Annotated in this window: 239 protein-coding genes, 8 tRNA genes, 1 other RNA gene, 4 pseudogenes, 4 riboswitches and 2 other annotated features (2 of these 258 cut by a window edge); of the genes and pseudogenes, 48 read left to right on the forward strand and 204 right to left on the reverse strand. The window is 39.0% G+C overall.

Going from position 1 to position 230686, the window contains the following annotated elements; all coding sequences use genetic code 11:
* A protein-coding gene (locus tag AC0VYH_RS14205; protein ID WP_194222128.1) for a vitamin B12-dependent ribonucleotide reductase crosses the window boundary here: on the reverse strand, positions 1-1794 show its 5' portion. 771 nt of this gene lie to the left of the window's left edge; the window shows 1794 of its 2565 coding nt (coding positions 1-1794); its start codon is at positions 1792-1794; its stop codon lies off the left edge, out of view.
* Between the two features lie 404 nt (positions 1795-2198).
* Positions 2199-3029 carry a lipoate--protein ligase family protein gene (locus AC0VYH_RS14210; RefSeq protein WP_194222129.1) on the reverse strand — a complete coding sequence of 277 codons (831 nt, stop codon included), beginning with the start codon at positions 3027-3029 and terminating at the stop codon, positions 2199-2201.
* 299 nt (positions 3030-3328) lie between these two features.
* Between AC0VYH_RS14210 and AC0VYH_RS14215 the strand changes: the two genes are divergently transcribed.
* Positions 3329-3700 carry a rhodanese-like domain-containing protein gene (locus tag AC0VYH_RS14215; protein ID WP_194222130.1) on the forward strand — a complete coding sequence of 124 codons (372 nt, stop codon included), beginning with the start codon at positions 3329-3331 and terminating at the stop codon, positions 3698-3700.
* A gap of 164 nt (positions 3701-3864) precedes the next feature.
* Here AC0VYH_RS14215 and gcvPB read toward each other — a convergent pair whose 3' ends face one another.
* The 3 genes from gcvPB to gcvT are packed head-to-tail and all read right to left on the reverse strand — an operon-like array spanning position 3865 to position 7789.
* Positions 3865-5322, reverse strand: coding sequence for an aminomethyl-transferring glycine dehydrogenase subunit GcvPB (gene gcvPB / locus AC0VYH_RS14220; protein WP_475372661.1), 1458 nt, complete (start codon positions 5320-5322; stop codon positions 3865-3867).
* Positions 5319-6662 carry an aminomethyl-transferring glycine dehydrogenase subunit GcvPA gene (gene gcvPA, locus AC0VYH_RS14225; RefSeq protein ID WP_475372662.1) on the reverse strand — a complete coding sequence of 448 codons (1344 nt, stop codon included), beginning with the start codon at positions 6660-6662 and terminating at the stop codon, positions 5319-5321. Before gcvPA ends, gcvPB begins: the two co-directional genes overlap by 4 nt.
* A 26-nt stretch (positions 6663-6688) precedes the next feature.
* Positions 6689-7789 carry a glycine cleavage system aminomethyltransferase GcvT gene (gene gcvT, locus AC0VYH_RS14230; RefSeq protein WP_194222133.1) on the reverse strand — a complete coding sequence of 367 codons (1101 nt, stop codon included), beginning with the start codon at positions 7787-7789 and terminating at the stop codon, positions 6689-6691.
* Positions 7790-7962: 173 nt separating this feature from the next.
* A riboswitch (glycine riboswitch) is annotated at positions 7963-8051 on the reverse strand.
* Positions 8052-8260: 209 nt separating this feature from the next.
* Here gcvT and AC0VYH_RS14235 point away from each other — a divergent pair.
* Together AC0VYH_RS14235 and AC0VYH_RS14240 are read left to right on the forward strand one after the other, a co-directional pair.
* Positions 8261-9931 carry a DEAD/DEAH box helicase gene (locus tag AC0VYH_RS14235; RefSeq protein WP_194222134.1) on the forward strand — a complete coding sequence of 557 codons (1671 nt, stop codon included), beginning with the start codon at positions 8261-8263 and terminating at the stop codon, positions 9929-9931.
* Entirely contained in the window at positions 9909-10703 is a 795-nt protein-coding gene (locus tag AC0VYH_RS14240; RefSeq protein ID WP_194222135.1) for a YqhG family protein, read from the forward strand. Before AC0VYH_RS14235 ends, AC0VYH_RS14240 begins: the two co-directional genes overlap by 23 nt.
* A 48-nt stretch (positions 10704-10751) precedes the next feature.
* Here AC0VYH_RS14240 and AC0VYH_RS14245 read toward each other — a convergent pair whose 3' ends face one another.
* The 11 genes from AC0VYH_RS14245 to AC0VYH_RS14295 form a co-directional block, all read right to left on the reverse strand.
* Positions 10752-10946: a YqzE family protein gene (locus tag AC0VYH_RS14245; RefSeq protein WP_194222136.1), complete on the reverse strand. Its 195-nt coding sequence runs from the start codon at positions 10944-10946 to the stop codon at positions 10752-10754.
* 56 nt (positions 10947-11002) lie between these two features.
* Entirely contained in the window at positions 11003-11500 is a 498-nt protein-coding gene (locus tag AC0VYH_RS14250) for a shikimate kinase (protein ID WP_194222137.1), read from the reverse strand.
* Entirely contained in the window at positions 11497-11919 is a 423-nt protein-coding gene (comGG, locus tag AC0VYH_RS14255; RefSeq protein ID WP_283153997.1) for a competence type IV pilus minor pilin ComGG, read from the reverse strand. The genes AC0VYH_RS14250 and comGG overlap by 4 nt, the downstream gene beginning before the upstream one ends.
* Positions 11870-12289, reverse strand: a complete 420-nt coding sequence (locus tag AC0VYH_RS14260; RefSeq protein WP_475365472.1) for a competence type IV pilus minor pilin ComGF — start codon at positions 12287-12289, stop codon at positions 11870-11872. The genes comGG and AC0VYH_RS14260 overlap by 50 nt, the downstream gene beginning before the upstream one ends.
* Positions 12290-12591: 302 nt before the next feature.
* Positions 12592-13044: a competence type IV pilus minor pilin ComGD gene (comGD, locus tag AC0VYH_RS14265; protein WP_283153996.1), complete on the reverse strand. Its 453-nt coding sequence runs from the start codon at positions 13042-13044 to the stop codon at positions 12592-12594.
* A complete protein-coding gene (gene comGC / locus AC0VYH_RS14270) occupies positions 13044-13373 on the reverse strand; it encodes a competence type IV pilus major pilin ComGC (protein ID WP_475365473.1) in 330 nt (109 codons plus the stop codon). Before comGC ends, comGD begins: the two co-directional genes overlap by 1 nt.
* Positions 13374-13387: 14 nt before the next feature.
* Positions 13388-14416 carry a competence type IV pilus assembly protein ComGB gene (comGB, locus tag AC0VYH_RS14275; protein ID WP_475365474.1) on the reverse strand — a complete coding sequence of 343 codons (1029 nt, stop codon included), beginning with the start codon at positions 14414-14416 and terminating at the stop codon, positions 13388-13390.
* Positions 14391-15473 (reverse strand): competence type IV pilus ATPase ComGA, encoded by a 1083-nt coding sequence (gene comGA, locus AC0VYH_RS14280; protein ID WP_475365475.1) that lies wholly within the window; start codon positions 15471-15473, stop codon positions 14391-14393. Before comGA ends, comGB begins: the two co-directional genes overlap by 26 nt.
* A gap of 156 nt (positions 15474-15629) precedes the next feature.
* Positions 15630-16481, reverse strand: a complete 852-nt coding sequence (locus tag AC0VYH_RS14285) for an alpha/beta fold hydrolase (protein ID WP_430244322.1) — start codon at positions 16479-16481, stop codon at positions 15630-15632.
* 37 nt (positions 16482-16518) lie between these two features.
* Positions 16519-16833: a YbjQ family protein gene (locus tag AC0VYH_RS14290; protein ID WP_194222145.1), complete on the reverse strand. Its 315-nt coding sequence runs from the start codon at positions 16831-16833 to the stop codon at positions 16519-16521.
* Positions 16814-17008, reverse strand: a complete 195-nt coding sequence (locus AC0VYH_RS14295; protein ID WP_194222146.1) for a hypothetical protein — start codon at positions 17006-17008, stop codon at positions 16814-16816. The genes AC0VYH_RS14290 and AC0VYH_RS14295 overlap by 20 nt, the downstream gene beginning before the upstream one ends.
* 357 nt (positions 17009-17365) lie before the next feature.
* On the opposite strand from AC0VYH_RS14295, the gene AC0VYH_RS14300 reads away from it, so the two are divergent.
* Positions 17366-17440 (forward strand) — tRNA-Gln (locus tag AC0VYH_RS14300).
* A gap of 5 nt (positions 17441-17445) precedes the next feature.
* Here the strand turns inward: AC0VYH_RS14300 and AC0VYH_RS14305 are convergent.
* Positions 17446-17829: a Spx/MgsR family RNA polymerase-binding regulatory protein gene (locus AC0VYH_RS14305; RefSeq protein WP_475372663.1), complete on the reverse strand. Its 384-nt coding sequence runs from the start codon at positions 17827-17829 to the stop codon at positions 17446-17448.
* A 248-nt stretch (positions 17830-18077) separates the two neighbouring features.
* Here AC0VYH_RS14305 and AC0VYH_RS14310 point away from each other — a divergent pair, with 248 nt between their 5' ends.
* The gene (locus AC0VYH_RS14310; protein ID WP_098444207.1) at positions 18078-18323 is read left to right on the forward strand and encodes a DUF2626 domain-containing protein; all 246 of its coding nucleotides are present in this window, start codon (positions 18078-18080) and stop codon (positions 18321-18323) included.
* A 22-nt stretch (positions 18324-18345) separates the two neighbouring features.
* Here the strand turns inward: AC0VYH_RS14310 and AC0VYH_RS14315 are convergent, their stop codons facing one another.
* Both AC0VYH_RS14315 and AC0VYH_RS14320 read right to left on the reverse strand, forming a co-directional pair.
* Positions 18346-19419 carry an SAM-dependent methyltransferase gene (locus AC0VYH_RS14315; protein ID WP_283153993.1) on the reverse strand — a complete coding sequence of 358 codons (1074 nt, stop codon included), beginning with the start codon at positions 19417-19419 and terminating at the stop codon, positions 18346-18348.
* Positions 19420-19443: 24 nt separating this feature from the next.
* Positions 19444-20085 (reverse strand): MBL fold metallo-hydrolase, encoded by a 642-nt coding sequence (locus AC0VYH_RS14320; protein ID WP_371018260.1) that lies wholly within the window; start codon positions 20083-20085, stop codon positions 19444-19446.
* Between the two features lie 73 nt (positions 20086-20158).
* On the opposite strand from AC0VYH_RS14320, the gene AC0VYH_RS14325 reads away from it, so the two are divergent.
* Positions 20159-20638 carry a hypothetical protein gene (locus AC0VYH_RS14325; RefSeq protein WP_475365478.1) on the forward strand — a complete coding sequence of 160 codons (480 nt, stop codon included), beginning with the start codon at positions 20159-20161 and terminating at the stop codon, positions 20636-20638.
* A gap of 147 nt (positions 20639-20785) precedes the next feature.
* Positions 20786-20971 carry a DUF2759 domain-containing protein gene (locus tag AC0VYH_RS14330; protein WP_098444211.1) on the forward strand — a complete coding sequence of 62 codons (186 nt, stop codon included), beginning with the start codon at positions 20786-20788 and terminating at the stop codon, positions 20969-20971.
* A 114-nt stretch (positions 20972-21085) separates the two neighbouring features.
* Here AC0VYH_RS14330 and AC0VYH_RS14335 read toward each other — a convergent pair whose 3' ends face one another.
* The 15 genes from AC0VYH_RS14335 to AC0VYH_RS14405 form a co-directional block, all read right to left on the reverse strand.
* A complete protein-coding gene (locus AC0VYH_RS14335) occupies positions 21086-21391 on the reverse strand; it encodes an MTH1187 family thiamine-binding protein (RefSeq protein ID WP_194222151.1) in 306 nt (101 codons plus the stop codon).
* On the reverse strand, positions 21391-22164 hold the full coding sequence (locus AC0VYH_RS14340) for an ABC transporter permease (protein ID WP_283153991.1): 774 nt from the start codon (positions 22162-22164) through the stop codon (positions 21391-21393). The genes AC0VYH_RS14335 and AC0VYH_RS14340 overlap by 1 nt, the downstream gene beginning before the upstream one ends.
* Before the next feature lie 3 nt (positions 22165-22167).
* On the reverse strand, positions 22168-22863 hold the full coding sequence (locus AC0VYH_RS14345) for an ABC transporter ATP-binding protein (protein ID WP_194222153.1): 696 nt from the start codon (positions 22861-22863) through the stop codon (positions 22168-22170).
* A 153-nt stretch (positions 22864-23016) separates the two neighbouring features.
* Positions 23017-23829 (reverse strand): bifunctional hydroxymethylpyrimidine kinase/phosphomethylpyrimidine kinase, encoded by an 813-nt coding sequence (gene thiD, locus AC0VYH_RS14350; RefSeq protein ID WP_194222154.1) that lies wholly within the window; start codon positions 23827-23829, stop codon positions 23017-23019.
* A 16-nt stretch (positions 23830-23845) separates the two neighbouring features.
* Complete coding sequence (gene thiO / locus AC0VYH_RS14355) at positions 23846-24937, reverse strand: glycine oxidase ThiO (RefSeq protein WP_475365480.1); 1092 nt, start codon at positions 24935-24937, stop codon at positions 23846-23848.
* A 16-nt stretch (positions 24938-24953) separates the two neighbouring features.
* A complete protein-coding gene (locus AC0VYH_RS14360; RefSeq protein ID WP_475372664.1) occupies positions 24954-25718 on the reverse strand; it encodes a thiazole synthase in 765 nt (254 codons plus the stop codon).
* Positions 25719-25722: 4 nt separating this feature from the next.
* Entirely contained in the window at positions 25723-25920 is a 198-nt protein-coding gene (gene thiS / locus AC0VYH_RS14365) for a sulfur carrier protein ThiS (RefSeq protein WP_194222156.1), read from the reverse strand.
* Positions 25917-26552 (reverse strand): thiamine phosphate synthase, encoded by a 636-nt coding sequence (gene thiE, locus AC0VYH_RS14370; protein WP_475365481.1) that lies wholly within the window; start codon positions 26550-26552, stop codon positions 25917-25919. Before thiE ends, thiS begins: the two co-directional genes overlap by 4 nt.
* A 212-nt stretch (positions 26553-26764) precedes the next feature.
* Positions 26765-26881, reverse strand: a riboswitch (TPP riboswitch).
* Between the two features lie 55 nt (positions 26882-26936).
* Positions 26937-28124 carry a M14 family metallopeptidase gene (locus AC0VYH_RS14375; RefSeq protein WP_194222158.1) on the reverse strand — a complete coding sequence of 396 codons (1188 nt, stop codon included), beginning with the start codon at positions 28122-28124 and terminating at the stop codon, positions 26937-26939.
* A 166-nt stretch (positions 28125-28290) separates the two neighbouring features.
* Positions 28291-30165 carry an LTA synthase family protein gene (locus tag AC0VYH_RS14380; RefSeq protein WP_194222159.1) on the reverse strand — a complete coding sequence of 625 codons (1875 nt, stop codon included), beginning with the start codon at positions 30163-30165 and terminating at the stop codon, positions 28291-28293.
* A gap of 293 nt (positions 30166-30458) precedes the next feature.
* On the reverse strand, positions 30459-31430 hold the full coding sequence (locus AC0VYH_RS14385) for an ROK family glucokinase (protein ID WP_475365483.1): 972 nt from the start codon (positions 31428-31430) through the stop codon (positions 30459-30461).
* 27 nt (positions 31431-31457) lie between these two features.
* A complete protein-coding gene (gene nfsA / locus AC0VYH_RS14390) occupies positions 31458-32207 on the reverse strand; it encodes an oxygen-insensitive NADPH nitroreductase (protein WP_283153986.1) in 750 nt (249 codons plus the stop codon).
* On the reverse strand, positions 32204-32404 hold the full coding sequence (locus tag AC0VYH_RS14395) for a YqgQ family protein (RefSeq protein ID WP_303530630.1): 201 nt from the start codon (positions 32402-32404) through the stop codon (positions 32204-32206). The genes nfsA and AC0VYH_RS14395 overlap by 4 nt, the downstream gene beginning before the upstream one ends.
* A 124-nt stretch (positions 32405-32528) precedes the next feature.
* The gene (locus AC0VYH_RS14400) at positions 32529-33992 is read right to left on the reverse strand and encodes a spore germination protein (RefSeq protein WP_475367752.1); all 1464 of its coding nucleotides are present in this window, start codon (positions 33990-33992) and stop codon (positions 32529-32531) included.
* A 107-nt stretch (positions 33993-34099) separates the two neighbouring features.
* Positions 34100-35152, reverse strand: coding sequence for a M42 family metallopeptidase (locus AC0VYH_RS14405; protein ID WP_430244288.1), 1053 nt, complete (start codon positions 35150-35152; stop codon positions 34100-34102).
* Positions 35153-35265: 113 nt separating this feature from the next.
* Here AC0VYH_RS14405 and AC0VYH_RS14410 point away from each other — a divergent pair, with 113 nt between their 5' ends.
* A complete protein-coding gene (locus AC0VYH_RS14410) occupies positions 35266-36171 on the forward strand; it encodes a hypothetical protein (RefSeq protein WP_475367753.1) in 906 nt (301 codons plus the stop codon).
* A gap of 8 nt (positions 36172-36179) precedes the next feature.
* On the opposite strand, the gene AC0VYH_RS14415 is transcribed toward AC0VYH_RS14410, so the two are convergent.
* The 16 genes from AC0VYH_RS14415 to AC0VYH_RS14490 all read right to left on the reverse strand — a co-directional run bounded on the left by AC0VYH_RS14415 (position 36180) and on the right by AC0VYH_RS14490 (position 52534).
* Positions 36180-36887, reverse strand: coding sequence for an HAD family hydrolase (locus tag AC0VYH_RS14415; protein ID WP_475367754.1), 708 nt, complete (start codon positions 36885-36887; stop codon positions 36180-36182).
* Between the two features lie 220 nt (positions 36888-37107).
* A complete protein-coding gene (locus tag AC0VYH_RS14420; protein ID WP_475372665.1) occupies positions 37108-37281 on the reverse strand; it encodes a hypothetical protein in 174 nt (57 codons plus the stop codon).
* Positions 37282-37335: 54 nt separating this feature from the next.
* Positions 37336-38721: a Na+/H+ antiporter NhaC gene (nhaC, locus tag AC0VYH_RS14425; RefSeq protein ID WP_475372666.1), complete on the reverse strand. Its 1386-nt coding sequence runs from the start codon at positions 38719-38721 to the stop codon at positions 37336-37338.
* Positions 38722-38807: 86 nt separating this feature from the next.
* Positions 38808-39006: a binding site (T-box leader), on the reverse strand.
* 112 nt (positions 39007-39118) lie between these two features.
* A complete protein-coding gene (locus tag AC0VYH_RS14430) occupies positions 39119-40138 on the reverse strand; it encodes a ThiF family adenylyltransferase (protein ID WP_475372667.1) in 1020 nt (339 codons plus the stop codon).
* The gene (gene mobA / locus AC0VYH_RS14435; protein ID WP_242057443.1) at positions 40139-40735 is read right to left on the reverse strand and encodes a molybdenum cofactor guanylyltransferase; all 597 of its coding nucleotides are present in this window, start codon (positions 40733-40735) and stop codon (positions 40139-40141) included. It abuts the gene before it with no gap.
* Positions 40732-41502 (reverse strand): DUF92 domain-containing protein, encoded by a 771-nt coding sequence (locus AC0VYH_RS14440; protein ID WP_475365488.1) that lies wholly within the window; start codon positions 41500-41502, stop codon positions 40732-40734. Before AC0VYH_RS14440 ends, mobA begins: the two co-directional genes overlap by 4 nt.
* Positions 41499-42065, reverse strand: a complete 567-nt coding sequence (locus AC0VYH_RS14445; RefSeq protein WP_194222172.1) for a 5-formyltetrahydrofolate cyclo-ligase — start codon at positions 42063-42065, stop codon at positions 41499-41501. Before AC0VYH_RS14445 ends, AC0VYH_RS14440 begins: the two co-directional genes overlap by 4 nt.
* 78 nt (positions 42066-42143) lie before the next feature.
* Positions 42144-42293: a 50S ribosomal protein L33 gene (rpmG, locus tag AC0VYH_RS14450; protein WP_048308894.1), complete on the reverse strand. Its 150-nt coding sequence runs from the start codon at positions 42291-42293 to the stop codon at positions 42144-42146.
* A 76-nt stretch (positions 42294-42369) separates the two neighbouring features.
* On the reverse strand, positions 42370-44352 hold the full coding sequence (locus tag AC0VYH_RS14455; RefSeq protein ID WP_226614275.1) for a glycoside hydrolase family 15 protein: 1983 nt from the start codon (positions 44350-44352) through the stop codon (positions 42370-42372).
* A 116-nt stretch (positions 44353-44468) separates the two neighbouring features.
* The gene (gene phoU / locus AC0VYH_RS14460; RefSeq protein ID WP_194222174.1) at positions 44469-45128 is read right to left on the reverse strand and encodes a phosphate signaling complex protein PhoU; all 660 of its coding nucleotides are present in this window, start codon (positions 45126-45128) and stop codon (positions 44469-44471) included.
* A 21-nt stretch (positions 45129-45149) separates the two neighbouring features.
* Positions 45150-45959, reverse strand: a complete 810-nt coding sequence (gene pstB / locus AC0VYH_RS14465) for a phosphate ABC transporter ATP-binding protein PstB (protein ID WP_194222175.1) — start codon at positions 45957-45959, stop codon at positions 45150-45152.
* 54 nt (positions 45960-46013) lie between these two features.
* Positions 46014-46892: a phosphate ABC transporter permease PstA gene (gene pstA, locus AC0VYH_RS14470; protein WP_194222176.1), complete on the reverse strand. Its 879-nt coding sequence runs from the start codon at positions 46890-46892 to the stop codon at positions 46014-46016.
* The gene (pstC, locus tag AC0VYH_RS14475) at positions 46892-47824 is read right to left on the reverse strand and encodes a phosphate ABC transporter permease subunit PstC (RefSeq protein ID WP_194222177.1); all 933 of its coding nucleotides are present in this window, start codon (positions 47822-47824) and stop codon (positions 46892-46894) included. Before pstC ends, pstA begins: the two co-directional genes overlap by 1 nt.
* Positions 47825-47903: 79 nt before the next feature.
* On the reverse strand, positions 47904-48866 hold the full coding sequence (locus AC0VYH_RS14480) for a PstS family phosphate ABC transporter substrate-binding protein (protein ID WP_194222178.1): 963 nt from the start codon (positions 48864-48866) through the stop codon (positions 47904-47906).
* A 289-nt stretch (positions 48867-49155) separates the two neighbouring features.
* A complete protein-coding gene (locus AC0VYH_RS14485) occupies positions 49156-51177 on the reverse strand; it encodes a peptidoglycan D,D-transpeptidase FtsI family protein (protein ID WP_475367757.1) in 2022 nt (673 codons plus the stop codon).
* A gap of 112 nt (positions 51178-51289) precedes the next feature.
* Positions 51290-52534, reverse strand: coding sequence for an MFS transporter (locus AC0VYH_RS14490; protein ID WP_475372668.1), 1245 nt, complete (start codon positions 52532-52534; stop codon positions 51290-51292).
* A gap of 101 nt (positions 52535-52635) precedes the next feature.
* Here AC0VYH_RS14490 and AC0VYH_RS14495 point away from each other — a divergent pair, with 101 nt between their 5' ends.
* Complete coding sequence (locus tag AC0VYH_RS14495; RefSeq protein ID WP_283153980.1) at positions 52636-52926, forward strand: hypothetical protein; 291 nt, start codon at positions 52636-52638, stop codon at positions 52924-52926.
* Between the two features lie 48 nt (positions 52927-52974).
* Here AC0VYH_RS14495 and AC0VYH_RS14500 read toward each other — a convergent pair whose 3' ends face one another.
* The 10 genes from AC0VYH_RS14500 to AC0VYH_RS14545 all read right to left on the reverse strand — a co-directional run bounded on the left by AC0VYH_RS14500 (position 52975) and on the right by AC0VYH_RS14545 (position 57007).
* A complete protein-coding gene (locus tag AC0VYH_RS14500; RefSeq protein ID WP_194222182.1) occupies positions 52975-53586 on the reverse strand; it encodes a superoxide dismutase in 612 nt (203 codons plus the stop codon).
* A 270-nt stretch (positions 53587-53856) separates the two neighbouring features.
* Positions 53857-53932, reverse strand: a tRNA-Phe gene (locus tag AC0VYH_RS14505).
* Between the two features lie 150 nt (positions 53933-54082).
* A tRNA-Met gene (locus AC0VYH_RS14510) sits at positions 54083-54159 on the reverse strand.
* Between the two features lie 56 nt (positions 54160-54215).
* A tRNA-Ser gene (locus AC0VYH_RS14515) sits at positions 54216-54308 on the reverse strand.
* A 10-nt stretch (positions 54309-54318) separates the two neighbouring features.
* Positions 54319-54395, reverse strand: a tRNA-Ile gene (locus AC0VYH_RS14520).
* Positions 54396-54407: 12 nt separating this feature from the next.
* Positions 54408-54483: transfer RNA gene (locus AC0VYH_RS14525), tRNA-His, on the reverse strand.
* A 22-nt stretch (positions 54484-54505) separates the two neighbouring features.
* Positions 54506-54582: transfer RNA gene (locus AC0VYH_RS14530), tRNA-Met, on the reverse strand.
* Between the two features lie 3 nt (positions 54583-54585).
* Positions 54586-54660 (reverse strand) — tRNA-Asn (locus AC0VYH_RS14535).
* A gap of 134 nt (positions 54661-54794) precedes the next feature.
* Positions 54795-55277 (reverse strand): DUF456 domain-containing protein, encoded by a 483-nt coding sequence (locus AC0VYH_RS14540; protein WP_194222183.1) that lies wholly within the window; start codon positions 55275-55277, stop codon positions 54795-54797.
* Positions 55278-55378: 101 nt separating this feature from the next.
* The gene (locus AC0VYH_RS14545) at positions 55379-57007 is read right to left on the reverse strand and encodes a Na/Pi cotransporter family protein (RefSeq protein ID WP_283153978.1); all 1629 of its coding nucleotides are present in this window, start codon (positions 57005-57007) and stop codon (positions 55379-55381) included.
* Positions 57008-57244: 237 nt separating this feature from the next.
* On the opposite strand from AC0VYH_RS14545, the gene AC0VYH_RS14550 reads away from it, so the two are divergent.
* The 5 genes from AC0VYH_RS14550 to metH all read left to right on the forward strand — a co-directional run bounded on the left by AC0VYH_RS14550 (position 57245) and on the right by metH (position 65914).
* Positions 57245-58054 carry a DUF1189 domain-containing protein gene (locus tag AC0VYH_RS14550; RefSeq protein WP_283153977.1) on the forward strand — a complete coding sequence of 270 codons (810 nt, stop codon included), beginning with the start codon at positions 57245-57247 and terminating at the stop codon, positions 58052-58054.
* Between the two features lie 85 nt (positions 58055-58139).
* Positions 58140-58250: riboswitch (SAM riboswitch) on the forward strand.
* Between the two features lie 73 nt (positions 58251-58323).
* On the forward strand, positions 58324-59454 hold the full coding sequence (locus tag AC0VYH_RS14555; RefSeq protein ID WP_475372669.1) for a methionine biosynthesis PLP-dependent protein: 1131 nt from the start codon (positions 58324-58326) through the stop codon (positions 59452-59454).
* Positions 59441-60634 carry a cystathionine beta-lyase gene (metC, locus tag AC0VYH_RS14560; protein ID WP_475372670.1) on the forward strand — a complete coding sequence of 398 codons (1194 nt, stop codon included), beginning with the start codon at positions 59441-59443 and terminating at the stop codon, positions 60632-60634. Before AC0VYH_RS14555 ends, metC begins: the two co-directional genes overlap by 14 nt.
* Positions 60631-62487 carry a bifunctional homocysteine S-methyltransferase/methylenetetrahydrofolate reductase gene (locus AC0VYH_RS14565; RefSeq protein ID WP_475372671.1) on the forward strand — a complete coding sequence of 619 codons (1857 nt, stop codon included), beginning with the start codon at positions 60631-60633 and terminating at the stop codon, positions 62485-62487. Before metC ends, AC0VYH_RS14565 begins: the two co-directional genes overlap by 4 nt.
* A 40-nt stretch (positions 62488-62527) precedes the next feature.
* Positions 62528-65914 carry a methionine synthase gene (gene metH, locus AC0VYH_RS14570; RefSeq protein WP_475373794.1) on the forward strand — a complete coding sequence of 1129 codons (3387 nt, stop codon included), beginning with the start codon at positions 62528-62530 and terminating at the stop codon, positions 65912-65914.
* Between the two features lie 122 nt (positions 65915-66036).
* Here the strand turns inward: metH and AC0VYH_RS14575 are convergent, their stop codons facing one another.
* The 10 genes from AC0VYH_RS14575 to AC0VYH_RS14620 form a co-directional block, all read right to left on the reverse strand.
* On the reverse strand, positions 66037-66600 hold the full coding sequence (locus AC0VYH_RS14575; protein ID WP_430244251.1) for an NAD(P)-dependent oxidoreductase: 564 nt from the start codon (positions 66598-66600) through the stop codon (positions 66037-66039).
* A complete protein-coding gene (locus AC0VYH_RS14580; RefSeq protein ID WP_430244249.1) occupies positions 66597-67343 on the reverse strand; it encodes a sirohydrochlorin chelatase in 747 nt (248 codons plus the stop codon). The genes AC0VYH_RS14575 and AC0VYH_RS14580 overlap by 4 nt, the downstream gene beginning before the upstream one ends.
* Positions 67344-67356: 13 nt before the next feature.
* Complete coding sequence (cobA, locus tag AC0VYH_RS14585) at positions 67357-68142, reverse strand: uroporphyrinogen-III C-methyltransferase (RefSeq protein WP_283153972.1); 786 nt, start codon at positions 68140-68142, stop codon at positions 67357-67359.
* Positions 68143-68198: 56 nt separating this feature from the next.
* The gene (gene cysC, locus AC0VYH_RS14590; protein ID WP_430244247.1) at positions 68199-68807 is read right to left on the reverse strand and encodes an adenylyl-sulfate kinase; all 609 of its coding nucleotides are present in this window, start codon (positions 68805-68807) and stop codon (positions 68199-68201) included.
* 14 nt (positions 68808-68821) lie between these two features.
* Entirely contained in the window at positions 68822-69970 is a 1149-nt protein-coding gene (gene sat / locus AC0VYH_RS14595) for a sulfate adenylyltransferase (protein ID WP_430244245.1), read from the reverse strand.
* A gap of 24 nt (positions 69971-69994) precedes the next feature.
* Positions 69995-71059, reverse strand: coding sequence for an inorganic phosphate transporter (locus tag AC0VYH_RS14600; RefSeq protein ID WP_475365500.1), 1065 nt, complete (start codon positions 71057-71059; stop codon positions 69995-69997).
* Positions 71060-71064: 5 nt separating this feature from the next.
* Positions 71065-71787 (reverse strand): phosphoadenylyl-sulfate reductase, encoded by a 723-nt coding sequence (locus tag AC0VYH_RS14605; protein ID WP_475365501.1) that lies wholly within the window; start codon positions 71785-71787, stop codon positions 71065-71067.
* A gap of 111 nt (positions 71788-71898) precedes the next feature.
* The gene (locus AC0VYH_RS14610; protein WP_194222197.1) at positions 71899-72042 is read right to left on the reverse strand and encodes a YezD family protein; all 144 of its coding nucleotides are present in this window, start codon (positions 72040-72042) and stop codon (positions 71899-71901) included.
* A 96-nt stretch (positions 72043-72138) separates the two neighbouring features.
* A riboswitch (SAM riboswitch) is annotated at positions 72139-72244 on the reverse strand.
* Positions 72245-72360: 116 nt separating this feature from the next.
* Positions 72361-73017 (reverse strand): NfeD family protein, encoded by a 657-nt coding sequence (locus AC0VYH_RS14615; RefSeq protein ID WP_430244241.1) that lies wholly within the window; start codon positions 73015-73017, stop codon positions 72361-72363.
* Positions 73018-73086: 69 nt separating this feature from the next.
* The gene (locus tag AC0VYH_RS14620; RefSeq protein ID WP_475372672.1) at positions 73087-73962 is read right to left on the reverse strand and encodes a DUF1002 domain-containing protein; all 876 of its coding nucleotides are present in this window, start codon (positions 73960-73962) and stop codon (positions 73087-73089) included.
* A gap of 181 nt (positions 73963-74143) precedes the next feature.
* Here AC0VYH_RS14620 and AC0VYH_RS14625 point away from each other — a divergent pair, with 181 nt between their 5' ends.
* Positions 74144-74479 carry a hypothetical protein gene (locus tag AC0VYH_RS14625; RefSeq protein ID WP_404681555.1) on the forward strand — a complete coding sequence of 112 codons (336 nt, stop codon included), beginning with the start codon at positions 74144-74146 and terminating at the stop codon, positions 74477-74479.
* A 139-nt stretch (positions 74480-74618) separates the two neighbouring features.
* Positions 74619-75737: a flavodoxin-dependent (E)-4-hydroxy-3-methylbut-2-enyl-diphosphate synthase gene (ispG, locus tag AC0VYH_RS14630; RefSeq protein WP_194219537.1), complete on the forward strand. Its 1119-nt coding sequence runs from the start codon at positions 74619-74621 to the stop codon at positions 75735-75737.
* Between the two features lie 71 nt (positions 75738-75808).
* Here the strand turns inward: ispG and AC0VYH_RS14635 are convergent, their stop codons facing one another.
* The gene (locus AC0VYH_RS14635) at positions 75809-76216 is read right to left on the reverse strand and encodes a hypothetical protein (protein WP_226614328.1); all 408 of its coding nucleotides are present in this window, start codon (positions 76214-76216) and stop codon (positions 75809-75811) included.
* Between the two features lie 159 nt (positions 76217-76375).
* Here AC0VYH_RS14635 and AC0VYH_RS14640 point away from each other — a divergent pair, with 159 nt between their 5' ends.
* Positions 76376-76954 carry a hypothetical protein gene (locus AC0VYH_RS14640; RefSeq protein WP_475365502.1) on the forward strand — a complete coding sequence of 193 codons (579 nt, stop codon included), beginning with the start codon at positions 76376-76378 and terminating at the stop codon, positions 76952-76954.
* 16 nt (positions 76955-76970) lie between these two features.
* On the opposite strand, the gene AC0VYH_RS14645 is transcribed toward AC0VYH_RS14640, so the two are convergent.
* From AC0VYH_RS14645 to AC0VYH_RS14665, 5 genes are all read right to left on the reverse strand, one after another.
* Positions 76971-77390 carry a Fur family transcriptional regulator gene (locus AC0VYH_RS14645; RefSeq protein ID WP_430244234.1) on the reverse strand — a complete coding sequence of 140 codons (420 nt, stop codon included), beginning with the start codon at positions 77388-77390 and terminating at the stop codon, positions 76971-76973.
* A gap of 17 nt (positions 77391-77407) precedes the next feature.
* On the reverse strand, positions 77408-78247 hold the full coding sequence (locus tag AC0VYH_RS14650; protein ID WP_194219534.1) for a metal ABC transporter permease: 840 nt from the start codon (positions 78245-78247) through the stop codon (positions 77408-77410).
* Positions 78248-78250: 3 nt separating this feature from the next.
* Positions 78251-79027, reverse strand: coding sequence for a metal ABC transporter ATP-binding protein (locus AC0VYH_RS14655; RefSeq protein ID WP_430244231.1), 777 nt, complete (start codon positions 79025-79027; stop codon positions 78251-78253).
* Between the two features lie 258 nt (positions 79028-79285).
* Positions 79286-80086 carry a lytic transglycosylase domain-containing protein gene (locus AC0VYH_RS14660; RefSeq protein ID WP_475365503.1) on the reverse strand — a complete coding sequence of 267 codons (801 nt, stop codon included), beginning with the start codon at positions 80084-80086 and terminating at the stop codon, positions 79286-79288.
* A gap of 79 nt (positions 80087-80165) precedes the next feature.
* The gene (locus AC0VYH_RS14665; protein ID WP_475372673.1) at positions 80166-81032 is read right to left on the reverse strand and encodes a YitT family protein; all 867 of its coding nucleotides are present in this window, start codon (positions 81030-81032) and stop codon (positions 80166-80168) included.
* 205 nt (positions 81033-81237) lie between these two features.
* Here AC0VYH_RS14665 and AC0VYH_RS14670 point away from each other — a divergent pair, with 205 nt between their 5' ends.
* Positions 81238-81498, forward strand: coding sequence for a DUF2624 family protein (locus AC0VYH_RS14670; protein ID WP_194219531.1), 261 nt, complete (start codon positions 81238-81240; stop codon positions 81496-81498).
* Positions 81499-81524: 26 nt separating this feature from the next.
* On the opposite strand, the gene AC0VYH_RS14675 is transcribed toward AC0VYH_RS14670, so the two are convergent.
* The gene (locus AC0VYH_RS14675) at positions 81525-82418 is read right to left on the reverse strand and encodes a deoxyribonuclease IV (protein ID WP_475372674.1); all 894 of its coding nucleotides are present in this window, start codon (positions 82416-82418) and stop codon (positions 81525-81527) included.
* 152 nt (positions 82419-82570) lie between these two features.
* The gene (locus AC0VYH_RS14680; RefSeq protein WP_194219529.1) at positions 82571-83848 is read right to left on the reverse strand and encodes a DEAD/DEAH box helicase; all 1278 of its coding nucleotides are present in this window, start codon (positions 83846-83848) and stop codon (positions 82571-82573) included.
* Positions 83849-84215: 367 nt separating this feature from the next.
* Between AC0VYH_RS14680 and vrrA the strand changes: the two genes are divergently transcribed.
* Together vrrA and AC0VYH_RS14690 are read left to right on the forward strand one after the other, a co-directional pair.
* Positions 84216-84824, forward strand: a complete 609-nt coding sequence (gene vrrA, locus AC0VYH_RS14685) for a VrrA/YqfQ family protein (protein WP_475372675.1) — start codon at positions 84216-84218, stop codon at positions 84822-84824.
* Between the two features lie 93 nt (positions 84825-84917).
* Positions 84918-85862 (forward strand): 4-hydroxy-3-methylbut-2-enyl diphosphate reductase, encoded by a 945-nt coding sequence (locus AC0VYH_RS14690; RefSeq protein WP_430244221.1) that lies wholly within the window; start codon positions 84918-84920, stop codon positions 85860-85862.
* A 35-nt stretch (positions 85863-85897) separates the two neighbouring features.
* Here AC0VYH_RS14690 and AC0VYH_RS14695 read toward each other — a convergent pair whose 3' ends face one another.
* From AC0VYH_RS14695 to rpsU, 25 genes are all read right to left on the reverse strand, one after another.
* Positions 85898-87019: a Nif3-like dinuclear metal center hexameric protein gene (locus tag AC0VYH_RS14695; RefSeq protein WP_475372676.1), complete on the reverse strand. Its 1122-nt coding sequence runs from the start codon at positions 87017-87019 to the stop codon at positions 85898-85900.
* Positions 87016-87726 carry a tRNA (adenine(22)-N(1))-methyltransferase gene (locus AC0VYH_RS14700; protein WP_194219654.1) on the reverse strand — a complete coding sequence of 237 codons (711 nt, stop codon included), beginning with the start codon at positions 87724-87726 and terminating at the stop codon, positions 87016-87018. Before AC0VYH_RS14700 ends, AC0VYH_RS14695 begins: the two co-directional genes overlap by 4 nt.
* A gap of 141 nt (positions 87727-87867) precedes the next feature.
* Positions 87868-88230 (reverse strand): cytochrome c550, encoded by a 363-nt coding sequence (gene cccA / locus AC0VYH_RS14705; RefSeq protein WP_194219525.1) that lies wholly within the window; start codon positions 88228-88230, stop codon positions 87868-87870.
* Between the two features lie 215 nt (positions 88231-88445).
* Positions 88446-90101 (reverse strand): AMP-binding protein, encoded by a 1656-nt coding sequence (locus AC0VYH_RS14710; protein WP_475372677.1) that lies wholly within the window; start codon positions 90099-90101, stop codon positions 88446-88448.
* A 226-nt stretch (positions 90102-90327) separates the two neighbouring features.
* Positions 90328-91467, reverse strand: coding sequence for an acyl-CoA dehydrogenase family protein (locus AC0VYH_RS14715; RefSeq protein WP_194219523.1), 1140 nt, complete (start codon positions 91465-91467; stop codon positions 90328-90330).
* A gap of 367 nt (positions 91468-91834) precedes the next feature.
* Positions 91835-92950 carry an RNA polymerase sigma factor RpoD gene (rpoD, locus tag AC0VYH_RS14720; RefSeq protein WP_194219522.1) on the reverse strand — a complete coding sequence of 372 codons (1116 nt, stop codon included), beginning with the start codon at positions 92948-92950 and terminating at the stop codon, positions 91835-91837.
* Positions 92951-92997: 47 nt separating this feature from the next.
* A complete protein-coding gene (gene dnaG, locus AC0VYH_RS14725; protein WP_475372678.1) occupies positions 92998-94818 on the reverse strand; it encodes a DNA primase in 1821 nt (606 codons plus the stop codon).
* A 19-nt stretch (positions 94819-94837) separates the two neighbouring features.
* Entirely contained in the window at positions 94838-95329 is a 492-nt protein-coding gene (locus AC0VYH_RS14730) for a YaiI/YqxD family protein (protein ID WP_475372679.1), read from the reverse strand.
* Between the two features lie 378 nt (positions 95330-95707).
* Positions 95708-96532, reverse strand: a complete 825-nt coding sequence (locus AC0VYH_RS14735; RefSeq protein ID WP_194219519.1) for a pyruvate, water dikinase regulatory protein — start codon at positions 96530-96532, stop codon at positions 95708-95710.
* A gap of 14 nt (positions 96533-96546) precedes the next feature.
* The gene (gene ccpN / locus AC0VYH_RS14740; protein ID WP_276511807.1) at positions 96547-97188 is read right to left on the reverse strand and encodes a transcriptional regulator CcpN; all 642 of its coding nucleotides are present in this window, start codon (positions 97186-97188) and stop codon (positions 96547-96549) included.
* A 205-nt stretch (positions 97189-97393) separates the two neighbouring features.
* Positions 97394-98143: a DNA repair protein RecO gene (gene recO / locus AC0VYH_RS14745; protein WP_430244208.1), complete on the reverse strand. Its 750-nt coding sequence runs from the start codon at positions 98141-98143 to the stop codon at positions 97394-97396.
* 39 nt (positions 98144-98182) lie between these two features.
* Positions 98183-98320, reverse strand: coding sequence for a YqzL family protein (locus AC0VYH_RS14750; RefSeq protein WP_194219518.1), 138 nt, complete (start codon positions 98318-98320; stop codon positions 98183-98185).
* A gap of 101 nt (positions 98321-98421) precedes the next feature.
* Positions 98422-99330 carry a GTPase Era gene (gene era, locus AC0VYH_RS14755; RefSeq protein WP_430244206.1) on the reverse strand — a complete coding sequence of 303 codons (909 nt, stop codon included), beginning with the start codon at positions 99328-99330 and terminating at the stop codon, positions 98422-98424.
* On the reverse strand, positions 99323-99721 hold the full coding sequence (locus AC0VYH_RS14760) for a cytidine deaminase (protein WP_226614372.1): 399 nt from the start codon (positions 99719-99721) through the stop codon (positions 99323-99325). Before AC0VYH_RS14760 ends, era begins: the two co-directional genes overlap by 8 nt.
* A 12-nt stretch (positions 99722-99733) precedes the next feature.
* Complete coding sequence (locus tag AC0VYH_RS14765; RefSeq protein WP_194219515.1) at positions 99734-100123, reverse strand: diacylglycerol kinase family protein; 390 nt, start codon at positions 100121-100123, stop codon at positions 99734-99736.
* Entirely contained in the window at positions 100107-100580 is a 474-nt protein-coding gene (gene ybeY / locus AC0VYH_RS14770) for an rRNA maturation RNase YbeY (protein WP_194219514.1), read from the reverse strand. Before ybeY ends, AC0VYH_RS14765 begins: the two co-directional genes overlap by 17 nt.
* Entirely contained in the window at positions 100577-102706 is a 2130-nt protein-coding gene (locus AC0VYH_RS14775) for an HD family phosphohydrolase (RefSeq protein ID WP_475372680.1), read from the reverse strand. Before AC0VYH_RS14775 ends, ybeY begins: the two co-directional genes overlap by 4 nt.
* Before the next feature lie 201 nt (positions 102707-102907).
* Positions 102908-103870: a PhoH family protein gene (locus tag AC0VYH_RS14780; RefSeq protein WP_194219513.1), complete on the reverse strand. Its 963-nt coding sequence runs from the start codon at positions 103868-103870 to the stop codon at positions 102908-102910.
* Positions 103871-103876: 6 nt separating this feature from the next.
* Complete coding sequence (gene yqfD, locus AC0VYH_RS14785; RefSeq protein ID WP_475372681.1) at positions 103877-105064, reverse strand: sporulation protein YqfD; 1188 nt, start codon at positions 105062-105064, stop codon at positions 103877-103879.
* A 46-nt stretch (positions 105065-105110) separates the two neighbouring features.
* On the reverse strand, positions 105111-105401 hold the full coding sequence (yqfC, locus tag AC0VYH_RS14790) for a sporulation protein YqfC (RefSeq protein ID WP_194219511.1): 291 nt from the start codon (positions 105399-105401) through the stop codon (positions 105111-105113).
* 155 nt (positions 105402-105556) lie between these two features.
* Entirely contained in the window at positions 105557-106021 is a 465-nt protein-coding gene (locus AC0VYH_RS14795; RefSeq protein WP_475372682.1) for a hypothetical protein, read from the reverse strand.
* Positions 106022-106056: 35 nt separating this feature from the next.
* Positions 106057-107046 carry a flotillin-like protein FloA gene (floA, locus tag AC0VYH_RS14800; RefSeq protein ID WP_430244195.1) on the reverse strand — a complete coding sequence of 330 codons (990 nt, stop codon included), beginning with the start codon at positions 107044-107046 and terminating at the stop codon, positions 106057-106059.
* A gap of 21 nt (positions 107047-107067) precedes the next feature.
* Entirely contained in the window at positions 107068-108354 is a 1287-nt protein-coding gene (locus AC0VYH_RS14805) for an NfeD family protein (RefSeq protein ID WP_475372683.1), read from the reverse strand.
* A 427-nt stretch (positions 108355-108781) separates the two neighbouring features.
* On the reverse strand, positions 108782-109225 hold the full coding sequence (locus tag AC0VYH_RS14810) for a GatB/YqeY domain-containing protein (RefSeq protein WP_194219507.1): 444 nt from the start codon (positions 109223-109225) through the stop codon (positions 108782-108784).
* A 17-nt stretch (positions 109226-109242) separates the two neighbouring features.
* A complete protein-coding gene (gene rpsU / locus AC0VYH_RS14815) occupies positions 109243-109419 on the reverse strand; it encodes a 30S ribosomal protein S21 (protein WP_048312787.1) in 177 nt (58 codons plus the stop codon).
* Between the two features lie 307 nt (positions 109420-109726).
* On the opposite strand from rpsU, the gene AC0VYH_RS14820 reads away from it, so the two are divergent.
* Positions 109727-110662: a Na/Pi symporter gene (locus AC0VYH_RS14820; RefSeq protein ID WP_430244190.1), complete on the forward strand. Its 936-nt coding sequence runs from the start codon at positions 109727-109729 to the stop codon at positions 110660-110662.
* 144 nt (positions 110663-110806) lie between these two features.
* On the opposite strand, the gene deoC is transcribed toward AC0VYH_RS14820, so the two are convergent.
* The 12 genes from deoC to gpr all read right to left on the reverse strand — a co-directional run bounded on the left by deoC (position 110807) and on the right by gpr (position 124814).
* Positions 110807-111478, reverse strand: a complete 672-nt coding sequence (gene deoC, locus AC0VYH_RS14825; RefSeq protein WP_475372684.1) for a deoxyribose-phosphate aldolase — start codon at positions 111476-111478, stop codon at positions 110807-110809.
* 46 nt (positions 111479-111524) lie between these two features.
* Complete coding sequence (gene mtaB, locus AC0VYH_RS14830; protein ID WP_194219504.1) at positions 111525-112880, reverse strand: tRNA (N(6)-L-threonylcarbamoyladenosine(37)-C(2))-methylthiotransferase MtaB; 1356 nt, start codon at positions 112878-112880, stop codon at positions 111525-111527.
* 4 nt (positions 112881-112884) lie between these two features.
* Complete coding sequence (locus AC0VYH_RS14835) at positions 112885-113637, reverse strand: 16S rRNA (uracil(1498)-N(3))-methyltransferase (protein ID WP_430244184.1); 753 nt, start codon at positions 113635-113637, stop codon at positions 112885-112887.
* 12 nt (positions 113638-113649) lie between these two features.
* Positions 113650-114594: a 50S ribosomal protein L11 methyltransferase gene (gene prmA, locus AC0VYH_RS14840; RefSeq protein ID WP_194219502.1), complete on the reverse strand. Its 945-nt coding sequence runs from the start codon at positions 114592-114594 to the stop codon at positions 113650-113652.
* A gap of 98 nt (positions 114595-114692) precedes the next feature.
* A complete protein-coding gene (dnaJ, locus tag AC0VYH_RS14845) occupies positions 114693-115802 on the reverse strand; it encodes a molecular chaperone DnaJ (protein WP_194219501.1) in 1110 nt (369 codons plus the stop codon).
* 346 nt (positions 115803-116148) lie between these two features.
* On the reverse strand, positions 116149-117981 hold the full coding sequence (gene dnaK, locus AC0VYH_RS14850) for a molecular chaperone DnaK (RefSeq protein ID WP_194219500.1): 1833 nt from the start codon (positions 117979-117981) through the stop codon (positions 116149-116151).
* 31 nt (positions 117982-118012) lie between these two features.
* Positions 118013-118585, reverse strand: coding sequence for a nucleotide exchange factor GrpE (grpE, locus tag AC0VYH_RS14855; RefSeq protein WP_194219499.1), 573 nt, complete (start codon positions 118583-118585; stop codon positions 118013-118015).
* Between the two features lie 92 nt (positions 118586-118677).
* Entirely contained in the window at positions 118678-119718 is a 1041-nt protein-coding gene (gene hrcA / locus AC0VYH_RS14860) for a heat-inducible transcriptional repressor HrcA (RefSeq protein WP_226614406.1), read from the reverse strand.
* A 220-nt stretch (positions 119719-119938) separates the two neighbouring features.
* A complete protein-coding gene (hemW, locus tag AC0VYH_RS14865; protein ID WP_194219650.1) occupies positions 119939-121081 on the reverse strand; it encodes a radical SAM family heme chaperone HemW in 1143 nt (380 codons plus the stop codon).
* A gap of 103 nt (positions 121082-121184) precedes the next feature.
* On the reverse strand, positions 121185-123017 hold the full coding sequence (lepA, locus tag AC0VYH_RS14870) for a translation elongation factor 4 (RefSeq protein WP_194219497.1): 1833 nt from the start codon (positions 123015-123017) through the stop codon (positions 121185-121187).
* A 260-nt stretch (positions 123018-123277) separates the two neighbouring features.
* On the reverse strand, positions 123278-123628 hold the full coding sequence (locus tag AC0VYH_RS14875) for a DUF3679 domain-containing protein (protein ID WP_475372685.1): 351 nt from the start codon (positions 123626-123628) through the stop codon (positions 123278-123280).
* Positions 123629-123695: 67 nt separating this feature from the next.
* Positions 123696-124814: a GPR endopeptidase gene (gpr, locus tag AC0VYH_RS14880; RefSeq protein ID WP_430244173.1), complete on the reverse strand. Its 1119-nt coding sequence runs from the start codon at positions 124812-124814 to the stop codon at positions 123696-123698.
* Positions 124815-124970: 156 nt separating this feature from the next.
* Between gpr and rpsT the strand changes: the two genes are divergently transcribed.
* On the forward strand, positions 124971-125237 hold the full coding sequence (rpsT, locus tag AC0VYH_RS14885) for a 30S ribosomal protein S20 (RefSeq protein ID WP_194219495.1): 267 nt from the start codon (positions 124971-124973) through the stop codon (positions 125235-125237).
* A 44-nt stretch (positions 125238-125281) separates the two neighbouring features.
* Here the strand turns inward: rpsT and holA are convergent, their stop codons facing one another.
* Positions 125282-126304, reverse strand: a complete 1023-nt coding sequence (holA, locus tag AC0VYH_RS14890; RefSeq protein ID WP_430244171.1) for a DNA polymerase III subunit delta — start codon at positions 126302-126304, stop codon at positions 125282-125284.
* A gap of 403 nt (positions 126305-126707) precedes the next feature.
* Between holA and AC0VYH_RS14895 the strand changes: the two genes are divergently transcribed.
* Complete coding sequence (locus AC0VYH_RS14895) at positions 126708-126839, forward strand: YqzM family protein (RefSeq protein ID WP_194219493.1); 132 nt, start codon at positions 126708-126710, stop codon at positions 126837-126839.
* A 25-nt stretch (positions 126840-126864) separates the two neighbouring features.
* Here AC0VYH_RS14895 and AC0VYH_RS14900 read toward each other — a convergent pair whose 3' ends face one another.
* The 3 genes from AC0VYH_RS14900 to AC0VYH_RS14910 form a co-directional block, all read right to left on the reverse strand.
* The gene (locus tag AC0VYH_RS14900) at positions 126865-129147 is read right to left on the reverse strand and encodes a DNA internalization-related competence protein ComEC/Rec2 (RefSeq protein ID WP_475372686.1); all 2283 of its coding nucleotides are present in this window, start codon (positions 129145-129147) and stop codon (positions 126865-126867) included.
* A complete protein-coding gene (locus tag AC0VYH_RS14905) occupies positions 129147-129710 on the reverse strand; it encodes a ComE operon protein 2 (protein WP_194219491.1) in 564 nt (187 codons plus the stop codon). Before AC0VYH_RS14905 ends, AC0VYH_RS14900 begins: the two co-directional genes overlap by 1 nt.
* A gap of 67 nt (positions 129711-129777) precedes the next feature.
* A complete protein-coding gene (locus AC0VYH_RS14910; protein WP_430244165.1) occupies positions 129778-130419 on the reverse strand; it encodes a helix-hairpin-helix domain-containing protein in 642 nt (213 codons plus the stop codon).
* Positions 130420-130520: 101 nt separating this feature from the next.
* On the opposite strand from AC0VYH_RS14910, the gene comER reads away from it, so the two are divergent.
* Entirely contained in the window at positions 130521-131357 is an 837-nt protein-coding gene (gene comER / locus AC0VYH_RS14915) for a late competence protein ComER (RefSeq protein ID WP_430244163.1), read from the forward strand.
* A gap of 87 nt (positions 131358-131444) precedes the next feature.
* Here comER and AC0VYH_RS14920 read toward each other — a convergent pair whose 3' ends face one another.
* From AC0VYH_RS14920 to AC0VYH_RS14955, 8 genes are read right to left on the reverse strand one after another with little or no spacing between them, the layout of a single operon-like run.
* Complete coding sequence (locus AC0VYH_RS14920; RefSeq protein ID WP_430244358.1) at positions 131445-132173, reverse strand: class I SAM-dependent DNA methyltransferase; 729 nt, start codon at positions 132171-132173, stop codon at positions 131445-131447.
* Position 132174: 1 nt separating this feature from the next.
* Positions 132175-132528 carry a ribosome silencing factor gene (gene rsfS / locus AC0VYH_RS14925; protein WP_194219487.1) on the reverse strand — a complete coding sequence of 118 codons (354 nt, stop codon included), beginning with the start codon at positions 132526-132528 and terminating at the stop codon, positions 132175-132177.
* 20 nt (positions 132529-132548) lie between these two features.
* Complete coding sequence (gene yqeK, locus AC0VYH_RS14930; protein WP_194219486.1) at positions 132549-133115, reverse strand: bis(5'-nucleosyl)-tetraphosphatase (symmetrical) YqeK; 567 nt, start codon at positions 133113-133115, stop codon at positions 132549-132551.
* Positions 133102-133692: a nicotinate-nucleotide adenylyltransferase gene (locus tag AC0VYH_RS14935; protein WP_371018229.1), complete on the reverse strand. Its 591-nt coding sequence runs from the start codon at positions 133690-133692 to the stop codon at positions 133102-133104. Before AC0VYH_RS14935 ends, yqeK begins: the two co-directional genes overlap by 14 nt.
* The gene (gene yhbY, locus AC0VYH_RS14940) at positions 133692-133982 is read right to left on the reverse strand and encodes a ribosome assembly RNA-binding protein YhbY (protein ID WP_404681512.1); all 291 of its coding nucleotides are present in this window, start codon (positions 133980-133982) and stop codon (positions 133692-133694) included. Before yhbY ends, AC0VYH_RS14935 begins: the two co-directional genes overlap by 1 nt.
* Complete coding sequence (aroE, locus tag AC0VYH_RS14945) at positions 133982-134821, reverse strand: shikimate dehydrogenase (RefSeq protein WP_475372687.1); 840 nt, start codon at positions 134819-134821, stop codon at positions 133982-133984. The genes yhbY and aroE overlap by 1 nt, the downstream gene beginning before the upstream one ends.
* 10 nt (positions 134822-134831) lie before the next feature.
* The gene (yqeH, locus tag AC0VYH_RS14950; protein ID WP_475372688.1) at positions 134832-135941 is read right to left on the reverse strand and encodes a ribosome biogenesis GTPase YqeH; all 1110 of its coding nucleotides are present in this window, start codon (positions 135939-135941) and stop codon (positions 134832-134834) included.
* A 2-nt stretch (positions 135942-135943) separates the two neighbouring features.
* Positions 135944-136459, reverse strand: a complete 516-nt coding sequence (locus AC0VYH_RS14955) for a YqeG family HAD IIIA-type phosphatase (RefSeq protein WP_475372689.1) — start codon at positions 136457-136459, stop codon at positions 135944-135946.
* A gap of 354 nt (positions 136460-136813) precedes the next feature.
* On the opposite strand from AC0VYH_RS14955, the gene sda reads away from it, so the two are divergent.
* Positions 136814-136957 (forward strand): sporulation histidine kinase inhibitor Sda, encoded by a 144-nt coding sequence (sda, locus tag AC0VYH_RS14960; protein ID WP_226614430.1) that lies wholly within the window; start codon positions 136814-136816, stop codon positions 136955-136957.
* Positions 136958-136999: 42 nt separating this feature from the next.
* Here the strand turns inward: sda and AC0VYH_RS14965 are convergent, their stop codons facing one another.
* Positions 137000-137458: a hypothetical protein gene (locus AC0VYH_RS14965; protein ID WP_194219479.1), complete on the reverse strand. Its 459-nt coding sequence runs from the start codon at positions 137456-137458 to the stop codon at positions 137000-137002.
* A gap of 178 nt (positions 137459-137636) precedes the next feature.
* On the opposite strand from AC0VYH_RS14965, the gene AC0VYH_RS14970 reads away from it, so the two are divergent.
* From AC0VYH_RS14970 to mnhG, 6 genes are read left to right on the forward strand one after another with little or no spacing between them, the layout of a single operon-like run.
* Entirely contained in the window at positions 137637-139979 is a 2343-nt protein-coding gene (locus tag AC0VYH_RS14970; protein ID WP_475372690.1) for a Na+/H+ antiporter subunit A, read from the forward strand.
* Entirely contained in the window at positions 139979-140317 is a 339-nt protein-coding gene (locus AC0VYH_RS14975; RefSeq protein WP_194219477.1) for a Na(+)/H(+) antiporter subunit C, read from the forward strand. The genes AC0VYH_RS14970 and AC0VYH_RS14975 overlap by 1 nt, the downstream gene beginning before the upstream one ends.
* Positions 140310-141791, forward strand: coding sequence for a Na+/H+ antiporter subunit D (locus tag AC0VYH_RS14980; protein WP_475372691.1), 1482 nt, complete (start codon positions 140310-140312; stop codon positions 141789-141791). Before AC0VYH_RS14975 ends, AC0VYH_RS14980 begins: the two co-directional genes overlap by 8 nt.
* Positions 141792-141796: 5 nt before the next feature.
* Positions 141797-142273, forward strand: a complete 477-nt coding sequence (locus tag AC0VYH_RS14985) for a Na+/H+ antiporter subunit E (protein WP_194219475.1) — start codon at positions 141797-141799, stop codon at positions 142271-142273.
* Positions 142270-142560, forward strand: coding sequence for a Na(+)/H(+) antiporter subunit F1 (locus tag AC0VYH_RS14990; protein ID WP_194219474.1), 291 nt, complete (start codon positions 142270-142272; stop codon positions 142558-142560). The genes AC0VYH_RS14985 and AC0VYH_RS14990 overlap by 4 nt, the downstream gene beginning before the upstream one ends.
* Positions 142532-142897 (forward strand): monovalent cation/H(+) antiporter subunit G, encoded by a 366-nt coding sequence (mnhG, locus tag AC0VYH_RS14995; protein ID WP_194219473.1) that lies wholly within the window; start codon positions 142532-142534, stop codon positions 142895-142897. Before AC0VYH_RS14990 ends, mnhG begins: the two co-directional genes overlap by 29 nt.
* A gap of 67 nt (positions 142898-142964) precedes the next feature.
* On the opposite strand, the gene AC0VYH_RS15000 is transcribed toward mnhG, so the two are convergent.
* Positions 142965-143132 (reverse strand): hypothetical protein, encoded by a 168-nt coding sequence (locus AC0VYH_RS15000; protein WP_194219472.1) that lies wholly within the window; start codon positions 143130-143132, stop codon positions 142965-142967.
* A 187-nt stretch (positions 143133-143319) separates the two neighbouring features.
* Between AC0VYH_RS15000 and yfkAB the strand changes: the two genes are divergently transcribed.
* Positions 143320-144438: a radical SAM/CxCxxxxC motif protein YfkAB gene (yfkAB, locus tag AC0VYH_RS15005; protein ID WP_430244150.1), complete on the forward strand. Its 1119-nt coding sequence runs from the start codon at positions 143320-143322 to the stop codon at positions 144436-144438.
* 113 nt (positions 144439-144551) lie between these two features.
* Positions 144552-145295, forward strand: coding sequence for a GDSL-type esterase/lipase family protein (locus AC0VYH_RS15010; RefSeq protein ID WP_430244148.1), 744 nt, complete (start codon positions 144552-144554; stop codon positions 145293-145295).
* Between the two features lie 494 nt (positions 145296-145789).
* Here AC0VYH_RS15010 and AC0VYH_RS15015 read toward each other — a convergent pair.
* From AC0VYH_RS15015 to AC0VYH_RS15025, 3 genes and pseudogenes are all read right to left on the reverse strand, one after another.
* Positions 145790-146170, reverse strand: a pseudogene (locus tag AC0VYH_RS15015) (sigma-70 family RNA polymerase sigma factor); the annotation flags it as partial.
* Positions 146171-146505: 335 nt separating this feature from the next.
* A complete protein-coding gene (locus AC0VYH_RS15020) occupies positions 146506-147465 on the reverse strand; it encodes a Kiwa anti-phage protein KwaB-like domain-containing protein (RefSeq protein ID WP_475372692.1) in 960 nt (319 codons plus the stop codon).
* Between the two features lie 4 nt (positions 147466-147469).
* Entirely contained in the window at positions 147470-148069 is a 600-nt protein-coding gene (locus AC0VYH_RS15025; protein WP_475372693.1) for a hypothetical protein, read from the reverse strand.
* Positions 148070-148419: 350 nt separating this feature from the next.
* Between AC0VYH_RS15025 and AC0VYH_RS15030 the strand changes: the two genes are divergently transcribed.
* Complete coding sequence (locus tag AC0VYH_RS15030) at positions 148420-148845, forward strand: hypothetical protein (RefSeq protein ID WP_475372694.1); 426 nt, start codon at positions 148420-148422, stop codon at positions 148843-148845.
* Between the two features lie 272 nt (positions 148846-149117).
* Here the strand turns inward: AC0VYH_RS15030 and AC0VYH_RS15035 are convergent, their stop codons facing one another.
* The 7 genes from AC0VYH_RS15035 to AC0VYH_RS15065 form a co-directional block, all read right to left on the reverse strand.
* The gene (locus AC0VYH_RS15035) at positions 149118-149354 is read right to left on the reverse strand and encodes a hypothetical protein (RefSeq protein ID WP_475372695.1); all 237 of its coding nucleotides are present in this window, start codon (positions 149352-149354) and stop codon (positions 149118-149120) included.
* 82 nt (positions 149355-149436) lie between these two features.
* Positions 149437-149754, reverse strand: a complete 318-nt coding sequence (locus tag AC0VYH_RS15040; RefSeq protein WP_475373795.1) for a YhfM domain-containing protein — start codon at positions 149752-149754, stop codon at positions 149437-149439.
* Positions 149755-149822: 68 nt separating this feature from the next.
* Positions 149823-150116, reverse strand: a complete 294-nt coding sequence (locus AC0VYH_RS15045) for a hypothetical protein (protein WP_475372696.1) — start codon at positions 150114-150116, stop codon at positions 149823-149825.
* A gap of 287 nt (positions 150117-150403) precedes the next feature.
* Positions 150404-150892, reverse strand: a complete 489-nt coding sequence (locus AC0VYH_RS15050) for a hypothetical protein (protein WP_475372697.1) — start codon at positions 150890-150892, stop codon at positions 150404-150406.
* A gap of 484 nt (positions 150893-151376) precedes the next feature.
* A complete protein-coding gene (locus AC0VYH_RS15055; protein WP_475372698.1) occupies positions 151377-152903 on the reverse strand; it encodes a recombinase family protein in 1527 nt (508 codons plus the stop codon).
* Entirely contained in the window at positions 152890-154368 is a 1479-nt protein-coding gene (locus AC0VYH_RS15060) for a recombinase family protein (protein WP_475372699.1), read from the reverse strand. Before AC0VYH_RS15060 ends, AC0VYH_RS15055 begins: the two co-directional genes overlap by 14 nt.
* A gap of 35 nt (positions 154369-154403) precedes the next feature.
* Complete coding sequence (locus AC0VYH_RS15065) at positions 154404-154550, reverse strand: hypothetical protein (protein ID WP_475372700.1); 147 nt, start codon at positions 154548-154550, stop codon at positions 154404-154406.
* A gap of 304 nt (positions 154551-154854) precedes the next feature.
* Here AC0VYH_RS15065 and AC0VYH_RS15070 point away from each other — a divergent pair, with 304 nt between their 5' ends.
* On the forward strand, positions 154855-155211 hold the full coding sequence (locus AC0VYH_RS15070) for a helix-turn-helix domain-containing protein (RefSeq protein WP_475372701.1): 357 nt from the start codon (positions 154855-154857) through the stop codon (positions 155209-155211).
* Between the two features lie 73 nt (positions 155212-155284).
* Here AC0VYH_RS15070 and istB read toward each other — a convergent pair whose 3' ends face one another.
* Complete coding sequence (gene istB / locus AC0VYH_RS15075) at positions 155285-156028, reverse strand: IS21-like element helper ATPase IstB (protein ID WP_475372702.1); 744 nt, start codon at positions 156026-156028, stop codon at positions 155285-155287.
* Positions 156015-157580, reverse strand: a complete 1566-nt coding sequence (gene istA, locus AC0VYH_RS15080) for an IS21 family transposase (RefSeq protein WP_475372703.1) — start codon at positions 157578-157580, stop codon at positions 156015-156017. Before istA ends, istB begins: the two co-directional genes overlap by 14 nt.
* Before the next feature lie 71 nt (positions 157581-157651).
* On the opposite strand from istA, the gene AC0VYH_RS15085 reads away from it, so the two are divergent.
* The 3 genes and pseudogenes from AC0VYH_RS15085 (at position 157652) to AC0VYH_RS15095 (ending at position 159676) form a co-directional block, all read left to right on the forward strand.
* Entirely contained in the window at positions 157652-157786 is a 135-nt protein-coding gene (locus AC0VYH_RS15085; RefSeq protein ID WP_475372704.1) for a hypothetical protein, read from the forward strand.
* Between the two features lie 356 nt (positions 157787-158142).
* Positions 158143-159186: pseudogene (locus tag AC0VYH_RS15090) on the forward strand (IS256 family transposase); the annotation flags it as partial.
* Between the two features lie 115 nt (positions 159187-159301).
* Complete coding sequence (locus AC0VYH_RS15095) at positions 159302-159676, forward strand: BC1872 family protein (RefSeq protein ID WP_475372705.1); 375 nt, start codon at positions 159302-159304, stop codon at positions 159674-159676.
* 290 nt (positions 159677-159966) lie between these two features.
* On the opposite strand, the gene AC0VYH_RS15100 is transcribed toward AC0VYH_RS15095, so the two are convergent.
* Genes AC0VYH_RS15100 through AC0VYH_RS15110 form a run of 3 tightly spaced genes read right to left on the reverse strand, consistent with a single transcriptional unit; the run spans position 159967 to position 164699 of the window.
* Positions 159967-162564: an AAA family ATPase gene (locus AC0VYH_RS15100; RefSeq protein ID WP_475372706.1), complete on the reverse strand. Its 2598-nt coding sequence runs from the start codon at positions 162562-162564 to the stop codon at positions 159967-159969.
* Complete coding sequence (locus AC0VYH_RS15105; RefSeq protein WP_475372707.1) at positions 162557-163168, reverse strand: hypothetical protein; 612 nt, start codon at positions 163166-163168, stop codon at positions 162557-162559. The genes AC0VYH_RS15100 and AC0VYH_RS15105 overlap by 8 nt, the downstream gene beginning before the upstream one ends.
* Before the next feature lie 7 nt (positions 163169-163175).
* Positions 163176-164699, reverse strand: a complete 1524-nt coding sequence (locus tag AC0VYH_RS15110) for a hypothetical protein (protein ID WP_475372708.1) — start codon at positions 164697-164699, stop codon at positions 163176-163178.
* A 639-nt stretch (positions 164700-165338) separates the two neighbouring features.
* Between AC0VYH_RS15110 and AC0VYH_RS15115 the strand changes: the two genes are divergently transcribed.
* On the forward strand, positions 165339-166193 hold the full coding sequence (locus tag AC0VYH_RS15115) for a YopX family protein (protein ID WP_475372709.1): 855 nt from the start codon (positions 165339-165341) through the stop codon (positions 166191-166193).
* Between the two features lie 257 nt (positions 166194-166450).
* Here AC0VYH_RS15115 and AC0VYH_RS15120 read toward each other — a convergent pair whose 3' ends face one another.
* The 5 genes and pseudogenes from AC0VYH_RS15120 to AC0VYH_RS15140 all read right to left on the reverse strand — a co-directional run bounded on the left by AC0VYH_RS15120 (position 166451) and on the right by AC0VYH_RS15140 (position 170310).
* A complete protein-coding gene (locus AC0VYH_RS15120; protein ID WP_475372710.1) occupies positions 166451-167311 on the reverse strand; it encodes a hypothetical protein in 861 nt (286 codons plus the stop codon).
* 201 nt (positions 167312-167512) lie between these two features.
* Entirely contained in the window at positions 167513-169015 is a 1503-nt protein-coding gene (locus AC0VYH_RS15125) for a recombinase family protein (RefSeq protein ID WP_475373796.1), read from the reverse strand.
* Positions 169016-169189: 174 nt separating this feature from the next.
* Positions 169190-169534 (reverse strand): annotated as a pseudogene (locus tag AC0VYH_RS15130) (sigma-70 family RNA polymerase sigma factor); the annotation flags it as partial.
* Between the two features lie 123 nt (positions 169535-169657).
* Positions 169658-169816 carry a hypothetical protein gene (locus tag AC0VYH_RS15135; RefSeq protein ID WP_194219468.1) on the reverse strand — a complete coding sequence of 53 codons (159 nt, stop codon included), beginning with the start codon at positions 169814-169816 and terminating at the stop codon, positions 169658-169660.
* Between the two features lie 53 nt (positions 169817-169869).
* Positions 169870-170310: an Rrf2 family transcriptional regulator gene (locus AC0VYH_RS15140; RefSeq protein ID WP_194219467.1), complete on the reverse strand. Its 441-nt coding sequence runs from the start codon at positions 170308-170310 to the stop codon at positions 169870-169872.
* Positions 170311-170507: 197 nt separating this feature from the next.
* Here AC0VYH_RS15140 and hmpA point away from each other — a divergent pair, with 197 nt between their 5' ends.
* Entirely contained in the window at positions 170508-171722 is a 1215-nt protein-coding gene (hmpA, locus tag AC0VYH_RS15145) for an NO-inducible flavohemoprotein (RefSeq protein WP_194219466.1), read from the forward strand.
* Positions 171723-171764: 42 nt separating this feature from the next.
* Here the strand turns inward: hmpA and AC0VYH_RS15150 are convergent, their stop codons facing one another.
* From AC0VYH_RS15150 to AC0VYH_RS15175, 6 genes are all read right to left on the reverse strand, one after another.
* Positions 171765-172211 carry a hypothetical protein gene (locus tag AC0VYH_RS15150; protein WP_283153949.1) on the reverse strand — a complete coding sequence of 149 codons (447 nt, stop codon included), beginning with the start codon at positions 172209-172211 and terminating at the stop codon, positions 171765-171767.
* A gap of 107 nt (positions 172212-172318) precedes the next feature.
* A complete protein-coding gene (locus AC0VYH_RS15155) occupies positions 172319-172750 on the reverse strand; it encodes a hypothetical protein (RefSeq protein ID WP_194219464.1) in 432 nt (143 codons plus the stop codon).
* A 92-nt stretch (positions 172751-172842) separates the two neighbouring features.
* Complete coding sequence (gene nadE / locus AC0VYH_RS15160; protein WP_194219463.1) at positions 172843-173664, reverse strand: ammonia-dependent NAD(+) synthetase; 822 nt, start codon at positions 173662-173664, stop codon at positions 172843-172845.
* A 196-nt stretch (positions 173665-173860) separates the two neighbouring features.
* Positions 173861-174004: a YrzI family small protein gene (locus tag AC0VYH_RS15165; RefSeq protein WP_194219462.1), complete on the reverse strand. Its 144-nt coding sequence runs from the start codon at positions 174002-174004 to the stop codon at positions 173861-173863.
* Positions 174005-174125: 121 nt separating this feature from the next.
* On the reverse strand, positions 174126-174260 hold the full coding sequence (locus AC0VYH_RS15170; RefSeq protein WP_276511805.1) for a hypothetical protein: 135 nt from the start codon (positions 174258-174260) through the stop codon (positions 174126-174128).
* Positions 174261-174287: 27 nt separating this feature from the next.
* On the reverse strand, positions 174288-174434 hold the full coding sequence (locus AC0VYH_RS15175; protein ID WP_194219461.1) for a hypothetical protein: 147 nt from the start codon (positions 174432-174434) through the stop codon (positions 174288-174290).
* A 504-nt stretch (positions 174435-174938) separates the two neighbouring features.
* On the opposite strand from AC0VYH_RS15175, the gene AC0VYH_RS15180 reads away from it, so the two are divergent.
* Both AC0VYH_RS15180 and AC0VYH_RS15185 read left to right on the forward strand, forming a co-directional pair.
* Positions 174939-176480 carry a hypothetical protein gene (locus AC0VYH_RS15180; RefSeq protein WP_475372711.1) on the forward strand — a complete coding sequence of 514 codons (1542 nt, stop codon included), beginning with the start codon at positions 174939-174941 and terminating at the stop codon, positions 176478-176480.
* Positions 176477-177166 (forward strand): OmpA/MotB family protein, encoded by a 690-nt coding sequence (locus tag AC0VYH_RS15185; RefSeq protein WP_430244131.1) that lies wholly within the window; start codon positions 176477-176479, stop codon positions 177164-177166. The genes AC0VYH_RS15180 and AC0VYH_RS15185 overlap by 4 nt, the downstream gene beginning before the upstream one ends.
* A 71-nt stretch (positions 177167-177237) precedes the next feature.
* On the opposite strand, the gene AC0VYH_RS15190 is transcribed toward AC0VYH_RS15185, so the two are convergent.
* The 6 genes from AC0VYH_RS15190 to AC0VYH_RS15215 form a co-directional block, all read right to left on the reverse strand.
* Positions 177238-177468, reverse strand: coding sequence for a YrhC family protein (locus AC0VYH_RS15190; protein ID WP_303531811.1), 231 nt, complete (start codon positions 177466-177468; stop codon positions 177238-177240).
* 115 nt (positions 177469-177583) lie between these two features.
* Positions 177584-178717 carry a bifunctional cystathionine gamma-lyase/homocysteine desulfhydrase gene (locus AC0VYH_RS15195; protein WP_194219457.1) on the reverse strand — a complete coding sequence of 378 codons (1134 nt, stop codon included), beginning with the start codon at positions 178715-178717 and terminating at the stop codon, positions 177584-177586.
* A 3-nt stretch (positions 178718-178720) separates the two neighbouring features.
* Positions 178721-179644, reverse strand: coding sequence for a PLP-dependent cysteine synthase family protein (locus tag AC0VYH_RS15200; RefSeq protein WP_475372712.1), 924 nt, complete (start codon positions 179642-179644; stop codon positions 178721-178723).
* Positions 179645-179659: 15 nt separating this feature from the next.
* The gene (locus AC0VYH_RS15205; protein ID WP_475372713.1) at positions 179660-180127 is read right to left on the reverse strand and encodes an S-ribosylhomocysteine lyase; all 468 of its coding nucleotides are present in this window, start codon (positions 180125-180127) and stop codon (positions 179660-179662) included.
* Entirely contained in the window at positions 180120-180824 is a 705-nt protein-coding gene (mtnN, locus tag AC0VYH_RS15210) for a 5'-methylthioadenosine/S-adenosylhomocysteine nucleosidase (RefSeq protein WP_226656728.1), read from the reverse strand. The genes AC0VYH_RS15205 and mtnN overlap by 8 nt, the downstream gene beginning before the upstream one ends.
* A 19-nt stretch (positions 180825-180843) precedes the next feature.
* On the reverse strand, positions 180844-181482 hold the full coding sequence (locus AC0VYH_RS15215; RefSeq protein ID WP_475373797.1) for a class I SAM-dependent DNA methyltransferase: 639 nt from the start codon (positions 181480-181482) through the stop codon (positions 180844-180846).
* 160 nt (positions 181483-181642) lie between these two features.
* Here AC0VYH_RS15215 and AC0VYH_RS15220 point away from each other — a divergent pair, with 160 nt between their 5' ends.
* Positions 181643-181849: a YrzA family protein gene (locus AC0VYH_RS15220; protein WP_194219452.1), complete on the forward strand. Its 207-nt coding sequence runs from the start codon at positions 181643-181645 to the stop codon at positions 181847-181849.
* A 31-nt stretch (positions 181850-181880) separates the two neighbouring features.
* Here the strand turns inward: AC0VYH_RS15220 and AC0VYH_RS15225 are convergent, their stop codons facing one another.
* The 18 genes from AC0VYH_RS15225 to AC0VYH_RS15310 all read right to left on the reverse strand — a co-directional run bounded on the left by AC0VYH_RS15225 (position 181881) and on the right by AC0VYH_RS15310 (position 199945).
* Positions 181881-182561, reverse strand: coding sequence for a YrrS family protein (locus tag AC0VYH_RS15225; protein WP_475372714.1), 681 nt, complete (start codon positions 182559-182561; stop codon positions 181881-181883).
* 80 nt (positions 182562-182641) lie between these two features.
* Complete coding sequence (locus tag AC0VYH_RS15230) at positions 182642-184369, reverse strand: peptidoglycan D,D-transpeptidase FtsI family protein (protein WP_475372715.1); 1728 nt, start codon at positions 184367-184369, stop codon at positions 182642-182644.
* 148 nt (positions 184370-184517) lie between these two features.
* Positions 184518-184994 (reverse strand): transcription elongation factor GreA, encoded by a 477-nt coding sequence (greA, locus tag AC0VYH_RS15235; RefSeq protein WP_430244113.1) that lies wholly within the window; start codon positions 184992-184994, stop codon positions 184518-184520.
* A gap of 82 nt (positions 184995-185076) precedes the next feature.
* The gene (gene udk, locus AC0VYH_RS15240; RefSeq protein WP_430244112.1) at positions 185077-185712 is read right to left on the reverse strand and encodes a uridine kinase; all 636 of its coding nucleotides are present in this window, start codon (positions 185710-185712) and stop codon (positions 185077-185079) included.
* A 60-nt stretch (positions 185713-185772) separates the two neighbouring features.
* Positions 185773-186417, reverse strand: a complete 645-nt coding sequence (locus AC0VYH_RS15245; RefSeq protein WP_430244110.1) for an O-methyltransferase — start codon at positions 186415-186417, stop codon at positions 185773-185775.
* Positions 186418-186503: 86 nt separating this feature from the next.
* Entirely contained in the window at positions 186504-187664 is a 1161-nt protein-coding gene (gene mltG / locus AC0VYH_RS15250; protein ID WP_475372716.1) for an endolytic transglycosylase MltG, read from the reverse strand.
* 273 nt (positions 187665-187937) lie between these two features.
* Entirely contained in the window at positions 187938-188225 is a 288-nt protein-coding gene (locus AC0VYH_RS15255; RefSeq protein WP_194219446.1) for a DUF1292 domain-containing protein, read from the reverse strand.
* A gap of 12 nt (positions 188226-188237) precedes the next feature.
* Positions 188238-188657 (reverse strand): Holliday junction resolvase RuvX, encoded by a 420-nt coding sequence (gene ruvX / locus AC0VYH_RS15260; protein WP_226614489.1) that lies wholly within the window; start codon positions 188655-188657, stop codon positions 188238-188240.
* Positions 188658-188666: 9 nt separating this feature from the next.
* Complete coding sequence (locus AC0VYH_RS15265) at positions 188667-188930, reverse strand: IreB family regulatory phosphoprotein (protein ID WP_048312684.1); 264 nt, start codon at positions 188928-188930, stop codon at positions 188667-188669.
* A 79-nt stretch (positions 188931-189009) separates the two neighbouring features.
* Positions 189010-191643, reverse strand: coding sequence for an alanine--tRNA ligase (gene alaS / locus AC0VYH_RS15270; protein ID WP_475367769.1), 2634 nt, complete (start codon positions 191641-191643; stop codon positions 189010-189012).
* Positions 191644-192018: 375 nt separating this feature from the next.
* Positions 192019-193074, reverse strand: coding sequence for an AI-2E family transporter (locus AC0VYH_RS15275; RefSeq protein ID WP_242057263.1), 1056 nt, complete (start codon positions 193072-193074; stop codon positions 192019-192021).
* A 29-nt stretch (positions 193075-193103) separates the two neighbouring features.
* Positions 193104-193292, reverse strand: a complete 189-nt coding sequence (locus AC0VYH_RS15280) for a hypothetical protein (protein ID WP_194219443.1) — start codon at positions 193290-193292, stop codon at positions 193104-193106.
* A 177-nt stretch (positions 193293-193469) separates the two neighbouring features.
* The gene (gene recD2 / locus AC0VYH_RS15285; protein WP_194219442.1) at positions 193470-195740 is read right to left on the reverse strand and encodes an SF1B family DNA helicase RecD2; all 2271 of its coding nucleotides are present in this window, start codon (positions 195738-195740) and stop codon (positions 193470-193472) included.
* A gap of 27 nt (positions 195741-195767) precedes the next feature.
* On the reverse strand, positions 195768-196436 hold the full coding sequence (locus AC0VYH_RS15290) for a tetratricopeptide repeat protein (RefSeq protein ID WP_194219441.1): 669 nt from the start codon (positions 196434-196436) through the stop codon (positions 195768-195770).
* A 109-nt stretch (positions 196437-196545) separates the two neighbouring features.
* Complete coding sequence (gene mnmA, locus AC0VYH_RS15295; RefSeq protein WP_194219440.1) at positions 196546-197661, reverse strand: tRNA 2-thiouridine(34) synthase MnmA; 1116 nt, start codon at positions 197659-197661, stop codon at positions 196546-196548.
* Positions 197662-197705: 44 nt separating this feature from the next.
* The gene (locus AC0VYH_RS15300; RefSeq protein ID WP_475372717.1) at positions 197706-198848 is read right to left on the reverse strand and encodes a cysteine desulfurase family protein; all 1143 of its coding nucleotides are present in this window, start codon (positions 198846-198848) and stop codon (positions 197706-197708) included.
* A gap of 37 nt (positions 198849-198885) precedes the next feature.
* The gene (gene cymR, locus AC0VYH_RS15305) at positions 198886-199305 is read right to left on the reverse strand and encodes a cysteine metabolism transcriptional regulator CymR (RefSeq protein WP_160918687.1); all 420 of its coding nucleotides are present in this window, start codon (positions 199303-199305) and stop codon (positions 198886-198888) included.
* Positions 199238-199945 (reverse strand): YczE/YyaS/YitT family protein, encoded by a 708-nt coding sequence (locus AC0VYH_RS15310; RefSeq protein WP_194219438.1) that lies wholly within the window; start codon positions 199943-199945, stop codon positions 199238-199240. Before AC0VYH_RS15310 ends, cymR begins: the two co-directional genes overlap by 68 nt.
* Positions 199946-200092: 147 nt before the next feature.
* On the opposite strand from AC0VYH_RS15310, the gene AC0VYH_RS15315 reads away from it, so the two are divergent.
* Complete coding sequence (locus AC0VYH_RS15315; protein ID WP_194219437.1) at positions 200093-201436, forward strand: AAA family ATPase; 1344 nt, start codon at positions 200093-200095, stop codon at positions 201434-201436.
* 149 nt (positions 201437-201585) lie between these two features.
* A complete protein-coding gene (locus AC0VYH_RS15320) occupies positions 201586-202254 on the forward strand; it encodes an RsfA family transcriptional regulator (protein WP_283153942.1) in 669 nt (222 codons plus the stop codon).
* A 729-nt stretch (positions 202255-202983) separates the two neighbouring features.
* On the opposite strand, the gene ssrS is transcribed toward AC0VYH_RS15320, so the two are convergent.
* The 4 genes from ssrS to AC0VYH_RS15340 form a co-directional block, all read right to left on the reverse strand.
* A non-coding RNA gene (gene ssrS, locus AC0VYH_RS15325) (6S RNA) lies at positions 202984-203167 on the reverse strand.
* Positions 203168-203245: 78 nt separating this feature from the next.
* The gene (aspS, locus tag AC0VYH_RS15330; RefSeq protein WP_283153941.1) at positions 203246-205033 is read right to left on the reverse strand and encodes an aspartate--tRNA ligase; all 1788 of its coding nucleotides are present in this window, start codon (positions 205031-205033) and stop codon (positions 203246-203248) included.
* On the reverse strand, positions 205030-206316 hold the full coding sequence (gene hisS / locus AC0VYH_RS15335) for a histidine--tRNA ligase (protein WP_194219433.1): 1287 nt from the start codon (positions 206314-206316) through the stop codon (positions 205030-205032). Before hisS ends, aspS begins: the two co-directional genes overlap by 4 nt.
* Before the next feature lie 106 nt (positions 206317-206422).
* Positions 206423-206647: a binding site (T-box leader), on the reverse strand.
* An 81-nt stretch (positions 206648-206728) separates the two neighbouring features.
* Positions 206729-206902, reverse strand: coding sequence for an RNA polymerase subunit sigma-70 (locus AC0VYH_RS15340; RefSeq protein WP_194219659.1), 174 nt, complete (start codon positions 206900-206902; stop codon positions 206729-206731).
* A gap of 149 nt (positions 206903-207051) precedes the next feature.
* Between AC0VYH_RS15340 and AC0VYH_RS15345 the strand changes: the two genes are divergently transcribed.
* On the forward strand, positions 207052-208473 hold the full coding sequence (locus AC0VYH_RS15345) for an N-acetylmuramoyl-L-alanine amidase (protein WP_242057290.1): 1422 nt from the start codon (positions 207052-207054) through the stop codon (positions 208471-208473).
* Between the two features lie 93 nt (positions 208474-208566).
* Here the strand turns inward: AC0VYH_RS15345 and dtd are convergent, their stop codons facing one another.
* The 9 genes and pseudogenes from dtd to AC0VYH_RS15390 all read right to left on the reverse strand — a co-directional run bounded on the left by dtd (position 208567) and on the right by AC0VYH_RS15390 (position 218958).
* The gene (gene dtd, locus AC0VYH_RS15350) at positions 208567-209010 is read right to left on the reverse strand and encodes a D-aminoacyl-tRNA deacylase (protein ID WP_475372718.1); all 444 of its coding nucleotides are present in this window, start codon (positions 209008-209010) and stop codon (positions 208567-208569) included.
* Between the two features lie 19 nt (positions 209011-209029).
* Positions 209030-211192, reverse strand: coding sequence for a RelA/SpoT family protein (locus AC0VYH_RS15355; RefSeq protein ID WP_371018278.1), 2163 nt, complete (start codon positions 211190-211192; stop codon positions 209030-209032).
* Positions 211193-211379: 187 nt separating this feature from the next.
* Positions 211380-211892, reverse strand: a complete 513-nt coding sequence (locus tag AC0VYH_RS15360) for an adenine phosphoribosyltransferase (RefSeq protein WP_194219429.1) — start codon at positions 211890-211892, stop codon at positions 211380-211382.
* Positions 211893-214250, reverse strand: a complete 2358-nt coding sequence (gene recJ, locus AC0VYH_RS15365; protein WP_475372719.1) for a single-stranded-DNA-specific exonuclease RecJ — start codon at positions 214248-214250, stop codon at positions 211893-211895.
* A gap of 132 nt (positions 214251-214382) precedes the next feature.
* On the reverse strand, positions 214383-214718 hold the full coding sequence (locus AC0VYH_RS15370; RefSeq protein ID WP_475372720.1) for a LapA family protein: 336 nt from the start codon (positions 214716-214718) through the stop codon (positions 214383-214385).
* A gap of 38 nt (positions 214719-214756) precedes the next feature.
* Positions 214757-215665 carry a cation diffusion facilitator family transporter gene (locus AC0VYH_RS15375; protein ID WP_475372721.1) on the reverse strand — a complete coding sequence of 303 codons (909 nt, stop codon included), beginning with the start codon at positions 215663-215665 and terminating at the stop codon, positions 214757-214759.
* A gap of 134 nt (positions 215666-215799) precedes the next feature.
* A pseudogene (gene secDF / locus AC0VYH_RS15380) lies at positions 215800-218014 on the reverse strand (protein translocase subunit SecDF).
* A gap of 111 nt (positions 218015-218125) precedes the next feature.
* Positions 218126-218383 (reverse strand): post-transcriptional regulator, encoded by a 258-nt coding sequence (locus AC0VYH_RS15385; RefSeq protein WP_226614507.1) that lies wholly within the window; start codon positions 218381-218383, stop codon positions 218126-218128.
* An 89-nt stretch (positions 218384-218472) separates the two neighbouring features.
* On the reverse strand, positions 218473-218958 hold the full coding sequence (locus AC0VYH_RS15390; protein ID WP_194219422.1) for a COG2426 family protein: 486 nt from the start codon (positions 218956-218958) through the stop codon (positions 218473-218475).
* Between the two features lie 120 nt (positions 218959-219078).
* On the opposite strand from AC0VYH_RS15390, the gene spoVB reads away from it, so the two are divergent.
* On the forward strand, positions 219079-220632 hold the full coding sequence (spoVB, locus tag AC0VYH_RS15395) for a stage V sporulation protein B (protein WP_475372722.1): 1554 nt from the start codon (positions 219079-219081) through the stop codon (positions 220630-220632).
* Between the two features lie 33 nt (positions 220633-220665).
* Here the strand turns inward: spoVB and AC0VYH_RS15400 are convergent, their stop codons facing one another.
* A complete protein-coding gene (locus tag AC0VYH_RS15400) occupies positions 220666-221331 on the reverse strand; it encodes a YetF domain-containing protein (protein WP_194219420.1) in 666 nt (221 codons plus the stop codon).
* A gap of 156 nt (positions 221332-221487) precedes the next feature.
* On the reverse strand, positions 221488-222837 hold the full coding sequence (locus tag AC0VYH_RS15405; RefSeq protein ID WP_322098086.1) for an ArsB/NhaD family transporter: 1350 nt from the start codon (positions 222835-222837) through the stop codon (positions 221488-221490).
* A 67-nt stretch (positions 222838-222904) separates the two neighbouring features.
* On the opposite strand from AC0VYH_RS15405, the gene AC0VYH_RS15410 reads away from it, so the two are divergent.
* The gene (locus AC0VYH_RS15410; RefSeq protein ID WP_194219419.1) at positions 222905-223294 is read left to right on the forward strand and encodes a TIGR04086 family membrane protein; all 390 of its coding nucleotides are present in this window, start codon (positions 222905-222907) and stop codon (positions 223292-223294) included.
* 42 nt (positions 223295-223336) lie between these two features.
* Here the strand turns inward: AC0VYH_RS15410 and yajC are convergent, their stop codons facing one another.
* The 10 genes from yajC to AC0VYH_RS15460 form a co-directional block, all read right to left on the reverse strand.
* Positions 223337-223609: a preprotein translocase subunit YajC gene (gene yajC, locus AC0VYH_RS15415; RefSeq protein ID WP_194219645.1), complete on the reverse strand. Its 273-nt coding sequence runs from the start codon at positions 223607-223609 to the stop codon at positions 223337-223339.
* A gap of 40 nt (positions 223610-223649) precedes the next feature.
* Positions 223650-224792 (reverse strand): tRNA guanosine(34) transglycosylase Tgt, encoded by a 1143-nt coding sequence (gene tgt, locus AC0VYH_RS15420; protein ID WP_194219418.1) that lies wholly within the window; start codon positions 224790-224792, stop codon positions 223650-223652.
* A complete protein-coding gene (queA, locus tag AC0VYH_RS15425; RefSeq protein WP_194219417.1) occupies positions 224789-225835 on the reverse strand; it encodes a tRNA preQ1(34) S-adenosylmethionine ribosyltransferase-isomerase QueA in 1047 nt (348 codons plus the stop codon). The genes tgt and queA overlap by 4 nt, the downstream gene beginning before the upstream one ends.
* 127 nt (positions 225836-225962) lie before the next feature.
* Positions 225963-226160 carry a DUF2905 domain-containing protein gene (locus AC0VYH_RS15430; RefSeq protein WP_226614513.1) on the reverse strand — a complete coding sequence of 66 codons (198 nt, stop codon included), beginning with the start codon at positions 226158-226160 and terminating at the stop codon, positions 225963-225965.
* A 2-nt stretch (positions 226161-226162) separates the two neighbouring features.
* On the reverse strand, positions 226163-227161 hold the full coding sequence (gene ruvB / locus AC0VYH_RS15435; RefSeq protein ID WP_194219415.1) for a Holliday junction branch migration DNA helicase RuvB: 999 nt from the start codon (positions 227159-227161) through the stop codon (positions 226163-226165).
* A 12-nt stretch (positions 227162-227173) separates the two neighbouring features.
* Positions 227174-227776 (reverse strand): Holliday junction branch migration protein RuvA, encoded by a 603-nt coding sequence (gene ruvA / locus AC0VYH_RS15440; RefSeq protein ID WP_283153937.1) that lies wholly within the window; start codon positions 227774-227776, stop codon positions 227174-227176.
* A 127-nt stretch (positions 227777-227903) separates the two neighbouring features.
* A complete protein-coding gene (locus AC0VYH_RS15445; RefSeq protein ID WP_430244061.1) occupies positions 227904-228440 on the reverse strand; it encodes a BofC C-terminal domain-containing protein in 537 nt (178 codons plus the stop codon).
* A 102-nt stretch (positions 228441-228542) separates the two neighbouring features.
* Positions 228543-229292: a YebC/PmpR family DNA-binding transcriptional regulator gene (locus tag AC0VYH_RS15450; protein ID WP_430244059.1), complete on the reverse strand. Its 750-nt coding sequence runs from the start codon at positions 229290-229292 to the stop codon at positions 228543-228545.
* A 114-nt stretch (positions 229293-229406) separates the two neighbouring features.
* Complete coding sequence (locus AC0VYH_RS15455) at positions 229407-230033, reverse strand: YhcN/YlaJ family sporulation lipoprotein (RefSeq protein WP_404681463.1); 627 nt, start codon at positions 230031-230033, stop codon at positions 229407-229409.
* Positions 230034-230110: 77 nt separating this feature from the next.
* Positions 230111-230686, reverse strand: the 3' portion of a protein-coding gene (locus tag AC0VYH_RS15460; protein ID WP_475372723.1) for a phosphotransferase. The gene runs 336 nt beyond the window's last position; the window shows 576 of its 912 coding nt (coding positions 337-912); its start codon lies beyond the right edge, outside the window; the stop codon is at positions 230111-230113.

Raw genomic sequence — 230686 nt, forward strand, 5'->3', positions numbered from 1 at the left:
CTTTTCTTTAGCAAGGTCCACTGAAGCACGATAAGCTGTTGTAGCAATTGTTTCAAAGATCTGATCTGTTAAATTATTCCCTTCTTCTGATCCATATATTGTTTCACAGTATATAAGAAGGTCGTGTAGCCCCATTACTCCTAGACCTACTCGACGTTCGCCAAGAGCTTGCTTCTCATTCTCTTCTAAGAAGTAAGGTGTCGCATCAATAACGTTATCTTGCATGCGTACGCCAACCTCAACCGTTTCTCTCAGCTTATCGAAATCAACAGTCTTTGTCTCCTTATTAGCCATCTCAGCAAGGTTCACTGCTGCTAGGTTACATACAGAGTAAGGTGCTAACGGTTGCTCACCACATGGGTTAGTAGCGACAACTTTTTGACCGTAAGAAGTTGCGTTTGTTTTTTCATTTGCATTATCAATAAAGAAGATACCTGGCTCTGCAGAGTAAGTAGCACAAATATTAATTAAATCCCACAGCTCTTTTGCCTGAACCTTACGATAAGTTCTTACTGGAAAGCCTTGCTTCTCCCAGTCACGTACATCCCCTGATTCATGCCAGTTCTCATTATAAAGTGCCATTTGTTCTTTCGTATAGTTCTCTACATCCGGGAATCGAAGTTCATATTCAGAATCATTTTCAACCGCGTCCATAAAGTCTTTAGTTAAACAAATCGAGATGTTTGCACCAGTCAAGAAGTCAGGATTGTGGACAGAATACGTTCCACCCGTTGCAAGCTTATCCTGCGCATCCTGCATCACTTTTTCTTCAAAGCCACCTGTTCCGGGAATACTACGGTAGTTTAAGATACTTTGGTACATAGATCTTTCCGACTCTGAGAGCGGTGTGAATTTCAACTTATCTTCTGCAAGTTTCTTAATTTGTTCATCCTTTGTATTCTCCATAAGGAAACGAAGAATGCGTGGATTCTGCATTTTTGAAATGATAAATTCAATAATATCAGGATGCCAGTCAGCGAGCATAATCATTTGGGCCCCACGTCTTGAGCCACCTTGCTCCACTAGATGCGTCAGCTTTGCAATATCATCCAGCCATGAAACCGAACCTGATGATTTACCATTCACACCCCTAGCAAGCGTGTTTCTAGGACGAAGTGTAGATCCGTTAGTTCCTACTCCACCACCTCGACTCATAATCTCCATTACTTGTTTACGGTGTTCAGAAATACCTTCTCTTGAATCCTGTGGAAACGGCATAACGTAACAGTTAAAGTACGTCACTTCCGTATCAGCTCCAGCTCCGTAAAGCACACGTCCTGCAGGAACAAAGTTCATTGATGAAAGTTCTTTATAGAAACGATCTTCCCAATATGTCTTTTCCCCATCTGTTTTCTCTACATCAGCAAGACCACGTGCATTACGACGAGCAATTTGCTCATAATATACTTCCAAGGGCTTTTCTATGACATCCAACGAACGGACAATAATACCTGATTCTCTTTCTTCTTCTGTGTCTAAGACGCCAACGTAATCCTCATGAACAGCTACAGTTGCTTTCTTAGATTGAAGATCGAATTCTTCAATATACCCAAGACCTCTTGCTGGAAATTTTGGATCTTCTTTAATCGTTAAGACAACAAAATCACCTTTTTGTAATGTCTTTTTCTCTGTATCTTTAAATGCATAGCGGTCAAGCATCACAAGACGACTAACACCTTTGTGAGTTAGATGCATATCCTCTGTAATCGGATGAACCTGCGCAAACATTTCAATATCCTTATTCAACTGCTCAATGTTAATAGATCTTCTTTTTTCATTGGTTTGTATTGTCATATAAACCCCTCCGTTTCGACATTTATACACTTAAGAGCATCTCTAGATGTATGTAGCTATGATAAATCGTCTTGATTAATAGTAGCACATGTACACGAACCAGACAATCATTTTTAACCATATATAGTGTTCAGAATTCTTCAATCAATACTACATATAGTAAAAGAGCGAATACTTTAGCGATTTGTCAACTTTCAAATCCAGTGAAAATGAAAGGTTTTCCTCGATAAATAAAGATTAGATTAGAAGAATAGAGAAAAAAGAGGAATTTTGTCTATTGCACATTTTTCCACACTCTGCCTTTTTAACATAGGAGACAAAAGTTAATCAGTTAACAGACCATGATTAAGATTAGAACATTTGTTCTTGTTAAGTCAATAGGAAAAAGCACCCAACGAAGGTGCTTATTTGCTAAAGTTCCATTCCTTGCTAGCGTATTTCTCCTCTGCTAGTTGAACAACAAAGGACTCTTGTTCATCCGTTAGTTGATATGGAACCAATTCAATATCAAGTCCCTGTTGAAAACCATCATAAAAAGCTTTAACCGCTTCTGATATCGATACAGGAGTTTCACGGAGTGCATTAATAGCTACAGCCTTTTTTCTAAAACCTCGCTGCATCCGCTCACGTATCCGTTCATTTTTAAATTTGAAACAATCAAACAATTGGTCCTCATCAATGTCAAGAAGAATCGATCCATGCTGGAGAATGACACCTTTTTGACGAGTTTGAGCGCTCCCAGCGACTTTTCGCCCTTCTACAACAAGTTCATAATAGGATGGAGAGTCAAAACATACACCCGATCTTGGTGCACGTAGCTCTTCTTTCTCTGCATCCGTTTCAGGAACAGCGAAATAAGCATTCAATCCAAGTTTTCTGAAACCAATCAATAACCCTTCTGAAATAACCCGGTACGCTTCTGTTACGGTTGAGGGCATGTCTGGATAATCTTCAGAGACTATAACGCTATAAGTCACTTCCTGATCATGAAGGACAGCTCTTCCACCAGTAGGGCGTCTCACAAACCCTAGACCATTTTTTTCTACAGCATCCATATTAATATCACGTTCGATACGCTGGAAATAACCAATTGAAAGTGTTGGGGGATTCCACCCGTAAAATCGAATAACAGGGGGGATAGTCCCATCACTATGCCATTTCAATAATGCTTCATCAAGTGCCATGTTATAAGCTGGAGAACGTTCTCCCGAATCAATAAATGCCCATTGCTTCATTTTCGGAACTCCTTTATCACTGTCAGTTTTCTAACACCTTCCCTATTCTAGCAGAGGAGAAAATGGATGACCAATGAACACTCTCAATTATTTTAGCTATTTCTTGAACATTATTGGTTTTTCGATCTTTCGAGTATAGGCGAATCTCCTCTATCCCAACTAATTTAGAACAAATTTGATTTAATTACTGAATACTACCTATTCTTTTTATAGTTATTCCTTTTTTTCTTTTGCGGAAAGGTGAAAAGACGTGTAAACTTAAAGTTGTCGATTTTACTTGAAAGGGTGTAACAAAGTTTATGGAATGGATTATCGCAATACTCGTCGCGATCATTGTGTATGTTGTCATTACTCGATACATGCAAAAGAGGAATTTGAAAACGTTAACGGAGGAAGAATTCCGTGCCGGCTATCGTAAAGCCCAACTGATTGATGTTCGTGAACCAAACGAATTTGATAATGGCCATATTCTAGGGGCAAGAAACATCCCTGTTAGTCAGCTAAAAATGCGAATTAAAGAAATCCGCAAAGATCAGCCAGTTTATATGTACGACTACAACGGAATTATTGTAGCTCGTGCTGCAAGCATTCTTAGAAAACATGGGATTAAAGATCTTTACCAATTAAAAGGCGGCTTCAAAAAATGGGGCGGCAAAGTAAAGAAAAAATAAAAGCAGCTGCCTTTGCAGCTGCTTTTTTTGATTGCTATTCAGCAACTCAAAATGGCTTTGTTGATTTTGCATCATTGATTTATCCATGTTAAACGTATCTCTCATTTGAATGAGTCATAATCGAGTAGTGAACAATATAAGTTAACAGGGCCTATCAATAAGCATTAGGCTTTTTGATAACGTAAAACAGGCTTTCTGGCAGCCGTGGTTTCATCAAGGCGACCAATAACTGTTGTATGTGGGGCTTCCTGAACAATTTCCGGATTTTCCTCTGCTTCTTTTGCAATTTGAAGCAGTACATCACAGAACTCATCAAGTGTTTCTTTTGATTCTGTCTCCGTAGGTTCAATCATCATACATTCCTCAACGTTAATTGGGAAATAGATCGTTGGCGGGTGGTAACCAAAGTCTAGCAGTCGCTTTGCCATATCAAGCGTTCTGACACCAAGTTTCTTTTGTATTTTTCCTGAAATCACGAATTCATGCTTGCAGTGCTGTTCATAAGGTAACACAAAGGCATCTTGTAAGCGTCTCATCATATAGTTAGCATTTAATACCGCATTTTCCGATACTTGCTTTAAGCCTTCTGGCCCCATAGTACGAATATACGTATATGCTCGAACATTGATACCGAAGTTACCATAGTAAGGCTTTACACGACCAATGGACTGAGGACGGTCATACTCGAAACGATAGGCAGTATTCTCCTTCACGAGTACGGGCTTAGGAAGATAAGGAATTAAATCAGATTTAACACCAACCGGTCCAGATCCAGGTCCACCACCACCATGAGGTCCAGTGAAAGTTTTGTGTAGATTTAAGTGCACAACATCAAAACCCATATCTCCAGGACGAGCAGCCCCCATAATAGCATTCATATTTGCACCATCGTAATATAGCTTTCCACCTGCGTTATGAATAATTGACGCCATCTCTGTAATCTGTTCTTCAAATAGTCCAAGTGTATTTGGATTTGTCAGCATCAGCGCAGCCGTATCTTCATCTACTACACGTTTTAAATCTTCAAGATCAACTAGACCTTTTTCATTTGATTTCACTGTCACTGCCTCAAAACCAGCAACTGTTGCAGAAGCAGGGTTTGTACCGTGAGCTGAATCTGGAACAATGACCTTTGTGCGATTGAAATCACCGTTCGCTTCATGATAAGCACGGATCATCATTAATCCTGTCCATTCTCCGTGAGCACCTGCTGCAGGTTGAAGCGTTACTTCATCCATACCTGTTACAGCCACGAGGTTTTCCTGAAGATTGTACATCATTTCTAGCGCACCTTGAACGCCCTCCTCTTCTTGAAGCGGATGTATGAAGGCAAAGCCAGGATACCTTGCTACATCTTCGTTAATTTTTGGATTGTACTTCATCGTACAAGACCCAAGTGGATAGAATCCAGAATCCACTCCATGGTTACGCTTAGACAAGGCTGTATAATGACGCATCAATTGTAATTCTGACACTTCTGGTAACTCTGGTTCTGTTTTACGATTAAACTCTTCTGGCAACCACTGATCTAAATCCATATCAGGAACATCAAGTTCAGGTAGACTATAAGAAATACGCCCCGGTTCACTTAGTTCAAATATTAATGCCTGATCTTTACTCATTGTGCTCCCCCCACTTCTTTTACGAATGCATCAATTTCTTCTTTCGTCCGATTCTCTGTAACGGCTACAAGCATATGATCCTTCAATTCTGGATAATCTCTCCCAAGATCATATCCACCAATAATCCCTTTTTCTAATAACTTTCGATTAAGATCTTTAACCGAACCGTTTAATTTAATCACGAATTCATTGAAGTACACTCCATCAAAAACGGTTTCAGCTCCCGCCTGTTTCAGCTGACTTTTCGCATAATAAGCTTTCTTCATATTTTGCTCTGCCATATGTCGAACGCCTTCTTTACCAAGAGCACTCATAGCAACTGAAGAGGCAAGAGCATTCAACGCCTGATTGGAACAAATATTAGAAGTCGCTTTATCCCTTCGAATATGTTGCTCGCGTGCTTGTAAGGTTAGAACGAAACCGCGCTGTCCATTATCATCAGTTGTTTGCCCAATCAAACGACCTGGTACTTTTCGCATCAGTTTTTTTGTCACTGCGAAATAACCACAATGCGGTCCACCAAATTGTGCCGGAATTCCAAACGGTTGACAATCTCCAACAACGATATCTGCCCCCATCTCTCCTGGAGGAGTTAAACGACCAAGGGCAAGCGGGTTACTTGAAACAACAAACATCGCTTTTTGCTCATGGACAAGCTTTTCAATTTCGGGTAAGGGCTCTAACTGACCAAAAAAGTTCGGGTACTGAACCATAACACATGCAGTATCTTCGTCGATTTCATTTTTCAATTTATTAAGATCTGTACACCCATTCATCGTATCTACTTCAACCACTGAAAGACGCTGTCCACGCGCATATGTATCAATAACAGCACGGGCTTCAGGATGTACGCTCTTTGAAACAATGATCTTTTTCTTTTTAGTTTGTCCAGCACTGAGCAGACCAGCTTCGGCAAGAGCAGTTGGACCATCATACATCGAGGAATTCGCAACATCCATTCCAGTAAGTTCGCTTATCATTGTCTGAAATTCAAAAATGGCCTGCAATTCCCCTTGTGAAATTTCAGGTTGATATGGAGTATAAGCTGTATAAAACTCTGAGCGACGAATCACATGATCTACAACAGAAGGAATGGCGTGATCATAAACGCCAGCACCAAGAAAAGATACATTCTCCTGTGTATTCGCATTTTTAGAAGCCAGTTTTGACATATATCGAATCAGTTCAGGTTCAAATAACTGTTTCTCTACTTTAAGATCTCCCTTAAAACGAATAGCCTCCGGAATATCTTCAAAAAGAGCTTGGACAGAGTCCACTCCAATTGTTTCAAGCATTTCCTTTCGATCTTGATCAGTTGTCGGCAAGTAGCGATGTTTCATATGTTTTTCTCCTCCTCTATTTCCCTTTATTTCTGTCGTTTATAAAATGGTGATGGAACAACTTTAGCTCCCACACGTTTGTTACGAATTTCAACATCTAGCTCAGTACCCATTTCTGTAAACTCTTTCTTTATTAATACAAGACCAACATTTTTCTTCAAAGTTGGAGATTGTGTCCCAGTAGTAACTTCGCCAATCAATTGTTCCCCTTTGTAAACAGGATAGTGGGTCCGCGGAATCCCGCGCCCAGTCATTTCAATCCCAACTAACTTTCGCTCAAGACCATTTTCACGCTGACTTAGTAGAACAGATTTTCCGATGAAATCAGCTTCTTTACTAGTTTTAACAGCAAAACCTATTCCCGCTTCTAGCGGAGAAATATCTTTCGTTAACTCCTGCCCATAAAGAGCTAGCTTTGCCTCAAAGCGAAGCGTATCGCGAGCCCCAAGGCCACAAGGTAGAATATTTTCTGGCTCCCCCGCAGCAAGAATCGCCTTCCACAGTGAAGGGGCATCCTCCCAAGAAGTATACAGTTCAAAACCATCTTCACCCGTATAGCCGGTTCTAGACACTAACGTATTAATGCCCTCAATCACGACTTCATTCTGAAATTTAAAGAAACCGATAGTTGAAAGATTCACCTCCGTTAGACGTTGGAGAATCATCTCTGCTTGTGGACCCTGAATAGCAAGTTGGGCCATCTGACTTGATATGTTCTGAATAGAAACTCCTTCGATAAGGTGTTTTTCAAGCCAGTCAAAATCTTTCTCAGTGTTAGCGGCATTAACTACCAATAAATAATGGTGTTCTGAGTGCTTATACACAAGAAGGTCATCCACAGTTCCGCCATCTTCATAGCACATTGCTGTATATTGAGCACCGTTGACCTTTAGTTTGCTTATATCATTTGTCATCATCTTTTGAAGGTAATGAAGCGACTGTTCACCACTAACATCAATTTCTCCCATATGAGAAACATCGAATAAACCTGCTCTCGTTCTAACGGCCTCATGCTCTTCTTTAATACTTGAAAACTGAACCGGAAGAGCCCATCCTCCAAAATCAATTGTTTTAGCGCCCATAGCTTTATAGGTTTCAAATAATGGTGTTTTTAATAGTTCACTCATCTTATTCCCTCCTAAAATCATTCATCTTAAAAAGCGTTTTACCGAAGCATAAAAAAGGACAGAGAAAACCGCTTTAAGTAGCGCGGTTTCTCTGTCCCGTTGACCTGAAAGTTTCTCCTCACATTACGCGAGAATTACATCTTTGGCGGCTATAAAAGCTCTCTCCAGAGGTGCGTCTAGCAAGAGTCTTTTTGCCTGAGAGATTCACAAATTTGTTTGCTCCTTCGGCGCTGCATATAGCAGTCTCTCCTCTTGCTTTCATTCGCCTATTTTCAGTTTTAAGGTATTGGATTCTACTGATTGATTCATACTAATAGTGCTTTCGATTTCAATCCTACCACTACCATAGTGGCATTGGCAACAATCTTTTTAATAATGAAAGTATTTTAACTAATATATTAAACACGAACATTATTATACATTAATCACGTATCATTCGTAAATAATCTTTATCGAGAAAGGGTTTTCATTTTGAGAACAGAGTTGAAATTTGATCAAGAGTGGACAAACAACTTTCTGAAACAAATTGATGAAGACGGCCCCTGGGCTAACTGGGACCTTTTTAAACTGGCTATTGAGGCTGAGCATCATACAACCATCCCCACTTTCGCAGGCTTACAGGCGCCATCACATCTCCCTCATTTAACACCACATCCTTACCAGCTTGAAGCAGCTCGGCGAGTTGTAGAGGAAATGAACGGAAAAGCGATTCTAGCAGATGAAGTTGGACTTGGAAAAACCATTGAAGCTGGTTTGATTATTAAAGAATATATGATTCGGGGTCTTGTCAAAAAAGTCCTGATCCTTGTTCCGGCATCATTAGTATCACAATGGGCTATTGAATTAAATCAAAAATTCTACATTCCAGCTGTAGTCCAGAGGAAAAGCTATGTATGGGATCAATGTGACGTTGTGGTTTCATCGATAGATACAGCTAAACGAGAGCCTCATCGCTCAATAGTTTATGAGCAGAACTACGACATGGTTATTATCGATGAAGCACATCGTCTAAAGAATAGTCGTACAAAAAATTATGAATTTGTACAGCACTTACCTAAAAAGTTCTGTCTGCTATTAACGGCTACCCCTGTTCAAAATCGTCTTGATGAAGTCTTTAACCTTGTATCATTATTAAAACCAGGACATCTAGGAAGCTTGGAAAATTTCGAAAAAGACTACAATGGTAAAGAAAAAAAGCTCGAAGACGAAGAAAGGCTTCGCGCTCTCATTCAAAAAGTGATGGTCAGAAACCGGCGTGAAGATACCGGAATGGACTGGCCAGAACGTATTGTTCAAACAGTACCTATTACTTTCTCACCTGAAGAAGATGAGCTTTATCGTTCAGTCGAAGCGCTAAAGAAACAGCCAGTGGCTACGAGAAGTCAATTCTCGATCATCACTTTACTAAGAGAAATCTGTTCAAGCCGCGAAGCAGCATATATGACATTAAAAAAAATGCTTGATAAAGAACACCTTGACGACTCTTCTCAAACTCTCATTCAAATGTTAATTAAAAAAATTGAAGGAGTGCCAACAAATTCAAAAGCAGAAAAGGCCCTTGAATTGGTTCAATCAATCGAAGGTAAGGTCATTATTTTCACAGAATATCGAGCGACTCAATTATATTTACAGTGGTTTTTAAAAGAGCATGGAATTACGTCTGTCCCATTTAGGGGTGGATTTAAACGGGGAAAAAAAGACTGGATGAGAGAACTCTTCAAAAATCACGCAAAAGTCCTCATTGCAACAGAAGCAGGGGGAGAAGGAATCAATCTTCAATTCTGTCAGCACGTTATCAACTACGATCTACCTTGGAACCCAATGAGAATTGAGCAGCGCATCGGTAGAATACATCGGCTTGGGCAAGAAAGCGATGTGCACATTTATAATTTTGCTACGAAGCATACAGTTGAAGAGCATATCCTTACCCTCTTATATGAAAAAATTCAACTATTTGAAAGTGTTATTGGACAATTAGATGAGATTTTGACACGACTTGGTATGCGCGATATTGAAAAGCATATTTCTGATATACTTCTACACTCTGAAAGCGAAGGAGAAATCCGAATTAAGATGGAGAATATTAAAGAGCTTATCAATTATCAGAAGGAGGAGACAGATGCAACAAGAAAATATTCATAATTATCTGCGCTCGTATTTTCTTGCCAATGACTGCCAGATTCGAGAAGAAAAATCCGGCTATCTTGACGTCCAATTAACGATTGATCTTGATAAAGAACTAATGAACCGCCCTTTTTATTGGCACTATCTTGAGAAGACTGGTGGTACTCCTCGACCAATGACACTCACCCTAATTACAAACCAATCAAGCGATGAAAAAGGGGAGTTCGTTCACTTTGGTGCACCAAGACTACATCAAATTTTCTCATCTACTAAAAAGCTTGCGTCCTCTATCCGACTTTTTGAGGATGTGCAAACAAATTATCAACAACAATATTCTCTTCATCCATGGCTCTGCCTTAATATTAAAATATCTTATCAGTGTGATCGAAAGAAACACCGTCTCCTCTCCCTCGGTCTACACCTTGTAAGCGGAGCGGTTGTTGATGACTTTCACCAGTTATTACTAACAAAGAAACTCACTCCTAAAATTCCAGATTATGCTTTTACAATAACGCCAATTATTAAACCCTCAAGCGGCTTGAAGAGACTTGAAGATGTGGTAGAAATGCTTATTTCACAGGAGGATTTAGAATGGGCAGAAGAAGCAAAAATGAGATGGGCCACTGATTTAAACCTTCTTGATCAATTTTATAACGGAAAAACCAATGATCAGAGCTATCAAGTTGAAAGAGATGCTCTTCGAAAACAATATGAGCCAACAATTACGGCAGAAATAATTAACGGGGGCATCTTTCATTTAGCACCAGGTATTGAGTCACATCCTTCCTAAACGTAGAATGTTAAAATTAGCGAATCCATACAAAAAAGCTCAGACGAGTCAGTCCGAGCTTTCATGTTTCTTTTTTTTAACAAACATTGAAATCGACATAGGGATAATGCCAAACCATCGAAACAAAAATGGTTGCTTTTTGGCTTTTTTGACAGCACGCTGTTGCTGCCTTTCCTCTTTTGGTTGATCAATATAAGACACAACTTGCTGAGTCATATATTTCACAAGATCATTTGATGACATCCTGATCACCCTTTAATAGTTGTCTTCTATTTTAAGGATGCCCATTTATTCTTTGTTTAACCAAGCAGGTTACATATTTCCTTTACAATTCCCCCTACTGAACGTTTCGTTGTGTCAATTTCATATTCAGCTTCACGATAGAGTGATAATCGCTCTTTGAATATCGTATGAACCTTATGTTCTAGATCCGCTCCAGCAAGTAAAGGCCTTGATGTATCACCTTCAAGTCGCTTTATGATTTCTTCTGGTTCACAATGTAAGTAAATCACCGTTCCATTTTGCTTCATAAATGTTCGATTTTCTTCTTTTAAAACAATCCCACCGCCTGTACTAATGATCACGTTTTCAGTTGGTAGATCTTTTAGAGAGGCTGATTCATACGTTCTAAAAGCAAATTCTCCTTCCTCTTCAAAAATGGCAGGAATGGTCTTGCCTTGCATTTTCGTAAGATGCTCATCTGTATCAACCGATTTCAGCGATAACGCTTGAGATAATTCCTCACCTATAGTTGTTTTGCCAGAGCCCATAAATCCTGTTAAATAGACCGCTCTCATGTTGAACCTTCACTCCATTCTACGACTTGCTTCATCATTTGATTGTATTGAAAAGACGCAGCTACGCGTATTCCATTATCCGTCGTTCCACTCAACGTAATTTGCAATACATCAGAAGAAGAATTAATCACAGCGCGAACTGTACCTTCATTGTACGTAAACGTTCTCTCCGCACTAGATCCCCCTGTTTTCTGTATATATGAAATTGTATCTTTCATACTAAGGACTAGCAAGGTCTGCTTCTTAATTTCTTCCTCTTCACGATCAAGAAAAACTCGCTCATTTTGTGTCACATTCCATAAATGAAAAACAAACCCAAGAAGCAGCGTACTAATCATCATCATCATAGCCGTCATATAACCTTTTTCATTAAGGTTTATGAGACATTTGAAATATAGCGCGCTTTTCTTTCTGTCCATCAGCAAGTTCCACCTCAACAATCACTCTTCCATCAGTTACTTCAAGAAATAACTCCCGAATGTTCTGTAATACAATTTCATGCCCAGCATTGTTTACTCTACGCCGAATAGACGATCCGTAGCGTTCGTATCGTATAGTTGTTCCGTTCTTCGACAACACCTCAATTCCGCCATTATGGATCTGAATTCGAGAAGATTCACGAACTTCTTTAGAAAACAAATGAAAGAACAATTGTGCTTCCTCATGCTGAAAATCTGCATTCACTTCTTGTAAAGAAGCGTTCATTATCAAAGGAAGCACACATACAATCGCAATGAGAATGGTCACAGTTAACATCAATTCTAGTAATGTGATTCCTTTTTCATTCATTATCTTGCGGTAAGCTTTTACATATCATTGATTCAGTTTTTACTCCGCTATCAAAAGAAACACACACTTTATCAACTATTACTAAAAAGGAAAATTTGGAGCCTTCAACGGTTTCGCTTGCAGGTAGAATTCTCCCCTCCAAGACCATTCCCCTCCAGTATTGATCAAGCAATATCACTGCAGTTTTTCGCACATGTATCACCTCTCGCTCTTCATAAAGATGGGTATAAATCGGTAATACACTTGAAGATAAGATCGTTAAGATAGAGAGACCCGTTAATGCATCAAGCAAAGAATATCCTTTACAACTTCTTAATATAGAAACGACCAGCTCCCACCTGCACCACAAGTTTATACTCCTCCTTGCCATCCTTTATATAAAGTGTTCCTGCTTTTTGAACGTTTCCATTCCCCCCAAACACAATTTGATACCCCATTGTTCCTTCATCAATCGTAATATGTTCTGGAATTTCATTCGACTTCACTACCGTAGATGCGGTGCCCTGTATACTATACGACCCTTTACTAGGTGAAATGGAAAATCGATACGAGGATTTATTTACATATGCAAGCTCCTGGGTATACCTTAGATCTGATTGGATGTCGTCTAGAAAATGTCGTGTGGAAGAAGCATTTTGTGTAGGGGAAATGTGTAGAAAGATCAGACATAGAAGAATTGATAAAACGGAGAGAACAATCATCATTTCTAGCATGGTGTAGCCAAAAGAATTTCTGAATTGTACACGAAAAAACATTAGTTAGCTAGCTTTACCTTCCCATCGGCGACGGTTAACTCTTCACCTCCAGGACAAGTTACTTCATCCATGTCTAGGTATTCTTGTGAAACAAGATCATCGATTGAAGTTGGATAGGATCCAAAATTCGCTTTATACGCCGCTACCTGTGTTTGGGCAACTTTTATTGTGGCCTCGCAGCTTTTCGCCTCAACAACCTCATTGTTTTTAGTTAATCCTGGTACCGCAATTAAAAGCAATATTGAAATGATCATAATAACAATCATCATTTCAATTAGCGTAAACCCTTTCTCATCTTTAATAAAACCTAACCATTTCCTTATTTTCATTTACAATCTCCCCTTTAAATATTTTGCAAATAATAAAACATGGGTAAAAGAATAGACATAAACATCAACATAACGACAAGACCAACACCGACAAAACTAACTGGTTGCAAAATCATAAATCCTTTTTTTACCAACTCCTCAAACCGTTCACCGATCACCTCCCCATATAAGATTAGCTCTCTTCCTAAATTCCCACTTGCCTGGCCATGCATTAAAATTTCTTTAAATTCAGGAACATACAAACGTGGCTGATCAAATAAAACCTCTAATTTTTCACCACGCATTAATGATCGTGAAACACGTTCGGCTTCTTCTTGAAAAAACACAAAGTGAGATTGTTTAGTTAATAACGAGAAAGCTTCTGCAATTGAAAGACCGCTTTGAAGTAGGAGCCCCAGGTGAAGAGAGGTATGATGTGTCAGATAAAGAGGAATAAAAAAATGCACGAACGGAATTTTACTGTAGACAAGCATTTTGTGTACAGCTGAACTTTTCTTGTTTTTTATCAAAGTGGAAAGGTAAAGGACAATAGAAAGTAAAATTAAACCGACAAAAATAGCCGGAGTAAATCTAACGAGCGTCATAAAAAATCTTGAAATAAAAGGGAGTGGAACATCAAGGGAGTGGTAGAGCGTATTAAATTGAGGTAATAAATACTTTCCTACGACAAACAGCATGATCGCTGTCATCCAAAATAAAAAGATGGGGTAAGCAAGCGTACTTCTAAGTCGTTTTTGCCATTCACTTCGCGTTTTCATCAACTGACCGGATGCCGAAATACCGGTTGCAAAATCTCGCTGCTCAGACATATATAAATAGGATAAGATATCTGCTGGAAACTGAAAATCTGCTAAAACATCGTGAAAGGAATCACCACCCTTAAGTCTGATAATAATCATTTCAATATTTGATCGAATATGGTCGTTTTGATATAAGGCGTATACCTCCAAACATTTGGCAAGTGAGTATCCTTCCTCAAGCATCTTCCCTATACGACAAAGAAAATCTGCTTTACGGTCAAGCTTCCATTTGAATCGTTTCACGATTAAATAAACCCAACTCCTTCTCGACAGTCTCTTTTTGAATATAACCTAGGGCATAAGCTCGAAGAATGTAATCTTTAATGGTGGATTGACCAGGGATCGATAAAAGATCTGGATGATCGAGGGCTTTTTGAAGGTGAAGACCAGCGAGAATTTCAACGACAGCAAGTTTTCTTCGTGTTCTTCGCTTTAGACACTCCAGAGAGCATACTTGACAATAGGGACACTTTAGGGGAACAAGTCGTTGAGTGGCGACTCCTCTTAACGTTTGAGTAATATTATGAAGAGGAATACCAAACTCAAGTAATCTTGGAATGCACTCTAGCGTACTTCCGGTGTGTAGCGTTGAAACCACAAGATGCCCCGTCATGCTAGCTCGAATAGCGAGTTGGGCAGTTTGTTCATCTCTTATTTCCCCGACGACAAGAATATCTGGATCATGCCTGAGCCCAGCTTTGAACCCCTCATAATAAGATAGTCCAGCTTTCTCATTGACTTCCATTTGAATAAAATCAGGATTGCGCTTTTCGATGGGATCTTCAATTGTAAGAACTCGCCTATGCCGCTTAACGCTGAGAGTTTGAAGGAGGGAATACATCGTTGTAGTTTTTCCAGAACCTGTTGGTCCTGTAATCATAAATAAGCCACTGTTACAACTTACGATTTGGAGAAGTCGAGTTGCAGTTGAGGGGAAAAGAAAGAGTTCCTTAAAGGAGTGGGTTTCATCTTGCGGAAGGATACGAACGACAAGACTTTCGTGATAAGGGGTGGGAATCGTTGAGAGTCTTAAGTGGAGTTTTCTTGGATATAGAACCATATCCATGGCCCCATTTTGTGGGCGACGCTTCTCTCCAATATCCATACCACTGAGGAATTTAAAATGAGACAATAGCTTTTCTGCTACCAACATAGGAAGCCAAAGCGCATCATAAAGTCTATTATCAACACGAAATTGAATCAACGCTCCTTTTTCTTTCGGATGAAAGTGTACATCTGAGGCCCCTACTTCCACCGCCTGCTTAATAATATCCTTTCCTTTTTCTTCAATGTTCAGCAAAAACACACCTTCCTTTCATATAAATTGACAGCAAAACCAGTCACGATTTTTAAATCGTAAAGAGAAGGATTCGCCAGGTAAATGGCAATTCCTTCTTAATAAAGAAATTTCTTTTTGACTAGCCCTCAATAATGATTTGGGGTTTATACTCAATATTCAATATCTAAATGACGCATCATTGAGAAAATCATGAACCTTTGTTTCAAATAATGCTTTTTCTTCAAGAAAAGGATAATGATTGCTTTGATCAAAAATAGCCAGTTGGGCATTTGGAATTCCATCTGCTATTTCTTCCGAAAATAATAAAGGACACTGGACGTCATGCTTCCCACATGCTATTAAAGTTGGGGCAGATATTATATTAAGTTGTTTCGTTACATCAAATTGGATGATTTCGCGGGCAAAAAAGTTCATCCGATTTGTTGCCATCTTTTTATTTATTCGTTTTGAAAAATAGTCTTGATATTTTTCTGGCAAATAAAGAGACAGCTTGGTTCTGTCTCTGGTGATCCTTTCCCGCTCATCATCACCAAGTCTCGAGTCTTTTAGTTTTTCTATGTAATGCTGCATGATGTGATAATTCTCATGCGCAGAGTTATATATACACGCTGACGACGAAGAACCATATTCTCTAGCTGCAGCTCCTACTATTATTATGGCTGTAAGCGAACGGGAAGCATGAATTCCATATACACAACCAAGCATCCCTCCCGTAGAATGACCAGCGAATGTCCACTGTTTAACTCCAAGAGCTGATCTAACACTTTCAAGATCAAATACAGTCTCCAACATAAAATACTCATAAGGTGCGTTTACAGAATCTGAATGACCCGCATCCTTTAAATTAACTAAGTAGACTTTATGACTAGTCGTAAACGTATCTGCAAAATAGTCTCCGCTTTCATTAAATTGAGAGTACAAGTGCGTCACACATAATGGAGGACCGTTCCCTTTGATAAAAACTTCAAAAGTCCCTCGCTTTGTATTAATAAGCGTTTGTTTCCACATATAGACCACTCCCTTTACTTAGGTTGCGTGAATCCCGTCATCCTATAATAACCGCTGTTCCATAAGCTATAATTTCTGATGCGCTTGACATTACAGCTGAAGACTGAAGGCGAAAACCGACAATCGCATTTGCTCCCTTTCCCTCAGCATCTTTGACCATTCTTGCGATAGCTCTTTGCCGTGCTTCCGTCATCATTTCTGTATATTCTGTTATTTCTCCCCCTACTATTGTTCGAAGACTTGCTAGTATGTCTTTCCCTACGTGTTTGGATTGAACTGTGCTCCCACGAACATACCCAATTACTTCCTTGATCTCTTTCGTTGCTATCTCATCAGTAGTTACGATCATCATCACTTTTTTCTCCTCTCTCCATCGATCTTCGTTCTTTTATTAGTACAAGAATTAAAAATAAAAGTGAAAGAACATATGCCAACGCAACAATCGGCACCCAAACTTTCTGGATAAAGAACATTACTACAATAAGGAACTGAAATACAGAGGCGCTAATTATAAGGAAAATCTTCATTATGCTCTTCCCTTTCATTCTTCAATTACTACTTAAAGAATACCTTATTAGGATCTACTTTACTTCGTTTTCTCTGAAAATTTCGCCTTTATTAGTGAACATTTTTATTTTTCACTAATTAATTAAAAAATCTTTAACAAACTACAAAAAAGCGATACGCAGAAGTTTTCCGCATATCGCTGTGACATGGATTATGATGCTATCTTATTCAAATAAGCAGTAGGACATTCCTAAAACATACATTACTTATTATTATTTAAAGTGCTAACTCAGAAAAAAGATACCATTACAATTCGCACCTTCAATGTAAGTATAAGTTACTGATTCTCTGATCATACTATCAGAGAAATACATGATTGGGCTATAGCCAAGCGGTAAGGCAACGGATTTTGATTCCGTCATGCGCTGGTTCGAATCCAGCTAGCCCAGCCAATTTCTTATGAAACCACCGCGAGTTTTTTCTTTCGCTGTTTTAAGTTCTGAAGTCCTGATTTGTTATAGCCCACAATCAGTTTTTTTCCATTTGTTACGATAGGTCTTCTAAGAAGTTTTGGTTCGTTATGCATAAGCTCTAACATCTCTGTTATGGTTAAATCGTCAATTTCAACATTTAGCTTTTTAAAGGAGCTACTCCTTCTAGCTAGAATCTCTTCAATTCCGTCAGTAGAAAGAGTGATAATTTCTTTTAGCTCTTCAATGGAAGGTGTGTCTTTAAATAAGTGACGCTCCTCAAAATTAACGCCATTTTCTTTTAACCAGGTTTTCGTTTTTCTACATGAGGTACAACTTGGATAAGTGTAAAACAATAATTTATCTTCCAATTTAAATCCTCCCCGTTACGTTTTCCGTTAATAACTAACATTACCCACATTATACAACACTTAAACAAATATTGTACAAGAAAAAGATTTGTATTTTTGTGAACGATTTGGGATAATAAATTGGAACCCTTTTCAAGGTTAAATAAGGAAAGTCATTATTTTGCCATGAGACTAGCATTTACTTTTCTACAGAACCTCATATATAATACGATATGTATGAGGAATGAACGAGCAAGGGAGGAACTTTTATGCCTAGAATGTACCGAGTTTTAGCTTTCTGGACCGGCATTTTCTCACTAATGGGCTTTGTTGGTGAGATGCCAGTATTGGGATTGCTGTTCCTTGGCCAGGCCGGCATGTTTTTAGCGTTAAGTTATTTAAACTTAACAGAACGTACTTATCTGTATATTTTTGGTGTATACTTAACTTTATTTATGGTCGGTTTTTCATACTGGTCAGTGTTCATGATGACGCCTGGATCAGGCGGACATTAATTCGAACGAAAAAAGACGATGCTCATGCATCGTCTTTTTTTCTTTGGCGCTTTTCTTGAATCATGACAAGAAACTGATTTGATTCTGCTAACCATCTAATTGCTCGATTTTGTTTTTGTTCATTAGAAAACGGTTTATCTGGATTGACTTGCTTAATAAAGCTTAATAGATCATGCTTCAAAAGAAACTGTCCCTGCGGCAAGCACTCAAGCCATTCTAGTCCATTTTCTATTCCAATCTTTTCAATTGCATCAATAGAAACATGGGTGGTTAAATCCATTTCCCCTGGATACTGAAGAACGTCTTCCATTAATTGGTGTTTCCTGTACCCGCGCAGACTCCCCCTTTTCCTTGCAGGATGTTGCCATTCCTCGTTCGTGTAGCCGTAGTCAATTGTATAAACTTTCCCCTCGGAAATCCATTCACCAGTCTTATAAAGCCAATCGCTCATGATCAAGGGTACTTCAAAGCGTTGATCTTCCGCAAGAACAACGTCATGATGATTTAACCATTTGATTAGCTTTGCATCTGTACAAGGTTTGTAGATCTCCCTAAAAGAACCACGATGATCTATTCCCACACACACTTCGTACAATTGATTTTGAAATTTCTCTACAACCCGAACAGGAAAAGCATCTAACAGTTCATTGGATAAAAGAATACCGTTTAATATAGGTACGTCATTCTTTATTTCAGAAAGTGAAGAATACATTCTCACGTTAAGCCCGTGCACCTTTTCTTTAATTAGACGACGATGGTATTGACTTGCTTCTATCACACAATAAGTTAGTTGATGAAAAAGTGCCTGGTCTTTTTGTTTCACTTCATCAAGAAAGGAGGCAATGAAGTTCCCATCACCAGACCCTGCATCAACAATGAAAGGTTCAAGATTATGCTTGTGAATATCGGCAATCAGAACCCGAGCCATAACTCTAGGAAAAATATCATGAACACTTGTAGATGTATAGAAATCACCGTTTCGACCTGTTTTAGGTTGATTTACCTGGTAATAGCCATACCGCTCATGATAAAGAGACAGCGTCATAAATTTCTCGAACGATATAGCGCCTCCAGGACTACGCTCGATCTCCTTCATGATTTCATCCCTTAAAGACGTCATTTATAAAGAAAATCCATTTAGAAACGGATTCTCTACCATCTCCACTTCTATTGTCGTAGACGGTCCATGACCAGAGGCTACAATCGTTTCTTCTGGTAATACTAGAAGGCGGTTATGTATACTGTTCAGCAGCTGCTTTTGATTTCCACCAGGAAGATCAGTTCTTCCTACGCTACCTGCAAAAAGGGCATCACCTGAAAAGACTAGATTAACGTCTTTAAAATAAAATGAGACGCTACCAGGTGAATGTCCTGGCGTTTCAAATACCTCAAATTGAAACGGTCCAATTGTCATTTCCCCTTCACTTTCAATTAAATGATCAGCCGGCTTACCTTCAATATTATCAACTACCGGAAACAGCTTAGAGCCATTTAAAGAAGCATCTGAAAGCCATTTTTCCTCATAAATATGTAAGTAAACTGGGATTTGATACGTTTCTCTTATCAGATCCACCGCTCCAATATGATCGAAATGAGCATGAGTTAAAAGAATAGCGATTGGTTTTAGTTCTAGCTTTTCCACTTTCCTTTTGATTCGACCACCTTCAGCTCCCGGATCAATGATAAGAGCCTCATTTTGCTCATTCCATAAGAATCCTGCGTTTGCTTGCACCGGCCCAACAGCCATTTGTTTCCATTCCATTGTCATCGCCTCCATTGAAAGATTATGTTTCTTATTCTACACTATACAAAAGGTTGTACCAAAGGAGATGTTTATGTTGAAAAACATGTATGGCGTAGAAATGAATCCCCCAAATAATAAACTACCTGGCTTCATAGCCCAGATAGTGAAAAAGACAGCCGAACTTGCAAAAGTGTTTGATCGAGATAAACAGCTCGTTATTCTAAATGATCGTGAAGAAGCTGTTGCTCTTCAGGAATACTACATTTCAAAAAATATATTTCAAGAGTTCTACTCACTTCTATACCTTTCTCCAAACACAGAAATAACTCCCTCTTTTTCAGATTATGGCTTTGTTTCTCAAAACAATGAGTATTTTCTTTATAAAAAGATGATCTCCTGCTTCACTATAAGGAACGGAGAGCAGTCGCAAATCGAAATGGCGATTCTTCAAATGGAAGAGCATTTGATTTGCAAAGAGGGTGAACTCTTTTTTGTTGATCATATGTCCATTGAACTAATGGAGGGTATTGCTCGAGCTTATAACATTGAACTTACATTTTTGGTTGAATAACACCTCGACAAACGAAAAGAAAACGGTTAAAATAAGAAAGGACTTATCGTACATACCACGCAAGTTAGAAAAATTTATGATTTAACCATGCAACAGCTATTTTACGGGTATACTGATAAAGAGTGCATGGATAGGGAGGTATTCCAAATGGGGTTAGCAATTATTTTTGCAATCGTTACGTTATTTTGCGTATGGGGCGTATTCCGTTCTCTTCGTGAAAAGAACTTTATGGGCCTTGCCTTTGCAGGATTAACAGTGCTTGTATTCGGCGCCTTTACTGTTGCCACAATGATCGATATACTTTTCGGATCTGGGGGCGGCGGAGGCCACTAAAAAAACAGCCATTTAGGCTGTTTTTTTATTTTGAAGAAAAATGAAAAGAATAAGCTTATGAACCTGTCACAGCATAGCAAAACAACCAGTAATCAACTAAATGATGACAGGCACTTATTCTAAGTGCCTGTTTACCGAATCAAGTTTATCATCCATCTTAACCTTTTTATCACGACGATCATCTATACGAAGGTTAGTAGCGACACGCTCTATCCCCGCTTGAAAAGGTGCCTCATGTATGGCATGGACCACCTCGAGAAGATCTGCTATTTCCCCTTCAATAAGAGTGCTCATTGGTGTTAACCTATAAGTAACTCGATCTGAATAAGATTCAAGAATTTTCTGTACCTCAGCTACATATTTGCTGACACTAGGAGTTTCTGTACCAATCGGAATAACCGTAACGTCTACAATTGCCATTATTTATTTCCTCCTTTGACTTCTAATAACTGCATCTTTCGATTATAGAAAAAGCGATATGTAACTAACGATATAATCATCGCACATATGGAAACGGATGAGAAGATGCTTATCGATATTACAATTTGATATCGTATAGCTTCAATGGGCGAAGCGCCACCTAGAATAAGTCCTGTCATCATACCGGGCAATTGTACAAGACCAATCGTTTTTAATCCATCTACGTTAGGGATCATAGCCGCACGAATTGTTTTCCTTATGATCATTTGAGAAGCTTGTGACGAATTTGCCCCAAGTGACAACGCTGCAAGAATTTTCCCTTTGCTATCATGAAACTCATTTTTCATTCTCTCAAATGCTAGACCTGTTGCAACCATACTATTACCAATAATCATTCCACTCATTGGAATGACTTGTTCTGATTTAAATGGAATGATATCAAAAATAATCCATAGTGAGAGAACAAACACTTCAATCAATATGAGAGAACAAAGAGATAGCAGAAAGGCATAGGGTATACCCTTTCCTCTTTTGGCAGCTTGTAGAGAAGCAATGACCAGCATAACCGCTACCCAAAGTCCTATTCCCTGCCAATCAGGCATTGAAAACAAAAAAGTAAGAATGTATCCTATAAAAAATAATTGAACTACCCCACGTAAGGAGGACCAAATCGCGGATTTGCCAATTCCTAGTGAAAATAAATAAGAAAGAGACACGGGGATCATGACAAAGAGAATCATCGTTAATAAAGATAGATTTGATATTTCAGTCATTGGTTATCCTTCCAAAAAGTGCTTTAAAGCATCTGATTTAGGCGATTGAAACAATATTTTCGTTTCTCCTTGTTCTTCAATCTTTCCTTCATTCATAAAGAGAGTATATGAACCAAGCCTCTTCGCCTGTTTTAGATCATGTGTAATCATTAGAATCGTTTTCCCTTCTTCATTTACAAGTGTATGTAACAATTCTTCCATCCAATCAACTGTACGCATATCAAGCGCACTAGTCACCTCGTCTAATAACAACACCTCAGGATTATTAGCAAGCGTTCTCGCAAATGCCACTCTTTGCTCTTCACCACCAGATAAATTTTCCACATCTTTTGTTAAAAAATCGCGAGGTAATTGAACTTTCTCTAATAGTTGAATGCCCATTTTTTCATTCCATTTCTTTTCTAGAAGCGGTCCAAACTTTAAATTATCTTCAATTGTTCCATTAAATAGGTGAGCCTGTTGAAAGACCATCCCAATATTTCGACGTAGCTTATTGATTGGAAATTCATCTAGCTTCTTTCCTTTAAAGAGAATTTCACCTCTATCAGGATCCTCTAATCGGTTCAGCAACATCAATAAGCTACTTTTTCCAGCGCCTGAAGGGCCGATGATCGTTGTTAATGATCCTTCTAGCATATCAAAATGAATATCTGACACACGTTCATTATTCACATTTTTCACTTCAATTATTTTATTCATGAGACGACCTTTCCTTACTGTAAATTAACACCATTATTCTATCATGCATTGATGACCTATGATACGAAAGTGCCTTTCGTGTATAGCTTATGTATTTTCGACCTTCTCATCCTAAAAGACAACCCCAAATAAAAAACTCTGCGCAGTGCAGAGCTATTGTTTCATTCCACTTATTAGCTTTTGCCTATGCGCAGAGTGGTTCGTAGGTCCAATTCCATTACCTATAGAAAGAGAATTTGCAATGGCTGCTGTAATAAATTCTTTTGCAGTTGAGACCGCCTCTTGTATTGTTCGTCCTTTCGCAAGCTCTGCAGCGATGCAAGCAGAGAAGGTACATCCCGTTCCATGAGTATGTTTTGTATCAATTCGTTTAGACTCATAGTGATAAAAACGTTGGTTCGCATACAAAACATCTATAGAAGTTTCTCCATCCATATGTCCGCCTTTAACAAGGACAGCCTTTGCACCAAAGTCCTGTAGTGCCGCTGCAGCTTCTTCCATTTCTCGAACTGAAGTAATTGAGTCGCCACCTAATAACTCCGAAGCTTCAGGAATATTTGGTGTAATAATAGTACCAAGAGGAATGAGTTCTTCCTTCATGGCACGAATCGCCTCTTTTTGAAGGAGTGATGCTCCTCCCTTTGCAATCATAACAGGATCAATCACAAGGTTTGGCACCTGGTATTCTCTTATCTTCTTAGCAACGCCCAAAATAATATCACTAGAGAAAAGCATACCAGTTTTCACAGCATCTGTTCCAATATCCGATAGCACAGCATCTAACTGAGATTGAACCGCTTCTATAGATTGGGGATAAACATTGTGAACCCCTAGAGTATTTTGCGCTGTAAGTGCCGTTATGGCACTCATCCCAAACACCTCACGCTCTTGAAATGTTTTTAAATCGGCCTGAATACCAGCTCCTCCCCCACTATCAGATCCAGCTATCGTAAGTGCTTTACGCATAAAACTCACTCCTTCATTATATAACCTGGAAACGATCAGGTCGAAATTGACCGATCCCTATTTCACTAACACTTCCATCGATTTCATCAGCTACAATCTTTGCTGTAACAGGACTAAGTAAGATTCCGTTCCGATAATGACCAGTGGCTAAAATAACCTTAGGTTTATGATCTAGCTTTCCGATAATAGGAAAGCCATCTTGAGTAGCAGGTCTTAACCCCGCCCACTTATGAAATGGATTTTTCTGCTGTAAGGCAGGCATCACTTGCTTACTCCATTTCTCAAGTCTTCCTACACCATGTTCCGTAACAGCTGTATCAAAACCAGCGATGTCCTCCGAAGCACCAGCAACAACTGATCCATTTGCTTTCGCTACAAGATAGCCTTGACTTGTAAAAATAATGTGATTGAGAGATGGGGCTTCATATGCGCAAATTTGTCCTCGTATTGGATAAATTGGCAACGTCAAACCAAGTGCTTCCTCCCAGTACATAGACCATGCTCCTGCAGCAAGAACAACTCGATCGCTTTCGATCCGTTGACCTTTTACCACAACGTTATTCTCTTCAAACGTCGCCTCTCCCGCATTCTCTATCACCCGAACACCTAACTTGCGACAAGCATCTAAAAGTGCTGAGACGTAGCCAGGAGCATAAATATGTGACTCTTCTGGACACCATAATGCTGCAACAACATCTTGAGAAAGGCCTGGCTCTTTCTCTCTTACTTCGTCAGCATTTAATATTGTAGATTCGACGTTAAACTTACGTTGCCAGGCCTGCTTTGTCTCAAGAGACAGCCGATCAGCCTCATGATAGATACAATAAAGACTGCCGCTCTCGCTATATTCAAAATCAACATCTGAATTCTGTTTGATTTCTTCCTGCCATTTCGGGAAAAGCTTTAAACTATTTTGGCAAAGCCTGAAAAAATCATCTGGATCTTCTTCAATTTCCGAATAAGGCGCAAGCATGCCTGCAGCTGCACCTGAAGCTTGCCCCCCACACTTATGAGCTTCTACTACAGTCGTTTCATGTCCCCTCGTACGGCATTCATAGGCAATGGAGAGACCAATCACTCCGCCTCCTACAATCGTAATGTTAGCCATGATCGCCCTCCTTCTATTAATTTCGTACTGGACTACTTGCAGTGGCGTACTTCTTTTTAGGAATTCTTCCTGCAACGTAAGACAATCTTCCTGCTCTAATAGCCAACTTAACTGACTCAGCCATCATGACAGGGTTTCTCGCTTTCGCTATGGCTGTATTAAGGAGGACTCCATCTGCCCCAAGCTCCATCGCTTGTGTTACATCAGATGCATGTCCAAGACCCGCATCGACTATGACTGGTACCTTCAGTTGTTCTGTAATTAGTTCAATATTGTATGGATTTAAGATGCCGAGACCAGTTCCAATAGGAGATCCACCTGGCATGACAGCCGCTGCACCTGCTTCTTGTAGTCGATAGCAAAGTGCTGGATCATCAGAAGTATACGGTAAAACAACTAAACCTTCTTTAGCAAGAACCTCTGTAGCTTTCAAAGTTTCCACCGGATCAGGGATTAGCATTTTTTCATCACGACTAACTTCGATTTTTATCCAATCACTTAAGCCAGATGCTTTTGCTAAACGAGCGATGCGAATGGCTTCTTCAGCAGTCGTAGCTCCGGAAGTATTGGGCAAATAGTGAAATGATTGATTCTCGATGTGCTGTAAAATCGCATCTTCATTTGGTGCAGTAAGATTCACTCTTCGAATAGCAAATGTGAGAACTTCTGCTTCAGAAGCTTCAATTGCTTTATTTTGAACATATGGATTTGGATATCTTCCCGTGCCAAGAAACAATCGTGAAGAAAGTTCTTTACCGGCTATTGTTAATTTATCATTCATTCGGTCAACCCCCTCCTACAAAGTGGACAAGTTCGATTTTCATTCCTTCTTTTACTTCTGTATCGATCCATTCCGAGCGATCAATAATTGTTCCATTAACTTCAGTGACAACCAACCCTTCTTGCAAGCCAAAATGAGTAACAACTTCTTTCAATGTTGCCACTTCTAAATCATGCTGCTCTCCATTAACTAGTAATGTCACTTGGGAATCACCTCTTTTTGAATGGATTGAATAAATGCTTCGCACGTGCCTTTAATATCGGCACTACCAACTACTTCACTAATGACACATACTCTAGAAGCACCTGAATGGAGGACGTCCGAAACATTATGCAATTTGATGCCGCCGATGGCTACAAACGGAATAGATATTTCTGCTGCAACTTCTTTGAGATAGTCAGTTGTTACTGGATCAACAACATCGCTTTTGCTATTTGTAGGAAAGACTGGCCCAGCCCCAATGTAATCAGCACCACGCTGCTCTGCTTCACGCGCTTCTTCGATTCGATGTGTGGAGATACCTATGATCTTATTAGGTCCAACAATCTTCCTTGCTACCTCTAAAGGTAAATCATCCTGACCGAGATGAATGCCATCAGCATCAACGGCTAGCGCAATATCAATGTGATCATTCACAATAAAGGGAACTTCATATTTTTGTGTTAGCTCCTTTAATCTCAAAGCTTTTTCTAGTACAACCTTTTTAGAATTCGTCTTATCACGCAATTGAATAATATCAGCACCACCTTGTATCGCTTGCTCCATTACCTCAACTAGGTCTCGATCAGGGTGGAATTCTTCCCCTGTAATGACGTATAATTTAAAATCCTTCATTATTTACCTCCTCTAATACTTTTAACCTTAAGCCTATGTTAACGAGCTTTGTTGATTTTCGGCTCAATTACGCTCTGTGATAACCAATCGCTTCGAGCTAAAAATCGAGAATCAAGAGTATAAGCTACCACCGTAAACGCTTAAAAACGATTAACATAAAACACACTAAAAAACCCCATTCCGCGTAAGGAATGGGGGTAGTAATACGTAATCAATACTGCTACCGACTTCCCTACGCTGGTATCAACCAGATCAGGTTCAAGGGTAAAAGAAATGACGGTTTCTTTTTCTCAGCCTTCCCTTACATGAAGGCACCCCTAGTCTTTGGAATTATGAAATTAAGTTTATTATGACAAAGAAGTGATTAAAAAACAAGCCACTAACCTACATATACAGAGAAGAAAGGAAAATCCCTAATGTATCTTGGTAAATAGTGTTGAAATCAGAAGTAGGCAAAGGACTTTCCCCTTTTCCAATTTCTACGGTAAAACCCGGTCTTCTAAAGTCTTGAATAAACCAATCCTTGTATCCAGCGAAACTATCAACATAGCGAACTGCTCGATAACCGCTCAGTCGCGAAAATTCTCTCACCAAGATTTCTGACTCAGGAGGTTCAAGTCCTTCGAAACCCCAAAAGATCACTTCACCTTGAGAATGAAATGCTAGCGCACGATCAAATTTCTTTCTTCTCGTCAGGTCTGCGATCGCTATTGCTTCTGGCTCTGTAAGCGGTGCTTTTCCCGGGTAATTTCTTGGAGAAGGTTTTGTTGGTTTTCGTTCAGCTTCTATTTCCCATTTAGCAGGATACTGATTGTTTAAATCAACTCCCCTAATGTTCGCCTTCCATCTGTTAAATTGTTCACTTCCATTATTAATTTGATCCGCCAATGAGCGGTAAGGTTCTTCTTCAGGTAATCCATTAATGACAAGATCCACTCCATCTGGGTTTACCATGGGTACAAGAGAGAGAGAAGTCGTTTCATATAGAGATGGGAGGTAAACACCGCTCAATCTCTGACTATTCGTCAATTCACGAGAATAATCATCTACAAATTTCATAATGAGAGTTGAGGTTAACCATTCATTAGCATGAAATGCTCCATTCATATGAACTTTTTTCTTTCCTGTTCCCACTACTAGTTCTGGGATTGGCTTTTCCATGACAGATTCGCCAATGATGGATCGTTTAATAAATGGATAAACAGCAAGTATTTTTCGAATATCATTAACAAGGGTTTGATAATCGTAATTTTGATTTGGGTTAATGAGTGACCACGTTACACGAATCGGTATATTCACTTTTTCTCCTGGTTGTAACGAAAAAGGATTCGAATCGTTTAGCAAAAGAACACCATCTAGGGGTGTTCCGTACCATCCTGCTATTTTCCATAATGTATCTCCTGGCTTAATGGTATAACTTTTCGTGACAAACCCAGGGATCTGAATTTGTTCTCCGACTATAAGTTGATCAGGATTCTCAAGATTATTACTATCTAATATTAATCGAAGTGGAATTTGAAACACTCGGCTATATTTCCAAAGGCTATCCCCACTCTTCACCCTAATTTTCATGTCATACCCTCCCACATTTCATATCCTTCTTACAATGATATGAAATAATGAGTGATGCATATGCTACATAATTAGGAGATATTAGCCTTATTGCTCGCCTCAGAAAAAGTTCATTACAATACAAAAAACCCACCTAATATCCAAGGTGGGTTTTGCATCTTTCATGCTATTTTTCTATTTCTGTATTCTCTTGTTGCTCATCATGCTTGCCTAAGAAACGTAGAAGGTCTCCATAAACGATTTTATCTGAGTAGGCAAGATCAGTTTTTGCCTTCTCCATGTATGGTTCACAGGCCGATTTATCCGTTTCTTCTCCTGTTTCTTTGTCATAACAGACATTTTTAGTGTATAGATTATTTTCAGTAATGAAGCTTCCATCGCGAAGGATAGTGAAATTATCCTGTTCTTTTGCAAAAAGATCGTTACCAAATTTAATCATATCCTTCGTATCAATACCAAGCAGGTGCATAATTGTCGGCTTCAAATCAATTTGACCACCGACCTGTTCCATCACTTCCCCTTCTTGGCCAGGAATATGAACAACGAGCGGAACTTTTTGAAGCTCCGTGGATTCAAATGGTGTGATTTCTTTGCCTAAGAATTCTCCCATAGCTTTGTTATGGTTCTCAGAAATTCCATAGTGATCACCGTACATGACGAAGATCGAATCTTCATAAAGCCCTTCTTCTTTCATTCGCTCAAAGAACTTCTTTAGAGCTTCATCTTGATATCGAACCGTAGTGAAATATCTGTTAACAGTTCCATCATCTGAAGTCCACTCTGGAATATATTCATCCTCTGATTCAAGTGTAAAAGGAAAGTGGTTTGTTAATGTAATGTATTTAGCATAGTAAGGTTCCGGTAGCGTTTCTAAATATTTAATGGATTGATCAAAGAAATATTCATCTTTCAATCCCCATCCGATTGAATTATCAGGCGTTACTGTAAAATCATTAATGTCATAGAACTTATCGTATTTAAGGGAGTCATACATAACGTCACGGTTCCAGAAGCTTTTGTTATTCGCATGGAAGACAGCGTTATAGTATCCATTCTCACTTAATATTTCTGGAGATGCATTGTATTCGTTCCCTGAATGGGTAAAGAATACAGCTCCACTTGGAAGTCCATATAATGAATTCTCAAGAATAAATTCGGAGTCAGAAGTTTTACCCTGAGCTGTTTGATGATAGAAATTCGGGAAATAATAACTTTCATCTATAAGATCATTTAAGAAAGGCGTAATTTCTTCTCCATCCACTTCTTCATTCACTACAAAACTCTGTGTGGATTCTAACGATACAAGGATGATGTTTTTCCCTTCAGCTTCACCAAACATTTCAGGATCTGGCTCAACGTGGTTAGCTTTTACATAGTTTTCAATATCTACGATCTCACTGCCATCCGCAAATGCTCGCTGTGCTTTTGCTTTGGACTGAAGAACAGCGTCATAAACGTGGTAGTTATAAGTACCAATATATTTTATGAGCATTTCACGATCAAACGTACGAGTTAAAAGCTGCGGGCGTTCTGTTTCTGCAAGCCCAACATTAACAGCAAAAAGAGCTATAGCGCTAGCAAATACAATAGCAATTTCTTTCTTCTTAACCGTGTACGCCTTCGTTTTTCTTACGAAAAGGAAAACTGCCAGAATAATGATATCTACAAAGAGCAAGAAATCAAAACCGCTTACAAGTTCAGCAATACTATTACCGAGCTCTCCCATATTATTCGTTTGAAACAACAATGGTATTGTTATAAAATCAGTAAATTCACGGTAGTATACGACGTTTGCAAATAGAATAAATGAGCCAATAAAATTAATGACCAGTAGTACTCTGTTGCGATACTTTGGTGAGGCAAATAGGGCAAAACCGAGGAATAGCAATACAGAACTAAGTGGGTTTAGCAGTAATATAAACCCTTCCATTTTATTTTCAGGTTCAATGTTGAAAGCAAATTCGTACACCAAATACGTTTTTAACCACAGCATAAAGGCTACGATTAGGAAAAAAGAATACTTATTTTGTAGCTTTTTCATGTTTTCTTAGTACCTCCTTAGTTGAATATAAGGAAAAGCTACCATTACTTTCTACGACCATACATAATCGCTATGATAGTATGTTTTCGAAATTTAATCAACTAACTTTTGTCCTTATTTTAGTATTTCTTTCACAATTATTTTGATTCTGAGCTTCCTGTCTGTTAGTAATAACGAATGAAATGGACAAAAAGTTTCATTTGGGCAATTTTTTTACAAAAAAAAAGAAAAGATCGAACTTAACTGATCTTTTCTTCCCTTGTTATAGCAGGCTGAAACATGAAAAACCAGGACTATTTCATCAATTTCGTTTTTACGAGCCACGCTCCTCCTATTACGCCAGCATCATTGCCGAGTGTGGCAATTGCAAAATCCGTACCTTCTCTAACTCTTGGCAATGCATATTTTTCAAATTGTTTTTTTAAGGGGGTTAGAAGCGCTTCGCCTGCTTTTGATACGCCCCCACCTATTACAATTTTAGAAGGATTCAAAGAATTAGCCAGGTTCGCAATCGCAAGTCCTAGATGGAAAGATACATTATTCACTACTTCAACAGCATATGGATCCTCGGCTTCAGCGCCTTCAAAAATATCACGAGAAGTAATTTCATTCTTTTCTTGATAAATATGATATAGGACACTGTCCTGATGTGACATAAGTTTTTCCATCGCAATACGAACAACACCAGTCGCTGATGCTACTGTTTCAAGGCAGCCTGTTTTGCCACAATTGCATTGCGCTCCACCATCAGGGATGGATGTAATATGACCTATTTCCCCCGCCATGCCATTCGTTCCATGAATGATTGTTCCATTCGTAATAATGCCTCCGCCTACTCCAGTCCCAAGCGTGACGCATAGCAAATCACGTGCTCCATCACCTGCGCCACGCCACATTTCACCAAGAGCAGCAATGTTCGCATCGTTATCAATAATAACTGGTAACCCTGTTTCAACTTCAAGCTTGTCTTTTAAAGGAAAGTCTCGCCATCCAATGTTTACTGCGTGGTAAATAAATCCTGAATCCATTTCAATGAAACCTGGAGCTCCCATACCGATACCAGAAAACTTCTTTCTGCTAACGTTCATTTCTTCCATCTTATCATCAATAGCACGAGCTATATGAGTTGTGATATGACGACCAGCTTCCGATTTATCAGTAGGAATTTCCCATTTACTAATAATTTCACCATAAAAATCTAGGAATGAAAGCTTGATGGTTGTTCCACCTAAATCAACACCAATGAGCCATTTTTCTTCTTTCATCTTAATCCACCTTTCGCAAGTAACACTTTATTTCAGAGGAAAACCTTTCTTTTCAAGAAATTTCTTCATATACGTTCGAACAGGGGTCGCTAATTTATGTGCCATCATAGAAGTCCATCCTGCTGATCGTTGACCTCCCGTTCGATTCGTGTAATAACCTGAAATAACTTCATCATATTCGTTTAATCCTTTTTTAAATGCATTTGCATCCTGCTCATATTCATCAATATGATAGATGTTATTTAGAGGTAATCGTGGTTTTACATCTGGATCCTGATCGGGATATCCAACACAAAGACCAAATAAAGGAATAACAAATCGAGGAAGATTCAATACTTCACTCACTTTTTCAAGGTCGTTCCGAATGCCACCAATATAGCAAATACCTAGTCCCATTGACTCTGCTGCTATGCTGGCGTTTTGTGCAGCAAGCGCTGCATCTATTAATCCTACCATGAACTTTTCAGTTGTTTGCGTCGTTTCCGTTACATCTGTCCCATGCATTTCAGCTGTTGCGTGGTGACGATTGAAATCTGCACAAAAAACAAAGAAGTGACCATTCTTTTCAACATAACTTTGCCCACCAGCTAATTCAGCAAGCTGCTTTTTCTTTTCTTTGTCTTCCACACCAATGATCGAATATGCTTGTATGTAGCTTGAAGTTGAAGCGGATTGCGCTGCTTTTACTAACGTATGAATTTGCTCTTCTGTTAATGGCTTATCTTTAAATGCTCTAATTGAGCGGTGAGCAAGCATCGTTTCAATTGTCTGATTCATGTTTTGTCCCTCTCCTTGCTAATTTCATTTCTTATGATCATTCTGGCGACGAGGTAATCCTCATTCTCGAGAATTTTCATATCGTATAACTCTTGGATCTCGCCTTCCATTAGTTCAAGGTCTCCAAGTCGAGTTCCAGTATAAACAATCATGCCATATTGCTTTAAAAGCTGCTGTATATCATAAAATGTTTTCATTTTCTTCACCATTGTTCATTATAGCAATCCCTAGCGCCAAAAAAAATAATTACGCACAAAAAGACCACATTCCCGTTTAAGAAATGTAGTCTCTGCTTTACATCTTGTAAATAAGCCATTGATATTAACGATCCGGATCTTTAGGATGTAATACCGTAGGTCTACGATTTTTAAGTGGCATAGGTGATCTGAATATAACATCTCGAAATGCCCGATAAGAAAACGGGATAAACGGCCATAGATAAGGAATATGAAACGATTTTGTACGAATTAAAAGCATTATCCATAGTGTAAATCCTCCAACAAATCCAATTACGCCAAAAGCTGCGGTCAAAATGAGCAATAAGAGACGAAAAAGTCGATTAGCAAGACTTAATTCATAGGATGGTGTTGCGAATGTCCCCATTGCTGCAAGGGCCAAATATAAAATGACCTCATTAATAAACAGTCCTACCTCTACTGCTACTTGTCCAATCAAAATGGCCGATACAAGACCAAGCGCAGTCGCAAGGGAGGTTGGAGTATGAATGGTTGCCATCCTGAGTATATCAATCCCTATTTCTATAAGTAAAAATTGAACGAACAGAGGCAACGTTCCGTTTTGATCTACCCCAATAAACTGCATATTTGAACCGAGTAACCGTGGGTTTGTAGCAAATAAATACCATAGCGGCAAAATGAAAATTCCGATCCAAACGGCTATAAAACGAACAAGTCTCAAATATCCGCCAACAAGCGGCTTTTGTCTGTACTCTTCAGCATGTTGCAGATGATGCCAGAAAGTAGTAGGGGTAATAAGCACACTGGGCGATCCATCTACAAAGATCAATACGTGACCTTCATAAAGGTGAATAGCTGCTGTATCGGGACGCTCTGTGTACCTCACAAGAGGATAAGGATTTAAATGTCTTCCACAAATAAACTCTTCAATCGTCTTTTCGCCCATCGGTAAGCCATCTGTATCAATGTTACTAACAGAATCCTTAATTCTATTTACGATTTCAGGATCAGCAATATCTTCAATATAACTAACACAAATGTCTGTTTTGGACCTTCTACCTACTTGCATATATTCCATTCTTAACGTTTTATCTCTCACTCTTCTTCTCGTCAGTGATGTATTGAATACGATCGTTTCTACAAAGCCATCTCTCGCGCCCCTTGTTACACGCTCCAAATCTGGTTCCTGTGGTCCTCTGACCGGGTACGTTCTTGCATCGATCATAATAACTTCGCTCATACCTTCTACAATAAGGGCAGTTGGACCAGCAAGCACTAAATCCATTACAACATCCAGATCCTTTTGTCGATCAATTTCAACGTATGGGATATGTACTTTCATGAGCTTCTCAAGTGGATCAGGATCAAGTTGGGAAGGTTCAAGTCTTGATAGTAACTTCATAAGATAGTGAAGAATATCATCTTTGACAAAGCCATCGATTAAAAACATCGCCATTTTTCTACCTGCGTAATCAAGATCTAGTTGAATAACATCAAAACTTTTCCCAACACCTAATTCTTTATGAAGGAAATCGATATTTTCCTCAAATGAACGACTAACGGGATGAATGATCTTTTTTTGAGACATAGTTCCCCCTCCTCCCTTCCATCATTCACCATTCTTACATTATGCATACCTCATTGGAAAATTGGGCATAGAAAAACCAGCCTTTTAAGAAAGGCTGGTTATCTCATTCAATCGATCATTTCCGATAAGAGGTACTGATAAATTAAATGTGCTGTATGAAGCATTGAATCCTGATGTGTTCGCTCATATGCGTGGGAAGCATCAATACCAGGACCAATAAGCGCATGACGAACATCCACTCCTGCCCGAATGGCAGCTGATGCATCTGACCCATAATAAGGATAAATGTCGAGTTTATACTCAATCTTATTTTCCTCTGCAAGCTTCACAAGATGTTTACGTAAGCGATAATGATATGGACCGCTTGAATCTTTGGCACAGATCGAAACCGTATATTCATCAGAAGTTTGTCCATCTCCAAGTGCTCCCATATCCACAGCTATGTATTCGATGGTTTGATCAGGGATATTGGAATTACCACCATAACCAATTTCTTCATTATTCGAGATTAGAAAATGCGTCGTATGTGGAAGCCTGATGTTGTTTTCTTTTAGTTTCTTAATGTTTGCAAGAAGAAGAGCTACACTAGCTTTATCATCCAAATGGCGTGATTTAATAAATCCAGAATCGGTAATTTGGACACGAGGGTCAAAAGAAATAAAGTCACCAACACTCACTCCTAAATTCATGACATCTTCAGGATTAAAGACACGCTCATCAAGACGCACTTCCATGTTCTGTTCGTCTCGTTTGACCTCCCCATTGTTTTTATAAACATGAACAGAGGTTTGGTGTAAAAGAATCGTTCCAGTAAAACGCTTGCCATCTCCGGTGATAATCTCACAGTACTCACCTTCAATTGCATTAAATCGAAAACCACCAATTAAAGATAAGCGCAGGCGACCATCACTCTTAATTTCTTTCACCATCGCTCCCAATGTATCAACATGAGCTGTTAACATCCGTTGACGCGACGAATCTGCCCCTTCAATAGTAGCAATGAGTCCACCCTTATTATTTCGTTTTGTCTCTACTCCAAGCTCTTGCATTCTCCCCTCAACCCAACTAATGACTTCATCAGTGTAACCAGATGGGCTTGGAATACTAACTAATTCTTTCGTAGTTTGTAGAAGTTCTTCTGCATGAAATAAATCACTCATTGATTTCATCCTCTCAAATTGAATTAATTGGAAAAGCAAACGAATCCTTCTTCATATTTCAGTTAACTATCACATACATATGATGACAAGCTTACTCATTTGGAGGTATCGGGATGATCAAAAGAATTCACTACGTTATCATGCTAGGTATGATTGGTTTTTTTGCGCTCATCCTTGTTAACACTAGTAGTAATCCTGTTAGGGAATCATTTACGTATTTCCCACCTGATCCAGACGTCGCATTTGATTCAGCAAGCACATCTCTTTCTATTCTAACGCAGGACGATGAAGATGAATACACATTGGATTGGAAGACAGAATCAAGTCTTTCTGAAGTGGCTTACCTTCGTCAAGATTTATCATTTCTCTATGAAGAAGGTCGCCTGATTGATTCCATGTCAATTTGGAAAGAAAATACGGCTACACTTCGTCAAAAAAAAGAATCTACAAGTGAAGATAGCGGACATTATGAAGCGATTACCTACCATTATGGAGAAATCCATTACCCTAATGATGTAATTAAAAGTGCCCAGCAATTGAGTTATGACCAACTTTACGTCATTGACTCTCCGATGACACCACTTGAGTCTTTTAAAAAGGCTTCAAGTGAAGAGGAAAAAGAATGGCAATACATCCTCGATCATGCCATGGATCAACAAGCCCAGTTGGTTTTCAAAGCTATGGTAACAGAATATAATCTTCATCCTGAAGACTATTATATTTTCCCACTAACCTCGTTAGATCAATATCAACAGCGAACGCTCCCAGGACTATCTCAGAAACAGACCGCTGATACGATCGGAGGCATTTGGGAAGGTCTATACAAAAACTATTTCCTTGGCATAATTCCACCGAATGGCCCGACAGAATCACCTATTGGAAGTACAATTCCAATCATATTGCTTCATAAAGATTCACCATATTTACTCATCCTATTCCAAACGAAAAGTGGAAAGAACATTGAGCTTATTCAATACCTTAACGAGCCTATATTAGAGCCACAAGATACAGAAGAATAAAGAAAGGATTAATTGATTAATACTTTCTTCAGTTCTTCATAAGTCAATATTTCTGGAATATCTTTGCGAATTGCGTGGTCAACAGCTTCATTCCTGGAATTAAAATATATTGCATCAAAGCCTGCTTCTATAGCAGGCTTAATGTCATGATCCCACGTATCCCCTATGTAAAGATACTGCCCCGTACTTCCAAGAACATATTGAAATATGTCAACGTCTGGCTTTTCAATCCCTACAGTTTCTGAAATGTAAATATTCTCATGAGGGATCCATTGAAGCAGTTGAAGAGCTTTAATTTTTGCTAGCTGTGTTTCCTGCCCACCATTTGTAATAATGCCCAGCTCTATTCCACTATCCCTCAAATTAGATAGAATAGAGGAAACCCCGTCATATAATTCAGCGAAGGAGGCAACTTTAGATTGATATTCTCTTTGGAACTCTAACGCTTCCTCCTCAGAGCAAGTTAAGTTAAAATAGTCATTCGTTTTACAAAATCGCTTCACCTGGTACCGCTCTCTTGACCATCTACCTTCTTCATAGGCATTCCAATATTGATCGCAATTAGATTTGAATACATTAAACCACTGCTCAACTGAAACAGATTTACTTTTATTTAGCAACATTTTTTCTGCACAATGCAAAATGGTTTTTTTAAAGGCCTTTTCATGATCATAAAGAGTGTTATCTAAATCAAAGTAGATGTGTGTCCACTTCATCTAAAGCTCCCCCAGTCTCCGGTTAATCAAACTATTCCTTATTGTCTTCCCCCTATTCTAACCTTTTCAATTTTTAGAAGAAAGCTTTGTTAGCTTATATTGTTGATTCTCGACTTTTGCCTCATTCGAGTGGTCATCACAGAGCATAAATGAGCCAAAATCAACTGCGTGCATTAACATACCCTAGAACAAAGAAAAACCTCCACCGGTGAGGTAGAGGTTAAGATAGAAAAGAGCTAAAAAGTTTGTTACGTAAACCTGGAAATTTCAACGAATTTCCGACGACAAAGCGCCTTATCACCGCGACGCCTAGCAGCCCATTTAATAATCGGTATCGGTATTCATACAACACGATTACTAAAGATAATAGAACAAGAACCTTCGTTATTTTCATCATTCTCCTCCTGAAACTGTACTATATCTCTACTGTTTGCAGGTAATGACGTTTTTATCCATGATTCACAGAGGGGTCTTCACCTAATTTCTTATTATTCCAATAGCCCAAAATCACAGTAAATAATGGTGATAGCCATAGAAAGACTGCAAACGGAAGATAGCTTAACACCGATACCCCTAACGTTTCTGCAAAAAAGGCTCCCGATACTCCCCATGGAATTAACGGATTAATGAGCGTCCCAGCGTCTTCTAATGTACGGGAAAGATATTTCCGATCCACGCCTGCTTTATCATAAAACGGCTCAAACGTTTGACCAGGAAGAAGAATTGACAAATACTGCTCACCTGTTAACAAATTCACTCCAATTGCAGATGTGGCTGTGGCAGAAATTAAATGACCTCGCTTATTTAGAAGCTTTGTTAACCCGCTCATGAGGGATTGAATGATTCCCATCACTTGCAGAACGCCACCAAGTGCTAATGCTAAAATAATCAGTGAGACGCTCCACATCATTGATTGAAGGCCACCTCTATTTACGATTCCATTTACAAGATCACTTGATGTATCACTCGCAAAACCATTTTGCATCGTTCCAAGAATTGAACCAGCTGAATACACGCCTTGCGTTAACATTGATACGATAATTCCCGCAAGAAGCCCGGCAAACAAAGTGACTAGGACAGGCACTCTTCTTACAGCAAGAACGAGCACGATAACAGGAGGAATTAACGTCCAGAGTGATATATTAAACTCACTTTGCAAAACCGACATAGCTTTGTTCAAATCCTCCGGGTTAACGGAAGTAGATAAATTTTTACTCATCATAAAAAAGAAGATCACTGCTACGACAATGGCTGGAATCGTAGTCTGTGTCATATGTCGAATATGAGTGAACAGATCTACTTTTGCAACAGCAGGAGCAAAGTTGGTCGTATCAGAGAGGGGAGACATTTTGTCTCCGAAGCATGCACCTGAAATAACAGCTCCAGCCGCCAAAGCCGGGTTAACACCCATTGCTGCTCCTATTCCCATCATCGCTACGCCAATGGTACCGATTGTAGTAAATGAACTGCCTGTAAAGCTAGAAACGATAATGGTCACGATCAATGCACTGATGAGAAACCACTCAGGCTGGATGAACTGAAGCCCTCCATATAACAATGTTGGCACCGTACCACTCTGCATCCATACGGCGATCATCATTCCTACTACAAAAAGAATGAGAACTGGCTTTAAGCCCGTAGTTATACTCTGCAGTAAAGCCTTCTCTATTTCTTCCCACTTCATACCAAGAATTAATCCCAAAATCCCCATTCCTACTACGCCAGCAAGAAGAGGAATATGCGGTTCTACCTTTAAGCCAATAATACTAAACAACATCCAGCTCATTAATAGCGCAATCACAACAAGCGCTATTGGAAATGATATTTTTTTCATTTTCTTTCTCTCCCTTGATCTATGTTCTCTCACCGATTAGTTTTGCTCTATCTGTATTTTTCCATTAAAAAAAGCCCTTCAATAATTGAAGGGACGAAATTTTTTCGCGGTACCACCCTTATTGACAGTAATAACTGCCCACTTATATCCTCAATATCGGGAGGATCACCCGTACCTAGCTCCTCAAATGTAATTTCACTCCTAGACGCCCTAGTTTTCACCAACCACCAGGTCTCTTCGACTGCTTATCTAGAGAAGCTACTTTTTCTGAATCTTCGCTTTTGTACTTTTATGCTTTTGTGCGTTTAAGTAACATCGTTATTCTATAATTGAATATGAGCTATGTCAAGGATAAGAGTTAAGATGTCAAAAAGCACCAGCCTAAGGCTGATGCTTTTTACATGCCAATATATCTTGAATAGAGTGCTTTTGCTCTTCCACTATCTTCTGTTCCTTGAATAAGTACCCGTCCATCTGGAAATAACACTAGTCTTTCCCCTTCCTCAAGTTGCGCTTTAAGTAAGAAAGGAGTTTTCTTAACTGTTGTTGTTTTTTCTAGCTTTGATGCCCATTCTTTTAAATCAAAATGACTTTCAAGCTGTATCTGAATCGTTTCTCTTCCACATAGAGAGGTGATATCCTGCTTAGCTCCCGCTTTTAATGATGGATATTCGTTTGTTTGGCATGTTGGACAACCTTCTTTAGGCGAAGAAAATTTCATCGCATAACTATGATTATGCCAAATATCCATTGTCATTAGGCTGCGATGAAGCTTCTCATGGTCTCCCGCTATATATTTCATAATCTCCGTCACTTGATACGATGCGATAATATCAACGATAGGAGAAATAACCCCGATCGTGTCACACGTTTCACCAGTCGTTCCTTCGCCACCCTGAATAAAGCAACGAAGGCAAGGCGTTTCACCAGGAACAAATAGTGCTGTCATTCCCCTTGAACTTACCGCCCCACCATATACAAAAGGAATATTCCTTTTAAAACAAGCATCATTTAAAAGAAAACGTGTGGAAAAGTTATCGGTCCCGTCCATAACAAAGTCCACTTCTTCCATAAGGTCACTTACGTTACTTGCATTAACATCCGCTATGATCGCTTCGATTTCAACTGAGGAATTCATTTTTTCTAGTTTCTTTTTGGCTGCAATTGTTTTTGGTAACGCTGCCGAAACATCCTCTTCGTCAAATAGCATTTGTCTTTGAAGATTGCTCTTCTCAACATAATCACGATCGACAATTCTTACATGACCGAAGCCCGCTCGCACAAGATGATTGGCAATCGCTGTCCCTAGTGCACCCATTCCTACAACAAGAGCCCGTGATTGACTGAAATTCTTTTGGCCTTCTTCGCCTATAGGAGAAAACAGCATTTGTCTTGAATACCTTTTAAAGTCATCCATTTAATCTCTCTCCTTTTGAACAAATTTATATTCTTCTTTTGTATTTACATTTAAAAACTGCTTTTTCAGTTCTTCAACTTTTATATATTGGGCATTAATTAATTCAAAAAGATCATTCATTTTTCTTTTTCCTGATAAAAGAAGCTCTTCGATAATGGATTGACAGGAAGAATGATAGATAGCACAGAGTGGCTGGCTTCTTCCTGAGCTCACCGGTATGACGGCCATTGCTTCTGGATGTTTGATCATTTCTTCAATTAGTGTAGAAAATAGACCATCTGTTACGAACGGCATATCACAAGCGACCGTTAGATAAAGATCACCATTCGTTTGAGTCATCCCAGAATAAAGACCTGCTAGCGGTCCCATCCCTACAAATTTTTCCTCATCTCTTATCACTCTTATATCTTCTGATGTGCTCATGCTAAACTGCTCTAATAAATCTCTATTTGTTACGATAATGGATTCATTTACAACAGGGTGAAGTTGATTCAGTACCACTTCATAAAAAGGCTTGCCGTGATAAGTGGCAAATGCTTTTGGGGATCCAAACCTTCTGGACTCCCCTCCTGCTAGCAATGTACCTATTATTTTCATAACCACCATGCACCTCCCACAAGAGCGCCAATCATAGACGAGGCGAAATTGACCACGTCATTATTAAATCCTTTTATACCGCTGATTTTGACTGTCCTATTTCCACAATGCATATGGCGTTCGGTTTTTGAACCACATTTCTGACATTTTAATTCTTCTTGCAAGGTTGCTCCAATCAGCGTATCGCTTAAACAGCCGACAAATCCTGCGACCGTAACAATAACTAACCCTAGAAAAGATAAGTCAAAAACAAGTGAACCAACTCCTCCAATTAAACCAGCTCCGAGCAAAGACGCCAATATACCTGGCATACTAATAGCTCCAGAAGTGCCTGCCGGAACGAATTTCATCGTTATTATATGAAGGGGGCGTCGCTTTGAGAGAACGCCAAGTTCAGATGCCCAGGTATCAGAATTAGAAGTGGCAATCGCACTTAGAAAAATAAACAGCCATACATCCCCAGGGAATAAAAGCATCATTATTCCAGCGAAAGCAGCAACCCCACCATTTGCAAGAACTTGATACTGATCTCTCGAAGCGCCCTTTTCAACAATTTGTTCCACGCCATCTTTTAACTGCGCTTTATACTTACTCCATATAGTAGAAGTTAAAAAAAAGATACCAAGAAGCAAGAGCCCTTTCCAGCCAAAACCTAGTGCGATCGCGCACCCAACACCTGTGGCGGCTATTGCTCCATTTCTCGAAAGTGCATGAACTTTATATCCTAAAATACCTGTTATAGCACTTAAAAAAGCGTAAATGATCATTTTACGTTAACAAGCTGTTCATTAGTAATGATGGCTTCCACAGGTACGTCAAAAGATTCGGTTGGCACCTTTTCAACGACTTGAAATTGATAGGCAAGGGATACGGTTGAGTTTGAATAGTGTTGCAAATATCGATCATAGAAACCGCCACCAAATCCAATCCTAAAGCCATTAAGATCAAAAATGAGACCAGGAACAAGCAAAAGATTTATTTCTTCTGGGGGACACACTACTGTTTTATCGGGGCGAGGTTCTTCCAACCCAAAATAAACGCTTTCTAGCTGATCCCACTCTGTTAAGTAGCGAAAAGTCATCTGCTTCGTCTTCGGATTGCACTTCGGGACTGCTACTCTCTTTCCATCAGTCCAAGCTTTTTCTATAATTTTCTTCGTATTTATTTCACCTTTCATTGCCACGGTTAATCCGATCGTTTCAGCCTTTTTGAATGGTTCATATGTATAAAGACGTTCACGTATTTGTTCATCAAGCAATATTTTCTCATCAGCACTAATTTCTTTTAATTTCACTTTCATGTTTGTTCGCCATTCATGTTTTGATTGCATCATCATTCCTCCTACTTTTCTCTTCTATTAGTTTACGAGAAAATGTGCAAATAAAAAAGCAGTAGGATATCCTACTGCTTACTTTGTTTCGCGATGTAACGTCTGCTTTTTAAGTCTTGGGCTGTATTTTTTAAGTTCAAGACGATCAGGGTTAGTACGTTTGTTCTTCGTCGTGATGTAGTTACGATCGCCTGTTTCAGTGCAAGCCAATGTAATTTGTACGCGCATGAATATCCCTCCAAATCCTATCAAACTGTTCATTTAACAACATACTTCATTATGATAACAAACATATCTCATTCAATCAAGTTGTTTTTGTTGAAGAAAGTGACTCATATTTCTCAAGATAATCCTTCACCACATCTACGTACGTTGCATGCGACCAGGTTAAGGGTGCTACAGATAGTGGTTTACCCGTGTAAGGATGAACCTGTTCTGGTAGTATACCACTTGTGAGGGCCTGCTTAAATACCCAATCAATATGATTCTTCGCATCGCGAAGTTGTTCAATCGTTTGAGCACTAGAAATTTTCCATTTGGCGATCCATAGAGTACAAATAACCCACGGATTCCCTGGTACTTCTTCTACATTTTGTGATTGTTGAAAATAATAATCACTAACATAACGTGCTACACCGCCTATACTTGTTTTGACAGACAGGCGTTTTTCAATTTCTTCCATTGTACGAACGACCCTTGGATCATCTGCAGGGAATACTCCAAAAGCAAATAGACCAAACAAACTGCTTTCTATTGTATAATCCTTCGTTATCTCTCCAGTCTCACCATTGCGGTACAACCCCCGAATAAAGCAGGAACGGGTCTTATCATATAAATGTGTCTCAATTCCTTTTTTGATCCGCTGTGCCCCTTCAAAATAGCTATCAGCGCGGTCATCTTCACCAAATAGCCTTGCAAACGAATGAGCTGCCATCAAACCTCCATAGCAAGCTGAAGCTGTAAAGCTAAAAATTCCAAATCGCTCTTCCCAAAGATCGTAAGAAGGAAGTGGTAAATCTAGCGCTTCATCCATAAATTGCAACAAGAACTTAGCTCCTGGCCGTACTAAGAACTTATAGAGCGATTGAGCAAATTCAATATCTCCTGTCGATTGATAATGCTCCCAAAAAGCCCAGAGAACAAGAGCAGTTTCATCTTCTTGTATTGGAAGCTGAGATTGCTTTAAACGATCCACATAGGGATGCCAGCTCGATCCTACAGAGCCATCAGGATTGTATTTGTGATGTAAATACCCTTCTTTTGAAAGAAGCTCTGCACAGCAGCGATAGAAGTTCGCCACCATTCCATGGTAACCTGCTTTTGACATCGCTGAAGCAATGAGCGCGCCATCTCTTGGCCACATATAACTATAATGGTCTCGATTGTAATGCAAAATGTCTGAATCATTCGCCGCAATAATCGTTCCATTTTGGTTGGTTTGCGTTCGAACAATTAATAAGCTTCTTTTATAAAGTGAAAGAATGTCCGATCCTAAGTCTGTCTCAGGTAACACCGACTTATTCACCCAACGGTTCCAGTACATCCGAATTTTTTCAACAGTCAATTGTGTTCCAATCTCACTTACATACTCATGAATACTACTAACTTCTTCCTTCGTTCTTCCAACTGTCATCCAATAATAGGCTACTTTCTCACTGTTAGGTTCCAGCTTCGTTTCCAAAGAAAATGTGCTATCTACTGATCCCTGTGCGATGGGATTCACATGTAAGTGGCCGTCTTCAGCATCGCGCCACGTACCTTCAGCAGCCTGGAATCGTTTCACACCAGAAGTATACTGTTTAATCCCCGCCCCATCTATTTCACCATTAAAAAGAAAATATCGATATCGTTTGTAATGAATCATCGACTTAGTATCCGGACAATAATAAGCTGTATCGCCTACTTCAGTTTCATAAATATTCAGATCTTGATGAAAAAAAATCCTAACGTCACGTCTTTGACCTTCAAGGTTATGAATCGTAATCTTACGAATCATCAGCATCTCACGCTGATGGACCCCCTCTTCAAACACAAGCTTAAGTCCGAGATGAGGATGGACAGCCGTACTATATGTTACCAGCGTGTCTTGATCATAATTAGGCTGAATCTCCCATTCAGATGAATGTAACCATGAAAATTTCCCATCTACCCAAACCCCTATACGATTTGCATGACCTTGAACGTGATTTTGCTGCCCAACATACGGATAATAAATATCTCGTATTTGAAGAAACTGGTCCATATTTATAAGCAATTGTCCATTTCCTATTACTAAGTGTCTTGGCATTTTGCTACCTCCTATCCATCTCCTACACTAGTTTATTGCACGAGTGGACAGGTCATTACTTAAGCTTTCTAATTATATGAAAAAACCACACTCTAATTTAGAGTGTGGTTCGATCACTATGCATTAAGGTCGTATCGTTTCCCCTTCACAACATAAATCACGCTTTCGGAAATGTTCGTACAGTGATCACCAATACGTTCAACATAGCGGCATATAAATGAAAGCTGTTGAATTTGACTAACACTTTCAGGATGTTCGGTCATTAACTCAAGTAGCTCCTTCACAAGACGACCATACATGTTGTCAATTTCATCATCTGCATCAGCAACAGCCATAGCCTTATTCACATCTTCATCATAGAAAGACGCAAGAACTTCTCTCAACATGTTATTTGCTTTCTCAGCTAGCGCTGGGATTTCTTCGATTGGCTTTACGAATGGCTTGTCGCCAATACGGATAATCGACTTTGCAATGTTGACCGCAAGATCTCCAACACGCTCAACATCTGTTGTAATTTTAAGTGCTGAGATGAGTCTTCTCAAATCTGTTGCAAGCGGCTGCTCTTTGGCAATTAACCAGATCGCTCTTTCATTAATTTCTTCCTCAAGTCTGTTTATTTTATGGTCATTTTCAATGATCTCAAGAGCTTTGTTAACATCCTGAGCTTTTAATGCTGTAATCGCATCATCAACTGCTATTTGTGCTAGTGATCCGAGTTCAAGTAGTTGTGACTTTATCTCATCTAACTGTTCCTGGAAATTCTCTCTTACTACCATGGTTGCTCACCCCCGAATTTATTAACCGAAACGGCCTGTAATATAATCTTCTGTACGCTTGTCAGTTGGATTAGAAAACAGCTGATTCGTATCAGAAAACTCAACGACTTCACCGTTTAAGAAAAAGGCGGTTTTATCAGAGATACGAGCTGCTTGTTGCATGTTGTGAGTTACAATAATAATACTGAAATCCTTCTTCAATTCCTGAACAAGCTCTTCTACTTTAAGGGTAGAAATTGGGTCAAGAGCAGAAGTTGGTTCATCCATTAGAATCACGTCAGGCTCAATAGCAAGGCAACGCGCAATGCAAAGACGCTGCTGCTGCCCACCGGATAAACCGTAGGCATTCTCGTTAAGACGATCTTTTACTTCTTCCCAAAGCGCTGCGCCTTTTAAGCTTTTTTCTACGATTTCATCTAAAACCTTTTTATTTTTAATTCCATGAATTTTAGGGCCATAAACAACATTTTCATAGATTGACTTTGGAAATGGATTCGGTTTCTGGAAAACCATACCTACCTTTGTGCGCAAGTCTTCTACTTTATATTTGTTTTCAAAAATGTTTTTCCCTCGATAATTAATATCACCAGACATTTTTACAATCGGCACCATTTCTACCATTCTGTTAAGTGCTTTAATAAAGGTTGATTTCCCACACCCAGATGGCCCGATGATGGCTGTTACCTGATTTTCTGGAATTTCAAATTTGATATCTTTAAGTGCTTGATCTTTACCGTACCAAAGATTGAAATTTTGAATGCTATAAACTGATTTCTCCTCTTTATTCTGTTTTTCTGAACGAGGAGCTTTCACAACTTTTTTTTCATCCATGATTGTTTTCAATTTCAAAATCCCCTTTTCACATTGATGAGAGTTTTATTCAATCTACAGTCTCTTTGAGAATTTATTTCGTATTAATACAGCAATTGAATTCATAATGAGCAACATTGCGAGAAGTACAATAATACCAGCTGCTGCTACATCGTGGAATTCCGTTTGTGGACGACTTGTCCAGTTGAAAATTTGAATAGGCATTACTGTAAATCCGGACAGTAAATTCTCAGGTAAATAGGCTACAAACGTTAGTGCACCAATCATTAGAAGTGGAGCTGTTTCCCCAATTGCTCGAGAAAGGGCAAGAATTCCTCCTGTAAGTATTCCAGGAATAGCAGCAGGAAGTACTACTTTCTTGATGGTTTGCCATTTTGTAGCACCCATTGCATAAGAAGCTTCACGTAATTCTTTTGGAACAGAGCGAACGGCTTCTTGAGCTGCTACTACAATAATTGGTAGAATAAGTAAGCTCATCGTTAGTCCACCTGCAAGAACACTACGCCCCATTTCCAACATACGAACAAATACAGTTAGTCCGAGTAAACCAAAAACGATTGAAGGTACGCCAGCCAAATTGGATATATTGATTTGAATAAAAGTTGTAAACTTATTTTTCTTTGCGTATTCTTCGAGATATATCGCAGTTCCTACACCAAGAATGAGTGAAACTGGAGCAATCACAGCCATTAACCAAAGTGAACCAAAGAAGGCTGCTTTGATCCCAGCTTTCTCAGGGAAACGCGATGCGAAATTTTGAAAGAACTGAAGGTCGAGATAACCAATTCCTTGAGTGAATATCCGATATAACAAGATAACAAGTACAACAAGGGCAAACATCGTTGCACCAAAAAAGATTCCTTTAAGAATTTTATTTTGTGTTAATCTGGTTTGCATTCTACTTTTAACTTTTGCCTGATCTACTAATTGCATTAGTATTCCTCCCTGAATCTACGAGAAATATATTGCGCGATAAGGTTCATGATAAGCGTGAATAGGAAGAGCGTCATACCGACAGCATAAATGCTGTAATAAATTGTCGTTCCAAATCCGGCATCACCAAGACTTACCTGGACAATATAAGATGTCATCGTTTGGATCGATTCCGTAACATCTAATGTAAGCTTAGGTGTTGCACCACCCGCTACTGTTACAATCATCGTTTCACCAATTGCTCGAGAAATCGCAAGCACAAAGGATGCAATAATTCCTGATAAAGCTGCTGGCAACACAACTTTCACAGCTACTTCAAAACGAGTTGCCCCAACACCAAGCGCACCTTCTCTAATTGCATTCGGAACAGAACTCATCGCATCCTCAGAAAGCGATGCAATCATGGGGATAATCATGATTCCAATAACAATACCAGGACTTAACGCATTAAAGACCGGTAAGCTCGGAATAATGTTCTGTAGTACAGGTGTAACAAAGGTTAAAGCAAAGAAACCATACACAATTGTCGGAATACCTGCTAATACTTCTAGAATCGGTTTAATAAATCTTCTTACACGATCACTTGCATATTCACTCAAATAAATGGCTGCTGCAAGACCAAACGGGATAGCAACCAGCATGGCAATTCCAGTAATCATAAGTGTTCCTGAAATAAGTGGCCAAATACCGTAATCAGGATCACTTTCAAAGAATGGATACCAATCTTTGTTTGTAAAAAACTCAACAATAGACACATGGTTAAAAAAGGTGATTGTTTCGACAATCAGTGTAAACACAATTCCGAGCGTTGTTAATACCGAAATAATTGCACATAAAAGCAATAAGCCCGGTACAAGTTTCTCCATAAACTTCGCTCGTGCTTGATTTTTCTCTTTTTTGTCTTTAATCATTTGACGAACTGAGCTTTGCATTTATTACTCCCCCTCACAAAGAGCAAAACAGGATTAAGTGAGGAGTATGAACTCCTCACCAATCTGCTTTAATTTATTCTTATTTACCAGCGATTTCGTTTAGCTTATCCATATCTTCTGTATACTTTTCTTCTGGAAGAGCTACGTAACCTACTGCTTCAGCCATATCTCCAGCGTTCTCAAGTGCGTATTTAGTGAAATCATAAACAGCTGGATTATCAGTTACTGCAGAATGTTTCACATAAGTGAATAGTGGACGGGAAAGTGGTTCATAAGATCCGTCTTGAATTGTCTCTGCATTCGGCTCTATTGCTTCGCCGTCACCGTTAACAATTGGAATAACATTTAAGCTATCTTTATTTTCAAGATAGTAAGCATATCCGAAGAATGCCATACCGTTTTTAGAACCAGTTACACCATTTACAAGTACATTGTCGTCTTCAGAAAGTGTTGCTTCTTTTACCATTTGCTCATCTTCTAGAACAACTTCATTAAAGTAATCATACGTACCAGAGTCCGTACCTGGGCTAAATAGTTCGATTTTTTCTTCAGGCCATTCAGAGTTAACGTCACTCCACATTGTTGCTTCGCCAGTCCAGATCATTTTAAGCTCGTCGATTGTAAGCTGATCTACCCAGTCATTTTCAGAGTTAACAACGATAGAAAGGCCGTCTTTTGCAATTTCAAATTCAGTGAATTCAATTCCAGCTTCTTCAAGCGCCGAAACTTCTTCTTCTTTAATCGGACGAGAAGCGTTACTCATGTCTGTTTCTCCAGCTGCGAACTTTTCGAATCCGCCACCAGATCCTGAAACACCAACACTTACTTTTACGTCAGGTTGTGCGGAAGCATATTCTTCAGCTACAGCTTCCATGATTGGAAATACTGTAGAAGATCCGTCCATTAGTACGTCTCCAGAAACTTCACCATCGCTGTTTGTGCTACCAGAGTTTTCTGTATTACCAGAGTTATTCCCGCAAGCTGCTGCGAAAACCATTACTAGCGACATAACTACCATGAGCATAATACCTTTGAACTTCATGTAATTTCCCCCTAAATGGATGTTTGTACTTGTGACCAACCAGGTTGTTTGTGTACTGGCCTCTCAATCACAATTCTTAGAATACAGGCTAGATATTAATGTCGTATAAACCGAATGTAAAGAGATTGTAAATGCGTGTCGGAAAACGTTTTAATTAGTCTTTTTTGGGGCATACCTTACTTTTGCAATGCATTCAGCCTATCACTTCACCTCAATCTGACAGATATTATTCATTAATTTGTCCTTAAACAATAAAAAAAACCGCTTTTCAGCGGTTTTTCATGAAATGCTATTCTGTTTCTTTTTTGTTAGCCTCAATAGGTTTCTTCGCTTCATCTTTTAAATCAAAATAAGCATCTAGAACGCGTCCACCTATTTTTTTATTAACATATCCTGAAGAAGAATCATTTACTTCTGGAACTACTACAGAAAAGGCTACTTCGGGATTATCATAAGGTGCATAGCCAACAAGGGTTAAATTATATCCATCTCCGATTTGCGCTGTTCCAGTCTTCCCAGCAGCTTGATAATCATCACTTTGGAAGTAAGGATAATGTGTACCTGCGGTTCCATTTGCCGTATTCATAACCATCCACATCCCCTTTTGGACATGTGTCACTTCTTCTTCACTCATTTTAATTTTGTTTAACACCTCTGGAGTGTTTTGGAAAAGAATAGTATTTGATAGACCATCTTTTTCAGAAGGTTCATGAACTTCTTTTAATATGTGTGGCTCAATACGATAGCCGCCATTTGCGATTGTAGAGGTATACTGAGCCATTTGCATTGGTGTATACGTATCATACTGTCCAATTGCAAAATCGAGAATTTTACCGAATTCATTCACACCTCCGTTTAATCCTGCACTTTCACCAGGGAGATCAACCCCGGTTTTAACGCCTAGACCAAACTGAGAGAATGACTCTTTTAGCTCATCGTAAGCTGAAGGGTCATAACTACTACTTTCGTACGGAGCATAGTCATAGTCAGCCATCTTCATCGCGATTTTCCACATATATACGTTTGAAGATCTTTGTAAAGCAACTAGGTCTGATATAGGCCCCATCGCATTAGCCGTATAAGAAGATTTTTTACCTTCGTCCTTAAAGTATAAAACTTCATCCACAAGCGTCGTATTCGGGTTAATAACACCATACTGATAACCTGTTAAAACAGTTGCTCCTTTAACAGTCGATCCCATTGCGTAGGAGTCACCGATCACTCCAAACGTTCGGTCTTTAAACTCTCCGTTGCTATATTCCTTACCAGCAAGAGAAAGAATTTCACCTGTTTTGGGATCCATCATGACTACATAGCCTCGTGTTGCCCCATATTGTCTTGCATCACGAAGCTCTTCATCGAGAATTTTCTCGACTTCCTTTTGAAGATCGATGTCTAATGAGAGGACCAAATCGTTTCCTCTTTGTCCTTCAATTACTTTCGGTTCACCAATTGGCTCTCCTGATTTGTCGGTCACGTAGGTTTGCTTTTCTTTTTGACCTTTTAAGTACTCTTCATATTCTTTCTCGAGATAGCTAATCCCCACTTTGTCATTTCTTTCGTAATCTCTCAAACCATAATAATCTAACTCATCTTTAGGGATTGGTCCGACCCTTCCGAAAATTGTTTGAAGAGTATTTCCATAAGGATATTCTCGAGTTGCGTCTGCTTGAATTTCTATTCCAGGTAGTGAACCAAGGTTTTCACTTACTTTAGCAATTTCATCTTCAGTTAAACCAATCTTAATTGTTTGAGATGATAAAGCGTACCCAGTATCCATCGCCCTTTTGATAGCAGCTACCTCAAGCTCTTGTGGATCGTTCTTAATCTCTTCTAAATCATCATCATTAATCCGTTCAATTTGGAGCTGATAAGCTTCACTCGACTCAAGTTCTTCCCACTCTTTTTCCGTTAGCTTTGCCTTCGCTTTTTCCGGATTCGTCACAATCCAATAATCTTTAAGATCTCGATCAATGACATCATCTGTATCTTTTTCAATATACCCAGCTAATTTCTGAGCTAATTCAAGCCTCTCAGCTTGCTTAGTATTCTGCGTTCGGATATATGTAAGCGCAAATTCAGGGTTATTATCAACCAGAACTCGCCCATAACGGTCATACATTTTCCCACGAGGCGCTGTTGATTCTGCTGTAACATTCTCAGTTTGCTCAGAAACACGCTCGTATTCTTCACCATTTACAATCTGTATAACGCCCAGTCGAAGAATTAATGTAGAAAACAAAAGGAATACAGATAAAAATAATATATTTAGCCTTAAAGGCACATGATTTTTCTTTTTCTTCGTGTTCACGATAGACTCCCTTCCCTTAAACAAATATAGACACCTGTTCCAGACAGGTGTCTCTGCTCTCTCTTCTACTTACTATACTTAGTGATATAAAAAAAGTAAAGGGTCTAATGAGCTATTGTACGGTGTCAGGAGAAGGGTTTGGGGGATGGGGAGCTTGAAGTTTTCTTACAAACAGGTAAATAAACGAATGGCCAGCACCAACAATTAATAATAAAATCGGAATGCTCGTTTCATCGTCGAATAACGCTACTGTTATTAAGAATAAAAGAACGGAAACAATTCGTCCTAAGTTTAAGTACACCTCTCGAACGACAATGTACTCAATCCGCATTTCAGCTGCATTCCAAGCCTTACCGATCACATCGTACGTAAGCGAAATGTAGGGAACAAGTAAAAGTGGATAAGCAAGAGAAATACAAACACCATACATTAACAACCGGGCAAACGTTAGGTCGGATACAAGCAAGAAAACCGAAGCGTAAAGAATAAGTCCGCCATATAAAATAGCCTTCTTACGATATCGCGGTTTAATCAATCTCGTCGCCAAATAATAGGCTAAAAACGATACTCCTGAATTAACAAGTCCAAATGTACCAATTGCAAGCTCACTTTCCGTCGTAATAAAAACCAGGACAACGATAATGAAAATAAAGGTACCTTCTCTTATACCTTGAAAAAAATGCGCGTGTAAAATGTTAAGCCAATCTGTATTCGCTTTTCTTTCTTGAAAAACACGTGTAAATGAAAAAGTCCCTTTGGCAGAACGACGTTCGAGAAAGAAACTTAAGATTACAGCTGCGAAAAACAAAGCAAGTGAGACGGCAAATATTACTTTGTATCCCGTGAATGCTTCTAGACTTGAAATAATAACACCAGCAAATATTGGCCCAATCATCCCAGCGAAAGATGTAAGTAAACCAAGGAATCCATTAAAGAAATCCCTTGTGTCCGGTTCTGTAATTTCGAATGTTAGCACATTAAATGCAAGCCAATAAAAGCCAAACCCTATTCCGAGTAAAGCGCCCAGTAAGATAAGCAAATGACTAGCGTTCTGACCAAGAAAAAGCACTGTTATATAGAAAAGAGCGAGAAAAATCACTCCAATCCGCAATACAATAACTCTATCCATTTTCTTAGCCCATCTACCTGCGAGAATAAAGGTAAGCGGCTGACTTATAACCGCAGCAAGGTTGTATATACCTATATCCGCAAACTCACCAGACTGCTTCCACAAGTAAACATTTACGAACGTATTTGAGAGCGCAATACTCAGCGCGTATAAACCACCGATTGTAAGTAATAACAACAAATCTTTTGTTACTTCTATCTCACCAATCATATGTTTTATAACTTTCATAACAAACTCCCCTTTTTTCATCCACCCTTATTTTGACTTAAATTCTGTTCGTTATGCGGATGAAACAAAAAGGATAAACTGTTTTTGAAAGGGGACTGGGTATGTATTACTTTCTATATCGGACAGACTACATTACTGAAGACAGTCAAATCCAACTACTTCAAAGCGTTCAACATCTTATAGGAGATGATGAACACTCGTTCTTTATTAATAGGATGAGGCACTATCTTCAAATCCAATATCGAAATGATCTCATCTCATTAACCATCACAGATCATCAAGTTCTGATTTGTACACCTCATGATTTTGAAACTGGCTGTGATTTTACAGATTTTATAATAAATTTCATGCTACACCATTTAGGAACAATTTATACCTTAATCGAACCATAATAGAAAAACCCCCAACATAAATGTCGGGGGTTTTGAAAGCTTGGTAAATTATTTAGCTGCTTCGTAACGCTTTGCAACTTCATCCCAGTTAACTACATTCCAGAATGCAGCGATGTAATCAGGACGTTTGTTTTGATACTTAAGATAATAAGCATGCTCCCAAACATCTAGCCCAAGAATTGGTGTAACACCTTCCATTACTGGAGTATCTTGGTTTGGAGTGCTTGTTACTTCAAGTTCTCCACCTTTTACTACTAGCCAAGCCCAGCCTGAGCCAAAACGACCAGCTGCAGCATTAGCAAATTCTTCTTTAAAGCTTTCAAAGCTACCAAATTTCTTTTTAAGTGCTTCGCTTAGATCACCTGATGGTTCGCCGCCACCGTTAGGGCTTAGCAATTGCCAGAAAAGTGAGTGGTTAGCGTGCCCGCCACCATTGTTTCGAACAGCAGTGCGAATGCCTTCAGGAAGTGCGTCAAGGTTGCCAAGAAGATCTTCAAGGCTCTTAGATGCATGCTCCTCATGACCTTCTAGTGCACCATTTAATTTTGTTACATATGCGTTATGGTGCTTGTCGTGGTGGATCTTCATTGTTTCTTCGTCGATGTGTGGTTCTAGTGCATTGTAGTCGTAAGGTAGTTCTGGTAGTTCAAATTTAGCCATTGTGAATCTCCTCCTTAAATATAGTATGTAACTTGCTGTTAGGGTAGCGTTAGCCACCACTTGAACATGATGTCGTCACAAGTTTACACTAGCAGAATTGTCATGCGTTTTCAAATAATAAACCTTTGAATTTCCGCAACACAGATAAAGTTTCCCCTCAGTATATGGAATTAAACATCTTAAAGAAAAAAATCGAGAATTAACAGCGTAATAACATACATAAAACATAAAAAAACTCGTCATTAATTGACGAGTGGGATCTTTATTGAGTGGTGGCTCCGGACGGAATCGAACCGCCGACACGAGGATTTTCAGTCCTCTGCTCTACCGACTGAGCTACAGAGCCAAATCATGTTATCAGTATTAATTTTAATTAGTATGTAGTTTGCATTTACATTAAAAGTAATTTGGCCTTGCTATGAGCTTAGGTTGCCCCTAGGGCAATCCGATCAAATTCTGACGAAGAAGTATGTTCGACGTAGTAAGAATTTCATTTTGGTTGCGGGGGCAGGATTTGAACCTGCGACCTTTGGGTTATGAGCCCAACGAGCTACCGAACTGCTCCACCCCGCGATGATGTAAAAGAACTTAATTTGCATCCATTTTTTAGAAAGCTAACTTTTAGAAAATGGAGGAGGAAGAGGGATTCGAACCCCCGCGGGCGACTAAGCCCCTGTCGGTTTTCAAGACCGATCCCTTCAGCCAGACTTGGGTATTCCTCCGATATGCATTTGGTGGACCCTGCAGGACTCGAACCTGCGACCGGACGGTTATGAGCCGTCAGCTCTAACCAGCTGAGCTAAGGGTCCTTATGTAATAAGTGGGGCGGCTGATGGGAATTGAACCCACGAATGCCGGAATCACAATCCGGTGCGTTAACCACTTCGCCACAACCGCCATGTTGTATCGTTGAAATATATGGTAGCGGCGGAGGGGATCGAACCCCCGACCTCACGGGTATGAACCGTACGCTCTAGCCAGCTGAGCTACACCGCCATATGGCTCCACAGGTAGGATTCGAACCTACGACCGATCGGTTAACAGCCGATAGCTCTACCACTGAGCTACTGTGGAATATTTCTTAACGACAAGAACTAATATATCATATGGATAAAGAAAGCGTCAATAAGTTTTTCGAATTTAATTGAATTAATCTTAATTCCAGTTATGAAAATACTATATCACGCTTTCATTTTGTCATCAAGAACTTATAGGACATACACTAGGAACACAACAACCATGATCGTTTGGAGTAATCCTTTCATAACAGCTCCACCAAGAAAACCAAGCAATGAACCTACACCTACTTGAACAGATTCTTTAAAAGCTTTTCGATGAATAACTAGTTCAGCTAAGATAGCCCCGATAAATGGTCCAAGGATGATCCCTGCAAACGGAATGACAAATGGGCCAACAAGTAAACCAATTGTACTCCCCCATATCGCCGCCTTTGACCCTCCATACTTCTTCACGCCAAATAAATTACTAGCATAGTCCGCAACAAATAATAACATCGTCAGCAGAACTTCAACAATCCAAAAGGAAATAGTCATTGAACCAAAATCAAAAAACACCCCATACAGGATAAACCCAACATAAATAAATAGTACGGCTGGAATAATCGGATAAATCAATCCCACAAATGCAATGATGAACGACGCAATAATCAGGCACCATATTAGAATATCCACGCTTTCAACCTCCCTTCAACTTGACTCTATTTTAGCGGAGATGTCACTTTTCTTCTATATAATGATAAAAAGAAGCAGAGGCATCCCTCTGCTTCCCGCATTTATTCTTCTCCAATGACGGCTTCTGCAATATTCACCGCATGGTCACCAATACGCTCAAGGTTACTGATGATATCAACAAAAACAATTCCAGCACTTCCAGTACATTCACCCTCATTTAGACGAAGGATATGCTGCTTACGAAGCGTTCTTTCCATTTTGTCGATCTTATCTTCTAGCTTAACAACTTCCTGCGCCTTAGCTACATCCCATTTATCAAGTGCATCAAAGGCTTCATTGAGTGCAGAAAGAGTCAGATTAAACATTTCATCAAGGTCTTTCATAGCAACGTCAGTCATCTTCACTTTATTGCTTATTTGATAATCAACCAACTCAACAATATTCTCCATATGATCGCCAATACGCTCGATATCACGAACTGAGTCCATTAGCATACCGTGTCGTGTCGACTCATCTCCAGACAGAGAAGTTGCTGATAATTGGATAAGGTAATCTGTAATTTTATTATCCAGGTTGTTAATAGCTTCTTCATACTGAGCGGTTTTTTCAGCGCTCTTCTGACTCTTAGATGTTAAATAATTTGATGCTTCTTTAACACCCTTATAAGCAAATCCGCTCATTCGAATCACTTCTTCTTTAGCTTGTCCTAATGCAACAGATGGAGAGCGTTCGATAAATACTGGATCAAGGTGTTTTGGCTTATATTCAATCGTTGCATCATCACCAGGAATAATTTTTGTAACGAGATAGGCAAGTCCGGCAATGAATGGGAATTGGATAACAGTATTTGTAATGTTAAAGATCCCGTGTCCGAATGCAATCGTCATTTCCGGTGTTAAGTTTAATGCATCTCTTAAGTATTCAATAAACGGCGTATAGGCGAATAAGAATATTAGGAAAAGCGCCGTTCCAATTAAATTGAAAATAACGTGAGTCAGTGCTGTACGTCTAGCGGCAACGGATGCACCGATAGAAGCAAGAACTGCGGTAATCGTTGTACCGATATTATCTCCAAACAGAACTGGTAATGCAGCTTGAATATCCATTGCGTTCTGTGAATAAAGACCTTGCAATACACCAATTGTCGCACTGGAACTTTGTACAATGACAGTAAATACTGTACCGATCACAACGCCTAACAGTGGGTTCGAGCTCATGCTTACTGTTAATTCTTGGAAAGCCTCAAGGCTACGAAGTGGTTTCATTCCCGTACTCATTAATTCAAGTCCAAAGAACAACGCACCAAATCCGAAGACGATTTGACCAGCGTAGTTAATTTTCTTGTTTTTAAAGAAGAAAATTAACAAAGAACCGATGGCTATAATTGGAAGTGCGTAATCTTTAATAGGAAAACCAATAATAAATGCTGTAACAGTTGTACCAATGTTCGCACCCATTACAACGCCAATTGCTTGCTTCAGAGTCATAAATCCTGCGTTAACAAGACCGACTGTTAAAACCGTTGTTCCTGAACTACTTTGTATGAGAATAGTTACAATGACCCCAGCGAGCACACCCATAAACGGGTTAGTCGTAAAACGATCGAGAATGTCTCTTAATCGATCACCTGCTGATCGTTGAAGGCCGTCTCCCATATACTTTAGTCCAAACAGGAAAATACCAAGACCTCCCACAAACTGAAAGATCATCTCCTGAACGTTGAGTTCCATCATTTCAACCCCTTGCACTTATGTTTTATTTTTTTCGACAATACTCAACAAAGTCCCTTGTCTATTATCTACATCGCTCCCCCCTTTGTAAAGAGTTAATATAGATTTGTAAAGATATTATGCTGAAAACAAATTTATTTCAATAAAGTTTCACCAAGAATACTGTTCCCTTCTCTCTATATAAGATAAACTGATTGGGTGGAGAAACGCTCCACATTTAGAAAGGAGATTATTAATTTGAACGTTTTTAAACAACTTTACTACAGCTTATTTTCCCCTAAGATGATGGCCAGATTCCGTTTTCAAAAGCTAGGCAAGCCAATATTGTACGTGTTTTTACTTATGTTCCTTTCTTCTGTGCCAGTAGGAATTATGACGGCTCTATCCTTTACAAACGCTTATGAGGATCTCAAAACACATATGTCAGATCTACCAGAATTCACTTTAGAGGACGGATCTTTAACAAGTGAACAGTCTGAACCGCTTATTCGACAAAATGATGAAAATACTTTTATTTTTGATGCGACAGACCAGACAAAGCCTGATGATGTTGATCAATATGATTCCGTTATCGCATTCCTAAAAGATCGTGTAATCGTTGTAGATAGCGGTGCTAGACAGGAGTTTAATTACAGTAACTTTAGTTCGATGACTTTCACGAAGCAAGATGTTAATGAGCTAAGTAATAATCTGGACAACCTGCTCCCTATCTTTATTCCGTTACTGATATTCGTTATCTATTTGTTTCAAACCGGCCTTAAGTTTATAGGAGTTACCGTACTAGCTACAATTGGACTACTATTGAGAAGTATTACCGGAAGAAAAGCTTCTTATAAACAACTTTGGGTCTTATCTGTTTATTCAGTAACAATTCCAACACTCTTCTTTGCGATTATGGCCCTCATTAAAACAGCAGTCCCTTTAGGATTCCTACTTTATTGGATTGTGGCCATCATGCTACTTTATCTTACGATTAAAGAAATCCCGTTACCAAAAAAACGTGTAACGAACGAGCGAGCAAATGATTCAACAGAAGAAAAATTTTGATAATTTACTCAAATCCCTTGCTTTTCACTTTAAAGTGATGTAGATTATGAAAAAAGCGACACAATAAAATTCCATATATTTTCAATTCTTATCAAGAGAAGCAGAGGGACTGGCCCTATGAAGCTTCAGCAACCACCAGATATTTTCTGGTAAGGTGCTAACTCCAGCAAGTTGATTTCAACTTGGAAGATAAGAAGAAGAGCAACCAAAGTCTTCTTCTTATAGAGGGCTTTTTTTATTGCCCTTATTCAATGAAAAGGAGATTGATTATGTCGAATAAACAGTTAGAAACACTACTTGTCCAATTAGGTAATCATTCAGATACTAAAACCGGTGCGGTAAATCCTCCAGTGTACTTCTCCACATCGTATAGCCATGAAGGCATCGGTCAATCCACCGGATTCGATTATTCAAGAACCAAAAACCCGACACGATCCATTTTAGAATCCGCTATATCAGAACTCGAACATGGTGATCAGGGATTTGCTTTTAGTTCCGGAATGGCTGCGATTCAAGCAATCCTTGCCATATTCAAAAGCGGCGACCATATTCTCGTCTCAGATGATTTGTATGGTGGGACTTATCGATTATTTGCCCATGCTGAAAAACATTATGGTATCTCCTTCACATATTTTGATACACAAAGAAATGAACAACTTTCATCACTCCTAACTCACCGTACAAAAGCCATTTTTGTTGAAAATCCATCTAATCCATTAATGAAATTAACAGATCTTGAAAAAATTGCACGGATAACAGAAAACAGGGACCTATTATTTATTGTAGACAATACTTTGTTCACCCCTCTTCTACAAAACCCACTACTGCTTGGGGCGGATATCGTCGTGCATAGTGCCACTAAGTATTTAGGCGGTCATAATGATATTCTCGCAGGGCTTGTGGTTGCAAAAGGTGAGAATATTTGCGCTGAAATCCAACAATACCAAAACGGTGCAGGCGCTGTGCTTTCTCCTTTTGATTCCTGGTTATTAATGAGAGGCATGAAAACCTTGCCACTCAGAATGAAGCAGCATGAAGAGAATGCCAGAAAGATAACTGAATTTTTAACAAATCATGAAGCAATAACAGACGTTTTTTATCCAGATAAAGGTGGGATGCTTTCTTTCAGATTGCGCTCCGAAGAATGGGTAGATCTCTTTCTTAGAAAATTAACACTTGTCACATTTGCTGAAAGTCTTGGAGGGGTAGAAAGCTTTATCACATATCCTTCAACGCAAACTCATGCTGAGATACCAGAAGACATCAGACTTGAAAAAGGGGTGTGCAATCGACTGCTACGTTTCTCTGTTGGGATTGAAAACATTGATGACTTAATACAGGACCTGAATCAAGCATTGTCCATTTTTAAAGAGGAGGTTGTTCAAATTGACAAATACTGATTATACATTTCAAACAAAACTTCTTCATAACGATCACAAATTTGATAAAGCTACGGGAGCTGTTAGCGTCCCTATCCAACAGGCTTCTACATTTCATCAGATGGATTTTGACCAACCTGGAAAATACGATTACAGTCGTTCAGGCAACCCCACTCGCGAAGCGCTTGAAGAAACAATTGCCAATCTTGAAGGTGGGGTTAAGGGATTTGCGTTTGCTTCTGGGATGGCCGCTATCGCCACCTCGTTTATGCTCCTTTCACAAAACGATCACGTTCTTATATCTGAAGACGTCTACGGTGGGACGTATCGCATGATTCACGACGTTCTCGGGAGATTTGGAATTAAACATACTTTTGTAGACATGACAGATTTAAATGAAGTGGCGAGAGGTATTCAATCCAATACTAAAGTAATCTATATCGAAACGCCTTCTAATCCTTTGCTGAAGGTAACTGACATTCAAGCCGTTGTTAAATTAGCTAAAGCGAATAATTGTTTAACATTTGTCGATAACACCTTTATGACACCTGCTCTACAACGTCCGTTAGACTTCGGAGCCGATATCGTATTGCATAGTGCTACGAAATTCATTTCAGGACATAGCGATGTCGTCGCTGGTCTTGCTGCCGTAAAAAGTGAGGAATTAGCGGAACAGCTTGCATTCCTGCAAAACTCGTTTGGATCGATTTTAAGCGCTCACGATTCCTGGTTAGTTCTCCGTGGCTTAAAAACATTGCATTGTCGGCTAGATCAATCGTCTAGATCTGCGTTTCGTCTTGCGCATGCTCTTACTAAAGAAAAGATGGTAGAAGAAGTCTTTTATCCAGGGCTTTCTTATCACCCTGGTCACTCCACTCATATTTATCAAGCCGCTGGTCCTGGTGCAGTTTTGTCCTTTCGGTTACCTGATGAAAATGCCGTGCGTCTATTCACAAAGCATGTTCAAATTCCTGTTTTCGCGGTAAGTCTTGGTGCCGTAGAATCAATTCTCTCCTATCCAGCTAGAATGTCACATGCTTCTATGCCTCCTATAGAACGAAGAAAACAAGGCATCACAGATGGATTATTGCGATTGTCTGTGGGACTTGAAAATCCTGATGATTTATTAAAAGATTTCAAAATTGGATTTGCAGCTATTAGAAAGCAATACTCCGCTTCCGAAGCGAGTGGTCAACTATGAGTTTCCTTAATAAATTAAAAAACAATATTCTAATCGGTGATGGCGCGATGGGAACACTTCTCTATTCATATGGGGTAGATCAATGTTTTGAAGAGTTAAACCTATCGCATCCAGAGCAAGTATTAAACATACACCGCGCATATGTAGAAGCAGGTTCAGACGTGATACAAACGAACACCTATGGAGCAAACTACAGTAAATTAGCGAGATATGGTCTTGAAGATCTTGTAAAAGAAATGAACACTGAAGCTGTTAAATTAGCTCGACAAGCAGCAAACAAAGCGACTTATGTATTTGGAACGATCGGTGGCATACGAGGAATCAATACTCAAAAGACTTCTCTTGATGAAATCAAACGTAGCTTTAGAGAACAGTTATACTGTCTTCTACTTGAGGGCGTTGACGGGATCTTACTCGAAACTTATTACGATCTTGAAGAAATTTCATCAGTCCTTGGGATTGCTCGAAAACAAACGAACCTCCCCATAATAGCTCAAGTTTCCATGCATGAACCCGGGGTTTTACAAAACGGGACCTCCCTTCCATCTGCTCTTAAACAATTAGAAAAGTCTGGAGCAGATGTGACAGGTGTTAATTGTAGACTAGGGCCATATCACATGATTCAAGCTTTTGAAGAGGTCCCCCTTTCAACTAGTTATCTCTCTGCTTATCCAAATGCAAGTTTACCTGACTATGAGGAGGGACGATTGGTTTACCCCACTGCCCCTGATTATTTTAAACAAAGTGCTGAATCTCTCCGCAAACAAGGTGTTCGATTAATTGGAGGATGTTGTGGTACAACACCAGAACATATTGCTGCTGTTTCAAAAGCTTTAAAGGGAACAAAACCTATTACTCATAAAAAAATAGAAGTAATAGCTAAAGAAGTCACACAAACCGAAAACAACATAGAACGTTTGCCCCACTTGCATGAAATTGCTCAAAAGCAACGTTCTGTTATCGTAGAGCTTGATCCGCCTAAGAAGCTAAATACAAAGAAGTATCTCCAAGGTACGAAGGCCCTACAAGAAGTCGGAGTAGATGCTATTACACTAGCTGATAATTCCCTTGCCTCACCTCGTATTTGCAATACAGCTATGGCATCAACTATTCAGTCACAATTTAATGTTCGCCCTCTCGTGCACATAGCTTGTAGAGACCGGAATATCATCGGATTACAATCGCATATAATGGGGCTTCATACACTGGGAATTAATCAGGTACTCGCTGTTACTGGAGATCCTACAAAAATAGGAGATTTTCCAGGTGCAACTTCTGTATATGACGTATCATCTTTCGACCTTATCCGGTTAATCAAACAATTCAACAACGGGTTATCTTATTCCGGTAAATCACTTGGGATGAAGACTTCCTTTTCGATCGCAGCAGCTTTTAACCCTAATGTTCGCCATCTTGATCGAGCTGTCGCAAGACTTGAGAAAAAACAGCAGTATGGGGCGGATTATTTTATTAGTCAGCCTATCTATAGCGAAGAACAATTAATCGAAGTACATGAAGCTACAAAACATTTAACGTGCCCTATTTACATCGGAATCATGCCGTTAACAAGCTACCGAAATGCCGAATTCCTGCATAATGAAGTACCAGGAATAAAATTATCTGATTCAATACGTAAGCGAATGTCCACAGCCACCGATGCCAGTGAGTCACAAAATGAAGGACTCGCCATCGCAAAGTCCTTAATTGATACAGCATTCGATTTATTCAATGGCATTTATTTAATAACACCGTTCTTGCGCTACGAATTAACAGTAGAATTAACTCGTTACATTAAAGAAAAAACTCGTATTGAAGAAGAAAGGAAGATTCATAGTGGTCTACCCCTCATTTGAAGATCTACTTAAGAAGAGAATTCTTGTTCTTGATGGAGCCATGGGAACAATGATTCAACAGGCTAATCTTAAGCCCGCTGATTTTGGTGGTGAAGATTTCGAAGGCTGCAACGAATACTTATCTTTAACAAGACCAGACCTTATCTCCTCAATACATGATGATTACTTAGCTTGTGGTGCTGATATTATTGAAACGAACACTTTCGGAGCGACCGATCTCGTACTCGACGAATATAATCTTGGCCATCTTGCTGAAGAGCTTAACTACACATCTGCCATTCTAGCAAAAGAAGCAGTTTCCAAAGTGACGACATTTGATAAGCCCCGTTTTGTAGCTGGTTCAATGGGGCCAACAACAAAAACATTATCTGTTACAGGTGGCACTACATTTGAAGCTCTATGCCGATCCTATCAATTACAAGCAAAAGGATTACTAGAAGGTGGCGTAGATCTCCTCCTTGTTGAAACAAGTCAGGATATGCTAAATGTTAAAGCCGCTTTTATTGGGATTTCAAAATCTTTTAAAGAAAGCAATCGTTCTGTTCCCCTTATCATTTCTGGTACTATCGAACCGATGGGAACAACTCTCGCAGGTCAAAGCATTGAAGCTTTTTATTTATCACTTGAACACATGAACCCAGCTGTTGTTGGTCTAAACTGTGCAACAGGACCAGAATTTATGAGAGATCACCTCCGATCTCTATCAGATCTTGCCACAACTTCTGTGAGTTGCTATCCAAATGCGGGTCTTCCAGATGAAGAGGGGCATTATCATGAAACGCCAGAAAGTTTGGCATTAAAAATTAGAGGATTTGCGGAAAAAGGATGGCTAAATGTAGTTGGCGGTTGTTGTGGAACGACACCTGCTCATATCAGAGCGATATCAGATTCTGTGAAGAATGTTCAGCCTAGAAAAGCACCTCACTCCCACCCGCACGCAATTTCAGGGATTGAGCCATTTATCTATGATGAAAACACAAGACCTGTTCTTGTCGGAGAGCGGACAAATGTGATTGGTTCACGGAAATTCAAACGTCTTATAGCTGAGGAGAAATTTGAAGAGGCTTCTGAAATAGCTCGCTCACAAGTAAAAAAAGGAGCGCAGGTTATCGATATTTGCCTAGCAAATCCTGACAGTGACGAACTTGCAGATATTGAGAATTTCATGAAATATGTTGTAAATAAAGTAAAAACCCCTCTTATCATTGACTCAACAGATGACGCGGTGATTGAAAAAGCCCTTTCTTATTCACAAGGAAAAGCGATCATCAACTCAATTAACCTCGAGGATGGAGAAGAACGATTTGAAGCTGTCACTCCTCTTATTCATAAATATGGCGCCGCCGTTGTAGTTGGCACTATTGATGAGTCAGGGATGGCGATAACAGCTGAACGTAAGCTCGAAGTTGCCAAACGCTCACATGAGCTACTCGTTTCTAAATACGGTCTCAAATCTTCAGATATCATTTTTGATCCACTTGTTTTTCCAATCGGAACAGGCGATGAACAATACATCGGCTCAGCTTCTGAAACAATTGAAGGGATAAAGCTTATTAAAGAAGCGCTCCCGGACTGTCAGACTATACTCGGAATTAGCAATGTATCATTTGGGCTTCCTCCTGTAGGGAGAGAAGTATTAAACGCTGCCTATTTGTACCACTGTACAAAAGCAGGATTAGATTACGCAATTGTGAACACTGAGAAATTAGAACGATACGCTTCCATTTCTGATAAAGAAGTTCGGCTTGCAGATGAACTTCTTTTCGAAACAAACGACATGACTCTTGCTGATTTTACAGCTTATTATCGTGGTAAAAAGAAAGAAAGCAAAGTACAAACGTCGAACCTCACGCTTCAAGAACGACTTAGTTTATATGTAGTAGAAGGAACAAAAGAAGGTTTGCTGCAGGATTTAGAAAAAGCCCTTAATGAATACAGTTCTCCACTTCAAATTATCAATGGACCTCTAATGAATGGGATGGCAGAGGTGGGTAAATTATTTAATGATAACCAATTAATTGTTGCTGAGGTACTCCAAAGTGCAGAGGTGATGAAAGCTTCCGTCGCTTTCCTCGAACCTCACATGGAAAAAGAAGATGCCTCCCATACCAAAGGGAAAGTATTATTAGCAACCGTTAAAGGCGATGTTCATGATATTGGTAAGAACCTAGTTGAAATAATATTAAGTAATAATGGTTTCGAGGTGGTTGACCTTGGAATCAAGGTTACCCCTACCGATCTTATTCATCAGATTCACGAGCAACAGCCAGATTTTGTTGGACTTTCAGGACTATTAGTGAAATCTGCCCAACAAATGGTTCTGACCGCTCAAGATATGAAGCAAGCTAAAATATCTATACCAATTATGGTAGGCGGTGCGGCTCTATCACGTAAATTTACCGATAATAAAATTTCAGCTGAGTATGATGGACCTGTTTTTTATGCAAAGGACGCAATGGAAGGACTATCGCTTTCCAATCGGCTAAGTAATGAAGAAGAAAAAAGAACTCTTATGGAAGAGCAATTTAAAAAAAGAGCTACTCAACCTGTCATAGAAAGGAAAACTAGCTCTAATAACGGAACGGCCGTTGCTGTTAAACCTGTTTCTAATGTAACGACTGATGTGCAGGTTTATCAGCCATACGATCTCGAGCCGCATATTTTAAGAAATTACTCTGTTGCACATATTGAGCCATATATAAATATGCAGATGTTAATTGGACATCACCTGGGTCTTAAAGGGAAGGTATCAAGACTATTAAAGGAAAAAAACGAGAAGGCTGTTCATTTAAAAGAAGTGGTTGACCAGCTGTTAACTCGAGCGAAAAAAGAAAATTGGATACAGCCCTCAGCGAAGTATCAATTCTTCCCAGCACAGTCCAATGGGAATGAAGTGATCATTTACTCTCCACATGATCATCAAACAGTTATTGAACGGTTTTCGTTTCCTCGTCAGCAAAAAGAACCTTTCTTATGTCTTGCTGACTACCTTCGTTCGGTATCAAGTGGTGAAATGGATTATGTTGGATTCTTTGCTGTTACAGCGGGAAGAGGAATTCGAGAACGTTCTCTAGAGTTAAAAAATAAAGGTGATTATTTGGAAAGTCATGCACTACAAGCAATAGCTCTAGAGACTGCTGAAGGTCTTGCTGAACACATTCATCAGTTGATGAGAGATAAATGGGGATTCCCAGACCCCACAGATTTCACTATGCAGAATCGATTTTCAGCAAAATATCAGGGTCAACGCTTTTCCTTTGGATACCCTGCTTGCCCCGAACTCGAAGATCAAAACAAGTTATTTGCACTCATTCATCCCCGAGACATTGGGATTGAATTAACGGATGGATGTATGATGGAGCCCGAAGCCTCTGTCACTGCAATGGTTTTCGCTCACCCAGAAGGAAGATACTTTAACGTTTTATAAGAAACAAAAGGAGGAGCCAGGGCTCCTCCTTTCTTATCTTATGGTAATTTTAGGATCGTTTCAAACGTATCATTGATGATCTTGAAACAGAAAAATAGTCTAAGCGAATCAATAGCATGTGATTATAGAAATGTCTTATTCATAGCTTTTTCTAAAATGTCCTTCTTTTCACTTTCACACATGTTATTGCTCTTTATTTCCAGCCTTTTCTTATATAAACTCTCTACATACTGTCCATATGACTGGTCATATTGCAACGAAAGGTCATCTCGAATTTTCTTTGCGAGCAACGGACTTGCTCCACCTGTAACAACAGATATCACTAGTCTTCCTCGCCTCAACGTTGCAGGTAGAGACACGTTACCTCTGTCAGCCTGATGTGATGCATTAACTAGCTGATTATCTTCGGCATGTTTGACAACAAATTCATTCACTTCATACGAATTGGTCGCTACAATAATTAAAAACGCATTATGTATATCACACTCCCTAACTGCGCGTTCCACGAGGGTAATATTGTCAGAATCCACATATTTCTTAATATCACTGTGAATATCAGGACTTACTACTTTTAGATTCGCACCGCAACCAAGTAGACCTTTGAGCTTCCTAAGCGCGATACGACCCCCTCCAACAATGACAACTTTTTTTCCTACCAGGTTAAGGGTAACCGGATATTCCCTCATACCTTTACCTCCATCTCATATGCTTCTATTACTCTTTCTTTCAATACATCTTTCAAAAATTCATGGTAGCCGAGGTAATGACAAAGATAGAAATCTGGACCATCTCCATCTAACCTACTTATTTTATGTTCCATTTCTCTCATTAGAACACCTGTAAATAAAAGATAAGGAATGACAAAGACCTGACTATTAGTGCCGTTTTTAGCGTGTTTAATTCCTTCATCAAAGGTTGGAGTTGCAGCTGCAAGATAGCACACAGAGACCTTTTTAAATCTCATCTTTTCAAGGATTCGCCTTGCGATTCGATCTAAATCTCTTATTATATCAGGATCACTACTTCCTCTCCCTACAAGTAGAGCACTTGCATCTTGTTGAATGGAAACTCCTGTCTCCCTAACTCTTTCTTCTATAATAGAGATCAACTTATCGTGTACTCCTAAAGGACATCCCATGTGAACAGTTATCGATGGAAATTCTCCAGAGACGCGCTCTACTTCGTTCGGAATGTCCTTCTTTACATGAGTTGCTGCAAGTAATAAGACGGGTACTACCACAATTTCTTTCGCACCTTGTTGTACACATGTTGATATACCCTGATAAATATCTGGCTTCGAAAGCTCAAGAAAACACGTCTCTTGGATTGGATACTCAAGTTCTTTTTTACACTTCTCAACAAATTCTACCGCTTGATTTCTTCCTTCTTTTACGCGACTACCGTGACATATATATAGAACGGCTTTCACTATCCACCACCTCCTATAAGGCGCTAACGACCGACTTAGTGCTTTGTTCATCTCGTGACATTTTCTCAAACCAATTCAGTTTCGACCTTAGGTTTACCACTTCACCCACGATAATCATGCTTGGGTTTTGCACTCCTGCTTTCTTTACATCTTCTGTTATTGTCTCAAGGGTACCCGTTACGGTTTGTTGCGTTTGTGTTGTTCCCCAGTGAACAAGCGCAACAGGAGTTTCTTTATTTCTTCCATATTTTCGAAGCATCGAGCAAATATAAGGTAGATTTTTCACTCCCATATAAATGGCGAGTGTATCTATACCTTTTGCGAGACTCTCCCAGCGTAATTCTTCTTCTTCGCCTTCTTTACGATGACCAGTTACAAATGCAAATGTTGAACTTAGTTCACGATGTGTTACTGGAATGCCTGCATACATAGGGGCAGCAATACCAGAAGTAATTCCTGGAACGATTTCAAAGGGGATTCCATGGTTTGAAAGGACTTCGGCTTCTTCACCACCTCGACCATAAACAAAAGGGTCTCCTCCTTTTAACCTTGTGACCACTTTCCCTTTAAGTGCATGCTTTACGAGAAAACGATTTATGGTTTCCTGTTTTAGCGTGTGGTAATCAGGTAGCTTACCGCAGTATATTAACTCGACCCCTTCTTTTGCGTAATCGAGAAGGTCTTGATTGATTAAGCGATCATAGAGGATCACATCTGCCTGCTCAATACACTTTACGCCTTTCACTGTAATTAAGTCGATGTCTCCTGGTCCTGCGCCAACTAGATAAACTTTCCCCATCTGATTTCCTCCTCCACGAGATGATTTTATTCTTAAAAATCACTTAAGATCAAAAGTTATTGATTTATAATCAACCCTTGCTTTACTAAATAGGACATCACTTTATCAGCACATTCTTCTCTTGAGTCGTTATAGGTATCAATGGTGATTTCGGGATTGATCGGTTCTTCGTAAGGAGATGATACGCCTGTGAAGTGAGGAATCTCGCCACTACGAGCTTTTTTGTATAATCCTTTAGGATCTCGACTCTCACACTCATTTATTGGACATTTCACATATACCTCAATAAATTCACCTTGTTGCAGAAGTTCACGTACTACTTGTCTATCACTATTGAACGGGGAAATAAATGCAGTGATTGCGAATTGACCGCTATCAACTAGTAGTTTAGACACCTCCCCAATACGTCTAATATTTTCCTTGCGATCTTCTTCTCGAAAACCAAGATCCTTATTTAAACCCTGACGGATATTATCTCCGTCTAGTACATAACTTTGGACGTTTAATTCATGAAGCTTCCTTGAAACATCATTTGCCAGCGTTGATTTCCCGGAACCAGACAAACCTGTAAAGAAGAGTACTGCACTTTTATGCTGATTCCTCTGCTGCCTCATTTCTTTTGTTATCACTGTATCGTGCCAGGTTAAGTTATTGTTCACTGTCATCTCAAATCTCCCCCTTATGCGTTCACTGTCTTCTCACTCATCCCTTTAATTAATACCTCCACTACCTCAGGACGACTGAATGTTGCTGGAGGCTGCTCCCCATTTCGTAAAAGGGCACGTACTTTAGTACCTGATAAAATGACGTGATGTTCTTTTCCATGAGGGCACGTTTTGGCCGAAGCCATGCTATCGCACTTCTCGCAGTAGAAACTGTGTTCAAAAAAGAGTGGTGTAATTCCTAATTCCTCGCTTGTAAATTGACTAAAGATTCTCTGGGCATCATAAGTGCCATAGTAATCACCTACTCCGGCATGATCTCTCCCCACAATAAAATGTGTGCATCCAAAGTTTTTTCGAACAAGCGCATGAAAGATTGCCTCTCTTGGCCCTGCATAGCGCATAGCAGCAGGAAAGACACCAAGGTGCACACGATCTTCAGGGTAATAGTTCTTAAGTAGAACTTCATAACTTTCCATTCGAATTTCTGCTGGTATATCATCTGATTTGGTTTCACCTACAAGAGGATTCAAGAACAAGCCATCCACTGTTTCAAGTGCGGTCTTTTGAATATACTCGTGCGCTCGATGAACCGGATTTCTTGTTTGAAATCCTACAACTTTCTTCCAGCCCTGACGTTCAAAATACTCTCTTGTTTCAGATGGATCATAATGATAGCGGTCAAACTTGCCTTTTTCGGTTCTTTTAATAAGCGTAATTCGTCCACCAATGTAAACATCTGGTCTATCGTAAACTTTTTTCACTCCTGGATGTTCACTGTCCTCTGTTAAATACACGTGGCGCCCCTCCACTCCCTTATCAGGAGTATATTTGGATTCCACTTCTATTGTGCCGTACACAGTCCCATTATTAGTTAACTTCACTTTATCACCAATTGCGATCTCAGCAGCTCGTTCGTGCGTAACTGGCAACGTAATAGGAATGCTCCATGGCAACCCGCTTTCTAATTTGAGGTGATGAACGACTGACGTATACTCATTTTCATTAAGAAAACCAGTTAACGGACTATACGCTCCTGTTCCGATTAATTCCAGATCACTTAACGCAGTAGCGTCTAACTCAATTTCTTGAATAATCCCATCAATTTCAGTATTAGGTTTGTAACGGTTAATCAATGTTCCTCCATGCGCGTTAATTGTTGCCATCTTAATCCCTCCAAATTGAATTTATTATAAGCTTCCTTCGTCTTGTAATGTTCTCTTTTGAGAGCGAATCGATCGAATTAAACTTCCTGACCCAAGCGTCGCTAGAATAACGCTGCCAATTGCAATTAATGTATATAAATCACTTTCTAAAAAAAGTTTGATCATACTATAAGAAATAACTAAAGAAAAAACCGGTGAAACTGCCCAAACTTTAATCATTCGCGTAATGACATCTTTCTGCCAAAGCTGAAATCCATCTTTAGCAGTTCCGATACCAATGATCGATGAGGTGGTAATCTGGGTAAGCGGCACCGGAATCCCAAATAAGGAAGCTCCAATCACAAGTCCAGCGCTCGTACCTGATATAGCACAACCTTCACCAAGTGAAAATTTTGTGATGCGATAACCATTCGTTTCAATGACACGTTTACCAAAAACTAAAGCACCTAAAGCAACAAAAGCTCCCCCAAAAAATGCGCCGTGAGAAAGGGATAAAACTCCCGCTCCAACTAGCGGTCCAATCGCATTTGCGACGTTATTCATTCCCGCTGAAAAGGCTTCTAGAAAACCGGCTACAATTAAAAAAATGGTGAGTGGCTTTTGCCACTTTGAAGTAAGATTGATTCTTTGTTTTAAAAGACCAAAAATTTTCCCAACACTGAGAGCTGTCGCAAAAGCAATAACCGGTATAACGATCCACAACAACATAATGAACATCACATTCTGAAAGTACAAAGCACGGTAAGCAATACCAACTCCTACCACTGCGCCCACAGTAACTTCACTTGTTGATAATGGAATCCCCATCATATTTGCTAGAAAGAGCGCTGTTGTAGCTGAAATAAAAATAATCAAGATAACCTTTAGACTGAGTACGGAAGAAGGTATAATGCCACTCCCCATTGTTTTAATAACATTACCTCCACCTAATGTGGCACCACCAACAATCCCAATCGCACAAACACTCAGTGCTACGCTTCTTCTTTTAATCGCTCCAGCCCCGTAAGCCACTCCCATCGATGCCGCAGCTCCACTAGCCCCAATATTCATAGCAAAAAAGAGAGCCACTGTAATAACTAGGGTTGTCATGACCGTCACCGATTTGGTGCTGAATCAAAATGCAAGCCGCATTCCGTTTTTTCCTGATTTGCCCATCTCCCAGCTCTAGAATCACTACCTTCCAATACTCTTTCAGTGCATACCGCACATCCTATACTTGGGTACCCTTTATCATGAAGAGGATTGTATGGTAAATCCTTTTCGTACACGTACCTCCAAACATCTTTCCATGTCCAATGAATAAGTGGACAAACCTTAATCGACTGAAACTTATCATCTCTATTGAAATAATTTGTCTTTTGTCTGAGTGGCGACTGCTCTCTCCTTAAACCTGAGATCCATGCACTTACATGATCTAATTCTTCATGCAATGGTATGATTTTCCTCAAGTTGCAGCACTGTCCCGGGTCTCGCTCCCATAGAGCATCCCCTTTACTTAATGCCTGTTCTTCGACCGACTCCTTTGGTTGCTTTAACTTAATATTTAGAGATGGATATTTAGCTTTCACTTTATTAATTAGCTCATAAGTCTCATCAAAATGGAGACCTGTATCCAGAAAAACAATCTTCGCGTTCTGGTTTACCCGGGAAATCAAATCAATTAGAACGACACCCTCAACACCGAAACTACAAGCATATACAATATCATCTTGGTATATTTGATACGCCCACTCCAGAACTTCAAGAGCCCCTTTCGTTTCTGATTCAACGTCGAATTCAGGTTCCTTACCCGACCAATTATTATAGAACCAATTCATTTCTAACCCTCCCAATTCCGATCAAGGAAATATATTTAAAAGTTTAAAAAAAGAGGCGGTTCTAACCTTTAGGGTTAGAACCGCCTCTAGTTTCTCTAGTCAGCGCCAATATTAAAGTCGTTCTTTTTCTTTTCTTTCAAGTTGAACAACTTTCCCATCTTGAACAACAAGCGTAATTGACCCAAATTTTAACGAACTTAGCATTCGTTCTATACGTACAGCAACGTCTGAAAAATTCTGGTCTTTCGTTCCCATCATGCAACCTCCCTTAGTCATAATAATCATGAGGAGAAGCTTATAAATGAAAAAAGCCTTCCCAAATTGGAAAGACAGATCAGGTTACCTTAATTCACCTTATCTTCCAAAATGGACTCCATTTTGCTGGAAGTAGCACCTTGCCAATCAGGCAGGTTGCTGGACGTCAACGGGCCAGTCCCTCGGTCTCTCTTGATAAGTTATTTTCTAAATCTTAACTATTATCTAACAATATGTCAACCCTAGTTTAGAGATCGGGATAAAGGGATTAGAAAAGAATATGAAAAAAACCCCGAATCTATGACTCGGGGACCATTTTTAAATTGGATGACGTTTACTTTCTTCTTTTTTCTCTTCTATTAAGATACGCGTACCATCTACAGACGTAATAACTACTGCCGTATCCTTGTCGATCCAACTTCCAACAGAAATGGCGCTGTACTTTTTCTCATTGACTTGTATTGTTCCACTTGGTCGAAATGGAGTAATTGTCATAGCCGATTCTCCAACTAAATTCTTATACTCAGCGTTCATGGAATTATACCCCATTTCACTGCTTAACCGATCCTTTAACGTCATTTTCGTCCACATAGAACGTGCGGGGAAAACACGCAAAAACAGGAATGAAGCAGCCGTACCAATTAAAAAACCACTAGAAACGAGAAGGCCATAAAGGAAAGTCGGAGAAGGAATGGCTACGGCTGTAACCATCATAATTAATCCAATCAAACCAAATGTACCATCATTGAGTAATTTCCCATCAAGAATAACTAAGCCTAAACCAACAGCAAACACAAGTCCCATCCAGAGAATTGATGATAAAGAAGTAAGATGGAAACTAAAATAAAATGTGAGCAATAGTATTCCGATCAATCCAAAAATACCTTTTACACGGACAAGTAACTCAGCAAACAAGAATAGCACGCTAAGTAAAACGATAAGAAAGCCAACTGCTGGCAAAGATAGAATCTCCATCCTCGCTCCCTCCTTTTCCTTCTTCTCTTATACGTTCAAAAGGGAAGAAAGTTTCAGTCACTTGTCACCTTACGATTGAAATACCCCTTTTATTCCATCAATAATCGCAATAAAGAAATCAATGATTTTTTGAATAAATGACTGTGTCTCGTCTTTATTTAAAAACTCGTCCAGGTTTTCTCTCGCGTGCTGCAACTGACTCTTCATTTGATCCCAATCAATATCAAGATTTTTCATTCGATTAAACAGTGCAACAAGACCATCCAACTCATCTTGAGTCAATTCAATACCTGAATCGTTAGCAATTTGTTTAATAACTGTTCTTAAATCATCTTCCGTCTCAGGTGGGTTTGTAGCAATTTCATCCTTAATCTTAGTCATTAGCTCTGTTGCTTTATCTGCGCCAATACTATCGCTCAATTTTGCAGTAGTGACAAGCTCTTCATTTGCTACTTGTTTTTGCTCCTCAGGTATCACTTCATCTGTGCTTAACTCATAAGCTTTGATTAAACCAGTTAATGCAGCCGTACCTGAAACCTCCATTGGTGCTGTCACATAAACATCAGCATCTTTTACTCCAGCTGTTATTAAAGCATTTGCGTACATTTCATCTGTTACCCAATTAATATTTTTTGTGTCAACGCTTAAACCAGCATCTTTTTCACCAATGGTTATGGAAGAAGAAGATAAGGCGCGGGTACCGATTAGCGCTTTACTTATATAATTCCCAAGATATTTATGCTCTTCTTCATTTGATACCGTTACCGTCATTGCATTTTCCGGAGCTTCCATTTCATCAACTAGCTTCTGTTTTTGCTCTTCAGATAGATCTTCACCAAGTGTAACGATGACATCACCGACGCTCGCATCCGCTTGTGCCACCATAGGAATAATAGACATCATTAACACCATCGACAATAAAAACGGCAATCCTTTTTTAAGCATGTTTTGGTCTCCTTTTAACGTGGGGCTCTAATGAAGAGTAACTCAGTTAATCTCCCCATCTCTTAATATTCTACTCGACACTCGATCGAAAGAAAAGATAATTAACTAGGAAATCTGTCATATCATGGAAGGACAAGCATATCGTAGTACAAAGGAAATCATTCTGAAGGAGTTGCGAGAGATGCGAAAACTATTGTTAAGTTCCCTATTTCTGCTTGTCCTTCATACAACTTATTATGATTTAACAACAGGAACTCTTACAAATAACAGAGCTATTTCAGAAGTATCAGAAGCAGTCGAAGTGGGGTCACCTGAAAAAAACTCTCCCTATGTGGTTTATAAAATAAATGCTGGCGATACTGTTCTTTCTTTAGTAGAAAAAGCGAACGGCTCAATACCGGTTCCGATTGAAACGGTCGTTCACGATTTTGAAACATTAAATAAAATTCATCCAACTCTTATACAAATTGGGAAAGAATATAGGATACCAACTTATGACCAAACATCTGCTCAATGATTATTTCTTGTCAATAGCTCTCTAAAGTTGCTACAATGGGATAGTATTACAGATGAGTCTTATTCCCTACAAGGGAGTATATAAAAGCGATCTAAATCATGAGGTAAGCAATCCTACATGTAAAAGGAGCGATTTTCGCATGAATGAAATTACCCACCGTAGTCAAACTAGACCTGTTAAAGTAGGTCCTTTAACAATAGGCGGTAACGATGAAGTTATTATTCAAAGTATGACAACAACCAAAACTCACGATGTGGAAGCAACAGTTGCTGAAATCAATCGTCTTGAAGAAGCTGGTTGTCAGATTGTACGAGTAGCTTGTCCAGATGACAGGGCAGCAGATGCAATCCCTGAAATCAAAAAGAGGATTAATATCCCTCTTGTCGTTGATATTCACTTTAATTATAAGCTAGCACTAAAAGCCATTGAAGGTGGAGCAGACAAGATACGTATTAACCCTGGTAATATTGGACGTCGCGAAAAAGTGGAAGCTGTCGTAAAAGCAGCCAAAGCAAAAGGCATTCCGATTCGCATTGGCGTTAATGCTGGTTCACTTGAGCGAAAAATCCTTGAAAAATACGGCTATCCTACAGCTGAGGGAATGCTAGAAAGTGCCCTCCACCATATCAAAATTCTTGAAGACCTTGATTTCTACGATATCATCGTCTCCATGAAAGCTTCCGATGTTAACCTTGCAACTGAAGCATATGAACTGGCAGCACGTTCTTTTAATTACCCACTGCATCTCGGAATTACAGAGTCAGGCACTCTATTTGCAGGTACAGTTAAAAGCGCAGCCGGTCTTGGTGTTATTCTTTCAAAAGGAATCGGAAATACGGCACGTATTTCTCTTAGTGCGGATCCGGTTGAAGAAGTAAAAGTAGCTAGAGAGCTTCTTAAATCATTTGGACTTGCAGCGAATGCAGCCACATTAATTTCTTGTCCAACTTGTGGTCGTATCGAAATTGACCTTATTTCAATCGCAAATGAAGTCGAAGAGTACATTTCAACGATCAAAGCACCTATTAAAGTAGCCGTGCTTGGATGCGCAGTGAACGGTCCAGGTGAAGCGCGTGAAGCTGATATCGGTATTGCAGGTGCACGTGGTGAAGGTCTCCTCTTCCGACATGGTGAAATTATCCGTAAAGTTCCTGAGGAAACCATGGTAGAAGAGTTGAAAAAAGAAGTCGACAAAATAGCAGAAGAACATTACAAGAAAATGGCAGAAGAAAAAGAGAAAGCTGAAGCTAACTCTTAATTCTTTTTCTTAATCAAAGAAGAAAAGCCAGGCACTTTTAAAGTGCCTGGCTTTTCTATTAAGGTTTTCAACTAAAAGAACGGTGCGAAGAATAAGCTGATGATCATTGAAGCGGCACCAACACCAATCGCCCATGATCCGAGCGTTGTTAGTCCCTTTCTCCTAGCAACAAATCCTACGACGATTCCCGCTGCTCCAAGAATGACGGGAAGTATGAACAAGGAAATAACCGATAAAGCAAGAGCAGCTACACCCACTCCCACTCCTGTTCGATCCTGTTCTTGTCTTTTAGCTTCAAAGTGTTCATGATGCTCCTCAGCAGTTGGACGTTCATTTTCAGGCGACTGTAAATAAGGACGGTCTAATACACCAGGGGCTACTTCAGCTGCAGCTTCCTCAAGATATTCCTCTTCCGATTCGCTGCGAACTTCGCGCTCCTCGATAAAGTCCAGATCGTCATCATGTCTGTCTTCTGTCATATACATCCCTCACTTTACCTTGTTGTGGAGCATGATTAGTATTTGTCAGTGAGTGTAAGAATATGTTCGTTCAATCAGTAAGATAATCCCAATTCCTTCTTATTGCCTTTCTTTTCTATGATATGATGAAAAGAGAGCAAATCAAAAAGGAGTTTTATTATGACGATCAAAAGACTAGGACTTGATATTGATGGAACTGTAACAAGTCCTAAAACCTTTCTTCCTTATTTAAATTCTTCATTTAATAAACAATTATCCTTACATGATATTACACAGTACAATCTTGCTAACCTTCTCGGCATTCCTCAAAAAGAGTTTTTTGAGTGGTTAAAAATAAATGAAGAGAAAATTTACGCAAATGCCCTTATCGCAGATCAAGCTCATCCTATCCTAGAAGAATGGAAAGTGGATTATGAACTTTTCTACATTAGTGCAAGAGGGGATCATTTACTCAACACAACAAAAGACTGGTTTACATCAAATGCCGTCCCTTATCATCACATCGAACTTATTGGAAAACATGATAAAATTGATTCCATTAAAGAACATAGCGTTGACGTTTTTTTTGAGGATAAATACGATAATGCATGTGCAATTGCAGAGGAATGTGAGATCCCAGTGATCCTTTTTGACACTCCATACAATCAGGGAACAGTGCCTTCTAATGTATCTCGATTGGAAACCTGGCCAGAAGCTCAACAGTGGCTTAAGCACCATAATAAAAGCGGAAGAGCATAACTATGCTCTTCCGCTTTTAGGCATATGCCTGACATGCACCACAACGACCGTACACTTCAAATTTATGTCCTGTTACTTCAAACTCAGAGTCCCCTACTGGGATGTTCTCCATTGGACATGATTCTATTTGGCGAGTTTTACCGCAATCCAGACAAATGAGATGATGATGATGCGTATTCGTTGAACAGCTAAGACGATAGCGCTTTTCACCGTTCCATTCTGTCTCCTCTAATATCGTTAAATCCGCAAACAGAGTTAAATTTCTGTAAATCGTATCAACACTCATCCCGGGATAGCTTTCTTGCATATGGTTCAGCACATCTCTTGCTGAAAGATACCTCTTTTCTTTGGCGAAAAGAGTGACGAGATCCTCCCGTTTTTCAGTGTATTTATAACCTTCATCCTTTAAAATACGCAATGCTGTAGAGACATTCATATATCCACCTCATTATGTTAAGATTTCCACTGTTTTAATCTTTTGAATAGAAGAACGAACAACAAGATCAACGCTGATAGAATAACAATTGTTCCACCAGGGGCAATATCTAGATAATACGCCAGAACCAGTCCACCAAGAACCGCAACTTCTCCCAAAATAATGGAGTATGCGATTGTTTGCTTAAATCCTCTAGCAATTCGAATACTTGCAGCAACAGGAAGCGTCATAAGCGCCGAAACGAGTAGTACACCTACAATCTGCATCGAAACGGCAATCACGAACGCGACAAGTAAAATAAAAATGAAATGAATCCACTTTCCTCTAACGCCTGATACGATTGCTTGCTCTTCATCGAATGAGAGAAAAAATAGTTCTTTGTATAATAAAATCACAACAAGTACGACAATAATCGTTATCACTGCCACAGCCATTAAGTCACTTCGACTAATGGCAATGACGCTTCCGAATAAATAATTAAATAGATCAGAATTGAATCCATCTGCTAATGATAAGAATACGACCCCAAGTCCAATCCCCCCAGATAAAGTAATGGGGATCGCTAGCTCTTCAAAATGCTTGTACACTTTTCGCAGTTGCTCAATAAATAACGAACCCGCTGCTGAAAATCCCATTCCCATATAAACAGGATTAACGCCCTGCCAGAATGTAAAATACTTACCTAGTAGTAAACTAGCAGCTATTCCTGCCAAAGTAATATGTGATAAAGCATCCGCTATTAACGCCTGTCTTCTAACAACAATAAACACTCCAAGTAGCGGCGCAATAATTCCAATTAATATGCCAGCCAAAAAAGCGTTTTGCAAAAACTCAAATTTCCATAAAGCTTCTATCATTTTCTAAATGCCTCCGTGATCATGGTCGTGACTTAGAACGTGAACATGATGGCCATAAAATCCAGATAGTTCACGATCATTAAACTGTTCAAATTCATTTGTTTCACCATGAAAGTGAAGGGTTTTATTCAAACATGCCACGTGCGTTACTTTATCCGTAATCGTACCGATATCATGTGTCACAAGAAGCAAGGTAATGCCATTCTCCTGATTAAGCTTACCAAGAAGTTCATAGAAATCACTCGTTGAATTAGCATCTACCCCCACCGTAGGTTCATCAAGAATAAGAATTTCTGGTTTACTGACAAGCGCTCTTGCAATAAACACTCTCTGCTGCTGTCCACCAGAAAGTTCTCCAATATTACTTGATGCATAATCACTCATTCCTACTTGTTTGAGGGCCTCCATAACTGCTTTTCGATGCGCTGCTTTCATAAATTTGAATAATCCAAGTTTACTCGCTAATCCCATCGAAACGACTTCAAATACAGAAGCAGGAAATCCTGAATTAAAACTATTTGCTTTCTGAGAGACATAACCGATTTTGCTCCACTCATGGAACTTATTCATCTTCTTGCCGAATATATTCACTTGTCCCTTTTGAGGCTTCAATAGTCCAAATATGATTTTAATTAAAGTTGATTTACCTGAACCATTCGGACCTACAAGTCCTACAAAGGCTCCACTAGGAATAGAAAAAGTAATGTCTTCAAGAACATATCCATCCCCATAATGAAAAGAGATATTCTGAAGATCAATGATATTTTGAGAAGTTGCCATAAATAAAACCTTCCATCTATAAGAATCATTACGATTTACATTATGTAGTATACCTTACATGATGAACATTTGTAAATTTCCTTGATGATATTCTATCTCAGATAACTTATTGTAGTCGCACCCCCCGTAATTTGATTGGTCATAAATCGTATAGGAAGTTCCTCAATAACATTAAATGGCCACAGCTTTCAGACTTGAAAGCTGTGGCCATCTTTACGCTTCTTCGGAGAAAGAAACGAAGGTGCTTTTAAGCTGTGTTTACATTTCATGAAGGCTAGCCATCTCCTGAATCTCTTCTGAATAGCTACTTTTCGGTGTTCCTTTTTCTGCTACATAAGCCTTCAATCCGCCGATGCCTCGGTTATAAGCTGTCAGAGCTTCATCCCAATTCTCATATTTTTCATAAAGATAATCAAGATAGGTGACGGAAAGTGTTATTGAAAAATAAGGGTCAAATAGCTTGTCCTCTGAATAATCAATCTCCGCCATATCAGCAATCCATGGAGCCGTATTGGTCATGAATTGAGCCATCCCATAAGCATGCCCATACTTTGTTTCTGGCCCAATGAGTTCAGGGTCAAACGTATTTCCTGTCTCAACTTTCAGAAGCTCATAAACGATTGTAGGATCAATATCTTCTTTCATAGCCTGATACGTTAAGAACAATCCCCACTTCTTACTAAACTTCCCCTCACTATCTTGATAGAACTGTTCGGAGTAAGCTTTCGCCTGCTTCCACTCTTCTACACTTACTGAGTTTGGGTCAAGTGAGTAACCCGTTTCTTTTTCTAATTTACTAATAGCTGTCTGTGTTTTCATCTGATCATTCTGGGATGATTTCTGATTCAATTCACCGACAGTTGTTTCAGCATCGGCCACCTGCTCATTAAATAGATGAGATTGTACAAGGACTAGTGCTAGAACAAGTGTTAGAACAATTACAGTGATCATAGACAGAGGTTTTTTGATATTGTTTTGAATAAAATTAATAGTGTTGCACTCCTTTTCAACTGGTATTAATAAAGCTGAAGAGCACCAGTTAAGGTAATACCCTATCATCTTTTTCTCAAACCTTTCTACTATTTTGCTCATAAATCATTACAATTTCATAAGAAAAAAGACCCCCGGTATAGGAAGTCTAATGAATTGGAGATTTGAACTTCGCCCCTCTTGTTTCTTGAGTATTCATAATTGTAATAAATGCATGAGGGTCAATGTCGTAGATCACACTTTTTAGTTTCGTCACCTCTAACCTTGTTATAACTACATATATAACTTCTTTCTCCTCGTCAGTATAACCACCTTTACCAACGAGTTTTGTCGTTCCTCTACCAAGTCGATCTAAAATAGCATTCGAAATTTCCTCGTATAAATCCGAGACAATCAATACAGCTTTCGTTTCATCAAGACCTTGAATCACCGTATCAATTGTCTTAAAAGCGATATAATACGCCATTACAGAATACATCGCATTCTCCCAACTGAAAACAAATCCAGCCCACGTAAAAATAAATATGTTTGTAAACATAACAAACTCGCCAATTGAAAAAGGAATTTTTTTCGTTAACAAAATCCCTAATATTTCAGTTCCATCCATTGAACCGCCATGTCTAATCACCAATCCAACGCCTAGTCCTAATGTCAATCCGCCAAAAACCGTACCAAGAATAGGTTCCGTTGTAAATGGATCTGTATGGTGAAGAAAGGTTTCGAATGTAGCAAGCCCGATAATCCCGAATAATGTTGAAAAGGCAAACGTCTTACCAATTTGCTTATAACCATAATACATAAATGGAAGATTTAACACGACAACCAGAATAGCAAAATTAAATGCTGTGAGGTGATCTAAAATAAGGGATATCCCTATAATTCCACCGTCAATCAACTGATTTGGAACTAAAAATAATTCAATGGCTGCGGCAGCGAGAAAAGCGCCAATCATAATCATAAAAAGTCTATAAGTTAAATGCGTTTTACTTTCTTTCCTATGCTGTTTTTTCTCCATGGGACCCTCCAAAGTATGTCTCTTATTTCTTTGAAGCCTATGTTAATGAGCATGATTGTCTATTGGCTCATTCACGACAAGTCATGAGTCAAAAGTCAAGAAAACGATAATAAAATAACCTGATCCTAAAAGTTTAGAATGTTCTTTTAGCGAACACCATCGTGAACTGTGTGCATAGTATGAGATAGGCAAAGGGGGCATCGTGATGAATCCAATACAGCTTCAACTTGTAAATTTCAAATTGAATCGTATTACAACAGAGGAATTGCTTCAACTATCTAACCAATATGGTATTACACTTTCAGCAACAGATGCAAAGAAAATTGTGCAAATTTTAAAACAAGAGAATATTGATATTGCGAACCAAACGCAACGAAAACGTATATTAATGAAAATAAGTCGTGAAGTTAGTCCTTCGGTTGCGTCACGCGTAAACAAGTTAATTCTCTCTTTTCTTACCCAATAACAAAAAACCGCTTAAGCGGTTTTTTGTTAGACAGACATTAGTTTACTTTTTAAATCTTCATCAAACTTTTGATTTCGAAGCATTTCAATCTCTAATTTATAAGGCGCCTTCTTATTTTTCTTGTCTTCTCCTACATAAGGCGTTTCTAAGATCTTCGGAACATCCTTCAATTGAGGATGATGAATCACTTTATTAAGTGCATCAAAGCCAATATAACCAAACCCAATATTTTCATGACGGTCTTTAGATGCACCACGCTCATTTTTACTATCATTCACGTGAAGCACCTTTAACCGATCCACTCCGATCATTCGGTCGAATTCATTTAGAACTCCGTCAAAGTCATGAACAATATCATAGCCTGCATCGTGCGTATGGCAAGTATCAAAACAAACGGATAACTTTTCATTATGTGTAACACCATCAATGATTTGAGCTAGTTCTTCGAAGCTCCTTCCGCACTCAGAACCCTTACCGGCCATTGTTTCAAGAGCGATTTGAACTTCTTGATCGGCTGTTAGCACCTCATTTAACCCTTCGATAATTTTCTGAATTCCTTTATCTGCCCCAGCACCTACATGAGCACCAGGGTGGAGCACGATTTGGCGAGCACCAAGAGCATGTGTACGCTCTATTTCAGATCTGAGAAAATCGACTCCGAGCTGAAAGGTTTCAGGTTTTGTAGTGTTTCCAATATTAATAATGTATGGCGCATGGACAACGATGTCACTGATACCATGCTCTTTCATATGGGCCGAACCTTTATCAATATTAAGCTTTTCAATCGCTTTACGCCTCGTATTCTGAGGTGCACCCGTGTAAATCATAAAAGTTGTAGCGCCATATGAAACAGCTTCTTCGCTTGCTCCGAGAAGCATTTTATCACCGCTCATTGAAACGTGTGAGCCTATTTTCAACATTATCTTCAATCCTTCCCTTTTCACTTCATCATTTTATTATATCTTTTTTGCTAATCTGCCATCTATTCATGTCGATTGAAAAAGTAAACTTAACACATGCCCTCTCATACGATTAAGCAGACAAAAACCCTCTGTCATAAGAGGGTTTTGAATTATTTCCGACCGCGCTTTTGCTGAATACGATCTCTTTCCTGCTGCATTTTCTTTTTATAGCCTGGCTTTACTTTCTTAGGCTTAGGCACAAAAACCTCAGGTTTTGATGAGGTAGGCTTTTTTCTTGGAGTTACGGGCTTCGCTTCTACCCACTCACCATTTTTAATTTCTTTGTATTCGATGCTAATGCCTTTTGAAGAAAGCTTTTGTATAGCTTGTTGATCAGATGGTTCTGCCAGTGTATAAGCTATTCCATCGTGACCCGCTCTTGCTGTACGTCCTACTCGGTGAATATAGAAATCAAGATCTTTTGGTAGTTCGAAGTTAATCACGTGTGAAACGCCCTTAATGTCGATCCCTCTTGAAGCAAGGTCAGTTGCGACTACATACTGACATTCAGCTTCCTGGATTTTCTTCATGATTTGTTTACGCTGACGTGCTTGAACACCACCATGAAGTCTTTCAACGTTATGGCCATTTTCAATAAGGAAGTCAGCCACTTCATCTGCCGTTTGTTTAGTGTTAGTAAAGACAAGAGCAAGATAAGGATTAATTGCCTTAGTCACATTCAAAAGTAGCTCTTTCTTCTCCTTATATCGCGCAGGAATAAAAATGTTCTCTACTTTATCAGCCGTCACCTGTTCTGCATTCACTTCTACAAATTTAGGATTGTCCATGTACTTTTTCAAAAATGGCTGCAAGCTCTTTGGAATAGTTGCAGAGAAAACAAGCATCTGTAATTGTTTTGCCATTCGAGATGCGATATAGTCTACATCTTCAATGAATCCCATGTCCAACATTTGGTCCGCTTCATCAACAACAAGCATCGTTGCAGGAAAAACGCTTAGCGCCTGCTCTTCGACAAGATCCTTAATACGCCCAGGAGTGCCGATGACAATATGGGGTGTATTTTTCATACGACTAATCATACGTTTACGATCAGTTCCACCTACAGCCTTTTTAATAGAAATTGCTTCTTCTTCAGGGAGGGTAGAGATCAATTTTAACGATTCGTTGTAAATTTGATCGGCCAATTCTCTGGTAGGCGCTGTAATAACAGCCTGACATTCATTTAATCCACTATCAATTCGATGAATAAGTGGGAGTAAGAAAGCAAGCGTTTTGCCTGATCCTGTTTGCGATTGTCCGATCGCACTGTCACCATTACGTATCGCTGGGACCAGTCTCTCCTGTATTTCGGTTGGTCTGTTGAATTTCTGAGCTTCTAGAGCATCAACTAAAAAAGGCTTAAGCCCTAATCTATCAAAGTGTTTCATTATTATTGTTCCTCCATCCATTAATCCAACTTGTATTATAGAACATTTTTGCTCAAAGCGCCATACGTTAAGGGAAGAGCGATCCTCTTATTTATTTTAGAAAGCCATAAATTCGATGAAAGTGATCGTTTTTCAATTTTGCTACACGTTTGCCATAGTCACCGAACAAGAACAACAGAAAACTATAAGATTGGATCGTCGAACACCATTTTATTAGTAAAGCGATGCCCTAACTAATTTCACTTCATACAACTTCTCATTACTTGTATTGCCCATTAATCTCTATTCTCACACCTTCTATTTTTGTGGCATACCATATTAATACCAAGAGCTTATTATGGTCAAGTTATCATAAGGAGGGTAAGACATGAATCAATTTCCTCCCTCCCCCCAAAGTGGTCCGGGTCCAGGTATGGGCTTTCCATTTTCCGGAGGAGGGTTTCAAAGTCCTGGGCCAGGATTTACACAGCCTCAGCAAACAGGAGGCGGCGGCGGTCTGCTATCCAGGTTTTTAGGAGGAGGCGCTCCTCAAGGAAGTCAGGGACTCCCGACTCCTCCAGGAGCATTTCCAGCCATGCAACGAGGTACCATCCCAGGTTTACCCCAACAAGCCGGCATGCTCTCTAGAATCCTTCCGGGTGCCGGACAGGGTGGCATGGATATGATGGGAATGATCCAAAATGTTCAAAAAGTGATGCAGGCTGCTGATACAATTAAACCAATGGTGCAACAATACGGTCCAATGGTTAAGCAGCTCCCAGAAATGATTGCTTTGTTTAAGGAATATCAGAAGTCTTCAGGGTCAAGTGAAGAGGATGAAACAGTGGATGAAGTTGAAGCAAAACCGAAAAAGCAGAAAAAAACTCCAAAGAAAAAAACAACTAAGAAGCCCACAGGGGTAAAAGCCAAGAAAAAAACAAAAACGACAAGCTCAAATGAAATCAGTATTAAGTCTAAGCCGAAACTCTATGTATGAACATCGTGATTCATTGAGTTATCTCGGAATCTCCTTTATAATTAAGTAAGATCAGTTATACAACAATCCGTATTTGGGTTGAGGAGGTACTCGATGAAAGTAACTAAAATTTCGCCAAGAGGTTATTGCTATGGTGTTGTCGATGCTATGGTAATTGCACGAAATGCTGCATTAGATAAAACATTACCGCGCCCGATCTTTATTCTCGGGATGATCGTTCATAATAAACACGTGACAGATGCATTTGAAGATGATGGTATCATTACACTTGATGGACCAAATCGGATGGAAATTCTCGAAAAAGTAGAATCAGGAACTGTCATTTTCACTGCGCATGGTGTTTCACCTCAGGTTCGAGAGCTAGCGGAGAAAAAGGGCCTAACTGTACTTGACGCTACCTGTCCAGATGTAACAGTGACACATGATTTAATTCGCGAAAAACAAAAAGAGGGCTATCACGTCATTTATATTGGCAAAAAAGGCCATCCTGAGCCTGAAGGTGCGATGGGGATTGCTCCTGACATTGTGCATCTTGTTGAAAAGCCTGAAGAAGTTGATGAACTTGAAATCGATTGTGATAACATCATTATTACAAATCAGACGACCATGAGTCAGTGGGATGTTCAAGAAATTATGGAAAAAGCAATGGAACGTTATCCACATGCGGTTATTCATAATGAAATTTGTAATGCCACTCAAGTTCGTCAGGAAGCCGTAGCCCAACAAGCAGGTGATACAGACTTAGTTCTTGTAGTTGGAGATCCTAAGAGTAACAACTCTAATAGACTTGCCCAAGTTTCCATTGAAGTTGCTGGCACACCAGCCTATCGGATTGCGGACATTTCTGAATTAAAGCTTGAATGGCTTGAAGGTGTTGAATCAGTTGGAGTAACTGCAGGTGCTTCTACACCAACTCCGATTACAAAAGAAGTGATACGTTTTCTTGATCAATATGATCCTGACAACGAAGAAACGTGGACTCGTGAGCTAAGCGTTCCTTCTTCTAAAATTCTCCCTAAAGTGAAAGTGAAAAAATAACAAAAATCCCGCCTACTTTTAGGCGGGATTTTTGTTTATCTAAACTGAAAGGGGTCCGTTATTTCTTGTGAAGACATAATAACCGTATCAAAATTTTTCTCTTCTACAAAAGCCTGCAATTTTTCCCGTACACCCTCAATCATAATCTTTTCAATATTATGGCCTGCATCAATAATTTGGAGCCCCTCCATCATAGCATCGTGAGCTACATGGTAATAAATATCACCTGATACAAATACATCTGCTCCACTAAATCGAGCTGCACTAATAAATTTATTACCGTCTCCACCTAACACAGCAACTTTTTTTATTTTAGAAGTAAGATTGCCTACAATTCTAACACCACTTGCGCCAAGCCTCTCTTTCACAAAACCAGCAAAATCTTCTAAGGTCATTTCTGCATCAAGATGACCTATTCTTCCCAGCCCAAGCTTTTCTGGTTCATTTTCTAAAGGATAAATATCGTAAGCTACTTCTTCATAAGGATGCGCCTTTTTAACAGCATTTAAAACCTTCGCTTGTTGATCTGCATGAAAAATGCTTTCAATTTTCACCTCTTGAACAGCTTCTAACTCTCCTGATTCACCAATAAATGGCTGCGCTTGAACTGTGGGCTTGAATCGGCCAGTTCCTTGAGAAGTAAATGTACAATCACTATATTCACTTATAAACCCTGCTCCTGATTTCGAAAGAGCTGTTCTAATTTGTTCCTGATGTGTAATTGGAACGAATATAGCTATTTTCTTTAGTTCTCGTTGAAATGTTTCAACAAGAACGCTCGTTTCTTGTAGTCCTAATGCATCCGCTAGCATATCATTCACGCCACCAGGTGCAACATCTAAATTTGTATGTGCCGCGTAAACAGTGATGTCATTTTTAATTAGCTTCTCAACCATTTTCCCCTGTTCTGTATCCAAATTGATTTTCTTAAGAGGACGGAAAAGAATGGGGTGATGGGCAATAATTAAATCTACCCCTTCTCGAACCGCTTCGTCTACCACGTTGGGAAGAACATCAAGCGCGGTCATTACCTTTTTAACCTTTTTGTTTAAGCTTCCGATTTGCAATCCAATAGGATCACCATTTTCGGCATACTTCTTTTTTGACCAGGCCTCAAATTCTTGAATAATCGCCTGAGCTGAAGCTATCTTGCTCATGAGAGTACCTCCTTAATGATGTCACGCTCATTCGTTACCTGCGCTTCTTTGTCAGAAACACCTTCTGTATTTGTAAGAGACTGTAAGATCCGTTCTCTTTTCTTTAATTCAATCTGCCATTTTTTCATAAACGCTTCATTTCTATCCTTTAGGAGAAAGGGGCCCGCAAGTAAATTCTTTTGAAGTTCTTTGCCATCCATTCCAGCGTAGGGTTGCTTTCCATTGCCAGCATCAAATACAAGGACTTCGTAAATTTTATCATCTTCCTCAAGAATCCGTTCGTCGACAAGTTCCCAGTTCAAATCCGCAAGTCGTTCACGTAAAAGATGTGCCGCAACATTAGGTTGTAAGATTAGCCGCTTTACATTTTCTAGCTTCTCTACTCCGCCTAGCAAGATATCCCGTATGAGTTGCCCTCCCATTCCTGCGATTGTAATCACATCCACTTCTCCAGGCGAGATGACTTCAAGGCCATTTCCCTTACGTACTGTTATTTCATTGGTGAATCCGCTTCGCTTAACTTGCTTGATTGCCGATTGGTATGGACCCTCGTTCACTTCTCCGGCAATCGCCATAGTAATACGTTGATGATTCATCAAATAACATGGCAAATAGGCATGATCAGATCCAATATCAGCCACACTACTTCCCTCTGGAACAAAATTCGCAACCATTTTCAAACGTTCAGATAATAATTTATCGTTCATTTTTTCACCACTACTTATCCAGTTTTCTTCTCTATAGTTTACCCTCTCTGCATGCAAGCTAACAAGAATTTGCATTCCGTAAAGGTTAATTGACATACAAATAGAAAAGCCTCCTGTTCTCACAGAAAGCTTTTTTCCTTCTTATTTTTTCTCAGATAACCACTGAGCTACTGCTTCAGCTTGTTCTCCCTGAATAACTCCAGCTGGCATTCCCGAACCTTTACCATTATTAATAATGTCGAGAATTTCATCTTTGGAGTACTTTCCGCCAACAGCATTTAGAGCTGGTCCAACCTGGCCGCCTAGATCACCGCCATGACAGGAAGCACAGTTCTGAGCGTAAATATCTTCTGGTGCTGCTGCTTCAGCTTGTTCTTGCTTCTCGCCTTCACCTTCAGCACTTTCTTCGCCGCCCTGTTGCAATGCCCAGAAAGAAACACCAATAATGAGAATTAATCCGATAACTGCCGTCCATGCAAATGGAATAAGCGGATTCTTTTTCATTTCTTTTCCTCCTTGTACCGATTCGCTGATATCGTTTTCCCCAATTATGTAAGAGTAAACAAATCATAACTTATTTTACTTGAAAACGCTATGAAAGAAAAGGGGAAGCGAGGCAAATCACATATTTGTCATTGATTTCACTCTATACTTATCATAGCAAATTTTTCTAATAAAACAAACGGCATCAGCACAATCACTGATGCCAACAATTATTTTTATTTGGATATTTCTGAATTAAGGTTTGCCCATTCAACTGCTGATTCACGTAACTTGTATTTTTGTATTTTCCCCGAAGCTGTCATTGGATACTCATCTACAAAGAAGACGTGTGCAGGTACTTTATATCTTGCAATTTTGCCTTTACAGTATAAAAGAATATCGGAAGCATTAACTGCTCCTTTTTCTTTTAATTGAATGCATGCTACTACCTTTTCACCGTATTTCTCATCTGGTACTCCAATAACCTGAACGTCCTGAACAGACGAATGGGTATACAGAAATTCTTCAATCTCCCTGGGGTAAACATTCTCTCCCCCGCGTATAATCATATCTTTCAAACGTCCTGTAATCTCTACATAGCCCTCTGAGTCCATTTTAGCGATATCTCCAGTATGAAGCCATCCTTCTTCATCAATCACTTGATTCGTAGCCTCAGGCATGTTGTAGTACCCTCTCATCACGTGATACCCTCTCGTGCATAGCTCACCAGCTTCGCCAGATGGAACCTCGAGGCCTGATACGGGATCAACTATCTTCACTTCGACACCTGGTAAGGCTCTTCCCACTGTATTAACTCTATACTCGAGCGGATCATTGGTTCTTGTTTGGGTAATTACTGGTGAAGCTTCAGTCTGTCCATAAGCTATTGTTATTTCTACCATATTCATTCTTTTCATGACGTTTTTCATCACTTCTATCGGACATGGGCTTCCAGCCATTATGCCAGTCCTTAACGAGCTTAGATTATAGGATTCAAATTCAGCAAGACTGAGTTCGGAAATGAACATCGTTGGTACACCATGAAGTGCTGTACATCTTTCTTTCTCCACAGTTCTTAGTACCAGTTCTGGTTCAAACTCAATGATCGGAAAGATCGTCGCTCCTGCAGAAAAAGCCGCTAAAGTTCCGAGCACACAACCAAAACAGTGGAAAAATGGAACAGGAATACAAAGTCGGTCATTATGAGTGAGCTCCATGCATTGGCCAATCTGGTAGCCATTATTGAGAATATTATTATGAGTGAGCATCACTCCTTTTGGAAAGCCGGTCGTTCCTGACGTATACTGCATATTAATGACATCGTCTGGATCAAGTTCTCCATTTCTCATTTCTAATGCTTTATCCGTCACCGATACGCTTCCCTTGAGAAACTCTCGCCACTTCATGAACGAAGAACGTTCTTCTGTACCAATATAAATAACATCTTTCAAATATGGAAGACCAACTATCGCACATTTCCCAACAGTCAGTTGATCATTGCTTTTTTGAAGTTGCAAGAAAACCTCAGGATAAGAAGTGCCTTTGAAGCCATCAATTAAAAAGAGACGAGTGGATTCTGACTGCTTTAGGACATATTCTAACTCTGATGATTGGTAATTCGTATTAATCGTGACAAGAACCGCCCCCACTTTTGCAGTGGCAAATTGCAAAAGTAACCATTCCGGTACATTCGTAGCCCAAACTGCTACGTTCTCTCCTTTAGTAACACCCAACCCTAGCAACGCTTTAGCAACTCTGTTCACTTCATTATTGAACTCTTCAAACGTGTATCGAACTTTTTCTTTTGAGTAGACGACAGCTTCTTTATTACCAAACTGATCCACTTGTCTTTCGAGCATCGATCCGATCGTCTCATGAAGCAATTCCGTCATAGTAACACTCCTATCATCATTAAGAATCCAGAAGAGATAAAGAGATCCTCTTCTTCTCTTCTGGACCATGGGTATTTGCTTAGCTAATAATCAGTGTTGGTTTTGGCTCCTTTACGACTTGAACCAAAAATAACTAGTTAATGGGGTTCACTAATAAATTCATGTTATGAAAAAGACAATAATAAAGAAACTTCAAGAGTAACAACTAATCGAGCGCTCGTTCAGTTTAACAACCAATTTCTCGAGCAATAACCATTCTTTGGATTTCTGAAGTACCTTCTCCAATTTCAAGTAGTTTTGCATCTCTAAAATAACGCTCAACGTGATAATCGCGCATATATCCATTTCCTCCATGAATCTGAACAGCTTGATCACAAACTTCCATACAAATTTCTGAAGCATAGAGCTTACAAATAGAAGCTTCTTTCGTGAATTTCTTCCCTTGATCTTTCAACCAGGCTGCTTTATATACCATCGTTCTCGCTAATTCAATTTTCATCGCCATATCCGCTAGCTTAAATTGAATCGCCTGGAAGCGTGAAATCGCACGACCAAACTGCTTACGCTCATTAGCATACTGTAACGCCTTCTCATAAGCTGCCTGAGCAATCCCTACTCCCATAGCACCTATTCCAATTCGACCACCATCAAGAGTAATGAGAAACTGTCTAAAGCCATCTCCGCGTTTCCCCAGCAGATTTTCTTCTGGAACTCTCACGTCTTCCATTACAAGTTCCGTTGTGTTTGAAGAATGAAGTCCAAGCTTCTCATAGTTATCAACTACTCTAAATCCTGGTGCAGAAGTAGGCGCAATGATTGCACTAATTTCTTTATTACCATCCTTACGATCAGTAATAGCGGTTAATGCAAGATGATCAGCATACGAAGCATTCGTTATATAACATTTGCTTCCATTAATTACCCATTCTCCATCTTTCAGTACGGCTTCAGTCTCGGTCCCACCTGCGTCAGAACCAGCATTAGGTTCTGTTAAACCAAAGGCTCCTAATGACTCACCGGAACAGATTGGCGCAAGATATTTCTGCTTTTGTTCTTCAGTACCAAATAAGTTCAGCGGTGCTCCTCCGAGTGATACGTGCGCCGAGTATGTAATTCCAGTTGAACCACACGCACGACTCAATTCCTCTACTACGATTGCAAAGCTGACGGTATCTGCACCGCCTCCTCCATATTCTTCTGGAAATGGAAGCCCCATAATCCCCAAGTCACCAAGCTGTTGAAATATCTCTTTTGGAAACCTTTTCTCTTTATCGCGTTGTTCGGCACCTGGCGCCACTTTTTCGTCAGCAAATTCTCGAATCATTTTCTGAATCATTTTTTGTTCTTTCGTTAAGTCAAAGTTCATGAACAAATAACCTCCTGTAAATAAAAATCCAATAATGTGAATGCGCTTACATTTCATTATCTCCTTTGATTGCTACTTTTTCAACATTTTAGAATATAAAAATAATTTTATATATTATTTTTTTGCCAAACTATTTTGAGAAGCCTACTACAACGGGCGTTAACGCTTTTTATACAAAAAGCGGCATTTGCAAAACGAAAGAAAAATCAGTAAAATAAATGACAGGAATTGTATTCTTTATTAATCCGTTCCACTAACGATAAAAAAGAGTTTTTAACTAAACCGTTTTCACATATTGTAAGAATGTGATTCATTAAGCCATAAAAAAAACTCTCTGACTGCATGAGCAGACAGAGAGTGATCCATTCTATTCAAGAAAATCTTTGAGTCGTTTGCTTCTACTTGGATGACGGAGCTTGCGAAGTGCTTTCGCTTCGATTTGGCGAATTCGCTCACGTGTAACTCCAAAGACGCGACCTACTTCTTCTAGGGTTCTTGTACGTCCATCATCAAGTCCGAAACGCAGTCTAAGAACATTTTCCTCTCGATCAGTCAGCGTATCTAGTACGTCTTCAAGCTGTTCCTTGAGTAGTTCATAAGCTGCAGCATCGGATGGTGCCAATGCATCTTGATCTTCAATAAAGTCTCCGAGGTGGGAATCGTCTTCTTCCCCAATAGGCGTTTCTAAAGATACTGGTTCTTGAGCTATCTTAAGAATTTCACGGACTTTTTCAGGAGAAAGGTCCATTTCCTTACCAATTTCTTCAGGAGCAGGTTCACGGCCAAGATCCTGAAGAAGCTGGCGCTGCACACGAATCAATTTATTGATTGTTTCAACCATATGAACTGGAATACGAATCGTTCTAGCCTGGTCTGCAATTGCGCGAGTGATAGCTTGACGGATCCACCACGTTGCATAAGTACTAAATTTGTAACCTTTACGGTAATCAAATTTCTCAACTGCTTTAATAAGGCCCATATTTCCTTCCTGGATTAAATCAAGGAAAAGCATCCCACGACCAACGTAACGCTTCGCAATACTAACAACAAGTCGAAGGTTTGCTTCAGCAAGACGACGTTTTGCTTCTTCGTCACCTTCTTCAATACGTTGTGCTAGACTAATCTCTTCCTTTGCAGAAAGAAGGTCTACTCGGCCAATCTCTTTAAGGTACATACGAACGGGATCATTTATTTTGACACCCGGAGGAACACTTAAGTCATTAAGATCAAATTCTTCTTCCTTATTCACTTCTTGAGGCGAAGGGTTTTCAGTACTATCTTCGATGACTTCTACACCTTGTTCCTCTAGATATTCAAAGAATTCATCCATTTGATCGGAATCCTGTTCAAACGGGGACAACCGTTCTACGATCGTAGAGTAAGTAATTAAGCTTGTTTTCTTTCCAAGCTCTACTAACTGCTCTTTCACTTGATCGATGGTTAATTCACCTTCCGCCGGCTGGCGAGTTGGTTTTTCAGCCATTCGATCCCCTCCTTCCATACATCTCAACAATAAAAATAGTTAATTTCTTAAAATGAATTTTTTAAGTTCTTCTTCATTTCAAGAATTTCCATAGCGATCTTAGCTGCCTGGACAAAGTCTTGCTTCATTTCCGCTTCTTTTTTCTCTTTTTCTCTCTCTTCTATCTTTATCCATTCTGGATAATTTAACACCTGCCGAATATAATCATGAAGTTCTTTATCCGACACGTCTTCATTTAAATCCATCATGGCCAGTTCAGAAGCAATTTTGACAAGGTTAGGATCAGTAAGCTGCTCCATGAATTGACTAATGTCCGCCTCATGGCCGTTAGCATAAAAGCTATACAAATATGCAGCGATCGCACTATGCTCGTCAATATTAAACGAACCGCCAACCTCTTCCTGTACTTTTTCTGCAACATCCAGATCTCGCATCATATATGCAAGTAAGATTCGCTCTGAATTCTGGAAAGCAGGCAGAAGCTTTTTCTTCACATAGAAATTTTTCCTAGCATTATTATCCCTTTTAGGAGGAGCATTATCCTTACTTTTCTTGCCCTCTTTATAAAATTGGGTAACTTGCTGCTTTAGCGCATCGAGTGAAAGCGAGAATTCTTCCGATAGCTGTCTAAGATAATGGTCTCTTTCGACAGGGTTTGAAAGGCCGCTAATTTCTTTAAGTACTTCTTCGATGTAGCGGATTCGTTCTCCTTCATCCGATAGATTTTTTCCTGATCGAAAAACTTCCATTTTAAAAGCCATTACTGTTGACGCTGCCCCTATTACATCCTTTTCAAACCGTTCTGCACCGTATGTTCGGATATAGTCATCGGGATCAAGTCCGTTTGGCATTTTTGCGATTCTAACATAGCAACCGGCTTGGACTAATTCATCCGCGGCTCTTGTAGCAGCATTAATCCCCGCCTTATCTGAGTCATAACAAATCACCACTGATTCTGTCTGTCTTCGTAGAAGTTTAGCCTGATCTTTGGTTAATGCTGTCCCAAGACTCGCTACAACGTTTTGTACCCCATTCCCGTACGCTGTAATCACATCCACGTAACCTTCTAAAAGGATAGCCTGGTCTTTTAAGCGGATAGAAGAACGGGTAAGATGAAAACCATACAAAAACTTCCCTTTCTGAAACAATTTTGTTTCAGGGCTATTCAAGTATTTCGGTTCACCTTCCCCTAATATCCTACCTCCAAATGCGACCGGTCTTCCTTTTGGATCCCATATTGGGAACATAATACGATTACGAAAACGATCAAAATATTTTCCATCAAATTCCCTTTTCGCAAGAAGTCCGGCATTTGCAATTTTTTCTATAGGATAGTTTCTTTTCTCCAAATATCCCGTTGCATAATCCCACGAATCAGGGGCAAAGCCAAGTTGGAACTTCTCAATCATTTCATTTGTAAAGCCTTGCTCACTCAGATAATCACGAGCTTTTTCGCCTTCTGGCGTCTTCACCATGCAATGATTATAAAGCTTAGCTAGAAAATCATGAGCCTTATAGATGACCTCATTCTCAGATGTTGTCTTTGGATTACTATTTTGATTGTCTTGAACTTCAGGTAGTTCTATCCCTGATTTCTGCCCAAGTGCTTCAACAGCTTCTATGAAGTTGTAACCTTCAATTTCCATTAAAAATGAAAATGCATTACCACCAGCGCCACAACCAAAACAATGATATATTTGCTTATCGGGAGCTACTGAAAATGAAGGAGTACTCTCCCCATGAAAAGGGCAAAGACCGAAGAAATTCCTTCCTTGTTTCTTCAGTTGGACATAATCACTAATCACATCAACGATATCGGTGGATTTGCGAATCGCTTCAATTTTCTCTTCCGGGATTCTGCCACTCATTAATTATCACCAACAGGTTCTATAATTTCGACAAATAGAAATAAACTCCTTCATAATTCGACAAAATTTTAATTAATTCTTTCCGAAACTCATCTCGATCTTCATTTGTAAACTTACGCGGACCTTTTGTATGCTTACCTGCTCTTCTACTTTTCGATGCTAAATAACGCGTATGTAGAAGAGTAGAAATGTTCTCTTCAGTGTATTTTTTTCCTCTTGGAGAAAGGACAAAAACACCCTTTGGAAGAAGTATACTTGCTAGTCCATAGTCTTGAGTTACAGCTAAATCACCTTTCTTAGCATGACGATGGATGTAGAGATCAGCTTCTTCCTTTTCAGAGTCTACCATAACCCACCTCGCTTCACGGAACGTCGTGCTCATATGAGCATACGATGCCACAAAAACGATTTCGGTTTCTGATAAAGCTTGTTGAAAAGACATCATTTCTTCTTTAATTAGAACAGGACATGCATCTGCATCGACAAAAAGCGTCAGTTTCTTTTTCGTCATAATTCTGTATTCTACATCTCCCTGAGTTATCCTTCTTTTGAAATTTATGTTTTAACTTTCAGAATTTTAGTTCAAGCCTCAATAGTTTAAGAATCTTATTAAAGCCTTCTTATATGATTATAGACAATTTTTATTGACAATATTTGATTATATACTAAAAATATTAAATTGAACAGGTAAAAACGATAAAAAAACGCCATCATCGTGACCAGATTCAATCCGATGATGGTGTGATTCATTGATTTTCAAGCTATCTTCATGTTTGTTCATCACTGGTTAAGTTTTCAGCATAGCTAAAAGGCGAGATATCAATAAAATTAGATCAAATAGCTTTTGGTGAAAATGTAGATGAAACCAATCATTCTATCCAAGCTATTTTTAAGAAGTATGCTTCCCTTTATGTAAGCTAAGAATTAAATTAGCTGTTTCTTCAACAGCACGATTAGAAACATCGATCACCTGACAATTCATCTTATTAATAATCGTATCAAAATATTCAAGCTCATCTTTTATTCTTGTCATATTTGCATAGCTCGCTTCGGCATTTAATCCAAGAGCAATTAGCCTTTCTTTGCGTATATTGTTTAATTTCTCGGGGCTTATTTTAAGGGCATAGCATTTACCTTCACCAACAGTAAATAGTTCTTCAGGTGGGTCCACCTCAGGAACAATCGGCACATTAGCCACCTTCAACCTTTTATGAGCTAAGTATTGAGATAGCGGTGTTTTCGATGTTCTTGAAACTCCCACAAGAACAATATCTGCTAGTGCAATTCCTCGTGGGTCTCTCCCATCATCATATTTAACAGCAAACTCAATTGCTTCTACTCGACGAAAATAATCTTCATCGAGTTTATGTACCAGTCCAGGCTCATTGCGCGGAGCTTTACCAATAACTTCTTGCATATGATCAATCATAGGACCAATAATATCAACAGCCTGAATATTTTCTTTTGAGGCGACATCAAGAAGAAATTTTCTTAATTCAGGCACCACTAGGGTAAACGCTACGATCGCTTTCGTTTCTTTTGCAAGTGTCATCACTTCATGTATTGTAGCCGTATCCTCTACATAAGGAACTCTTCTAACATCGAAATCGGTAGGGTCAAACTGACTTGCTGCCGCCTTTACGACAAGCTCCGCCGTTTCACCAACCGAGTCTGAAATAACATACACAATTGCACGATTTGTTGTATTTGTCATATAAACCTCCTAAGCTAAATAATTTCATCCTTAGCCAGATCTACAAGAGCTCTGGTAATATTTGTTTTCGTAATTCTTCCGATAACCTCTATGCCGTTCTCTACATCTTTTACAATCGGTAAGGCATCTATCTGCTTTTCGATTAGCTGATTTGCCACTTCAATTAAAAGATCTTCTCGTGAGCAAACAGTAATATTGGGCATTCTTGTCATAATAATTGTTACTGGAATACTACCAAGATCTTGCTTACCGAGCGCAGCTCTTAATAGGTCTTTTCTTGATAAAACACCGACTAAATGAGCCATTTCATTTACAACAAACAGCGTACCTACATCCTCAAGAAACATCGAGCAAATCGCATCATATACGCTTGCGTTCTCTTGGACAACTACTGGTATAGACTTATAATCGTCAACTTTAATTTTTCTTATTTTCTCAGTAAGAAGTTGTGAGCCTGTTTTCCCTGTATAAAAATACCCAACTCTTGGCCGTGCATCAAGATAACCTGCCATTGTAAGGATAGCAAGATCAGGTCTAAGCGTTGCGCGAGTCAAACTAAGCTTTTCAGCAATATGCTCGCCTGTAATAGGTCCTTCGTTTTTTACGATCTGAAGGATTGTTTCCTGTCGATTATTCAGTTGGATAAGAATCACCACCTCTACTAAAAATGTTATACTGTATTTTCATTATTATATACGATTATACCATTTGAACGAAAGCATCGAGCCTGTATTTGAAAAAATCAAGCCATAAAAACTTTTTAAGTGATATTGTGAAGTAAATAAAAGCTATATGATGGAACATCGTTGATTTAGCTCTATTGAAAATAAAAAGCCTCCGGGTTCTCTCTCCGCAGACTTTTTACTCCAGTTTGAATTTGTCTAACTGATCCAAAAATCGTTTTGACTTTAGGTAAAGGCCCGAATAAGCGTCAAAATACAAATTAAGAATGTGCCTAATCTCTTTTTTAGTTTCATCTTTAAGTGAAATATTTCCTAATCTTCCGAGATCAATGTGGGCAAACAGGTGAAGAAGCTCTGCCGTTCGTTTTGTCATTGGAAGATGATAAGGATCGACTGAAAGACAACGGTGACATAGCAACCCACCTTCATTAATTGAAAAGTGGAATTTCCCTTCAGGAAGGCCGCAGTTCGCACAACGATCCAGTTGAGGGGTTATTCCAGCAACACGTAGCATTTTTAATTCAAATATAAACACCACTACTTCAGGGTCTTTTTCTTCATCTAACGCGTGCAGCACCTGATAGAGCATCTCAAATAAATAGGGGTTAGGCTTTCGTTCCTCTGTTAATTTGTCAACAAGCTCTGCCGCATAAGCAGCATATGAGGTAAGAAAAAGATCATTGCGAATGGAACGAAATGAATCAATGATTTCTCCCTGATTCAGTCCCCCAAGACCGGATGTATGCTGGTAAAGATACTGACCATATACAAAAAGTTGAGAAACAGCAGAAAGACGGCTTTTAGGTTTTTTTGCGCCTCTTGCCATAACGCCAACCTTACCCGTCCCTCTTGTAAAAAGTGTTAGTATTTTATTTGTTTCACCATAGTCTACGGTTCGAATCACAATTCCTTCAACCTTTTTTAACAAGAACATTCACCAACCGTTTCCTGTTAACATTCCATAAGGTCAAGTGAGGCGAGTTACTTCTTCCAAATCGATAAGAGATTCTCCCTCTTCATCGCTCGGTGTTTCCATTTCCTTCAAAAGAAGATAAGTATCAATGTTTCCTGTTTCACAAAATATTTTCCAGGTAAACTCTAACACTTTAGATCCCACCTTTCATTTTGTAAAAAAGTTTTTCTCTTACCTCTAGCTTGACCTGACATATGTCGGTTTATGTGATGGAATATTTAACAAAATTTCACTTAATAGTCATCTTCCCGGTAACCATAATCACGTAATGATGATGGTTTGTTTCGCCAATCTTTTACTACCTTCACCCAGATCTCCATAAATACACGCGAACCAAGAAGGGCTTCAATATCTTGCCTTGCTCGCTTCCCTACTTCTTTTAGCATTTTCCCCTGTTTCCCGATGATAATGCCTTTTTGAGAAGAGCGTTCTACGACGACGGTAACATGAATATCAATGACATCAGAACCTTCACGTTTGATCATTTGTTCTGTGACAACTGTAACTGAGTGAGGGATTTCTTCTCTTGTCAAATGAAGAACCTTTTCCCTTACAAGCTCTGCCACAATAAATCGTTCAGGGTGATCGGTTACATGATCACTTGGGTAATATTGGGGTCCTTCTTCAAGGTAGCCAACTACTTGCTCCAAAAGTGTATTCACATTATTTCCTTGCAAAGCAGAAATCGGAACGATTTCGGCAAATGAATATTTATCTTTATAAAAATTAATCATGGGGAACAATTGATCAGGGTGGACTTGATCGATTTTATTTATGACTAGGAAGACTGGACTTTCTACATTCTGCAAGCGATCAATAATATACTGATCCCCAGCTCCGTAACCTTCTTCAGCATTAATAACGAACAATATTAAATCGACTTCATTTAATGAACTTTGAGCCATTTTAATCATAAAGTCGCCTAGTTTATGTTTTGGCTTATGAATCCCTGGCGTATCGATAAAGACAACTTGTGCATCATCTCTCGTATAAACGCCTTGAACTTTGTTGCGCGTTGTTTGAGCTTTGTCACTCATAATCGCAATTTTTTGGCCAATCACTTCGTTTAACAAAGTAGATTTCCCTACATTTGGTCTACCAACAATTGATACAAATCCTGACTTAAATACTTCTTTACTCATTCAAATCCTCCGGTGAAAATGCGCCAGGAAGCAATTCGCTGACGGTTAATTCATGTATTTTTCCATCTAAGTTTGTTAAGATAACTTGCATATCTGGAGAACAAAGTTCAGATATCACCTGTCTACACGCACCACATGGTGGGACTGGCCTTTTAGTATCTGCAACTACTGCAATCGCTTTATATGCTTTATGACCTTCTGAGTAAGCTTTAAAAAGGGCTGTACGCTCCGCACAATTACACATGCTGTATGCAGCGTTCTCAATGTTACATCCACCAAATACTGTGCCATCTTCAGAAAGAAGAGCCGCACCTACTTTAAATTTTGAATAGGGAACGTAAGCCATTTCTCTTGCCTTTTTAGCTTCATCAATCAACATTTGCTTATCCATTACTATTCCTCCTTATGACTGAAACAAGTGAACAATCGGTTCGAAAAAGAGAAGGATACCGATTATAACTGAAATGACCGCAAAAAGAAAGACTGCAGCGGCTGAAACATCTTTTGCCACTTTCGCTATAGGATGTTCTTTTTCGGTAATTAAGTCAATCGACCTCTCAATCCCTGTATTTAACGCTTCTAAGCTTAACATGATACCGATTACAGTTAATAAAATGCTCATCTTTATCACAGATAGCTCAAGAATTAGCCCCGCTATCAGAACGAAACTACCTGCAATAAGATGAAATAGAAAATTTTGTTCATTTTTCACTAAATAACGAAAGCCTTGTGAAGCATATAGAAAGCTACGTAAAAACCGTAACAACCTAGACCGATTATCTCGTGAGGCCATATTGTTCTAACAGCACTTTTTGTTTTCCGAACATTTCTTTCTCATCTTCCTCGGTCATATGATCATAACCAAGTAAATGAAGAAAACCATGAACACTTAAAAAGCCAAGCTCCCGCTCAAAACTATGTCCATATTCAGTAGCTTGATCCTCTATTTTTGGAACGGAAATAACAATTTCTCCGAGTAAATGCGGTAGTTCTTCACCAATAATAAGCGGTTCTTCTCCCTCTTCCTCATCATCAAGTGCGAAGGAAATGACATCTGTCGGTTGATCTTTCCCACGATATTCGCGATTGATCTCGGTAATACGTTCATTATCCACAAACATAACCGACACTTCACTTCCCGGTCTAACCTCTTCTTCCTTTGCAGCATGGTTTAATAAATTCTCGAGCATCTCAAGCTGCTCTTTTTTAATTGAGTTCGTCTCATCAACAAAGTCTATCGTTAAATTCATGAAGTCACCTTCTTTTTTAATTCTGTTGGATATTCAATTCGACTATGAAAAATACCATTTAATGTTTCTAATATTGTTTTTGCAACAATGTCGAGCTCTCTGAGAGATAAATCACATTCGTCAAACTGTCCATCTTCAAGTCTTTCAGTAATAATTTTTCTTACGAGCGATTCTATGGTATCAGGGTTTGGTTTGTTCATCGACCTCACTGCCGCTTCGATACAGTCTGCAATTCCAACAACAGCGGCTTCCTTCGTTTGAGCTCTTGGTCCAGGATAGCGGAATTCAGCTTCAGACACCTGCTGATCAGATTGTTCACTTGCTTTGTAATAAAAGAACTTCAGCAGTGTCGTTCCGTGATGTTGTTCAGCTATATCCACAATTTCTTTTGGCAATCGATGCTTCCTGAGCAACTCCGCCCCGTCAGTGGCATGAGAAACGATAATTGTTTTACTTAAATATGGAGAAATTTTATCATGCGGATTTTCCATATTCATTTGATTTTCAATGAAAAAGTGGGGGCGTTTTGTTTTACCAATGTCGTGGTAATAGGCTCCCACCCTTGCTAGTAAACCGTTGGCTCCAATCGATTCACATGCTGCCTCCGATAAGTTAGCAACCATTACACTATGGTGATATGTTCCCGGTGTTTCAACAAGAATTTTTCTCAGAAGTGGATGGTTTGGATTAGATAATTCGATTAATCTTGTAGTCGAGATGATCCTAAAACCTGCTTCAAAGAAAGGCATAAGTCCCAGTGTTAACATAGATGAAAGAAAACCTGATACAAATGCAAACAAGATATGGTAGCTTAATTCGATACCACTGTATTGTCCGTTCTTTAACATTAATAATATAGCCACTGAAACGATGTTTATTAAGGATACTAGTAATCCTGCTTTCAATATGTTGGATCGATGATTTCTTTTACCGAGGAAAAAGACTCCCGATAAAGAACTCATCAATACATAGAAAGCAAGTGACGCATTCATTGGTCCCGTTATTTCTCCGTTGAAAAACACGCCAGCACATACTCCAAAGAGGAAGCTTGATGCAATGGCTAATTGTTCATTAAAGAGCATTTTGATGAGCATAGAACCTACCGCTACAGGAACAATATAAGCAATACCCGGCAATTCAATTCCCTGCATCAAGCTTGATAGTTTCAGAACAAGCAGTGTGCTGAGATAAATGAGAACGAGAATCAATAAATTTGTATTGGCTGAGCGGACTCTTGAATTTACATCCTGAAAGAAGTAATACAAATAACCAGTAAGAAGGACAACTAGCAATGCAAGGCCGATATAAGGAACTGCATCAAACCCCTCATCAAGAAGACCAGCTAGTCTTAATTGCTCCATCACTTCTCTATTAATCATCGCTCCTTCTTCAACGATAATTTGGCCTTCACGAATCATAACCGGCTGAACTGCTTCTATTGCTTCTTGACGACTTTGTTCGGTTTGTTCTGGATCTAGAAAATAATTAGGCACAATACTCTGCTGTGCTACTGTTATCATTGCTTTTTTCTGCTCAGTAGGTAGAGAAGTAAGGGATAACCGATCTTCCACATCCGTTTTAGATTGCTCTAAATTATCAATAGACACTCTATCAGTCATGACTTCCATTACTTCAGATAGTGTCAGCTCTTTAATTAAGCTAATTTGAGACAATTCCGCTTCAAGAAGCGGCACGAGAGTTTCGTTTGAAAGTTCTGCTGACATCGACACAGATAGCAAAGATTCAAGTTCTGTTATTTTCTCTTCTGTCGTTTCAGCGTCATCACTATCATTTTTTTTAACCTTTTCAATACCTGAAAACAAATCATTTAATTGATCGACCTGTGACTGAGAAACTTCATCTCTGTAAACATATTTTGCGTCGATTTGAGCTGCTTTCGATCGTTCATCTTCTGTGGCTGTTTTATTTTCGATCGTAATAGGCGAAGCTATATCATGATCTGCTCTTGAATAAAGAGAAACGTCCAATGATTCAGGAATGACATTTGAAAGCATCGTTAAATACATGATGAGAGCAACTAGGCCATAAAGAGACCATTTCACCATTTTAATTCGTTCAATATTACGGAGATTATCCTGAAACAGACGTTTAATCTTCGCAACCATAGCTTCCTTCACCTCATAAGTTCTGGCCTCTACTACTCTTCTTCATATTTTATCAGAATTCCCTAATAAATGGAGCGGAATCTCACAATAAGTTAAACTGATTGCTAGCAGTTCAACTTGATGAAAACATAAAAGATAAAGGTATCTTGTTGAATTCTTAAAGGCTAAAAAAAGACCCGTTTTTCACGGGCCTTTGAAAGCTTATTTCGTTTCATGCTCGTATGCGTCAATAATTCGTTGAACTAATGGGTGCCGGACCACATCCGTTTGCTGTAAGTAAATAAATGAAACGTCTTTTACTCTCTTAAGGATTTTTTCGGCAGCAGCAAGGCCTGATTCTTTACCTTTCGGAAGGTCAATTTGCGTTATATCTCCAGTGATGACCATTTTAGAACCAAATCCTAATCGTGTTAAGAACATTTTCATTTGCTGAGAAGTTGTATTTTGTGCTTCATCTAAGATAACGTAGCTATCGTCAAGCGTCCGACCTCTCATATAGGCAAGTGGAGCAATTTCGATCGTGCCACGTTCAATTAAGCGCGTCGTTTGTTCAACACCAAGTACATCATGAAGCGCATCGTACAATGGACGTAAGTATGGGTCCACCTTTTCCTTCAAATCCCCTGGTAAAAACCCAAGACTCTCTCCAGCTTCAACTGCTGGACGAGTTAGCACAATTTTCTTCACCTGGTTGTACTTGAGAGCTGTTACCGCCATTACAACAGCAAGATACGTCTTGCCAGTTCCAGCTGGCCCAATCCCAAATACCAGATCGGTTTTCTTCATAGCCGAAACGTAATGACGCTGTCCCAGCGTCTTAACTTTAATCGGTTTCCCTTTAGCGTTCGTTGTGATTTCTTCTTGGTAAAGTTCAAGAAGCTGATCTAGCATTCCCTGTTGAACAAGTTGACAAGCATAAACGACATCTCTCCCTGAGATACTTGCTCCGCGTTTTATAAGGGTGTGAAGTGTGTGGACAACTTCCTTTACCATGGCGATGGTTTCTTCATTACCTTTTACGGATATGCCTTCTCCACGAGTAACAAGTGAAACTTCAAGTGATTCCTCAATTATCTTTAAATGCTCATCGCCAGGACCAAATAAGCTTTGAGCTTCATTAGAATTTTCTAACTGCAATGTAAGATCAACATAAGATTCTGCCAATAGCCATCAATCTCCTTGAATAATCGGTATGTCTTTCCCGATCTCTTCTATTACTTCATAGTGTATCTTTACGTTTACTTTACCATTCTCTACCTCATGGTGCAAAATCTTTTCCTCTTTAATTTCAGCTTCTTTGGAGGTTTTATTTAGGATGTCCTCCCGACTAACACTACGCGCCGCATTCAGTGCTTCTTTTTCTGTGTATTTTCTTGTCACTTCCTTTGTTGCCAGCACCTCTGTCGTTTGAAAAGCTATCGGGATTTCCCACTTCAAAAAATGAAAATCAGTCTCTCTTTTGAGCTCTTCGTAGTGTTCAAAATCTGGTTTAGAGAAGCCCCATATTGGGATGCGTAAGCCAAACAATCCAATCGCGTATTTCCTTTCTGATTCTCCTGTGTTTGTTTGAAAAGTAGATTCAAGTGGAATGGAAACATTAGTTACATACCACGTCTTTCCATAAACTTCGCCTCTTGCAGGAACAAGTTCACTCTTATCTTCTTTTCCAATAAAGCCTGAAATAAGCAATTGACCCGGTTTGACATATGTGTTTTCCTCTACCTGCGCCTGACCTTCCTCAACATACATTTTTGTAATGATCGCTTTCTTATTCGCAACGATATGCCTCGGACTTAGCGCAGGTTCTTTTTCAGGAAGCTGTTTTTGCACAACTTCGAAATGATAGGTAGTCCCGCTTTGCTTAACACCAACCCACGTAATTTCTTCTAAACTCTCTGTAATCTCGCGCTGAAGCTCTTGATTAGAAGGCAATTGAAAGATAAATTTACCCTTCTTTACTCCTAGCTCGACTGCTGCCTGCTTTAGTTTATGCTCCACTTCAGGTGTAGCACCATTTACTGTAATAGACCAAACCATGTTTGATAAAATGAATATCAATACTAAACATCCAATTACTCCACTGAGAAAGCCTCTAGAATATATGATCCTTTTAATTACAAATGGAAAACCTTTTCTTTCATGAATTCGAATTCTACACCTTGTCCTCTTTAAGTGCGGCCTAATTCTCTTTACATCAGAAGTATAGAGCGAAAGAATAATAGTATCTTTATCCAAACGAACAATATCCCAAATTGGTATGTTGTACTCAATACACCGATTAATAAAGAGTTCTGAATAAGAACCCACTACTTTAATTCGAACAAATCCTGAAAAAAGTTCTCGTAAGTATTCCTTCATAGCAGCCTCCTGTATAGTCAGCCCAAGGATATCATAAGGCTTCTCATCAGTTATTAGGTCGATCAAGGTAAGAAACATGTTCAATTTTACCCTCAAGAAGTATCTCTTCTGGAAGAATTGTCTTAAGCATAAAATCTTTTCCTTTAATCAACAATTGGCCATTCTTAAGAAGGAGGCGAACTTCTTCATTAGAGAATTTTAAAACACCTTGATGATTCTCTATGTAGATATGCAGCTGCCCTACCATGGTTATTCGTGGTAAATCCATGACTGCATCTGCAGGAAGCTCTAACCTTCGGGTTAACCAGCTTTTTAGACCATGCTTCCACTTTGCCATGGATGCTCCCCCCTCTCCCTTCATCTTTATGAAAAGAATCGCAAAACTATCCCACTTACATTTGATTAAAAATCCTGTTCTCATCTTATGCAAACTTAAAATGAATGATCGCGCTCCAACAAAAAAAAGACGCCAATCGGCGTCTTTTGAACATTTTATTTCTTCATCTGTTTCATGCTTATCATCGAGGGATGCGGTTTTCTTGAGCGCGGCGGCCCAAGGATTTCCGACCAGATTATACCATCCCTTACATTCTTCTTATTTATCGAAAGATTCTTATCATTCTTATAAGAAGTTTGCTTCACATTCTTTTGAACTTTAATATCGTTCTCTGAATATCGATTCTCCCGCTTCGCCATCCGTCCTAGAGCTTCTTGATAAGCACTGACAGTCTCAGATTGAGGAGTTCCCTCTTCCCCTATCCCATTATACTCTGAACGGCCTGAGGCGGTATTTCCCTGCTCTCTCCGTCTTTGTGATTGCTGGCGATTGTTAGCAGTGGGCTTCGATTTCTGTTTTTCTTCCTCACTGCCCATTCGCTTAAGGAAACTAATAATTCCCCCAATAGCGACCAACACAAAAACAAAATTATTTAGAAGCAGTTCAATCAGATTATCCAACAAGATCACCTCCACCACAGGACTTAGGAAACAGTTTAGCGATCATCCTCATCTTCTTCCTGATTCGGTTTCCCGATCATGTCACGCATATCTGTATCTGCTTCAATGTTCTTTAAATTCATATAGTCCATTACTCCAATATTACCAGCTCTTAGGGCTTCAGCCATTGCCATCGGTACCTCAGCCTCTGCTTCAACAACTTTAGCACGCATTTCCTCTACGCGAGCGCGCATTTCTTGCTCTTGGGCAACAGCCATCGCACGACGCTCTTCAGCTTTCGCTTGTGCAATATTTTTATCTGCTTCAGCTTGATCCGTTTGTAGAACCGCACCGATGTTTTTACCGATATCAATGTCAGCAATATCGATCGAGAGAATCTCAAATGCCGTACCTGCATCTAACCCTTTGGAAAGAACCGTATGAGAAATCATATCTGGGTTCTCAAGTACCTTCTTATGATTTTGAGAAGAACCAATTGTACTAACAATACCTTCGCCTACTCGAGCAATAACAGTATCTTCACCAGCTCCACCTACAAGGCGGTCAATGTTAGCACGCACTGTAATTCTTGCTTTTGCTTTTACTTCAATTCCGTCCATCGCAACACCTGCGATAAAAGGGGTTTCAATCACTTTCGGGTTAACACTCATTTGCACAGCTTCTAATACATCTCTACCCGCAAGATCAATCGCAGCTCCTCGTTCAAAGCTCAGTTCTATATTCGCGCGGTGCGCTGCAATTAACGCATTAACAACACGGTCAACGTTACCACCAGCAAGGTAGTGGCTTTCTAATTGATTTGTACTTAACTCAAGTCCCGCTTTTACAGCTTTAATTAACGGATTAATAACGCGTGATGGAATAACTCGACGTAATCTCATCCCCACAAGATTGAAAATACTAACTCGCACACCAGCTGCTAATGCTGAAATCCACAACATAACAGGTACAAACGTGAAAAGAATCGCTAAACCAATAATAACTAACCCTACTATAACTAATAAACCTAACGTTCCAGTATCCATAATTTTCCTCCCTGATTTAAACTATTTATTTTCTCTTACAATGACTCTAGATCCATTTGTTTTTACAACCTTTACTGCTGTCCCAGCTGTTAAGAAACTCCCCTCCGTTACAACGTCCAGACGTTCGTCTCCAAACTCCGCTATGCCCGATGGTCTAAGCGGAGTCACCGCTACACCTTCCATTCCAAGCAGTTCTTCCCGAGTAGCATTTGAGACATACCCAAATTCTGACTTCGTTGAATCAGAAAGAACAATTTTTTTGAAGAAGCCACGATAGCCGAACAGCCGAATGAACAGATAAGAACCACCAATTGTAACTGCAACGGCAATAAGGACCGCAATTAAAACGTATTGCATCGATTGTCCTGAAGCAAGAACAATACTTGCTACAACACCTACCGCCCCAAAAACGCCGAATATTCCAAAGCCAGGGATGAATATCTCGACGATGATCAGCACAACTCCGACAATCAATAGAAGAAGAGATTCCCATCCAGCAAAACCAGCAATCATATGACCAAAGAAGAACAGTAGAAGAGCACCCGCTCCCATAAATCCTGGTACTCCAAATCCAGGTGAATATAGTTCCAATACAAGTCCCAAACTCCCTATAGATAATAAGATGGGAATAATAATAGGATTTGTAACAAAGCGTGCAATTCTCTCTGCAATACTAACTTCGGCATCACTTACTTCGGCATCCTTAAGATTTAGAACGCTTAGTAGTTCTGTGCGATCTTCTGCAGTCCCTTCGGCATATCCAACTTTCACAGCTTCCTGATCGTTAAGCGTTAAAAGCTCACCTTTAGGTGCATTATAATCCGGAAGATCTACATCAGGATCAGCCATTGCTAGCGCATACTTTGGGTCTCGATCATTAAGTTCTGCGGCCGACTTCATAGCCGCATGCCAGAAAGACTCTGCTTTCTTTCCTGCCGTATTGCCAGATTGATCAATAATAGCAGCCGATCCCATAAGCGCTCCTGGTTCCATAATAATCTGATCCGCATTTAAAGCAATATAAGCGCCAGCTGAAAGTGCTCGATTCGTAACATATGCTGTAATCGGAACATCTGATGCTTTTATAATCTTGGCAATATTATCAGCCGCATTCACAGCCCCTCCAGGCGTGTTAATTTCTAACACAATGTGATCAGCTCCCTGGTCCTCCGCATCCTGGATCGACCGTTTTAGAAATGCTTCCAACCCCCGCTCCACTTCCTGCTCCACAGGTATAAATGTAACGAGATCTCCTTCGCCTTCACCCAAAACTAACTCCCCAAAGAACGGAAGAAAAACCATCATCATGAAGCAAATACACACTAAAAACCTGACTATGTTTTTTCCGATAGTAATCCCTCCCTCCAACTTCCTAAGTATACGAATGAGATCATCATGAAGTTTCAATTTTATGTAGAAGAATATCTTTAGTATGACAAAAGGATTTAGAAAATACTAGTTTGAAATGGCATATGGATCAAAATTCTTTGAAATATAACATAACTATTTTTCCTTTTTACTTGTATCGTATGTATGAGCGAGCGTTGATAAAAAAAACACGCCCTGTTCATACAGGGCGTGTTTGCGCTTGATCATATTTATCCAACACTTAATGCATAACTAAGTTCTTCTTCTCTTTAACAGGGAAGTGAACACCCAGTCACGCCTTAAGGTCTGATTGTTTCAACTAGTCATCTTTAGAAAACAGATAATCTTCTAAAGTGACAGCATCACTTTATGATAAGTTTTTTTGTACAAGACGATTAACAAGTCCGCCGTCCGCTTTGCCTTTTACTCGAGGCATTAGCGCACCCATTACCATACCCATATCTTTCTTTGAAGACGCGCCAGTTTCAGAAATAACTTTCTGAACAATCTGGTCAACTTCTTCTTCAGAGAGTTGTTTCGGCAGGTAGACAGATAAAATCGACAGCTCTTCATCGAGATTCTGCACAAGATCACTTCGGCCAGCTTTTTCAAATTCAAGGAGGGAGTCTTTACGTTGCTTGACTTCGCGAGTGAGAACGGTAAGTTCTTCCTCTTCAGTTAGATCATGACCCAATTTAATGGACTCATTCTGAATTGAAGATTTCACCATCCGAATAACAGATAGTTTGTTCTTCTCTTTGTTCTTCATCGCTACTTTCATATCTGCTGTTAAACGGTCATTTAGACTCACTGACCTAACACCCTCTCTTAGAACTTACGCTTTTTCCTTGCTGCCTCAGATTTCTTTTTACGCTTTACACTTGGCTTTTCATAGTGCTTGCGCTTCTTTACTTCAGCCATAGTGCCTTCTTTAGAAACCGTTCTCTTGAAGCGACGCAGAGCATCATCGATCGACTCGTTCTTACGCACGCGAGTTTCCGCCATCTCTATCCCTCCCTCCAAAACATAGACAATCATAACACATGACTTTCTAACAAAGACATGTCACCTGCAATTATAATACATCCCGTCCTGTTTATCAACATTTCTTTCGTATATTTTATTTCTTTTAGTCTTATTAAAGATTTTTTGTTTTTCACACATAATTGCTTTAAAACCGCAACTAAGTGTAAATTTAACTATTTGAATGAGCGATGGTTATAATGAAAACTTTTTCCATAGCAATGAGAAAAAACGAGCATGTAACACGGATCCTGTCCATAAACTTTCAATGGAAAGGGGAAGTGCTAAATTGAGTCAATATATTGCATCTTTCATCGTCTTCATTAGTATTTTTCTTTTTGGAATGGCTGTGCTCCGCGTTGGACTAAATACCATCTCCAGTTCCAGGCTACAAACATGGCTTTATCGGGCTGCTTCAACGCCTTTACGCGGACTTATTACCGGCGCTGTTATAACAGCCCTGTTACAAAGCAGCTCTGCTGTGATGGTCATTACAATAAGCTTAATTGCTGCTAAGCTGCTTACCTTTAGACAGTCAATTGGAATTATTCTTGGCACGAATATTGGGACTACCATTACAGCTGAATTAATGACTCTTAATCCTGATCAACTTGTCATACCGCTATTATTGAGCGGCTTTATCTTGCTTCAAGTTAGAAAACAGCTGCTTTTCAGCATTGGAACAGTTCTGTTCGGCTTAGGTTGCATTTTCGTTGCTATGCATGGGCTAGAAGCACTTGCTATACCTTTATCGACTTTATCATTTATTAAAGATGTTATCCATAATACGAATTCAAATCTTATGTATGGTATTGGAATTGGGACATTATTAACTGCAGTCATCCAATCAAGTACAGCAACAACGGGAATTACAATGAGCTTTATTAATCAGGACTTACTTACTCTTTCCTCAGCGATCGCCATCCTTTATGGAGCGAATGTCGGCACTTGTATCACAGCGGTCATAGCAAGTATTGGAAGCAGTGCAGAAGCTAAACTTGCTGCTTATGCTCACGTTTGGATAAACATTATAGGTGTAGTCATCTTCTATCCGTTAATAGGGATTTTTGGCACGATAGCTTCTACCCTCACTTCCTTTCCTGACGTTCAACTTGCTCACGTTTCTATCCTCTTTAACGTCTTGTCTTCATTACTCTTTTTACCTGTAACTGGTTTGTTAGCACTATCCATAGAAAGGGTACACTCAAAAAACAATCTAATATAAAGCTAGCGAATTCAGCATAAATTCTCAGGCTTAGTTCAATTGACTGTCACCTTATTATCTACTGAGCAAAACGATATTCCCTCTCCTTCATAATATCTAAAAAACCCCATCACTTCTGTTAATAGAAGTAATGGGGTCGTTATATTAATAATCCGTATCTGCTGTTTCACCTTGCACAATTTTGACTCCAGCACTAGCTCCAATACGTGTAGCTCCTGCATCAATCATTGCTTGAGAACCTTCTAGGTCGCGAACTCCTCCAGAAGCTTTCACACCAATGTTCGGCCCAACTGTATTTCTCATTAGTTTAATATCTTCAACTGTAGCTCCACCAGTTGAAAAACCAGTTGATGTCTTAACATAGTCAGCCCCAGCTTTTACCGAAAGCTCACACGCGCGTGTTTTTTCTTCATCAGTTAGAAGACAAGTCTCAATAATTACCTTAACAAGCGCCTTACCTTTTGCCGCTTCAACAACAGCTTTGATATCTTGCTCTACAAGGTCGTTATTTCCGTCTTTAAGTGCACCAATGTTAATAACCATATCTACTTCAGTAGTACCCTTTTGAATCGCATCATTTGTTTCGAAGGCTTTTGTTTCTGTTGTAACGGCTCCTAGAGGGAAACCAATTACTGTACAAACTTTAGCTTCAGCACCTTGCAACATTTCCGCTGCGAGGGAAACCCAAGTAGGATTAACGCAAACTGAAGCAAAATTAAATTCTCTTGCTTCTTCACAAAGCTTTTCGATCTGCGCTCTGCTAGTATCTGGTTTTAGTGCTGTGTGATCAATCATTTTTGCTAGTTCTTTATTCATGATAGTCATCCTTCCGATTCTGTTTTAGTTAGGTTAAGTTAATAGCTTAAAATGAAGCAACTGCAGCAGTTGGCTCGTCCTCGTTCATAACGCGAACAAATTGACCTTCATTATAAGGATATCCAGGTTTAGTAATTTTCACTTTAACAATTTTTCCAATCATTTCTTCAGATGCTTCAAAGATTACTTTCATATAATTCGCTGAATAACCAACGAATAAGTTTGATTCTGGGTCATCCTTGTACTTCTCTTCCGGAATTACCTCAAGCACTTCACCTTCATAATGGGATGCGTACTCTTTCGCAAGTTGATTTGAAAGCTCAATTAAATGATGAACACGCTTGTTCTTAACTTCATCATCCACCTGGTCTTCCATCCGAGCTGCAGGCGTACCTGTTCTCTTTGAAAATGGGAAAACGTGAAGTTCTGAGAATTTATGCTTTGCAATAAAGTCATATGTCTCTTTAAATTCCTCATCTGTTTCACCAGGAAAGCCGACAATAACGTCGGACGTAATTGCTAATCCTGGAAGTGCTTTTTTCAAACGCTCTAAGCGCTCACCAAACATTTCCATTGTATACTTTCTTCTCATTCGCTGTAGTACTGTATTGGATCCAGATTGAAGCGGTATATGAAGATGCGGAACAACTTTTTCAGATTGATTCAATACTTCTATCACTTCATCAGTTACCTGACTGGCTTCAATAGAAGAAATCCGAATTCGCTTAAGACCTTTTACTTTAGCATCAAGGTCACGAAGAAGCTGAGCAAAGTTGTAATCTTTCAAATCCTCTCCATAACCTGCTGTATGGATACCTGTTAGAACGATTTCTTTATAACCGGCATCAACAAGCTGTTGAGCTTGTGAAATGACCGCTTCCGGTTCACGAGATCTGAGAAGGCCTCTTGCCCAAGGAATTATACAGAAAGTACAGAAATTGTTACAACCTTCTTGAATTTTAAGAGAAGCTCGGGTGCGATCTGTAAAAGCCGGAACTTCAAGCTCCTCATATACACGCGCTTTCATAATATTGCCTACGCCATTTACAGGCTCTCGTTCGCGCTTATACTGTTCAATGTAATCAAGCATTTTAACGCGATCCTGAGTTCCTACAACAACATCCACTCCAGGAATAGCCATAATTTCTGCAGGTGAAGTTTGAGCATAACAACCTGTTACACAAATGACGGCATCAGGATTTTTACGAATCGCACGACGAATAACCTGTCTGCTTTTTTTATCCCCAGTATTCGTTACTGTGCACGTATTAATAACATAAACATCCGATGCATGATCGAACTCAACGCGTTCATAATCATGATCTTTAAACAATTGCCAAATCGCTTCCGTTTCGTAATGGTTTACTTTACAGCCTAATGTATGGAAAGCAACTGAAGGCATATAATCACCTCATTAGTTCAAAATGATAAGAAACTGCTGCCAGCACGTACATAGCAGCCGTTTCTGTTCGCAAAATCCTTGGACCAAGTCCACATGAAGCAAAACCAGCTTGAATTAAACTGGCTACTTCATTATCTGAAAGTCCGCCCTCTGGTCCAAATACGACCATTATTCGGTCATTCACATTTGCCTCGTGAAGCGTTTGAACAAGCGCAGCAGTTTCTCCTGCTCTCGCTTCCTCTTCATAAGCAATTAATTTATAATCATAAGACTCACTTGCTTTAATAAGTGATGAAATGGAATGAGGCATTTCAATCAATGGAATGGTTGTTCGATGGGATTGTTCAGCCGCTTCTTTTGCAATTTTTTTTAGCCTTTGCAACTTTTTAGCGCTTTTTTGCTCATCCCATTTTACAATAGAACGCTCAGCTTTAAAAGGGATAAACTGATCTGCACCTAGTTCTGTGCCCTTTTGTATGACTGTTTCTAGTTTATCTCCTTTAGGCAGTCCTTGAACAATTGTAACATGAACAGGGAGTTTCTTTTGTTCTTCCAACCATTCTAATGGAACAGCTTTGATTAAGTCCGAATTAATTTCTTCTAATTCGCATAGGGCTGATTTACCGTCTTCAGTGCAACATATGATGTTGTCACCCACTGTCATTCTCATCACTTTCGAAATGTGCTTCACATCTTCCCCTTCAATAGTAACGTGATCGTCTTGAACTTGAGAGGCAGAAATGAAATATCGTTGCATCGTTCTACCTCCTTACTCGTGGGGTTTTCTGGCAATAAACGCAACCCAATCTTCCATTTGGAGCGTTTCTTCAATGATAAGACCCTGTTCAATGATCGACTGTTTTACTTCCTGCTTTTTCGCAGAGATAATACCCGAGGTGATAAATGCACCACCTGGTTTAAGGACGCGAGCCACATCGTCTGTAAAGCGAATAATAATTTCTGAAAGTAAATTAGCGACAATGACATCGTAAGTTTCATCAATACCCTCAAGAAGATTATTTTGACTGACATTAATTTTGTGATGAACTTTATTTAATTTAGTATTTAACGCAGCACTTTTAACAGCTATTTCATCAAGGTCAAGAGCATCAACTGATTCAGCACCAAGACTAGCAGCCGCGATACTTAAAACACCTGACCCCGTACCAACGTCAATCACACGCTGACCCGGCTCAATGATTTTTTCAAGCGCTTGAACACACAATACCGTTGTCGGATGTGTTCCTGTACCGAAAGCCATGCCAGGATCAAGCTCAATAATAATTTCATCTGTTGTGACAGGCTTGTAATCTTCCCATGTGGGTGTAATCGTAATTCGTTCAGATATTTTGACAGGTTTATAATATTTTTTCCACGCTGTAGCCCATTCTTCCTCATTCACTTCACTGATTTGAACAGTGTTATGCCCTAAATCAATATCATAGACAAGTAGTCCATTAATCGCTTCTTTAATTTGTTCAACCGTTTCACCAAGAAAACTATTGACAGGCAAGTAAGCTTTCAAGATAACGCCTTCTTCAGGATAATCATCTGGATTGAGCTGATAAACCTCTCCGAAAGTAGTATCCCATACTTTCACAAGATCCATTGGGTCTTCAATGACTACCCCACTGGCACCTGCTTCATGTAGAATGTTTGATACTGCTTCAATTGCTTCGTTTGTCGTATGAATGCTTATCTCAGACCATTTCATTCATTGCCCACTCCTCTTTTGGATCCTTTTTTTCGGAAAGGAAACAGGCAGGCCACTTGAAGTAGTAGCCTGCAATCTGTTACCAGCTTTCACCTTACTTATTCTCCTTTGAACGCCTTTTTCACTTTAGAGAAAAAATTCTCATGCTGTTCGTCAGGTACCTGTCCGGAAATTTCACTAAACTCTCGTAGAAGCTCTTTTTGTCGATCAGTTAAGTGCTTAGGAGTAATCACTTGAATTTTAACATGTTGATCTCCCTGGCCATAACCACGTACGTTCTGAATACCTTTCCCTTTTAGACGGAAATTAGTTCCACTTTGTGTACCAGCTGGCACTTTAAGCTTCACTTTACCATGAAGGGTCGGCACTTCAATTTCATCTCCAAGACCTGCTTGTGAGAAGGTGATCGGCATTTGACATAACACATCATCGCCACTACGTTCGTAAAAGTCATGTGATCTCACATAAACAACTACAAATAAGTCTCCTGGAGGTCCACCGTTAACGCCAGCTTCCCCTTTTCCAGTTATGCGGATTTGTTGACCTTCATCGATTCCTGCAGGGAGTTTAACGTGAATTTTCTTTTTAACTTCAACTTTCCCTTTACCGCGACACGTCTTACACTTATCTTTAATAAGTTTGCCTGTACCTTCACAATGATGACACACGCGACGATTAACTACTCGGCCAAACGGAGTATTTTGCTCCACATTCAATTGACCAGCTCCACCACAGTGTGAACAAGTTTCAGGTGAAGTTCCTGGTTTTGCGCCAGAACCATCACATGTTGAACATTCTTCTTCTTTTGGAATAAAGATATCCGTCTCTTTACCAAATGCTGCTTCTTCAAAAGTTAGTTCCATTGAATACTGAAGGTCAGCACCCTGTCTCGGAGCATTTGGATTACGGCGACCTCCGCCACCAAAGAACATATCAAAAATGTCGCCAAAGCCACCGAAGTCAGCTCCTCCGCCACCAAATCCTTGATTTGGATCTGCGTGCCCAAACTGATCGTACTGAGCTTTTTTCTGAGAGTCACTTAATACTTCATAAGCTTCCGTTACTTCTTTAAACTTCTCATCTGCACCCGGCTCCTGGTTGATGTCTGGGTGATATTGCTTAGCAAGCTTTCGATAAGCTTTTTTCAGCTCGGCATCAGAAGCATCCTTACTTACGCCCAGCACTTCATAATAATCTCGTTTACTCATCGTATCCACTCCCGATTCTCTTCACATAACGTTTATCATATCATTGAGTTTATACGCTCTGCAATACTCTATCGTAAGCACCAGTGAACGCTAATAGCAAATTGGGCAAAGTTGGATAATAACCCAAAAGTTAATTGGTGAATATTACCATGATACGTCGCTTCCACCCGATTTTTAGAATTTTTCAAGTATGGAGAAAACGTGACCTGTGATTAGTTATTGTTCAACTGCAAACAACATTCTTAGCATACGTATTATATGGAATTGAATGGTTTGCATTTCATTTTAAACGAAAAAAGTCAAAGTCAAGATACGCCTGACTTTGACTTTTTTTCGTATCATCTTCTTACTTTTTGTCGTCGTCTACCTCTTCATACTCAGCATCAACGACGTTATCATCTGCTTGTTCAGCTCCGCCTTCTTCGCCAGCTTGAGCCTGTTGAGCTTGTGCAGCCTGCTCATAGACTTTCATTGATAAGGCTTGAACGATTTCTTGAAGCTCATCTTTCGCAGTGCGAATTGCTTCAATGTCATCATTTTCAAGAGCTGCTTTCACTTTATCTTTTGCTTCATTAGCTTTTGTCACTTCTTCTTCCTCTACTTGACCTTCAAGGTCTTTTAGAGTTTTATCAGTAGTGAATACGAGCTGATCAGCTTCGTTACGTGTTTCAACTTCTTCACGACGCTGCTTATCTTCTTCAGCGTTAGCTTCAGCGTCTTTCACCATGTTTTCAATTTCGTCATCTGAAAGACCGCTTGAAGATTTGATTGTAATAGACTGTTCTTTATTCGTACCAAGATCCTTCGCGCGAACGTTCACGATACCGTTTTTGTCGATATCAAATGATACTTCGATTTGCGGAGTTCCTCGTGGTGCTGGAGGAATATCAGTCAGCTGGAAGCGACCAAGAGTCTTGTTATACTGAGCCATTTCGCGCTCACCTTGAAGAACATGAATGTCAACTGAAGGTTGGTTATCAGCTGCAGTTGAGAAAGTCTGTGACTTACTAGTTGGGATCGTTGTATTACGCTCGATAAGCTTCGTAAATACGCCACCCATTGTTTCAATACCAAGAGAAAGTGGAGTTACGTCAAGAAGAACAACGTCTTTCACATCTCCAGCAATAACACCAGCTTGAATTGCTGCACCAAGTGCAACGACTTCATCAGGGTTAACGCCTTTGTGTGGATCTTGTCCTGTTTCTTTCTTAATCGCATCTTGTACTGCAGGAATACGAGTAGATCCACCAACAAGAATTACTTTATCAAGTTCAGATGGAGACATTCCAGCATCTTTAAGAGCCTGACGAGTAGGTGCCATTGTACGCTCTACAAGATTTGCAGAAAGCTCTTCGAATTTAGCACGAGTTAGGTTAAGCTCAAGGTGTTTAGGACCTGAAGCATCCGCTGTGATAAATGGAAGAGAAATTTGAGTTTGTGCTACGCCTGAAAGATCTTTCTTCGCTTTTTCAGCAGCATCTTTCAAACGTTGAAGTGCCATCTTATCCTGACCTAGGTCAACACCAGTATCTTTCTTAAATTCAGCTACTAGATGATCGATAATAACTTGGTCAAAGTCGTCACCACCAAGACGGTTATCACCAGCAGTAGACTTAACTTCAAATACGCCTCCGCCAAGTTCAAGGATTGATACGTCAAAAGTACCGCCACCAAGGTCAAATACTAGGATTGTTTGATCTTCATCTTCTTTATCAAGACCGTAAGCAAGCGCTGCAGCAGTTGGTTCGTTTACAATACGCTCTACTTCAAGTCCAGCGATTTTACCAGCATCTTTTGTTGCTTGACGCTCAGCATCGTTAAAGTAAGCAGGCACTGTAATAACCGCTTTTTCAACGCCTTCACCAAGATAATCTTCAGCGTAAGATTTTAGCTTCTGAAGAATGATCGCAGAAATTTCTTGAGGAGAAAATGATTTACCCTCAACGTCTTCTTTATGATCAGTACCCATATGACGCTTAATGGATTGAATTGTGTTTGGGTTTGTGATTGCTTGACGCTTCGCAACTTCACCTACTAGACGTTCTTCATCTTTAAATGCAACGACAGATGGAGTTGTACGGCTACCTTCCGGGTTCGGGATAACAGTAGCTTCTCCGCCTTCCATTACTGCAATACAAGAGTTTGTTGTACCTAAGTCAATACCGATAATTTTACTCATTACATTCTACCTCCTATTTCTTAATATGTAGTTAAGAGCTTACCTTTACCATTGCTGGCCGAAGGACGCGATCGTTTAGTTGATAGCCTTTTTGTAAGACCTCTACAACCACATCTGAATCATGTTCATCTGATTCAACCTGCATGACAGCCTGATGGAGATGCGGGTTGAATGCTTCTCCTACAGAACCAATTTCTTCGACACCTTCATTAGCAAGTGCCTCTTTCAACTGACGATACACCATTTCCATTCCGGTAAGCAATGACGTTACTTGCTCACTATCGCTTTGAACAGCTAGTGCACGTTCGAAATTATCCATAGCTGGGAGTAACCCTTCAGCTAATTTTTGAGAACGGTATTTTGCATCTGCATTTCGTTCTTCACGCGTTCTGCGGCGGAAGTTATCGTATTCTGCCTGAGTGCGCATATATTTATTCTCAAGCTCTTCAACCTGCTGTTGCAAGTTCTCAAGCTCTTCATTTTCATTGGTTTCAGATACTTCAATCACTTCAGGTTCATCATTCTCTTCAGCATTTTGCTCAAGATTCTCTTCCTCTTCAGTTAGAAGTTCTTCTTCCTCTTGATGACTGTTTTGCTTTTCCACGAATTTCACCTCCCTAACGAAATATAACAAATCTTTCTCCCATAGAAAAGGATGGAAGAAATGTTTCTCCCACCTTCTTCACTATTACCAATTTACCAGTGTTTGAAACTTTGATATCGATCGGTCAAGGTTCGAGTAAGATCATTTGCTAGAAAACCAAGAATACTCATTGAACGATGATATTCCATTCTAGTCGGGCCAAGCAAAGCGATAGAGCCCATTCGCTTGCCTTCTATGAAATAGTCGGCGGTTACGATGCTACAATGCTGCATCGCCTCAAGATCATTTTCCTGACCAATTTTAACTTCAATTCCATTTTTCTCAGGTCGAAGTATGTTATACATAACGTCTTCTTGTTCAAATGTATTAAGTAACAACCTGACTTTATCAATATCTTTGAATTCAGGTTGGGTCAGAATATTAGTCTTGCCTCCGTAATACACTTTTTCAGCATTGGTATAGAGAAAAAGATTTTCAAGCATTGTATTAACCTGATTATAATTTTCAATATGTTTCTTTAAGACAGTTGCCATTTCTTTCATCATTGTCGACTTCAAGGAGATTAGTGGAACGTCCTTCAAGCGTTCATTCATGATGTTCACAACTTTTTCAATATCAGACATACTGACCGAAGGCGGGATTTGCATTGTTCGGTTCTCGACATGTCCACTGTCAGCTACCAAAATCACAACGGCCGTATCCTTTGACAAGGGAATGATCTGAATTTGTCGAAGTTTCGTTTCAAATACTTCAGGTCCAAGAATAATGGACGTATATTGAGTTAGCTCTGAAAGTATTCCAGCAGATTGTTGAATCACTTTCTCTACTTCCACCATTCTCTCTGCAAAAAGAGAATGAATGTTATTCACATCTTTTTTCGAAAGCACAGGTGGAGACAGAAGATGATCAACATAAAAACGATATCCCTTTTCAGAAGGTACTCTTCCAGAAGAACTATGTGTCTTCTCGATGTAGCCCATCTCTTCAAGGTCCGCAAGTTCATTACGAATGGTTGCAGAACTGAATGTCACATCTTCACGCTTGGAAATCGTGCGTGATCCAACAGGCTCAGCCGTTTGAATGTAGTCATTAATCAATAACTGCAAAATGAATAGTTGACGTTCTGTTAACATCTCCTCATCACCTCTGTTAGCACTCTAATGTGCCGAGTGCTAAATCTATTAATAAGGTAACAGAAACTTATTTTAGTTGTCAATCATTACGTTAATCATTATTGTGACTAAACATTTCCAACAATAGAAAGGCTCTTAATTATCGCTTTATCGGGGTACTCTGAAGACCACCATCACTATCTTAGTTAACAACCTAAGGGCCTAATTGACAACGATGTCACTAGATAGCAAGAAATTCTTGAAATACTTCATTGCCTAAAAAGAAGCCTTGCTCTGTCAATGCAATATGTGATCCAGTATCTTTCAAGAGGTCGCTTCGGACTAACTTTTCAATTTGTTCACTAAAAACTTCCTCAATCGACTGATTAAATTTATACTTAAACGTCTCTTTTGAAACGCCCTCTCTCATTCGAAGGCCCATAAACATTTCTTCTTCCATTCGTTCGTTTTTCGTTAGAACATTGTCATCCATATACGGAAACTTGTTCTCATCTATTTTAGTCATATATTGCTTAAGCGGACCAGCATTTGCTCGTCGTACCCCATCAATATAGCTGTGAGCACCCGCACCTATTCCATAGTACTCATTATTCTTCCAGTACGTTATGTTGTGTCGGCTCTCGTATCCAGGCTTTGCGAAGTTACTAATCTCATACTGCAAAAGACCAGCTTCCTCAAGGCGTTTCATTAGAAGCTCATACATATCAGCTTCAGCTTCTTCCGTTGGAAGAGGTAATTCTCCTTTACGCCATTTGTTATAAAACACTGTTTTCTTCTCTACCTGCAAGGAATAAGAAGAAATATGAGTAATCCCTAATTCAATTGCTTTTGTAATCGACTCTGAGAATTGTTCAATAGTTTGTTCTGGTAATCCAAACATCAGATCCAGTGAGAGGTTAACAAAGCCCTCACTCTGAGCCATCTGAACAATTTCTCCGATTTCTTCAACGGAATGACCTCTGCCAAGCTTGTTTAGAAGCGTATCTTGGAATGCCTGAGCTCCGATACTTAATCGATTCACACCGTACTTCTTCATAATTCGAAGCTTCTCAGGTGTGACACTCCCAGGATTTGCCTCCATTGAAAACTCGAGGTGCTCGGATACATACGGACCAAAGCGTTCTTGAACGTCTTTTAAAAAGCGCTCAAGCTGCGCTTCGTTTAATGCTGTAGGTGTTCCTCCACCTACAAATATTGTGTCTATTCGATTGGTCGGGAATCGCTCCAATGTATTTTTCATTTCAGTATCCATATGAGCTAAATAGTCATCCACAGGCTGACCTTGCATAAAAACTTTATTAAAATCACAATAGTGGCATATATAGTCACAGAACGGAATGTGTAAATAAACAGCGTTAACCATTTCAATCACTGCTTTCTGGCATAATGTAAAGACCGCAGAAACGCTCTGCGGTCTTCTAACCTACATAGTATAAAAATCAACTCAGCACTTCAACTAAAGCACCTTAATTATTCTTCGTGTTATCCTGACGGAGGACAGCCATAAATGCTTCTTGAGGCACTTCTACTTTACCTACCGTTTTCATTCGTTTCTTACCTTCTTTTTGTTTTTCAAGAAGCTTACGCTTACGAGAAATATCTCCACCGTAACATTTTGCTAGTACGTTTTTACGCATAGCTTTGATTGTAGAACGGGCAACAATTTTCTGTCCAATAGAAGCCTGAATCGGGACTTCAAATTGCTGTCTTGGGATAAGGTCTTTCAATGTCTCAGTAATGTCTTTACCACGGTCATAGGCAAAGTCTCTGTGAACGATAATGGATAGAGCATCAATTGTCTCACCATTAAGAAGAATGTCCATTTTAACAAGGTTTGAAGCTCTATACCCAATTAATTCGTAGTCGAAGGACGCATAGCCTTTCGTACTTGACTTCAATTGATCAAAGAAATCATAAACAATTTCGGAAAGAGGAATATGATAGACAATATTCACACGACTTTCATCCATATATTGCATATCGATAAAGTCACCGCGTTTACCCTGACATAATTCCATAATAGCACCGACATAATCATTAGGTGACATAATTGTCGCCTTTACATATGGTTCTTGCACTTCCGCAATAGATTGCGCATCAGGCATCATTGCAGGGTTATCGATAATCACTTCTTCTCCGTCTGTTAGTTTAACTTGATAAATAACACTCGGAGCCGTCGTAATCAAATCAATGTTAAATTCTCGTTCAATCCGCTCCTGCACGATTTCCATATGAAGAAGTCCAAGGAAACCACAGCGGAAACCAAAGCCGAGTGCCTGAGATGTTTCTGCTTCGTATTGAAGCGAAGAATCGTTTAACTCAAGACGTTCAAGAGCCTCGCGGAGATCATTGTATTGCGCTGAGTCTACTGGATAAAGACCACAGTATACCATTGGATTCATTCTCCGATAACCAGGCAGAGGAGTTGCAGCAGGATTTTTCACAGCTGTAATTGTATCCCCTACACGAGAATCTCCCACATTCTTAATCGCTGCAGTAAGGAAACCAACATCGCCGACAGAAAGTTCTTTCTTAGATACCGGCTTAGGATTAAACACGCCAAGCTCATTTACTTCAAATTCTTTACCTGTCGCCATCATACGGATCTTATCGCCGACCTTAACAGATCCCTCTGTTATTCGAATATAAGCAACTACTCCCCTATATGGATCATAAAGAGAATCAAAGATAAGCGCTTGAAGCGGCCCTTCAGGATCTCCTTGTGGCGCGGGTACTTTCTCCACAATTTGTTCTAGAATGTCTTCTATACCAATTCCAGACTTAGCTGAAGCAAGCACTGCGTCAGAAGCATCCAATCCAATTACATCTTCTACTTCTTGCCTCACTCGTTCAGGCTCAGCACTCGGTAAATCGATCTTATTAATAACTGGAAGGATTTCTAAATCATTATCAAGAGCAAGGTAAACGTTCGCTAGCGTTTGAGCTTCAATTCCCTGTGCTGCATCAACAATTAATAATGCTCCTTCACAAGCTGCCAGGCTCCTAGATACTTCATAAGAGAAGTCGACATGTCCTGGTGTATCGATTAAATGAAAAATGTACTCTTCTCCATCTTTCGCTGTATAAGTAAGCTGAACAGAATTCAGTTTAATCGTAATTCCTCTTTCACGTTCGAGATCCATCGCATCGAGCGTTTGAGCTTTCATTTCACGGTCAGTTAACGCACCTGTCCGTTCTAAAATGCGGTCTGCAAGAGTCGATTTTCCATGGTCGATATGAGCAATAATGGAAAAATTTCGAATCCTGGACTGTCTTTTCAATTTTTCTTCAAGGTTCATCTACAATCACTCCTAAGGCGAAACTACGCTAGTATAGATTATAGCAATACCGCTGTCCAGATTCAATCCGGAATCCACCCATTTACATAGACTATGAATTTCTCTTAGAAATTCCTCTCTTTTTTTACAAGAAAAAATAACACTCTGTGACCTTTCAAGACTCAAATAATATATAAAATAACTTAGCTTTGTTAACTTATACTTTCGATTCTCGATTTTTAACATAGCCAATAATTTAAAAAAGGCCGCAAATGCGACCTTTATGATTGAAAAAAGGAAAGAAATGTCGTAATTAATGTGAATACAAACGCTAAAAGGGTTTTGATTAATGCTGATAACCAGTTACTAAGCTTTGAACCGAGGTCTCCTAGCACATTAAATTCATTTGCACCTTCTAACGTTTCTTGTTTATTTTGGAGATCGCTTTGTGTAATGGATGTTCCTAAAATTTCAGCTTCAACACCATTGGATGCAGTCTTGATTTGAAAAGCTCCAGTACTCTCATGATCCTGCATATGATTCATATTTCTAGAAGCTTGTTCCATTCCAAGAAGCACACCAAACAAAAGCAATGAAACAAGAAGAAAACATTTAAGAAAAAAAGATACCATCACTTCGGCCCCTTCCTGAAATAGCTCGTCCTTCAGTAATACCTATGCAAAAAAAACCAAAATATACTCAATGGGTATACATTCCACTGTTTTGTTGGTTTACTTCACCATGAAGGCAGCTATTAAGCCCTCCAGATATGACATTCGCCATATCTTCTATAAAAACATCTACTTCTTTAGGTGTAACCATTAAGTTGTGTCCCATAGGAGCAAGAACCTCTCGGATTAAATTACGTTTTTCTTCATCTTCTAACGTACCAATCATACCAAGAAATGTTTGTCTTTTCTCTGCATCCGGGAGATCATCCTCGGTATATGTTTTTCTTTCTCCGAAAGTCATTCCCGCAGGAGCTAACGATTTCGATGGCTTTCCTTTTTCCTTCAACTCTCTTCCAAAATGTTTCAAAATAAAATCAATCGTATCACTCGTTATAGAGACAGCGTCAACAACTGTTGGTATGCCAATCGCTATTACTGGTATGCCGAGTGTATCAAAGCTTAGCTCCTTACGCTTATTTCCTACACCTGAACCTGGATGGATTCCTGTATCAGAAATTTGTATAGTTGTATTTACACGCTCGATTGATCTTGAAGCAAGCGCATCTATTGCAATCACGAAATCAGGCTTAGCTTTTTCAATAACCCCATGTATAATATCGCTCGTTTCAATCCCGGTTACCCCCATGACACCTGGAGTAATTGCGCTTACAGGGCGAAACCCTTCTGAAACAGTTTCTGGTTGAAGCTCAAATAAGTGGTTTGTAATGAGCAAATTTGAAACAACTAATGGCCCTAGTGAATCTGGGGTAACATTCCAATTGCCGAGCCCAACAATAAGACAACTCGCTTCTTTCGCAATATTCTGTTGTTTAAGGAAAGCCGCAAATTCATGAGCAAAGACATCCTGAACGGTTTGTTGAAGAGCAGAGTCTTTTCGACGAATTCCCTGTACCTCGAAGGTAAGATAATGACCAGCTTTTTTTCCTATCTCTTTCTCACCCTCTTCTGTCACTTCAACGGTTGTAATATTTACTCCCTTTTCATTTCTTTCTTTCACAATAACGCCTTTAAGCCCATCAGGCTTATCTTCTTTCATGCTTTTTGCTTTTTTCTCTTTCACCATTTCTTGCGCTTCAACCGCAAGATCTGTTCTCACCTGATATTTTTCTAGATCAACGAATCCCATCAGATCACCTCTCATTCTATCTGTTACATGTTAGCGTAACCCTGAAATAAGGTTTTCATTCTCTATTGCAATTCATTGTGCTATTTGATAGAATGTTTCTTGTTCTATGCACGGATATGACATGGAATTGTTAAGCCTTGCAAGGAGGTGAAAGGTATGCCAAATATTAAATCTGCGGTTAAACGCGTTAGAACTCAATCTGATCGTCGCGCTAATAACCTCGCTTTCAAATCTGAAATGCGTTCTGCAATCAAGACTTTTGAAGCGAAAGTTGAAGCAAAAGACGTTGAAGCTGCGAAAACAGCTCTTAACCAAGCTTCTAAGCGCATCGACAAAGCTGCTGATAAAGGAATCATTCATAGAAACACAGTAGCACGTAAAAAATCTCGTCTAACTAAAATGTACAACGAGATTTCAGCGTAATTCCTTAAAACGTTAAAAGCTGTTGGGGCAACCCAACAGCTTTTTTATGTGTTTTTAATTTTAGTAACTAACAATTCAAGAATAAGTTTTTTATCCATTCTACCTGTTTTCATTTCATAATCCGATTCTGCGATTTGGTCTAGAATAAAACGCAACTTTTCTTCATGAAAACTTCGACTTTGCTGCTGTGCAATTTTAACCGCGTAAGGATGCAATTTAAGTGTCGAAGCCATTTGCTTTTGACCATAACCTCGCTTAGAAAGTTCACTAACCTGGTATATAATTCGAAACTGCCTGCCGATTAAAGAAAGAATTTTGATTGGTTCTTCATTTATTTTTAATAAATCATATAAAATACGAAAGGCTTTATCTAGGTCTTTTCTAACAATCCGGTCTATTAGCGCAAAAATATCATTTTCTAATGTTCTTGCAACAAGGAGATCAACAACCTCCGCATTGACAACTCCACCCTCACCAACGTATAGAGCCATTTTATCAATTTCCTGCTGCAATAACATCAAATGACTACCTGTTAATTGAACAAGCCTCTCTTCACCTTCCTGGTCAAATGTAACACCATTCTCTTTTGCTCGTTGCTGAAGCCAGTCCCCAAGATGACTTTCTTGTAAAGCCTCAGCTTTCACAAAGGCTCCTGCTTTCTTAATTGATTTTACCAATTTTTTTCTCTCATCCAGCTTTTCATAAGGTGCTTCAATAATGAGTATCGTAAAAGGAGAAGGGTTTTCAGCATATCGTTGAAGGGAATCAAGATCATGCTCAACTTTGCTTTTGTCCCTAGCAGCTGTTAAAAACAAAGGATTCTTTACTATTATCACCCGTTTCTCCCCGAGAAACGGCAGCGTTTCAGCATCTTCTACGGCAGCTTGTACGGGGGTTTCGTTTAGATCATAATAAGCAAGTCCAAATTCTCTTTCCTCTTCAGGTAGTGCCTGTTCAATGATCATTTTTTGCAGCTCATCAATTAGGAAAGCTTCTGTTCCTGTTAAGAGATATAGTGGATCTAACTTGTTCTGTTTGATTTTCTTTTTTAAGTCTGAAATGGACATTTATGTACACCTCGATTTTATTCGTCCATTCCTATCCTAATAGCAGACAACAAAGTTGGCAAGTAGAAAAGGGAAGCCGGCTGCTACAACCAGCCTCCCATTTATAGTAAACGCTGCTCCGTAAGGCCTAGGACTCTTACCAAGCAACGATGTTCGGTGTGTAGTAGATAGGATATCCTATGCAAAGTTAAAGTATGGGTGACAACTCTTTACAGGAAAGGGAGTGATTTTTTCGCATAAATTACGTTCATTAAAAACGTAAACAGTTCATGGATAATAAAGACATGAGGAATAATACATGATACAATATTGTTTGAAATGTACATTTAAAGGAAAACCCCTACATAAAGACTACATAGGTAGTTAACAGTGAATACTATTGGGGAAGCAGGAGGGAAGGCAAATGAACGAGTTCGAAAAAGATGTTCAAGCTAAGGAGAACGACGCTGTCCAATCAGCTGTTGGCTTTGCAGTACCATTTTTATTCTTTTCCATCATTTTCTTCACGGCTGTAATTATTAAAGCGCTAGGCTAAATAGACTGCCCCAGGCAGTCTATTTTCAATTTAACATCACAGACCACCTTCCAATTTTGTTGTTTCTAAAGATGTATCTCACCGTACCATTCTCATCTGTTCTGAGGACTGGAATATGAAGTTCTTCATACCTTTTCAAAACCTCTTCGTTTGGATGACCATATCGATTATTTACACCTACTGAAATAATCGAAAGCTCAGGTGATAAATGCTCAATAAACTCTTTAGAGCTGGATGTAGGGCTTCCATGATGCCCTACTTTTAGTACATCGATTTCTTTGAGGTAACCACTTGAAAGCAATCGACGTTCTCCCTCTTCTTCCAGATCTCCTGTAAATAGCCAACTATATCCGCCTAATCGTGCATGAAGTATAATGCTACCGTCGTTCTCTTCTGCTTTCTCTAAAGCCTGAAAAATTGTAAATCGAGCGTCATTCAGAGACCAGGATTGCCCCGCCTCCGCTAAAGAAATAGTGGTCCCCCCTTCTTTCGCAATATGAATCAACTCTTTTTCTAATGCCGTTTGTTCTGTGCTGTGATCGAGTAATAACCTTCTTACAGAGATCCCTTCAAGCAACTCCTTGGCTCCCCCCGCATGATCATAATCCCCATGTGTCAAAATTAACAAATCAACGGCACGAATTCCTTTAGACTTGATATATGGAAGGACTACATCACCCCCTATATCAAATGATGAAGCTCTTTTTCGCCACTCTTCCTCATTGCCATACATCGGTCTTCCTCCTGTATCAATTAAGATGACTTGCCTTTGAAAAGGCAATGTAATTAATATACTATCTCCTTGACCCACGTCAATAAACGACACTTCTCCATATGGATTCAAATAAGGCATAACGTATAATACGATGCAAAATACACTCCACAAAGTTCCGCCTAAGAAAACATTTCCACGCTCCCACAAAAGCAAGATACCAATACTTACGCCTAATGAGACAATTAGCGTTATGGCTGATATTTTCCCGAATACAACAATCGTATCCTTACCTGCAATAAATACAAAGAAAGTATGAATATGATCTATAAAAAAAACGAGAATTTCAGAAATAAATTGAAAAAGAAAATGTAAGTGGAGGGTATGCAATAGAAAGGTAAGCATCAAACCTGGTAATACAATGACTGAAATAATTGGAACATATATGAGGTTTAATCCAAGACTTAGAATGGAAATTTGATGAAAGTGATAAATAACAACGGGGAATGAAATAATTTGAGGGAGAACAGAAAGAGAAAGAAGCTGAGCGAATGGATGAGTTGAACGATTAATGATCGATTTGGAAGAAACAATTAAAGCAAACGCAATGAGAAAAGAAAGCTGAAATCCAATATGGTAGGCGTAATATGGGTTTACAGATAAAATAACCACACAAGCGAATGAAACACCATCAAGCGGATTGACATTTAACTTTAGCCGCAAGCTGATGACAACTAGCATAGCCATTAATGAAGCTCTCATAACAGAAGGAGCACATCCTGTTAGAGTCATATAAATCGGATAAAATGCAATGAGTGAAGTATACGCTTTTTCTCTGGTTAGTCCTAAACGGATACATAACCAAAAGAACACCCCTCCCACAACGCCAACGTGTAACCCCGAAACAGCCAGAACATGACTTAATCCTAAAACTTGATAAGCTTCCTCAACATCATCTGGTAATAGGCTTCGTTCGCCTATTAACAAAGAAGCAGCCAATCCATGAAGGCGGGCTGGGTATTCTGAAACAATGGTCGATAAAACATTTTGACGAGATTGCTGAACTAAAGAAAAAAATGACTTTGATAATTTGTGACATTCAGGCTTTGATTTTAGTTCATAAATCCAATGAATGTTTTGGTAATAAAGATAACGCTCATAATCAAATAAAGAGGGAACTCTGAGAGGGGATGGAGGCTCTAGCGACCCAGAAAGGTAACATGTATAACCAACTTCTAATTGCTCTACTTCATTTTTTTCTTGTATAGAGGAGATATAATAATTGACCTTCAATTTCTCTTTTTCAGTCTTTAGTTCAAATGACATGAAATCGCCATCAATTTCTGGTATTGACGAAATGGTTCCTAGAATAATACTTGGCCCTTCCTTTAAGGATGTTACATTAAAAACATTCACAATAACTGTATAACTAAAGAAAAGAATGCAGGTTAGGCAAACTAACAGCATTAATAGCTTTCGCTTGCCCTTCCATAACCATAGTAATACTACAAATAATACAAAAAAGGCGCCTGAAAAATTGACACTCATTACGCCAATGAATGCAGCAGCTGCTATGACCCACAAATTCCCTTTCATTACATGCCGTATAGTTTTGAAGCTTTCTCATATAAAGGTTTTACTTCTGTTGGATCGAGTCCAGCATCAGATACTTTTCTTAACAAATCAGCCGTTAAATCAAGTTTCTCTTGACTATTTGTATCCAAAATCATTTCTTCCAGCTCAACTTGTCTAACACTTACTCCTGCATCCTCAAATAATTCAATCGCATAAGGATGATTTTTATAATTCTCAGCGTAGATGACCGTTTTAATTCCAGCCTGTATAATTGCTTTACAGCAGTTGAGACAGGGAAAATGAGTAACATAAATTTCAGCATCAGTTGTTTGCACACCAAATTTAGCACATTGTATAATTGCATTCATTTCAGCATGAATGGTACGAACACAATGATTATCAATGACGTAACATCCTTCATCAATACAATGCACTCCACCTGACACAGATCCATTATATCCGCCAGCAATCATACGCTTATCCCTCACAATTGTTGCCCCTACAGTTAAACGAGTGCATGTGCTCCTAAGTGCAAGTAAATGGCTTTGCGCCATAAAATATTGATCCCACGAAATGCGTTCCAAGGTTCTCCCCCCAATGTCTTTTATCTTCTATTAGTTTGATCTAAATAAACTGTCTCGTCAATCTATCTCATTGAACCGTAATCAAATCCTTTAATTTCTCAAACGTTTTCTCCCCGATCCCACTGATGTTCATCAATTCTTCTATTGCAGTAAAACTACCATTGTCTTCTCGAAATTGGACAATTGCTTCAGCCTTGGCAGGACCTATCCCCGGCAGTTTTTGAAGCTCATTTAAATCAGCTGAATTAATTGAAACGAGCTGTGATTCAACACTTGGCTTCTCACTAACTGAACTAACTGAACTAGATGTCACTTCCCCAACTATTGGTACATAAATGACCATTTCATCCACTACTTTGCTTGCTAAGTTCAGCTGAACCTGATCGGCATCTTCAAGAAATCCTCCAGCTTTTTTAATGACATCCTTTACGCGCCCATTGCTATTTATTTCATACACGCCTGGCGCTACTACAGCTCCTTTCACGTCTACCAGTACGACACTAACTACTTCATCCGGCTTCTCTACAACCGTTTCTTTTGTTTCTTGGAGTTCACCACCTTCACTTTCTAAAAGCGCATGATCAAATGAGAGATTGTCTTGATTTTCTGCAAATACATTAAAATAAAAGAGGAAACTAATACCAACCGAAACGGCCAGAATAGAAAGAATTACTTTTTCACGAACAGTTAAATTTCGAAAATACTTCATTCTTCTCTCATACCTTTCTAATGTTTCATGGTCTTAAACATATATTGAGACTTTCATACATATGTTGTAGGAGAAATGAGTATGGAAGGAGGGGGAGTAAATTGAAAATCGGTGTAATTGGTACCGGCAATATGGGGACAATTCTTATTTCTTCCTTTATTGATTCGTGCGCCGTAATACCTTCCCATCTCACAATAGTAAATCGATCAATCGAAAAAGCGGCAACATTAAAAAGGCAGTACCCTTCGTTAAACCTTGTGAGAAGCGCAGAAGAAGTAGTGAAAAAATCTGATATGATCTTTGTTTGTGTAAAGCCACATGAGTATTTCCCACTCTTAAAGAAAATTCGACCTGGACTTAAACCCCAGCATCTTGTTGTTTCCATCACAAGTCCAATAAAGGTGAGTGAACTCCAATCGTTTGTTCCATGTGATGTTGCAAGAGCCATCCCAAGCATTACAAACAGGGCCCTAAGCGGCGCTTCACTCGTAACATTCAGCAGTCAGTGTTCTGAAGCAAATAAAGTGAAATTGCTTTACCTCATGTCACAAATTTCAACGCCGATCGAAACAGAAGAAGAAATCACTAGAGTTTCATCTGATATTGTCAGTTGTGGTCCTGCTTTTCTAAGTTACTTGATCCAACAGTTCATCGAAGGAGCAGTAGCTGAAACAGACTTATCAAATGAACAGGCTTCCATTTTGGCTACTGAAATGCTGATCGGGATGGGGAAGCTTCTTGAAAAAGATTATTTTTCACTTGAAACATTGCAGAGAAAAGTAACTGTAAAAGGAGGCGTAACTGGAGAAGGGTTGAAAGTTCTCGAAGCGGAAACTGGAGAGATGTTTCGTCATTTAATACAGAGCACTCATAAAAAATTTGATGAAGATCGCGAAGGAATTAAAATTCAATTCAAGGAAGAATCGAGACAAAAATAATAACTACTTAAAGTTCATTCGTCAAAACTTAGCCGTTTCCTTTAACCAAATAAAAAAAGAGTGATTTCAATTGAAATCACTCTTTTTTTATTTCACAGCTCTAAAAAACAGGCGCTCAGATGTAGGAGTTGGAGCTAGCTCAGTAAAGTCAGCTGTTACTGAAATATTTGAAAAGCCTACCTCTGTTAACCAGGCTATATAATCATCCGTTTGGAACGTTCTTTGAAAATGAAGCTCATCAAATCGTTCATAGAGACCTTCTTCATTTTCTACAAAAAAGCTTAATTCATGCTCAACAGATCCCTCTTCTTCCCCGGCATAACTATTCCATATATAAGAAATGTCATCTTCACTACTCGCAAAAGTATGACCAATAAAATGGTTTTCCATTTTGTGAAGAGAGTGAACATCAAATAACAAAACCCCACCTGGTTTTAAATGCTTATAAATGCTTCGAAAAGAATCTTGAACACCATTTTCATCTGTGACATAGTTCAAAGAATCACAAAAAATCGTTACTATGTCGTACGTTTCACCAGTATCAAGTTCTCTCATATCTTGTTGGAGCAGGTTTAAAGGAAGATTGTATTTTAGTGCTTTATCTTGCGCCACGGAAAGCATATGTTCTGAAAGATCCACTGCAGTAACATCATATCCCGCTGACGCAAGTCTAATTGAACATTCTCCAGTACCAGATCCTAAATCCAAAATACGACCATGAGACAATTCCCCTTTAACAAGAGCAGACCATTTCTCATAAGGAGCTTCTTCCATCAAACGATCGTAAACATAAGAAAAGCGTTCATACGATTGCATATTATGCCAGAATTTCTTCAAGGCTTAAATGCGGTGCATCGCCCCATAATTTCTCAAGATTATAATAGTTGCGCTCATCTTTATGAAAAATATGGACAATGACGTTCCCTAAATCAACAAGAACCCATCTCGCTTGGTCATATCCCTCAAGCCTCTTCACATCCATACCTTGCTCTAATGCCTGGTCTTTAACCTCTTTTGCAATAGCTTGAACTTGCTTCTCTGAATTCCCGTGACAAATCAAGAAGTAATCTGCAATTAAAGAAACTCCATTCATATTAAGGGCTACAATATCTTCAGCTCTTTTATCATCGGCTGCTTTTGCAGCAAGGTTAATCATTTGGTTTTCATTCATATTGTTTCCTCCAATTCTTCTCAGGCGTTCAATGATTTTACAATGCTGTTATATGTTAAGAACGTCGCCGGATAAACGGGTTGATTCTTCTTCATTAGAAACTGCACAGTATTCCTGAGAGACAACGCAATAGCTTGATCGAGATCTTGTTGAACCATTTCTCTGACCTCATCTACACCAGGAAATGACCGTCCTGGTTCAATGTAATCAGCTATAAACACACATTTTTCCATTAATGTCATTTCAGGACGACCTGAAGTATGATATTTGATGGCATTTAGAATTTCTTCATCCTCAATCCCTATCTCACAACGTACTAAATAAGCTCCAACTGGAGCGTGCCAGAGTTCAGGCGAATACTCCAGCAAATCTTCAGGAAATCCTTGATCAATAATAACCTGGCGCATTTCATCCTTTGGACGAAACTTAGCATAATCATGAAAAATAGCCGCAATTTCTGTCTTTTGACGATCTGCGCCATATTTTTCTGCAAGCTCAATTGCAGTATCCGTTACTCCAACAGTATGAACGTAGCGATGCTCAGTTAAATGAGGCTCAACTAACTTTAACGCTTCAGTTCGATTCATATAATCCCTTCTCTTCAATAAAAGTTCGGACGGCTTCTGGAAGCAAGTACCGTCCACTCTTTCTATGGCGTAAATCGTCTCTTAATTCACTTGAAGAAACATCGATTTGAGGAACGTCTATAACAGAAACATTGTAACGTTCTTTATCTGGATCATACCCAGGTCGATTTACTCCTACAAATGAAATCATCGAAGACAACTCATCAATTCGATGCCAATTGGGGAGATCCTCAATCATATCTCCACCAATGATAAAATAAAAATCGATATTAGGATAATTTTCTTTCAATATTTCAATTGTATCAATTGTATAGGATCGATCATTACGTTCAAATTCGATTAAAGAAAGCTTAAAGTAAGGGTTCCCCTCTATTGCCAACTGTACCATCTTCACACGGTGATGATTATCAGTAATATGACTACCATTTTTATGTGGAGGTCGATGACTTGGCATAAACCAAATTTCATCCATTTGGCAAGTTTCGAGCACCCCTTGCGCAATGGTAAGATGACCGAGATGAGGGGGGTCAAATGTTCCACCGAGTAGGCCGACTCTTAATTTTTTCTCAACAGTCATTATGGAAGAATAATTTCTTTATTCTCTTCTGATTCTTTATACAAAACAACCATATTCCCAATAATTTGTACGAGCTCCGCCCCTGTTTCAGTTGATAGTTGTTCCCCAACTGTATTGCGATCTTCGTCACAATTTTGAAGAATGCTTACTTTAATAAGCTCTCTAACCTCTAATGCTTCTTCAATTTGTTTTGTCATATTCTCATTCACGCCACCTTTTCCTACTTGGAAAATAGGGTTTAGACGATTAGCTTTTGCGCGTAAGAAACGCTTTTGTTTTCCTGTTAACATTAATATCCTCCTAGCTCTTTTAAAACCGTATTTCGCATTCGTTTCCGATCAGGCGAGACTCCTGTCCACTTTTCAAATGCAAGCGCCCCCTGTTCAACGAACATCGAGATGCCATTATCAGTGACTGCGCCTTTTGATTTTGCAAGCTTCATCCATTTTGTTTCTAGTGGATTATAAATCAAATCACTAACAACCGTACCTGATCTTATATGTTCAAGTGATATTGGCATTCGATCAAGGTGAGGGCTCATACCAATAGACGTTGTATTAATAACGATATCGAACTGTCCCAATGAAGTCTCTGCTTCAGATAGCGTTATAGCATTTGCCACGCTGTAATGTTGACATAATTTTGATAGCTCTTCTGCTTTCTCAAGTGTTCGATTGGCAATCGTTAAAGATGCCACCTCGGATTGGGAAACAGAAACAGCAACTGCTCGAGCAGCGCCTCCAGCACCAATAACAAGGATTTTCTTTCCGCTCAAGTTTTTTTCTCCAATCAAAGTGAGCAACGAAAGTAAATAACCTGATCCATCAGTGTTCGTACCGATATATTTACCATCACGCTTATAAACCGTATTAACCGCACCAATATCAATAGCTTCTTGCTCCACCTCATCTAGTAATGGAATAATGGCGACTTTGTGTGGAATGGTCACATTGAAACCTTGAATATCAAGCATTTTCATTGCATCCACACCATCTTCCAGCTGTTCTGGCGATAGATCAAATGCATGGTAATGATGCGATAAACCAAGCTCTTTAAATTCACCGTTATGCATGATCGGTGACATCGAATGTCCTATAGGATGACCAATCAGTCCATATAACTTCCCCATTATCTGCCTCCTAGATGAGTGATTTTCTAATAGACACGCCTACTCCTTCAGGTGCATATGCTTTCACAGTTGTTCCTTTACCGGATACGGTTACCCATCCTAGACCTGAAAAAACGATATCCATCTTTTCCTCTTTGATCCGGAGTTCATGACCAACTAGAGCAGGCAGCTCTTTCTTTGACTGATTTCCTGGAGGATAAAGAAGTTCTCCTAGATGCTCATCATAAAGATCATCAGCCTTCTCAATTTTTGTACGATGGATATAGAGATCATTTGACACATGACAAATAAAAGACTGTCTTCCGCCCTCAACAAAATCAAGGCGTGCAAGTCCACCGAAAAACAGCGTTTGTCCTTCATTTAACTGAAATACTTTAGGCTTAATTTCTTTCTTTGGACTAATCACTTTTAATTCCTCAGCGTTGACAAAGTGTGCCATCTGATGATGATTAATAATACCTGGAGTGTCATATAATGTACTTCCATCATCAAGCGGAATATCAATCAAGTCAAGTGTTGTACCTGGAAACTGACTTGTTGTAATCATTTGCTCTTCATCTCCGCCAAACTCTTGTATAAGTTGATTTACAAAAGTTGATTTACCAACATTTGTACAGCCAATTATATAAACATCTTTTCCATCTCTCAAGCGATCAATTTCACCTGCTACATCCATAACGCTATCGCCTTTTTCTGCACTCATTAACATGACATCAGCAGGCTTTAGTCCATTCTCTTTGGCGCTTGTTTGCATCCACTTTACTAACTTTGATTTGTTTACTGACTTGGGCAACAAATCTACTTTGTTTCCAACTAATAAAACAGGATTTCCTCCTGCGAATCTCTGAATACCAGGAAGCCAACTTCCATTAAAATCGAAGATATCGACAATCTTGACGATAAGAGCATCCGTTTGGCTAATTTCATTTAGTATTTTTAAAAAGTCATCATCTGTTAAAGAAACGTCTTGAATTTCATTATAGTGCTTTAAACGAAAACAACGCTGACATATAATGACGTCTCGATTAAGTGCAGACGGTGGTGCATAGCCAAGTACGTTTTTGTCTTCTGTTTGAATGTGTACACCGCATCCGGCGCAAATAATTTGTTCGTTGTCCAAACTTATTCCTCCCAATTTATCTTCCCTTTTCGTTTCATCCAGGTAAGGAAAATGCTTTCTATTTTTCGATTGAATTTCGTAAAGAACCCATCTGTGCTTGCAACTGGCACGACAAGAATTGTATGAAGGCCCATGCGATTTCCTCCGACCACATCCGTGAAAATTTGATCTCCAATAACTACAGTATCATCTGCGCTAAGACTCATATCCTTCAACGCTTTCCGAAAAGCTTTAGTCATCGGTTTTCGAGCTTCATATATAAATGGCACCTCAACTGGTGAGGCAAACTTTTCTACTCTTGTCTTATTATTATTCGAAACAATGGTAACGAGAATGCCCTCATCACTCATTTGCTTAAACCATTTTAGCAACTTAGGTGTGGCGTCAGCTCTATTCCATTCCACAAGGGTGTTATCGAGATCAGTAATAATGCCCTTAATGCCTCGCTCTTTCAATAATTCTGGACTTATTTGAAAGATGTCTTGTACATGTTCATTTGGTAAAAACTTATTTAGCAAATTGCAACACTCCTACTATTAGTGACATCCCTATTGTATCAATATTTTCACCTCGTACAACTATTAACTTAGGAATGAACAAAATGAAAACAAAATAATAAAATCAAAATTTTTCGACACATTATGTCATTCACAAAATATGTGGATAACATTATTAACATAAACAAACCATAAAATCATTGTGAATGACTAAGATATAAACATGATACCCACAAATTATCCACTCTTCACTGTGGATAACGGAACGGTTGTTCTCCGTATGTTTACGTGGTAAGCTTACTGCAAATAAAAGATCCACATACACAATATGCGGACTAGACGGAGAATAGAACCTTATTCAGGAGGTGCTTAATCATGGAAAAGTTATCAGATGACTTATTGATTGAATCCTTTTATAAGGCAAAAGAATTAAAGCTAAGTAGCGACTTTATTGGTCTTATTCAACGTGAGATCGAAAGGCGCAGACTTGATAAGCAAGTTTCTCTTATCGGGATTTAAACATTGCCAACCTTGATCGTATCCAGGGTTGGCCTTTTTGTTTTATTCGATTTCAAAGTAGTTCCCCCATGAAGAAGTCCACTCTTCGCTTGTTACTTCATCAGTCGTCTTCATTTTCTTCGCTTTTCGAAAGTGATCAGGTTCTGATAAGAAGACAACCGCCAATCCTTCTGCTTGAAACCATTCCTTGTACTCTGTAAGCAATGGCTCTATATCTTGTCTTGTATATGCAAAAGGTTTCAACGCCACCACCGTTTGGTCATTACGGGATAAAATAATGACATCATTTATAGCAGACTCGTTTTTTATTTTTTTCCGAATAGCTTCTAATGAACTTAACGGTTTATGATCTTTCATTATTGCGGCTCCGATGGGAGCCATTTCTATTGAGCGAAAATATTCTCTTGGCCCAAATGGAGATTGATCCTCGCTTTTATATATCGTTTGACACGCCGTTAACAATATAAGGATAGGAATAAGAATAGAAATGGATTTTATCACGTGAATCCTCCTTTCGCAAATAGAATCGGCGATGTTTGGAAAACTTATACGGGAAAGTTGCTTTTTTAAACAGGAAAAGTTGATAAACGTGTCGGTTTTTGATTACAATTGAAGTATCGCAATATGAGTTCATTTGAACTTTTATCATATTGAGCATTAGTGGGGAGGTTTTTGTAGAATGCTTCATGCAGCTGTCTTGCTACCTTTTCTGGCAGCGTTTTTCATCCCGTTACTTTATCGGGGCGTCAAACAAGTCCATTTAGGATGGTTTGTTCTTTTAGTTCCGATAGTGTTGTTTGGGTATTTTCTTACGTTTATAAAAGAAGTTACGCAGGGTGTACATACACTTAAAACGTTTGAGTGGATTCCATCACTCGGAGTGAACGTTACATTCTATATTGATGGTCTTGGCCTGTTTTTCGCGCTTTTGATCACTGGAATTGGATCACTCGTTGTTCTCTATTCCATTTATTATTTAAGTAAAGCCGAAAAGCTTGGCCATTTTTATGTCTATCTCCTATTGTTTATGGGAGCCATGCTCGGGGTTGTGTTGTCGGATAATTTATTTGTTCTCTACACATTCTGGGAATTAACGAGCATTTCATCATTCCTGCTAATTGGATACTGGTACCAACGAGAGAAATCAACATCTGGTGCCCTTAAATCCATGATGATTACTGTTTTTGGCGGTCTAGCCATGCTCGGTGGTTTTTTACTCATGGCAGATATTACAGGAACGGCAAGTATTAGGGGGATTATTGAAAGCGGAGAGATGATTGTTACGTCTTCCCTTTTCCCATTCATCTTAGTACTCGTACTACTGGGAGCTTTTACGAAATCAGCTCAGTTTCCATTTCATACATGGTTACCTGACGCAATGGAAGCACCAACACCAGTCAGTGCCTTCCTACACTCAGCTACTATGGTTAAAGCTGGTATCTACCTTGTTGCGAGGTTAAGCCTCATCTTCGCAGGTACCGATCTCTTTTTCTTGATTGTTAGTGGATTTGGATTGCTCACGCTATGCTGGGGATCTTATATGGCGGTTAGACAAACAGATCTTAAAGCTATCCTCGCCTATTCGACGATTAGTCAACTCGGTATGATCATGGCTATGTTAGGTTTTGGTACTGAAGTGGCTATTCTTGCAGCGGTATTCCACATTTTGAACCACGCTACGTTCAAAGGGAGTCTCTTTATGGTCGCAGGTATTATTGATCACGAGACAGGCACTCGAGATATTAGAAGGCTCGGAGGCCTATTTACGTTCATGCCAATCACTGCAACCTTAGCATTCTTTGGCACATTCTCAATGGCAGGATTCCCGCTACCTTTTCTAAACGGTTTCCTGAGTAAAGAAATGTTCTTTGAATCGTCCCTGCATTTTGAAAATGCATCTACAATTGTTGAAGCTGTTTCACCTTATTTCCCTTATTTAGCAGTTGGCGGAAGTATCTTCACTTTTGTTTATTCCATTATGCTTTTCTTCCGAACATTTACCGGTAAACAAAGGGATAAATTACCTAAAGAACCACACGAAGCACCGATTGGTATGCTTATCTCGCCAATCATTCTTGTACTTCTTGTGATCGTCATTGCTTTTGTTCCCAACGTTTTTGGGCATTCTCTTCTTTCACCAATGGTGGATTCCATAGCCGGTTCAGCTGGTGAAACGCATATTAAATTCTGGCACGGATTAGGGCCTGCTCTTTACATGAGTTTAGCTGTACTTTTGCTAGGAACGGTTTTCTATCTGACCCGTAAAAAATGGGAACGTATATACACTATTTTACCTGGTAAACTTTCTGCAGCTAAAGCCTATGATGGTATTATAAACGGCATCATAAATGGATCTAAGAAATTAACGAATGGTTATATGACTGGATCTCTCAGGCATTACATGATATATATCCTAATCTTCTTCATAGCTCTTGTCTCCATCACCATAAGTGTTACTGGAGGCTTCGAAATGTCATTTGATGACCTGGCCCCGATTGCTATTCCTGAGTTACTTATAGCGATTGTGATGGCCGGCGCTGCTTTTGGAACGATTTTTATGAAGAATCGTATTGCCGCTATTCTAGTACTTGGAATCGTAGGGTATGGATTATCCCTATTATTCGTCTTCTTCCGAGCACCAGACTTAGCGCTCACTCAGCTTATTGTAGAAACCGTAACGGTTGCACTATTTCTTCTATGTTTTTATCACTTGCCTAATTTTGATAAACAGAAGGAATCCAAAAGAACAAACGCCGTTAACTGGGTCATCTCTATATCTGTAGGGGTTCTTGTAACTATGATAGGAATCGCTTCACACAGTACGAAATTGTTTGAACCAATTTCAGAGTACTTTCTTAAAAACTCCTATAAATTGGGCGGAGGAGACAACGTTGTTAACGTTATTCTTGTTGACTTCCGTGGACTTGATACGATGCTTGAAATCCTTGTACTTGGACTTGCTGCGCTCGGCATCTTCACAATGATTAAATTGCGTCCGAGTAAGAAGGAGGGAAATGATTAATGGAAATTATCATGTCTGTACTTGCAGGTCTGCTTTTTACAGCAGGTGTCTACATGATGCTGCAAAAACAAATTCTTAAAATCATTATCGGTACGGCACTGTTGTCTCATGGAGCACACCTCTTTATTATTACGATGGGAAAGTTAAATCGTGGAAAACCTCCTATCCTTGCAGAAGGCGTAACAAGTTATGTTGATCCGTTGCCACAGGCACTTATATTAACTTCCATCGTTATTAGTTTCGGTGTGACATCGTTTCTTCTTGTGCTAGCGTATCGGACATATCAAACGAACGGTACTGATAATATGGAGAAGTTAAGGGGTAACGAAAATGAGTAATCTAGCTATACTACCAATTTTATTACCGTTATTAACTGGAATCATTCTTGTATTCCTCAATAAACGGTTGCCACTTGTACGATTGATTACACGCATTATGGTGCTAGTCAATCTCGCAGTTGTATCTGTCATCGCATTTAATGTGATTCAAAACGGCACGATCGTATTAAAAGCCGGGGATTGGACAGTGCCTTATGGCATTGTTCTGGTCGCCGATCCGCTTGCTATGTTGTTAGTCGTCACTGCGAATATCATTGCGGTTGCATGTGCTTTTTATGCTTTTAATTCGCTTGATGAACAACGCGAACGGTTTTACTTTTATCCGCTTTTTCAACTTCTCATTGCGGGTGTTAGTGGTGCGTTTCTAACAGGAGACCTATTTAACTTATTCGTCTTCTTCGAAGTACTGCTTATTGCTTCATACGGATTAATCGTTCTTGGTGGGACCAAAGAACAATTCAGAGAGTCCTTTAAATACATCATTATCAATCTATTTTCATCTATGCTGTTTGTTACAACGATCGCCTTTCTATATGCAGTAGTTGGGACAGTCAATATGGCTCAGTTAGCTGAACGGATCGGTGAAGTTCAACAGGATGGTGTGTTAACGACCATTGGCATTTTGTTATTGATCGTTTTTGCAACGAAAGGTGCGCTTTTCCCATTATATTTCTGGCTCCCTAAGTCTTATACAGTTCCACCAACTGTTATTTCAGCATTATTTGGAGCGTTACTTACCAAAGTTGGGGTATATTCTATACTAAGAGTTTTCTCTCTGATCTTCGTCTATAACCTTACAGTTACGCATCAAATTTTGCTTGTACTGGCAGGATTCACGCTTGTTTTCGGTGTGATTGGGGCCCTTTCGACGAATAATGTGCAATTGATTATTGCCTATAATATCATTCCAGCAGTTGGTTATATGATTCTTGGTATTGGCACGTTCTCAGCAACTGCTCTTGCAGGCACAATTTATTATTTGCTTCATGATATGATTATTAAAGCAGCACTCTTCTTCCTTGTTGGTGCTATGGTGGCTTACGCCGGCACATCAGATTTAAGAAAGATGGGTGGCATTATTAAAAATCAACCAGTCCTTGGATGGCTCTTTTTCATTGCAGCATTAGCGCTTGCTGGATTACCGCCATTTAGTGGATTTATCGGTAAACTCCTTATTCTAAGAGGTGCTTTCGAGGAAGGACATTATGTACTAGCGATTATAGGATTAGTGACCAGTCTTTTAATTCTTCTTTCTGTTATCCGCATCTTTATTAATGGATTCTGGGGAGAGGCAAAGCAGGAATATGTTTCAACAGTTAACTCTACTAAAGGTAAAATAATGCCTGCTGCTTTCTTACTCATTTTCACGGTCTTTCTTGGATTAGGTGCAGAATTTATTTATCCTACGGTTCAAACAATTGCGGATCAAATGATTGATCCAGCAAATTATATTGATTCGGTTATGAAGGAGTAGATGGCATGCCAATACAAATTATCATAAACCTGATTATTGCCGTTCTCTGGATGTTTCTTTTTGAAAGTTACTCTTTTAGTACGTTCTTTGTAGGCTATTTATTTGGAATCGGATTACTTCTATTAATGGAGCGTTTCATTCCAGACCGCTTTTACTTTTATCGTCTTTGGGCGATTCTTAAGTTATTGTTTTTGTTTATTAAAGAGCTGATTATGGCTAACGTTCAGGTTGTTAAGCTCGTATATAGTCCCAAACTTAAAATGGAACCAGGCATTATCGCTGTACCCATTGATGTTCGAACAAACTGGGAAATTACGATGCTCGCAAATCTCATTACATTAACACCAGGGACACTAACGGTTTCAGTCGCTCCAGATAATATGCACATTTATATCCATGCTATGGACGCACCTGATGCAGATGAGGTTATTAAAGAAATTAAAGGCACATTTGAGAAAGCAATTATGGAGGTGACGAGATGACTTCTCTTTTATCTACTGTATCAACCATTTGTATCGTCATCATCGCAATCTCTACCCTATTTTTACTCTATCGAGCAATAAAAGGACCTTCAAATCCTGACCGTGCTGTTGCACTGGATACAATCGGCATTAATCTTATGGCAATAGCGGGTATTCTAGCAATCAAACTGGAAACAGCGTATTTCAATGATATTATTCTTCTTATTGGAATTCTCGCTTTTATAGGCACAGTAGCTATTGCTAAATTTCTGGAAAAGGGTGTTATCATTGAAAGAAGTCGTGATTAGCATTTTTATGATCATTGGCACGTTTTTCCTTTTTTCTGGAGCACTTGGAATTTTTCGACTTCCTGACGTTTATACTCGTCTACATGCTGCTTCAAAAAGCGCTACTCTAGGAGTAGCTGGAATCCTCATTGCCGCTTTCCTTTATTTTATCTTTGAAGAACAAATGGTAAGTGGAAAGCTCATTCTCGGTATTATTTTCATTTTGATGACAGCTCCAGTTTCTGGACATATGATTTCTAGAGCTGCTTATCAAAAAGGTGTTCCGCTCTGGGATAAAACTACGAGAGATGATCTTGATAAAGCACAAAACCAAAAAGCAAGTACGAAAAAGGGTTAAACCCTTTCGTACTTGCTTTTTTACATGTTGACCGTGTCCTTGAAATTATTGTTATAGATTTATCAAATTATTTATAGCTTCCATAATGATTAGCGTAGTAATAGTATCCTCCGCCAATAACAAGTAGTAATACTAGTAGAACAACGATTAAGGCAAAATATCCTCCGCCATAGCCTGGATATGGGTATGGGTAAGGCGGATAAGGATAACCACAACCGGGATAACCGTAACTCATGCTCCCCCTCCTTCTCTCCTTCAAACAATCTATTGGTAGATATTACAGTCTATGATAGGTTGATCAAAAATGTATGGACATTGGCGGAGTTTTCTAAATTCATTACTACATCTGTTCATCCTTCATTTTATGTTCTACAATTATAGAAGGGTGTAAGCCTTGAACTAACACTAAGGGGTCGATTTAAATGATAACACCAATGAAAACAATAACGCCTAGCTATGACCCATGGGAAGCTTATATGGATGTTGAAGAATATGGAAATATGATTCTTTCCAACATAGAACTAACAACGACTACTTTATGTAACATGAGATGTGAACATTGTGCAGTTGGTTATACATTGCAACCAAAGGATCCTGATCCACTTCCTCTAGACCTTATTACTCGTAGTCTTGATGAAGTAGAAAAACTTAGGGCGTTAAGTATTACGGGTGGTGAACCAATGCTTTCCATGAAATCGGTTAAGCAATATGTAGCTCCACTTCTTAAATACGCTCATGAACGCGGAGCGAGAACACAAATCAATTCAAATTTAACGCTTGATCGTAAGCGATATGATTTGATCATACCCTATCTTGATGTTTTACATATTTCACATAATTATGGAAGCATAGACGATTTCACTGACATTGGATTCGCTGTTATGGAAAGGAAGCCATCTCTCAAACAGCGGGAAGCTTATTTCCATCGTATGGTTGAGAATGCAAAAGATTTAACATCTAAAGGTGTCATCGTATCAGCGGAGACAATGATTAATCGTAGAACTCTTCCAAATATCGTGAGCATTCATCAACAAATAGCAGACATGGGGTGCCAGCGTCATGAAGTTCATCCGATGTATCCGTCAGACTTCGCTTCAGGTCTTGATATTGCCTCTTTGGATGAAATTCGAGAAGGAATTCACCGTTTATTAGATAATCGAGATCCAGATGTTTGGCTCTTATTCGGTACCCTTCCATTTTACCCATGCAGTTCCAATCAAGAAGACCTTAGACTTCTCGAAAGATTATATTCAGAACCTAATGTCACTGTTAGAAATGACCCAGATGGACGTTCTAGATTAAATATGAATATTTTCGATGGCGATATTATCGTAACTGATTTTGGAGATACGCCACCACTTGGAAATATTAAAGATACTAATCTGAATGATGCTTACGAAAAATGGCAAGAAAGTAAAATGGCTCAAAGCATAAGTTGTCATTGCCCTGCAGTAAAGTGTCTAGGACCCAACCTTCTTGTAAAGGATGCTTACTATCAGGATGTTGATTTCTTACAAAAAAAGACAAACATCTCGCTATAACCTCCAATTTTGGGGGTTTTTTTACTCATTTTTAAATTTAATACCATTTTCAGCTTTCGCATTAACTCAGATAGGGTATAATACCTATCGTAATCTATAGGAGTGTGATAGTTGTGAAGAAAAAGACATGGATTCTGATTCTAGTTGCGGGATCTCTTGTTATTTTGCTTGCATTGGCTGAGAACCAAACAGATTTTCTAAGAACCAATGCAAATGAAATGCCCGAAAATGATTCAGAATCAAAGAAGAAAAACATTACGTATTATACTAAATATTATCAGACTAAAAAGAGCATTTATGACTCTTATAAACATGAGGAAAGCGAAACCATTTTCCTCGGTGATAGTTTGACTGATTATTATGAGTGGGGGGAAGCTCTTAGTGACCATGAAGTATTAAATCGCGGTATTGCTGGGGATACGACTACAGGAGTTCTAAACAGGATTGAAGAAGTCGTAAAAGCAAAGCCAGATCGGATTTATTTGTTAATTGGTATTAATGATATGATTGCTGGGCAGTCAGTAAACAAAATTGAAACCAATTATAAGCAAATTCTAGATACGCTCAAAACGCAATCACCTAACACAAAAGTTTATGTGCAAAGTTTATTTCCGGTGAACACAGCATTAACTGGTCACCCACTAAATAATTCAATCATTAAGGATTTAAATAAACGCCTAGAAGATCTTTCGAATCTGTATGATTATCAATTTATTGATATTTATCCAGAGCTAGTAGAGTTTGGTCAGTTAAATAAAGATTTCACATTTGATGGGCTTCATCTTAATGGAGAAGGATATAAAATATGGACACGAAAAGTTCTCTCAACATATAACACTAACGCAGAGGAGAAATAATAAACTCTTCAATGCGTTATTGCTTTTTTGCTTTTGTGTGTTAAACTATAAGAGACCAACCTTAAAATGCTTCGGAGGAAAACCTCCGGAGTCCTTTTTTTTGCTCTTTTTAGCTTTTAATTCATTAATGAGTCCTTGCTCCTGGCAAATTGACATGGTTAGTCAACAAAGAGTTGTTCAGTTTTAAACATTCAAACTATCTTTCTTAAATGACAAAATCCAATTGTTTCTTCTACATTTACAACATAAAATGTTACAACTCATTCAGAAATCTGATTTTCTTTTGATAAATAGACTATTTCGACCGACTGATGATGAGTTAGATACCCTTTTTATTTTTGATACTTCATACACCCCCTCATTCAGATTGTTTGTTCCGATCGTATTACGAACAAACTGCCAATAATTCTCACGAGAAGAGAGAAGTTATTTTTCCTATTAGCGTTATGACCAATTGATGAAACAAACATAAAAAAACCTGCACTTTGGCAGGTTTAGGCTCCACTCTCTCTTTCTTTTCGATTACGATAGAATTCATGAAACAGTTTCATTAGTGCTCGCTTTTCAATTCTAGATACGTAACTTCGTGAGATCCCAAGCTGTCGGGCTATTTCTCGCTGTGTTAATTCCTTCTCAAGATTCAGACCAAATCGCCCAACAATAACTTCCTTTTCTCTGTCATCTAAAATATGAATGTACTCATATATCTTCTTTTTCTCCATGTTTAACTGAATTAATTCAACAATATCTTCCGTTTCTGCTTTTAAGACATCGATCAGAGAAATTTCGTTCCCTTCCTTATCCTGACCTATCGGGTCATGAAGAGATACGTCTTTTTTCGTTTTCTTCAAAGCGCGGAGATGCATCAGAATTTCTATTCTAAAGTCAGAAGGGGGCCAATTAAAAAAGCTTGTCTAAGGGTATTATAGTTCCTGAAAAGGCATAAGTAAAATTGTTATTATCTTAAGATATAAAACCGTTGTCTTTATCATCATACTTCACTTTGATATACATATCTTCAAAAAACATCAAGTCTACCTCTATCTATAACACAAAGTGTAAATTGTCTATTTGATTTAACCTTCCTTTATATAAATCTTGTTCATTTGACATTATAGAACTATTTCCAGTGGAACTAAGAACTCCATTTTTCGAAATCACGTACTCTAAACTGAACGCAAAGAAAATTGCCAGGTTAAAAACCTCGCAATTACATCCTCGATTTGTTTAGTGCCTTATAATTTTCATCTGTAATTAAAGAAGTAACATAATTATCAAGAATAATATCGATCACGACTTTTGCTTCTTCTTTTGTAGTACACTCAATTCTACCTTCCACATTAAGCGATAAAGGAATCATATCATCATTTATTAAAGCCTCAATTCGTTCTCTCCGAATATTATCAAATGAGTATTGTGCTGCGCGTGCTAGTTTTTTCTGCCAGGTGACTTGATATCCGATTAAGCTCTGCAAATCCGCGTCTTCTGACAATATATCAAGTCCATCAATCTGAGTTAGCACTTGTTCGGCGGCTTCTCTAAATTTCTCATAGTACTTAAAAAGAGATAGTATTTTACTTTCGTTATACATGATGACATTTGAATCAAATATAATCGCATCCCATCGATCATCCAAAAACAATTTTTGATTATGACCTTCATCCAACTCATAACATTCTCTACCAACATCAAACCCAAATATGGTTTGAGTTTTCAGCAATACTCGTTCTGAAATCGCCTTTAAAAAGTAAAGCGTTCGTCCATTATATTGGAAACTTGCGATTAATGCCTTAGGTTTAAAATGATCGTTGTTTATTTGCCTTCGAGCATTTGTTTCTGTTTCGTTGTTGGCAATTGTATCTTTCCATTGGTTTAATAAGCTCAATTCATGTAATTCAATGTATCGTCTAATGGATTCCCCTGATTCATCCACTTCTTGAATATTTACAACTTCATAATTTAACACTTCATTCATGACATCTTGCGTTCCGCTTAACACCCAATTCTGAATAGAGCGATCAATAATCATTTCTTCTGGTGGGCAATCCTCATATCTAGTTGCTGTACCCTCTCTAAGCTGCGAACCTACAATAAAGAGCCGAAAGCCATTTTCGGATGTGTCTTGCAAAGTTTGAAACTGTCTATTAAATTCTGTCAATTCTTCGAGCACTTGCTCATCCTCCCTCTCTCGTTCCATCAATCAGCACGCTCTTACCTTCCAAGCGATAACAAATAATTTCCTTGCCCTGATTTTTCTCGAATTGTTTACTTGTTGAGAACATAATTGAGTTTCCCATGGAAGTTTCTACCTCATAAATCCTTATTCCAAGCGCAGCAATTAATGGATTTATATAAAGTAAATCCGATCTCAACGATAACCACAGTATCAGTACGATAAGAAGAAGAAAAACAATTACATCCTGGATCGTCTTAGTGCCCAAGCTCACTAAAGGTAAAACATAGGCAGTTAAATAAACAAGGATGTCTTTATCTCTTGATTGGACGGTTTTAATAAGAAGATTGATTTGTCCAATACTCCTTTTTTTCGTTCTAAAAATTTCGAAGATAATATAGAAACAACAAATACATGAAAGGATGAAAATGAATGAGGTCGTTAGGTTAATAACTTCTGAAGCTTTCGTCCATTTGAAATCCCAGTTCTTAATAGAATTGTAAAACGACTGATGGTCAACAAATTTGATAACAAATATCAAAAACAATGGAAAATAGGCCGATAAAAGTAACGCCAGACGATACCACAACGGACTTTTCAATACTACCGCCTCCAATTTGGCAGATAAGATAATTTTAACATTTTTTCAAAATTGAAACACCCTTTTGGATAAATCTCTCTCTTTCATTATAACAGAACAAATGTTCTTGTAGGTTGTTTTCTTACTTCAACTAAATTTCTCAACGAATTCCCTTTAGAGTCCACTTATACAACTTAAAAAACTCAGAGATCACTATTTCTAAGTGCATGGTTGATATTTTAAGACAAACTCAAGAAAAGCCCCCTTTATAAAGAACTTGTAGTAAAACTGACTGTTTATTATTCTTGAATGATTTTTTTAATGGGCACCATACTAATCACGTGCAAAACAGTAAAGAAAGGGATGATTTTATGGGAAAGATGATTATCATTGCTGTACTATTGTTTTCTAATCTTTTTTTATCTCAAGAAGCGAAAGCGGAATTCGAAGTACCTACTGTAAAAGAAACCGATCACTGGAAAATAGAATTATTAGAACCAGAAAAAGATGATCTTCAAAGTGAACCAGGAAAATTCGAATTATACAGCCTCAAAGTCACAAATAAAGAAAACAAGGCTTACAATGTGAATTTGGATGTGTTTAGAAACGAGAAGGGCAGCAATAAAATGTATGGTTTAGCTCCACAAATGAAGTGTGATGAAGTTATCAAAAGTGGCACATTTAACTTTAGGAATTTCCCCGTTAAAGCAGACACAGAAAAACTAGAAATAGTAATCACCTGGGAAGATGAACCAGTTGGGCGCAGATATAAAGAAACGGTTTTGCTAAACCCGTGATTTGTTAACAAATTTTTCGGCGCTTTCTATCCACTAGAAGCGTCTTTTTTTCATAAATAAACTTAATCATTTAATGCCAATAAAACCATACTATTGATATAATCTGTTTCTTAGCGCAAAGCCTTAATTTTTATAAGGAATGCATTGGAAATGTTGAACAAATAGCACAGCGATTTAAAAAGGGCTCACCTTGATCCATGTAGGATTGAGGTGAGCCCTTTTTAAATCTTGGACTTATTCCATTAAAAAACCCGATAAATGAACAAAATTTTTTATAGTTCTTCTCTCTTCTTTTCAATTAATGTCCAAACCCCATAAATTATTATAGAAGTAGTCGTCACAATTAAAAAGGCATTAGTAATTAAATTAAAATCTAATTCGTCAATCGTTCTAGTGATTTCACCATTCTCTCCAGTTTGGTGAATGATCCAACCATTATAGTCTAGGAGAAAGTAAGAAAGAGTAATTCCAATTATCAATCCACCTAGTAAAGAAATACAAGTTTTCACAACGCTCCCCCCTGAGAGTTCAGTACATCTTCAAACACCCTATGTCGTACCTTAAATTGTACAGGAACAATTCGTTCCGCCTTTAACTCAATATGTGTGCAAGTTTCTCTCTTGTGGTTATACCGCTTATTTTAAAAGAATCATTTTTACCTTCTCTTATGATGTGAGTGTATTTACCAGATGACATCCAAACAAAAAACACATCTGTTGCATTTCTTTTGTAAGTGACAACAACTTTAAAGTCATTATGATACGCTATATCATAAATGGTCTTAGTCTCGTGATTAGCCTTATGAAGTATATTGGTGAATGCATCAAGAGAAGACTCATCCGTAATGGTTTTCTTTTCACCATATGCTTCACTCTTGTTGTTATACCTCTGAACTTCAATTCTCTCAATACTTGAGAGTTCATATTTGTATCATTCTTTTTTGCTCAATTGAACTTCAGGTTGATCTCCGTACGAATTTACTTTAAATGAAGGATTTTCGTTGCAAAATCATCCGCTTCCATAATTCCCGCTGCCAAATATACTCCAATATAAATATCGCGAAAGCTCATGACAATTGTCGATTGTTCATCAGTTAGGTCTTCTAAACAAGGAGCAAAATCAAGGTTCTCAAGAACCCAATTAGGTGTTACATTTTCCCTACTTGATAAATCCATTTTCATTAACTTTTGATGGACCTGATTATAAATTTTTTGAATGACCTCTTTTTCTCGTTGAATCTTTTCGATTTGTGGGGGATATTGGCTCGGCATTAACATTCACCCTTCCTTTGTTTGTCAAATCTACTGATACATACTTATTCCTTTTTAATAAGTTACACCTTACACTGCTACTGTTTTATGTATTATGACTCCTTTACTACCAAAAGTGAAGGTGGCCTTTAAAAAGTGGATTAAATTAATCACCAATCAAAAAAAAGAGCAAATTCCTTATTGGAAGATGCCTACGAAATAGGATAACTAAAAAAGTAGTTCAATCACGTATACAAAATGAACTTTGTACACCTAATCTGAACTACCTTTATTTTAAAATCACTTATTTAGCTTTCGCTTCTAGGGACAATCTCTCTAATTCCAGCAAATAAGAGCGCGAACAAGAATACGCCAACAAATGCAACAACAATATTCAGAAAAAGTATTTGAACAAACTTAATTAGGATAAAAATCGAAACAGCAATTAAGCATAAAGCTAAAATGATTTTTAGAATGAAATCAAATTTCGATTCTTGTTCCTGAAATGATTTGAAGATAAAGTCCTTCGTAATAAAACCCAATAGGATCAATGAAATGAGTAATAAGAAACATGGAACAGCTAAATTCCATAACATGTCGTATGACATTTTGGCTGGCTCATATGGTTCGCCAACTGCATTTTTAATTGCCCCGACAAAACCCGAAATCAGATTGTCTGCCGCTTCACTTGATAAAACGTCAATGTTTGTGTTCTTAATCGGTTCCGTAAGTATATCTGCCCAAATAGAAAGTGAAACGGCCGTTCCTACACCAAGTGTGTGAAAAACGGTTGTCATTGAAACATCTTTTATGTTAAACACCTCCTGTTGTGTCGTTTCCAAATTAATCTATGTACCAAGGGAGAAATTTAGGACAACTTTCAAGATATTGATTTGCGCTTACATAAAATATTAGTATCTCGATGACTTGAGCAAAATTAACTTAGTAGTATTACTTTTGTAAGGTTACATCTGTTGCCAGATAAATAACCGAGAAATACAACTTACAACCCCTCCAATTACCGAGGCGTGATTATGATTTTTCTCTTTGCTCATATTATTCACACGTCAAAAGTCATCCATCCGTTGGTACCAAGGCATTTCTTGTCCAACGCAGCCATATCAATTACGGCGGATAGGGGTAACCCCCGATCGCGTGTTACCTCTAATTACCGAGAGTTAGTAACTTGTCCTTCCTAATTACCGAGAATTAGCAAGGACATATTCTATTTCTTAATTATTTTCCAATTTAAAAATACTCTCCTTCAGTCAGGAGAGTATTTTATCTTTCCATTGATCCTAGATTGTATTTTAATTTAACTTCTAAATATCCTTTTTCATCAATTACAATTTCATCCACTAATGAAAGGAAGAGACGTCGAATATTCAACTGTTCTTGTTTAGAGACCTGTTTCAACGCTTCTAACCCATAACTTAATATCGTATCATCTAAAAATACTTCTTCTAGGGTAACAATGTTCCTTGTGACCTCATCATTCGATTCAGCTATTTGACGGATCTTTTCCTGAATGTGCTCTTTAATTAAAATCAATATTTTGATGAATTCCCTAAAAGACTCTTCCTCCTTAAAAAGATCATCTAACTGTTGATCACACTGATAAAGTTTTAGTTGCTCTTTTCTTAATGCTTGTTCTAGATCTTCCAACTTCTTTTTTTCATCTTCAATTTTATTCTTAATTATTATTTTAATGTTTCCAATGATCTTATCTTCTTCTAGTGTAAAGCTGGTTTTAAAAATTTCAATAATCTTTTCGTGTACATCGTCTGCCCGTAGTTTATAAGAGCATTGTTTACAATAATACACACGCTGACCATATACTTTACCCTGATTGCTAGTTGTTCTTTGATCCTTATTCTTCAAATTAAAATGACAAATATTACATTTTAATAGGCCATTTACTAAATATGATGTCTTATAATTTTTGGGGTTCCTCATTCCCCCTTTCTTATTTGAGTATAAATCCCAGCAATATTCCCACTCGTTTTTTTTAATCACTGGTGTTATGAAAGGACTTTCTTTCATTTTCCAATCCTTTTTTTCTCTAACGGCATTATGCCTACCTGGATCCTTTCTTCTAATCGCTATATATCCAGCATAGAAGGGGTTAGTGATAACGTTTTTCACTTTATCTTTTGTCCAATTAGAGCCGCGATGGCTTTTTAAAGGGAGTTGTTTTGCTATCGATGCAAAGCCATGATGTTCCATATAGAGTTTGAACACTTTTTTCACTAGGATAACTTCATGTTCAACTTGTTCAAAGTGTCCATGCCTCTTAGTTCCCTTTTGATGATAAATATATCCAATTGGAGCTGTACCTCCAGTCCAATATCCGTTAGCCACAAGGGTCTCCATGGATTCCTTTGTATTGATACTGATTTTATCTAATTCATATTTTGCTACCCCGTCCTTTACAGCTGCCAAGATTAAGTCGCCTGAATCATAAAGTGTTTCAGTACTGCTTTCAAAAATCGGAATTTTCAATATACTTAATGTTAAGCGTAACATATCGTGATCTTCAGGAATTCTCGCTAACCTTGAATGATCATAAATCACAATAAAATCAAATTTATTTTTGTTTGCATCAGACAAAAGGTTTTGAAGTTGCTGTCTATCCTTTTTTCTTGATGATATTGCACTATCAAGGTATTCTTTTTCGATGGTGCAGTCATACTTGCTCACGAATTCGAAGGCACTTCGCAATTGCGTTTCCATGTTTTGTTTTTCTGTTGAGTGTCTACCGTAAAACACTCCTACTCTACCAGGTTTTAATATATTAGCTAAATTCAATTTCACCACTTCCTAAAAAACTTTCTTTAAAAGGATGTTTAAATACAACATCTACTTTTTCTTGATAAAGCGTTATTTTGTAAACAATATCGTGCAAAAGTTCTATTTTCTTTTCATCCTCAAGGTCATGAGTAAGAATGACTGGTTCAATATCATTTTTCACTTTGTCCAAACCTCTGTATCGTTCATTAATATCAAAAATACGTGACTCCATTTCATGCTTTAGATATTGTTTTTCTTCATAATTTTTTAATTGATTGAAGATCTTTTCATCTAAACACTCTTTGATAAATGAACCCATCAAGCTTTGACCTTTTTGGATCAGATATGTTTTGGCTTGGTTCGCTTCCTTTTCAAATTGGTCGATGGCGGATTCATAAAATTGAACTTCATCTTGAATAAGTCGATCAACCACATTTCCCATATACGTGGTAATCATTTCGAGAAAAAAGTGATTTGCTTTATTCATGATTTCCATTTCCAAAAAATCCTTTTGAACTCGATGACGATGATGTCTATTACATTTATAGGAATGCCCATTATTATACTTTTTTCCCTTCACCTCTATTCCGCACTCCGCACAAAAAATCAGCCCATTCAGCAAATATTTTACATTTGTGTTTTTAATATCAGGAGCAGGAGTTTGACGGATTATTACTTTTAATTTCTGCTGGGTCTTTTCCCATACATCCAAATCCACAAGTTTAATACTTTCAACAACTCTTACAATTGGTATGCCTTTATCCTTGTATATCCGATCTCCTTTGTATATTGGTTTTTCTAAAAGAGATCTAATACTGCTGTAATTCCAATGGTCTCCGTTTTTATAAGTGATCCCCCTTTTTTTTATAAGTACTAAAAATTCACTAATCGACTTGAACTCCAATTCAACAAACAATCGAAATAGGCTTATTACTGTATGGGATTCCTCTTCATCAGGTTTCCAATCATCTCCGTCTCTTTCGCCTTTTCTATATCCATACGGTATTCGTCCAACAGCATGTTTTCCATCCTTTGCTTTGGTGACTTTTGCATCTTGTAACTTATAAACAAGTTTTTCTGCCTCCTGTTGATTAAACGCAGCTATAATCCTTTCAATTAATTCAGACTCTGCTGTATACAGCATAGGAAACTCGTATTCAGCTGCAAAAATGACATTCACTTTTTTTTCCTTAAACAAACTATATAGATTCATATAATCTTTTACGTTGCGCGCAAGGCGACAGCGACTATACACAAGTAAATTCTTTACTTGTCCCTTTTGGATTTTCCCCATCAACAGACCCATATTTTTTCTTAGATGAGTTTTGTTTTTTCTGGCAGATGTTGCTCTGTCCGTATACTCCTCATCAATTAGGAGTTTTAAAGACTGTGCTTTTTCTTTGACACTTCTCACCTGCATTTCAATGGACAACTTTTGTTTCTTTTCATCAATTGAATTGCGATAATAGGAAACAGTTGTCAAAAATGCCCCCCCCTTTCTTTAGTCAATAGTAAAATCTATGAGTCAACATTTGAGTTCATCTCTTTTTCTTTTCGTTTTGCATCTAGTAAGACATCAAGAAAAATATTACACCATTTCTGAGCTGCATGAGGATCATGTATATAACTAACTGACTTGACTTTAACATCTCGAATTTTCTGCATCGAACCAACTCCTTATTCGTCTATCCTTTGTTCTCAAACTAAAAAATGAAAGATTATTTATACTCAAGAATGAATTTCGACACTGTAAATCTTTTTCTTTTTTTTTGAAAAATAAAGATTATTACCCTACAAAGGATGTTTTCAATTACTTTGATCTGGGAATCGCAATAATGTTACATATATAAACTTTCTCCTTTTCTATTCAATCATTATTTTACTTAAGTAATGTTACTTCTTAATCTTTCTTTTTCGATGTTATAATTAAAAAAAGATGATTATAAAATATTTCTTTAGGGGAGTTTGTATGTTTAAAAACTTCGGTAACAAAATCAGAACGTTACGCAAACAAAAAAATCTCGGGATTGAAGAACTGGCTTCTAAGCTCGGGGTATCAAAGTCCTATGTTGCTAATTTAGAAACAAGCAAAACAGATACTATCCAAATTTCTGTATTAGAAAAACTCCAAGCTGAATTAACTCTTTTGCCCGAAGAGCTTGTAACCAATTTCAAACAAGAAACAGAGTTTGATTTACATTTAAAAAGGATTCAACACCTTCTAAAAGAATTACATCAACATGACCCAAAAGAAACGGAATTTTTACTTCATATTATCGAAAATGAAGAAGGACATGGGTTAGACCCACCTCTGCCATCTTTTTGATCCACTTAAGACAAGAAATTGATCCACTCGTGCCATAAGTGAGCCACTATCATAAATGATAGTGGCTATAATACTATTTTTGTAGACCGTAACGTTCTCTCATAGATTTTTCACCGTCAATGACAATACTATATGAATCGTGAACAATTCGATCTAGGATGGCATCAGCTAGTGTACTTTCACCTATCTTTTCATGCCAGCCTCGCGGATCAAATTGAGAACAGAAAATAGTAGACCCTTGTTGGTGACGTGCTTCCACAATTTCCAAAAGATCTCTCGCTTCTGTTTCGTTTAACGGAGTTAGAAGCCATTCGTCTAATATAAGTAGATTTACTTTTTTATATTTTGCCATGACCTTTCTATAAACTCCTTCGCCTCTGGCGATGGCTAATTCGTCTAGTAAGTCTGGCAGTCGAATGTATTTCACCTTATAAAACTGACGACATGCTGCGTTTCCAAATGCGCATCCTAAGTAAGTTTTTCCGTTCCCAGAAGCCCCCATTAATATGATATTATGATGTTCTTCAATATAGTTTCCGGTCGCCAAGCGCAAGATTTGTGCCTTATCTAACCTTCGGTCAGAAAAATACGTAATATCTTCAATACATGCTTGAGTATCCCGTAGTTCAGCTGCTTTTATCAAACGCTCGAGTTTACTATTTTGTCTGCGTGACCATTCAATATCTACTAATAAACCGAAGCGATCCTCGAATGATAACTCTTGGTATTCAGGGTTCCTTAATTGATCTCTAAAAGTATCTGCCATCGCAGACATTCGCATTTCATTCAACTTCGTTAAAGTATTATCGGTTGTCATAATCCTTGCCTCCATAATAGTTCGCACCACGTGTGAAACCGTAAGCGTTCTCATTTTCTTGTTTAATAGATTTCCTCAACGTTTTCTCGCTAGGTAATTTATCTTGTCCGGTTTTTAATATCGTCTGTATGCTCTTCAGTTTAGGTCGAGGTGTGTAAGAAAGGATTCTTTCACAAGCCAGTTCAACACGTTCAATTGAATATTTATCGGCCAACTTGATTAAACCGAAGGTTGCCTTTAAACCTTGCTTTTCGGAGGGATAAGATTCGAAAATTTTCTCAATCGTTAATGATGTGAAAGGTCCTACGGACTCGCCCCATTTACAGACATACTCTCTATCAAACTCTAAATATTGCTGATGCTTTCTAGGCATATGATCTGGTATCGTTTGATAGGCATCACCTTTACCAATCACTCTTTTGTGAGAAGCAATGCGGGCATTTTTATAGAACACTTCAATAATCGTTCTTGTTATACGAACGTCCACCGTACATTTGATATAATCATAAGGAACAGAATAAAACTTGGCATCAGCTTTTATGTGATAGTCGGGTTGGACAACCGTCTTTGCCCAGCTCGCCATCTCATACGGTGAAGTAGGCAGGGGCATGAGAGCGAACTTCTCTTCTTCTAAAAATGCTTGCTGCCTATTTCCACTTTTTTTCTGAAAAGGCTTCGTATTTATCTCTTCTAATTTACCTTTAATCGCCTTGTTTATTTCTGCGAGAGTAAAAAACTTCTCATGGCGGAGAGAAGCAATAATCCAGGTTGATATATGACCCACAATACCTTCTACACTAGGCTTGTCTTTCGGATGACGAACTCGAGCTGGGATAATGGTGGTCTGATAATGCTCGGCCATTTCTTGATAACTGGGATTAATGATGGGCTCAGTACGAGACGCTTTCACAATACCTGTTTTTAGATTATCTGGAACGACAATTCTTGTTACTCCTCCAAAGAATTGAAATGAATGAATATGGGCTGTAATCCAGCTTTCACTGTTCATGGATAAAAAAGCTTCGACATAAGCATATTGACTACACGGAAGTGCGGAAACAAAGAGATAGACAGGGATTTCTTCTCCTGTTAAATGATCTGTAAGACACATCGTTTGGCCAGCCCAGTCGACTTCCATCTGTTCTCCAGGTTTCCTTTTAATACGCATAGTGGCTTTCGTTTTCCTAGCGTAATCGTTGTAGAACCGGCAGAACTGGCGGTAACTGTATGGAATTTCGTTATTAGCCCTGCACGGGAGAGAGTATTCATCCCATAATAGTGATAGGGTAACACCTGATTTCGCTAGTTCCTTATGGATGTATTCTCCATCTGGCTTGCGGCGATGATCAGAAGGAAGTTGTTTTTCCGGAAAGAGAATGGATAGTAAATCTAAATCTGTCACATCCTTCTCCAGTGGCCACACCACACCTATTTCCTCAGCCTTTTTAATAACATCTCTCACTGTATTCCTTGAATGACCACAACTAGAAGCGATCCCCCTTTGTGTGACTCCCTGCGCATGAAGCCTTAGAATTTCTCGATATTTAACCATGAAAAACCTCCTACATAATAAAAATAGCACCGTTAAGGTGCTTCTTTATTATATAGGAGGCTGGATCAGCTTTGTCTCAAGTGGATCAATATGATGGCAGAGGTGGATCAAAAAGATGGCTGACCTGGTTCAATTCAATGGCTGTAATCAAAAAGAGATATGAACTTTCTCTTGATGAACCTGATTCATCCTCTAATAAAAATTAGTATTAACACACAAGAAAATATTTATTCCACTATAATGGAATAAATAAAAAATAATTCCATTATAGTGGAATTATTAACTAGGAAAGAATGAAGTCTGTCCACAGTAGGGACAGGCTTTTTCATGTCTGCAAATATTTTGTATAGGAATGATGTTTCATCATTAAATAAAATCTAATATCTACATCCACTCCATTTATGAGCAGCCTTGTGAAGAATACGATAGTTTGTCTACAACATTTGAGACATGAAAAAAGGTAGGGTATCCTCAAAGTCGACGACTAAATCAACTCGAGAGAAGATACCCTACCTATGTCTACTGGTATAGGACAACATTCACTAGAAAATCAATTAGTTTCCATGGTACTTATGCCCGTCAGCTCGATACAAAATACGTTCGTTTAGAAGACCTTCAGGTGCCACGTGACAGTTACAATGCCTTTCAAACAGAAGTATTTTCTCCTTACCAGCGTCGTGAACAATGGCTTGTCGAAATAATCATTACGATGTATCAGAAAGGCATTAGTCCACGAGAAAGCGGCCATTTTCTTGAGCGCATTTTGTGCCACTACTACTCGACGTCAAATATCAGTCATATCACAGATGTCGTGGATGAAGATATTGAAACGTGGTAGCGACGCCCTCTTCAAAAACAATACTCCGTCATATACCTGGAAGGCACTTATCTGAAGCTGCGTCGAAAAGATGTCGCGAATGAAGTCGTCTACCTTGTCGTTGGTGTGACCGAAAACGGTCACAGAGAAATTCTGGGCTTTTATGTTAACGGTCAAGAAAGCGCGTTGGGCTGGAAAGAAATTCTCTTAGAACTGTATGACCGAGGTGTGGAAGAAGTGATTTTTGGTGTTTTTGAAGGGCTTCCTGGTTTGGAAGAAGCCATGAAGTCTGTCTATCCAAAAGCCGAGGTGCAGCGCTGTGTCGTCCATAAAGTACGCAATGCTTTAAACTCTGTGCGAAAGAAAGATCAATCATCTTTCGCAGAGGATCTCAAACCCATTTATCAAGCGAATACCCATGAGGAAGGTAGAGGAAGGTTTGAAGAATTCAAAGAAAGCTGGCATAAGAAATACCTGAAGGTCGTGAAATCCTGGGAACAGGATCTAAGTGTTCTCTTAACGTTTCTAAACTATCCTTCTTCTATTCGACCGATGATTTACACAACGAATATCATCGAACGGACGATTAAATAGATCAAGAAGCGCACCAAAACGATGAATAGTTTGCCAGGAGAAAAGGCTGCCGAGAAAATCGTCTACCTCCAGTCAAGGGACTCCAATCAGCGCTTCAGACAGCGAAAGCTAAGAGGTTTTAGCAGCGCCTTCCTAACGTTACAAGGCATGTTTCTGGAACGTTATGGGGCCGAAGTAAATTTGATGGAATTCTGAATTATAACTCCTATTTATATATCACTTACATATAGTTGTATAAAACATTCTCATTCACATCTTCTTTTATTTCTTAATTTAAACATTTAATACTATACCAAAGGAGCGGATTTTTATGACGTATAGTTGGAGTCAAATGTCTAACGAGGAAAAAAATTTAGTAATAGCTCGGGATGTACTAAAGTTTAAATGCTTTGATACAAACGAAGGTGTGAATTGGTACCGTAAACATTATGATTTGGGCCTTTGGCGTTATTGTACAAGGTTATCAGATGCTATTGATTTATCTGAAAGAATGTTAAAAGGCGATAATATCGAATTTAAAGTCATATTGTCTAGAAATAAGTATGAATGTACCATCGTTACCGCAAATAAAGACAGTACTCCTCTATTTAAAACAGAAAGTTCTACCCTGCCAGAAGTTATTTGCTTAGCAGCACTATATTTAAGGGACATTGAAATTGAATATTACTCTTTGCCCATCCAGTAGACAATAATAAAAAAAGAATCAGAGATTTTACTTATCGTTGATTAAGCAGTGGCTGAAATTTTTAAATTCTAATTCCTCTTGAGTGTCACACTTTTTCCAAGACTTTATAAAAGGTGTGGACCACAAAATTCCATTTGTGTACAACAAGCTCTTTTATTAACTCGCTAGCATATCCCTTGTAACCTTTAGAAATAAGAAAACCCCCACTAATATAGACTTCAGAACATCGATTCAAATGCTCTCTATTTTACCGTCTACTTGATGGGGATCATAACAATAGTTTGATTATTTTAACCCTTCATTTCAAAATTACCATAACCCGTGAAATGAACATGAGAAAAATTCACACCAAAATTTTTCATTTTATGAGAGATAAGTCTTTCTAACTTTTCGTCACAAGTGGTGAAGAATAATTGGTCTACAAATTGGTTTTCCATTTGATTTTTAGGTGCTAACTCTGCACGTAGCAAATCAATAAAGGATAGGATATTAAGGTCATCCATCGTTTGAATAGGATCATCCATAAAGTAACATTTAAATGGACTCTCTTTTTGACCTAACGCAACAGAAATAAAAATAGCAATCGCAACAACCGATAATTGTCCTGCACTTAATATATTAGGCGCAAATATCTCTTCCTCTTCATCCGTTTTCGCCCATAGCCCAGCAATTGAGTTCGTTCTACCTTCAACTAATAAATCAATATCCTTAATGTTTGTGTGTCTATTAATTCTCCTGTAAATTTTTTGAAGAGGTTCCTTTATTTCCTCAACCCTGTCCTTATCCCACTGAACTCGTAAACCTTTTAAATCCCTTGATATTCTTTTGAATTCGTCTAATTCCTTTTTACGTCTCTCGCATAGTTTTTCGCTGTTGTTAAGTAATTCTTTTTGTTCATTCAATTCAATAGAAACACTTTGAATTTCATTATCACTCTCATAAGCCTTGATAAGTCTAACCAAGGTAGTAATTTTACCATCTAAGAACTCAAGATTCATGTCAGCTAAAACATAATCAGTTGTAGTATTCTCTAGTGCATCCTGATAATGATCTATAAATTGAGTAATACTGATAATTTTATTGTCCACATTAAATGCTATAAACTCTTGTATACTTAATTCCTGTCTCATATTATGATGATTCGTGATTCCTAAAAGGACACCCTTTTCAGTCACTAATTTCTCCAAAATGTTTGTTTCAAGCATTGTAAGAACTAAATTTTCTTTTAACTGATTCTTAAGATCTTCTTTCTTTTCTTCTAGAAAAGGTTTATCAAGACTATTAATATCAATTGAAAAAAAAGCACAGCTTGATATGAATGATTGCAGGCCAGAGAAATTATTGATCACTTTTATTAATTCAAGCAATTTCTCTTCAACCTTACCAAAAATGTAATCATAAAAAGTCTTATACATCTCTTCTAAATCTGCATTACAATCCTCAAATTTTTTCTGAAGGTCAGCTCTTCTTTTGTCAACTTCACCCAAAACGTCCCTTGCTACTTTTGTAAGTTCCAATTCTTTATTCGGGAAGTTTTCTTCACTACCACATAAAGGACATGCATTGAAATTTTTTTCTCGATGTTTTTCGAATCCTTCAGTATTATCAATTAATAATCGTAAAGCTTTTAGTGCCTTATCTGGAGTTTCGAATTCTTCTAATTGATTTTTTAAAGACTCTCGATACACAAACAGCGAATCGACCTTACTAAAGCGTAAGAAAAGTTTATGGTTAAGGTCAATCAATCCTTCACTAAGCTCAAGTAATTTTGAGGCCCCGCCTTTAGATGGTTCCCTCAGTTTCATTAATTTGGACTTGATTGAATTCAGGCGTTCTTTTTCAATTTTTATAGCTTCTAAATTCTTCCCCTGAACACTCTGTATATCTTCTTCTTTAAGAATATAGGGTTGATATACTTGCTCCATAAAGCGCTGGTATTTTATTTCCTTTTCCAAATCAGCTTTATAGGTTTTAGACTCGTCATAAGCTATACTATATTCTTTTAAGAATTTTAAGTTCTTTAGTACACTATTTTGTTCTTTTAGCTGATTTAATTCTTTTTCAAGACCACCACCAACTTCATCCTCTTGAATAGTTGGTATGATTTCATCTTCATAAGCCTTATATTTTGGATACTCGCGTATTAGATCAGCTATATCACCGTTTGTTCCTTTTTCGGTAAGCAAGGCAGTTAATTTGCTTTCCAGACTTTTATGATTATCATTTAATCTATTTTTATTCGGTATAAGGTCTGAATCAAGTTGATTTTCTAATTTTTTAATAATACCTCTATCACCATCTAACTTACCAATAGCAACTTGAATATCATTTGTGCCACCTAAAAAGGAAGAAAACATTGCATAGATATTTGTCCTGTTTTTTTCATAAATTGTTATATTTTTCTCATAAGAACAGGTAAAACGGTCGTAAAAATCAGTTGAAATAGCTTTACCTATTATGGAGTCGATTGTATTATTTTGTTCTAATAAATGATTATCAACTGTAAAAAAACTGTTTTGTGGCTCAAATGCTTTACTCTCATCTGAATTGTTAAATACCCGTTTTATTTCTAATTTTTCATTATTAAAAAATGCAGTTATTTTCACCCATACTTCTTCATCACTGGGATTATTCCTGATTAATGACTTTAACAATTTGTTGCTACGACGATCTTTTCTTGTATCAAAATCTTTTTTCAACCTATTAACGGACCCAGTAAAGCACCACTCAATTGCGTCTAATAAAGATGTTTTACCATAACCATTTGGACCACCCAACAATATCAAACCTTGGTAATCTTCCTTGTTCTTGAAAAATTCAAACTTTTTTCTTGAGTAACCTCTAAAGTTATTAATTTCTACATCTTTTATTAAAAAATTACTATTCAATATGATCATCATCCTCAATAACTAAATAGTTACGCAGTTCTTCTAAATCTATTTCTTCGTTTTCATTCACTAATTTTTGATAAATACGCTGGTCAACAACATCCTTTATCCTATTTTCGAGTTCCTCTACTTTTTCTTCAGAAGGATTGTGGTTTATATTTATCGGAAAAGAAGGGAGAATTCCAAGTTCATGTTCAAAATTTTCAAGAGCGGTATTTAGTATTATTTTTCTACACGTGTATTTACTTCTTTCAAAACTTAATAATTTATTTATTTCTTCCGTCTTATCTCTCGCATTAAGTGGGCAAAGAAGCAATAAGTTAATGTTATATTTTATCGAGTCCTTGTTTGATAAAAAATGAATAAAAGCAAGAATATCATTCTCCATTTTATTAACTTCATCTTCTGTAAAAGGGCTGGTCTTTTCTTCGATGATATAAATTTCCTTTTCATCACTGTCGATAAAAACCTTAGAAAAAGGGAGAATATTTCTACTCACTTCTTCTTTCTCTCCCTTGTGATTACTACTTGACAATGTTCTAATAAATTCTTTTTCAAAATAGTTATGGTCTATTAGAAATTTACTTACTCTTTCTATTTTCAAAATTTTCTCAACCCTCTCTACAACCCTGGATAAAAATTTCGTGGGTTTTAGAATAATTGGAATAGTGATGTAGCGATAAACATCTTAGGCACTGCATATGAAAATGATCTTCGGAAGAATCACAAAAATAACGAGGAAGTTCTTCCTCTCCTTCTAATGGAACATCAGAATAATCATGTTCATACTTCATACTTTGAGAAGCATTGAAAAAGTCATCATCATGTTTAACATACCAAACATCAGGTTTCAATTTTTCTTGCCTTAACCGCGGCAGTATATGACGCAATGAAGAGAACACGTCTGATGAAAAATCACCAGTTATAACTCCTACTCCCCTTTGCTCTCCTGGATATTGAAATAACCAACCTTGATCATTAATCTTAAACCATTCGTTTAAATCAAACGTCTCTCCAGAGGATTCCAAATAGAAAAAGATGATTTTAGCAAGCTTAGAAAAAAATTGGGAAATAGCAATATTCCCTTCAGTGAAAGCAATATACTCATCTATTGTATTTGCTTCAAATAATCTGATTTCTCTAGGATTAGTCGATAATAAAAATGATTTTCGGTACTCGTTGATTTTAAATTTTTCTTCAATAAAACGAACAATATCCTCATATATCATTTTATAAGACTCATGAACTCCTATACCCCTTGGACTCAGTTCGACATCAATAATATTTGAATCAATTATTCCCTTAATATAGTCAATTATTTTTAAAGTATAGAAGTTTTCTAATAGTTTTACTTCCCCTTTAAAATAAGCATCCAAATCTCTTAAGGAAATTTCATTTCCATTTCTCCCCTCGTTAATTAACTTACTCACTGATGCAGCATACAAGAATTCATCATTGTGAGGTGTTGAAAGGTCTTGATATCGTTCTTTTAATTTACTCTTTAGATGTTCAGTGACATCCTCATGCCTCTGCGTTTTAATGAATTTTGCAATTGTTGCGAAAGCTTCTCTATTCACTTCACTGTCCAACCCGAGATTAATGATTTTATCCAAAATGTCATCTTTACGGTGAATCTTTTTACCAGTCTTCCTTTCTTTTTCTTCGTCATCTTTTTTTTGTTTTTCTTTTTTTTCCTCATATTTATCGTATGCTGAATCTAATATAGGCTTAATATTTCCTTTATCCTGGGATTGATCATAATGAAAAATTCTTGCCACATATTCTGTTTCAGAGAGATTTCGATCTATGAAATTCAGATAATTCAAATAAAGAAAAAGAACAGCATCATAATATGTTGATGGACCTGCTTTGTTTGAATGATGCTTAATTTGAGCGACCCTAATAAAACTCTTTTCGTCTTTATCAAAGTATTTAACATAATCCTCGATTCGTTCAATCAAATAGCTAGATTGGCACTGAACATCTTTAAATGCATCATCCATAGACCCATCATCAAGAATATGCAGTAATGTTAACTCGAATTGATAAAAATATCCGTTAATCGAGGGAAATGCATCTCTGTTTTCATTTAGGGCATGAATATGTTCTACTGTTTCTTTTGCACAGGTGCTCATGATATTCACCCCCATAGTTTTATTTAACTTAATCTTACATTATTAAGGGTTAATGGTACAATTTTCTTTTTCAGTTTTAAGTATCTACTATGTTAAATAGCTCTATTGATATTTAAATATTTAAACAGAACCAACGATTGTTTCGTAATAGAAGTCAAGGGATAGAAGCAGTGGTACTGAATGACTTTGAAAGAGATAATCAAGGGGATTAGTAAGTTGAATGCCATAGACTAATATCTTCTCAATAAATTATTCACTGATTCTTTGACTTCCTACACACCAAGATAACCTATCAATTTCAAGGCAACGTAGACGGGAAGCATTCAAGAGTGCTCTCGGTCAGGGTCGTATTGTAAAAGTGCGTTAGATAAAGCCATTCTCAACGGGATCAAGTATGTATGTGCTTTATTTAAATGCTTTGTGAGAATATACTATGAAAAGGACAAAAAACTAGAAATTATCGATATTAGTTTCAAATACGACTAAAGGGTTGTATTGAACGTTTTGTTAGTAGACATGAATATGTCAATACGACTGCAACGCATTAGATTGTGTTAGTTTGAGAAGGAATATCAGTGTTTTTTCCAGAATTACATAAAGGTTGCTTAGATTAAATTATTTATGGAGGAGGAGAAAGAGATGGAAGAAACTAAATTTCGTGTGTGGAACAAAAATGAAGAGCTATTTCTGTATTTTAGATCACAAGAGATAAATAATCCTTCGTTGAAGAAGAAAGTAGAAGAAGTTGAAAAACAGCAGTTTACTGGATATAAAGATATTAGGGGTAATGAGATTTATGAAGGTGACTTTGTAAAAGAAATATTCGATAAAAAAGAACTTGATAAGATAGACCATGAAGTTGAGCCTTCGGGAGTCGTTAAATATATGGATGATGGATTGGTTGTAAGTGATGGCAGTGAAGAAGGTGGATTTTACCTTGAAGAGTACATAGATATTGTTGAAGTTGTCGGAAATGTATACGAAAATGAAGAATTGATAAAAATATTATTTTCACCCAAAGCGGATGTGAAACCTATTCAAATTAAATTTCGTGTATGGGATGGAAAGAATATTATTTATGTAACGAAAAGCAGCGGTTTCCGCCTGATTTTTGAAGGAATTGGTTGGGAACTAGAGTTCAAAGGTAAAACGTACTGTTCTTCTAATGATCCCAACTGTAAACTAATGCAATTTTCAGGGTCGACAGACTTTAATGGGAATGAGATATACGAGGATGATATTGTTAAAAATGCGTTAAATCAAGAAGAATATAAAAGAAAATACCCTAAAGATCATAATGAAGACGGGTTCATAGAATTTAAGGGAATCTGTAAATATGATGGTGATAGTGCTTATTGGGTTATTGACAACCCTAAATTTCCAAATTTCACAATGGTGCATAATTTATTTTGTGAAATAGAAATGAATTCGATTGAGATAATAGGAAATGCATATGAAAATGAAGAAATTTTTAATATAATGATTAATGATTAATGCTTAGTACTAAAAGATTTTATAGGAAATAATTCCATCAATTAAAGAGAGTTTTTTCTGAATAAATCCAGAATGAATAAAAGCCGCAACTTTATCCGTTAAGGATTAAGGTACGGCTTATTTTTAAAACAAATAACCCTACTATCTTTCGCAAATTGTGATTTACCGCAGATAATGGAACCCGTCTTTTGTTGCATAGTCTTAGCTCCATATTTAATAGCAGTACGATTCCATACAATACAAAAGTCCATAGCTAATTAGTTACATTCACTTATTGATTCATAAATCGATGTAGCAACATTCGTCAAGACCTTTCCTACATATTTATATCCCTTCATTTCAATTGGGCATTCGTATGTGCCATTTTCTAAATAAATACCTTCTTTCCATTCATGATTTTCGTCAAAAAGTTCTTTTAGTGTGCTGTTAATTAATTCCTCTTCCTTTTCTTGCTCAATTGACATTTTTTTAATTATATTTACAAGGCTTTTTCTCGTTTCTCCATATGATTTAGGTTGTTGTTTTGAATCATTGTCGCTTCTATAACTTTCCAAGTTAGGCCTGGTTTCCAATTTCCCTATTAATGATTGTGATTCCTTTTCGTACATTTCACACAAGTTATTCATTTCCATATATTCTTCTCTCCATTTAGATGCTTCTTTCAGTGCATTTAATAACTCTTCTTGCAAATGTTGAGTTTCTTTTTCTTTCTCTTCTACTTGATTTTTTAAATGGTAAACCATCTCTTCAAACCTTTTTTCATTTTTTCCATCAACACTAGATACAGAATCTTTATCTTCTTTTTGTTCAGTGTATCCTTGCTTCATGTCCTGTTTCTTTTTTACGATCAGATTAGAGTTTTTATTCACAACTTCCCAAGGAACCACTTTTTCTTGGTACTCTTCATACACATCCATAATGGCTCGAAATCCAGGACGTTCGTCTTCGATAAAATCAAACAAATCATCATGATCAATAAGGTATCCATCTCGTCTGTTTTCTGATCGATCCCCACGGATCTTACCCTGCCGTATCCAACGTGTGACCATTTGAATGCTATCCGTAATGTAATACTTTCTTAAAATGTTCAATGCTTGATGAACATTATACTCATTCATAAAGTCATCCCCTATAATCATTTTCTTAAGGTAACTTTATGATAATCATATTATGTCTATTACCTAAGCTAGAAAAAGACATCACGAGAGATCAAATATCACTTCATGCTTGTTTTAATCACACGCTTTAAATACTTCTTAAGATAAACTTTATAATCGGGAAAACACTGAAACGTTTTCCGATTATTGATACCATTAGAATTAAAATGTATATATGTCAACCTTCTTATCACTTGATACTCTGATTTCTTTCACAACACTTCTTATTAAATCTTTTTTTACCCCAAACTCTAATTCTTGATTTTCTAATGATAGGTAATGTGCTGATGCTTTTTGAATGAAAATTTCTTTTATTCCATTCCCTTCATAACCAGCTAACAGCTCCTCTAATTTAACTTTATTTTTGATCAATCCAAGTTCTTTTTCTTTTAGTTCTTTTAACTTTTCTCTAATATCTTGTTCGTCTATTGCTTCTTCCTCCATCAGAAAGTTAAGCAATCTTTGTCTTCCGTTTTTTATTCGATTTAGTTCGTAATTAATTCTTTCTAATTCTGCTTTTTCATAGGATAAGGAATCATCCTCACCTTCAGATATTTGAGCCATTTCCTCTGGCTTATTTAGCCATTCCTTAATGGTATTCCATACTACTTCATCAAGCTCTTCACATTTCATTCGAAAACCGCAACCTTTATGTTTTGCACCAGCAGTATTTTTAACATCGGAATATTCAAAAACATACGTCCCCCAATTCTTCTGTTTTCTTCCTGTCATGGTATTCCCACATGTTGAACACCTAACAAGACCACTTAACAGGTACTCATTTTTATTAATCCCACTCCACCTTCTTCGGGATTGTTTCAATAAAATTTGAGCATGTTCAAATTGTTCTTTATCGATAAATGCTGGGCAAGGAACTTGAATCCATTCTTGTTTCGGCCGCTGTTTCATTTTGACACGTTCATCTGCCTGTTTGTATTTGTTACCAAGCATGCCTTCTGTATTCCAGCGATTTTGATAAAACTCACCAATGTAAATACGGTTCATTAAAATTTGTCTTACGACCTGTCTATGCCATTGTTTTGCGTTTCTTTTCGTTGGAATTCCTTGATTGGTTAAGTATTTCGCAATTCCGTTAATCCCTTTAACTAAATCATTTGTATTGGTAAATAGTTCAAAGATGAGTTTGACCACTTTTGCTTCGTATTCATTGATCTTAAATTGTTCTTGTTCTTTATCGTAACTATACCCGTAAACTTGAAAATCCCTTAATACCTTACCTTGTCGTGCTTTTTCTCTTCGACCACGACTCATGCGTTCTGTAATTTTTGCTTTTTCAAATTCCGCGATTGCTCCACGCATTTGATAAAAAAGCATCCCTTCTGGTGTCCGTTTGTACTCACCATTCACAAATATGAGTTGTGCTTTCTTCTCAATTTCTTCAGAAAGAATAAGCTGATTCATCAGTTTACGAGAGAGTCTGTCAGGGTCTAAACAAATAACGACATCAATTACATCTTCGCGAACGTCTTTTCTGAGTTTTGTTAAGGCAGGACGATCCAGGAACTCACCAGACAAACCCTCATCGACATATTCAATGACATCATTCGTCCCCGCTTTCTCGCGACATGCACGTAGTTGCTCTTTTAGACTGTAACCGCTTCTTGCTTGTTCCTCTGTCGATACACGAGTGTAGATCCCAATCATTGCCATTCAGTTTCTCCTTCCGATAAAGTTCTTTCAAATAATGATAAGCACTTGAACGAGCTTTTTTCGAAAGTTCCCCTTCAATGATTCGAACATCCATAGACTCCTCCACCCCTTTGACTATCTCTATGAATTAGGGGTTTTGTCCTAGTCATTATGTATCTACACTTTTGACATTTGGATTTCGTTCTCAATGCATCTTGCAGCATAGGTTGCTAGCTTAGTACCCTTGTCAGTAGAGTAGCTTTCAATTGCTTTAATTAATCCGATTGTCCCTATCGAAATGAGATCTTCAGGGTCTTCACCTGTATTTTCAAACTTCTTCACAATATGAGCGACAAGACGGAGGTTATGCTCGATCAGACGATTTCGTGCATCTTCATCACCTTTTGCCATCAGTTCTAAATACTTTCTTTCGTCCTTTCTTGAGAGAGGCTGAGGAAAAGCATTGTTCTTCACAAACGAGACAAAGAAAAGAACTTCCTTACATACGTAAGCAAGTGCTGCCAGTAATGACACATACTCACCTCCCAAAGATGGGCTTTTACTATATCTTATGTTTATGTGAATGCCTACCCCTACGTGTCTGTCCTTATGGAATTCTAATTAAAAAAATAAGACGCCCCTGACTGGAACGTCTTATCAACCGTTATAATCTCTATTCTTTTCTCTTGCCCACTTCTCAGACATAACTTCTTCCCTTAAATACCGATGATGGGTGGAGTAACGTCCATACTTCAAACGTATAACTGTTAGGATAGCAACGATTCCGCCAAGACCTGTCAGCTCTAACCATTCCATACCTGCCACTCTCCTCTAATGACAGTATATTCATAAATAATTAGATTGCTACGCTATAGATTAGTGTTGAATAGTTTAACGAGCATCTCATCGTTTATAATTAAATCAGACAGCTGATAACCATCCAAAACTTCAAAATAAGCTGATAAGGCATCATGTAGGACATGTTTTAATCGACAAGCAGGACTAATCACACAACTATTATTTTCCTTATCAAAGCACTCCACTAAATTGAAGTCTTCTTCAGTGCTTCTTACAACTTTTCCTACATTAATATCTTCTGGGAGATGAGCGAGTCGCAATCCTCCATTTCGCCCTCTAATCGTTTCGATATATCCATTTTTCCCAAGCTCATGTGCTACTTTCATGAGATGATTTTTTGAAATTTGATAGGCATTAGCGATTTCTTGTATGCTAGCTAACTTATCCTCTTTCATACTACCAAGATAAATCAGCATTCTTAACGAGTAATCCGTGTAATTAGTTAAACGCATGTTCCTTCAACCTCTTTTCGCTCCATTGTTCATGGGTCTATTTTATCATACCTCCTAAAACATAGTGTTCTACAATGCTTTCTATAAGATGTGAACGTTTCTTTAAAGATGTATATTTTATATTGCTTTTCAAATAACAATTCGATACCATAAAGATGTATTAAAAATGCATCTTTAAAATATTGGAGGTTTTATCTATGTTATCACCTAAAACCATTACTACAATTAAATCAACAGTACCTGTCCTCGAAGTTCACGGTACTGAAATTACAAAGCGTTTTTATGAAATGCTATTTGAGAACCATCCTGAACTATTAAATATTTTTAACCACGCTAATCAAAAACAAGGAAGACAACAACAAGCTCTTGCAAATGCAGTTTATGCAGCTGCCAAACATATTGATCAATTAGAAACTATTCTTCCTGTTGTTAAACAAGTTGCTCATAAACACCGTAGCCTTGGTGTTAAACCAGAACATTACCCAATTGTAGGAGAATATTTGCTTAAGGCTATTAAAGAAGTTCTTAAAGAAGATGCAACAGAAGAAATTTTACTTGCATGGGAAGAGGCCTATGGCGTCATAGCTAGCGTTTTCATCGAGGTGGAAGAAGAGATGTATGAAGACGCAGCAAAACAACAGGGTGGTTGGGACCTTGAACGCACTTTTGTTGTCGACAGGAAACAGAAAGAAAGTGATGTAATTACCTCATTCTATTTAAAACCAGCTGACGGGGAGCCAATTGCTTCATTTAAACCTGGTCAATATATTAGTGTCAAAGTTCATATTCCAGGAGATCAATTCACTCATATTCGTCAATACAGTTTATCTGACGTTCCTGGTAAACCTTACTATCGTATATCTGTGAAAAAAGAAGAAAATCCTTCAAAACCTGACGGAATCGTTTCCAACTATTTACACGACAATGTTAAAGAAAATGATGAGTTAAGCTTAACCGCTCCTGCAGGCGACTTTTATTTGGAGGAAGATCAATCTCCAATCGTTCTCTTAAGTGGTGGGGTAGGTATAACACCTATGCTAAGTATGCTGAAGACCAGCGCAGATCAAAATAGAAAAACGACTTTTGTTCATGCAGCACTTAATGGAAATGTCCATGCTTTTGACGAGGAACTTAAGACTCTCAATCATCCATCTATGGACTATTTCGTATGTTACGAATCCCCTACGAAAGAGGATTCTATGAAAAACAGTTATCAAAAAGAAGGATTTGTAACGAGCGAATGGTTAAAAGAAATTCTTCCATTAGAACGCAATACGCATTATTATTTCTGTGGACCACTTCCATTTATGAAGGCTGTTAAAGAAGCATTAACAAAGCTCGGAGTCGATGAAGATAAAATGCATTTCGAGTTTTTCGGTCCAGCCGTCGCTCTAGAACCATCAATGCCATAACCGAACTTCTAAACGTTAAAGAAGCGCCAAATAGGCGCTTCTTTAAATTGTTATAATAACCGTGTGATTTCGTTCCTTTATGAAAGAACTAATTTCATCCCAGTCCTTTTCAAATGGAATATAAGGGACAAAGATAGGCTTTTGAGTATTTTCGTTAATAATAGCAATAACTGGGGAACCGTTTATTTTTCCAAACATAACTTCTTTAACGGACGAAAAAGCTACACTTCGACAGCTAAATCCTAGTAACTTGTGTTCGATCCTATATTCTGTTAGTTCGATTCGCTGTGTTCGAATGCAGAAACTAAGAAAGGTACAAAACAAGACATAAATGAGCCCAATTAGCATGAAACTTCGCCAGCGTTCAAATGTTAAATCTTCTTTTAACCACAACAATAGGGTGCCAAAGCAAACGACAATACTATACACAAGCATCATAAAAAATTCGATTGCTTTCACTTTCGGGTAATACGTTTTGATTACCTTCATAAACGTCACACCTTTACGTTAAATGGATGTGAAGCACGTTTTTCACTTATTTTAACAAGGTGTTTATCATCTGTATATGTTTTTAGAAAATTACATATTATAAAGTTTTACTTATAAAGCTTCATAGAGTGTTCTTTTAGAAGCGCTAGAATGTCCTTGAATTGTGGAACAAGATTGTAAGCATAGTTCCAGGCATTATTTTCAATTAGGATGGATACTTGCTTCTTCATTTCTAAACACTCAGTATGTGCCCTCTTACTAGCTAAAATAGGAAGGTTAGAGTCTGCGGCATGACCAAGTTCATGAGCCAAAATCACAGTGAAAAAATCAAGAAATTGTTCCTCTGATCCAATTAACTTAACACACTGCGTTCGTACCTCTTCTACATAAATTGTGACTTGATTCGTTTCTAATGAATATTTTCCTCCTATTAGTCTTCGCTCAGGAAAATAGTCTTTTAATTGAATTTGCACATCTAAACCTGAATCTCTGAGAAGCTTGTGACTAATGTCTTGAAGATAATTTATATTATCGCTCATGTCCCCAAACCCTTTCACCTTGATAGCGCCATCTCCTGTTTTATTTATTCATACGCAAAAAAAAGAGACCTTATTCAGGTCTCTTTCTCATCTTACTTCCACCAGCTATCGAATATTGTTGCGGCCATGTTTCGCTTATGCTTTGTTTTAATGAAATGATTCTCAATTGTCTTAGAAGCCTCTTCAGGAACTTCTTTTCCTTCAAGGTAATCATCGATATGCTTATAACTTACTCCTAGCGCTTCTTCATCAGGAAGTGCTGGGCGATCATCTTCTAAATCAGCTGTCGGCACTTTCTCCACAAGATGGTCTGGCATACCGATTTCTTCAAGAATCGCTCTACCTTGACGTTTATTCAAACCAAAAAGAGGCGTGATATCGCATGCCCCATCGCCATGCTTCGTATAGAAGCCCGTCACAGCTTCTGCTGCGTGATCTGTTCCAATAACAAGCTTCTTCTCATCGCCTGCAATGTTATACTGAGCAATCATTCGCTCTCTAGCTTTGTTATTGCCTTTTGTAAAATCAGTAAGGCTATTTCCTGTGGCTTCAAGATATGTTGAGACTGAAGCATCAACGGCAGGTTTAATATTAATCGTAACCGTTTGATCAGGCTTAATGAACTTGAGTGCAGCCTGAGCGTCATCTTCATCACTTTGCTCTCCGTATGGTAGTCGCACAGCAATAAAACTTGCATCAGTTCCTTCTTCACGAAGTTCCTCAACTGCAATTTGTGCAAGACGCCCTGCAAGTGAAGAATCCTGTCCACCTGATATTCCAAGAACAAATCCAGTTGTTCCACTTTTCTTGAGATAATCTTGTAAAAATCCAACGCGCTTTTTGACTTCTTCTTTTACATCAATTGAAGGTTGTACACCAAGCTCTTCAATAATTTCTTTTTGCATTTCTCTCATTATTGTCACTCCTTTTAAATACCACATCTCTTATTTTTATATAATTTTCTCTACTAATCAATACCCCTTTGCCTACTTTTAAAAACAGATTCAGCTATATGTACACTACTATTTTGACTCGCATCTTACCTTTTCATACAAAATAGCGATGCATTCAAGAAAATAGTCATAAGGCAGGGAGCGCCTGCCTTATGACTTATTGATGGATATAGAAACTTTGTTTGTATTGGTTTGAATCAATCAGTTCTTGCCTTCTCTTATGGTCTAATTCCTGATCAAGCGTATGCCGATTACGTTTGATCGAAAAAGTGATTGTAACAAACAATAAATGTAAAGTCATTCCACTTCACTCCTTTCCAGATAGATTACTTCAGGTTAACCCTTTCTCTACTGCGATCCATTTTTGAATGGCTAATTTCTTCTGATCGATAATCATCATTCTCTTCCTTTCCGTTTTGGTATTAATGCATCCAGATTGGTTTTTCACTTCTTACATTCATTTGTCTTTTCACTCGCAAATAATGTTGTTCCTCAGCTAAAGTTCGTTCATGAACGCGAAGACGAATTGTGACAAAAACTAAATGTATCGTTAACATGATCATTTCTCCTTACTGTCTTTTAAATTAGGATAACCACATCGAAGCTCGGTTTCGTTTCATTTCGGCTTCTGACATGCGTTGATGAATGGAGCGTTGATGTAGTTCCGTAGATAAACTACGATGAAAAGCACCCTTCACTTTTGTTATGATCATTAAATGGAATGGCAACATGTTAACGACCTCCTTTCTATTCAATTACTTCAGGGGACCCATTTTTTCCTTTTTAGTTGCTTTACGTTCAACACTTTTCCATTTACCATTTACATTCCTCCTCTCCATTTTTGGACACAAAAAGCCGCAGGATATTAGCCTGCGGCAAAAAAAGCATAGAAAAGCCACAGGCATCGACCTGCGGCTTTTCAATCCGATATTAAAAAGGATTCCTCTTATCGAGGCACTGGTCGAACAGATTGTGCATATTCAGTTACAGTCGTTGCATCTGCTTTCATCATTTTCATCATTCTGTTCGACCTCCTTTTTTCATATTTGTTTACAAAGGTAAGTATATCCAAATCCACCATTTAAGTAAACCTTTTTTACTAAATTTCCTAAATATTTTATTTATATGAATATTTTCGACAATCTTCAACATTGTCCTAAATCCCCTTATATTATAAGAAACCAAGAAAGTTCTGCTAAAGAGGACATACATATATACAAAGTGGAGGTGAACATATGCTGAACGTGACAACAATCGTCCTCTTTATCATTGGATTTCTTGCTGTGTTCGGGGTAACAGCTACGATTCAGATTAGTTTACAAATGAAAAAATGGCTCCGAGATATTGAGAATGCTGAGATACAAAATGATTCAACGACTCATACTGCACCATGGATTCAAAATGTTATGAAAGAATACAAGTCATACCATTTAGCAGGCGTATCTCAAGTCAATACACAAGCTCTTATTGAGAAACATTTCTATAAAGAATCCGTTCCTCTATTTGGCTTTGCTCGTGTTCCAGCAGGTGGAATGATGCGATTCATGCAGCAGCTACCCCCTACCTCCATTATCATAGGAATACTAGGAACTTTTATCGGACTTACACTCGCCATATCATCGATGCAAGAAACGCTCATGTTTCTTTCACAGAAACCAGAAGATGCAAACCTTAATCTTGCCTCCGTGATTGAAGCGATCTCAAGTCCTTTTCAAGGAATGAGCGTTGCATTCATCACAAGCATAGCCGGGATTGGTAATGCTCTATTTTTAACACTTATCCAAAATGGTGTATTAACAAATGGGCGAACAACTGCTTATTATTTGGAGAAAATTATTTCGGATTGTGAGTCCCTTCTTGATCATAATCTAAATGCAAGCTTAACTCAGGAAAAACCTCACGATGAAATGGAACGAATTTTAGATCGCCTTGCAGGTAGGATTCAAGATAGTTTTCATGAAACACTTGGAGATTTTTCGACCAATATGGTCCACTTTACAGCAGGTCTTGAACAGGCGATGAAAGACGTTCAAGCTACATTAACAGCTCAACGTGAATATACCGAACAATTCTCAAGTAGCACCGAGACGTTGGAATCATTCGGCATAAAACTTAAAGACTCATTTACCCAGCTTGACGGTGTTCAAGAAAAAGCAACGAACGGAATTATCGACCTTGGGAATCGATTAAAAACACTTGAGAGTCAACTTCAATCTTTATCTAAACACCATGAATCTGGTCAGCGTAAATTCGAGCAGCTTGTTCAACGATCGGATCAATTAATCAAGGAAACTCAAAAGAAAGCAGAAGAAACAGGGCAACATTACTTAAGAGGCTTAGATGAACAAATGCAGCGGTTCCAGGGCTCGCAGGAGGAGCTTGAGAGACGCGTCCACCAAATGCAGGATGAATGGTATTACCGCTATCAAGATAAGCAAAATCAATACGGAAGAGCTTCTCAAGAATTCGCTGAATCAGTTTTACAGCTTGAAAAAGCCTGGTATAGTTCTCTCGATAAAATTAAGCGTGAAGCACTGGAGCCAATTATTCATCGAATGGAACGAGACCAGCGTGATCAACCTCTTCAGCATGAAATGAGAGCTCTATCAAACAGTCTTGATTCTCTTTACCAAGGTCTAGCTCGAGAGCTAAAAGATATTCAACACCAGCTCTCAGAATCACATCAATTACAGCTACGCTTGTACGAGGAGCAAATGCGTCGTCAATCAATGGCACAGCAGCATGTCCAATCAAGGGTGATTGGTGACAATCGATGAAAAATCGAAAAAGGCGATTTCAAATACAGAGTGATGAAGAACATTATTGGCCTAGTTTTGCTGATATGATGGCGATGATCGTTCTTGTCATGCTCTTTATCGCGATCATCGCGTTCGTTCAAATGATCTATGATGCATATGACCAAACGGTTATGAAACAAGAGCTTGCCAAAGTAGCAGATGTCAAAAAGCATATTAGTGATTTAATTGAGGAACAGCTTGAAGAAAACGTTGGCAAAGATAAGATCGTTCGCGGACCAAATAATACGATTTCAGTCGAAGGAGATATTTTATTTGATACAGGAAGCGCCGAAATTAGCCCTCAGGGGAAAAAAGTTTTAAACGACCTGGCGGATGTTTTTGCTAATTTAATCGATGAAGAAGATATTAGTCAGTATCTCTATATCATCTTAATCGAAGGACATACTGATAAAGTTCCCTATGATAACTGGAAACTTTCAGCTGATCGCTCTGTCGCAGTTGTAAAGGAATTGATGAAAGCAAACCCTAAACTAGATACTCCAGAATATGCAAAATATTTAGCGGCAACAGGATATTCAGAATATAAACCAGTGGTTGAAGAAAATACAAGTGACGCGTATGAGAAAAACAGAAGAATCTCTTTTCAAATTATCCTTGATGACGAGAAATGGCAGGGACGCCTTAAAGAAATCATGACTTATTAGGAAATACAAAAGCCGCTCCCAAAAAGGAAGCGGCTTTCATTAAAACATATGGATCATTCATCATATATCGTTTAATAGTTTATATCTTGCTCGTTTATTTTTTTTTGAATAGCGATAGCGCGAGAATAGAAGAAAATCGCAATCCCAACGAGTACAAACCCACCACCCGTTAAAATAAGGGCTGCACCATCCGTCTTCCCTTCAACTGGAAGAAAAGAACCAATATATAAGAAAACACTAAGACTAAGCAATACAAACGCAAAACGTTTATAATCTGTCATTTTGTCTTGAAGTTGCTTCATAGCGCTCACCTCTCCCGTCTCTTATTCTACCATAAGAAACGGGTCTACTAGAGATGTAACTCTTTCCAATCATTAAAGAGCCCTTATCCAAATATATCAGATAAGGGTTCTACTATTATCCTAATGCGTTTGAAAGGTCTTCAATTAAATCATCTGCATCCTCAAGTCCAACAGAAATACGTACAAGACCCTCTGTGATGCCGAGCTCATCTCGTCGATCTTTCGGAATAGAAGCGTGAGTCATGCGAGCAGGAACTGAAATTAAACTTTCCACCGCTCCTAAACTTTCAGCAAGAGTAAAATATTTCACTTTGCTTAACAGCTCATCTGCTTTATCAGCACTTCCGATATCAAAAGAGATCATACCACCAAAGCCACGAGACTGATTAACAGCGATATCATTACCTGGATGTGTACTTAGCCCAGGATAATATATTTTCTCGACTGATGGGTGATTACTAAGGAATTGGACAATTTTCGCTGTGTTTTTCTCATGCTCTTCCATACGAACCCCAAGTGTTTTCAATCCTCTAATAAGCAGCCATGAATCCTGCGGTCCAAGAATGGCACCTGCCGAATTTTGAACAAAATGCACTTCTTCCGCCAGCTCTTTTGAATTAACAACAACAAGTCCAGCAACGACATCACTATGCCCGCCTAAATACTTTGTTGCTGAGTGAAGAACGATATCAGCACCATGGTCAATTGGATTTTGCCAATAAGGCGTATTAAACGTATTATCAACGATCGTTAGAAGATTGTGGTCTTTTGCCAATTTGGAGATGGCATTAATATCGGTCACCTTCAACAACGGATTCGTTGGTGTTTCAACGTAAATCGCTTTCGTATTATCCTGAATCGCAGCTTTAACAACAGCTAAATCAGTCGTATCGACAAAAGTTGATTCAATACCAAGACGGTTTAAAACCTTTGTCATTACACGGTAAGTTCCACCGTAAACGTCATCTGTCATAACAACATGATCTCCAGAATTAAACATCATCATAACAGAGGAAATGGCTGCCATTCCGGACCCAAATGCAAATCCTGCGACGCCATTTTCAAGGTCTTTAATCAGCTCTTCTAGTGCATGACGTGTTGGATTCCCTGTTCTGGAATATTCATAGCCGTTGAACTTTCCTACGGCTTCTTGTTTGTAAGTACTTACTTGATAGATCGGTACCGATACAGCTCCAGTTTGTGGATCACCGGTAATCCCACCATGAATAAGTTTTGTTTTTGGCTTCATTGGTTAAATGCCTCCTTGATAAATCTTCTTACTTAAGTATCGTTCACTACTATCTGGAAAAATCGTAGCGATATTTGTTCCGGGACGAGCGTGCTGTGCTTCGATAAGAGCCGCCTCGAGCGCTGCTCCAGAGGAACTTCCAACTAAAAGGCCCTCTTTTTCAGCGAGCTCTTTTACACGTTTGAAGGCTACTTCATCTGTTACGGTATGAATACTATCAAAGTAGGCTTCGTCCATATAATCAGGTAGAAACTCCATACCAATCCCCTCTGTTTTATGAGGACCAGATTCTCCACCATTTAAAATGGATCCCTCGGGTTCTACAATAACGGTTTTCACATTCGCCTTCTGCTCCTTCAAATAGCGAGCTGTACCCATAAATGTTCCACCAGTTCCAGCCCCAGCTACAAAAACATCAAGCTCACCGTCAAGCTGCTTCCACAACTCTGGACCAAGTGTTTTGTAGTAGGTTAGTGGGTTAACAGGATTACCAAACTGACGAGGCATGTATGAATTAGGGATTTCCTCAATTAGCTCTTCAGCTCGAGCTATTGCCCCTTTCATTCCAAGCTCAGTAGGGGTATTGACAATTTTCGCACCAAGCGCCCTCATTAAATCCTGTTTTTCCATACTGAATTTTTCTGGAACCACAAACATCACGGTGTACCCTCGATTAACCGCCGCAAGAGCAAGACCAATGCCTGTATTTCCAGCTGTAGGCTCAATAAATGTTCCGCCCGGGGCTATTCGATTATGATCAATCGCTTCCTGGAGTAGTTCCTGACCAAGACGATCTTTAATACTTCCCCCAGGATTATAAAACTCTAACTTTGCAAAAAGGCGAACGCCTACTGGTAGATCAAAATGATGGAGCTCGATGACCGGAGTTCGGCCTACGAGCTCATGAATATTATGAAAGATTTCCATAGCGTGAAATCCTTTCTATTGGGCGAAGATAATGTGCCACTCATCACGATGTGTCAGCATTTCGTCTGCGATTTCTTTTGCCCCTTCTAAACTATGGTTAGCAGCCCAGCCGCATTGTACTTCGTTGCACGCTGGTACTTCTTCTGCATTTAGAACATCCTGCAATGTTTTCTCGAGTACTTCTAGAATCTCGTCGTAGTTTGAATGATTTAGAACAGCAAGATAAAACCCAGTCTGGCATCCCATCGGACCAATATCAACGACGTTCTCCATATGGTTACGAATATTTTCTGCCATCAAGTGTTCGATCGAGTGTAGACCAGCCATTTCCATGTGCTCTTTGTTTGGTTGTTTGAAACGAATATCATACTTATAAATTTCATCACCATTTGGTCCTTTTGTTACGCCTACTAGACGAACATATGGTGCTGCTACCTTTGTATGATCAAGATTAAAACTTTCTACATTCATTTTTTTAGCCATTCTTACTCAACTCCTCCACTAGATTTAAAATTAAGTTTGCTGAATTAATTGAAGCTGTCTCAAGAAATTGATCGAAAGAAATATTTGATTCTTTCCCTGCAATATCAGAAAGTGAGCGGATAATCACAAAAGGTGTACCGAACTGATAACAAACTTGTGCAATCGCTCCTGCTTCCATTTCTGCAGCGTCTAGGTTCGCAAGTTTTGACCTAACATAGTCAACTCTCTCCGCATCATTCATAAAGGAATCGCCAGTCGCGATCATTCCTTTTACTACCTGATGTTCCGTTACTTTCTCAGCACTTCGCTCAGCAGCTTCAACAAGCATGCTGTTCGGTTCATAAAGAGCCGGCATTTGAGGAACCTGGCCGTATTCGTAACCAAAAATGGTTGCATCTACATCATGGTAACGAACTTCTGAAGAAATCACGATGTCGCCTACTTTTAATTCAGGATTAAATCCACCCGCAGAGCCTGTATTGAGAATGTAGTCTGGTTTAAATAGTTGATTCATTAATGTTGTTCCGATGGCCGCATTCACTTTACCAATGCCTGATTTTAAGAGAACTACCTCCTGGCCATCTATGCTTCCTGTAGTGAACTCAGATCCTGCAATCACCTGTTCTTCTCTGTGATCGAGACGGTCACGTAAAATTCTAACTTCTTCTTCCATTGCTCCAATAATACCGATCTTCATGACGAACTCCTTTACTTGTTCAATTTTTGACGGCTTCCATCAACCAAACAAAATCGTTTAGCTGAGTAAAAGTAACGTCGAATCCATGGTGTCGAAATAATGTCTCCAACACTGAAATCGTCGTATAATATTCCGACTGTAAATCTTGTAGCAAATTGTAATATCCCTTTGCTTTCACTTTCTCATGCATCTCTACTCTAGCTTTGTCATTCTTAAATGCTGTATCCGCAAATACAATTTTATCATTTTGAGCCAGTAGTTGGCTATATTTGTGAATGGCGATACTTTTTTCTTCGTCAGTGAGATGGTGAAATGCATAGGTACTCACGATTGTTTGTACAGGGTTAGTCGGAGTTGGAAAATCCATGAAATCACCATCATGAAGCGTGACATGAGGTAACCTTTCACTCGCCTTATCTCTCATCGCTTTTGATGGCTCTATACCTGTTACCAACAAGCCTTTCTTAAGTAGAATAGAAGTTAAGTTTCCTGTTCCAACGCCAAATTCTAACACGTGGCCTGAGGAAGCATGAGCAACTGCAGATAGAATGCCGTCGTATCCCTTAAAGACATCACGATACTCTTCATCTTGACCAGACACCGTCGTATCATACGAGTCAGCCCAGCGCTCAAATAAATCAATAAACTCTCTTCCCATTGCTGTCACATCGCTTTCCTGTTTTTAATTCATAGTATTAAGGTATGAATAATATGCATTATGGTTCTAACTTATCATATTCTTTTTTGAATATCAATTTGTATGATTTAACAAAAATGTGTACACTGTTATGTGAAAGTATTTTAAGGAGGAGCACTAAATGAGTTTTTCCCTTGAACGGATAGATGATAAAGTAGAATTTTTCGAAGGATTTTCGCTTGAAGAAATCGAGAATAAAATTCAGACTCAGATCGATAACAACCGTGCACTGCTGCTTCAAGTTCATTCTGTTCAGCATCACGCTCTTACACATGAAAAAACAGGCAGACCTTATTACTCTGCTGTTGTTCATTTTAAAGCAAAATAAAAAAAGCAGGAGCATTTGCTCCTGCTTTTTGTTATTCGGGCTTTACACTAACCGGCTTCCAACCTTCTCCATCAACCCACTCAAGTTCGATGTAATAGACTTGGTTTCCCGATCCTGCTTTACTTACACGTGCAAAGGATTTTTGAGGCCCACCATTACCACCTATTCTCCAGATAGTCATTTGATCTTCTGATAGACCCATAACAGATTCTGCTGCTTTTATTTTTTCATTCCAGTCATCACTACCTTTGGTATAACTGGATTTATGTGGACCTGATTGCACTGTACCCACAGGCTCCCACGGCCCTTCAAGATTTGGTTCACCTGGCTCTTGATCAGCTTCTTCTTTGTCCTGGTCTTCTTTATCTTCTTTCTCTTTATCGTTCTCTTCTTTTTCTTTCTCTTCGTCAGTACTTTCATCTTTTGAACTATCTTGATCAGCGTTACTGTCAGAATCTGAATCATTGGACTCTGAATCCTTCGAGTCGGCTTCATCAGAAGTAACGGAATCGTCACTGCTCTTATTCGATTTTTCATCTGAACTTGTTTGTGCTGTAGGTTGTTCTTCACTTGCTGTTTGTTGAGAGTCGTTACCTGTAAACACAATGTTGGCAACAAGTACAAGTATCACTGCGAGAACAATTCCAATTAAACTATTTAATACGATATTTTGTTTTCTCTTTGAATGTCGGTCCCCATATCGTGATCTCAAACCCATCCACTCCTCTATTTAGCTGTTGCTCTTATTTTATCATCTCTAAATGATTCGTAGAAGGCTTGACTTTTGTTACGTTATTGTCTCTCATATTGTTGCAACAGCTTAACGATTGAAGCAAAAGCTTCATAAGTTTTATATTCTTTCTCCTTTCGTTCGAAATCAACAACAACCAAAGCATACTTTGGAGAATCATAAGGAAAGTAACCAGCGAACCACTGATGATCAAATGACAAATCTTCACCAAGTTCAGCAGTACCTGACTTACCAGCTACTTTTACTGGTAAATCAGCTAAATATGTACGACCGGTTCCGCTTACGACTACTTCTCGAAGCGATTTTTGTAGTGACTTTACTACCTTATTCGAAAGTTTTCCGTTCAAGTTTCTTTCACTAAAACTAAGGAAAGTTGTGCCATTTTTATAAAGTATGTCACTAACGGCCCTCACCTGCTTTGCTTCTCCCTCTCTTCCAATTGTCGCCATCATATTGGCGATAGCCAGTGGACTTAACTTAACATTTAATTGCCCAATCGCTGTTTGGTCAATCGCCTTAATCACAACTTTATCTTTATCATCTTTAAAAAAGACCGGTTCCGACTCGTCGGGAAACTGTTTAAAATCTTCGTAATGATAGAGCATATCTTCCCAACCAACAGTTTTGCCAATCCCTAGTTTTGTTGCAGTATTTTCAATCACATCCGGATCAATTTTGATGAGCTCTTCAGCAAGTTCTGTGAAAGCGGCATTGCAGCTAGCTGCAAAGCTACTCTTTAGGTTCAAGATTCCTAGGTCCCGGTTCCCAGGTCCATCTCGATATAAATTCAGATCACAGTTGAATGTGCGGGTATCTTTTATCCCGTTCTCATAGGCAGCTGCTAGAATAATCGTTTTAAATACCGAACCTGGAAAATATCCTTTTACCATTTGATTGACTGCGCCTTTTCCAAGTGGATCATCCGATTCAAAGAGAGGACGACTCACCATTCCAATAAGATTGTTCGATTCGATATCAAGTAAAACTGCTCCACCATTTGTAATACCTGCTTCATCTACCGCTTCCTCAAGACTGTTCTGGATCTCCATATCCAACGTTGTCTTCACTTGAAGGGGGTAGAAAGAGTCTGTTGTTGAAAAAAGCTTCACATCAAGTCCGAGTAGAGGATTTCCCTGACGATCAGCATGATAAAGGAGTGTGGTATCTCCTTCAGATATTAAAAAGGGATCAAAAGCAGCCTGGAGTCCTGAAATACCTAATTTAGTGTGTTCATTAATTGTTCCTTCTGCCCATTTCTCAGGATATTTCGATTTGATTAGATCTGGATTTGGTCTTACACTTCCAATAACATGAGCAGCTAACGGATTTTCGTTCAATGGTTTATTTACAGCGTAAACTCCCGGAATACTTAATTCGTTTATTTGCCTCATCTGTTCAGATGTTAGTCTTTTTTCATAATTAAATGGTTGCTTTCGCTTATCAAAAGAGCGGTCGAGTTCATCAGGAGACGTCTTTATAATCTTTGCTACCTCTTCAATCGGCCAGTCCCGATCTTTCAAAAACGGAAATAGAACCAAAGCTGGAATGGTCTCACTCATCGGAATACCATTTCGATCTAGCATCGTTCCCCTTCCTTCATCTAGTACATAAGATTGGGTACGCTGATCGATGCTCGCTTCTATTAAATTCACTTCATGCTTTGAATAAGATTCCGTTTCAACTAATTGTAGCTGAATCAATCGGCCAACTAGCACGAACATCAAGCATATAAAGAGAAAACCAACTCCGGTCACCCTTCTCCTACTCATACCACTCACCTCTATATGAGTGTCGACCGATGTCCCCTATTTCAAACATAAGTAACCTAGGACTTGCTGTTGACTTATAACTTTAATTCAATTGATATTCCATAGAAAAAGACAGCCGGATTGGCTGTCTTTTTAAACAATGCATTTATTAGCTAACTTCTAGAATTTCAACGCGAATTTCTCCGCCTGGAGTTTGCACATTAACCTTTTCTCCAATTTGACGGCCGAGAAGACTTCTTGCCATAGGTGAGTCATTTGAAATTTTCCCTTCAAATGGATCAGCTTCAGCACTACCAACGATAATATATTCTTCTTCATCTCCATCTGGAATCTCAACGAATTTAACCCGCTTACCTATTGATACAACATTCGATGAGCTATTGTCTTCTTCAATAATTTCAGCATTACGAATCATATTTTCAACTGTTTGAATACGCGCCTCAACAAATGCCTGCTCATCTTTTGCAGCGTCATACTCAGAGTTCTCAGATAGATCTCCAAAACTACGAGCAATTTTAATTCGTTCTACTACTTCTTTTCTTTTCTCTGTTTTAAGGGAATCAAGTTCATTTTCAAGCTTTTCTTTACCTTCTTGTGTCATGTAATACTTTTTATCCTCTGCCATTTCTTTCACTCCTTCATCAATTAAGGGCATCAATCGTAATAAACTGTATGAAAAAAAGAGGTAAATATACCTCGTTTAATCGTTATAACATGGCTTTTTCTTCGAGTATCGTATGAATCTTCGTTACCATTAGGTCGATGGCTACTCTATTCTGCCCGCCTTCTGGAACAATAATATCTGCGTAACGCTTTGTAGGTTCTATAAACTGAAGGTGCATAGGGCGAACAACTGAAGTATATTGCTCTACAACAGAATCAAGCGTTCTCCCTCTGTCACGGATATCCCGAACCATTCTTCTTAAAATACGGAGATCAGCATCCGTGTCTACAAATAGCTTAATATCCATTAAATCACGGAGACGTTCATCTTCAAGAATTAGGATACCTTCCAAAATAATGACATCTTTTGGTTCGACAGGGATAATTTTATCAGATCTTGTGTGAACTGTATAGTCATAGACAGGTTTTTGAATAGGGTTATATAACATTAGTTCTTTCACATGGTCAATTAACAGGTCATTATCGAACGCTAGTGGATGGTCATAGTTTGTACCTAGTCTTTCAGGCATTGACTTTTCACTCTGATCTTTATAATAAGAATCCTGTTCAATGACTAACACTGATTGATCAGCAAACTGTTTAAATATCTCTCTTGTTACAGTGGTTTTACCTGAGCCTGAGCCTCCGGCAACACCAATTACTACGGGTCTATTAACCATAATTCTTCCCCTTCTATTATAGAAAAACCGCTCGTACATTCGTACGTCGGCTTTTCTTTATCATGAGTTTTTACGCTGACTAACAGCTAATCCATCTCCAATAGGATATATTGTAGTATCTAGTTCGGGATGGGATATTAAAAATTCATTATAAAGACGGAGCTTTTTTACCATTGATCTAAAGCGCTTCTCTTCGATCTCCTCTTCTGCTACCATACCTCTAAAGAGAATATTATCCGAAAACACTACTCCGCCCTTTTCTAATTCATCATAAAATTCATCAAAAAAACGCTGGTATTGACCTTTGGCCGCGTCAATGAAGAGCGCTTGATATGAACCATAGCTCTTAAGCTCATCAGCCAGCTCAAATGCATCCCCAAATAAAACGGTTATTCTATCTGAGTATCCTGCTTTTTCAATATTTGCGATCGCTTCATTATAACGAGTTTCATCTCGTTCAACAGTGAGTATAGCAGTATTTGGCAAACGCTCAGCCATACGGATTGCTGAGTAGCCAATAGCTGCACCAATTTCCAATATTCGGCCCGGTTTTAAAAAGGTCAGGAGTTGAAGCATCACATCAAGACTCGTTTGTTCCATAATTGGAACATGTTTTTCCCGTGCGTATTCTTCTATCTCTTTTATTAAGTCTTCTCTATTCGGGCGTAAAGATTCCAGATATTGTTCCACATGATCGGATATCATGATCGGTCCTCCTTCATGTAACCCGAATAATTTTATCATAATCGAAAGGGGAATGGTAGTCTTACTCGCCATTCCCCATAAATTTCTTATTCTTCTTTTTCTTTATCTTCTTTCTCTTTCTTCTTATAATACTGTGTCCACTCTTCCTTATACTTAGCTACTTTTTTATTGTGCTCTTCATTAGTTTCTGAGAACAGCGTTTCGCCACTCGGTCGAGCATAGAAATAAAGTGCTTCTGTATCGGCTGGTTCTATTGCCGCTATGATCGACGACTCACCAGGGTTGGCAATAGGGCCAACAGGCAGACCTTTTTGCTTATACGTATTATAAGGCGACTTTGCATCAAGATCATCCTGGGTGATTTCTCCTGATTGCTCTCCTCTTGCATATACAACGGTAGGATCAGTTTGTAAGATCATATTCTTATCGAGACGATTATAAAACACCTTCGAAATTTTTGCTCGATCAGCTTTTGCTGACGCTTCTTCTTCAATGATCGAAGCAAGTGTCATCATTTCATGGATGGAATAATCACGATCTTCTATTTCAGAGCGATATTTTTTTAAGACGCTATCAGTTTTGTCTAACATATCTTTCACAACGACTTCCACTGAAGGCTCTTTTTCAAAATCATAAGTAGCAGGGAAGAGATAACCTTCTAACGGATGACGAATGTCTTCGTTTAAAATATCATCTGTTAAAAACCAATATTCATTCACTAAAGCTTTCAAGTATTTCTCATCATCTAATTTCTTAACAACATCTTCTTTCTTTAACTCAAGTTCCTTCGCAATACGAGCAGCTATGTCTTCTAACCAAATTCCTTCTGGTACAGATATAGTGGCAACAGCTTCTTTCATTACTTTCCCACTCTTCATAATAGCAATAATTTCATCCATCGTCATAGAAGGAGAAAGTTCATAATCACCCGCTTGAAAGCCGCTTTCATTCTTATATTTCACGTAATAACGGAAAGCTGTGCCATCTTTAATGATGCCTTCTTCTTCTAGTTTAGCTCCAATTGAAGATGTTGAAGATCCAATTGGAATAGTCACAGCTGCTTTTTCTTTGCTATCAGAATCTACTGGTTCGAGTATGTTTTTTATGTAGAAGTAACCACCTGTTATAACGGCAGCCACCGTTATGGTTAAAAGCAGTAAAATGATAAACACTATTTTTCTTACCGTTTGATTCTCGGTCTGGCGCTTCATAAGCTTCTCTTTATACAAGTCCTTAAAATCAGACAACGCCGTGGCCCCCTTTCATTCTTCATCTATTATACTATATGTCGACATATTGTCGGCAAGGATGCCAACGTTCGCCAAAAATTATCCATTATGTATTATACAAGGTTATTTGAAAGGTTTGTAGTCATTTCCAAAAAACAGTAAGAAGATTCTTTGCCCTAAGGTATCCAAACACATAAGAAATCTTACTCAAACCGATCATGACACAGTAATTCTAAACGTATAATCAAGAAAAAAAGCTGCCGATTTTCACCGGCAGCTTTTGATTGAAATTTACTCGCTATCTTCTTCTTCTTCAGAGAAAGTGTTGAGCATTTCCTCGACCATTTCCCATTCCTTATCTGATTCAATAGGGAAAAGCTTATAGTCTCGCTCTTCATTGTCCTCTTCTTCATAGCGGAAAGCATAAACTTCCACTTCCTCTTCACTATCAGCTTGATCAGCAGGAACTACAGTCATATAAGATTGACCGTTCTCAGCTACATCAAATGTAAAGAGAACTTCAAATAGATGCTCGTCTCCATTTTCATCTGGAATGATAATACGTTCTTTTTCCTCCATGTTTTCACCTCATTAATTTTGCTTGCTGTCTAAGTATCCTTGCAGAATCATAACAGCAGCCATTTTGTCGATCACTTTCTTACGCTTCTTACGACTCACATCAGCACTAATCAGCATGCGTTCTGCAGCGACGGTTGTTAGTCTTTCATCCCACATGTCAACTGGAATATTAGTCGTTGTCTGAATAAGTTCTGCAAATGCCTGGCAGGCTTCGCCACTCGGACCAATTGAGCCATTCATGTTTTTAGGAAGTCCAACGACAATCTTGCTGACATCATTCCCATTAATGATTTCCATTAAACGATCAGGAATCACATCCTGCGCTTCTGGGTTACGTTTCACGGTTTCTAATCCCTGTGCCGTCCATCCCATCGCATCGCTTAGCGCTACGCCGATTGTTTTTGTACCGACATCCAATCCAAGTGTTTTCATGCTGTCTCCTTATCCCTGATGATGAGTAAGATACGATTTCACAAGCTCTTCAATTAATTCGTCTCTTTCAAGCTTACGAATTAAGCTTCTCGCATCATTGTGTCTCGGAATGTAAGCCGGATCCCCAGAAAGGAGGTAACCCACGATCTGGTTAATCGGATTATAGCCCTTTTCTTGAAGAGCACTATAGACGGTGAGTAACACTTCCTGGACATCATGATTATATGCGTCGTCTGGAAAATTAAATTTCATTGTTTTGTCCATCGAACTCATTCCTTACACCTCTTTCTCCGATCCCCATCTAGAATCGTAACTAGTCAACTAATTCTTATTGTACACTACTAAAACCAAATTAGGAAATGGATTTCACCCAATCTGTTGTGTAAGCAAGAGCATCATCCAGTTTCTCTGGATTTTTGCCACCTGCCTGCGCCATATCCGGTCGGCCACCGCCACCGCCACCACAGCGAGTAGCAAGCTCTTTAATCAATTTCCCTGCATGATACCCCTCTTTTACGAGGTCATCTGTAATTCCAGCAGCTAACTGAACCTTCCCGTCTGCACCGCTACCAAGTACAACAATGACACTGCCAATCTGTGCCTTCAGATCATCGACAATACTACGAAGGTTATTCATATCTGTATCGATGCGTTTAGCAACTACTTTCACACCGTCTACTTCTTGAACATCTCCTGCCATCTGTTTTGCCTCAACATTTGCAAGTTTTGACGTCAATGAGTCATTTTGGCGTTGTAATTCACGAATCTGACCAAGTAGTGCTTCTGTTCTTGATGGAACATCCTTCACATTTGATTTTAACAAGTCAGCCGTATTTTTCAAAATTGATACTTGTTGATTTAGAACCTGGTAAGCTCCTTCGCTTGTTACAGCTTCAATACGACGCGTTCCTGCACCAATGCCTGATTCAGAAAGAATTTTAAACAATCCAATTTCTGCTGTATTTTGAACGTGTGTACCTCCACATAGTTCAAGACTATAATCACCAACACGTACAACGCGAACAGAATCTCCATACTTTTCACCAAACAATGCCATAGCTCCCATTGCTTTAGCTTCGTCAATAGGCTTTACCATCGTATTCACTGGAATATTAGCCCAAATTTGATCATTCACTTGTTTTTCAATCTCTTCAAGCTCTTCAGATGTAATCTGTCCAAAGTGAGAGAAGTCAAAGCGAAGTCGCTCTGAACCAACGAGTGAACCAGCCTGGTTTACATGCTCACCAAGAACATCTTTTAAAGCCTGATGAAGCAAGTGAGTTGCCGTATGATTCTTTACAATTGCAGAACGGTTCGAACGATTGATTTCAGCTGTTATTTTTGCTCCAGTTTTTATCGTTCCAGATTCTACAACCGCCGTATGGACGTGTTGGCCATTTGGCGCTTTTTGTACATCCGTTACGCGAAGTTGAACATCTTCACCACGAATGATACCAGGATCTGCAACTTGCCCGCCGCTTTCAGCATAGAAAGGCGTGCTTTGGAGAATAACCTGGATTTCGTCGCCTTCTGACGCTACCTCAGTCAGCTCTTTATCTTTTATGATTGCGACTACTTCTGTATCAACAGACCGCTCTTCATAACCGACAAAATCGCTTTCGACTGAAATGTCGCCAAGCGCGCCACCTTGAACCTGCATGGAACCTACATCCTGACGAGCATCTCTAGCACGTTTACGCTGCATTCCCATTTCCTGTTCGAAACCTGTACGATCAATTTCCATGCCTTCTTCTTCAGCATATTCCTCCGTTAATTCCACAGGGAAACCGTACGTATCATAAAGTCGAAACACATCGCTACCAGAGATGACATGATTACCAGCTTCTTTTTCTTTCTTCATAATGTCTGAAAGAATTGAGAGTCCTTCATTTAATGTTTCATAGAAGCGGTCTTCTTCATTCTTAATTACTTTTTGGATGAATTCCTTCTTCGCATTAACTTCAGGATAGAATTCAACCATGATGTCCCCAACGACTGGTACAAGTTCATACATGAATGGACGGTTAATACCAATTTGCTTAGCGAACCGAACTGCTCTTCTAAGTAATCTTCTTAGTACATATCCGCGACCTTCGTTCGATGGAAGGGCACCGTCACCAATGGCAAATGTAACTGTTCGAATATGATCAGCGACTACCTTAAATGCTGTATCTCCCTCTCTGGAATCTCCATAGTTCACTTCTGCCATTCGCTCTGTTTCACGAATGGTTGGCATAAAGAGGTCTGTATCATAGTTTGTTTTTGCATCCTGAATAACCGATACCATTCGTTCAAGTCCCATGCCCGTATCAATATTCTTCTTAGGTAATGGTGTATAAGTACCATCAGGGTTATGATTAAATTGGGAGAAAACAAGGTTCCAGATTTCAAGATAACGCTCATTCTCTCCACCAGGATAAAGTTCTTCTTTAGGATCTTCGAAACCATACTCTTCTCCACGATCATAGAAAATTTCCGTATTAGGTCCACTTGGCCCTTCCCCGATATCCCAGAAGTTACCCTCTAGACGGATGATACGCTCTTCTGGAAGTCCAATTTTCTCTTTCCAAATGGTAAATGCTTCATCATCTTCCGGATGAATTGTGACAGATAATTTATCAGCATCAAAGCCAATCCAATTCTCGCTAGTTAGGAATTCCCATCCCCATTCAATCGCTTCTTCTTTAAAATAATCTCCGATAGAGAAGTTCCCAAGCATTTCAAAGAACGTATGATGGCGTGCTGTTTTGCCTACATTCTCAATATCGTTTGTACGAATTGATTTTTGAGCATTTACAATTCTTGGGTTGTCAGGTGTTACGCGACCGTCAAAATATTTTTTAAGCGTAGCTACACCACTATTGATCCACAGTAAAGTTGGATCCTCATGTGGAACAAGAGATGCACTTGGTTCCACCGAATGACTTTTTTCTTTAAAGAAATCGATAAACATTTGTCTTACATCTGCTGATGATAAGTTCTTCATACTAATTATCCTCCTTTAGTTACTCAGTAATGGATTTTGGTGGTGGTGTTTTTTGAACGCAAAAAAACTCTCACCCCTGAATAAATCAGGGACGAGAGTTTTGTTTAAATGCTCACGCGGTACCACCCTGGTTATAGACAAAACTGTCTATCACCTCAAGCGACCGTAACGAGGTCGAGACGGCGGGGATTAACCCGCACTCAGGATTAGCTTTCTGCTGATCTTGTTCTTAAAGCTCTTACAGCCAGGGAGCTTCTCTCTAACGAATACAGTTCGTATTCAAGAATAGGGGTCAACATACTCGTTCCGTCAATGTGTTTAATTCTTAATCTCTGGGATTATTATAGTCAGAGCAGCATTCGTTTGTCAATTGCTTCATTCATCTTCGTTTCGATAGAGAAAGAGTGCTTTCAGAACCGCAAGAGCAGGCACTGCAAGAATTAGTCCGATTACGCCAGCAATCTCTCCCCCTGCAAGAAGTCCAAAAATTATGATGACCGGGTGAATGTGCAGACTTTTCCCAACAATATAGGGCGATAGAATATTACTTTCAATAAACTGAAGAACCACAATAACGATAATCGTAATGATCGTCATTTTAACTGAAACGGTCGATGCAATTAATAGTGCTGGAGCCGCGCCAAGAAAAGGTCCAAAGTATGGGATAATATCCGTTATACCAACGATAATCCCCAGTAGAATTGCATATGGAAGCTTAATCAACCAGAACCCCAGTGCCGCAAGAACACCTAACACCGAAATGACAAAAAATTGACCTCGAATATAATTACCAAGCGATTCATCTATTCGGATGAGTAGGTTCTTTCCGGGTGCTCTCCACTTAGGTGGCGTTATTCTCCATGCTGTTTTTTTTAACGTCTCAAAATCCTTCAGTAAATAGAACACGATGAAAGGAATAATCATAATGACAAAAAAAGAACTAAGTAACTTCTTTGCTAATTCAACCGCCAATGTCAATGTATTGTTAACAGCATCTTCAACATCCTGAAAAGTTTGATCAACCTTTCCTTGTAAAGCAGGAGGTAAATTTGAAGTGAAGTCATATGTATGATGCACAGCATCCCGATACATATCAATGAACATTGGAACGTTCTCCATTAACTCCTGTGACTGTTTCACAATATGAGGAAGCCCCTTAAAAATCGCATAGCCAGTACCTCCAAAAAACAGAACATAGATTAAAAGTACAGCTATCCCTCTTGGCAAACCTTCTTTATGAATTTTCTCTACAATGGGATGAAGCAAATAAGTTATAAGAGAAGCAATTAAAAATGGAACAATTAAAACAGTTAACACATCGATGATCGGATCCCAAATTGGAGAAAGCTTCAGCAATAAATAAATGCATAAAAAAACTAGCAGAAGGGTCGTTAAATAAATGATCCAGTTCAGGTTCCATTCACGCTTCACTGTCAATCCCTCCTGCTAGCAAATACCATCTACAACTCAACTCGCATATCATAGTCTTCAAATAAATCATCCAGGGATGTCAGCGATCCGTCCTCTTCCACCTGGTGTAAGGAAAGAACTCCTTTAATAATCGACATTTCCACAAAACAGTTCCAACAATAGAATTGATTTGCCCCGATTTTCCCTATATTTTTACTTTTACAATTTGGACATTCCATCTCCATATGCCTCCTAATCCAGCTATTTAAGAAGATATACACCATCCTGTCCAGTTTGAAATCATTCTATACGGCATTTGTAAAGTAATCGCTTCTTTTCAACAGAGCCTCATGTTCATAAGGCGTGAATTACCTAGTAAAGCTAAATAGAAAAAAGCCAGAGATTTTCTCTGGCTTCTACATCGACTCTTCAATTGTCTTTTGTTCCCCAATCATTTCTTGCAATTTCTCCGTTAATTGCGTGTTTCGAACCTGATCATCTTCTGTTTGGATAGCTAGTTTAATGGCCTCTTCTTCTCCACATAAAATCAAATAATCCTTACTCCTTGTAACGGCTGTATAAAGAAGATTTTTTCGTAGCATCCGATAATACCCTCTTACAATAGGAAGAACAACAATCGGAAACTCACTACCCTGGGATTTATGAATGGAGCAGCAGTAGGCATGTGTTAATTGATTAAAGTCAGGCCTGTCATAAACTACTTCTTGTCCATCAAATGAAACAACAAGCTGATCCTGCTTTTCAATATTTTCTTTCGCAAAGAATACAGAAACAACTTCGCCCATATCACCATTGTAGACATTGTCTTCAGGATTGTTTACAAGTTGAAGAACTTTATCACCGACTCGATAAACGAGATCTCCATGCAAAAGCTCTCTTCGCTGCTCTGTTGCAGGATTAAACAGCTTTTGAAGCTCCTGATTTAGCCGATCCACTCCTGCCGATCCTCGATACATTGGAGCCAGAACTTGAATATCCCGAGGAGAGTATCCCTTCTTTAATGCATTGCCACACACTTGCGAGACAACCTCTATAATCTGTGCTTGGGAACAAGGAAAGAACCTCCGATCAGGCGTTGGTTTCCGAAACTCTTCTGGAAGCTCTCCTTCTTTAATAGAGTGCGCGAGATCAATAATCGAAGAGCCTTCAGCTTGTCGATAAATGTCCGTCAGTTTACTAACGGGAACTGCATGTGAATCGATCATATCCTTGAGCACCTGTCCTGGCCCTACCGAAGGAAGTTGGTCTTCATCACCAACAACAATCACTTGAATTTGAGATGGTAAGGATTTAAATAATTGATTGGCAAGCCACACGTCAACCATGGATACTTCGTCGACAATTAACAACCTGCCTTCAATCGGATTATTCTCATCATGCTCAAATCCCGCCTCACCTTTCCACCCAAGTAATCTATGTATCGTAAAAGCCGGTAGTCCTGTTGCTTCACTCATCCGTTTCGCTGCTCTTCCTGTTGGTGCTACAAGTAGCACTGGAAACGGCTTATCCTTTGAGTAATCTTTCGGTTCGAGTGAAAGTCCATTTAACTCAGCATAGAGCTCCACAATCCCTTTAATAACCGTGGTTTTCCCCGTACCTGGTCCGCCAGTTAAAATCATAAACGGAGAAGCGATTGCTTTTTGTACCGCTTCACGCTGTGAGGGAGCGTATTGAATACCAAGTCGTTCTTCAAGGTCTCCTAGAGCGCGATAGAATTCAGATTCCGGAAAAGAGTCAGCATACTCCGTTTGCGACATCACATTATTTAATCCAGTCACAAGACCTTTTTCAGCATAGTAAAGTGAATGTAAATAGATTCTCTCTCGATCAAGAATCAATTTATCACTCTCGTAAAGAGAGATCAGTTCCCTTGAAATATCTGCTTCATCAAGCTTATCACCTAGTAACTCATTCACAGATTGAATCAATGCATCGTACTCAAGATACACATGTCCCTCCTGTAACGTTTGTTCATTTAACGTATGAAGACATGCTGCCCGAATGCGATCAGGATGCTTTCCTTCAATACCAATCGATCTCCCTAAATCATCCGCACGTCGAAAACCAATACCTTCCACATCTTGAATAAGCTGATATGGATTTTTCTCAACAATCTCGAGCGTTTCTTGCTTATAGGCTTTAAAAATTTTCATCGATAGTCTCGGTCCAAATCCTAACTCAGTTAATCGAATCATAATTTGGTCAAGCCCCTGATGCTCCATTAGAGAATCATATAGTCCCTTTGCTTTTTCTTCAGATAGCTTTGGAACCTTACTTAATATTGATGGATCACGCATAATTTTAGCTATGGCGCGCTCACCTAACACATCAACAATCGATTCAGCTGTCTTTTCACCAATTCCATGGAATAAATCACTAGATAAATATTGGATAAGCCCTGGCTTTGATTCAGGCATCTGTCTCTCAAATGATTCAACAGCATACTGTTTCCCATAACGGGGATGATCCGTAAAGCGTCCGTAAAATACATACGTCTCATCTTCAAGAAGTCGAGGAATCATTCCATTCACGACGACTTCTTTCTCATCATAAGGTTCGTTCGTTTCAGAAATCCGAAGTCTTGCCACTCCATACAAACTATCTTCATTAAAAAAAATCATTTGAATGGGTCTTCCTTTGATATACCCTTTTTGTGGCTGATCCATAAGATCTTCTCTCCAATAACTTAAAATTTAATTGTTATTGTTCATCGCTTGTTCCATTTGTTTCTTCCCGTTTCCTGCTAAGAGATGATCTGGTTGGATAGCGAGTGCACGATCAAAACAGCTTATTGCTTTCGTCAAATTTTCTTGATAAGCATAGCTCACACCTAAATTAAACCACGCATCGGCATGATCCGGATCCTCTTCAACGACTCTCTCAAACTGAGGAAGCGCTACATCGATTGCCCCATCTTGCGCGAGACAAAGTGCATACTGAAAACGCGCTTCCGTATCTTCCTCATTGAGCTCAACAGCTCTCTGGAAGAAAGGTAATGCTAATCGAAGTGCATCCTGCATCATAAAGCACTGACCAATCATAAAGTGAACATCACTTTGGTCAAGCCCCTGCTGGATTGCTTTCTGGTACATGTCTGCAGCGTCTTTATACTGCTCTAGTTCAAAGAATGCGTTTCCTGCGCCATAATAAGCAGTCCCCTGCGTTTCATCCAAATCAATCGCTTTTTCAAAATATGCGACAGCCTGCTTAATTTCTCCTGCCTGTGCGAGGAGATTTCCAATATTCGTATAAGCAACTGGATCTTTAGGATTCTCTTCTATTGCTTCATAAAGTAGCGTTACAGCTTTTTCTAATTGTCCATTATTCATTGCTTCAATCGCTTGTTCATTTTTATTACTCATTTAAAAAAACTCCTTATTTCTTTAACTTAATCTCTAGTTTAGCATAAGTTAGCGGCGGTTTCTCCACCTCAAAAAACAGCCTCATTTCATTTCGAAATGAGGCTAATTGTTAAACGTATGTTAGTTCACTTGCATTCTTAAATACTTGATCAATCGTTGCTCCGCCGAGACACTCATCACCGTTATAGAAAACAACGGCTTGTCCAGGTGTAATAGCGCGTACTGGTTCATCAAATGTTACTTTCAAGCGATCGTCATCCAGCTTTTCCACCGTAACGCCTGAATCTTTTTGACGATAGCGGAATTTCGCTGTGCAAGAGATATGCTCTTCTATCGGAAGATTCGAAACCCAGCTTGAATTCACTGCAATAAGGGAATCAGAGTATAAGAGATCATTATGGAAACCCTGGTCAACATAAAGAACATTATCGTCAAGATTCTTACCTACCACGAACCATGGTTCACCGTCGCCACCAATTCCAAGGCCATGACGCTGACCAATTGTATAATACATCAATCCATCATGCTGTCCTTTTTCTTCTCCACCAAGCGTCATCATTTTGCCTGGTTGAGCAGGAAGATATTGTCCAAGAAATTCTTTGAAATTACGCTCGCCGATAAAGCAAATTCCTGTGCTATCCTTTTTCTTAGCTGTAGCAAGACCCGCTTCTTCCGCAATCTCTCGAACTTTTTTCTTCTCGATGCCTCCAAGTGGGAACATTACTTTAGAAAGTTGCTCTTGCGTGAGCTGATTCAAAAAGTAAGTTTGATCTTTATTGTCGTCTACACCACGAAGCATTTTGACTTCTCCGTCGCGTTCGACCACTTGCGCATAGTGCCCTGTCGCAAGGTAATCTGCTCCAAGCGTTAGTGCATGTTCAAGAAATGCTTTGAATTTAATTTCTTTGTTGCACATAACATCAGGATTTGGTGTACGTCCACCTTTATATTCATCTAGGAAATAAGTAAACACTTTATCCCAGTATTGCTTCTCGAAGTTGACTGCGTAGTACGGAATGCCGATCTGGTTGCATACACGAATAACATCATCGTAATCTTCTGTTGCTGTGCATACCCCGTTTTCGTCGGTGTCGTCCCAGTTTTTCATAAAAATGCCGATCACGTCATAGCCTTGTTCTTTCAACATTAATGCAGCTACTGATGAATCAACACCTCCGGACATTCCAACCACGACTCGTATATCTTCATTCTTACGTGCTGCCATGGTTGCACCTCCTCTTCTTTAACACAAATTGTGTCCTGACTATTTTATAACTTCTTCAAACGATTGACAATCTTAACGACTTCACTCGCAGCTTTTGTGGCATCTTCAATTGCATTTCCATATCCAAAGCTAAAACGAATGGCCGTTTGTGTTCTCTCATTATCACCAAACATCGCTGTCAACACATGTGAAGGTTCATGCGATCCAGCCGTACAGGCCGAACCACTCGATACTGCAATACCTGCAAGATCTAGATTCATTAACATCGGTTCCACTTTTGCATCTAAAAAACTAACATTGAATACATGTGGAAGAATATGATCCTGATCACCGTTGATACGATAAGGAATGGATGCTTCTTCAAAAATACCTAGCATCACTTGCTTCATATTCTGATAAAGCTCCACTTTCGCTTCTCGATCAATCCGCATTAATTCAGCTGCCTTCTCCATTCCTACAATGCCAGCAACGTTCTCCGTACCTGCTCGTCGTTTTCTCTCCTGTTCACCGCCAAATGAATGAGGCAACAGCTTTGTCCCATCCTTAACATAAAGAAAGCCAACGCCCTTTGGACCGTTGATTTTATGTGCTGAAACAGAAAGAAGATCTACGCCAAGTTGCTTTACATCAAGATCGATTAAGCCATACGCTTGGACGGCATCGGTATGAAACAGAATATCAGAATCGTTTGCCAACCTGGCGATCTCTGCAATTGGCTGTACTGTCCCAACTTCATTATTACCATACATAACTGTTATTAAGATTGTCTCTGGCCGAATCGCCTTTTCTAGATCATCTATAGAAATTCTACCATTCTCATCTACAGGTAAGTACGTTACGACAAATCCTTCTTTTTCAAGTACTTTACAAGCATTCAGTGCAGCATGATGCTCAATCTCTGTTGTGATAATATGGTTTCCTTTAGCAAGGTTTCCTTTAGCAGCTCCTACAATTGCTAGATTATCTGCTTCTGTACCCCCACTTGTGAAAATAATTTCATTAGCTCGAGCATGAATACTGCTCGCAAGATTATTTCTCGCTTCATCAAGTGCATGACGCGACTTACGGCCAAACTGATGAATACTTGAAGGATTACCAAAATCACTTTTTAGTGATGAAACCATCGCTTCAATAACATCGGGATGGACCGGAGAGGTCGCAGCATGATCCATATAAATTGCACTCATTATTAGTCACCTCTTACTACCAGCAGCGAGCCGGCTACTAAATATAAAACATATAACTATCTTGCTCTCCTTCACCTTCATAGGTGGCAAGATCTTCTAGCGTTGTAGAATCGAGAACATCTTTCACAGCGTCTCGTATTTTTAACCACAGATCTCGTTTAGCAGGTTCTTCATCGTCCATAACTTCAACAGGACTAATGGGCCCTTCTAGAACACGAATGATATCTCCCGCTGTAATTGAACTTGCTTCTTGCGCTAGAATATAACCACCATATGCCCCTCTAACACTCTTAACAAGACCAGCATTTCTTAATGGAGCGACTAGCTGTTCAAGGTAATGCTCTGATAAATCTTTGCTTCTAGCAATGGATTTTAAAGAAATCGGACCATCACCGTGCTTTTTTGCTAACTCCATCATAATTGTTAATCCGTATCTTCCTTTTGTTGATATCTTCAAATCTGCCACCTCTTTCTATCAATCGAGCCACAAGTTTTTTGCACTGTGGCAATGAATAACCCACAATTGGCCCTATCGTAATACAAAACAAAAGTGTTCCCACATGAATAGGACCATTCAAAAGCCATCCAAGAGAAAGGACAACTATTTCCATAGTAAGTCGGATATGTTGTACCTTCCATCCCGTTCGTTCTGTTAATACAAGCATCAAACTATCTCTTGGACCTGCTCCACGATCTGCTGCAATATAGAGACCGATGCCGTACCCCATGATCAGAATACCACTAACAAGCATAACCAATTTGCCTATCAAATGATCCGGAGTTTTTAAAAAAGGAACCCATAAATAAATATCGATAAACACACCTACGAGCAGCATGTTTAGAAAAGCACCTAATTTTGGCCAGGTTCGATCTAATAATGAAGTCGAGCCTATAATCAGAAAACCAATTAGAATTGACCATGTGCCAATTGTTAATCCAAACTGCTGATACAGTCCAATATGGAAGACATCCCATGGCGCGCTACCGAATTCAGCTTTAATCATCAGAGAAATGCCAAAAGCCATAACCAAAAGACCTAATACAAATATTCCCCAGCTCATCCAGAACCATGGTATGCCTTTGTTATCTGGTTTCATCTCATCCCTCTTAACTCAATCTTCTATCATCTATTTAGCCATTGATTCTGTTAGTAAACCTTCGCTATTATAGCACGAACCGGTTTTTCTTGCATTTCCAAAACCCGTATAGTATGTTTCAACTAACTATGAAAGGACGGGTGTTCTATGGATTTATTTGATTACCCAAAAGAAAACAACAATACTTCTTCTGGACCTCTCGCTAGCAGAATGCGACCTAGATCCATTGAAGAATTTATCGGCCAAGACCATATTATTGGTGATGGCAAATTATTGAGAAGAGCCATCCAAGCTGATCAACTTACTCCAATGATTTTTTTCGGTCCACCAGGAACCGGTAAAACAACACTTGCACGTATTATAGCCAACACTACATCTGCTCATTTCGAACAGTTAAATGCTGTTACTTCAGGAGTAGCTGACATTAGAAGACTCACGTCTGAAGCAAAAGATCGCTTAAAGCTTGATGATCAAAAAACGGTGCTCTTTATAGATGAAATCCATCGCTTTAATAAATCACAGCAGGATGCACTTCTTCCTTTTGTTGAAGATGGAACGATCGTGTTAATCGGAGCAACAACAGAAAGCCCAATGTTTGAAATTAATGCGGCTCTTCTTTCTCGTTCAAGATTATTTCGATTTGAACATCTTAATGAAACAACTATTAAAAACATTCTTTATCAGGCGATTAACGACAAGGATCGCGGCTTTGGAAGGTACGATGTTGAAATCGAGGATGAAGCCATTGAGCATCTCATAGACGTTTCTAATGGAGACGCTAGAACAGCTCTAAACGCGTTAGAACTCGCCATCCTTACAACGACTCCAAATAAAGATGGGAAGCTTGTAATTAGTCTTGCAATTGCAGAAGAATCCATCCAGCAACGCGTGCTTCAATATGACAAGGATAGCGATAATCACTACGATACCGTTTCGGCCTTTATTAAAAGTATACGAGGATCTGATCCAGACGCTACGCTTTACTGGTTAGCAAAAATGATCTATGCAGGTGAAGATCCTAGATTTATCGCGAGACGCCTTTATGTCCATGCTGCTGAGGATGTTGGATTAGCCGACCCAAACGCACTTCTGATTGCCCATGCGGCCAGCTATGCGGTCGAATTTATCGGTATGCCGGAAGCTAGAATTCCACTAGCCGAAGCAGCGTTATATCTTGCCACCGCTCCAAAAAGCAATGGGGTGATTTCAGGTATAGATGCTGCACTTGCAGCAGTAAAAAAAGAAAAAAACGGAACAGTTCCTATTCATTTACGTGACTCACACTACAAAGGAGCTTCAGAACTAGGGCATGGGATTGACTACAAATTCCCGCATGACTATCCAGGAGGATATGTCCCTCAACAGTACCTTCCTGATCACATGGTCAGAAAAACGTTCTATAAACCTACTGAGCGCGGGCACGAAAGAACGATCCAAAAGAGACTTGATTATTTCGCTGAACGCATCAAATCCGATAGCAAGAAATCTTAACAGCAGGGCTTATGCTCTGCTGTTTTTTCTATTCACTCTTGCAATCTACCTCAAATTTACAAGACTTCTGTATAAATTCTTCCATACTGGCAAAGCTATGATTACTTTCAAAACGCAAAATGTTAATCACATAAAGGAGCTGAATGAAAATGAAAGTAAGACAAGATGCCTGGTCTCATGAAGATGATTTAATGCTTGCCGAAACAGTGCTGCGGCATGTAAGAGAAGGCAGTACGCAATTAAAAGCCTTTGATGAAGTTGGTGATCGACTAAGTCGCACATCAGCCGCTGTCGGATTCCGCTGGAATGCCATTGTCCGCGAAAGATACGAGCAGGCCTTAAAGCTAGCGAAAAAGCAGCGAAAAGAAATGAAACGAGCCGAACGAAGGCAGCCTGAATACACAAATAAAGAAACACATACGACTGTTTCCACCCAAGAACAACCAATCTCACAACCATTAATTGAAACTTCAATACCATACACCGAACCGGTACAAATGAAAAAAGAAATGACTATGAGAGAAGTAATCTCATTCTTATCAAACTTAGAACAATCCGCTTCCTCAACAAACAGACTTAGAACAAATGTCGAGAAACTAGAATCAGAGAATCAACACCTAAAAGAAGAAAACACCCTTCTTCATCAAAAAATCAAAACACTCGAGAACGAACAACAAATCATGAAAGAAGATTACCAATCCCTCATCCAAATCATGGACCGAGCCAGAAGAATGGTCGTCCTAAACGACAACGAAGACCACAACGTCCCAACATTCAAAATGGATAAGAATGGGAACCTAGAAAAAGTCGCAAGGTGAAAACGAAAAGCGGAAGCGCCCGTTTAGCCTCGACAAGCGCTGGAACCCTCTAAAAAGAACACGCTCTTTGTGTTCATTTTAGAGGGTGAAGCGATCGAGAGGCTGGGCGCTGCAGCTAGACACCAAAAGCGGAAGTGGGGGTTTAGACACGACAGGCACTGGAGCCTTTTCATTTGAACACGGTCTTTGTGTTCGGATGAAAAGGTGAAGTGACCGAGGGTCTGCCCACTGCAGCTAGATCATGAAAAGCGGAAGCGTCCGTTTAGCCTCGACAAGCGCTGGAGCCCTCTAAAAAGAACACGCTCTTTGTGTTCATTTTAGAGGGTGAAGCGATCGAGAGGCTGGGCGCTGCAGCTAGACACGAAAAGCGGAGACGAGCGTTTAGAAACGGAGATATTGGAGCTCTTGAACTAGAACACGCCTTTTGTGTTCTAGTTCAAGAGCGAAATATCGCAGTTTCTGTGAGTCGCAGCTAGACACGAAAAGTGGAAGTGGGCGTTTAGACCCGGCAGGCACTGGAGCCCTCCAAATTGAACACGCCCTTTGTGTTCGAGTTGGAGGGTGAAGTGACCGAGAGTCTGCCCACTGCAGCTGGACAAAAAAAGTGGAGACGAGCGTTTAGAAACGGAGATATTGGAACTCTTGAACTAGAACACTTAATAAACCATTCAAACAGAAAAAGCATCCGTTCAAAATGAACGGATGCTTTATTAATTGTCATAAAAATAGAAGAGCCCCAACTGTGCCGTCCTTTCCATAATCGTTGAACCTGCATTGGCAGGTGGGTGCCTTATCCCATTCTCCGTAAGTCCTCAGCTACCGAGGCATGTACTTTGAATGGAAAGAGTCAGGCTCCCGTTGTAAAAGTGTTGGCTCAAATTATTATGGAAGTAAACGAACACTTCAGGACTCTTCGTTAACTTGTAATTGAATTATAGCAGACCTTCAAACCGATTTCAATCATCAGGTATTAGGTCCTTTTTATTATTTTTCACTCTTTCTCAGCACCCACTGGCTTCTTAGCTAGCTCAAGATTCAGCTCCTTTAGTTGATCCTCACTAACTGGAGAAGGAGCTTCTGTTAACAGGCAGCTTGCGCTAGCTGTTTTAGGGAAAGCAATTGTGTCGCGAAGGTTCGTTCTTCCTGCAAGCAACATCACGAGACGATCAAGACCAAATGCAATTCCACCATGTGGTGGGGTACCGTATTCGAACGCTTCAAGAAGGAAACCAAATTCTTCCTCTGCTTCTTCTTTTGTAAATCCTAACGCTTTAAACATTTTTTCCTGAATATCACGCTGGAAAATACGTTGGGAACCTCCACCTAACTCATAACCATTTAGGACAAGGTCATATGCATCTGCACGAACTTTTCCTGGCTCTTCTTCAAGAAGATGAAGGTCTTCTTTCAACGGCATTGTAAACGGATGATGTTCCGCAAAATAACGATCAGCTTCTTCATCGTAACTCATCAGTGGGAAGTCCATGATCCAAAGGAAATTAAACTTGGAATAGTCAATAAGGTCGAGGTCTTTTCCAAGCTTTGAACGAAGAGAACCGAGACTGTCTGATACAACAGATTTACTGTCAGCTACGAACAGAAGAAGGTCACCCGCTTCTGCATCGAATGCTTCTTTTAGTTGAGATGCAAGAGCCTCGTCAAAGAATTTAGAAATAGGGCCTTTCAAACCATCTTCCTCTACTTTTAACCATGCAAGTCCTTTTGCTTTGTACGTTTTCACATACTCTGTTAAAGCATCGATATCTTTACGTGAGTACTTACTTGCTGCACCTTTTGCATTAATACCTTTAACAGCTCCACCAGAAGAAACAGCACTAGAGAATACTTTAAAGTCAGAGTCTTTTACAAGATCAGATACATCCACAAATTCCATTTCAAAACGCGTATCAGGTTTGTCTGATCCGTAGCGATTCATCGCTTCAGCATGAGTCATGCGTTGGAATGGCTTTTCAATTTCTAATCCCTTCGTTTCCTTCAATACCGCACTCATCATTTCTTCCATCATCGCAATTAAATCTTCTTTTGGAAGGAAGGATGTTTCAATGTCGACTTGAGTAAATTCAGGTTGACGGTCCGCTCTAAGATCCTCATCTCGGAAGCAGCGAACGACCTGGTAATAGCGTTCAAATCCTGAAACCATTAACAGTTGTTTAAAGAGCTGCGGAGATTGCGGAAGAGCGTAGAACTCTCCTTCGTGCACCCGGCTTGGTACCAAGTAATCACGAGCGCCCTCAGGTGTACTTTTTGTTAACATTGGAGTTTCAATTTCAAGAAATTCATTATGATCCAGGAAATCACGAATGACTTTAGTTGTTCGATGACGGAGCTTGAATGTCTCTTGCATCACCGGACGTCTCAAGTCCAGGTAGCGATATTTCAAGCGAATATCTTCTCCAACTTCTACATCGTTCGCAATGCTAATGGGAGGATTCTTCGCAGCATTGAGGATTTCAAGTGATTCAGCATGTACCTCAATCGACCCTGTTGGAAGATTCGGATTAACCGTTCCCTCCGCACGAGATACTACTTTACCAGTAATGCCTAGTACGTATTCACTTCTAACTTTCTCAGCAAGTTCAAGCGCTTCTTTTGAAAGGTCTGGATTGAATACAACCTGTACAATACCTGAACGGTCTCTAAAATCAATGAAGATTAATCCACCAAGATCACGACGCTTTTGAACCCAACCTTTTAATTCTACTGTTTGCCCGATCTCGCTTTCACGAATTTTCCCGCATGAATGGCTTCTTCCGATCATTCTCCAACTTCCTCCTTTAATTTCCCTTTCAGATAAGAATCAACATGTGTTAAATCTATTGATTCTTGCTCACCTGAGTTCATATCTTTAATGTTAATTTCATTCTTTTCAATTTCTTCATCACCTAGAATAGCTACGTACTTTGATTTGAGTCGATTAGCCGCTTTAAACTGACCTTTCATCTTCTTATCAAGGTAGTCACGCTCTGTGGAAATCCCAGCATTTCTAAGCTTCTGAACAAGGCCATTAGAAACCTTTTGTGCTTCTTCCCCCATTGTGACAACATAACAATCAATTGTCTTTTCAATCGGGAGCTCAACACCTTCTGCTTCCAATGCCATTAATAGACGCTCAATGCTCATTGCAAAACCGATTCCAGGTGTTGATGGGCCACCCATCTCTTCAACAAGTCCATTATAGCGACCACCACCGCTCAACGTCGTAATAGCTCCAAAGCCGTCAGCGTCGCTCATGATTTCAAATGCTGTGTGATTATAATAATCTAGTCCGCGTACAAGGCGGTCATCAAGAACATAATCAATTCCCATTTGATCTAAGGCTTCTTTTACTTTTGTAAAGTAAACAGTCGATTCCTCATTTAAATAATCGATGATGGAAGGCGCAGTTCCCATTAATTCATGGTCACGATCCTTTTTACAATCAAGAATACGTAGAGGATTTTTCTCCAGGCGATTTTGACAATCGCTACAAAACTCTCCGATTCTTGGCTCAAAATGATTAATTAATGCCTGACGGTGTGCCTCACGACTTTCTTTATCACCGAGACTATTCAAATATAGTTTAAGCTTTTTAAGTCCCAATTCTTGATACAAACTCATCGCAAGCGCAATAACCTCGGCATCAATCGAAGGGTCATTACTTCCTAACGCTTCAATTCCGAACTGAACAAATTGTCTCATCCGCCCAGATTGAGGACGTTCATAGCGGAACATAGGGCCGATGTAATACAGTTTAACTGGCTGCTCGGGTAAACCGTACATCTTGTTATTCACATAAGCTCGAACCGCCGAAGCTGTTCCTTCAGGTCGGAGTGTTAAACTACGATTACCGCGGTCTTCAAATGTATACATTTCTTTTTGAACGATATCTGTTGTATCGCCTACTCCGCGTTGAAATAACTCGGTATGCTCAAATATTGGCGTTCGAAGTTCATGATAATTGTATCTGCGGCAAATATCTCTTGCCTTATCTTCAATGTATTGCCATAACTCCGACGTACCAGGAACAATATCCTGAGTACCTCTAGGAATTTGAAAACTCATGTTTATATCCTCCTTTAATCACTAGCAAGAAGCTCTTCTAACGGCTAATTCTAATGGGCTAAATCCTTTTTTTGGATACAAAAAAACTCCCATCCCTGAATCGAAATTCAGGGACGAGAGTTACCCGCGGTGCCACCCTAATGGAAAGATAAATCTTTCCTCTTAAAACAGTTAACGCCTGTCTACGTCGTCCCCTACTGAGTTATCTGTTCGGAGACGATCCTTGGAAGTGTCTTTCAAAAAAGCGGTATCGAGAAATGCTCTCAGCCTAGCGGCATTTCCTCTCTGATCAACCCGGTATTTTTTTACTTTTCTTCCTCATCGGAGCTTCGTATCGATTTACTGAATTGTTTTCTATCATACGAGTCAGTGATTTTTTTGTCAAGTATATTAGGATTGGTTTTACAAAACATTATCGCTTCATTTTTTGTTTCATGATTTTCACACTTTTTAATGACAGTCCAAATTCTTCCGCGAGTTCCATATTTGACAAACACTGTTCTTTTTGTAGAAAATCATGAAAGTCGATACCAAATTCCGGCTGTGACATATGATAGCTCATCATTTCTTTATTAGTTGATCTCACAAGACCCCACCCTTTTATTAGTTCAATTATTTCTTAGTTTCACCAAAAAGAATGCATTTTACTACTTAACGAAGGAATCTTTTTATCCGATAAAGAAATTATCTATGAAAGCAGCAGGCGTCATTGAAAGGAGTCATCACTTGAAAAAAATGATTTTTGCATTTTTATTTTTTGTCATACCCATTATTTTCTCTACTTCTGCTTCGGCTGAGAAAAATGCTTATTTTGAGGAAACTGTAAATGTTCGCGCCGAACCCTCTCTTACTTCATCTGTTATCACACAGGTTCATAAAGGGGATTCAGCCATCGTTCTCGAAAGTAAGACCGATTGGACAAACATTCAACTTCATACTGGGGAAGAAGGTTGGGTTTCAAGTAGACTAGTAAGCATTTCTTCTGATTCCAAAGAGAGGAAATCAATACAATCAACCGTGTCTGATCTTCAAGTCCGTGCTGGCCCTGGTAAAGAATACAAAGTTATTGGAAATATCACTCAAGATTCTGAGTGGAATGTGCTTGAGACTGCAGGCGATTGGACCTCCATTCAATTTAAAGGACAGACCGGATGGGTAGCGTCCTGGTTAGTAAGTTCTACAACAGCTAGCCCAGATCAAAAAACAAGCCAGGTAAAAGAAGTAAAGGCGCGTATCTTAAACGTTCGTGACTTCCCAGGAACAGAGAATCGGATCATATCTCAACTCCCTTCAGGAACAATTGTAGAAGAAGTTCGTCAAGAAAAAAACTGGAGCTTCATTCGCTATCAGAATGGACAGACTGGTTGGGTAGACAGTACCTATTTGCAAGAAACAGACAAACAAGAGGAGTCAGAATTTCTTACAATTCTATACCAGGCAACAAACTTAAGAAGTGGGCCGGGGTTGAATTATGAAGTTATTAAACAAGCGCCTGCAAAAGCGCGCTACAAAATAGCTGCAAAAGAAGGCAAATGGTTTCGTATCCTTCTTGACGATGGTCGTTCAGCATACGTTGCTGACTGGGTCGTCTCTACTGCATCTAAACTATCCACTTCGCCTGTCTTGAAATCTGGAAAAACAGTTGTTCTTGATGCTGGTCACGGTGGCTACGACAGTGGTGCCCTAGGCATTACGACACTTGAAAAAATCCTTACATTGAAGACGACAACAACTATCGCGGAAAAATTAAAGAATGCAGGGGTTCAAGTTATTTTAACGAGAGATGATGATACATTTGTCTCTCTTTCTGAACGAACTCTTTTATCAGATCGTTATAAAGCTGACGCATTTGTAAGTATTCATTTCGATAGCACAGTTGATCCAACTGCAAATGGAGCAACAACGTATTATTATGGTGAGAATGATATGTCCCTAGCTTCAGCGATACACGCCAAAATCGGAGATGATACAACTTTGAGAGATCGCGGTATTCGATATGGAAATTATTATGTTCTAAGGAACAATAAGCAGCCTTCTGTCCTTCTTGAGCTTGGCTTTCTCTCAAATCCATGGGAAGAGCAATTAGTGAATAGGTTGGATTACCAATCAAAAGTGACTACTGAAATTTCAAATGGCATCCTTACTTTTTTACAGTAGTAACGCTTAAGATGAAGAACAGTTTGACTTGCTTTTCTATCTATATGGATGAACCAAAAAACCGCAATTCCAATTAGGAATTGCGGTTTTTTGTCATTCTTTGCTCTCAATGATAAGAGTTACAGGTCCGTCATTCGTAAGCTGTACGTCCATCATCTCACCAAAAACACCTGTCTGCACCTCGAGACTCTCTTCTCTAAGTAAAGCGTTAAACTTATCATAAAGTGCGCTGGCTTCAGGAGGTTTTGCCGCCTTCATAAAGTTTGGACGTCGCCCTTTACGACAATCACCATATAACGTGAATTGTGATATAGATAGAATAGCTCCACCTTTGTCTTTCACTGACAGGTTCATTCGATCATTTTCGTCCTCAAATATACGAAGGTTTGCAATTTTAGTGGCAAGATAGCCTGCATCCTCTTCTGTATCCTCGTGCGTGACCCCTAGGAGCACCACAAGGCCATGTTCGATCTCACCTGTAGTTTCTCCATTCACGGTGACTGAGGCTTGCTTTGAACGTTGTATAACGGCTTTCATGGAGAACTTCCTTTCTTAACTACTGCATAATTCTACGAACAGCATAAATATCTGGAATTCGTTTAACGCGCTCGACTACTTTTTGAAGATGAGCTGTGTTCCGAATGGAGACAGTCATACTAATTGTTGCCATCTTGTTATTATCTGATCGACCAGAAACAGACGTCATGTCGGTTTTGGTTTCTGCTACAGCCTGAAGAACCTCATTCAGAAGACCTCTGCGATCAAATCCACTGATTTCGATATCAACATTATAATTTTTTGGAGAGTCACTTTCCCATTCAACCTCTAAGAGGCGTTCCTGACCATTCTCTTCATTCACATTAGGACAGTCTTTCCTGTGAATCGAGACACCTCTCCCTTTCGTGATATAGCCCACAATATCATCACCTGGAACAGGGTTACAGCATCGTGAAAGACGGATTAACAGGTTGTCTATCCCTTTCACTCGCACACCCGACTCCGCTCTCTTTGGCGGCCGAGAAGGTGAATGGGTCTTACCTTCAATAATTGATTTTGCTAGCTCTTCTTCCTGCTCTTTCGTCCGTTCTTTACGAGCCTTATCTGTCAGCCTTGTTGCGATTTGTGCAGCTGTAATTCCACCATATCCAACAGCTGCGTACATATCTTCTTCACTTGTAAAGTTAAATTTCTTAGATACATTTGCAATGTTATCTGAAGTCAAAACAGCCTTTAACTCAAAGCCATGGTTTTTAATTTCTTTCTCAACAAGCTCTCGACCTTTTTCAACGTTTTCTTCACGCTTTTCTTTCTTAAACCATTGCTTAATCTTATTCTTAGCGTGGGAGCTTTGACTGATTTTTAACCAGTCTTTACTTGGACCATAAGAGTGCTTAGAAGTTAGAACTTCAACGATATCCCCTGTTTTCAACCGATGATCTAGTGGTACCATTTTGCCGTTCACTTTTGCGCCAATGCAATGATTCCCAATTTCAGTATGAATGCGGTAGGCGAAATCAAGAGGTACCGAGCCAGTAGGCAATTCAAATACGTCTCCTTTAGGCGTGAAGACAAAAACCATATCACTGAATAGATCAATCTTAAGAGACTCCATAAATTCTTCAGCATTCGAAACATCATTTTGCCATTCAAGAATTTGCCTAAACCATGATAGCTTTTTCTCAAATGAGCTATTCACCTGATTCTCATCGCCTTCTTTGTAGGCCCAATGAGCGGCAATCCCGTATTCAGCAACTTTGTGCATATCAGACGTTCGAATTTGCACCTCGAGAGGGTCACCTTTTGGTCCAATGACTGTCGTATGAAGCGATTGGTACATATTCGCTTTTGGCATAGCAATATAATCTTTGAAACGACCAGGCATAGGCTTCCAGCATGTATGAATAATGCCAAGAACGGCGTAGCAATCCTTGATGCTATTCACAACGATACGTACCGCGAGCAAATCATAAATTTCGTTAAATTGCTTATGTTGCTTAGCCATTTTCCGATAGATACTATAGATATGTTTCGGACGACCTGAAATTTCAGCTTCAATGGAAACTTCTTTCACACGCTCTTGAATTTCGTCCACAACTTCATGGACAAATCCTTCACGTTCAGCCCGTTTCTTTTGCATTAAATTCACGATGCGATAATACTGCTGTGGATTTAAATAACGAAGCGCCGTATCCTCAAGCTCCCACTTAATAGTGGAAATACCTAGACGATGGGCTAGAGGCGCAAATATTTCTAGCGTCTCATTCGCTTTTTGCATTTGTTTTTCCTTTGGCATGTGCTTAAGCGTACGCATGTTATGAAGTCTATCAGCCAATTTAATCAGAATGCACCTAATATCTTGAGCCATAGCGATCATCATCTTCCGGTGATTCTCGGCTTGCTGCTCCCGCTTGGACTTATACTTGATTTTCTTCAGCTTCGTAACGCCATCAACGAGCATGGCAAGTTCCGGGCTGAATTCATCAGAAATTTGTTCAAGCGTCACGTCGGTGTCTTCAACGACATCATGAAGAAAGCCCCCAGCCACTGTCACAGGGTCTACTTCAAGGTTCACAAGAATGCCAGCAACCTCAATAGGATGAATAATATAGGGTTCACCCGATTTGCGGTACTGGCCTTCATGTGCGTTTCTCGCGTATTCAAATGCTCTATTAAGATAAGAGAGATCGTCCTCAGACAGATACTTCTCCGCTCTTTCCATCACTTCTTCTATCGTCATCAAATCACCTTGATTACTGTTGGTATATTGCTTCTATTATCGTTAAAAAAAGTCAGCATGTAAAGAGATTAAGAGAAAAATGTCGTTTTCCCTAATTAGTAAACGCTCTATCTTTGTGTCTAAGGTGCATAAAGAGAAAGAGCGTCCGGCTATTCGGACACTCCATTCTTTAGTATGTCATTAGAGTAAAGATATCATGGCGGTCAAGGTTTTTACGCCCTTCAAGATAGGAAAGCTCAATCATGAAAGCAAGTCCTACAACAACTCCACCAAGCATTTCAACTAGCTCGATCGTTGCATTGATCGTACCACCAGTCGCAAGCAAATCATCCGTAATCAATACTCGTTGACCTGGCTTAATAGCATCCTTATGAATCGTAAGGACGTCTTTACCATATTCAAGACCATAGTCTACTTTAGCTACTTCGCGTGGTAATTTACCTTCTTTTCGAACAGGTACAAAACCGATACCAAGAATATATGAAACCGGGCACCCTACGATAAATCCTCTTGCTTCAGGTCCTACAATAACATCAACATCTTTATCTTTCGCAAAATCCGCAATATCATTAACGACTCCTCGGTAAGCTTCGCCGTTTTGCATTAACGGAGTGATGTCTTTAAAACGAATACCCTCTTTCGGATAGTCTTCAACCACTGCGATATAATCTTTATAATTCATTTACTTAATGGCCTCCTCAGTGCTATTGAAACAATTAACTGATTGATCGAACCAACTTTTCAAAGCATGATAGGAGGAATAGCAAAAATCATTTTCGAGCTTTGCTTTTTCAAGCTTACTCCTATACGTTTTAGAAGAAGTTAATTCACTTTTTACAGATTGTGGATTTAGAGAAATCAGTCCATTATCCATTGTAACAAAATCTAGCTCAAAAAACACCTCTGACATAAACGGAACTGTTTCTTTTGACCAACCTTTATGCTTTGCGAGCTTTTCAGCATCGCGTAAGTTAAAGCTACCTCTCTTCATTAAGAAAGCATAGAACCATTTAAAATCCTCACGTGACGGAAGCGTTGAGAAAAAGTGATCCTCCTCATGCTCAAATACCGCATACGTTCGATCTGGTAATCCACCTTTTCGAAACAGATTGACAAGATCTTCCTCTAAATCCGGAAGATCTAGTAGCATAACATATTTATTCTCAATTGCTAGTTTCTCTTGTTCTGTTGGATCAACAATAATGTAATCTTTCCAATTCTCAAGTCCAAGCTTTGTCATGGTGTTTTTTTGGAAAGCTACCATAACAAGCTTATCGAGCGGCAGCATTTCAAGTCGTTTTTTCAAATCTCGAATGCCTCGATAATCAAAGAGCTGCCATTCATTCACAGCGATATCTTTCACAAATATTTGTGGCTTTCGAAGTCCATTCCACTCGTTGACGGAGAGTTGGCCAATTACGCTTACAGCAGCTCTTGATGCTATTTCTTCAAATGCATAACCGAAATGAAACCCTACGCCATCTAGCGTAGCGCCGTTTTCCTCAAGACCTACCTTGAGGTGATTGTCCTGACTCCCAATCCTTCTGATTTGAGAGAGATGAACGTCTTTTAGCATAACGACTGGTTTCGGATTACTTACTCCAAAAGGAGCCAAAAGATTCATTTCTTCAATTGTCTCAAGAGTAACATCCTCTACACGACAGTGAAGATCTACTTTTGTAAGTGGTGTCAAATCTTCTTCTGTTAACTTATCTAAAGCCAGTTCGTTTAATCTTGAACGCAAATCTTCTAGGTAGCTTAAATCAATGGTCATACCAGCGGCCATTGGATGACCACCGAAGTGAGGGAGAATGTCTCTGCACTCAGAAAGGTTTGCAAACATATCAAAGGCCTCAATACTTCGTGCAGATCCTTTTGCGACACCTTTCTCACGATCAATACTCATCACGATGGTTGGGCGATAATACTTTTCAACAAGTCGTGAAGCCACGATTCCAATGACCCCCGCATTCCATCCTTCCTTGGCAATGATGAGTACGCGATTGCTTTCATCAATCAAGTACTTTGACTCAACCTCTTCAATCGCTTCTTTCGTCATTGTATTAACTAGTTCCTGACGATTCTTATTAAGAGCATCAATATCAGATGCCAGCTGTTCAGCAAGAATCGGATCATCTGTTGTCAGCAGTTCAACTGCTGGGTCTGCACTATCAAGACGGCCCGCAGCATTTAGTCTCGGTCCTATCCCAAAACCAAGATGCTCTTCGTTAAGCTCCTGACCCTTTAAACCACATACATCTAGCAAAGCTTTTATTCCTGGCTTATTTGAATTTTGAAGGGCGCGAATACCTTCGCTTGCTAAAAGACGGTTCTCATCCTGAAGTGGCACAAGATCAGCGATGGTACCCATTGCGGCGATCTCTAATAAATCCCCTGGAATTCTTCCAAGCAAAGCCTGCGCAAGTTTAAATGCAACCCCTACTCCTGCTAAACCTTTGAATGGATAACCACACCCTGGCTTTTTAGGGTTTATTGTCGCGTAGGAATCGGGCAGAACCGGAGGAGGCTCATGATGATCAGTAATAATGAGATCAATACCGATTTCTTTAGCAACTTCCGCCTCATGTACACCGGATATCCCTGTATCTACAGTCACTATTAGTTGATACCCATCTTCTTTTGCCTGCCTAAAAGCAGCTTCGTTCGGACCGTATCCCTCTGTAAATCGATTAGGAATATAGTAATCAAATATAGCGCCAAGCTCGCGCAACGTATAGACAAGTACAGTCGTGCTGCTAACGCCATCGGCATCATAGTCACCAAAAATAAGGATTCGCTCACCAGAAGCAATCGCCTGTTGAATTCTTTCGACCGATTCTTTCATACCATCCATTAAATATGGGTCGTGATAAGTTAAATTCTCTTTATATAGAAATCTTTTCGCTTCTTCTTCTCCCTCAATACCTCGATTAACTAAAAGCGAAGCAGCAAGTCGAGAAATTCCAAGTTCACTCTGGAGCCGATCAATGTTTGTTTCATCTGTTTCAGCCAGTTTCCAGCGTGTTTTAGACCTTAACATCGAATCACCTCTTAACTTGTTCATTATATATAGTTTCAGGAGGTTTGACCATAGTTCAGGAAGAGGAATCTTTTACAATCCCTCTTCACTCCACTATAAAAAGCCTTGAACTTAATCAAGGCTTTCCCGTCATTATTCCCCTTCAGTACCGGTGGCCTCATCTGCTGCCTCACCATCAAGTGGAGTATGGACAGCTTTTGATTCATTTGATGCTGGTTCTGTTATTAACCTTTCATTTTCTTTTTGTAACTTTCTCAGCTCTCTTTTCAGTCTGTAATACTTAACCATTCCAAAACCAAGCACAAGAATCGCACCCATCAATACAGATCCCAATATGACAAGCACAAGCGGCCAATCCGAAGTTCCAAATACATAGTTAACCTGTACAGGATCTACATTCACGACTGAAAACACCGCTATAATTAAGGCGAAAATAAGTGCTACAACTAATCCCCATTGTCCCTTCATCCTTATCTACCTCCTCTTCTACTACAATACCTATTCCATTACTCACTCTTTTTTTCCTTCGGTTCATAAGGATTAATGTGGACTAACACATCATGCACGTCATCTTCCTCAAGAAGTCGCTTCTTCACGTCCTTACCGATGTCATGTCCTTCTTTAACAGAAATATCCGGGTCTACACCAAGCTTGATATCAATAATAACATAGTGTCCGTGCTCTCTAGCATAGAACTCATCAAGGTTCACAACCCCTGGCATCCCGGTAATCACTTTTTTATACTCTGTCGTATCCTCCTCATGCAGCACATGATCGAGTGTTGTGTGAATGGATTCGAAACCAAGCTTCACAGCCATTTTAGCAATCAGAACAGAAACGAAAATTCCTGCAATCGGATCGGCATAAATGAGCCATGGCAAGCTAAATTTGCTTCCTAAAATGGCACCTGTAATCCCTATTAAAACAGCAATGGAAGAATAGACATCTGAGCGATGTTCATACGCATTCACGATCAGTGCATCACTTTTTATCTTTTTACCCAACCGATACTTATATCGAAACATCGCTTCTTTGACCACAATCGAGATGAGAGCTGCATAGAGAGCAAGAGTACCGGGGGCCTCAATAGGTTCGAATATCGCCTTCCCTGAACTTATTCCAATTTCAACGCCAACTAATAACAACAACACAGCTACAATAATAGCTGCAATTGACTCTGCTTTTCCATGACCATAGGGATGATCTTTATCAGGTGGTAGCTTAGCGGCTCGCAAACCAACAAAAACGGCAAATGAGCCAGCTACATCTGATGCCGAGTGTGCGGCGTCGGCAATAAGAGCTCGACTATTGGAGATCGACCCAATAACGCCTTTAAGTACTGCTAGGATAATATTTCCTAGTATACCAATGATCGCTGCAATCTCAGCTTTTCGAAACCGCTCTTCTTTATTCATTTTTTCACCTCTTACGTAACAAGTCATTATAGCTTTTCCCTTATTTCGAAATCTCACACCGCTCCATTTGGACACGTAAAAGCCATGGCTAAGCCATGGCTTCACTTCATCCGTGCACCCTCAAAGGAATTCTCTTATGCTTCACCTTCAACAGGAGCGAACTTTTTCTTCTTCAATTGTTTCCCCTTCCATACTGCCCAAAGCTGCGAGGCAATGAAGAGAGATGAATACGTACCTGCAACTAGTCCAATCAATAAGGCAATCGCAAATGGTCTAATTGCTTCGCCGCCAAAGGCCGTAAGAGCAGCAGCAGCAAAGACAACCGTTAGCACTGTATTAATGGAACGAGCAAGCGTTTGAACAAGACTTTTATTCACAACACGTGCGACGTCCTCAAATGTTTTGACCTTTTTTTCAAACTTCATATTCTCACGTATGCGATCAAAGGTAACGATCGTATCATTTATGGAATAACCGACAATCGTTAGTACTGCTGCTATAAACGTAATGTTCACTTCAATCTGCAGGATACTGAATACCGCAATTATGAAGAACGCATCATGGAATAACGCAACGACAGCGGCAAGCCCTTGTAACCATTCAAACCTTAGTGCAACGTATACGATAATTCCTATCGAAGCAATAGCAACTGCGATAAACGCATTCTTAGCAAGATCAACTGCTACATCAGGTGAGACCGTACTAATACTTGGTTCAGCACCATAAAGCTCTGTGAAGTGATTTTTAATTTCAGCAACTTCATCTTTGTCAAGCTCATCCTTAAATGCAGCAACGGCAATATCACCACCACCAGCAAGAGTTACTGATTCGGGTTTATATCCAAGTCCATCGAATTCGTCGCTTACTTCTTCTGTTGTTAGTTTACTATCAGATTGGAGATCAACACGTGATCCACTAGAAAAATCAATTCCTAAATTTAGACCAAATATAGCTATCGCTAACCCACCAAGAACGATTAAAGCTAGTGAAATCGCAAAAAACTTATTTCGATGTTTGACAAAATCAAACTTAATGTCTCTTACTTTAGAGCTCATCGATTTCACTCTCCTTTACGCCAAAAAGTCCGGGCTTTTTATTCAGTGCCCTGCTCTTGACCCATAGGCCGAGAAGAATTCGCGAACCCCAAACGGCAGTCAAAAAGCTAACGACGATACTAGTAATTAACATCACTGCAAATCCTTTAACAGAGCTTGTTCCATATGCAAATAGAACTCCTGCTGCAATTAACGTCGTGATGTTTGCGTCAAAAATAGTTGTAAACGAACGTCTTCCCCCAGCCTTGAAGGCCGACATGACGGATTTACCTGAACGAAGCTCTTCCTTAATTCGTTCATACGTAATAATATTCGCATCAACCGCCATCCCTACGCCGAGGATGAGTGCAGCAATACCAGGGAGAGTTAATACTGCGTTCATCCAATTAAAGACAACAAGAATCAAATAGATGTACGTAGTTAACGTAATCACCGCAATTGCTCCCGGCAAACGGTAATAGAACAGCATGAATAAGAAAATCAAACCGACTCCAATAAATCCTGCTATAACCGTTTTATCAAGAGACTGTTCGCCGAACTGTGCACCAACTGAAGTTGAATAAATTTCATCTAGCTGAACCGGTAAAGAACCTGCGTTTAAAAGCTCTTTTAGATTTTCAGCTTCTTCAAGCTGAAATGGTGGTCCTGAAATAACTACAGTATTTTGAGAAAGCACTTGATTGACCGCTGGATCGGAAATAAATTTCTGTTCATCAGCTGGCTTTGTAACTTCTTCTTTATAAGAATCGCCTTCTTCATAATCAAGCCAGATCACTAGTCGATTATCCGGCTGAGGCAATTGACTGAGGTCTCGAGTTATATTTGCAAATTTTTCGGGATCCTTAAGCGTTACCTGAACAACGGGTTGGTTGTTATCAAATACAACCTTGGCGGCGCCTTCTTTAAGATCAGCTCCGCTCATTTTCTCTTCATCATCCGTGGTTCGGAAGGTGAGCTCAGCCTGAGTGGAAAGAAGTTCACGCGCCTGGTTTTGATCTTTCACTCCAGCGAGCTGAACGCGAATGCGATCTTCCCCTTCAATCGTAATACGAGGTTCTGAAACCCCTAATACGTTAATACGCTTGTACAAAGCGCTTACTGTGCTGTTTAACAGGTCCTGACTAAGTTCCTGGCCCTCTTGAGCCGGTTCTACTTCATATAGAACTTCAAATCCACCCTGCAGATCAAGGCCTAATTTAATATCTTTTGTTACACCCATGACGGTTGTTCCAATTAATCCGCCAAGTAAAAGGACGATCAAAAAGAACGCAACGATCCGGCCTTTTTTTACCATGGAATAAAACTCCTCTCTAAACCCCCAACATTAATGCTTATGTAAAACGGATAGTACACAATATTAGCTATTATATCGAAATATGAATTTTTCTGTCAATTTTAGTCTTTTCTAAGTCTGACTTTCAAACGTTTTCGTGCCTTTATATGCATGAATGGTTAACCAATTCATATATTCATTCACCGATAAACGCATAATTTCATTCACAAGTCTGTGCAACTTTACTTCTTCTAATTCATTGTTTCTTTCAAGGCGTGCAAGGAGACATTCCCAGATTTCGTCCATGGTCGCTCCACTATACCCTAACAGCAAAAACTCGTCTCTCTTGCTTTCAAGCGCTGGGGATATTTCCTTCTTCCACTCTTTCATCTCGCCGTCTCCTTTCTCAAATAAGCTAGCGTCCAACATAGCATTAAATCAAGAGGCGCTATAACCTTTCAAACATTTTACACTCTGGATTAAAAAATGGAATAAATCGCTGCGCCAACCCCAAGGCCTGCAATAATGACTCCTGTGAGGATGGAAAGAAAAGCATATTTAAAACGAATCGCAAATAAAGCAGCAGCGACACATGCGCTATATGCCCCAGTCGTCGGAAGCGGGACAGCGGTAAAAAGAATAAGCCCGATTGCACCGTACTTATCGACATTTTTACTTTTGCTTATCGTTCTATGATAAAGCCAGTCATAAAATCGTTTATACCAGCCAAATCTCATTAGCCAATTGCTTAACGGCTGAAAAAGAAGAAGCAATGGAATAATCGGTAACACATTTCCTAAAAGACTAAGTGAGAACGCCTTTAAAAATGAAAAATCAAAGGTATACGCGAGAGGTAATCCACCCCTCAGCTCTAATATTGGAAGCGCTGAAACAATAACTACAATCACTTCATGAGGTAGAAAACCAAGGTTCTCTACGACAAATTGTTTAATTTCTTCTTTCATTGAAACACTCCTATATGCCTGTCATGCTTTGTCCCCTAATAAGCATATACATAGTGATAAAAAATATCTAGACTTTTCTACAATTTCGCAGGTGCATTCTGGATAGAAAGTAGGGTGAATATGTCAAAGCAAACCTTTCTTAGAGGGACTCTTTTTCTCATTCTCGCCGGGTTAATTACAAAGGTACTAGGCTTTATTAACCGTATAGTGATGGTTCGTGTGATGGGCGAAGAAGGTGTCGGTCTTTATATGATGGCTGTTCCTACGCTAATTCTAACCATTACATTAACACGTATGGGACTCCCCGTTGCAATCTCAAAGATGGTCGCGGAAGCGGATGCCGAAGGAGATCGACAAAAGATTAAACGAATTTTAATTGTATCGCTCTCCATTACCACTGTCCTTAGTGTCATTTTTACGACAATTATGGTACTAGCTGCACCTTTCTTATCAAAAGAAGTTTTCACAGACGACCGTACCTTTTATCCTCTTATTGCTATCGCTCCAGTTGTATCGATTGTAGCTCTTTCCTCTGTGCTAAGAGGCTATTTTCAAGGATTACAAAATATGCGACCTTCTGCTTATTCCCAGGTAATCGAGCAAATTGTCCGCATTTGCCTTGTAGCGGTTCTAACAGGGGCTTTCCTTCCATACGGTGTGGAGTTTGCAGCTGCGGGCGCTATGATTTCCGTTGTTCTCGGAGAACTTGCTTCCTTACTATTTATGTTCTCGATGTTCAAAATGAAGAAGCGCATTAAAATTCGAAGCGGTTTTTTCAATTATTTAAAAGGCGGGAGGGAAACATTTAACAGCTTAATGAAAATTTCCCTTCCTACAACAGGAAGCCAGTTAATTGGTTCGTTATCTTATTTCTTTGAGCCAATCATGGTTGCCCGTAGTCTGGCGATGGCTGGTGTTGCGACAACGCTTGCCACCACACAATACGGGCATTTATCAGGCCTTGCCATCCCACTCCTTTTTCTGCCTACTTTTATTACGTATTCCTTACAAGTCTCACTCGTCCCCGCAATCAGTGAGGCTCACGCTCAGAAACAATACAAACAGATTCAGCATCGTCTCAGCCAGGCGATTCGACTATCCATGGTTGCAGGTGGCCTTTCAGTTGTTGTTACGTATATTTTTGCCGTTCCCTTAATGGATATCATGTATCAAGCACCTCATGTAGCTATCTATGTGCAAGTAATGGCTCCTTTCTTTTTCTTCTACTATTTTCAAGGACCACTTGCGGCCGCACTTCAAGCATTAGATTTAGCTAAAGCAGCGATGATCAATAGCTTCATCGGAGCAGGCGTAAAGCTCACCGCAATTTTCTTCCTAGCTTCAAGACCTGAACTCGGCATTATGGGGGCTGCTCTAGCGATTGTTATTGGGATATTACTTGTAACGCTTCTCCATTTTGCAACACTCGTAAAAGCGATTGGTTTCTCCATCATAGTGAGTGATTTATTGAAAGGGATTGCGTCCATTATTGGTGCCGGAGTTGCTGGTCACTTTCTGTATGAGAACCTCGCTTCTTCATCATCAGATATACTCGGTACGTTTGTTGCTATTTGTGTAACATCAATTATTTATTGCATCCTCCTTCTATTACTTGGGTTAATTAATCGAAATGATCTTAGAAGAATCCCTCTTATCGGAAAATATGTGCATTAAATGAGGAGGAAAAAAAGAAGGTAACCGCTCTGGTTACCTTTTTTCATTCTTTAAATCAATAAAAAAGCTGCCATTCTTATGAAGAGAACAAAATGAGATACGTTTAATATCCTTATGACCCACTTTTCTTAATTCCTGACGAAGCCATAAAGCTGTTTTTCCAATTCGTTCAAGATGTTCCTCCTGTACTTTCCCGTCGAGAATGAGAGGGAGTGGCATCAATGTCTCTGGGTGTTCCTTCTTATTATCTTCCTCTTTTCTAATGACAGATAGCTTTCCAGAAGGCTCAAGGATGGCGAATTCCACGTCCGAAACAGAAGCAACGTTATTTTCTCTCAGTTGAATAAGCAAATCATCAAAGTTATACCGTTGTTTTTTCATTTCGATCTCATCAATTCGACCACGATCAATTAAAACAGACGGCTTTCCATCTACAATTTCTCTAACCTTCTCACTTTTTAATGAAATATAAGCCATAATCATTTGAATAAGTACTAGAATGACCATTGGAACAATTGTATTTATCATTGGCGTTTGAGGGTCTTCAATTGACATAACGGCAAGCTCAGCAATCATAATGGAGACAACAAAATCAAGAATGCTTAACTGACCAATTTCTCGTTTTCCCATGACTCGAAAAACAAAAATGATGACAAAATATAAAACAAGTGTCCTCATTATGACTGTCATAAATTCCATCCCTGAATCCCTCCTTCCAGTCTTGTTTTGATTAGTGTAACCATGTTTCAGCTCAGCATGAGGGAATGTATTGGAAAAACGGATTTTTACATTTCATTAAAATAACGTGTGAACCAAAGATAGGATGATCTTAGCCCAAATAAAAAAAAGCTTCCCTCAATAGTAGGGAAGCAAGTAGCGGAAATAAATGTAGATTGTACTAATGGCAAGTGAAACACAAACAACAGGTATTCCGATTTTCAAAAATTCAATAAAGCGAACTTCTTGTTTATCTTTCAGCGCTAGACCTGCTACTACTACGTTTGCTGAAGCACCGATTAACGTTCCGTTCCCCCCAAGACATGAGCCTAAGGCAAGCGACCACCACAATGGATCAAGGTTTGTCATTCCATAACCCGAAAATTCCGTAATGACAGGAATCATCGCTGCTACAAATGGAATATTATCTAAAAAGGCTGAGAGAAAACCAGATCCCCATAAAATCACAAGCGATGTTTTAGGCAAATCGCCGTCCGTGTATAAGAGAATACTTCTCGCCACTTCATCAATAATCCCTACTTCCTCTAATCCACCGATTAAAATGAACAATCCAATAAAGAAGAACAGGGTCACCCATTCAATTGACTCGAAAACCTCTTCAATCTTGTGTTCATTTTGTGTGATGAGTAATAAGAGGACCGCTCCTGCCATCGCAATGTTAGTTAGCTCTGTATGTAAAATAGGATGTAGCAGAAAGCCTGAAATCGTCATTAGCAGAACGATCGACGATTTATAAAGAAGAGGTCCTCTCTTTAAATAATCATCTGCATTAATTCGAAGCAACGTCTGTCGATGGTCGTCGTCTACAGTCAATCCCTTTCGATATAAAAATAAAAGACCTGTCATGATCACGGCATAAATGACAACAACTACCGGTGCCAGATTATATAGAAAATCATTAAAGTCTAAATGATCAACAGCCTGCCCGATCATGATGTTCGGCGGATCACCAATCAATGTTGCTGTTCCACCTATATTAGAAGATAAAATAACAGTTACTAAAAAGGGCATGCTCGTAATTTTAAGTATCCTTGTCAAGGTAAGAGTAATTGGTACGAGAAGAAGAACAGTCGTCACATTATCTAACAAAGCTGATCCAATTGCAGTCAATGTCCCTATTACAGCAAGTAGCGGCAGCGGTTTTCCTTGTACCTGTTGCGCAAGTTTGATGGCAATATATTCAAACAATCCATTCTGACTTGTAATGGAGACAAGAATCATCATTGAAAACAATAATGCAATCGTATTCCAATCAACGTGGTTCATGAAAGCAGAATCGGTGGTTGTAATTCCTGAAAGTAGCATGAGAAGACCACCGCCACAGGCAACGATCGCACGATTAATTTTCTCAGTTAATATGCCGACGTAAGCAAGAACAAATATGATGAGCGCGATGATCATTTCCAATCCATGCTGCCCCTTCCCTGTCCCGTTTCTAACATCGTATGACGAGCTGTTCGATTTCATGAATAGACTTCTATTTCCTTCTCAAACGAATAGAATGTACAAACTATCTCGTTTAAGGAGGAAGACAATGAGATCGAAACATGCAGTCTCAAGTATGGGCTCAGGGCTATTAGCAATAATCGTGATTGTGCTTGCAACTAGCGTGCTTTTTTCTTTAATTCTTCGTTTCACATCTGTATCAGAAAACGGACTGAGCCCGTTCATTATTGTTGCTACCGTTATTGCATTTTTTATAGGTGGATTTATTTCAGGTGGGAAAGGAGGAGAACGCGGTTGGCTACTAGGAGGAGGAACAGCCATTATGTACGTCATTCTCCTCTTTCTCATTCAGTATCTGGGTTACAGAATAAACATGAATCTTGAACAATTGCTTTACCATGCTGGTTATGGTCTGATTTGCATTCTAGGAGGAATCATGGGGGTAAATGTTAGAGGCGGAAATCATCGAGAGGCTTAGACGAACAAAGAGCGCCCTCTGATGAGGACGCTCTTTATTATGTTACTTGCTGTTTTCAGTGATTGATTCGCGGATAGCCGCTCGGTCAAACACCATTTTTGTACCGTCTGTAGTACGGATTGTAATTGTACCTTCATCCATTGCATCAATGATGCCGTGCATACCACCGATCGTTACAACTTTATTTCCTTTTTCTAAGCTTGCTTGCATTTCTTTCGTTTTCTTTTGACGCTTCTGTTGCGGGCGAATCAAAAGGAAATAGAAAATCGCAAACATTAGTAGAAGCGGGACTATATTCATTAACGTAGAACCCATATTCATTTCACCCCTTTCCAGCAATCATACAATCTATGGATTAAAAGTTTTTCGCATTTGGTTTATTAAACCCATATTGTTCAAAAAACTCATCCTTAAAGTCCAGGAGACGATCATCCATAATCGCCTGCCTAACTTGCTTCATCAAGTTTAACAGAAAATAGAGATTATGGTAAGTCGTTAATCTAAAGCCAAATGTTTCATTGGATTTTACAAGATGACGAATATACGCCCTTGAATAATTGCGGCAGACATGACAATCACAATTCTCGTCAAGTGGACGGAAATCACGTGCATATTTTGCATTTCGAACGACTAGACGACCATTGCTAGTCATTAGTGTTCCATTTCGCGCGATACGAGTAGGAAGAACACAATCAAACATATCCACGCCTCGAATAGCTCCGTCAATAAGAGAATCTGGTGAACCAACCCCCATTAAATAACGAGGTTTCTGAGTTGGAAGGTGAGGCGTCGTAAACTCGAGCACGCGATTCATCACGTCTTTCGGTTCACCTACTGAAAGGCCTCCAATAGCATAGCCCGGGAAATCAAGTGAAACAAGATCCTCAGCACTTTGTTTTCTTAACTCTTCATACTCTCCACCTTGAACAATTCCAAACAACCCCTGGATGTCTTTTCGTTCATGAGCTGTCAGGCATCGTTCAGCCCAGCGACTCGTACGCTCAACAGAACTTTTCATGTAATCAAATTCTGCTGGGTATGGAGGACACTCATCGAATGCCATCATAATATCAGAACCGAGTGCATTTTGGATTTCCATTGCGCCTTCTGGAGATAAGAATAACTTCTCACCGCTCATGTGATTCCGAAAATGAACGCCTTTTTCCTCAATCTGTCTCAGGTCACTTAAGCTAAAGACCTGAAATCCTCCAGAATCCGTAAGAATCGGCTGATCCCAGTTCATAAATTTATGAAGGCCCCCAGCTTCTTTGACAATATCATGACCAGGACGAAGCCAAAGATGATACGTGTTACTAAGGATAACGCCAGCGCCCATTTCTTTTAGTTCTTCTGGACTCATCGTTTTCACTGTCGCAAGTGTTCCAACAGGCATAAACATCGGTGTATCAAACGTACCATGTGGCGTGTGCAACTTTCCAAGACGTGCCCCACTTTGTTTACACGTTTTTATTAATTCATAGCGAATTGGTTCTGTCATTCTTTCGTACTCCCTTCCAAAATCAACATTGCATCACCAAAACTGAAGAAGCGATACTCTTCCTCAACAGCCGTGCGATAAGCAGAAAGCACAAAATCTCTTCCCGCAAGGGCACTCACGAGCATGATCAATGTTGACTGAGGCAGGTGAAAGTTTGTAATCAGCCCATCGATTGCTTTAAAAGTATAACCCGGATAAATAAAAATGTCGGTCCAACCAGAAGCTTCTTCAAATTGTCCATCATGTGCTGATGCCACGGTTTCAAGTGTTCTCGTTGAAGTAGTACCGACAGAAATGATTCGGCCTCCCGATTCCCTTACACTGTTCAACAGTTCAGCCGTGCCCTTTGTCAGTTGATAAAATTCCCCGTGCATTTCATGTTCAAGAATATTATCGACGGAAACTGGTCGGAAAGTGCCAAGACCCACATGAAGTGTGATAAATGCGACATGAACGCCTTTATCTTCAAGACGCTGAAGCATTTCTTCTGTGAAGTGGAGGCCAGCAGTTGGTGCTGCTGCTGATCCTCTATGCTTAGCAAAAACGGTTTGATATCGTTCTTGATCATCGAGCGTTTCAGTAATATATGGTGGAAGAGGCATTTCGCCAAGCTGATCAAGAATTTCATAGAAAACGCCTTCGTATTGAAACTCTAATACACGTCCGCCATGTTCAAGTGACTCTTTGCATACGGCTGTTAGACGTCCATCGCCAAATGAAATCACAGTGCCTGGCTTCACTCGCTTAGCCGGTTTAACAAGAGTCTCCCATTGATCCTCTTCCATTTGCTTAAGAAGCAGCACTTCAATTTTAGCTCCTGTTTCTTCTTTTGATCCATACAATCTAGCTGGCATGACTCGTGTATCATTCAACACAAGACAATCACCGGGATTTATGTAATCCTCTAAATTGGAGAATTCGCGATGCTGAAGCTTTTGCTTTAATGGATCTAATACCATCAATCTGGACTTTGTCCGTTCCTTTAACGGCGTTTGAGCAATTAACCGTTCTGGAAGTTCAAAATCAAAATCATTTACGTTCATTTTATTCACCACTGTTTCTAGAAAGTGTTCAACTTTATTGATTTTACCACAGCTCTACCTGTTGGCGCACCCTTAAGGGGCAGTTCCCCTTCCACCATGTTGAAAATGGCGTTTGGAAAGCTGCCCCTTATCTGAACTTACCTATAATAAAAAAGAGTAAAGACAAGGCAATACTAATGACTATTGAGGTTACAATCGGGAAAAAAAACGTAGTGTTTCCTTTTTTGATTACGATGTCACCAGGTAATTTCCCAATAAAGGACCACAACACACCAATGGCCAAAAAGGCGATCCCTAAGATAATAAACAGTTTTGAAATTCCCATTGCTATTGAGGAATCTCCATACCAAAGTGATCGTATACCTGATGAGTAACCATACGTCCACGAGGTGTACGCTGAAGAAATCCAATTTGAAGTAGATAGGGTTCATACACGTCTTCAATGGTATGACTTTCTTCACCAATCGTTGCTGCAATTGTATCTACTCCTACAGGACCTCCACGGAATTTCTCTATGATGGCTAATAGAAGCTTGTGATCGATATGATCAAGTCCAAGAGGATCGACTTGCATCATCTCAAGAGCCTGAGAAGCAAGTGAGTGCGAAATGACGCCATCCCCTTTCACCTGTGCAAAATCCCTTACACGTTTTAGCAAGCGATTGGCAATTCTAGGTGTCCCTCGCGATCTTCGAGCAAGTTCAACAGCAGCAGCGTGGTCCATTTCAACATCGAAAATGTCAGCTGTTCTCATTAAAATAGTTTGAAGTTCATCTTCAAGATAATACTCTAATCTACTCAGTACGCCGAAACGATCTCGTAAAGGCGCCGTTAATAGTCCAGCCCTTGTCGTAGCGCCTACTAGGGTGAACGGTGGCAGATCCAAACGAACAGATCTTGCCGTTTCGCCTTTTCCTATTACAATATCTAGACAGTAGTCTTCCATCGCAGGATAAAGAACTTCTTCAACACTTCGAGGTAGTCGATGTATTTCATCGATAAATAAAACATCCCCAGGTTCAAGGGCGGTTAATATAGCTGCAAGATCACCAGGTCTTTCAATCGCAGGACCTGATGTTGTACGCAAATTCACTTCCATCTCGTTTGCAATAATGGCTGAGAGAGTCGTTTTACCTAGACCAGGAGGGCCGTACAACAGCACATGATCTAAGGGCTCTTCACGCATTTTAGCCGCTTCAATAAACACTTCAAGATTTCGCTTTACCTTTTCTTGTCCAATATATTGACTTAATCGCTGAGGACGGAGGCTATATTCTACGGATGAGTCGTCACCGACCTGCTCTCCTGATAGAATTCGATCTTCCACTTTACTCCCTCCTTATTGCTTCAGCATAAGCTGAAGGGCTTTTTTAATATACTGATCTGTCGTTAGCGTTTCTTCAACTAGCTTTGGTTTAATCTTCTTAATTTCTCGTTCAGCATACCCAAGAGCTTTCAATGCTTCTAGCGCTTCTTCTAGCTCATGAGCACCCTCTTCTTGAACTTCATCCACTGCAAACAATCCCTCAGTGGGAGCGCCAAAGCCTTTAAGCTTACCTTTTAGATCTAGAATAATTTGTCTGGCAGTTTTCTTACCAACGCCAGGAAACTTTGTTAGAAATTTCTCATCTTCCATTTCAATGGCACTCACAACTTTATCAGGTTCACCAGTCGCTAAAATGGCCACAGCTCCCTTAGGACCGATACCGGAAACATTTAGAAGCTTCTCAAACAAAAGTCGCTCTTCCCGTGTTGGAAATCCATAAAGGGCAATGAGATCTTCTCTAACGTAATGATGCGTAAAAATTTGAATCGATTGATTACGGTACTTCTGAAATTCAAAAGGATTCCCACAATAAATTTTATATCCTATCGCATTCGACTCTACAACAATGTATTCTGTATCAATATATTCAACCGTGCCTTTAATATATTCTATCAAAGCTACTCTCTCCCCTGTACATACGAACATGTATTTCTATCTCTCCATTCTACCATAAAAAGATGAAAAGCGGAGACGAGCGTTTAGAAACGGAGATAAGCGTCTAAATCAAAAGAAGAACCTGCCCTTACTGGACAGGTTCTTCTTTTTTAATTTTAGAAAAAGACTGGATGACGTCTTCAAACTGATACCATGACTCTACTGGAATTCCTTCCATAAGCTGCTCTCTTCTTTGACTTTCTAGCTTTCCTACATCAATTTGAAAAAATGTTTGAATGACTTTCTCTTCTGCCGGAATTCCATCAAATATCGTAAGAATGCCATCCTCTGTTAATCCGAAATGTCCATTTTGTTTACTCGCAGGCGAAATATCTTCTAGATTCCGTTCAAATATCATTCGTCCTTCTTCCTGATCTACAAGTTGCCAATCAGCGTATTGACTCCAAAAGTCTTCCATTGCCCATATGGTTTCATATACAGATTGGTTCGTTGAAACACCGTCCGCATAATTTGTTCTCAATACAACTTCAACAACTAGTGGTCCTTTTTCTTGAGTTTTGGTTCCTGTAACCGGTGATATGCCATCTCCTTCATAAGCCACGGCCGATGTTCCTCCAAGAACAAGAAGTATACCTAATAGAAGGAGTGGATAAAGGCTTTTCATATGTTTCCAACACCTTTCTTCCATTTTCAAGAAGTTCATGCCGTTAGCGTTTCCATTTTATTGAGGAATATGCATCAAAAAAAGCTACAGAAAAACTGTAGCTCACAATTGATCATAAACATCATCATTTATTTCAGCATTATGATAAACATCTTGCACATCATCGTTATCTTCAAGCATATCAATTAGCTTTAACATATGAAGCCCATCTTCCTCTTCTAGTGGAGCATACGTTTCTGGAATCATCGTGACTTCAGTGGAAGAGAAACTTAATCCGCTCGCTTGTAATTGGTGCTTTACATCTTGGAATTCCTGGGGATCGGTATAAATCTCATAAGCATCCTCATTTGTTTCCATTTCTTCAGCCCCGGCTTCAATAACCTGAAGCATCAATTCATCTCCATCGAGATCATTTTCGGAACGATCGATCACAAGGAGACCTTTTCGGTTAAATAAGAATGAAACACAGCCATTTTCGCCCATATTCCCTTTATTTTTACTAAAGGCATGACGCACATCTGCTGCAGCTCGATTTTTATTATCGGTAAGTAGTTGAACCATAATGGCGGCACCACCTGGGCCATATCCTTCGTATGTCACGTTATCATATTGAACACCGTCTAAATCCCCTGTAGCTTTCTTAATTGCTCGATCAATGTTTTCGTTAGGCATATTTGATGATTTAGCCTTGTCCACAGCAAGCCTTAATGAGGGATTCGTTTCCGGATCGCCCCCTCCTTGCTTGGCAGCTACAAAGATTTCCTTAGCTAGCTTCATAAATACTTTTCCACGTTTAGCATCTTGAGCGTTTTTTCTACGCTGTATATTTTTCCATTTGGAATGTCCTGCCATCTAAGAGAACTCCTTTCAAATGAACTGATTTCCCAACTATATCATAGGGCTCAAGTCTCCGAAAAGAGTTTTGCATATGTAGTCGAGCAGGCTACTGCCCGCTCGTTATTTTTATTATTTATTGTTTTCAAATGGACGTTTTGCAGCATTTCCGATGTCATCTAATATGCCATTCACATCTGCCTGTACCTCTTCAAAACCATCTCCATCTTCGAGACGGTTATTAACATCGCCCATTCGACCAAACACATTTTCATCTGTTGAAATTGACACATTCTTTTGCTTTGTTACTTTTGCTACCTCGCTGCGAACCTTGTCTTTAACATCTGCATCGTTTTGGTCGTTTGTATCAACGGCAATCATAATTTGATCACCATATACGATAACTCGAGCATCATCCACGTTCTTAAGCTTATTGATTCGTTTAGCTAGTCGTGTAGAAAGCTCATTATCATAACCTGAATAATTGTTATCTGTACGCATATATCCAGGGCCATTCATGCCATTTCGCTTATCGATTTGCTTTTTGTCAGGGGCCTTAACTCCGTTTGAATAGTCACGATCAATCATATCCGTTACTGCACCTTCACGGTAATCACCGTTATTATCTTCACTCGTGTAGTAACCAATTGGACGTGCGGAGTCGTTATAACGCGTATCCATCGCCTCATTATCAGCTGTACAGCCGATCAAACCACCTGCGAGCATCATCGTTGAAAGCGTCAAGACTGTTTTCTTCATATTTAAAACCTCCTTTCACCTTTAGAATGTGAGGAGGCTTATCATTTTAATCTGTTAGTTCTAGGTAACACAGGGACCTACTTCAGAATCGAATTAATAAACCGTGATCTAAGGTTGTTTTGTTGTCTCATTTTATCTAATAGGGCACTTCTTCCATTTGGATTCATCAACCATTCTCGGTAGAAATCGGCAGGATAGGCTAGAAGCCTACACAACAAAGGGTTCTCTAAGCAATGTCGAACAGTCGGGATATGAGATCGTGACCATTCATCCATTGACCAGTTAGAGTGAGGCAGCATTCGATTCATTAACTGCAAAAAGTCATATTCATGAGGGGCATAGTTCGCTAGGTCACCATCAATCAATAATAATGTATCCGTACGAAAGATAAAATTATGATGTGCGGGGTCGCCGTGAACAATGCATTTATCACGGTGAGCATTTCGTTCCAATTCTTCGATCGGTGTCATACCCGAAATGACTTCTTCCCCTACAGAAATATAATACTGAATGAATTGTTTTTCATTTGCAGATATTAGAGAAGATCCTACTTCATTCTTGAAGCGAATTAAACGGTTCGTCCACTTACGAGTAAGTGATACGGGAAAAATATCCTTACTGACTAATCCTATACTTTCTTGATGAAAGTGTGC

This window comes from Anaerobacillus sp. QJM3NY_32, from assembly GCF_056173645.1.

Bases quoted from the DNA above. Each gene is read 5' to 3' on its own strand.
- AC0VYH_RS14210 (WP_194222129.1), bottom strand. From the start codon at position 3,029: ATGAAGCAATGGGCATTTATTGATTCGGGAGAACGTTCTCCAGCTTAT.
- AC0VYH_RS14215 (WP_194222130.1), top strand. From the start codon at position 3,329: ATGGAATGGATTATCGCAATACTCGTCGCGATCATTGTGTATGTTGTC.
- gcvPB (WP_475372661.1), bottom strand. From the start codon at position 5,322: ATGAGTAAAGATCAGGCATTAATATTTGAACTAAGTGAACCGGGGCGT.
- gcvPA (WP_475372662.1), bottom strand. From the start codon at position 6,662: ATGAAACATCGCTACTTGCCGACAACTGATCAAGATCGAAAGGAAATG.
- gcvT (WP_194222133.1), bottom strand. From the start codon at position 7,789: ATGAGTGAACTATTAAAAACACCATTATTTGAAACCTATAAAGCTATG.
- AC0VYH_RS14240 (WP_194222135.1), top strand. From the start codon at position 9,909: ATGCAACAAGAAAATATTCATAATTATCTGCGCTCGTATTTTCTTGCC.
- AC0VYH_RS14245 (WP_194222136.1), bottom strand. From the start codon at position 10,946: ATGTCATCAAATGATCTTGTGAAATATATGACTCAGCAAGTTGTGTCT.
- AC0VYH_RS14250 (WP_194222137.1), bottom strand. From the start codon at position 11,500: ATGAGAGCGGTCTATTTAACAGGATTTATGGGCTCTGGCAAAACAACT.
- comGG (WP_283153997.1), bottom strand. From the start codon at position 11,919: ATGGACAGAAAGAAAAGCGCGCTATATTTCAAATGTCTCATAAACCTT.
- AC0VYH_RS14260 (WP_475365472.1), bottom strand. From the start codon at position 12,289: ATGAATGAAAAAGGAATCACATTACTAGAATTGATGTTAACTGTGACC.
- comGD (WP_283153996.1), bottom strand. From the start codon at position 13,044: ATGTTTTTTCGTGTACAATTCAGAAATTCTTTTGGCTACACCATGCTA.
- comGC (WP_475365473.1), bottom strand. From the start codon at position 13,373: ATGAAAATAAGGAAATGGTTAGGTTTTATTAAAGATGAGAAAGGGTTT.
- AC0VYH_RS14285 (WP_430244322.1), bottom strand. From the start codon at position 16,481: ATGTGGAAACAAACGCTTATTAATACAAAGCGAGGGACTTTTGAAGTT.
- AC0VYH_RS14290 (WP_194222145.1), bottom strand. From the start codon at position 16,833: ATGATGATCGTAACTACTGATGAGATAGCAACGAAAGAGATCAAGGAA.
- AC0VYH_RS14295 (WP_194222146.1), bottom strand. From the start codon at position 17,008: ATGAAGATTTTCCTTATAATTAGCGCCTCTGTATTTCAGTTCCTTATT.
- AC0VYH_RS14310 (WP_098444207.1), top strand. From the start codon at position 18,078: ATGCCTAGAATGTACCGAGTTTTAGCTTTCTGGACCGGCATTTTCTCA.
- AC0VYH_RS14315 (WP_283153993.1), bottom strand. From the start codon at position 19,419: ATGAAGGAGATCGAGCGTAGTCCTGGAGGCGCTATATCGTTCGAGAAA.
- AC0VYH_RS14320 (WP_371018260.1), bottom strand. From the start codon at position 20,085: ATGGAATGGAAACAAATGGCTGTTGGGCCGGTGCAAGCAAACGCAGGA.
- AC0VYH_RS14325 (WP_475365478.1), top strand. From the start codon at position 20,159: ATGTTGAAAAACATGTATGGCGTAGAAATGAATCCCCCAAATAATAAA.
- AC0VYH_RS14330 (WP_098444211.1), top strand. From the start codon at position 20,786: ATGGGGTTAGCAATTATTTTTGCAATCGTTACGTTATTTTGCGTATGG.
- AC0VYH_RS14335 (WP_194222151.1), bottom strand. From the start codon at position 21,391: ATGGCAATTGTAGACGTTACGGTTATTCCGATTGGTACAGAAACTCCT.
- AC0VYH_RS14340 (WP_283153991.1), bottom strand. From the start codon at position 22,164: ATGACTGAAATATCAAATCTATCTTTATTAACGATGATTCTCTTTGTC.
- AC0VYH_RS14345 (WP_194222153.1), bottom strand. From the start codon at position 22,863: ATGAATAAAATAATTGAAGTGAAAAATGTGAATAATGAACGTGTGTCA.
- thiD (WP_194222154.1), bottom strand. From the start codon at position 23,829: ATGCGTAAAGCACTTACGATAGCTGGATCTGATAGTGGGGGAGGAGCT.
- thiO (WP_475365480.1), bottom strand. From the start codon at position 24,937: ATGGCTAACATTACGATTGTAGGAGGCGGAGTGATTGGTCTCTCCATT.
- AC0VYH_RS14360 (WP_475372664.1), bottom strand. From the start codon at position 25,718: ATGAATGATAAATTAACAATAGCCGGTAAAGAACTTTCTTCACGATTG.
- thiE (WP_475365481.1), bottom strand. From the start codon at position 26,552: ATGAAGGATTTTAAATTATACGTCATTACAGGGGAAGAATTCCACCCT.
- AC0VYH_RS14375 (WP_194222158.1), bottom strand. From the start codon at position 28,124: ATGAAAATTAGGGTGAAGAGTGGGGATAGCCTTTGGAAATATAGCCGA.
- AC0VYH_RS14380 (WP_194222159.1), bottom strand. From the start codon at position 30,165: ATGAAAAAGCTACAAAATAAGTATTCTTTTTTCCTAATCGTAGCCTTT.
- AC0VYH_RS14385 (WP_475365483.1), bottom strand. From the start codon at position 31,430: ATGAAAGAAGAAAAATGGCTCATTGGTGTTGATTTAGGTGGAACAACC.
- nfsA (WP_283153986.1), bottom strand. From the start codon at position 32,207: ATGAATCAGACAATTGAAACGATGCTTGCTCACCGCTCAATTAGAGCA.
- AC0VYH_RS14395 (WP_303530630.1), bottom strand. From the start codon at position 32,404: ATGAAAACATTTTATGATATACAGCAGCTTTTAAAGCAATATGGCATG.
- AC0VYH_RS14400 (WP_475367752.1), bottom strand. From the start codon at position 33,992: ATGTCTCAAAAAAAGATCATTCATCCCGTTAGTCGTTCATTTGAGGAA.
- AC0VYH_RS14405 (WP_430244288.1), bottom strand. From the start codon at position 35,152: ATGAGTGATTTATTTCATGCAGAAGAACTTCTACAAACTACGAAAGAA.
- AC0VYH_RS14410 (WP_475367753.1), top strand. From the start codon at position 35,266: ATGATCAAAAGAATTCACTACGTTATCATGCTAGGTATGATTGGTTTT.
- AC0VYH_RS14415 (WP_475367754.1), bottom strand. From the start codon at position 36,887: ATGAAGTGGACACACATCTACTTTGATTTAGATAACACTCTTTATGAT.
- AC0VYH_RS14420 (WP_475372665.1), bottom strand. From the start codon at position 37,281: ATGAAAATAACGAAGGTTCTTGTTCTATTATCTTTAGTAATCGTGTTG.
- nhaC (WP_475372666.1), bottom strand. From the start codon at position 38,721: ATGAAAAAAATATCATTTCCAATAGCGCTTGTTGTGATTGCGCTATTA.
- AC0VYH_RS14430 (WP_475372667.1), bottom strand. From the start codon at position 40,138: ATGGATGACTTTAAAAGGTATTCAAGACAAATGCTGTTTTCTCCTATA.
- mobA (WP_242057443.1), bottom strand. From the start codon at position 40,735: ATGAAAATAATAGGTACATTGCTAGCAGGAGGGGAGTCCAGAAGGTTT.
- AC0VYH_RS14440 (WP_475365488.1), bottom strand. From the start codon at position 41,502: ATGATCATTTACGCTTTTTTAAGTGCTATAACAGGTATTTTAGGATAT.
- AC0VYH_RS14445 (WP_194222172.1), bottom strand. From the start codon at position 42,065: ATGCAATCAAAACATGAATGGCGAACAAACATGAAAGTGAAATTAAAA.
- rpmG (WP_048308894.1), bottom strand. From the start codon at position 42,293: ATGCGCGTACAAATTACATTGGCTTGCACTGAAACAGGCGATCGTAAC.
- AC0VYH_RS14455 (WP_226614275.1), bottom strand. From the start codon at position 44,352: ATGCCAAGACACTTAGTAATAGGAAATGGACAATTGCTTATAAATATG.
- phoU (WP_194222174.1), bottom strand. From the start codon at position 45,128: ATGGTAGTAAGAGAGAATTTCCAGGAACAGTTAGATGAGATAAAGTCA.
- pstB (WP_194222175.1), bottom strand. From the start codon at position 45,959: ATGGATGAAAAAAAAGTTGTGAAAGCTCCTCGTTCAGAAAAACAGAAT.
- pstA (WP_194222176.1), bottom strand. From the start codon at position 46,892: ATGCAATTAGTAGATCAGGCAAAAGTTAAAAGTAGAATGCAAACCAGA.
- pstC (WP_194222177.1), bottom strand. From the start codon at position 47,824: ATGCAAAGCTCAGTTCGTCAAATGATTAAAGACAAAAAAGAGAAAAAT.
- AC0VYH_RS14480 (WP_194222178.1), bottom strand. From the start codon at position 48,866: ATGAAGTTCAAAGGTATTATGCTCATGGTAGTTATGTCGCTAGTAATG.
- AC0VYH_RS14490 (WP_475372668.1), bottom strand. From the start codon at position 52,534: ATGAAAGTTATAAAACATATGATTGGTGAGATAGAAGTAACAAAAGAT.
- AC0VYH_RS14495 (WP_283153980.1), top strand. From the start codon at position 52,636: ATGTATTACTTTCTATATCGGACAGACTACATTACTGAAGACAGTCAA.
- AC0VYH_RS14500 (WP_194222182.1), bottom strand. From the start codon at position 53,586: ATGGCTAAATTTGAACTACCAGAACTACCTTACGACTACAATGCACTA.
- AC0VYH_RS14545 (WP_283153978.1), bottom strand. From the start codon at position 57,007: ATGGAACTCAACGTTCAGGAGATGATCTTTCAGTTTGTGGGAGGTCTT.
- AC0VYH_RS14555 (WP_475372669.1), top strand. From the start codon at position 58,324: ATGTCGAATAAACAGTTAGAAACACTACTTGTCCAATTAGGTAATCAT.
- AC0VYH_RS14565 (WP_475372671.1), top strand. From the start codon at position 60,631: ATGAGTTTCCTTAATAAATTAAAAAACAATATTCTAATCGGTGATGGC.
- metH (WP_475373794.1), top strand. From the start codon at position 62,528: ATGGGAACAATGATTCAACAGGCTAATCTTAAGCCCGCTGATTTTGGT.
- AC0VYH_RS14575 (WP_430244251.1), bottom strand. From the start codon at position 66,600: ATGAGGGAATATCCGGTTACCCTTAACCTGGTAGGAAAAAAAGTTGTC.
- cobA (WP_283153972.1), bottom strand. From the start codon at position 68,142: ATGGGGAAAGTTTATCTAGTTGGCGCAGGACCAGGAGACATCGACTTA.
- cysC (WP_430244247.1), bottom strand. From the start codon at position 68,807: ATGACAGTGAACAATAACTTAACCTGGCACGATACAGTGATAACAAAA.
- sat (WP_430244245.1), bottom strand. From the start codon at position 69,970: ATGGCAACAATTAACGCGCATGGAGGAACATTGATTAACCGTTACAAA.
- AC0VYH_RS14600 (WP_475365500.1), bottom strand. From the start codon at position 71,059: ATGACAACCCTAGTTATTACAGTGGCTCTCTTTTTTGCTATGAATATT.
- AC0VYH_RS14605 (WP_475365501.1), bottom strand. From the start codon at position 71,787: ATGAATTGGTTCTATAATAATTGGTCGGGTAAGGAACCTGAATTCGAC.
- AC0VYH_RS14610 (WP_194222197.1), bottom strand. From the start codon at position 72,042: ATGGGAACGAAAGACCAGAATTTTTCAGACGTTGCTGTACGTATAGAA.
- AC0VYH_RS14615 (WP_430244241.1), bottom strand. From the start codon at position 73,017: ATGGAGATTCTATCTTTGCCAGCAGTTGGCTTTCTTATCGTTTTACTT.
- AC0VYH_RS14620 (WP_475372672.1), bottom strand. From the start codon at position 73,962: ATGCTTAAAAAAGGATTGCCGTTTTTATTGTCGATGGTGTTAATGATG.
- AC0VYH_RS14625 (WP_404681555.1), top strand. From the start codon at position 74,144: ATGCGAAAACTATTGTTAAGTTCCCTATTTCTGCTTGTCCTTCATACA.
- ispG (WP_194219537.1), top strand. From the start codon at position 74,619: ATGAATGAAATTACCCACCGTAGTCAAACTAGACCTGTTAAAGTAGGT.
- AC0VYH_RS14635 (WP_226614328.1), bottom strand. From the start codon at position 76,216: ATGACAGAAGACAGACATGATGACGATCTGGACTTTATCGAGGAGCGC.
- AC0VYH_RS14640 (WP_475365502.1), top strand. From the start codon at position 76,376: ATGACGATCAAAAGACTAGGACTTGATATTGATGGAACTGTAACAAGT.
- AC0VYH_RS14645 (WP_430244234.1), bottom strand. From the start codon at position 77,390: ATGAATGTCTCTACAGCATTGCGTATTTTAAAGGATGAAGGTTATAAA.
- AC0VYH_RS14650 (WP_194219534.1), bottom strand. From the start codon at position 78,247: ATGATAGAAGCTTTATGGAAATTTGAGTTTTTGCAAAACGCTTTTTTG.
- AC0VYH_RS14655 (WP_430244231.1), bottom strand. From the start codon at position 79,027: ATGGCAACTTCTCAAAATATCATTGATCTTCAGAATATCTCTTTTCAT.
- AC0VYH_RS14660 (WP_475365503.1), bottom strand. From the start codon at position 80,086: ATGATAGGGTATTACCTTAACTGGTGCTCTTCAGCTTTATTAATACCA.
- AC0VYH_RS14665 (WP_475372673.1), bottom strand. From the start codon at position 81,032: ATGGAGAAAAAACAGCATAGGAAAGAAAGTAAAACGCATTTAACTTAT.
- AC0VYH_RS14670 (WP_194219531.1), top strand. From the start codon at position 81,238: ATGAATCCAATACAGCTTCAACTTGTAAATTTCAAATTGAATCGTATT.
- AC0VYH_RS14675 (WP_475372674.1), bottom strand. From the start codon at position 82,418: ATGTTGAAAATAGGCTCACACGTTTCAATGAGCGGTGATAAAATGCTT.
- AC0VYH_RS14680 (WP_194219529.1), bottom strand. From the start codon at position 83,848: ATGAAACACTTTGATAGATTAGGGCTTAAGCCTTTTTTAGTTGATGCT.
- vrrA (WP_475372675.1), top strand. From the start codon at position 84,216: ATGAATCAATTTCCTCCCTCCCCCCAAAGTGGTCCGGGTCCAGGTATG.
- AC0VYH_RS14690 (WP_430244221.1), top strand. From the start codon at position 84,918: ATGAAAGTAACTAAAATTTCGCCAAGAGGTTATTGCTATGGTGTTGTC.
- AC0VYH_RS14695 (WP_475372676.1), bottom strand. From the start codon at position 87,019: ATGAGCAAGATAGCTTCAGCTCAGGCGATTATTCAAGAATTTGAGGCC.
- AC0VYH_RS14700 (WP_194219654.1), bottom strand. From the start codon at position 87,726: ATGAACGATAAATTATTATCTGAACGTTTGAAAATGGTTGCGAATTTT.
- cccA (WP_194219525.1), bottom strand. From the start codon at position 88,230: ATGAAAAAGAATCCGCTTATTCCATTTGCATGGACGGCAGTTATCGGA.
- AC0VYH_RS14710 (WP_475372677.1), bottom strand. From the start codon at position 90,101: ATGACGGAATTGCTTCATGAGACGATCGGATCGATGCTCGAAAGACAA.
- AC0VYH_RS14715 (WP_194219523.1), bottom strand. From the start codon at position 91,467: ATGAACTTTGACTTAACGAAAGAACAAAAAATGATTCAGAAAATGATT.
- rpoD (WP_194219522.1), bottom strand. From the start codon at position 92,950: ATGGCTGAAAAACCAACTCGCCAGCCGGCGGAAGGTGAATTAACCATC.
- dnaG (WP_475372678.1), bottom strand. From the start codon at position 94,818: ATGAGTGGCAGAATCCCGGAAGAGAAAATTGAAGCGATTCGCAAATCC.
- AC0VYH_RS14730 (WP_475372679.1), bottom strand. From the start codon at position 95,329: ATGACGAAAAAGAAACTGACGCTTTTTGTCGATGCAGATGCATGTCCT.
- AC0VYH_RS14735 (WP_194219519.1), bottom strand. From the start codon at position 96,532: ATGACAAATACAACAAATCGTGCAATTGTGTATGTTATTTCAGACTCG.
- era (WP_430244206.1), bottom strand. From the start codon at position 99,330: ATGAGTAAAGAAGTATTTAAGTCAGGATTTGTATCAATTGTTGGTAGA.
- AC0VYH_RS14760 (WP_226614372.1), bottom strand. From the start codon at position 99,721: ATGGATAAGCAAATGTTGATTGATGAAGCTAAAAAGGCAAGAGAAATG.
- AC0VYH_RS14765 (WP_194219515.1), bottom strand. From the start codon at position 100,123: ATGGCCTCACGAGATAATCGGTCTAGGTTGTTACGGTTTTTACGTAGC.
- ybeY (WP_194219514.1), bottom strand. From the start codon at position 100,580: ATGAATTTAACGATAGACTTTGTTGATGAGACGAACTCAATTAAAAAA.
- AC0VYH_RS14775 (WP_475372680.1), bottom strand. From the start codon at position 102,706: ATGGTTGCGAAGATTAAACGTCTGTTTCAGGATAATCTCCGTAATATT.
- yqfD (WP_475372681.1), bottom strand. From the start codon at position 105,064: ATGAAGGAATACTTACGAGAACTTTTTTCAGGATTTGTTCGAATTAAA.
- yqfC (WP_194219511.1), bottom strand. From the start codon at position 105,401: ATGGCAAAGTGGAAGCATGGTCTAAAAAGCTGGTTAACCCGAAGGTTA.
- floA (WP_430244195.1), bottom strand. From the start codon at position 107,046: ATGGATACTGGAACGTTAGGTTTATTAGTTATAGTAGGGTTAGTTATT.
- AC0VYH_RS14805 (WP_475372683.1), bottom strand. From the start codon at position 108,354: ATGATGATGGTTTTTCTTCCGTTCTTTGGGGAGTTAGTTTTGGGTGAA.
- rpsU (WP_048312787.1), bottom strand. From the start codon at position 109,419: ATGGCGGAAACTCGCGTGCGTAAGAACGAGTCGATCGATGATGCTCTG.
- deoC (WP_475372684.1), bottom strand. From the start codon at position 111,478: ATGAATAAAGAACTAGCAAAAATGATTGATCACACAGCACTAAAACCA.
- mtaB (WP_194219504.1), bottom strand. From the start codon at position 112,880: ATGCCTTCAGTTGCTTTCCATACATTAGGCTGTAAAGTAAACCATTAC.
- AC0VYH_RS14835 (WP_430244184.1), bottom strand. From the start codon at position 113,637: ATGCAACGATATTTCATTTCTGCCTCTCAAGTTCAAGACGATCACGTT.
- prmA (WP_194219502.1), bottom strand. From the start codon at position 114,594: ATGAAATGGTCTGAGATAAGCATTCATACGACAAACGAAGCAATTGAA.
- dnaJ (WP_194219501.1), bottom strand. From the start codon at position 115,802: ATGAGTAAACGAGATTATTATGAAGTGCTGGGCGTAAGTAAGGATGCT.
- dnaK (WP_194219500.1), bottom strand. From the start codon at position 117,981: ATGAGTAAAATTATCGGTATTGACTTAGGTACAACAAACTCTTGTATT.
- hrcA (WP_226614406.1), bottom strand. From the start codon at position 119,718: ATGTTAACAGAACGTCAACTATTCATTTTGCAGTTATTGATTAATGAC.
- hemW (WP_194219650.1), bottom strand. From the start codon at position 121,081: ATGGTTAACGCTGTTTATTTACACATTCCGTTCTGTGACTATATATGC.
- lepA (WP_194219497.1), bottom strand. From the start codon at position 123,017: ATGAACCTTGAAGAAAAATTGAAAAGACAGTCCAGGATTCGAAATTTT.
- AC0VYH_RS14875 (WP_475372685.1), bottom strand. From the start codon at position 123,628: ATGGTATCTTTTTTTCTTAAATGTTTTCTTCTTGTTTCATTGCTTTTG.
- gpr (WP_430244173.1), bottom strand. From the start codon at position 124,814: ATGGGATTCGTTGATCTAGAAAAATATCAGGTGAGAACAGATCTTGCG.
- rpsT (WP_194219495.1), top strand. From the start codon at position 124,971: ATGCCAAATATTAAATCTGCGGTTAAACGCGTTAGAACTCAATCTGAT.
- holA (WP_430244171.1), bottom strand. From the start codon at position 126,304: ATGTCCATTTCAGACTTAAAAAAGAAAATCAAACAGAACAAGTTAGAT.
- AC0VYH_RS14895 (WP_194219493.1), top strand. From the start codon at position 126,708: ATGAACGAGTTCGAAAAAGATGTTCAAGCTAAGGAGAACGACGCTGTC.
- AC0VYH_RS14900 (WP_475372686.1), bottom strand. From the start codon at position 129,147: ATGAAAGGGAATTTGTGGGTCATAGCAGCTGCTGCATTCATTGGCGTA.
- AC0VYH_RS14910 (WP_430244165.1), bottom strand. From the start codon at position 130,419: ATGAAGTATTTTCGAAATTTAACTGTTCGTGAAAAAGTAATTCTTTCT.
- AC0VYH_RS14920 (WP_430244358.1), bottom strand. From the start codon at position 132,173: ATGCAATCGTATGAACGCTTTTCTTATGTTTACGATCGTTTGATGGAA.
- rsfS (WP_194219487.1), bottom strand. From the start codon at position 132,528: ATGAATGAAAACCAAATGATTAACCTTGCTGCAAAAGCAGCCGATGAT.
- yqeK (WP_194219486.1), bottom strand. From the start codon at position 133,115: ATGAATCGAACTGAAGCGTTAAAGTTAGTTGAGCCTCATTTAACTGAG.
- AC0VYH_RS14935 (WP_371018229.1), bottom strand. From the start codon at position 133,692: ATGACTGTTGAGAAAAAATTAAGAGTCGGCCTACTCGGTGGAACATTT.
- yhbY (WP_404681512.1), bottom strand. From the start codon at position 133,982: ATGTTAACAGGAAAACAAAAGCGTTTCTTACGCGCAAAAGCTAATCGT.
- aroE (WP_475372687.1), bottom strand. From the start codon at position 134,821: ATGGGGAAGTTATATGGACTGATTGGTCATCCTATAGGACATTCGATG.
- sda (WP_226614430.1), top strand. From the start codon at position 136,814: ATGGAAAAGTTATCAGATGACTTATTGATTGAATCCTTTTATAAGGCA.
- AC0VYH_RS14970 (WP_475372690.1), top strand. From the start codon at position 137,637: ATGCTTCATGCAGCTGTCTTGCTACCTTTTCTGGCAGCGTTTTTCATC.
- AC0VYH_RS14975 (WP_194219477.1), top strand. From the start codon at position 139,979: ATGGAAATTATCATGTCTGTACTTGCAGGTCTGCTTTTTACAGCAGGT.
- AC0VYH_RS14980 (WP_475372691.1), top strand. From the start codon at position 140,310: ATGAGTAATCTAGCTATACTACCAATTTTATTACCGTTATTAACTGGA.
- AC0VYH_RS14985 (WP_194219475.1), top strand. From the start codon at position 141,797: ATGCCAATACAAATTATCATAAACCTGATTATTGCCGTTCTCTGGATG.
- AC0VYH_RS14990 (WP_194219474.1), top strand. From the start codon at position 142,270: ATGACTTCTCTTTTATCTACTGTATCAACCATTTGTATCGTCATCATC.
- AC0VYH_RS15000 (WP_194219472.1), bottom strand. From the start codon at position 143,132: ATGAGTTACGGTTATCCCGGTTGTGGTTATCCTTATCCGCCTTACCCA.
- yfkAB (WP_430244150.1), top strand. From the start codon at position 143,320: ATGATAACACCAATGAAAACAATAACGCCTAGCTATGACCCATGGGAA.
- AC0VYH_RS15030 (WP_475372694.1), top strand. From the start codon at position 148,420: ATGGGAAAGATGATTATCATTGCTGTACTATTGTTTTCTAATCTTTTT.
- AC0VYH_RS15045 (WP_475372696.1), bottom strand. From the start codon at position 150,116: ATGCCGAGCCAATATCCCCCACAAATCGAAAAGATTCAACGAGAAAAA.
- AC0VYH_RS15050 (WP_475372697.1), bottom strand. From the start codon at position 150,892: ATGACAACCGTTTTTCACACACTTGGTGTAGGAACGGCCGTTTCACTT.
- AC0VYH_RS15065 (WP_475372700.1), bottom strand. From the start codon at position 154,550: ATGCAGAAAATTCGAGATGTTAAAGTCAAGTCAGTTAGTTATATACAT.
- AC0VYH_RS15070 (WP_475372701.1), top strand. From the start codon at position 154,855: ATGTTTAAAAACTTCGGTAACAAAATCAGAACGTTACGCAAACAAAAA.
- istB (WP_475372702.1), bottom strand. From the start codon at position 156,028: ATGACAACCGATAATACTTTAACGAAGTTGAATGAAATGCGAATGTCT.
- istA (WP_475372703.1), bottom strand. From the start codon at position 157,580: ATGGTTAAATATCGAGAAATTCTAAGGCTTCATGCGCAGGGAGTCACA.
- AC0VYH_RS15095 (WP_475372705.1), top strand. From the start codon at position 159,302: ATGACGTATAGTTGGAGTCAAATGTCTAACGAGGAAAAAAATTTAGTA.
- AC0VYH_RS15110 (WP_475372708.1), bottom strand. From the start codon at position 164,699: ATGAGCACCTGTGCAAAAGAAACAGTAGAACATATTCATGCCCTAAAT.
- AC0VYH_RS15115 (WP_475372709.1), top strand. From the start codon at position 165,339: ATGGAAGAAACTAAATTTCGTGTGTGGAACAAAAATGAAGAGCTATTT.
- AC0VYH_RS15120 (WP_475372710.1), bottom strand. From the start codon at position 167,311: ATGAATGAGTATAATGTTCATCAAGCATTGAACATTTTAAGAAAGTAT.
- AC0VYH_RS15125 (WP_475373796.1), bottom strand. From the start codon at position 169,015: ATGATTGGGATCTACACTCGTGTATCGACAGAGGAACAAGCAAGAAGC.
- AC0VYH_RS15135 (WP_194219468.1), bottom strand. From the start codon at position 169,816: ATGGAATGGTTAGAGCTGACAGGTCTTGGCGGAATCGTTGCTATCCTA.
- AC0VYH_RS15140 (WP_194219467.1), bottom strand. From the start codon at position 170,310: ATGCGTTTAACTAATTACACGGATTACTCGTTAAGAATGCTGATTTAT.
- hmpA (WP_194219466.1), top strand. From the start codon at position 170,508: ATGTTATCACCTAAAACCATTACTACAATTAAATCAACAGTACCTGTC.
- AC0VYH_RS15150 (WP_283153949.1), bottom strand. From the start codon at position 172,211: ATGAAGGTAATCAAAACGTATTACCCGAAAGTGAAAGCAATCGAATTT.
- AC0VYH_RS15155 (WP_194219464.1), bottom strand. From the start codon at position 172,750: ATGAGCGATAATATAAATTATCTTCAAGACATTAGTCACAAGCTTCTC.
- nadE (WP_194219463.1), bottom strand. From the start codon at position 173,664: ATGAGAGAAATGCAAAAAGAAATTATTGAAGAGCTTGGTGTACAACCT.
- AC0VYH_RS15165 (WP_194219462.1), bottom strand. From the start codon at position 174,004: ATGACTTTACATTTATTGTTTGTTACAATCACTTTTTCGATCAAACGT.
- AC0VYH_RS15170 (WP_276511805.1), bottom strand. From the start codon at position 174,260: ATGTTAACGATACATTTAGTTTTTGTCACAATTCGTCTTCGCGTTCAT.
- AC0VYH_RS15175 (WP_194219461.1), bottom strand. From the start codon at position 174,434: ATGTTGCCATTCCATTTAATGATCATAACAAAAGTGAAGGGTGCTTTT.
- AC0VYH_RS15180 (WP_475372711.1), top strand. From the start codon at position 174,939: ATGCTGAACGTGACAACAATCGTCCTCTTTATCATTGGATTTCTTGCT.
- AC0VYH_RS15185 (WP_430244131.1), top strand. From the start codon at position 176,477: ATGAAAAATCGAAAAAGGCGATTTCAAATACAGAGTGATGAAGAACAT.
- AC0VYH_RS15190 (WP_303531811.1), bottom strand. From the start codon at position 177,468: ATGAAGCAACTTCAAGACAAAATGACAGATTATAAACGTTTTGCGTTT.
- AC0VYH_RS15195 (WP_194219457.1), bottom strand. From the start codon at position 178,717: ATGAAGCCAAAAACAAAACTTATTCATGGTGGGATTACCGGTGATCCA.
- AC0VYH_RS15200 (WP_475372712.1), bottom strand. From the start codon at position 179,644: ATGGAAATCTTTCATAATATTCATGAGCTCGTAGGCCGAACTCCGGTC.
- AC0VYH_RS15205 (WP_475372713.1), bottom strand. From the start codon at position 180,127: ATGGCTAAAAAAATGAATGTAGAAAGTTTTAATCTTGATCATACAAAG.
- mtnN (WP_226656728.1), bottom strand. From the start codon at position 180,824: ATGAAGATCGGTATTATTGGAGCAATGGAAGAAGAAGTTAGAATTTTA.
- AC0VYH_RS15215 (WP_475373797.1), bottom strand. From the start codon at position 181,482: ATGGGAAGAGAGTTTATTGATTTATTTGAGCGCTGGGCTGACTCGTAT.
- AC0VYH_RS15220 (WP_194219452.1), top strand. From the start codon at position 181,643: ATGAGTTTTTCCCTTGAACGGATAGATGATAAAGTAGAATTTTTCGAA.
- AC0VYH_RS15230 (WP_475372715.1), bottom strand. From the start codon at position 184,369: ATGAGTAGGAGAAGGGTGACCGGAGTTGGTTTTCTCTTTATATGCTTG.
- greA (WP_430244113.1), bottom strand. From the start codon at position 184,994: ATGGCAGAGGATAAAAAGTATTACATGACACAAGAAGGTAAAGAAAAG.
- udk (WP_430244112.1), bottom strand. From the start codon at position 185,712: ATGGTTAATAGACCCGTAGTAATTGGTGTTGCCGGAGGCTCAGGCTCA.
- AC0VYH_RS15245 (WP_430244110.1), bottom strand. From the start codon at position 186,417: ATGATATCCGATCATGTGGAACAATATCTGGAATCTTTACGCCCGAAT.
- AC0VYH_RS15255 (WP_194219446.1), bottom strand. From the start codon at position 188,225: ATGGAGGAAAAAGAACGTATTATCATTCCAGATGAAAATGGAGACGAG.
- ruvX (WP_226614489.1), bottom strand. From the start codon at position 188,657: ATGAAAACACTTGGATTGGATGTCGGTACAAAAACAATCGGCGTAGCG.
- AC0VYH_RS15265 (WP_048312684.1), bottom strand. From the start codon at position 188,930: ATGAGTTCGATGGACAAAACAATGAAATTTAATTTTCCAGACGACGCA.
- alaS (WP_475367769.1), bottom strand. From the start codon at position 191,643: ATGAAGAACTTATCATCAGCAGATGTAAGACAAATGTTTATCGATTTC.
- AC0VYH_RS15280 (WP_194219443.1), bottom strand. From the start codon at position 193,292: ATGGAATGTCCAAATTGTAAAAGTAAAAATATAGGGAAAATCGGGGCA.
- recD2 (WP_194219442.1), bottom strand. From the start codon at position 195,740: ATGGATCAGCCACAAAAAGGGTATATCAAAGGAAGACCCATTCAAATG.
- AC0VYH_RS15290 (WP_194219441.1), bottom strand. From the start codon at position 196,436: ATGAGTAATAAAAATGAACAAGCGATTGAAGCAATGAATAATGGACAA.
- mnmA (WP_194219440.1), bottom strand. From the start codon at position 197,661: ATGGCAGCACGTAAGAATGAAGATATACGAGTCGTGGTTGGAATGTCC.
- AC0VYH_RS15300 (WP_475372717.1), bottom strand. From the start codon at position 198,848: ATGAGTGCAATTTATATGGATCATGCTGCGACCTCTCCGGTCCATCCC.
- AC0VYH_RS15310 (WP_194219438.1), bottom strand. From the start codon at position 199,945: ATGAAACCAGATAACAAAGGCATACCATGGTTCTGGATGAGCTGGGGA.
- AC0VYH_RS15315 (WP_194219437.1), top strand. From the start codon at position 200,093: ATGGATTTATTTGATTACCCAAAAGAAAACAACAATACTTCTTCTGGA.
- AC0VYH_RS15320 (WP_283153942.1), top strand. From the start codon at position 201,586: ATGAAAGTAAGACAAGATGCCTGGTCTCATGAAGATGATTTAATGCTT.
- aspS (WP_283153941.1), bottom strand. From the start codon at position 205,033: ATGATCGGAAGAAGCCATTCATGCGGGAAAATTCGTGAAAGCGAGATC.
- hisS (WP_194219433.1), bottom strand. From the start codon at position 206,316: ATGAGTTTTCAAATTCCTAGAGGTACTCAGGATATTGTTCCTGGTACG.
- AC0VYH_RS15345 (WP_242057290.1), top strand. From the start codon at position 207,052: ATGATTTTTGCATTTTTATTTTTTGTCATACCCATTATTTTCTCTACT.
- dtd (WP_475372718.1), bottom strand. From the start codon at position 209,010: ATGAAAGCCGTTATACAACGTTCAAAGCAAGCCTCAGTCACCGTGAAT.
- AC0VYH_RS15355 (WP_371018278.1), bottom strand. From the start codon at position 211,192: ATGGAAAGAGCGGAGAAGTATCTGTCTGAGGACGATCTCTCTTATCTT.
- AC0VYH_RS15360 (WP_194219429.1), bottom strand. From the start codon at position 211,892: ATGAATTATAAAGATTATATCGCAGTGGTTGAAGACTATCCGAAAGAG.
- recJ (WP_475372719.1), bottom strand. From the start codon at position 214,250: ATGTTAAGGTCTAAAACACGCTGGAAACTGGCTGAAACAGATGAAACA.
- AC0VYH_RS15370 (WP_475372720.1), bottom strand. From the start codon at position 214,718: ATGAAGGGACAATGGGGATTAGTTGTAGCACTTATTTTCGCCTTAATT.
- AC0VYH_RS15375 (WP_475372721.1), bottom strand. From the start codon at position 215,665: ATGAATAAAGAAGAGCGGTTTCGAAAAGCTGAGATTGCAGCGATCATT.
- AC0VYH_RS15385 (WP_226614507.1), bottom strand. From the start codon at position 218,383: ATGAAAGAGTGGAAGAAGGAAATATCCCCAGCGCTTGAAAGCAAGAGA.
- AC0VYH_RS15390 (WP_194219422.1), bottom strand. From the start codon at position 218,958: ATGAAAGAAGAAATTAAACAATTTGTCGTAGAGAACCTTGGTTTTCTA.
- spoVB (WP_475372722.1), top strand. From the start codon at position 219,079: ATGTCAAAGCAAACCTTTCTTAGAGGGACTCTTTTTCTCATTCTCGCC.
- AC0VYH_RS15400 (WP_194219420.1), bottom strand. From the start codon at position 221,331: ATGGAATTTATGACAGTCATAATGAGGACACTTGTTTTATATTTTGTC.
- AC0VYH_RS15405 (WP_322098086.1), bottom strand. From the start codon at position 222,837: ATGAAATCGAACAGCTCGTCATACGATGTTAGAAACGGGACAGGGAAG.
- AC0VYH_RS15410 (WP_194219419.1), top strand. From the start codon at position 222,905: ATGAGATCGAAACATGCAGTCTCAAGTATGGGCTCAGGGCTATTAGCA.
- yajC (WP_194219645.1), bottom strand. From the start codon at position 223,609: ATGGGTTCTACGTTAATGAATATAGTCCCGCTTCTACTAATGTTTGCG.
- tgt (WP_194219418.1), bottom strand. From the start codon at position 224,792: ATGACAGAACCAATTCGCTATGAATTAATAAAAACGTGTAAACAAAGT.
- queA (WP_194219417.1), bottom strand. From the start codon at position 225,835: ATGAACGTAAATGATTTTGATTTTGAACTTCCAGAACGGTTAATTGCT.
- AC0VYH_RS15430 (WP_226614513.1), bottom strand. From the start codon at position 226,160: ATGGGAATTTCAAAACTGTTTATTATCTTAGGGATCGCCTTTTTGGCC.
- AC0VYH_RS15445 (WP_430244061.1), bottom strand. From the start codon at position 228,440: ATGAAAAGCCTTTATCCACTCCTTCTATTAGGTATACTTCTTGTTCTT.
- AC0VYH_RS15450 (WP_430244059.1), bottom strand. From the start codon at position 229,292: ATGGCAGGACATTCCAAATGGAAAAATATACAGCGTAGAAAAAACGCT.
- AC0VYH_RS15455 (WP_404681463.1), bottom strand. From the start codon at position 230,033: ATGAAGAAAACAGTCTTGACGCTTTCAACGATGATGCTCGCAGGTGGT.